Here is a 228,785-nt window from a genome sequence, read left to right on the forward strand (position 1 = left end):
GTTCCAGCGGGGCACGCTGCTGCGCGGCTTCACCTTCGTCGGCCTGGACAACCTCGTGGCGCTGGCCACTGACTCGCTGTTCTGGCTGACGCTGCGGAACACGCTGCTCTACATCGTGGTCGCGGTGCCGCTCAACATCGTCGCGCCGCTCGCGGTGGCCTTGCTGATCAGCCGGACTGTCCGCGGCATCCGGATCTACCGTTCACTGATCTACATCCCCTCGCTGCTCTCCATCGCGGCGACCGGGCTGATCTGGAAAGTACTGATCGACCCAGACATCGGTCCGCTCTATCATCTGACCAACGACGTGCTCGGTCTGGACCTGCCCTATCTCGCGAACGGCTCCTTCGCCATCGTGTTCGTCGCCGTGGTCGGTGTGTGGAGCAGTCTGGGCTTCAACTCGATCATCTTCATGGCCGGACTGAACGACATCCCCCAGGACCTGTACGAGGCCGCCAGCATCGACGGGGCGACCGGTGTCCGTGCGTTCCGCACCATCACCCTTCCACTGCTGAAGCCGGTGATGCAGATCGTCTTGGTGCTGGTCACCATCGGGGCCATCCAGGTGTTCGACATGATCTACGTGATGACCCAGGGCGGTCCGGGAACCTCCACCTACACAGTGATGTGGTACATCTACCAGAACGTCTTCGGTGGCGGGTCGATCGGCTACGCAGCTGCCATGGGCGTGCTGGTGCTGATCGCGTCGCTGGCGATCTCGGGGTTCTACCTGCGAGTCACCCGGACGGAGGGCTCGACCTATGAGTGACGCCGCTGCTGTCCCGACGCGCCGCCGCAGCAACCGCCAGGTCAACCACCTGGTGTCGACGCATCTGCTCGGCATCGTCGTGTCACTGGTCTGCGCCGCGCCGGTGCTCATCGTGTTGGTCGCGTCGCTGAAGCCGATGAGCTCGTTCAGCAGTCTCTCGCTGAGCACGGGCGGCTGGACTCTCGACAACTACACCCGGCTACTGACCGGTGGCCAGCTGCCGCGCTGGGTGCTCAACAGCGTCATCGTCGGGGTGGTCGTCACTGCCCTCACGGTCCTGATCGACCTGCTCGCAGGGTTCGCGTTCGCCAAGCTGAGGTTCCGCGGCCGTGGCGTGCTGTTCGCGCTGTTGATCAGCACCTTGATGCTGCCGTTCTCGATCACGTTGGTGCCGACCTACCTGCTGGTGGCCCGATACGGCCTGGTCGATACCTACCCCGGGCTGATCCTGCCGCTGCTCTCCGGACCCCTCGGCGTGTATCTGATGCGTCAGTTCATCAGCGGCATCCCCGACGCCCTGCTGGAGGCGGCCCGGATCGACGGCGCATCGCTGCCGCGGATCTTCTGGCAGATCGTGGCGCCGCTGTGCCTACAGCCGATGGCGGTGCTGACGGTATTCACCTTCGTCAGCACCTGGAACAGCTTCTTGTGGCCTCTGCTGATCGCCCAGAGTGACGCGATGAAGACGCTCACCGTCGGCATCGCCACCACCAACCTGCAGTTCGAGCAGAACTTGGGCAGCATCACCGCCCAGGCGATCCTCAGCCTGGTCCCGATGTTGATCTTGTTCGTGGCGTTCCAGCGCTTCTTCATGAAAGGAATCACCGCCGGTGCCTTCAAGGGATAGCGCAGAGCTCGACCGCTGGGAGTGGGTCGGGGAAGGCATCCGACTGCGCGTTGACCCGTCCACCTTGGCGGGATGGTTCGAGGAGCCCGGATCGGCCAACCGGTGGCACTTCGACTCCCCCGTCGGTCGTGCCGAGGGTCCGCGGGTCGAGCTGCGGTCGGTGGAGTGGTTGGCTCATGGGTGCCGGGCGGCCGCCGAGGTCGACGGCTCACCGATGTGGCTCGAGATCGCGCTGGCGAAGACAGCCGGCACCGTAGCGATCAGCGTCACCCCGGCGGCGGAGCACCGGCATCGCGAGCCGCTGCAGTTCCCGCCGGTGCTGCGTCCCTCCGGCCGCCGCTGCGCCGAGCTGGCGCTGCCGTTGAAGACCACCCAGGGCATCGTGCACCGGCCCGTACCGGGTGAGACCGTCGACTTCACCTTCGACACCGCCGGTGGCAACACCGAGGGTCTGTCCATGCCGTTCTGGAGCCAGAGCGGTCCGGGCGGCGGCGTGCTGGCGATCCTGGACACCCCCGACGACGTCGAGCTGCGGGTACGCTCCGACGCAACGGCTGGGGTGAGTGTCGGCGTCGGCTGGCTGCCGTCGCTGGGCCAGCTGGGCTATCGCCGCTCGATCAGCTACACCCTCACCGAAGAGGGCTACCAGGCCGCGGCCCTGGCGTATCGCAAGCACGTGGTGGCCGCCGGTCGCTTCACCTCACTGGAACAGAAGATCGCCGAACGACCGGTGGTCGCCGGGCTGGTCGGCGCACCGTACTTCAGCACCGGCTATCTGCCCTTCTCCCAACGCAAGCTGACCCAGGTGCTCGACGGGCTGCGGGCGCTGGGCTACACCAGCGGCCTGCTCGGCCCAGTGGACTTCCTGCAGTGGCAGGCCGAACCGTGGCTCAACGACTATCAGCCGTTCATCAGCGCACCCGAGTTCGCTCCGCTGATCGAGGCGAAAGGTTTCACCCCCTTCGCCTGGTTCTATCTCGAGGACATCTTGGAGTTCGACCCGAGCTATTCCCGCTCCATGCTGGCGGTGGACGCCGACGGCCAGATCCCGACCGGGTGGGAGAACCGCGACTACCGCTACGCCCGCGTCTGCGACGCCGTGCTGGCCGAGCACGCGCGGATGCTGCGGCCCCGAGCCGGGCAGTTCAGCGGGCTCCACTTCGACACCACGACCTGCAAGGAGCTGATGGAGTGCTGGTCGCCGGAGCACCCGATGACCCGCGGGCAGAACCGCGAGGCTCGACGCGCCTGGCTGTCGGAGGTGGCCGGCTGGGGGCACCTGGTGGGGTCTGAGGGTGGCTGCGACTGGGCCTTCGACGTGATGGACTTCTGCTCCAACAACCCCCGTCGCGGGTTGCAGACCAACTTCCCCGGGACCGCACAGCACGTGCCGCTCCAAGGGCTCGTCTATCACGACTCGATCGTCTCCTACGGCTGGGAGTACGACCCGTACAACAAGAGCTACTGGGGCCATGACTGGTCGCAGCAGAAGCTCCTCTACGACGTGATGTGCGCCAACCCGCCCACCGTGTCGCCGCTGCTGGGCTACTTCCCGGTCATCGCCGCCGGCGAGCAGGCCGTGTCGTCGTCCTGGGTGACCTGGGAGGACGCCGACACCCAGCGACTGCTACGTGCTGCTCTCCCCGTGGCCGAACTGCACCGCACCACGGCATTCCAGGCCATGGTCGAGCACAGCTGGCTCGACTCCGACGGCGCTGTCAGCCGTACCGTGTTCTCTGGTGGCACCGAGGTTCTCGTCAACGCCGGCGACGCCGTCTTCGACGACGGCGGCGTGCACCTCGAACCCAGCAGCTACCTGATCGGATGACGATGACGTCGAAGACCACAGCCAGCCCTGGCGACGCCAAGCCGGTCAACCGAACCGCCACGGTGTACGAGGTCGCCCCACTGGATCGCGCCCTCGACATCTTGGAACAGCTGTCCACCGTCGAGGAGATGGCGCTGGTGGACCTGGCCGATGCGGTCGGGCTCAGCAAGTCCACCGCTTTTCGTCACCTGAAGGTGCTGGAGCGCCGGGGCTACGTGCTGCAGGACCCTGACAGCAAGAAGTACGCGCTGGGCTACGGCGTCCTCAAGCTCGGCTATCACGCCCGGACGAACCTGCACCTGCCGAAGCTCGCCCACGCCGGCATGACCGCGCTGGTGGCGCAGTTCAACGAGACCATCCACCTCGGTGCCCTGATGGGGCATGAGGTGGTGCACGTGGGGGTGGTCCCGAGCACCCACGCCCTCAAGATGGCCTCGGAGGTGGGTGAGCGGACGATGGTGCACGTGTCGGCCCTGGGCAAATGTCTGATCGCCTGGGAAGGTCCCGAACTGGTCGCGGAGCTGTTGGCCGACCCCGGGCTGCCGGTCAGATCGCCGTACACGATCACCAGTCCGGAGCTGTTCGAGGAAGAGCTCGCCCAGGTGCGGCGGCGCGGCTTCGCCATCGATGACCAGGAGTCGTTGGAGGGACTGCGATGTGTGGGCGTCCCGATTCGCTCCGCCGGTGGTGCGGTGATCGGCGCGCTGAGCTTGTCGGGGCCTGTCGAGCGGGTGAATGAGTCGGTGCTGCCGACAATGATCCGTGCCATCCGGAGCACGGCCGAGGATATCTCGCGACGCTGCGGCTGGACGCCATGATCATCACCATCGAGCACCACCACGATGACCATGCCGACGGTCCCCTTCGAGTATCAGGAGCCATTCAGTGACCAGCACCTCCCAACGGATGCAGCGGCTCGCCGTGGCCGTCGACGCGTCGTCGGACGAAGGACCGCTCGAGCTGTGGCGACACAGTGTGGGGATCGGCGGCATCAACACGCTCCCGCTGCCTGACGTGGTCGTCGAGGCCACCCGGGCGCTGGAGCCGCGGCTGATCCGGATCTTCATCCAGCAGTTCTTCGACGTCTACCCCGAGACCGGTCGCTACGCCTGGGCGCGGCTGGACGCCTACATCGACTCGATCGCCCGGACCGGGGCCAAGATCGTCGCTGCCATCTGCATCAAACCGCCGGCGCTGTTCGAGACCGTCGACCAGTCGGTGTGGCGACCCCGCGACCTCGCCGAGTGGCAGGCGGTGATCGGCGCCATGGTCACCCGCTATTCGGTGGAGCGGGAGGCCGTCACTCACTGGGAGATCGGCAACGAGACCGACATCGGCGAGGACGGCGGCTCGCCGTTCCTGATCCCCGATCCGACTGACTACAGCGCGTTCTATGAGTTCACCGCCGCCGCCGTGCGAGCCGCCGCACCGCAGGTCAAGGTGGGCGGGGCTGCGGCCTGCTGGGTCACCAATGAACCGCTGCCCGGCTTCATCGCGCACTGCGCCCGTACCGGCACCGCCGTCGACTTCTTCTCCTGGCACCTCTACGCCGACGACTGGGACCGGCACGCCGAGGGAGTGAGACAGGGTCGCCGGATGCTGACCGGCTTCTCCGATCCGGTGCCGGAGCTGATGGTGACGGAATGGAACAAGGCGATCGAGACCGACTCCCATCCGGACCAGGCGCTCGACCCTCGGCGGGCGGCTCTGGTGGCCGCCGGCGTCCTGGCCATGCACGAGGCCGGCCTGGACTGGTCGTTCTACTACCACCTGTGGGACCAGTACGCCGACCCCGCCGACTTCGCCCCGTTCTTCTCCGCGGCCGGGGTGGACAACATGTATCGGCACTGGAACGAGGTCCCGCACCGCTTCGGGCTGCTGAGCGAAACCGGTGAGCTCCGGCCGCAGTACTTCGTCTACGACGAGCTTCGACGCCTCGGTACGACCCGGATCTCCGCCACCGCGCAGACCCCCGGACCGCTGCACCTGCTGGCCGGTCGTAGCGACGACTCGGTGTCGTTGCTGGCCACGAATCTCAACCGGGACGAGGAAGCGTCGGCCCCCGTGCTCGCGACGGTGACCTTCTCGGGTCTGCGGCCCGGTCGGCGGCTGCTGAGGATCGTACGGATCGACGACCAGCACCGGTGGGACCCGACCACGCTCCGGCTGGAACCGCTGGAGACCCGCCACCTGGTGGTCCGCGAAGAGTTCGAGTGCCAGCTCTACCTGCCGGCGGACACCGTCACGGTGATCAGCCTGGCCGAAACCGAGGAGGACGTTTCATGATCCACGTCGCGGTCGACGTGCACACCCATCTGGGCGAGCACGGCGTACACGTGTGTGACCCGTTGGCGGCCGACGAGCTGCGGGCCTGGGGGTCGGTGAGCTGGGACGTCCAGCCGGAGGCGCACCACGCAGCTGCCCACAGCGCCGACGCCGCCATCGTCCTCGCCTTCGACGCCGAACCGGTGGGCGTAGTGGTGGACAACGAGTACGTCGCCGCCAATGTCGCCGGCGACGACCGGCTGATCGGGTTCGCCAGCGTCAACCCGAACCGGCCGGACGCTGTCGAACGGCTGGACCATGCAGTGCGGGACCTCGGGCTGCGCGGGCTGAAGCTCGGTCCGTGCTATCAGCACTTCCATCCCCACGACGCCGCGGCGCTCGAGCTGCTCGAGGTGGCGGCCGCCCACCGGCTTCCGGTGATCTGGCATCAGGGCACCACGTTCACCTCAGCAGCCATGGTCGAGTACTCCCGGCCACTGCAGCTCGACGCTGTCGCTCGCCGGTTCCCGGACCTGCCGATGTGGATCGCCCACATGGGTCATCCGTGGGCCGAGGAAGCGCTCAGCGTCATCCGCCGGCACGAGCATTTCTACATCGACATCTCTGCCCTGGACACCCGGCCGTGGCAGCTGGCCCAGGCACTCGCCTGCGCCAGCGAATACCGGGTCTTCGACCGCATCCTGTTCGGCACCGACTATCCCTTCTCCACCGTCGAGGCCACCGTCGACGGCCTGTTCCGCGCGGCGGCGCTGTGCCGGCGGCTGGGGATGGCCGACATCACCGACGAGCAGATCGAGGGCATCTGCAGCCGCGACTCCCTGGAGCTGCTGGGCCTCAGCCGGCCGGCGCTCCCCCCTCAGCACCAGCCGGAAGGACCACCAGCATGAGCACCAGCACCCAGATCGGCGGCGTCGTCTGCGTCGTCCAGACTCCCTTCCGCGCCGATCAGGACATCGACGAACCGACGTACCGCAAACAGATCGACTGGTTGTTCGGCCACGGCACCGACGGAGTCGTCACCGGGATGGTCTCGGAGGTGCTGCGGTTGTCCTCCGACGAGCGCGATGCGCTCGCAACGCTGACCTGCGAAGCGGTCGACGGCCGAGGGCCCTGTGTGGTCAGTGTGGGCGCGGAGTCGACCCGGACCGCGGTCCGGCACGCCCGCCACGCCGCCGCCGCCGGAGCCGACGGTGTGATGGCGGCACCGCCGTCGTTGTTCGCTGCCACCGACGACGAGCTGTTCGGCTATTTCATGGCCATCGCCGAAGCCGCCGGTGTGCCGATGGTGGTCCAGGACGCGAGCGGCTACGTCGGCACCGCCCTCTCGATCGACCTGCAGGTGAGACTCCAGACAGCGCTCGGCGATCAGGTCCTGTTCAAACCGGAATCCCCGCCGATCGGACCGAAGCTGACCACGCTGCTCGAGGCGACCGGCGGCGCCGCCCGCATCCTGGAGGGGACCGGAGGGCTCTATCTGATCGACAGCTTCCGCCGCGGCGCCGTCGGCACCATGCCGGCGGGCGACGTGGTCTGGGCCCTGGTCCCGCTCTGGCGGGCGCTGCAGGCAGGCGACTTCGACCGGGCGTACGAGATCTCCGGTCCACTCGCGCTGATGATCTCGCTGCAGACCAGCCTGGACAGCTTCGTCGCGGTCGAGAAGCACGTTCTCGGCAGCCAGGGGGTGTTCCCCAGCACGGCGATGCGCGGCCCGATCGCGGAGGTGGCCGACGCCCAGACCTTCGCCGAGATCGACCGCCTGCTGCAGCGGCTGCACCGCGCCGTCGACCAGCCCTCGGGCCACGCCGATGCCTAGCGTCGCCGTGGTGACCGGTGCCGGCGGCGGCATCGGTGGCGCCTGCGCCGTTGCTCTGGCCGCAAGCCACGACGTGGTGCTCTGCGCCGACCGCAACGCCGACAACGCCGCCAAGACCGTGCGGCTGATCGAGACCGCGGGCGGGTCCGCCGTCGCCCTGACCGCGGATGCCGGCGTGGCCGACTTCGGCCCGAGCGTCGCTGCGGCCGCGCGAGACCAGGGCGAGGTCCGGACCGCGGTCCACGCGCTGGCCCACGAGCAGCATGTCCCCGCCCTGGACCTGCCGCTCGACTCCCTGCTCACCAGCCTGCAGGTGGGTCCGGTCGCGGCCTTCTCGCTCTTCCGCAGCCTGGCTGCCACCGGTGTGGCGCGCAGCGGCGCCGGCTTCACCGCGATCGGTTCGCTGCATGAGAAGTACGCCTTCCGCAACTGCCTCGGCTACAACGCCGCCCACGGCGCACTGGGCCAGGTCGTACGTTCGCTCGCGCACGAGTGGGCCGATCGCCGGATCCGGGTGAATGCCGTGGTGCCGGGCTGGATCGCCACCCCCGGCGAAGAGGTGCTCTACGGGGCCGAGCACCTCGAGCGGGTCGGTGGCCAGCTGCCCTTCGGACAGCTCGGTTCGGTCGACCATATCGCCGCCGCGGTCGCGTTCTTGGCCTCGGACGCCGCCGCCTACGTCTCCGGCACCTTCTTGACGGTGGACGGCGCACTGTCGGTATCGCTGGCCCGACTGCCAGGTGAGGAGGACTGATGAAGTACGTCTGCGTGTTCGCCCATCAGGACGACGAGATGCGCTGCCTCGGCACCCTGCTGCGGCTGCAGGAGGCCGGCCACGAGATCGCCTTCGTGGCCGTGACCGCCGGCGACAAGGGTCTGCCCTTCGCTGAGAAGGACCAGTTCGCCGCGGCGGCTGCGGTGCGGGAGCGGGAGATGCGCACGGTGGCGGACGCCTTCGGCGGCGAATATCACTGCCTCGGACGGGAGGACGGCTTCCTCGACGACGACGTCCAGCTGCGCCGCGACATGATCGCCGTGCTGCGCCGAACCGGTGCCGACGTCGTTTTCACCCACTGGCTCAACGACTACAACCCCGACCACGTCGTGACCGCGAAGGTGGTGACCGATGCCGCGCTGTTCACCAGCCTGGCCTCGTTCGAGCCCGAGGTGCCGGCACTGGCAGCGGTTCCTCGGATCCTCCATGTCGACCCCGGCACCGGCTACGGGTTCGAGGGCACCCACTTCGTCCAGCTGTCCGAGGACCACTCGGTCCGCAAGTCCGAGCTGATCCGGCTGCACCGCAGCCAGATGGAGGTGATGCGCCAGCTGAGCGGGTTCGACTACGCCGACCAGATGGCCGCCGCCGACCGGGCGGCCGGCGGACGGCTGATGGTGGGCTCGGCCGAAGTCTTCCGGCCGAGCCTGGCAGAGCGACGGATCCCCTGGCCGTCGGACCTGCCCGGCCGCCTCGACGCGGAGGACCGATGACGAACCTCGTTCTGGAGGACAGATGAAGATCAGCGACGTCACCCCGTTCCTGCTGCGCGGCACCGAGCTCTATGGCTCCAACGCGGGCGGTGGGGAGGCCACCGACCAGGGTGACTGGCTGCTGCTGGTCCGAGTCCGCACCGACGCCGGGCTGGAGGCGTGGTCCGATGTCGAGACCCTCGCCCCGGTCGCGGCCCGGGTGATCCGCGGCGGGGGGATGAGCGCGCTGGGCTTCCAGACCATCGACGAACAGCTCGTCGGCCGTGAGCTGGATGACCTCTCGGCGATCTGGGACGAGCTCTTCATCGCCACGGCCTACTACGGCCGCCGGGGTGTGGCGATGCATTGCATCTCGGCGGTGGACAACTGCCTGTGGTCACTCCAGGCGCAGGCCGCGGGCTCGAGCCTGGTGGACCTCCTCGGTGGCGCGCGGCGCGACCGGCTGCCCGGCTACGCCTCGACGCTGTTCCGGCGTACGCCCGAGGACAACGCCGTCGCGGCCCAGGGCTACGTCGACCAGGGGTTCACCGGGGTGAAGTTCGGCTGGGGCGGCTTCGGGCTCGATCACGGCCTCGATGTGGCCAACCTGGCCGCCATTCGCGAGGCCCTGGGACCGGACCGCACCTTGATGGTGGACCCGGGCTGGTACGTCGACGACGCCGGCACGCCACGGGTCCGCTCGGTCGCCGAGACCGCGACGATGCTGCAGACCCTGACCGAGGTGGACCCGTACTGGGTGGAGGATTTCGTGCACCCGGAGTGCACCGAGAACTACGTCGACTGGAAGCGCCGGTTCCCCTCGCTCCGCTTCGCCGCCGGCGAGCAGCAAGGCACCATCTGGGAGCTGCGCAGGCTGGTTCGCAGTGGCGGCATCGACGTGGTCCAGCCCGATCTGTCCCGCTGCGGCGGGCTGACGGTGGCGCACCAGCTTGTCGCCGACGCCGTCGACTGCGGCGTCGAGATCGTCACCCACTCCTGGCTGACCGATCTGCTGCACGCCTACAGCCTGAGCTTCCTGGCCACGCTGCCACGGGCCGGCTGGGTGGAGTTCAACGTCTCCCAGAGTGAGCTGACGCGTGGCGTGGTGACGCAGCGGATGACCTTGGCCGAGGACGGTACGGTCGCCGTACCGCAGCGGCTGGGGCTGGGAGTCGAGCTGGATCTCGACTTCATCCGGGAGCGGACGGTCGCCGACTGACGGCCGTCCCCGGCTCGGGCAGGTGAGGACCGCTCGAGGCAGAATCTCCGCTGTCGCGATTCAGCGGCTATCATCGCGGGTAGGAATACACCCAGCGTTCTGAGGAGCAGCGCCACAGTACCCACGTCGTGCAGCTCCTCCGCCAGGCGGCCGACCCAAATTGCGAAGGAGTCGTGCCGCGATGGCCAAGTCTCGCGCCAACAATGTGTTCTCCTCGCCCACCCAGCTGAGTGTCGACACCTCGAGCTGGGCGGTATCGCCCGTGTCGCGGGAGAAGGGCGCTCGCGCCTGGGCCCTGCGGGATCGGAATCTGCGCCGACTCGGCGCCCACGTCGACGTCCCCCGCTATCGCCGGGAGAACCTGTCCACCGGTGTGGTCCATCTGGGAGTCGGCGGCTTCCATCGGGCGCACCAGGCTGTGTACTTCGACGACCTGGCCCGGCTGGGCCTGACCTCCTGGGGCATCACCGGAGTCGGCCTGCGTAGCCGCAGGATGCTCGACCTGCTGCCGCCGCAGGACCTGCTCTACACCGTGCTCGAGCAGGGCGCCGACGGCAGCCGCGCGCGGGTGGTCGGTGCGCTGCGCCGTTACTTCTACGCCCCCGACGAACCGGCCCGCGTGCTGGCCGCACTCCGGCGCAGCAGCACCCGGCTGGTCACCCTGACACTGACCGGCGACGGCTATCCGGTCGACCCGGTGACCGGCGCGCTCGTCGGCGCCGACGTCCAGTCCGACATCGACGACCCGGAGAACCCGCGAACCGCCTTCGGGTTCTTGGTTGCCGCGCTCGACGAGCGTCGCCGGCACGGTCGACCGGGCCTGACGGTGCTGTCCTGCGACAACCGGGCAGACGCCGCCGCGGCCACCCGGCTCGGTGTCTTGGCCCTGGCCGAGCGGCGAGGTCCCAACCTGGTCCGCTGGATCGAGCGTCACGTCACCTTTCCGGACTCGATGGTCGACCGGATCACTCCGGCCACCGAGGACGCACACCGTCTGCTGGTGCAGGACCAGCTCGGGATCCGCGACCGGTGGCCGGTCGTGACCGAGCCCTTCACCCAGTGGGTGGTGCAGGATGCCTTCGCCGCCGGGCGACCCCCGCTGGACCAGGTCGGCGTGGAGTTCGTCCGCGATGTGGCCCCCCACAAGCTCGCCAAGACGCGACTGCTCAACGGCAGCCACTGCGCCCTCGGCTACCTGGGAACGCTGGCCGGCTATACCGACACCGGCGAGGCGATGTCCGATCCCCTGATCCGTCGTTATCTGACGGCCCTGATGGCACAGGAGGTGGCGCCGCTGCTGCCGGCAGTCCGGGGGCTTGACGTCGACCACTACCAGGAGACGTTGCTGACCCGCTTCGCCAACCCCGTCCTGGTCGACCCGCTGAGCAGGCTCGCCGGACGCGCCTCCACCAAGGTGGGCTCCTACCTGCTGCCGTCGCTGCGTGAGGCTGCCGACCAGGGACGCTCCTACGAGCTGCTCGCACTGGCGATCGCGGCCTGGTTGCACACGCTGCGCCAACCGGGTGGCCTGGGGCTGACCGACACCCGCAGCGACGTCTTGCAGGCGCTGGCCGCCGAGGGCGGGAACGACCCGCGGGCCGTGCTGGCGGTGACCGAGGTGTTCGGCGACCTGGCGGATCGGCCGGACGTCGTCCGCACGCTGCGCCGCCAGCTGCGCGACTTCGGCGAGCGCGGCTGGCGCGCCACCGTGCTGTCCAGGTTGGGCACCACCACGTACGATCTCCCCTCGCGCTCCGAACTCGGGCGAACCTCGCTTGCCCGAAGGAGGACCGACGATGCCGTTTCCTGACCAGCCCTGCATTTCCCGACAGCTGTGCGATGCCGCCCGCGTCGGTTCCGACCAATACACCGGTGCAGCCAGCACCCGAGACACCGAGGTGGTGCGATGAAGATCGTCTATGACTCCTTCGAGGGTCGCTACAGCGACAGCCCCCGGGCGCTCTTCGAGCAGATGCGCCACACCCACCCCGAGCACGAGCACGTGTGGCTGTGTCATCCGCTGCACGCAGCGGGGTTCCCGTCCTATGCCCGGACCGTCCCGACCGGCTCGGCCGAGGCCGTGGCGGCGCTGGAGTCCGCGGATCTGGTGATCGGCAGCACCCACATCGAGATCGACTGGGTCAAGAAGCCGGGCTCGACCTATCTGCAGACCTGGCACGGTACGCCGCTGAAGCGGATCCACCGGGACTCGTTGTGGGCGCCGGAGGGTGTGTTGGAACGACTGGACCGCGACATCGCCCGCTGGGACTACCTGGTCTCCCCGAACGCGGTCAGCACGCCCCGCCTGCGGGACGCGTTCGGCTTCACCGGGAAGATCCTCGAGGTCGGCTACCCCCGTAACGATGTGCTGTCCTCGGCCGCCGCGCCGGCGATCCGGGACCGGGTGCGTGCCTCACTCGGCATCGCCGATGGCACGACGGCGGTCCTCTACGCCCCGACCTGGCGCGACCAGGAGTTCTACCTCGAGGGCGCGCCGCCGGTGGAGCTGGCCTTGGACGCGGACCGCTTCCTTGCCCAGTTGGGGGCCGACCACACCCTGCTCACCCGGCTGCACCCGAAGATGGCCGACCGGACTCCGCACCTCGAGCGACCCGGACTGGTCGACGTGTCCCGCTATCCCGACGTGCACGAGCTCTACCTGGCCGCGGATGTCCTGGTCACCGACTACTCATCGGTCATGTTCGACTTCGCCATCACCAAGAAGCCGATGATCTTCTTCGCCTACGACCTGGACGCCTACCGGGACTCCCTGCGGGGGTTCTACTTCGACCTGGAACCGATCGCACCCGGGCCGGTGGTGCGGACCTCCGACGAGGTGATCGCCGCCCTGCAGGACCGGGAGGCGAATCGGGGCGCCTACCAGCGCCGCGCCAAGCAGTTCCGCCAGACCTTCACCTATCTGGAGGACGGCTACGCGGGTGATCGACTCCGCAAGGTCTACGACCGGGCGGCACGTAGAGCCGGCCGCGAACCGCAGACCCTGGTCCCGTCCGCAGTGGTGTCCGGCGCCTCCTGATGCGTGCGGGAACGTAGGTTCACGACCGCAGCAGCGCCGCCACCGGGGGAAGGACCTCAGCCGGCGGTCCGCTCAGCCGGCACTCCATCGCCAGCCAGCCGTCGAAGCCGATTCGGTCGAGTGCCGCAAGGGTGGCCGGCCAGTCGTAGTGCCCGGCGCCGGGTTCCAGCCGGTTGCTGTCGCCGAGCTGGACGTGGCGGATATGGGCGCCGGCCGCCTCGATCGACGCGGCGCAGTCGGCCTCCTCGATGGACATGTGGTACGTGTCGGCGATCACGGCGACGCCGGCCGAGCCGACCTCGTCGATGATCGACACGGCGTCGGCCAGGGTGTTCACCAGATAGTCCTCATACCGGTTGAGCGGTTCGAGGAACAGCTGCGAGCCGACGCTCACCGCGTGCTCGCCGAGCTCGACCAGCGCCGCCACCAGCAGCCGGCGTGACTCCTCGTCGCTGCGCGGCGGGGTGAACGGGGGCAGCCGCTTGGAGAAGACCCCGTAGGAGTTGGGGCTCACGATGCCGAGCCCACCGGCCTCCACGATGGTGGCGAGCAGCACCTTGAGGTCGTCGATCGCGGTCCGTCTCGCCTCGGGCTCGAAGCTCCCGAGGAAGGTGGGCGTGTGCATCACCGCCGAGCACATCACCACCCCGGCCGCGCGGGCCTCCCGCAGCTCCGCCGTCCGGGAGCCGAACACCCCGCCGCCCCGGCCGGACAGCTCGATGCCGTCGAAGCCGCAGTCCAGGGCGAACTGGAACTGCTCCATCAGGTTGGCACCCGGCAGCGTGGCCTCCTGCGCGGCCAGTTTGACGCTCATGCCGCCGCCTCCTGCTCTGCATCGAAGCCGAGCACGACCTGCAGGGCCTCTTCCGGATGCTCGTCCAACAGCCGGAAGGCCGCCGGCGCCTCGGACACCGCCACGGTGTGGGAAATCAGCTCGGTCAGCCGCAGTCGACCCTGCACCGCCAGGTCGATCGCCGTCCGGGTCAGCCGGTAGCGGTCCCAGCGGTGCTGCAGCACCGGCGCCACGCCGGAGATCTGCGAGCAGACCAGCTGCACCCGGTTGTGGTGGAACTCCTCCCCGAGGCGAAGCCCGGTGCCCTCACCCTGCATGAACCCCGCGGCGCAGACACGGGAGCTGTAGGCCACCGACCGAATGGCCTCATGCAGCGCCCGATAGCTGCCGGTCACCTCCAGGCAGACGTCGGCGCCACGGCCGTCGGTGAGCTCGCGGATCCGTTCGGCGACCTGGCCCTCACCGGCATCCAGCACCACGTCGGCGCCCAGCTCGGCGGCCAGCGCCCGGCGGGCCGGCAGGTTGTCGACGGCGATCACCCGGGCACCGTTGAGCCGGGCCAGCTGGGCCGCGATCTGTCCGGGCACTCCGAGGCCGAAGACGGCCACCGTCTCGCCCACGTGGATGTCGGCGTCCAGCACCACGTTGAGGCTGATGGCGCCGATCTGGGAGAAGATGCCGATCCGCGGATCCGCCGTCGGGTCCAGGATCCGCTGCGCGGCCCAGGTTCCTTGCTGCACAGTGAATGCGCGGTGACCCCAGGTGCCCCAGACCCGGTCGCCCACGGCGATCCCGGTGGTGCGCTCACCGACCTCCACGACTTCGCCGACCTCCTCATAGCCCCAGCCGTCGACCGGGTACGCCACGCTGCTGTCCCCGTCCACGAACAGCCGGGTGGACTCGTCCCATTTCTTGCTCAGGTAGGGGTTGCTGCCCCGATAGGCAGTCAGCTCGGTGCCGGCTGAGATGCCGGAGAAGAGCGTCCGGAGACGGACGTCCTCGGGGCCGAGCGGGGCCGGCTCTTCCTCGACCACCTCGGCCTGGCGGGGTGAGGTGAACCGGACGACTGACGACATGGTGGGTGCTCGCTTCCTGTGGTGGGTGAAAACTTCGGCCTGGGGCAGAGACGCGGCCCGGGTCCGCGCTCTCGGCCCTTAGCCCTTGACGGCGCCGGAGATGAAGCCGGCCGTCACCTGCTTCTGCAGGACGACGAAGAGGATGATCACCGGCAGGATGGTGATCAAGGTGCCGGCGGCGAGCGGTCCGATGTCGATCGAACGACCGCCCATGAAGGTGTACAGCCCTGCCGTCAGTGGTCGGTAGTCCCCACCTGGCAGATACAGCAACGGGACCAAGAAGTTGTTCCAGGTGCTGAGGAAGGTGAACACCGCCAAGGCGCCCATCCCAGAGCCCACCAGCGGCAGCATCACTTTCACGAAGATCTGCCACTCCGAGCAGCCGTCGATCCGGGCCGCCTGCTCCAGCTCCTCGGGCAGGTCGGAGAAGAAGGCGCGCATGAAGAAGGTGCCGAACGAGGTGCCCACGGAGGTGAGTACCAAGATCGCGCCGAGCAGGGTGTCGAGCAGACCGACCGAGCGGAGCTGGAAGTACAGCGGGATCATGTAGGTGAAGAAGGGCACCAGCAGGCCGAGCACCACCAGGTAGAACAGCACCGTACGGCCGACGAACGGCAATCGGGCGAAGGTGTACCCGGCCATGGTGGAGATCGCGATGATCAACACGGTGCTCGGCACCGACAGCAGCACACTGTTCAGCAGATAGCTGTCGAAGTTGCCCTCGCTCCACGCCCGCCGGATGCTGTCCAGCGAGAATGAGGTGAAGAAGCCGAACGGGTCGACCCGGACGTCTTCGTCGGTCTTCAGTGTGGTGGACACGACCAGCAGGACCGGAACGATGGTCAGCAGCGCCGTCGTGGCCAGCACCAGGTGGCGGGCCAGCAGCGTGGTCCGGCGTCGACCCGAGATTCCGGCGGCCGAGGGGCCGCCGCGACCCGGCGTCGTGTCCTCGGCGGGAGGCGCCACTTGTGAGGTCGTGGTCATCAGGCCCCCGTTCCTTGCAGGGACAGCCGCCGCTGCAGGCGGTTCAACGCCACCGCGAACGGTACTGACAAGATCGTGATCAGCAGGGCCAAGGTGGTGCCGTAGCCGATCCGGCTCAGCTCGAACGCCTGGGTGTAGGAATAGGTGCCGATGACGTTGGTCGCGTCGGCTGGCCCACCGCCCGTCATCACGAAGATGATGTCGAACACGCTGAACCCGCCGACCAGGGTGAGGGTCAGCACCATTAAGAAGACCGGCATGATCTGCGGCAAGATGATGTACCAGAGCCGGGCCGCCGGGTTGGCACCGTCGATGCGGCTGGCATCCACCAGCTCGACGTCGACATTGCGCAGCGCCGATACGAAGATCACCACTGCGAACCCGGTGGCCGACCAGATGGCGGTGGCCAGCACCGCATACAGCGCCCAGGTCGGGTCGCCCAGCCAGCCGCGCTCGAGCCCGTCCAGCCCGACCGCGCCCAGAACCCGGTTGAGCAGGCCCTGGACCGGGTCGTAGATCCACCCCCAGACAATGCCGATAGCGACCGGCGGCAGCACGTACGGCAGAAAGAAGCAGAGCCGATACAGCACGCTCCCCCGCTCGACGCCCCACAGCAGCAGCGCGATCAGCAGTCCGATGGCGATCGGAGAGATCGTGCCGATCACGATCCAGATGGCGTTGTTTCCCAGTGCGTGCCAGACCTCGTCGTCGGCGAACATCTCCCGGAAGTTGGCCAGCCCGACGAACGGTGGGTTGGGCGAGATGCCGTCGAAGTCGACCACCGAGTAGACCAGAGCGTTGCCCAGCGGGACCAGGAAGAAGAACACCATCACCAAGGTCACCGGGATGACCAGGAGCACACCGAGTCGGCGCTGGGCCCGCCTGGTCACCAGCGGAGCATTACCCGCGAGCGCTGCCACCTCAGCTCGCTTTCTTGAAGTTCTTCTGCAGCTGCTCGGCGACCTTCTCCGGCGTCGACTGGCCGCTCAGCAGCCCTTGCATGCCCTTCCACATCGCGTTGTTGAACGCGTCGTTGGTCAGCACGTCGATGTTGTAGCCGAAGTCCCCGGTGCCGTCGGCGATCTTCGCGGTGTCCTGGAGGATCTGGGTGAACAACGGCGTCGCCTTAATGCCGGAGGTGTCCACCGGGTACGCCGGGATGGCCTGCAGCTCCTCCACCGACCAGCGGCCATGCTCGGCGCTCATCTGATAGTTCAGGAACTGCTCGGCAGCTTCCAGCTTCTGACTGTTGGCCGAGATGAAGGTGCCACCACCGAGGCCACCACTGAAGATTCCCTTGCCGGCCGACGACGGGAACGGGATGAAGCCGACCTCGAACTTGGCGTTGCGCTCGATGTCGGTGGCCAGCCAGCTTCCCGTCGGGTTCATGGCCGCCTTGCCCGAGTAGAACAGCGCGTTGCCGTTGTCGTAGCTGATCGCGGTCGGTGACTCGGGCAGCAGCTTCTGCTCGGCCATGTCGGCCCACACCTGCAGCGCCTTCACCACGCTCGGATCCGTCCACGGCGTCTCACCGCTGAGCAGCTTGTCCATCCCGTCGCTGCCCACCTCGCTTGACAGCGCCATGCTCAGCAGGTGCCCGCCCGGCCAGCCTTCCTTGTCGTTCGCCGCGATCGGGATGACTCCGGCGTCGCGCAGCTTGGTGGCCGAGGCCATCAGATCGGCGAGGTTGGTCGGCTCGGCCAGGCCATGCTCGGCGAAGAGGTCCTTGTTGTAGAACAGGCCGACCTCCTCGACCTGGCTCGGGACTCCCACGAGCTTGCCGTCGAAGGTGACCCGCTCCTTGGCGAAGTCGTAGACCGGCCACCCGTACTTGGCGTACGCGCCGCTCAGGTCGTGCACCAGTCCTGCCTTGGCCAATGCTCCGGCGAACCCGGGACCGGTGTCGTAGGCGAACACGTCGGGACCGCTGCCTGAGCGCAGCTGGGTCTGCAGGATCGTCCGCAGATTCTCGGTCGGCAAGACGTCGAGCTTCACGGTGACGCCGTTGCTCTGCGCCTCGAACTGCTTCAGGTCGGCCTTCACCAGCTCCAGATCGGCGTTGTCCTCCGGCTGGGCGATCAGGTAGCGCAGCTCGACCGGTCCGGTGGAGACCTGGGGTGCGCTGGACTGCTCGGCGGCCGGTCCACCGCCGAAGCAGCCGGTCAGTGCCAAGACGACCGAGGAGACGGCCAGCAATGCGAGGGGTTTGCGTGCGTCCACGATGACTTCCTTGTCGGTTCGGGGGGTGCGGCGTGGGAGAAAGCAGCAAGGCGTCGGACGGCGTACCGCCGGCCTCTAGCAGCAAGTTCTAACGTTAGAAACCATGGCGTACGAATTGTCGCATTGTCAAGAGTCCGATAGACACGAGACATGTCGCAGTTGAACCCGGCCGACCGGTCCCCCGCCCGCGAGGCCCGGACGCCCGGGATCAAAGACGTCGCCGCCCTGGCCGGGGTGTCGCTGAAGACGGTCACCAACGTGGTGCACGAGCGGCCCTACGTGAAGCAGGAGACGCGCGAGCGCGTCCTCGCTGCCATTGCCGAGCTGGACTACCGGCCATCGCGCGCCGGCCGGCAGCTCCAGTCCGGCCGCAGTCACCTCATCACCCTGGTGGTCCCCCGGATCGACGAGCCTTACCTCGGTGCGCTGGCGCACGCCCTGATCACCGCCGCCGCACCGCGTGGCTATCGGTTGCTGATCGACGAGACGGGCGGCAACGTCGAGCAGGAGCACCAGGCGGCCTCCGGCTATCCCGGGCACGGCATCGACGGGGTGATCATCAGCCCGTTCGCGCTCAACCCCGAGCGGCTGGCCGCCCGCAGCCGGGACTTCCCGATGGTGTTGCTGGGCCAGCACCTCGATCACAGCACCGCCGACTACGTGGCCATCGACAACCATGCCTCCTCCCGCGACGTGATCGAGCATCTCGTCGATACTGGTCGTCGTTCGATCGGCTTCCTCGGTGCCCAGCCGGGGCGGGTTGGCGCTCTCGGTGAGGTACGGCTGGCCGGCTGCCGGGACGCGCTCGCCGGCCACGGGTTGAGCCTGCCGTCCGCAGCGGTGGCGCCCGGTATCCGTTTCACCCGGGAGGCGGGCGCCCAGGGTGCCGTCGAGGTGCTCGACCGGGTCCGAGACCTGGACGCGCTGGTCTGTGCCAGCGACCTGATGGCCATCGGTGCGATCCGGGCCCTGCTCGCTGCCGGCGTGCGGGTGCCCGATGACGTCGCCGTGGTCGGCTGGGACAACGTCGTCGACGGCGAGTACGTCACCCCGGCCCTGACCACCGTCGCACCGGATCTGGCGCACCTGGCGGAGCAGACTCTCGACGCCCTGATCCGCCGGATCGACGGTGACCGCTCACCCGGCGCGGTCTACCTGGTGCCGCACCGACTGATCGTCCGCTCGTCCACCGGCGGGCTGGAGCCCACTGCTGCCGGCTAGCCGCGGGCGTCCGCGGCGGAGAACTCGTTCGGCCGGAACCGACCCTCGTGCAACCGGATCTCGATCTGTTCCGGGATGTGACCGGTGAGCTCGGACAGGCTGAGAGCGGCACCGGGAACCATGATCATGGTCAGGCGCCGGCGTCCGACCCGGTCCACGATCGCCAGACCGACGGATCATCATGACCAGGTAGGTCACCCCGAGCGCGACACTGACCCGCAGTGCCGCGGTGGTGGAGAAGCCGTTCTCGGTCAGGATGGTCGGGGCGTAGTAGATGATCATCTCGATGCCGCTGAGCACCTGATCAACTCAGCGCAGCGGCACCCCAGCCGTGACGGCGTTGTGCAGCTCAGTGACGTCGACCCCACCGTGGGTGAGGGGATCCAAGACGTTGGTCATCAACACGAAGGCCGCATCAAGTGCCGGATAGATCCACCAGGCCGCGCCGGACCAGCCGCCGTGGCCGTAGAAGTCCGGATAGAGGAAGTCCGGTGACGCGCCGGGAAGGCACCAGGTCAGTCCGTAGTCGGGCCCCACCTGGTCGGGACCGAGCCCGATGGTGGGGAGCTGCGCCGTCTGGTTGCGCAGCATCGCCTGCAGCGTGGTGGGATGCACCAGCGGTGCCGCCGTGCCCTTGTGGGTCTGCAGCAGCGCCTGACCGAGCCCGAGCAGGTCGGCTGCGGTGGCGTAGAGCCCGGCCGCCGGGTGGTCGAGCGCCTGCATCGCCGGATAGTTCAGACCCGCCTCCCGGGTGCGCAGCACCGGGTGCGCGTCGCAGCCGTCGTCGAAAGTCAGGCCGGTCACCCCCGGCAGGTCGTCGAGCGCTGCCACCAGACTGGCCAGGCTCTGACCCGAGGCCTGCTCGACCAGCGCCTGGATGCCCACGAAGGCGAGGTTGGAGTATTTCTGCATGGTCCCGGCCGGGAAGATCCGTCCGGCGACCGCCAGCCGCTCGGCGAGGCCGGGCGCGTCCAACGGCGGGTCATCCAGGCCGGCGGTGTGGGTCATCAGGTGACGCAGGGTGATCACATCCGAGCGGTCCGCCCCGAACCCGGGCACGGCCACGGACAGCGGCGTGTTCAGTGACAGCATCCCCCGCTCCACCAGGCGCATCGCGACCAGCCCGATGATCGGCTTGGTGACCGAGAACAACGCCCAGTGGTCGTCGACGGCCGCAGTACGGCCGTCGCAGCTGCCGAACGCCTCCAGCTGCTGAATGCCCTCCGACGTCACCACGCCGAAGGCCGCCACCGGCAGCCGTCCCTCGGCCACCGTCCGCGCCACCCAGTCCCGGGCGAAGGAGTAGGAGCCGTCGGTTCTCGGGTTCGTCGCCATCGCATGCCTCGCTGCCGCTGTCGGTCTCTGGTCGAGCGAGATCGTACGCGGCCCTCAGCGGCGCCGGGGACCGGGCACCCGACCGGGGCCGACTGCGGTCAGCGGGTCTCGTTGAACCGTCGGGCCGCCCGCGAACCCAACACGGTCAAACCACGCAGCACCCGGCGTGCGCCGGGAGACATCTCGGCCTCCACCTCGTAGCCGTCGACCGTGGCAGCAGGACCGCCCGGCGTCGGCTTGGGCAGCAGCCGCGCGGTGAGACCGAGCGCGGCCGAGGTCAGCCCGGGGAACAGTCCGTTGACCCGCATGCCGATCTTGGCCAGCGGTGTGAGCACCACCATCGAGCGACCGACGAGCACGCCCTCGACGATCCTTCTCGCCGCCCGCTCCGCGTCCATCGCAACCAGAGGCAGCGACGAGGCGGTGGCGAACCAGGCGTACTCACGGGTGCGGTTGCCGGTGATCTTCGAGCGCAGATGGGCACCGGTGCGCATCAGACCCGGCACCACGGTGGTCACGGTGACACCGGTCCCGGACAGCTCCGAGCGCAGCCCGTTGGTGAACCCGACGGCGCCGAACTTGGCGGTGCTGTATGGCAGCAGGTGCGGCACGGAGACCGTGCCGCCCACCGAGGTGATGACCCCGAACCGGCCACGGCCTCGCTCCCGCATCGTCGGCACCAGCGCCAGCGCCGTGTTGATCGGCCCCCACAGCATGATGTTGATGGCCTCCTCGAAGTGGGACCTGTCCATCTCCGCGAGCGGACCCACCTGGATGATGCCGGCCACCACGATGGCCACCTCGATCGGAGCCAGGTGCTGCTCGACGTCGGCGATCAACTCGTCCACCCGCTCGTGGTCGGACACGTCGCATACCCGGGTGTCGACGAGGTAGCCCAGCGAGGCGAGATCAGCCCGGGCGACGGCCAGCTCCTCTGAGCTGCGGGCGGCGATCACCAGCCGGTGGCCGCGCTCCCCCAGCTCTCGGGCGATCAGCAGCCCGAGCCCGCGGGAGGCGCCGACAACCAGAGCCAGCGGTGCGTCTGGGTTCATGTGCGCGGTGTCCTTTGCTCGATGCTTGGGGGGTGCGGTCGGTGCTGACAGCCGGTCGGTGTCGCTCAGCCCTTGGTGCCGGTGGTGGCGATGCCCTCGACGAAGTGTCGCTGGCCGAGGAAGAAGATGAGAATCATCGGGATGGTGGTGATGGTCGACGCCGTCACCACGATCTCCCAGTGCCACTCACCACCGAAACCGTACTGGTCGACCAGTGACTTCAGGCCACGGGGGACGGTGAAGGTCGAGGAGTCGCGCAGATAGATCAACGGTCGCATCAGGTCGGTCCAGGCGGCCTGCAGCTCGAACAGCAACGTGACCACCAGGGCGGGCTTGCACAACGGGGCGGCGATCCGCCAGAAGATGCTCCAGTTGTTGGCCCCGTCGACCCGTGCCGCCTCGAACAGCTCCCGGGGCAGTCCGAGGAAGAACTGCCGGAGCAGGAAGATGTAGAAGGCGGACCCGAACAGGTTGCCGGCCCACAGCGGGGTGAGCGTACCCACCATGCCGAGGCTGTTCCAGATCAGGAACGTCGGGATCATGGTCACCGCGCCGGGCATCATCATCGTGGCCAGCAGCAGGCCGAACAAGAAGTTGCGCAGCGGGAACCGGAAGTAGGCGAAGCCCCACGCGACCATCGAGCTGGAGATCGTCACCGCACCCGCCGCGAGGACGGTCACCAGCGCGGTGTTGGCGATCCACAGCGCCATCGGCGCCTCGCTCCACACGTTGATGTAGTTGTCGAGGGTGAAGGTGTCGGGGATGAGCTTGTTGTCGAACACTTCCCCCCGTGGCTTGAACGAGGCGCTGATCAGCCAGATGAACGGATAGATGAAGACGATGGTGCACAGCGACAACAGCACCACGGTGACGATCTTGCCCACCCGGCTCCGCCGGCGGCGCGGGCGCTGTCCGACCGCAGCCCCGGCCTTGGCCGCATCCACGGCGCCTGGCTGGCGAACTCCTGTCACCGCAGTCATCGCTGGTCCCCCTCCAGATAGACGAACCGCTTCGAGACGCGGAGCTGGATCACCGTGACGATCAGGATGATCACGAACAACAGCCACGCCATCGCCGAGGCATAGCCCATGTGCAGATACTCGAACGCCTGCTGGAAGAGATAGATGGCGTAGAACAGTGCGGCGTCATTGCTGTAGGTGCTGTTGCCGGAGCCGAAGAACGCGGTGTACGCCTCGGAGAAGGACTGGAACGAGGCGATGGTGTTGACCACCGTGACGAAGAAGATCGTCCCCGAGATCATCGGCACGGTCACGCTGATCGTCTGCTGCCAGCGGTTGGCCCCGTCGACCCGCGCCGAGTCGTACAGCTCGGCCGGCACGTTGCGCAGCGCGGCCAAGAAGATGACCACCGACGAGCCGATCGCCCACAGACTCATCAAGATGAGGCCCGGCTTGACCCAGCCGGGATCGGTGGTCCAGGCCGGACCAGCGATGCCGAACCAGCTCAGCACCTCGTTGATCAGGCCACTCTGACCGTTGAACAGCAGCAGGAACAAGATGCCGACCGCCACCGGCGGGGTCATCTTGGGCAAGAAGAACGCTGTCCGGAAGAACCCCGAGGACCGTCCCGCACGGTTGAGCAGGATGGCCAGTGCCAGCGCCAAGATGACGTGCAGCGGGACCTGGATCACCGTGAAGTACGCGGTGTTGGCCAGCGCCAGTGCCACCTTGGGATCGGCGACCAGCTCACGGTAGTTGGCCAGCCCGACGAAGCTCGGGTTGTTGATCACGTCGTAGTCGGTCAGCGACAGATAGGCGCTGTAGCCAACCGGCCACAAGGTGAAGATCGCGAACCCGACGAGCCAGGGACTGATGAACAAGAGTGCGGCTCGGACCTCGACGCGGCGGGCCTTCGACCGCAGCTTCACCGTCCCTGCCAGTCAGCCCAGGCCTTGTCCAGCGCCGCCTGACCTTCCTGCTGCGCCTTGTCCAGTGCAGCCTGCGGCTCCTGTTGACCATTGAGAACCCGGTTGACAGCGTCCTGCCACGCGGTCTTGAACTCCGCATCGGCCGGGATGGCGGGCTGCGAGAAGGTGTGGTCGTTGGCCGCGTAGATCGCCGCCGTACCGGCGTCCCACTTGGCTTCGCCCGGCGTGACCATGGCCTTGATCGCGGCGTCGGCCACGGTGTTGGCCGTCAGCACACCGGTGAAGGGCTTCTTCTCCTGCGCCCGCGCATCGGCCCGCACTTTCGCCGCGGCGGTCCAGCTGTCGACAGCGGTCATCGTCTTGATGAAGCGACAGGCTGCGGCCGCGTTCGGGCTGCCCTTGGGAATGGCCCAGGCCGACCCGGTGGCATAGGCCATCGTCTCGCCGGTGCGGGTGTGGAAGGTGTCGAACGCCATCGGCGCGTCCGGGGACACGTCGTTGAGCACATTCACATACCACTGCTCCATCGGCATGGCGCCGAGGGTGTTGATGGCGAACTGGTTCCCGGAGCCGAAGAAGTCGGCCGAGTCCCGGTAGGCCTTGACCTTGCCGAACCCACCCTGGAGCTTGTAGATCTCGACCGCGAACGTGAGCGCCTCCACCACCTTGGGATCGTTCAGCTGGGCCGTGCGCCCGTCGGCCGACACCAGGTCGACGCCGTTGGCCTTGGACCACAGGGGCAGGAACTCCGGCAGCTTGGAGTCGAAGCCGATGACCTGCAGCTTGCCGTTCTTGTTCTGAGTCAGCTTGCTGGTCGCCGCGGTGATCTTGGCCCAGTCGCTGCCATTGACATCGGCGGTGGTGAGACCGGCCTGGGACAGCAGCTTCTCGTTCGCCTGGATGACCTGTACCTGGTTGAACTCGGGTATGGCGTAGACGGTGTCGTTCAACGTCACCTGGGCCAGCGCGGCCGGGACGAAGTCGGCGGTGGTCATCTGCTCACCGGCGATGCACTCGTCCAGGGCCATGATGGCGCCGCGGGAGGCGAAGGTGCCGATCTGGTCGCGGTTGGCGTAGATGAGGGCCGGCGGCTTGCCGGATGCGACAGCGGAAAGGAACTGCTGGACGTCGAGGTCACCCTCGGTCAGCTTCACCGACACCGGGGCGATCGCTTTCTTGGCCAGGTCGAGCCGCGTCGTGGCGATCTCGTCGCCGGCGCCGAAGCCCAGGACCTGGAGCGACCCGCTCAGCTGGGCCGTGGGCTCGAACTGCCCGGGGGTGGGAGCCGACTCCTGCGAGACGCCCTTGGCGCACCCGGCAACCAGCAACAGGGCGGCCGCCACTGCCGCCATCGTGAAGATCCGGCTTCGCGCTCGATCTGCCATGGCGGTCCTCTCTCCCACCGCCGGGACACCCGGACGGCTGCGCGGTGCGCGACCAGTTGGAGCCGCACTAATTCCAGATGCTCAATACCCGTTCGCTTCTCGCGCAAACCGCTGCCGTCGCCGGGCGCCGCTGTCAGCGGCAGGGGGCCGTCGACCGGCCGGGCGCCGTCTGGGAGCCCCCGGACAGCCGACCGGCCGGCCACCGCAGGGCGAAACCTGGCGATGACCGGCCGGAGAGCCGGTGAGCTGGGCGAGGACGTCAGCCGACCTCGGACAGCCCGTCGATGGCCTTGACCTCGTCGTCACTGAGCTGGACCTTGGCGCCCGCGGCGTTGGCCACGATCCGCTCCGGCTGGGTCGACTTCGGGATCACGACGAAACCGTGCTGGACGTGCCAGGCCACCACGATCTGCGCTGTGGTGGCGTCGTGCGCCGCCGCGATCGAGACCAGGGTCGGGTCCTCGAGGTTGGTCGCCTTGAACGGGCTGTAGCCCTCGAGCACCACTCCGCGGTCGGACAGCCCCGACACGATCGAGGAGTCATACAACGCCGGCCCCCACTTGATCTGGTTGACCGCCGGCGCGACCGAGGTGGCGTCGATGAGCTCGTCGATCTGGGCCAGCGAGTAGTTGCTGACACCGATCGACCGGGCGAGCCCGTCGTTCTGTGCCGCGACGAACTGCTCCCAGGCCTCGGGGGTCGCCTGCTTGTTCGGCGGCCAGTGCACCAGCCACAGGTCGACGTGGTCGAGCCCCAGCTTGGTCAGGGACTCCTCCAGCGTCTGGCGCTCGCGGCCGACGTTGTCCGGCGGCATCTTCGTGGTCACGAACACCTCGTCGCGCGGGAGACCGGCGGAGGCGAGCGCCTTGCCGATCCCGGCCTCGTTGCCGTAGCCGGTGGCCGTGTCGATGTGGCGGTAGCCGGCGTCGAGCGCGGCAAGCACCGCATCGGTGACCTCGGAGTCCTCGATCTGCCAGGTTCCGAAGCCGAGCAGGGGCATCGCACCATTGCTGAGCGTTGCTGCTGGTTGGGCATAGTTGGAAGTCGTCATGACTGACAGTCTTACCCGACTGGCGCCGCGGGAAACGCCGGGGTCAGAATCCCATCCCGATCCGGTGGTAGACCTGGTTCCAGCGGATCTCCTTGGCGAACTCCCGCCGGGTGGTCGAGCCGTCGATGATCAACAGCTCGGTGCTCACCATCGCCGCGAAGTCCTCCAGCTCCTCGGTGGTGACCGCTGAGGACAGCACCGTGTGATGCGGGCCGCCCGCCGTGAGCCAGCACTCGGCCGAGGTGGGGAGGTCCGGTCGGGGCTCCCAGACGGCGCGAGCCACCGGCAGGTTGGGCAGCGGCTCGTCGGGCTCGACCACATCGACCTCGTTGAGCACCAGCCGGAACCGCTCCCCCAGGTCGCAGATGCCGAGAACCGTGGCCGGACCGGGTGCCGCGGTGAAGACCAGACGGACCGGGTCCTCCCGGTCACCGATGCCGAGCGGGTGGATCTCCAGCGTCGGCTTGTCACCGGCGATGGTCGGGCAGACCTCCAGCATGTGCGCGCCGAGGATCTTATGACTGCCGGCACCCAGGTGGTAGGTGTAGTCCTCCATGAACGAGGTGCCACCGGATTTGCCCCGACCGATCGCCTTGACCGTGTGCAGCATCACCGAGGTCTTCCAGTCACCTTCGCCGCCGAAGCCGTAGCCGTCGGCCATCAGCCGCTGGACAGCCAGACCGGGCAGCTGGCGGAGTCCGCCCAGGTCCTCGAAGTTGGTGGTGAAGGCCCCGAAGCCGCCGTCGGTGAGGAAGGTCCGCAGACCGGCCTCGATCCGGGCCCCGTAGCGCAGCGACTCGTGCCGTTCACCGCCCACGGCCAGCTCGGGCGCGACGTCGTAGAGGTCGGCGTACTCGGTCACCAGGGAGTCGATCTCGGCGTCGGAGACCTGGTCGACCACGGCCACCAGGTCGTTCACCCCGTAGGTGTTGACCGAGACGCCGAACCGCAGCTGAGCCTCGACCTTGTCCCCCTCGGTGACGGCGACGTCGCGCATGTTGTCACCGAACCTGGCCAGCTTCAGCGACCGGATGGCCGCGTGCCCGACCGCGGCCCGCTGCCAGGCGCCGATCCGCGCCGCGACGACGGGGTCGGACACGTGACCGGCCACGGTCTTGCGCGCGACGCCCAGCCGGGTCTGGATGTAGCCGAACTCCCGGTCGCCGTGCGCGGCCTGGTTGAGGTTCATGAAGTCCATGTCGATCTCGGCCCACGGCAGCGCGGTGTTCGCCTGCGTGTGCAGGTGCAGCAGCGGCGTCTGCAGGGCGTCCAGGCCGGTGATCCACATCTTGGCCGGCGAGAAGGTGTGCATCCAGGCGATCACCCCGATGCAGTTCGGGTCGCTGTTGGCCTGAAGAATCAGCGTGTGGATGGACTCGGAGTCCGTCAGCACCGGCTTCCAGACCACCTCCACTGCCAGCTCGTCGGAGGCGTTCAGCTGGTCGACGATCTGGCGGGACTGGTCGACCACCTGGGCAACCGTCTCGGGGCCGTAGAGGCCCTGGCTTCCGGTCAGGAACCAGCAGTACGGCGTCGTTGTCATCGAGGTCCTTATCTCTGCCCGTAGGCGTTCTGGTAGCGGTCGAAGAGCCGGTCGATGTCTGTCTGCGGGATCGGCAGCGGGGTGCCCAGCTGGCGGGAGATGTGCACGGTCCGCGCCACTTCTTCGCAGAGTACGGCGGCCTTGACCGCGGCCTTGGCGCTCGGGCCGATGGTGAAGGGGCCGTGGTTGCGCATCAACACCGCCTTCGACCGGTGGCCTCTCAGCGTCTCCACGATGCCTTGGCCGATGGAGTCGTCGCCGATCAGCGCGAACGGCCCGATCGGGATCTCACCGCCGAACTCGTCGGCCATCATCGTCAGCACGCACGGGATCGACTCACCCCGCGCCGCCCAGGCGGTGGCGTACGTCGAGTGGGTGTGGACCACACCGTTGACCTCGGGCAGGTGCTTGTAGACGTACGCGTGCGCGGCGGTGTCCGAGGACGGCGATCGGTCGCCCTCGACCAGGCGCCCGTCGAGGTCGGTGACCACCATCGCCTCGGGCGTCAGCTCGTCGTAGGTCACACCGGAGGGCTTGATGACCAGCAGGTCGTGACCCGGGACCCGGGCCGACACGTTGCCCGCCGTCCAGACCACCAGCTCGTTGCGTGGCAGCTCCGCGTGCAGAGCGGCCACCTCCCGACGGACCTGGTCGACCACCTTGACGACGTCGGCAGTGATGCTCATCTGATCGATCCTCCTCGTGCCGGCGTCGGGGTCGACGTTGCCCCCTCCGGCCCCGAGGCTACGTACCCCAGCCGTCGGATTCTCACCGGGCTGCGATGTTAACGCTCACATCAGAGTTGGGTCAACGACGCCGGTCCGCACGGAGACCGGCCGGAGCTGCGCGAACCCCGCCGGCCGGGTCAGTCGGTCTTGGCGCCGGACGAGCTGGCAGCGGGCGGGGCCACCTCGGGAGTCCCCTCCGACTGCTCCGCTGCGCCCGGCGCAGCGTCGTGGCGGTCGGGGACGGAGATGTTGCGGAACTGCCGCCGCATGCTGACATAGAGCAGCACCATGACGAGCGCCAACCCGATCAGGATGATCAGCGGTGTCCACCCGGGTTTCACCGTGTTCGGATCGAGCTGCAGGAAGATCATGGGGCAAACTCTACTCGCCCGATCGAGCAGTCCCGCCGTCCGCAGCGGCCTTCACACCGGTGCCGACCGCGGTATCCGATGCCGGTCGGGCGATGCCGGCGAACAGGTCATCCTCGGGCACCGAGGTCTCCACCAGGCTCTTGACCAGCTCGAAGTCCTCGGTCGGCCAGGCCTGCTGGTGGACCTCGAGCGGGACGGCGAACCACGAGCCCTCGGGATCGACCTGCGTGGCGTGGGCCAGCAGGGCCTGGTCACGTACAGCGAAGTACTCCGCGCACGGCACCCGGGTGGTCAACCGCGCCTGGTGGGCGGGGTCCGGTTCCCAGTCCGCCAACCGCTCCGCGTACGGCGACTCCAGGCCCCGGTCTCGCATGGCCGCGTCGAGCGCCGCGATCCGGTCCCGGTGGAAGGTGAACTGGTAGTAGAGCTTCTGCACCTGCCAGGCGGGACCCGCCTCGGGGTAGGCCGTCGGGTCGGCGGCCGCCTCGAACGCCGCCACCGAGATGTTGTGGCACTGGATGTGGTCCGGGTGCGGATAGCCGCCGTTCTCGTCGTAGGTGGTCATCACGTGCGGCCGGAAGGTGCGGATCACCTCGACCAGCGGTGCCATCGCCTCAGCCAGGTCGGTGGTGGCGAAGCAGCCCTCCGGCAGCGGCGGGAGCGGGTCGCCCTCCGGCAGGCCCGAGTCGACGAAGCCGAGCCAGACCTGCTCGACCCCGAGGATGTCGCGGGCCCGGTCCATCTCCTGACGGCGGATCTCAGCGATGTTGGCCAGCACGTCGGGCCGCTCCATCGCCGGGTTGAGGATCGAGCCGCGCTCTCCGCCGGTGCAGGTGGCGACGACGACCTGAACGCCCTCCGCGACGTACTTGGCGGTCGTGGCCGCACCCTTGCTCGACTCGTCGTCGGGGTGAGCGTGGACGTGCAGCAGCCGCAGCGGCTCTCCCGCGGCGTCGACCCGCTGCGGGGGGTGGTCAGAACCTGTGTGGTGGCTCACGGCAACGGGGTGTTTCATGGCCCACATGGTGCCACGCCCACGCTGAGCCCCGACATCGGCTTCGCCCGTGCCCACGCCCGCCGACCCGAACACGATGCCGCCGAACCGCAGTGGCTCAGGTGATTCCAGCGATCAGTGTGGCCGGGGGTTCGGCTCGATCGGGCAGAATGCAGGGGTGAGTGAGAACGCCGACCGGCTGCTGGACCGCTATCCGAAGGCCAGGATCCCCCGACCGGTGATGGTCACGCTCGTCGCGCTGGGGACCGCCGTCGCCCTCGGTTGGCTGGTCTGGAGCGCCGCCGTGCACTCTCGCCCTGCGATATCTGGTCAGGTGGCGGCGTATGAGGTGCTCTCGGACCAGCAGATCGAGATCACCCTGACGGTCGAGCGCCGCGACCCGTCCCGGCCGGCGACCTGCATGGTGATCGCCCAAGCCATCGACTTCGACCGGGTGGCGGAGCAGAACGTGGAAGTGGAGGCGAGTGAGGCGACGCTGGTGAACAAGACGGTCACCTTGACGACCCTGCGCCGGGCGACCTCGGCCTCGGTGAAGGGGTGCTCGCTGGCCTGAGCGCGGCCTCCACCCCCCGCCTGGCGCGGCGCCTGCAAGCGTGCCCGGTGATCATTGGTAGGCTTGTTCGATGTCTGAAAACACGCGACAGGCCATCTGGCTGACCCAAGAGGCGTACACGAAGCTCCAGGAGGAGCTCGACTACCTCTCCGGTCCCGGACGAGCCGACATCTCCGCCAAGATCGCGGCCGCCCGCGACGAGGGCGACCTCAAGGAGAACGGTGGCTACCACGCGGCACGCGAGGAGCAGGGGAAGCAGGAAGCCCGCATCCGGCAGCTGACAGACATGCTCCGGCGGGCTGAGGTCGGCGAGGCACCCGCCAACAGTGACGAGGTGGCCCCCGGCACCCAGGTGACCATCGCCTTCGACGGCGATGAGTCCGACACCGACACGTTCCTGCTGGGTTCGCGCGAGCTGCTCGGCTTGGACGGCGCGGTGGATGAGACCAACGTCTACAGCCCGCAGTCGCCGCTCGGATCAGCGATCCTCGGCAAGAAGAAGGGGGACGCCGTCACCTACGAGGCGCCCAACGGCAAGCCGATCAACGTGACCGTGGTGAAGGTCGAGCCGTTCCAGCCCTGACCATCCCTTACGGGCCCTCCGCCTCAGCCGGCGGTCAGGTCCGCCAGCAGCCGCTGGGCCTCGGCCGGGCTGAGCGCCCCGGAAGCGACCTCCGAGAGAACCTGCTCCCGGGTCAGACCCACCGGCGTCGGCTCGGCTTCACCCAGACCCAGCTTGTCCAGCAGGTGCGCGAACCGTAACCGCGCCGTCGGGTACGAGACCCCGAGGTGCCGCTCCACCTCCCGCAGGTTGCCGCGGGAGGTCAGGAAGACGCGCAGCATCTCCAAGTCGTCGTCGTCCAGTGCGCAGAAGTCGCAGGCGGTGAAGACACCGGCCAGCTCGGTGCCGCAGGTGCCGCAGCCCAGCCGGGTCAGCGCCAGCTGGTCGCCGCAGACCGGACAGTCGCGCGGAGCGCGGTACTCATGGCGGTGCCCGCGTCCGCTCGATCTGGTCCGCTCGCTCACGCCTCGTCCGCCGAGCCGTCGTGGTCGCTGCCGACCTTCACCTGGGCGTGGCCCATCACGACCCCGACCTCCAGCTTCGCGCTCCCGTTGCCCATCACGACCTCGTCGCCGGCCCCGGTGTGGCTGCCTGACCAGGTCACCCGGCCCAGCTGGGACTCCCCCGTCACCGTGACGTTGGAGTCGTCGGCGAGCTGGATGGACAAGGAACCGGACTCGGCCCGGATCCGAGACCGGCCGGTCCGGATGGAACCTTTGACAGTGGCCTGTCCAGCCTGGATCAAGGCGTCGTCCACCTGCTCGACATCAAGCATCTTGGCGCCGCCCGCGGTGACCCGCACCTTGCCCAGGTGAGGCACCCGCTCGGTGTTGAGGCTGCCGGCGGTCACCTCCACGTCCACCACGATGTCGGGGTTCACCTTGAGCAGCAGCTCCTTGCCCAAGCCGAGGTTGCGGATGTCGTCCAGGCTCCGGGTCGCGCGCAGGATGCTGAAGCCGTCGAGCGAGGCCCCCACCTCTCCGTCGCTCGAGATCTCCAGGACCGCGCCGTTGCGGCGCAGCACGTGCGGGCCGTCGGCCGACACGGTCGCCACCGAGGGCTCCCCCACGATGCGGACCCGGCGGCCCACGGCGCGAACGGAGATGCGCTCGACGCCACCGGTGTTCTTCGGCTTACGCCGCTCGGCCGGGGGTGTCTGCTGAGGCTCGGGCAGACCCGCGTCGCCCTCGGTGGTCGCCGCGGTGGCGGCGAACGCCTCAGTCCGGTAGGTGGCGTACTGAGGTCGGTCGGTGGCCGACGACCAGGCGTCGTCGTCGGCGAGCTCGGCGTCGCTTGGCTCGGCAGCGGCCGGTTCTGCGCCGGTCGGTCCTGCGCCGTTCGGCTCTGCGCCGTTCGGCTCTGGGTCAGTGGGCTCAGCAGCGACGGCGTCATCGGCAGTGGCGCGGACCGGCGTGGGCTCCGCAGGGGCGGCCGACAGAGCGTCGATCCGGCGGGCGGCCTCGGCCGCGTCGATACGTCCAGCAGCGAGATCGGCGAGGATCTCCGGCAGATCGGTGGAGTTCGTCATGCGTGAACTGTAAAACCGAATCTTCTGGATTGGAAGATTTCCCTTTCCAGTTCGGGGTCCATTCAGGGTTCGGCGCCCCGTCGGAGAATCGTTGGCGGGACCTCTGGTTGCTTTCCGGAAAACGGTTCTACGTTGGGATGATGCAGACCGCCGTCGCGCTCGACCGGCCTCGCAGCTGCGAAGCCTCGGTCCCGGACGCCCTGCTGTCCATCGGACGGCTGTTACGGCAGCGGCTCGGACCAGACATCGAGAGCACCGCCGAACTGGAGCAGCCATGAAAGAGCACACCCCTCGCCGTGCTCTGGTCGAGCCGGAAGCCGTCGCCGCGGCTGAGCCGACAGCACCGCCGCTGACGAATGAGCCGTCGCCCGGCCCCGGCGGCGAAGAGCCCCTGCACGGCTACCTCAGCCCTCGGCAGATCCTGGGCGTCATGGGCGGCCTGATGGCCGGCATGTTCCTCGCTGCCCTGGATCAGAGCATCGTCGGCGTCGCGCTGCCGAAGATCACCTCCGAGCTGGGCGGGTTGGACAAGCTCTCCTGGGTCGTCACGGCGTACCTGCTGACCTCGACGGCCGCCACCCCTCTGTGGGGCAAGATCTCCGACATCGTCGGCCGGCGACCGATCTTCCAGGCCGCCATCGCCGTGTTCCTGGTGGGATCGGTGATCTGCGGGTTGTCGCCCGACATCGAGGTGATGATCATCGGCCGGGCGATCCAGGGCCTCGGCGGTGGCGGGCTGATGTCGCTGGCGCTGGCCGTCATCGGCGACGTCATCCCACCCCGGGAGCGCGGCAGATACCAAGGTCTCTTCGGTGCCGTCTTCGGCGTCTCGTCGGTGGCGGGCCCGCTGCTCGGTGGGCTGTTCACCGACCATCTGGGCTGGGAGTGGATCTTCTTCATCAACCTCCCCATCGGCATCGCGGCCCTGGTCATCACCTCGATCGCCCTGAAGCTGCCGAACGTGCGGCGGGACGCGTCGGTCGATTACCTCGGCGCAGCCACCATCGTCGGCTCCGTCACCAGCCTGATCCTCTATCTGTCGTGGGCGGGTCCGGACGTGGGCTGGACCTCAGCGGTGGGCGTCGGCCTGCTGGTGGCCACCGTCATCCTCGCGGCGCTGTTCATCGTGGTCGAGCACCGCGTGAAAGAGCCGATCATCCCGATGGAGCTGTTCGGCCACTGGACGTTCACCTCCAACATCATCTTCGCCGCCATCATGGGCATCGGCATGTTCGGCGGCCTGATCTATCTGCCGATCTATCTGCAGGCGGTGAAAGCCATGTCGGCCACCGAGTCCGGGCTGGCCATGTTGCCGCTGGTGGTTGGCCTCTTCTCCACCTCCATCGGCGGCGGCCAGATCATGAGCCGCACCGGCCGTTACAAGTGGATGCCGATCACCGGCGCGCTGCTGGTGGGCGGTGCCCTGTATGCGCTGTCGAACCTTGCCGTCGACACCCCGTATCGGATCATGGCGATCTACATGTTCGTCTTCGGTACGGGCCTGGGGCTGACGATGCAGGTGGTCGTCACCGCCGTGCAGAACTCGGTGTCACGGCGTCACCTGGGTGCGGCCACCGCGTCGGTGACCTTCTTCCGATCCATGGGTGGCGCCATCGGGACCGCATTGTTCGGGGCCATGCTGAACATCCGGCTGGCGCACCACCTGGCCCAGATCGTTCCGGCGAACACGCCTGGCGGGCCCGGCGGCGGCCTTGGTGCCTCGGTCAACGACGTCACCGCCATCCAGTCGCTGCCCGAACCGGCCAAGGGCTGGGTGCTGGAGGCTTTCACGCTCGCCATGGATGACGTCTTCCTGGTCGCCGTGCCGTTCATGGGCGTCGCCCTGGTCATTGCCCTGACCATGCGTGAGAAGCCGCTGGCCGGTCGGGAGATAACGGATCCGCAACCACCCAGCGCGTCGGCCGCGCCAGATCCACTGCCGGGGACACCCTTGAACTGAGGTAGGGGCACACCTTCTTGCAGCCGGGCTGAGCCGGACGCAACCAACCCCGGGCGCCCGTGCGTAGACCAACTCGTGCGTACACCACTCGTGCGTACACCACTCGTGCGTACACCACTCGTGCGTACACCAGGGGGCGGGCCGACCGGAGCCCGTCGCCGCCGAACCAGACCGAGGACTCGATGGACACGACCACCGCCTTCACCCGACGCCGCCTGGCGGCCGGGGCCGCCCTGTTCGCGGCCGGCCTCGCCGGCTGCGGGATCGTGCCTCGCAGTGAGGGCCCCGACGTACCCCGATCGACGGCCTCGGGCAGCGGACGCACCGGCCCGGGCCAGCCGTCGGCGAGCACGTCCACAGCAGCGCGACCCGATCCCGTGGTCCTCACGCCGAGCGTCGAGGACGGGGCCCGCGGCGTCACCGTGGACACCATCGTCTCGGTCAAGGCCACCGGCGGGACGCTGACCAAGGTCAGCCTCTCCCATCGCGCTCAGGACAAGAACGGCAAGACCGCAACGGTGAAGGTCGACGGGACGCTGGCCGAGGACGGGTCCTCCTGGCGGGCCTCAGGCGGCCTCGACCCCGCGGCGACGTACCAGCTGACCATGACCGGTACGGGCGCCGGCGGCCCGACCACGACCAAGACCACCTTCACCACCCACCGGCTCAGCCTGGACGAGCAAGCGTTCACCTCGCTGTTCCCGCTGAGCGGCACGACCGTCGGTGTCGGGATGCCGGTGATCCTGACCTTCGACCTGCCGGTCACGGACCGGCAGAAGGTCCAAAAGCAGCTGTCGGTCACATCCTCACCGGCCCAGGAAGGCAGCTGGCACTGGTACAGCGACCGCGAAGTCCACTTCCGTCCGAAGAAATACTGGCGCAGCGGCACCAAGGTCACCGTTCACGCCAATCTCAACGGCGTCAACGTCGGCCGCGGGATCTACGGGCAGAACTCGGCATCGACCAGCTTCACCATCGGCAACTCCGTGGTCACCAAGATCAACCTCTCGACCAAGACGGCGAAGGTCTACGTCGACGGCTCGCTGGCTCGCACCATCCCGGTCAGCGGCGGCAAGCCCGGCTTCATCTCCCGCAGTGGGTCGAAGGTCGTGATGGCCAAGCTGGAGACGACCCGGATGGCGTCGGAGACGATCGGCATCTCCGAAAACTCTCCCGAGGCGTACGACCTGTCGGTGAAATGGGCACTGCGGGTCACCAGCAGCGGCGAGTTCCTGCACGCCGCTCCCTGGAACGCGGCCAACTTCGGCCGGGTCAACGCCAGTCACGGCTGCATCGGGATGAGCACCGCGGACGCCGCCTGGCTGTTTCGTCAAGTCAGGATCGGGGACCCGGTGATCACCACCGGCAGCGCCCGCGGACTCGAGCAGGGCAACGGCTGGACCGACTGGGACCTGTCCTGGGCTGACTACAAGAAGGGCTCCGCTCTCTGATCGTCAGCCCTCAGCTCACGCGCTGGTCAGCTCACGCAGAAGGGCGGCCCTCGAGGTCACTCGGCACCGCCTCGGCGTCGGTCGGCACCGAGCCGTCCGGGTCTGGCACCACTCCCGGTTGGTCGACCGCCTCCTCCCGCGACGCCACCAGCGACTGCACGAACGTCTTGGTGAAGGCGAGCAGCGGGATCGCCATCAGGGCGCCGACGATGCCGGACACCACCACCCCGACCGCGATGCCCAGCAGCACGGCCAGCGGGTGCAGGTGCACCGCGCGGCCGAGCAGGAAGGGCTGCAACACATGGCCCTCGATCTGCATCACCGCCACGATGCAGGCGAGCATGATGAGCGCCTTGATCGGGCCGAGCGCCACCAGCGCCACGATCACGGCCAAGAACCCGGACACGAAGGCACCGACCAGCGGCACGAAGGCACCGAGGAACACCAGGGCGGCCAGCGCCGGAGCCAACGGGACGCCGAGGATGAGGGCGGCGATGAGGACACCGACCGCGTCCACCAGGGCGACCAAGATGGTGGCCCTGACGTAGGCCACCAGAGAGGCCCAGCCCCGCAGCGCGGCCTCGTCCACGGTCCGGCGAGCCGGCCGCGGCAGGAAGTTCAGCAGAAAACGGAAGATGCCCCGGCCGTCGTAGAGGAAGTAGAACAGGGCGAAGATGGCGATGGCGAAGCCGGCCAGGAAGTGCCCCACCGACGCGCCCACCTCCGCCGCGTAGCGCGCGATGGTGCTGCCGGAGTCGACGACGAAGCTCTGCAGCTGGTTGACGTACTCGTCGATCCGGGCAGCGTCGAAGCCGGTCCCCCGGATCAGCGGACTGGTCTCGACGAACGCGACGAGCCGGTCCAGGCCCTCGGTCACCTGGGTGACGAGGGTGGAGGACTGGGAGACGATCTGGGTGGTGATCAACGTGATCGTGCCGCTCACCACCAAGAAGCCACCGATCAAGGTGATGGCCACAGCCAGACCCCGCGGCATCGAGGCCCGCTTCAGCAGGTTGCACAGAGGGCTGAGCAAGGCGCAGAGCAGGACCGCCACCATGAGGGGGATCATGACCTCGGACAGGTAGCGCCCCACCCAGGCCAGGCCCCAGAGCATGGCGGCGATGACGATGACCCGCCACGCCCAGCTGGCCGCGATCTGGAGGCCTGCCGGCACCGCGTCGTCCGACTGCGGCTGGGTGTTGATCTTGGCCACCGGAACGTCACCGGAGGACTCCCCGGCCAGGTCGGTTGCGACCACGAAGGCCCCGGGCGCGATGCTACGCGGCCGGTCGATATCGGGGGCAAGCGGCGGCCGCTCACGCCACTCTGCGAGTGTCCCTCTGACCCGGTCAGTGAACTTCACGGCACAGCCTCCCTTGAGCAACCGAACAACGCCCAACGTTAGCGGAGAGCTCCTACTGCCAGCACCCACGACTCACCCGCAGAGCGAGGCCTGCCGAGACGGCCCAGGTACGCCGAAAGCGGCGCGGGGGTGCAGACTGTTCTGCGATGAACGGGGCGAGAAGGGCCAGGACCTGGCTGCGTGGTCGAACGACGCTCCCCCGAGACGTCATCGTGCTGGGGCTGATCGCGTTCTGCGTAGCAGTGGGGTTCGGGGTGCTGGTGCCGGTCCTGCCGGTGTTCGCCCGCAGCTTCGGCGTCGGTAACCTCGAGGTCGGGGCGATCGTCTCCGTCTTCGCCCTGATGCGACTGGCGACCAGTCCGTTCTGTGGTCGGCTGATCGCTCTGGCCGGCGAACGGCTGGTGCTGGCCACCGGGATCTTCGTGGTCGCCGCCTCCAGCGGGCTGGCCGGGGTGGCCCAGAGCTATCCGCAACTGCTCCTGCTGCGCGGGGTCGGTGGCATCGGCTCGGCCATGTTCACGGTGTCCGCCCTGACCTTGCTGCTCAACTCGGTTCCGCCGCAGATCCGTGGCCGCGCCTCCGGGTTCTATCAAGGGGGCTTCCTGATCGGCGGCATGGCCGGCCCCGCCGTGGGCGGATTGCTTGCGGCGATCTCCCTCACCGCACCGTTCTTCTTCTACGCGGTCACGCTCGCCGTCGCCGGCGTCGTCGGACTGGCTCTGCTGCATCGCAGCGACGGCCGGTCGGCGCCGGCCGACGCCGCCGTCGTGGTGCCGTTCCGGCAGGTGCTGCGTGACCGTCGCTATCAGGCGGCGTGCATGACCAACCTGGCGCAGGGCTGGACGTCCTTCGGTGTCCGCAGTGCGCTGGTGCCGGTGCTGGTGGTCGAGGTGTTGCACCGCCCCACTTCGTGGACCGGGGCGGCGTTCGCCTGCGCGTCGGTGGCCCAGACCGTCGCGGTCGGCCCAGCGGGCAAGTTCGTCGACACCGTCGGCCGTCGCCCCGCGATGATCGGCGGCGGCCTGCTGGCCGGTCTGGCCATCCTGGCCGTGCCGTTCGCCCCGAACATCGGCTGGCTGATCGTCTTCCTCTGCCTGTACGGCGTCGCCGCCGCCTTCTTGGGGACCGCTCCGGCGGCAGCCGTGGGCGACGCCGCCGGTGGTCGTGGCGGCACCGCGGTGGCCGTCTTCTCCATGTGTTCCGACGTGGGCGCCATCGTCGGACCGCTGGTGGCCGGATTCCTGGCCGACCAGGTCTCCTACCCGGTGGCCTTCGGCGCCGGAGCTGCCCTGCTGCTGCTCTCCGCAGCCATCGCCGCCCGGATGCCGGCGGCGCTCCCGCCGGCGGACTCCCCGGCCTCGTCCGCTGCGCCCCCACCCACCGAGCTCGGCCCGCCGGGGCCCACCGTCCCCGGCGCGGACGTGGAGAAGAGGTCCCCGTGACGAGTCGAGCACTGGCTGAGCTCGTCAGCCCAGACTGGGCCGAGGCCCTGGAGCCCGTGGCCGACACCATCGCGACCTTGGGTGAGTTCCTGCGGGCGGAGATCGCCGCGGGCCGGAGCTATCTGCCGGCTGGACCGCAGGTGCTGCGCGCCTTCACCCGTCCGTTGGCCGACGTACGGGTGCTGATCGTGGGCCAGGACCCCTACCCCACGCCCGGGCATCCGGTCGGCCTCGCGTTCTCCGTCGCCCCCCAGGTACGCCCGGTCCCGCGCAGCCTGGCCAACATCTACACCGAGCTGCAGGCCGACCTAGCCATCCCACCGGCGTGCAGTGGCGACCTCTCGGCCTGGTTCGATCAGGGCGTCCTGCTGCTCAACCGGGTCCTGACCGTCGAGCCGGGCAGGTCGGCGTCCCACCGGGGCAAGGGCTGGGAACGGGTGACCCAGCGCGCCATCGAGGCCCTGGTCGAGCGTGGTGGTCCGCTGGTGGCCATCCTGTGGGGCCGAGACGCCCAGACCCTGGTGCCGATGCTGGGTGACGTGCCCTATCTGGCCAGCGCCCATCCCTCACCGCTGTCGGCCCGCAACGGATTCTTCGGGTCCCGACCGTTCAGCCGCGCCAATGACCTGCTGATCGCGGCCGGGTCCGAGCCGATCGACTGGACGGTGCGCTGAGCCTGCGCCCCCTCAGCGCAGCGCGGCGTCCAGGTCGGCGATCAGGTCGTCGGCGTCCTCGATACCCACGCTCAGCCGGACCAGGTCCGACGGCACCTCGAGCGGCGTCCCGGCGACCGAGGCGTGGGTCATCCGGCCCGGGTGCTCGATCAGTGACTCCACGCCACCGAGTGACTCCGCCAAGGTGAACACGGTCGTCCGGGCGCACAGATCAAGCGCAGCCTGTTCACCGGCGGCGACCCGGAAGCTCACCATCCCGCCGAAGCGACGCATCTGCCGCTCGGCCACGGCGTGGCCCGGATGCGACGTCAAGCCGGGATAGATCGTCTGCGTGACGGCGGGGTGCGCATCGAGGAAGTCGGCCACCTTCTCGGCGTTGTCACAGTGCCGCTCCATCCGCACCGCCAAGGTCTTCAGCCCGCGCAGCACCAGCCAGGAGTCGAACGGCCCGGCGATGCCGCCGATGGCGTTCTGATGGAAGGTGAGCTGCTCGGCCAGCTCGGCGTCGCCGGTGATGAGCGCGCCGCCCACGACGTCGGAGTGGCCACTGCAGTATTTGGTGGTGGAGTGCACCACGACGTCGGCACCGAGGGCGAGTGGCTGCTGCAGGTAGGGCGAGGCGAAGGTGTTGTCGACCACGACCAGTGCTCCCGCCGCGTGCGCGATCTCCGCGATCGCGGCGATGTCGGCGACCGCGAGCAGCGGGTTAGTCGGCGTCTCCACCCAGATAGCGGTGGTCCGGCCGGGACGGACGGCCGCGGCGACGGCCTCCAGGTCGGTCAGCGTCACCGGAGTCGCCTCCACACCCCACTTGGCGTGCACCTTCGCGAAGAGCCGGAACGTGCCGCCGTAGGCGTCATCAGGAATGACCAGGTGGGCGCCGGGCGCCGCGATCGTGCGCAGCAGCGTGTCCTCGGCGGCGAGTCCGCTGGCGAAGGCAAGCCCACGGACTCCGCCTTCCAGGGCGGCCAGGCACTCTTCCAGGGCGGTCCGGGTCGGGTTCCCGGACCGGGAGTACTCGTAGCCGTTGCGCAGCCCGCCGACGCCGTCTTGGGCGTACGTCGAGGTGGCGTAGATCGGCAGGGTCACGGCGCCGGTGGTCGGGTCCGGGTCCTGGCCGGCGTGGATGGCACGGGTGGAGAACCCGGTGGGCTGAGTCATGGACCGAGCGTAGTCTGCGGGCGTGGGCACCCCGGCATCCGTGGCGGGGAATGCGGGCGGGCGTGGCAACGTTGAGACACCGGTGGTCCCACGGACCGCCGAACCGACGAAAGGCAGGACATTCCCCATGTTGTTCTCACGGCAGAAGGTCACGATGGTCGAGCCCGAGCGCGCCCTGCGCGGTCGGGAGGAGCCGGTGCTCTCGGGCCCGGTGTTCCACGAGATCTTCGGCATCCCGGTGCAGAGCGTGCCAGCCGGTTCCGAGGTCGCCTATCTGGCCCTCGGCTGCTTCTGGGGAGCCGAGAAGCTCTACTGGCAGGCACCCGGCGTGACCAACACCGCGGCGGGCTATGCGGGCGGCTTCACGCAGAACCCGACGTACGAGGAAGTGTGCAGCGCCAAGACCGGCCACACCGAGATCGTCAAGGTCAGCTACGACCCCACCAAGACTAGCTACGCACAGCTGCTGAAGCTGTTCTTCGAGAACCATGACCCCACCCAGGGCATGCGTCAGGGCAACGACGTGGGTACGCAGTATCGCTCGGCCATCTACACCACCACCGACGAGCAGGCCGGCGTGGCAGCCGAGGTCAAGGAGCGGTTCCAGACGGAGTTCGCCCGGTCAGGATTCGGCCGGATCACCACCGAGATCAAGCCGCTGCCGAACTTCTACTACGCCGAGGCCTATCACCAGCAGTACCTTGACAAGAACCCCAACGGCTACTGCCCGGTGCACGCCACCGGCGTGACCTGCAACTGAGCCATCCCGACCGACGGCCCCCGCCCCTGCGGCGGGGGCCGTCGTGCGTCTGCGCCCGGCCACGCCCCTGAGGCCGCGATGCCGGTGCCGTCGAAGCCGCACCAGCCGCGAAAGATCTGACCTCTTCCGCCGCTCTAATGGCATCAGGCGAATATTTCCGGCTAGACCCAGCGAATCATCAGAGGTCTATATATGCTGAGCCCACGGTCGGGGCCACCACACAACGATTAGGTTGAGACTCTTGCGGGGGACTTACGGCTGTGCTTAGGTAGCGCAAACGTTTGTCTGAAGGAGTCAATGATGTCTCTCCGGTTAGCTATGCCCCGCCCGGCCGCTGTGGCACGAGACCCCGAGGCGTCTCGGACGCTGGTTGCGAAGTGACGATCGAGACCCTCGTCGACGCCGAATCGCCGACCACCGATCCCGCCCGGCCCCAGCCCGCCTGGGTCCGGCGGGCCAAGAAGAGCTTCCGACTGCACTGGCAGCTGTATCTGCTGATGGTCGTGCCGCTGGCGTACTTCGTGGTCTTCAAGTACATCCCGATGTCCAACGCGGTGATCGCCTTCAAGAACTACAACGTCATCAAGGGCGTTTGGGGCAGCGAGTGGATCGGCTTCACCAACTTCGAGTCGTTCCTGAACAACCCGGTGTTCTGGACCCTGGTGAAGAACACCTTCATCCTCTCGGGCTACACCGTCTTGGCGAGCTTCCCCATCCCGATCATCCTTGCTCTTGCCCTGAACGAGATTCGCCAAGGCCTGTTCCGCAAGTCGGTGCAGATGGTGACCTACGCGCCGTACTTCATCTCCACCGTCGTGGTGGTGTCGATGACCATTCTGATCCTGGCGCCGCGGCTGGGGATCCTGAACCGTGGTCTGGGGTTCTTCGGCGTGGACGCCTCCGACTTCCTCGGCAACCCCGACTACTTCCGCCACATCTACGTCTGGTCTGACATCTGGCAGACCGCCGGCTATTCCGCTGTCATCTATCTCGCCGCGCTGTCCGGCATCGACACCTCGCTGTATGAGGCGGCCAAGGTCGACGGCGCCTCCAGGATCCGCAAGATCATCCACGTCGACATCCCAGGCATCATGCCGACAGCGGTGATCATCTTGATCCTGGCCGTCGGAAACATCATGGCCATCGGCTTCGAGAAGGCCTATCTGCTGCAGAACCCGCTGAACCTCGCCAGCTCGGAGATCATCGCGACCTACGTCTACAAGACGGGCCTGTTGAACGCCGACTTCAGTCTGGCCACCGCGGTCGGCCTGTTCAACTCAGTGATCAACCTGGTCCTGCTGCTGGTGGTCAACTTCATAGCAAAGCGCATCACGGGCGGGGGGTTGTGGTCATGAGCACGAAGACCATCCAAGAGCTGGCGGTGGCGGATACGCCCGACGAAGCTGACCAGCGCCGCAAGGAGCGCGCCATCAAGGTCAAGGAGACCACCGGTGACCGGATCTTCTTGTTCTGCACCTACCTGCTGCTCTGCGTCTTCCTCATCATCGTCCTCGTCCCGCTGATCTACATCGTGGCCAGCTCGTTCAGCAGTGCCGCCGCCGTCTCGTCCGGCCGGGTGCTGCTGTGGCCGGTGGACTTCTCCATCCGGGGATACCAGGTGGCCCTCGGCGATCCGACCATCATTCGCGGCTATCTGAACTCGCTGATCTACACGGTCGCCGGCACCTTCATCAGCGTGGTGCTCACCGTCGCCATCGCGTATCCGCTCTCGCGCAAGGACCTGTTCGGCCGCGGCTTCGTCATGACACTGATCCTGTTCACCATGCTCTTCACCGGCGGCCTGATCCCGACCTACCTCGTGGTGCAGTCGCTGGGCATGCTGGACACCCGATGGTCACTGATCATCCCGCAGGCCATCGGTGTCTGGCAGGTAATCATCGCCCGAACCTACTTCCGTAGCGCCATTCCGGACGAGCTGAGCGAGGCGGCCCAGCTCGACGGCTGCAGCGACCTGCGGTTCCTCTGGTCGATCGTGATCCCGCTGGCCAAGCCGCTGCTCGCGGTGGTCGCGTTGATGTACGCGATCATGCAGTGGAACTCCTACTTCGACGCTCTGATCTATCTGAAGAGTGCCGACCTGTATCCGCTGCAGCTGGTGCTGCGGAACATCCTCATCCTCAACACCACCTCCGGCGGCAACATGGAGGCGTCGGTGATGCTCGAGCGGCAGCAGATGGCCGACCTGCTCAAGTATTCGCTGATCGTCGTCTCCAGCGTGCCCGTGCTGCTGATCTATCCCTTCGTTGCCCGCTACTTCACCAAGGGCATCATGATCGGCGCCGTCAAGGGCTGATCGACCGTCAGGTCGGACGGGCGGGACGCTGTCGTTCCCGTCCGGTCCGACCATGCACCACCGCACCGCCCTCTCCACGTTCGTCACACCCTAGGAGTCCAACAATGAAGTTCCTTCGCTCCCGGAGACCACGCCTGGCAGCCGTCGCTGCGCTCAGCGTGATCTCGCTCGGTCTCGCCGCCTGCAGCAGTGGCGGCGCCGACGACCCCGGCTCGGGCACCGCCCCGGTGCCCGACATCACCGGCAACCCGGCGGTGACCCTGAACGTCTTCGCCGCGCAGTTCCCGGACTCGAACCTCGAGACCAATGCGTTCACCAAGAAGATGAGTGAGAAGTTCAACATCACCTTCAACTGGCAGACGACCACGCTGGACGGTGGCCCGGCGAAGGAGAAGCGTCAGATCTCGCTCGCTTCCGGCGACTATCCCGACGTCTACATGTTGATCCCGTGGGTCGACCAGTTCACCCAGGCCGAGCTGGTCAAGCTCGGCGGCCAGGGAGTGGTCCAGCCGCTGAACGGGCTGATCGACAAGTACGGCCCCAACATCAAGAAGGCGCTGGACGCCAACCCGGACTACAAGGCCATGTCGACCGCCCCGGACGGCAACATCTACGGCCTGCCGCAGTGGGTCGACTGCTACCACTGCTCCTACCAGGGCAAGCTCTGGATGAACTCCGACTGGCTCAAGAAGCTCGGCCTGGAGCAGCCCAAGACCACAGACGAGATGCGCGAGGTCCTCCGGGCGTTCAAGACCAAGGACCCGAACGGCAACGGCAAAGCCGACGAGATCGCCCTCAGCGCCGACGTCCGCGACCAGCTCATCCCCTACTTCATGAACTCGTTCATCTACGACCCGCAGGGCACCAGTGGCAACAACAACTCCACCCTGGTGCTCAACAACGGCAAGGTCGACACGCAGGCCAACAAGGAGGGCTGGCGGGAAGGGCTTCGCTACATCGAGTCGCTCTACGCCGAGGGCTTGATCGACAAGGGCGCGTTCACCCAGAACGCCGACGCGCTGAAGCAGCAGGGCGACAACGCAGATGCCGTGATCCTCGGCTCCTCCACTGTGCTGCACCCGGGCATCTTCGTCGCGATCGGTTCTGCGGACGGCCGCGACAAGCACTACGACCCGGTGCCGCCGCTGACCGGTCCCACCGGGCTGGCCCACACCGGCTACAACTTCCCCTCCGCTCCGGGTGCCACCTTCGTGATCACCAACAAGGCGACGCCGGAGATGGCGGTCCAGGCCATCAAGATGCTCGACTACATCTTCACCGAGCAAGGTGAGATCGAGGGCCTGTTCGGCACCGAGGGCAAGACCTGGGAGAAGCCGGGTCCGAAGGATGTCGCCCTCGACACCAACCTGAAGCCGCTCTACAAGCAGATCCCGGCCAAGCCGGATGCCGAGCCGGCCAATGCGGCCTGGAGCGCTATGGCGCAGTACAACAACACCGCCGAGTTCCGTGCCTCTGAGGCGGTCAGCACCGACCTCTACACCTCGGAGGGCTACGAGCGTCGCCTCTTCGAGGCCACGAAGCTGTACGCCGGCAAGGAGGACAAGGCGGCGATCTACCCGTACTGGTCGGTGTGGGTCGATCCCGCGCTGAGCAGCGAGGTGGCCACGTTGCAGACCAACATCGAGAACTACACCCAGCAGGCCGCGCTGCAGTTCATCACCGGCTCCAAGGACCTCGACACCGACTGGGAGGCCTACCTCAAGGGTCTCAGCGGTGTGGGGCTGGAGCGCTACCTGGAGATCCAGCAGGAGGCGTACGACAAGACCGGCAAGAAGTGAGCACCGACCTCGCCTAGCCACCTCCGCAGCACGCAGCCGGCCGGCAGTCCGCGACCTCCAGGTCGCGGGCTTGCCGGCCGGTTCGTGAGCGGGGCGGGTCAGGCCAGTCGCGGGCGTACCTGGGAACCGACGAAGTCGATCAGTCCCGCCAGGTCCGGCTCGTCCGCAGTGGGCTGGACCACGATGGTCGTTGCCCCGAGGGAGACGAGCCGGGAGAACGACCTCGCCACCTCGTCGGCATCGCCGGCCGACCCGATGCCGAGCCCGGCTGGTCTGCCCCAGATCGGCAGCTCGGCGTCGATCCGCTGCTGTGCCCCCGCTCCGGTCGCGACCAGCTGGGTGACAACGACCGGATGGCCGGGCACTGCCGCCGCGTCGACCGCGGCCCGTACGTCGCGCAGCTCGTCGTCGGTCACCCCGACGCTCAACAAGTTGCCGTCGCCCAACCGCGCGGCCTGCGCCACCGACTTGGGCCCGGTGCCCCCGAGCAACAGCGGCGGCGGCGTGGTGGGCGGCCAGTCGAGCGCCACCTCGTCCAACCGGACGTAACGCCCGGCCACCGAGACGGTCTCGCCGGCCAGCAGCCGGCGGAGCGCGGTGGCGTACTCCTCGAGCAGTGTCAGCGGCGACGCCACCCGGGCGCCGACCTGCTCCATCCACGACTGGACGCCGTGACCCACTCCGGCGAGCAGCCGGCCCGGGAAGATGCGCTCCAGGGTCGCGAACTCCATCGCGGTCAGCGCGACGTTGCGCAGCGGTGCCGGCACCAGCCCGATGCCTACCCGGAGCCGTTCGGTGGACGCGAGCGCGACCGCCGCTGTGGCGATTCCGCTCTCCTTGAAGCAGTCCTCCCACACCCACAGCTCGTCCAGCCCGGCCCGCTCGCAGGAGCGCGCCAGGTCGCGCAGGGACTCAGGCGGCAGAGTGGGAACGAAGGCGAAACCCAGGGTCGGCGTGGTCGATCCGTTCGGTGTCATACGCGCCAGGATGTCACTGACCACTGACAGCTCGCCGACCCGCCGCGCAGCTGCTCAGCTGACTTCGAGCTCACCCATGAGCGACCAGGAGGTGCCCGGCACCGTGGTGTTGATGATCTCGGGGGTCCGGGCCAGCATCGCCGGCATCGCCTTCATCGCGGCCTGGAAGTGCTCCGAGCTCACGTGGGCTTCGGCCGCGTCGTCAGCGAACGCCTCGAGCAGGATGAACTGGTTCGGGTCCTCCACACTGCGCGACCAGTCGAACCACAGGTTCCCCGCCTCGGCCCGGGTGGCCGCGGTGAAGTCGGCGACCTCAGCCAGCCAGTGGTCGCGGTGCTCCGGACGGACTGTGAACTTGACCACGATGAAGATCATCACGCCATCCTCGCGTACGGCGTGGCGAAGCGACACCCGCCCGGCTGGCCGGGGTCTGAGGTGGTTGACTTTGCGCTGCTGGATCGTGACGTAGTCACGCCCCAAACGTGCTCAATCGATCATCCCGACTCCGTGGAGGACCTGTGTCCGCACCATCCCTGCCCCGCATCGCCATCGCCGGCCTGAGCCTGGAGGCTTCGACCTTCTCTCCGGCCCGCACCCGCATTCCCGACTTCCACCCGCAACGCGGCGAGGAGATCCTCGCCGGGCGCCCGTTCTGGGCCGCCGGCGGCTCGCTGGCCGACGCCGCCGAATGGGTGCCGATCCTCCAGGGTCGGGCCATTCCCGGCGGCGCCGTGCCCCGCGAGGACTATGACGCGCTCAAGAAGGAGATCCTCGACGGCCTCCGGGCGGCTGGTCCGCTCGACGGCATGGTGTTCGACATCCACGGCGCGATGAGCGTGGTGGGGATGGATGACGCTGAGGGAGACCTCGCCGTCGCGATCCGCGAGGTGGTGGGACCGGACGTGCTGATCAGCACCGGGATGGACCTGCACGGGAACGTGTCCTGGCGGCTGGCGCATGCGATGGACCTGCTCACCTGCTATCGGATGGCGCCGCACGAGGACGCCCTCGAAACCAAGGAGCGCGCCGTGGCCAATCTGCTGGCGCGGCTGAAGCTGCCGCCGGAGCAACGGCGACCGTACAAGGCGTGGATCCCGCTGCCCGTGCTGCTGCCCGGCGAGAAGACCAGCACCCGGATCGAGCCGGCCGCCAGCCTGTACGCCCTGGTGGGCCAGGCCGAGGCCTGCGACGGCGTGCTCGACGCCGGCATCTGGATCGGCTATGCCTGGGCTGACGAGCCCCGCAACTGCTGCGTGGTGATGGTCACCGGTGACGACGAGGCTGTGGTCCGTCGCGAAGCCGAGCAGATCGCCGCCGCCGTCTGGGCGCGGCACGAGGAGTTCTCGTTCGTCGCACCGGCGGCACCACTGGCCGAGTGCCTCGATGCCGCACTGTCCAGCGATGCCCGGCCCTACTTCCTCAGCGACTCCGGCGACAACCCGACCGCCGGCGGCGCTGGTGACGTGACCTGGACCCTGACCCAGCTGCTGGCCGACCCGCGGCTGAGCGACCCTGCGCTGACCGTCATCTATGCCTCCATCCCCGACGCCGAGGCGGTCGAGCAGTGTGTTCAGGCCGGCATCGGCGCCGAGGTGCACCTCAGTGTCGGTGCCCGGGTCGACGCGGGTCCGGCCGGGCCCGCCCAGCTGAGCGGCATCGTGCGCTCCATCGTCGACGGCGACCGCGACGCGGTGACCGAGGTGGTCGTCCAGGCCGGCGCCCTGCACGTGATCCTGACCCGCTCCCGCAAGCCGTACCACCACGAGTCCGACTTCACTCGCAACGGCCTCGACCCACGCAACGACGACGTGGTGGTGGTCAAGATCGGCTATCTCGAACCGGAGCTGTTCACCATGGCGGCGGACTGGATGCTGGCCCTCACCCCCGGCGGCGTCGACCAGGACCTGGTCCGGCTCGGCCACTCCCGGATCACCCGGCCGATGTATCCCTTCGACACCGGCTTCGTCGACCCCGACCTGCACGCCCGTCTGATCCCGGCCGCGGACCAGCAGGTTCCCGACGCGACAGTGTCCTGACCCGAGCTGACCGGTTCAGCCCAGTGCCTTCGCTGCGAAGGTGTCGCACTGGTTCGGGTCCCCGGTGCGGAAGCCCTGCTGCAGCCATTTCTGCCGCATGGCCGCTGACCCGTGGGTCCAGCTCTCCGGACTGACCTGACCCTGCGCCTTCTGCTGGATGCGGTCGTCGCCCACGGCGGCGGCCGCATCCACCGCACGGCTCAGGTCGTCCTCGCTGACCTCGGCGATCGGGCTCTCGGGGTCGGTGGTGGCGTGCCGGAACCAGACACCGGCGAAGCAGTCGGCCTGCAGCTCGAGTCGCACGGCCGGCGACGAGGCGCCGGTGCCCGAGCTCGAGCCCTGCACCTTCGCCAGGGTGCCCGCCTGGTTCTGGATGTGGTGGCCGAACTCGTGCGCGAGAACGTACGCCTCGGCCGCGTCGCCGCCCTTCGCGCCCAGCTGGGTGGTGAGCTGGTCGAAGAAGCCGAGGTCGAGGTAGACCGAGGTGTCCCCCGGGCAGTAGAACGGTCCGACCGCAGCGGAGGCCGTGCCGCAGGCGGTGGAGACCTGACCGGTGAAGGTGTTGACCCGGATCACCTGGTAGTCCCGCTGGGCTGTGGACCAGTAGTCCTGGATCGAGTTGGTGTACGCCACGAACCGGCAGTCCCGGTCGGTGCGAACGTCGGACCCGCGGGTGCACTGGGCGAACGGGCTCGGTGCTGCGGAGCCGGGATCGGCGCCCTCGCCACCGAGGATGTCGTTGGGGTTGATGCCCAGCAGCAAGGCCAGCACCAGCACCACCACTCCTGCCCCACCGCCGAGAGCGATCCGTCCGCCGCCCCCGCGGCGCCCAGCACTCACCTGCGACGGGTCGAGCTGGGCTCGGTCGTTGTATTTCATGCATCCTCCGGCGCCGGCTGAGTGGTGAGGGGAGCATAACGACCGGCGTACGACCGACCCGTCGGCGCAGCGCCCTTCGGAATAGCCGCCGAGGACATCGCGTTGTGTCTGCTGATAGTTGAATGCTAAATTATTGGCCCCGAGCCTAGGAGTGGATATGCAGTTCGGAATCTTCAGCGTCGGCGACGTGACCCCCGACCCCACCACCGGGCGGACGCCGAGCGAGGCGGAGCGGATTCAGGCCATGGTCGCGATCGCGGTCAAGGCCGAGGAGGTGGGACTGGACGTGTTCGCCAGTGGCGAGCACCACAACCCCCCGTTCGTGCCGTCCTCCCCGACCACCATGCTCGGTTATCTCGCGGCGAAGACCGAGAGGATCATCCTCTCGACAGCCACCACGCTGATCACGACCAACGACCCGGTGAAGATCGCCGAGGACTACGCCATGCTGCAGCACCTGGCCGACGGTCGGGTCGACCTGATGATGGGGCGGGGCAACACCGGTCCGGTGTACCCGTGGTTCGGCAAGGACATCCGCGACGGCATCGACCTCGCCATCGAGAACTACCATCTGCTGCACCGCCTGTGGAGAGAGGACGTGGTCGACTGGGAAGGGAAGTTCCGTACCCCGCTGCAGTCATTCACGGCCACACCGCGACCGCTGGACGGCGTGCCGCCGTTCGTCTGGCACGGCTCGATCCGCAGCCCCGAGATCGCCGAGCAGGCCGCCTACTACGGTGACGGGTTCTTCGCGAACCACATCTTCTGGCCGACCGACCACTTCCAGCGCCTGATCAGCTTCTACCGGCAGCGCTACGAGCACTACGGCCACGGCAGCGCCGACGCCGCCATCGTCGGGCTGGGCGGCCAGGTGTATATCGCCAAGAGCTCCCAGGACGCCGTGCGCGAGTTCCGCCCGTACTTCGACAACGCCCCGGTCTACGGCCACGGGCCGTCACTGGAGGACTTCATGGCCCAGACCCCGCTCACCGTGGGGAGCCCGCAGCAGGTGATCGAGCGGACCCTCACCTTCCGCGAGCACTTCGGCGACTATCAGCGCCAGCTGTTCCTCGCCGACCACGCGGGCCTGCCGCTGACCACGGTGCTCAAGCAGCTCGATCTGCTCGGCGAGGAGGTCATCCCGGTGCTCCGCAAGGAGCTGGACCGGTTGCGCCCGGCCCACGTCCCCGACGGTCCGACCCACGCCCAGCTGGTGGCCGCGTCCCGGGCTGACGCGTCGCGCGATCCTGCCCCGGGCTCTGATGCCTCGCTCGGTCCGGCGACGTCCGCGGGGGCGGTGCGATGACGGCGATCACGGTCATCAGCGCCGGCCTGTCCTCGCCGTCGTCCAGCCGCCTGCTCGCCGACCGGCTCAGCGACGCCACCCGCTCCGCGCTGCGGGCCGCCGGGTCCGCCGCCGAGATCGAGGTGATCGAGCTCCGCGACCTCGCCGGTGACCTGGCGAACCACCTCGTCACCGGGTTCCCCAGCCCGCGCCTGCGCGCTGCGCTGGATGCCGTCGTCACCGCGGATGCGGTGATCGCCGTCAGCCCCATCTTCAACGCGTCCTACAGCGGGCTGTTCAAGATGTTCATCGACGTGCTGGATCGCGATGCGCTCGTCGGTACGCCGGTCCTGGTCGCCGCGACCGGGGGCAGCGCCCGTCACTCCCTCGCACTCGAGCACGCGCTGCGGCCGTTGTTCGCCTACCTACGGGCGACGACCGTCCCCACCGCGGTGTTCGCCGCCACCGAGGACTGGGCCGCACCTGCCCGGCTCGGGGCCCGGATCGAGCGTGCCGCGGGCGAGCTCGCGTCGCTGCTCTGCGCGGTGGCGACGCCGACGAGCCGGCCGGACCCCTACGCCGACGTGTTGCCGTTCGAGCGGCTGCTGCAGACGCCCGGCCGCGGCGTCTGAGAGACTCCGCCCATGCATCTGGTCATCACGAACAACCCGGCAGCGGACCGCTTCGAGGCCCGCGACGGTGTCACGCTCGCCGGTTACGTCGACTACCAGCTGGCGACCGGCCTGATGGTGCTGAGCCATACCGAGGTCGACGGCGCGTACGAGGGCCAAGGTGTCGGCAGCGCCCTGGCCGCGTACGCCGTCGACGACATCCGCCGGCGCGAGCTCGCGGTGCTGGTTCTGTGCCCGTTCATCCGGAGCTGGATCGAGCGTCACCCCGACTACGCGGACCTGCTCTACGGCTCAGCACCCAAGGACGACGGCATCGCCCCCACCCCCGCCGGGGCCTAGCGGGTCCCTTGTCAGCGGCTGCGGCTAGCCTCGCGCCATGTCCGTTGCACCCCGTCCGACGCCGTGCTGACCACGGTCGCGATCCAGAACTACCGCTCGCTGCGCGAGCTGGTGTTGCCGCTGTCCCGGTTGACCGTGGTGACCGGAGCCAACGGCAGCGGCAAGTCCAGTCTGTATCGGTCGCTGCGGCTTCTCGCCGACTGCGCCCTCGGCCGGGTGGTCCAGTCCCTGGCCCGCGAGGGAGGTCTGCCGTCCGCGCTGTGGGCCGGGCCGGCCGTGGTCGGACGAGGAGTCCGCGACGGCAGCTATCCGGTCGAGGGCACCGTCCGCTCCGGCCCGGTGAGTCTGCAGCTGGGGTTCGCCTCCGACGACTTCTCCTATCTGATCGACCTCGGCATTCCGCAGCGGGACGAGAGGTCCGCCTTCAACCTCGACCCTGAGATCAAACGTGAGCTGGTCTGGAGCGGGGAGGTGATGCGACCCGCCTCGCTCCTTCTCAAGCGGGTACGCCAGTCGGTCCTCACCCGGGCCGACCAGGATGGGGTGCCGAGCGGCGACGCCCCGGCGAAGGGCTGGGACGAGGTCACCACCTCGATGCGGACCTATGACAGCGTGCTGAGCGAGCTGGTCGACCCGGTCCGCGCGCCTGAGGTGGTGGCATTACGCGAGCAGGTCAGATCGTGGCGGTTCTACGACCACTTCCGGACCGACGCCGAGGCGCCGGCTCGTTCGCCGCAGGTGCTGACCCGGACCCCGGTGCTGGACCCGGACGGCCAACAGCTGGCGGCCGCGTTGCAGACCATTCTCGAGATCGGCGACGCCGCCCTGCTGCAGGCCACGGTGGAGGACGCGTTTCCCGGATCCCGGCTCGGCATCTCCAGCGCCGGCGGACGGTCTGAGCTGAGCTTCTTCCAGCACGGCCTGCTCCGTCCCCTGTCGGGGGCGGAGGTGTCGGACGGGACGCTGCGCTACCTGCTGCTGGTGGCCGCCCTGCTGAGCCCGCGGCCGCCGGGCCTGATGGTGCTGAATGAGCCGGAGACCAGCCTGCACCCGGACCTGCTCGGCCCGCTGGCCCGCCTCATCACCGCGGCCAGCCGATCCAGTCAGATCATGGTCGTCTCGCACGCCGACGCCCTTGTGTCGGAGCTGCGCCGCAGCGGCGAGGCGGCGGTGCTGGAGCTGGTCAAGGAGTTGGGCGCGACCCGGATCGAGGGCCTGGGCCGGTTCGAGGCGCCCAGTTGGAACTGGGGCAAGCGCTGACGGTTCGTCCGATCAGCGTTGGTCGGGCTCGTCGTCGGGTCGTGGCCGGGTCCGGATCAGCCACGCCAGCCCGAGCACCGGCAGCACCAGGGGCACGAAACCGTAGCCGATGCCGTAGGCCGACCAGACCGTCGCCCGGGGGAAGGCCTCGGCGTCGAACACGCTGAGCGTACCGACGATCAACACGCCGGCCAGCTCCACGACGATCGCCGTCCACGCCACCCGGCGGGAGGTGCTGGTGCCGCGGGCCAGCGTGATGGTCGCCACCACATAGACCAGCCCGGCGAAGGCGGACAACAGATACGCCAGCGGCGCCTGGTCGAAGCGGGTGGCCAGCTGGACCCCCGCCCGGGCGGAGGCCGAGAGCGCGAACACCCCGTACACCGCGACCAGCAGCCGGCCCGGGCCGGATCCGGTGGCGCGCGGACGCTGCGGTTGGCTGGCGCTCGACGAAGCGGCAGTCGACGGCTCAGGCACCCTCGCCCCACAGCACCTGCAGCCGCAGCGTCATCGCCAGCACCGAGAAGGCGGCGACGGCGAGCACATAGCCGGAGTAGCGGGTGCGTTCCGACAGCGCCCAGAGTCCGGCCACCGGGAGCAGCAGCACGACGCCGATCAGATAGCCGATCGTGGTCGCCATCGACTCCGGGCGATGGCCGGTGGCCAGCTGCACGCCGGCGATAACCGACTGCGCCAGGGTGACCAGCGCGACCACCCCCGCGAAGACGATCTGCGCCCGCCCCGGCGCCTTGTTCAGCGCCGCCGTGAGGATGCCCCACGCCGTGGCGACCAGCGCCAGGCCCATCACCACATAGGCCAGCACGTCGATCATCGGTCTCCCTTCGGTCCAACAGCCCCGCAACGTTACCGCGTCGATGAGCCGGCCCCGAAAGCCTGCGCCCGCCGCCCGCAGTGAGCCTGGTCTCGAACGATCTGACCGGACCGGGGAGCACCCGCAGGGTTTCCCCTACGACCCCGGTATGACCCGAGACGGGGCTGCGGGAGGACGCGCACCGGCTGGCCGCGGGCCAGGCTTGGGGTCATGTCCACCACCACGCTGCCGCGCCGGCCGCTCACCGCTGCCCTCCGCCTGCGCCACCCGCTGACGGTCGTCGGGGTAGCCTGCGTGGTGGCCTGCGTCGTCGCGTTCGTCGCCAACAGCGGCGCCGAGATCCTGCACGCGTCAGCCGACGTGGCCAATCGGGGCGCGGCCCCGACCGCCGTGGGATACGGGTGGTCGTGGTGGCCGCTCGGGCTCAAGACCTTGTATTCAGACGGCAGCCAGACCGTCGAGCTGTGGTGAGCCGGAGCTCAGATCGCCGCCGCGTCCGTCGGCACGGCTGAGGTCGCGCCCGGGCGCCCCCTGCCGCCGGTGGCGGCCCGGATCGACAGCACCGCCATCGGTACCAGCACCACAGCAGCGACGCCGGCCAGCGCGGGATAGCCACCCCAGCCGAGGACGAGGCCGGAAGCGGCGGAGGAAGCGGCGGCGGCCAGGTTCATCACCGAGTCGGTGGCTCCTTGGATCGACACCTTGTTCTCACTGGTCACCGAGTCGGCCAGCAGGGTGGAGCCGCCGATCATCCCCGCCGACCACGCCAACCCCAGCAGACCCAGCGCAAGCGAGATGACCAGCATGCTCGGCTCGTCAGCCAGCGCGGCCAGGACCAGGGAGACCGCGAAGATCCCCACGCCCACCAACACCACCCCGACCGCCGAGATCTTGTCGGTCAGCCAGCCCATCACCGGGCTCGCTCCGTACATCCCGAAGATGTGGATGCTGATCACCAGGCCGACCAGGTTCAACGAGAACCCGAGGTGGCTCATGTGCAGCGGCGTCATCACCATCACCCCGACCATGATCGTGTGCGAGCAGGTGATCGCCACGGTGCCGACCCGGACGGCCGGGTTGCGCCACCCGCTTGCCAGTGCCGCCCAGAACCCGAGCTCGGTGCCCGCCGGCGGGTCGGCGGGCACGGCTGGTCCGGCGACCGTCTCCGGTGCCGGGTCCGAGTCCGCTCCCGTCGGTCGAGGAACCTCGCCCGGGGTGGCCGACGCCGCCCGCAGCCCGAGGCCGACGATCACCGCAGCACCGGTGAACGCCACCAGCGAGAACAGGTACGGCCCGGTCAGCGGCTCGATCCCGATCCGGGCGCCGAGGTCGCTGCCGATCTCGGAGAGGTTCGGTCCTGCGATGGAGCCGATCGTCGTGGACCACAGCACGATCGACATCGCCCGCGCTCGATAGGCGGGAAGCGCCAGCTCGGTGGCGGCGAAGCGCGCCTGCAGACCCGCCGCCGTGCCGGCGCCGAACGCCGCCAGACCGACGAAGAGGACGGCCACCTGGTCCAGGGCGGCCGCGGCGAACACGAGCAGGGTGCCGACGGCGGCGAGGGCGTAGCCGGCGGCCAGACCCCACCGGCGGCCGCGTCGACCCGCGAGTCGGGCGAGCGGGATGGCCCACAGCCCCGCCCCGAGCACCGAGGAGGTCTGGGCCAGCCCGGCGAGGGCGACGGTGCCGGACAGCTGTTCGGCCAGCAGCCCACCCACCGCGACGCCGCTGGCGACGCCCACCCCGGCCAGCAGCTGGCTGATCACCAGCATGTTGAGCTGTGTGCTGCGGACACCCATCAGACCAGTCCCTGTTCGTCGGCGATACGTCATTCTGGCAGGCCGGGACGGGCGCCGGCGGCCCACGACCCCGCTTCGACGAAACCCGGGCGGGGATGATTGGCTGGGCATGCCTGGAGGAGGACCCTTGACCCGACCTGACGCCTCAGATCCCGACACCTTGGATCTGGACCACCCCGACTTCGACGCCATCACCGTCGACTCGCTCCGCACGGCCGGTGGCCTGAAGTGGAGCCTGTTCCCCGACGCCCTCGGCGCGTTCGTGGCCGAGATGGACTTCGGTACGGCCCCGGTGGTGACGCGAGCCTTGCATGCCGCCGTCGACAGCGGTGCGCTCGGCTACCTCCCCGGACCCGTGGAGAGCTCGCTCGCCGACGCCACCGCCGCCTGGCAGGCTGAGCATCACGGTTGGGCCGTCGACCCGGCGATGGTGCATCCGATCGCCGACGTACTGAAGGGCCTGGAGCTGGCCATCGAGCACTTCTCGGCCCCCGGTGCTCCGGTCATTCTTCCCTCGCCCGCGTACATGCCGTTCTGGACCGTCCCGCCGCTTCTCGGCCGGAAGATCATCGACGTACCACTGCAGCTGACCGAGCAGGGCTACCGGATGGATCTCGACGCACTCCGCGCCGCCTTCCGTGCCGGCGGGTCGCTGCTGATCCTGTGCAACCCCTACAACCCGGTCGGTCGCGTCTTCGGCGCCGACGAGCTCACCGCCATCGCCGAGGTCGTCGACGAGTTCGGTGGACGCGTCTTCGCCGACGAGATCCACGCTCCGCTGGTGTACGCCCCGGCCCGGCACATCCCGTATGCCTCGCTCTCCGACGTGACGGCCGGGCATACCGTGACGGCGGTGTCGGCCTCCAAGGCCTGGAACCTGCCCGGGCTGAAGTGCGCGCAGCTCATCGTGAGCAACCCCGCCGACGCCGCCACCTGGGAGCCGATCGGGCATTACGCCAGCCACGGCGCCAGCACCCTCGGCGTGATCGCCAACACCGTCGCGTACCGCGAGGGTGACCCGTGGCTCGCCTCGGTCCTGAGCTATCTCGACGGCAACCGGCGGGCGCTCGATGAGGCGATCCGCGCTGAGCTGCCCGGAGTGTCGTGGGTCCGACCTGACGGCACCTACATCGGCTGGCTGGACTGCCGCGGGCTGGACCTGGGAACCAGCCCGGCCTCGTTCTTCGCCGACCGGGCGCAGGTGGCCCTGACCGACGGCGTCGACTGTGGGCCGAGCGGCGCCGGCTTCGTCCGGATGATCTTCGCCACGCCACGGCCGATCCTGGAACAGGCGGTGGCGAGCATGGGCGCAGCGGTACGGTCGCAGCTCGCCACACTCCCCGGCTGAGGGGCGCGAACCCCGGGTCGGCGACAATGACCGGGTGCAGATCATCGGAGTCGACCGCAACGGCGAGAGCGTGCTTCGCACCCAGCTCCGGCACGGGGAGCCACCGGCGGAAGCGGCGCGGCGGTGCGGCTATCGGATGGTTCGTCCGGTGTCCGCCTCCCACCTCGGCGACGAGATTGCGCTCACCCTTCGCGTCGATCCCGCCGACGACGGCGGGGCCACGACCCCGCCCGCACCGCACCGCGACCCGGACCTGACCCAAGCGCCAGGAGAGGTCCCGCGCGTCGTCCAACGGGTCGCCGCCTACGCCGTGGTGCTCTCCGAGCGCGGACTGCTGGCCACCGAGTACTCCAACCGGGTCGTCGCGACCGGACGCTACGGCCTGCCCGGCGGCGGCATCGATCCCGGCGAGCAACCGGTCGAGGCCGTCCTGCGCGAGGTCCGGGAAGAGACCGCGCAGGAGGTGACGGTGGCGGATCTGGTCGCCGTGCACAGCGGGCACTGGGTCGGCCGCAGCCCGCGCGGCGACCTGGAGGACTTCCACGCCGTACGCCTGGTCTACACCGCGACCTGTGCCGATCCCAGCGAGCCCCGGGTGATCGACGTCGGCGGCACCACCGAGTCGGCGCGCTGGATCGGTCTGGACGACTGGCGCAGCGTGGCCTGGACGCGCGGCTGGGAGGACGTCATCCGTCCCCTGCTGCCCGGCCTGGGGGCGTCGCGCTAGTCGATGTCGCTGAGCAGGTCCTGACGGGTCAGCACACCGGTCGGCTTGCCGTCGTCGAGCACCAGCAGGGCGTCGACGTCGACCAGCGCCGCCACGGCCTTGCTGACCGGCTCGTTGGCGCCGACCGTGGGCAGTGGCGCCTCCATCGTGGTGCCGACCGCATCGGCCGGTCGAACAGCATGACCGAACAACGCCCCGAGCAGGCCACGCTCGCTGACCGAGCCGACCACCTCGGCCGCCATCACCGGCGGCTCGGCGCGGACCACGGGCATCTGCGAGACGCCGTACTCGCGCAGGATGTGCACCGCCTCGGCGATGGTCTCGCCGGGATGGGTGTGGACCAGGGACGGCAACGCCCCCGACTTCTCCCGGAGCACGTCACCGACCGTACGGACCGACTCGGCCGCGCGGGGGGCGAACCCGTAGCGGGTGAGCCACTCGTCGCTGAACACCTTGGTCAGATACCCCCGGCCGGAGTCCGGCAGCAGCACGACCACCACGGCGTCGGGGTCGTCGATCTCGTGGGCGAGACGGATCGCCGCCGCGGCGGCCATGCCGGACGAGCCACCCACCAGCAGCGCCTCCTCGCGAGCCAGCCGCCGGGTCATGGCGAACGAGTCGCCGTCGGAGATCTCGATCACCCGGTCGCAGACGCTCTTGTCGTAGTTCGCGGGCCAGAAATCCTCACCGACGCCTTCGACCAGATACGGGCGGCCGTCGCCGCCGGAGTAGACCGATCCGGTCGGGTCCGCGCCGATGACCTGCACCCGGCCGCCGGACACCTCCTTGAGGTAGCGACCGGTGCCGCTGATGGTGCCACCGGTGCCCATCCCGGTGACGAAGTGTGTGATCCGTCCCTCGGTCTGCTCCCAGATCTCCGGCCCGGTGGTCTCGTAGTGGCTGGCCGGGTTGTTGGGATTGCTGTACTGGTCGGGCTTCCAGGCGCCGGGGATCTCGCGGACCAGCCGGTCGGAGGTGGAGTAGTAGGAGTCGGGGTGGTCCGGATCGACCGCGGTGGGGCAGACGACCACCTGCGCGCCGTAGGCGGCCAGCACGTTGCGCTTGTCCTCGCTCACCTTGTCGGGGCAGACGAAGACACAGGAATACCCCTTCGCCTGGGCCACGATGGCCAGCCCGACGCCGGTGTTGCCACTGGTCGGCTCGACGATGGTGCCGCCGGGCTTCAGCTTGCCCTCGCGTTCGGCGGCCTCGATCATCTTCACCGCGATCCGGTCCTTCACGGAGCCGCCGGGATTGAGGTATTCCACCTTGGCCAGGATCAGCGGCTTGGCACCGTCGGTCACCTTGTTCAGCTGGAGCAGCGGGGTGTTACCGACGAGGTCGATCAGGGAGGTCACATAGCGCACACCACGACTCTAACCGACCGCAACGACACACCCTCGTTGTCGCGGACATGGCGAGGGCCGCGCTCTCCCGTCGGAGTGCGCGGCCCTCAAGTTTCTCGGTCGCTATCGAGTGGGTGGAACTACCTGCGGAGGTAGGACAGCAGCCGCAGCATCTCGATGTAGAGCCAGACCATGGTGACGGTCAGGCCGAAGGCGCCGCGCCAGGACTCCGACGCCGGGGCCCCCATCTGGACGCCCTTCTCGATGTAGTCGAAGTCGAGCACCAGGTTCAGCACGGCCAGCACGATGGCGATGGCCGAGATGCCGATGGCCAGCGGCGTGACCGGACCGGTGATGCCGCCACGGAGACCGCCGCCGCCGGTGACCAGGCTGAAGATGAAGTTCACCAGCATCAGCGCGGCGAAGGCGATGGTCGACATGATGACGATCTTCTGGAACTTCGCGGTGACCCGGATGTTGAAGAACTTGTACGCGGCCAGCGTCACGCCGGCGGCGAAGAAGGTGGCGACGACGGCCTGGGTCACGATGCCCGGGTAGACGCTCTCGAACACCTTGCTGATCATCCCGATGAAGACGCCCTCGATGGCGGCGTAGGCCAGCACCAACGGTGGGCTCACCACGCGCCGGAAGGACACCAGCATCACGACCACGAAGCCGACCAGGCCGGACAGGATCATGCCGGGGAAATAGAGCGCCGGCGGCACGAGGTTCCAGGCCACGGCGGCAGTGAGGATCAGGACGCCCATCGTGATCGCGGTCTTGGTGACCACGTCGTCGAAGCTCATCCGGGCCTCGGTCGGGGCGACCGGCGGCTGTCCGTGTCCACCGGGCTGACCGTAGGGGCTCTGCGGGTACTGGCTGTAGCCCTGCCCGTACTGCTGACCGTACTGCGGCGCTGCGGGTGTGAACGCGTCCTTCTTGGAGAGGATCGGGTTCGAACTGCGCAACATGTGAATGTTCCTCCTCTGGGCACCAGGTGGTGCAACGCTCTCAGTCTACGTAACGCCGGCGGCGGCGCTGTTTCTTCCGGCTGGGAATCGGCTAAGAAGAGGCCAACGACGGTTCGACCAGGTCGACGTAGCGGCGGGCCATGGTGGCCAGCACGTCGGCTCCGGGAGCCGCCCAGACGTCCGCGTTGAAGATCTCCACCTCGACGTCGCCGCGATAGCCCGCGGCGGCGACGGCGGCGGTGAAGCCGGCGAAGTCGATGTGGCCGTCCCCCATCATCCCCCGCGCCAGCAAGGTGTCGGCCGGCAGTGGGGTGATCCAGTCGCAGACCTGATAGCTGACGATCCGCTCCCCTGCCCGGGCGATGGACTCGGCAAGGCCCGGCTCCCACCACAGGTGGAACGTGTCGACCACGACCCCGACGTCGGCCGGGTCGAACTGCTCGGCGATGTCCAGCGCCTGGGCGAGAGTGGACACGACGCCGCGGTCGGCGGCGTAGATCGGGTTCATCGGCTCGATGCCGAGGGTCACGCCGAGCTCCGCGGCGTACGGCACCAGCCGCTCGATCGCCGCCACCGCCCGACGACGGGCGGCGACCAGGTCGCGGTCGCCGGCGGGCAGCCCGCCGGGCACCAGCACCAAGGTGGCCGCGCCGAGCGCCGCGGTCTCCTCGATGGCTGCGCGGTTGGAGCGGTACGCCGCCTCCACCTCAGCGGGGTCGGAGACGGTGAAGAAGCCGCCGCGGCACAGTGACGAGACCCGCAGCCCCGACGCCCGGACGGCGGCGACCGCCGCGTCCAGCCCCACCGCTGCCACCGGCTCGCGCCAGAGGCCGATCGAGGACAGGCCGGCGGCGACCGTACCCTCGATCGCCTCCAGCAGCGACCACTCGGCCGTGGTGCGCTGGTTGAGCGACAGCCGCCGCAGCCGGGGGTCGCCCGGCCGGGGCGTGGCTGTGGTCGCCGGTGCGCCGGTGGGGACGTCGACCTCGGTCACGGCGGCGCTCACCGGGTCAAACCGGCGGCAGCCAGGACCAGACCGAGCCGGTGGGCGGCCAGCTCGGGGTCGGGCAGCAGCTGTGCGGCGTTGGCGAGCTCGAAGATGCGGGTCAGGTGCAGTGGCGACCGGGCCGCCTGCAGTCCGCCGATCATGGTGAACCCCTGCTGCAGCCCGGACAGCCAGGAGACGAAGGCGATGCCGGTCTTGTAGTAGAAGGTCGGCGTCTCGAAGATGTGCCGCGACAGCTCCAGCGTTGGCGCGAACTCGGCGTCATAGCGGTCCAGATCGCCCTCGTCCAGAGCCGTCAACGCCGCGGACGCGGCCGGGGCGATGGCGGCGAAGGCACCGAGCAGCGCGTCGGAGTGATGGCGGCCGTCGCCGCGGATCAGCTCGGGGTAGTTGAAGTCGTCGCCGGTGTAGAGCCGGACCCCGGCGGGCAGCGCTGCCCGTAGGCCGGTCTCGTGCGCCGCCGACAGCAACGAGACCTTGACCCCGTCGATCTTGGCCGCGTGGGCGTGGACCAGCTCGAGGAAGGTCGCGGTGGCCGTGTCGAGGTCGGTCGAGCCCCAGTAGCCACGCAGGTTGGGGTCGAACATCTCGCCCAGCCAGTGCAGCACGACGGGCTCGCTGACCTGGCGAAGGATCGTGTCGTAGACCTGCAGGTAGTCCGCTGCGCCCCGCGCCACGGTGGCCAGGTGACGCGAGGCCATCACGATCACCTGTGAGCCGGCACCCTCGACGAACGCCACCTGCTCCAGGTAGGCCTCGGTCACCTGCTCGACGGTCGTCAGCAGCTGCCGGTGATCGGTGCCCGCGCCCGAGGCGATCCGGGCTCCGACGGCGTTGGCCTGGGCTGCGCTGCGGGTGATCAGCTCCTGGACGGCGGGCCAGTCGATGCCCATGTTGCGCTGTGCGGTGTCCATCGCCTCCGCCACGCCGAGGCCGTAGCGGAAGAGGTGTTCGCGAAACGCCAGGGTGGCGTCCCAGTCGACGGCGGCCGGGGCGCCCGGGACGTTCTCGCCGCGGGGGTCGGCCACCACGTGGGCCGCGGCGAAGGCGATCCGGGTGGCGTAGGGCTGGGGGTGCTCGACCCACGCCCGCGGCTCACGCAGCTCGACCTCGGTCCAGCCGCCGTCGGCGGTGGGCAGGGCCACCGCCGTCGTGGCGCCCGTCACGGGTGCACCTGGCCGCGAGCCGCGCCCCGGTCAGCGGCACTCCGGTCGGAAGCCTTGATCTCCACCCGCCGGCCCTGACGGGAGGAGACATATCCGGCGTCGACCAGCTGCAGCCCGCGGACGCCGGCGGCCAGGTCGTAGGGGTGCGGCCGGCCGGCGTCGACGTCGATCAGGAACTGCTCCCACTGGGCCCGGAACCCGTTGGCGAACTCGGCGTTGTCGGGGATCTGCTCCCACTGGCCCCGGAAGTCCTCGGTGGTCGGCAGGTCGGGGTTCCACACCGGCTTGGGGGTACGTACCCGCGGCTGGATCCGGCAGCCGAACAGACCGGCGACGGCCGAGCCGTGGGTGCCGTCGACCTGGAACTCGACCAGCTCACCGCGATCCACCCGGACGGCCCAGGAGGAGTTGATCTGGGCGATCACGCCGCCCTCGAGCTCGAAGATCCCGTACGCGGCGTCGTCGGCGGTGGCGGCGTATCGCCTTCCCTGCTCGTCCCACCGCTCGGGGATGTGGGTGACGGCCTTGGCCATCACCGTCTCGACCCGTCCGAAGAGGTTCTCCAGCACATAGTTCCAGTGACAGAACATGTCCAAGACGACGCCGCCGCCGTCCTCGGCACGGTAGTTCCAGCTGGGTCGCTGCGCCGGCTGCAGGTCACCTTCGAAGACCCAGTAGCCGAACTCGCCACGGACCGAGAGGATCCGGCCGAAGAATCCCGAGTCGATCAGCCGCTTCAGCTTGAGCAGCCCCGGCAGGTACAGCTTGTCATGCACCACCCCGTTGATGATCCCCGCGGCCGCGGCTGCGTCGACCAGCTCCTGGCCGTCCGCGACGGTCTCGGCGATCGGCTTCTCGGTGTAGATGTGCAGACCGCGGTCGATGGCCTTGAGGATGGCCTTCTTGCGCTCGGAGGTGACCTGGGCGTCGAAGTAGATCGTCGCGGTGTCGTCGGCGAGGGCCGCATCCAGATCGGTGGTGTAGTCGGCGATGCCGTGCTGGGCAGCCATCCGGGCCAGCTTGTCCTCGCTGCGCCCGACCAGGACCGGCTCGACCTGGATCCGGTTCCCGTCGGGCAGCTCGATGCCGCCGTCGTCGCGGATCGCCAGGATGGATCGGACCAGGTGTTGGCGGTATCCCATCCGACCGGTCACGCCGTTCATGATGATCCGGACCTTGCGCTCTGCCATTGCTGCGCCTTTCCTTGAGGGAGCGGCAACCGCCCCGGGGCCGTACGAAAGCGCTTTCGCAAGCGCTTTCGTTACAGTAGGTTGTCATGCGGTCGGCTGGCAAGTACGTTTCCGGCCCGGTCCGAGTCGTCAGGAGGTGAACGGTGCCGAAATCGCGCTCGGCCTTGCGCCTGGTGGACGTCGCCACCGCTGCCGGCGTCTCGCTCGCCACCGCGTCGCGTGCGCTCAGCGGTCAGACCGGAGTGAGCGAGGCGGTCGCCGAGCATGTCCGCACCGTGGCCGCCGAGCTCGGCTATGTCGCGAACCCGCACGCCCGGACCCTCGCCGGCGGGCTGACGTCGGTGGTCGGGCTGATCGTGCACGAGATCGACGACCCGTACTTCTCCGAGATCGCCAGTGGCGTGGTGCACGCCGCGGCGGCGCACGAGCTGATCGTGCAGATCTCGCACTCGGGCCGCGATCCCGAGCAGGAGCTGCGCCAGATCCGGACCCTGGTGGCCAACCGGGTCGGCGCCATCATCATCGCCGGTTCCGGCTACACCGACCCGGACGCGCAGGACGCGGCCAAGGCGGTGCTGACCAGCTTCGAGGCGAACGGCGGACGGGTGGTGGTGATCGGCCGGCATCACCTCCGCGCCGACGCGGTGATCCCCGCCAACGTCGAGGCCGGCGCCGCGCTCGCCGAGCACCTGCTGGCACTGGGTCACCGGCGGATCGCGGTCGCCGCGGGGCCGGAGGGGCTGACCACCGTCGAGGACCGGCTGGCCGGCCTGCGATCGGTACTTGACCGCAGCGACCCACCGGTGTCCGTCACCGTGATCCATACCGACTTCACCCAGGACGGCGGTTCGCACGCGGCCGGGCAGGTCTTGAAGCACCACCCGGACCGGACCGTGATCGTGGCCCTCAACGATGCCATGGCGATCGGCGTGCTGGCCGCGATGCGAGCCCACGCGGTGCCGGTGCCCGAGAAGATGTCGGTCGCCGGCTTCGACGACGTCTCAGTCGCCGCCGCGCTGGCTCCGAGCCTGACCACCGTCCGGCTGCCGATGGCCCTGATGGGCCACCTGGCGCTCGAGCTGACGCTGAAGAAGCCGGGCGCCAAGCTGCGCCGCCGCACCACCACTGCGGAGCTGATGGTGCGCGCCTCCACTGCCCCGCCCCGTCCGGTGTGATCCGCGACAGCGCGAGCAACGACGGCGCAGCGACACCGCCGACGCGCCTGAGCGTCATCACTGGCCGACGCGGCTGAGCGTCACGACTGGCCGACGCGGCTGAGCGTCACGACTGGCCGACGCGGCTGAGCGTCACGACTGTGAGGTAGGGGCCCCGACCGGGGTGCTTCGCGGTGACAGCAGTTCGAAGCCGCGCTGCCAGGCCAGCTCGACCGGGCCACGGCGGAACCGGCGCAGCCACAGGTGGGCCGCGACCAGCACCACGGCCACCACCACGAGATAGATCACCACAGTCCCCGGCACCCGCAGGTCTGCCGGCAGCTGTGCAGCCAGGCCGAAGCCCCAGCCATAGCACAGCACCGACGCGAGCAGGTTCTGCAGCACGTAGCAGGACAGCGCCATCCGGCCCACCTCGTTGAGCCGGCGCTGGGTCCACCCCACCCGCGGCAGTCGCCGAACGATCTCCACCACGGCGGCGAGCAGCCCGAGGGCGACCAGCGGCGCCGTGCCGTACCGGCTGACGATGATCCCGGCCAGTCCCCCACCGATGCCGATGACCAGGTCGGCGACGAAGGCCACCACCCCGATGACCATCAGCCGTCGGCGCAGCGGCGCGCCCTCGTCGGCCAGCACGCCGGCCCGCAGCAGTCGCGCGCCGAGCAGGAACATCGCCATCGACAGCGCGAAGATCAACACCGGTTCGAGCCGGAACAGCACCGCGTTGTCGAGCCGCAGCGAGACCAGGTCCAACCAGCTGCCGTCCGCGTACGGGTTGGGATCGAGAATCCCACTGGCCTTGGCCGGCGTGGAGCTCAGCAGAGCGACCACCACCACGCCCAGCCCAGCGAGGTGCAGGGTGGCGGCGGTGACCATCCAGCGGGTCTGCACCCGCTCACTGGTCAGCAGGAGATAGGCCACCACCAGCCCGGTGACGGCGTAGCCCATCAGCACGTCGAACTCGACCACCAGCAGGTAGTGCAGCACACCGTCGAGGAAGAGCAGCCCGGCCCGCACCGGGTAGCGACCGGGCCAAGGGCGTCCGGCCCGCATCGCTGACTGCCGTTGGATCTCCAGGCCGATGCCGAACATGATCGTGAGCAGCCCGAGGAACTTGCCCTGACTGAGCTGCTGCAGCACTGCCTCCACCCCCGACCACACCCGCGGTGTTGCCCGATCGGTGCTGTCGCCCAGATAGCCGAGCAGCCCGTCGGGGGTGGTGAAGATCCAGATGTTGGTGGCCAGGGTCCCCAGGATCGCCACCCCGCGCAGCACATCCAGCGAACGGTGACGGACGGGCTGCGGTGCAGCGGCGGGCAGAGTCTCGGCGGTGGTCATGACGATCACCATACAATACGATCGTATTGTCCGCTAGGTATTTTCGTGATGGCAGGATGGCCGACGTGCCCGCACCCTCGGAGAAGCTCACCCGGACCGTGATGGAGCTGCTGGTCGCCGAGGGCTATGAGGGCGTCAGCGTCCGCAAGGTGGCGGCGCGGGCCGGAGTCTCGATCGGCGCGGTGCAGCATCACTTTCCGACGAAGGACGCCATGCTGCAGGCCGCCATGGACCTGGCGTCGGCGGACTTCCAGCTCCGGGTCGAGCAACGCCTGTCCACCCGCGATGACGCCGAGCAGGCGCTGCGAGCGATCGCCGACGAGCTCCTCGGGCTCGGGCGCGAACGGCGCGACGCCAGCGTTCTGTGGGTACTGCGGCTGGCCCGGGCCACCGTGGACGAGCAGGTCGCCGCAGCCCACGCCGCGGAGTGGCTGCAGGTGGAACAGGTGCTGGCCGGACTGCTCGGGATCTGCCGCCCCGACCTGGCGCCGGATGCGGCGGCCGACGCCGCAGCCCGACTGCTCGCGTTGCTGGACGGCATCGCCGCCGCCGCGCTGGTGGAGCCGACTCGGATGCCCCCGGCACGGGCCCGGCGACTGCTGGCCGGTGAGCTCGAGGCGCTGCTGCCGGCCGAGCGCCCCAGCGCCTCCTCGCCGAGGCCGGCGGGAGCCGCCGAGTCGGGTCGCTCGGCCTGAGCTCTTCGGCCTGGGTCCTTCGGCCCTGAATTCTTCGGCCTGCGTCCTTCGGCCGCCGCAGCTCCGCGTTCGCACGCTGCGGCGTCGGTGCCCCCGATGGGACTCGAACCCATACTGGAGCGGGTTTAAGCCGCCTGCCTCTGCCGTTGGGCTACGGGGGCCGTCTCGTTGCGGCACGATCCTAGTGGTCGACCGGCGACCGGTCCGGTCAGCGTGGCACTCCCGGGGTCTGGGAGGACGCGCCGTCCGGTGACGTCTGGCCGCCCGGGCCCACTGCTGGTCCACCACCGAGCTTCTCGCGGGTCTCGGCCGGCAACGTGGCCAGGTCGCCGGTGGGGATCCGCGGCTCGACGACCACTGACGTGTCGGGCTGGAACCGCACCGGCTGCACCCCGGTGATCAGCCCGGTGGCGTCGTCCCGGAAATACAGGTAGACGTCGGCGCGCATCAGCGGCGGCGAGAACGGGGTGCTGAACGAGGTGATGGTCGGCTGCCGGATGCCCCCGGCGGTGCCCTGCTGCATCCCCACCGTCCAGGACCCGTCGTCGTGCATCACCACGGTCGGCCCGGACTCGGAGTGGAAGTGACCCCACAGCAGCAGTCGGGTCGGCGGGTTGGGTGCCGACATGATCACCGTCGAGGCGGCCGGCTGGTGGATCAGGATGACGTCGGTACGCCGGCCGGCGGCGACGCCCATCATCCGCTCGGCCAGCTGCTCCTGGGTCTCCGGTCGGTCGCTGACCCGGTCCACGGTGAACGGCACCTGCCGTTCCGGGTCGTCGTCGCCGACCACCGTGAGTCCGGCCGCCTCCACCGGGGCACCGTCGAGCACCACCATCCCGGCATTGCGCATCTGCGTCTCGGTCAGATCGGAGTCGTGGTTGCCGGTCGCCACCACCAGCGGCAGCTCACCGCGGATCCGCGCCTCACGGGTGACGCAGCCGCGCTCGGCGGCCGTACCGTTGACCGTGTCGTCACCGGAGCTGAGCACGATCGACGGGCGGGTGAGCTCCACGAAGCGGCCGATCAGCTCAGTCATGGCGAGGTTGCAGTGCAGGTCGGAGTAGCCCACCAGCATGCTCTCCCCCGGCGCCGGGGCCGGCGCGGCCGAGGCGAGCGCCGCCCGCATCGAGGTGTCGGTCGCCGCGATGTAGTCGGCCGCCTGCTTCTGCTGACGTTCGGTCAGCAGGGCCACACCCTTGATGCCGCGGTCCAGCAGGTCGGCCAGCAGCAGGTTGTCCACGGTGAGGTCGGCCGAGCCGGCGCCGAGCGACAGGCTCACCGGGATCCGTACCGCCAGGGCCGGCTGGGGCGGGGCCAGCACGGAGCCCACGGTGACGACCAGCACGGTGGCGTACACCGCAGCCGTCCGCCGGAACGAGGTGTGCCGGACCAGCAGCGGACTGAGCAGCTGGCGTCGCAGCAGCCAGGCGGCGAATCCGAGCAGGAGCACCGCCTCGGCCACCAGCGTCTCGGCGAGGGCGTCGGCCAGCAGACTGTCCCGGATACCGGCCACCGCCTCGTCCGGGTCGGCGAACAGCGCCGTGTACGCCGTCAGGGTCTGCTCGGACAGCAACGAGTTGGTGCTGACCGAAGACCCCACGCCGCCGACCTCGACCTCCAGACCGACCGGGGCCACCGGACTGGGCAGATACGCGTGACCCAGCGGACCGAGGTCGATCTCGACCTCCCCGGAGTACTCGGTGGTGAAGGTGGCCTGTTGCAGGCCGAGGTAGTCATCCACTTCGGCGTGGCCGACCCCCCACGCCACGGCGAGTGGGGCGGCCAGCACCGCCACACCCACGGTGATGCCGATACTGCGGAGCAGCCGGAGCAGCAGGGCCGACCAGGCGGTGCGCTGCGCCCGGGTCGCTCCCGGGCCGTAGAGCCGCACCGCCGCCGGCCGGGCGTGCCGAGGGGGGAAAGCTGGCCGACTCATGATGATCGACAGTACCTGGGCCGCACCATCTCAGGCTCCGGGCACATCCTGGTAGACCTTGCGGGCATGGATCGCATGGGCGCCGGCCACCCGGTCGAGGAACAGCAACCCGGCGCAGTGGTCGATCTCGTGCTGCAGGGCTCGGGCCTCGAAGGCGTCGGTGCTGAGGTCGATCTGTTCCCCGCTGCCGGGCAGCTCGCCCCGGACCACGATCCGTGTCGCCCGCTTCACATCGCCGGTGAGGTCGGGAACCGACATGCAGCCTTCCCGACCCCGCTCGTTACGGGAGGCCTCGACCACCACGGCGTTGACCAGCACGATCAACCCGTGCTTGGTCCGCGCCTTCGGGTGCTCGGTGACGTCGACGCAGAAGGCCTGCCCGGCGACACCCACCTGAGGGGCCGCCAGGCCGACGCAGCCGGGTGAGACCCGCATCGTGGCGACGAGGTCCGCACACAGCTGGACCACCTCGGGAGCGGCGGGGTCGAGCCGCGGACCGGGCGCAGCCAGGACCGGGTCGGGCGCACGGACGACCTTGAGCACCCGGCCCTCGGGCAGGGTGGGCAGGGGGAAGCTCACAGCTCGTCGCGCTCCACCGGCCGTAGGGTCGCTTCCACCCCGAGGAGCTGCGCGGCTTGCCCGATCCGCGCCTGGAGTTCGGCCACGTCGGCCGTGGCCGGCAGCTCGACCTCGGCGGCCAGCACGTACAGCGGCCCCGACAATCTGGTGGTGAGGTCGGTGATGTTGCCCCCGGCGTCGGCCACGACTCTGGCCAGCCGCGCCACGATGCCCAGCCGGTCGGCTCCGTGCACGGTGATCAGGTATGCCATCCCCAGCGGAGTGTGCTCGGGTTCGTCGGGCACCTCGCGGACGCTGACGGTCAACGTGCCGTCCCGCATCGGGGCCAGGGCCTGCTCCACGTCGGCGGCGGCGGCGCTGCCGACACAGATCAGCGTCATCGCGAAGTGACCCCGCAGCAGAGTCATCGAGGAGTCCTCGAGGTTCATCCCGCAGCGCGACAGCACGTCGGCCGTCTGGGCGATGATCCCGGGGCGGTCATGGCCGAGCACGGTGATGGCGAGGTTCGTCACCAGAGCATTGTGCCAGCCGAGCGCGGGACGCCCGCGCGGCATCCGTGGCTGATGCTCAGCCGCCGAGCAGACCGAGCGCGATCCCGTCGAGGATGTCAGCCTCGCTCACCTGTAGCGACGCCACCGACACCCGGCGGGCGACCCGGGCCGCCACCAGGGTGCCGGCGGTGATGACATCGGCCCGCTGGGGATGCATCGAGGCGATGGCGCGGATCTCTTGCACCGTGCTGCCGGCCAACCGGTCCAGCAGCGGAGCCAGCGCGGACACCGGGATCTCGGCGCCGTGTACCCGCGACCGGTCGTAGGTCTGGAGCCCCAGCTGCAGCGCGGCCAGCGTGGTCACCGTGCCGGCGACACCGACCCAGGTCCGGACCCCGGCCAGCTCGATCCCACTGTCGTCCAGCAGCTCGTCCACGTACGCGGCGGCCGCAGCCAGCTCGGAGGTCGTCGGCTGGCCGCCGCTGAAGAACCGCTCGGTCAGCCGGACCGAGCCGACGTCCAGGGAGCGGGCGGCCGTGACAGTGCCGTCGCGAGTTCCGGTCACCAGCTCGGTCGACCCACCGCCGATGTCCATCAGCAGGATCAGCTCATCCACCGGGCCCATTCCGCTCAGCGCCCCGAGGAATGACAGCGACGCCTCGGCATCGCCGGCGATCACGTCGGGGTCCACCCCGAGGCGGGCGCGGATGCCGGCGAAGAACTCCTGGCGGTTGCCGGCGTCGCGGGCGGCCGACGTGGCCACGAAATGGATCCGGTCCGGAGTCACGCCGGCGTCCCTGATCACCGTCGCGTAGTCGTCGACCGCGGCGAACGTACGCTCGAGCGCGTCGGGATGGAACTGGCCCGTCGCGTCCACGCCCTGGCCGAGACGCACGATCTCCAGCCGCCGGTCCAACTCGACGAGTGCGCCGTCCGCGCCGCGGTCGGCGACCAGCAGCCGGATCGAGTTGGTGCCGCAGTCGATCGCGGCGACCCGACCCCCACCCCCCTGCGGGCTGAGTCGCGTCACGCGTGATCCTCGCCGTCGACGCGATCCTCGGCCTCGGCCTCGACGTCGGCGTCCAGGCAGGGACGCTCCCAGTACTCCCCGATGGCAGCGAGCGCTTCGTCCCCGAGCGGGTTCACCCCGGGTCCGGCGGCCAGCGCGTGGGCGACCAGCACGTGCAGGCACTTGACCCGGGTGGGCATTCCGCCCGCGCTGATCCCCTCGATCTCGGCGACGTGGCCGAGCGAGTCCCGGTCCGCCAGGTACGCCTCGTGCGCCCGCTGGTACGCCGCGGCCAGCTCGGGGTCCTCAGCCAGTCGCTGCGTCATGGTGACCATCGTCCCCACCGACTCCAGGGTGGAGCAGGCGGCTGTCGCCCGGGGGCAGGTCAGGTAATAGGTGGTGGGGAACGGCGTCCCGTCCGGCAGCCGCGGCTCGGTGGCCACCACATCCGGACGCCCGCACGGGCAGCGGTGGGCCACCCCCGCCACACCCCGGGGCGGCCGCTGCAGCTGCCGGGTGATGGTGGTCTCGTCCTCGGCAGTCATCGGCTCAAACACGCCGAACAGTCTCGCAGAGGATCAGCGTGGGGTCTGTGACGCGTCGGGGCCCGGCTCGCTGTCGACCGTGATGGGGGCGTCCTCGGTGGGCTTCGGCTTGGGTGGCGCCGGCTTGTCTGCCGCCTCGACCGAACCCCAGAGCTTGGCCCACCAGGCGTCCTGCGGCGCCGCGGCCGGAGCCGCCTCGCCCTCCACCCGGGCCCCGCCGCCGACCGGGTTGCCGTTGGCGTCGACCACCTTGTATCCCGTCTCACCGGGCACCACCCAGCCGAGCCGGGCTCGCGCCTGCGCCTTGACGTAGGCAGGGTCGTCCCAGCGTGCCAGCTGGGTCTGCAGCTGTTCGATCTCTTGTTGCCGCTCCGCGATCTCCACCTTGGTGGCGGCGATCTCTTGTCGCTGGCTGAAGTAGATCCGCAGGCTGGAGGCGTAGGAGATGGTGAGGATCAGCATCACCACCGCGAGCGCGATGGCCCGGGTGGTGACGCTGGAGCTGCGCCGCCGGTCGGTGGCCGGGGTGACCTTCTCACCCGGCGGCGGACCGGACGGGCTGACCGGCGCGGCGGCGACCTTCTTCTCCGGCGGCTTGCGAGCCGCCGTGCGGGCACGCGGCTTGCCCCGCCCGGGGCCTGCACCCGGGCGGGACGTGGGCCGTGGACCCGACGGCATCAGCCCTGAGCCGCGGCGTAGCGGGGGAAGGCGGAGGCGCCGGCGTAGCGGGCAGCGTCGTCGAGGTTCTCCTCGATCCGGAGCAGCTGGTTGTATTTGGCCACCCGCTCGGAGCGGGCCGGCGCGCCGGTCTTGATCTGGCCGCAGTTGGTGGCCACGGCCAGGTCGGCGATGGTGGTGTCCTCGGTCTCGCCGGAACGGTGGCTCATCATGCAGCGGAACCCGGCCCGGTGGGCCATGTCGACCGCGTCCAGCGTCTCGGTCAGGGAGCCGATCTGGTTCACCTTGACCAGCAAGGCGTTGGCCGCCTTCTCGTCGATGCCGCGCTGCAGCCGCTGGACGTTGGTGACGAACAGGTCGTCACCGACGATCTGGATCTTGTTCCCGATGCGGCCGACCAGGTTGGTCCAGCCGGCCCAGTCATCCTCGGCCAGCGGGTCCTCGATGGAGACGATCGGGAAGTCGGCGATCCACTGCTCGTAGACCGCGGTGAGCTCCTCGGCCGACAGCTGCTTGGAGTCGAAGCCGTAGGTGTTGGTCTTCTCGTCGAAGAACTCGCTGCTGGCCACGTCGAGGGCCAGCACGATGTCGGTGCCCAGCTTCAGCCCGGTGCTCTCGACCGCGGTGGAGATGAGCTCCAGGGCGGCCACGTTGCGGGGCAGGTTGGGGGCGAAGCCGCCCTCGTCGCCGAGGCCGGTGGCCAGGCCCTGCTTCTTCAGCACACTCTTCAGCGCGTGGTAGACACCGACGCCCTGCTCCAAGGCATCACGGTAGGTCGCGGCGCCGATCGGGGCGATCATGAACTCCTGCACGTCGACGTCGGAGTCCGCATGCGATCCGCCGTTGAGGATGTTCATCATCGGCACCGGCAGGGTGTGGGCGTTGGGCCCACCGATGTAGCGGTAGAGCGGCAGGTCGGCCGAGTGTGCGGCGGCGTGCGCCACAGCGAGCGACACGCCGAGGATCGCGTTGGCGCCCAGCTTGGCCTTGTTGTCGGTCCCGTCGAGGTCGAGCATGGCCTGGTCGACGAGGCGCTGCTCACTGGCGTCGTAGCCGACGAGCTCGGGTCCGAGCTGGTCGATCACGCCGAGGACGGCCTTGCTGACGCCCTTGCCGCCGAAGCGGGAGCCACCATCACGCAGCTCCACCGCCTCGAAGGCGCCGGTAGAGGCGCCGGACGGGACCGCGGCGCGACCCTCGGAGCCGTCGTCGAGGATGACCTCAACCTCGACCGTGGGATTGCCGCGGGAGTCGAGGATTTCGCGCGCGCCGATGAATTCGATACTGGCCACTGGAGATGCTGCCCTTCTTAGCCGAAACGCCGCCCCCGTTGTGGGGCGGTGAAGTTAGTCACGATTGTCGTTTCAGCCTAACGGGACGCGATCGTGATGCGAGGCATTGGCACCCGTTCGTCCCGCCTTTTCCAGACCACACCTGCAGTGGTGTGACGCACGGCTAGCGGCGCCGTGCGCTGCGGCCGGCGGCCAGGTTGACCCCGACGATGCCGGCCCAGGCGATCAGCACCCCGGGCAGGGCTGGCTCGAGCAAGCTGGCGGACACGGCGGTGATCGGGATCCCGGCGGTCAGTGACACCATTCCCAGCACGAACCGCTGCGTCGGACTGATCTGGTCCTGCGGCGGGCGGCTGGCCAGCTCGGCCTGGTGGGCCAGCTCGGCGCTGCGGGCGGCGGCCAGCTGCTCCACCCGCTCGGCCAGTCCGGCGGCGATATGGTCCTCGAACTCGGGACCGAGCTCCCTGCGGGCGCCCAGCGCGGCTGCGGCGTCGCGACGGGTCTCGGGCGAACCGCCGGTGGTGGACATGAGCTCAGCCTAGACCCCGGAGCTCGGTGGGGCGGGGATTGCCCTTGTCGCCTCCGCCGCGACCACCTGGCGCTCCACGGTGCGCAGCGCGTCGCGAAGAGCCTGTTCGGCGTCGATGCCACTGGACTGAGCTCTCGCGGTCAGCGCCAGCAGCTGCTGGCCCACCTCGGCGGCGGTGACGGGTTCGACCGGCAGCGCTACGTCGACGCGACCCGACCGCGACCGACTGATCACCTTGGTGGCGCGGGCCAGCGCCGACATCTGCTCCGGGATCCCCTCCAGCACCGAGGTCCGTCCCTTCTCGACGGCCTTGCGCTGCTCCCAGACCGCATGCTGGTCAGCGGGCAGCTCCTCACCGGCGAACACATGCGGGTGCCGGTCAACGAGCTTGTCGGCGATGCCGCGGGCGACGTCGGCGAGGTCGAAGGCGTCGGGCCGCTCGGCGGCGATCTCGGCGTGGAACACGACCTGGAGCAACAGGTCACCCAGCTCCTCGCGCAGGTCGGTGTCGTCGCCGTCCTCGATCGCCTCGACCACCTCCAGCGACTCCTCGATCAGGTACTGCACCAGGGAGCGATGCGTCTGCTGGGCGTCCCACGGGCAGTTCTGCCGCAGGGTGGCCATCACCTCGACCAGCCGCGCCAGCTCGGGCAACGCGCGGTCAGCGCGGCTGGGGTCCGGCCGGACCACGTCAGGGAGTGTCCGGGGTGGCGGGCTGCGACAGCGAACCCGACGTCTTCTCCAGCGGACTCTGACCTGTCGTCCGGGGGTTCCACTCGCCGTACACCGGGTTGACGGTGACCGGGAGGGCTTCGAGCTCGGTGAGGAACTTCTGCGACCCGAGCTTCTCCTGCACGATGTTGAAGTCGGCCACGTCGAAGGCGACATCTCGGGCGACCGGGAAGCTCAGCAGCGCCGGGTTGGTCTTCGCCTCGCGCTCGGCGTCGGTGATGACGACCCGGTTGCGGGCGGCGATCTGCGCCGACGCCTCGCCGAAGATCATCAGCTCGAGGACGTCGCTCTTGGTGATCGGCTCCTGCGACTGCAGGGCGTCGCTCACCGCCGTGGTCGCCTCGCTGACCTGCAGGTCGGTGATCCGCGACTCCCCCACGTACGCCGCAACGCTCGGCTCGGCGCCTGCGCAGCCGGCGACGGTGAGGGAGACGAGCACCGCGGCGGCCGCAGCCATCCGTCGTGCCTGGTTTCTAAGCAGTACCGTCATCGACTACCCATCCTCGAAAGTGACTTCCAGCGATCCTACGGCCCCCACCAAGCCGCCCCGGCCCCGAGGCGGCGCACGGATCAGCCGGCGAAGACGTCGCGCAGCACCCGGGTGCACCACTCGAGCAGGGCGGTGTCGCGCACCGGCTGACCGCCGATGACCGCGGTGGTCGGGCGGGGGACCAAGATGATCTTGGCCGCGTCCTTGACCACGGTGCCGGGATAGAGCCGTTTGAGCCGCATCAGCCGCGACTCGGGCAACTCAGCCGGACCGAAGCGGATGTAGTTGCCCTGCGACACCACCTCGGTGACGCCGACCGCCCGGGCCTCGAGCCGGAACCGTGCCACCTGGAGCAGGTTGTCGACCTCGGCCGGCGGCGTGCCGTACCGGTCGGTGAGCTCGGCGATGACCGCGTCCACGTCCTCGGTGCTGCGGACCTGGGCCAGCCGCTTGTACATCTCCAGCCGCAGCCGCTCCGACTCGACGTAGTCGGTGGGCAGATGGGCCTCCACCGGCAGCTCGATCCGCATCTCCGGCTCGGGCTCGGTGTCGTCACCGCGGAACTCGGCGACGGCTTCGCCGACCAGACGGATGTAGAGGTCGAAGCCGACATCGGCGATGTGACCCGACTGCTCCCCGCCGAGCAGGTTGCCCGCGCCGCGGATCTCCAGGTCCTTCATGGCGATCGCCATGCCGGCACCGAGGTCGGTGTGCGCCGCGATGGTGGCCAGCCGGTCGTGGGCGGTCTCGGTCAACGGCTTGTCCGGCGGATAGAGGAAGTAGGCGTAGCCGCGCTCGCGACCACGACCGACCCGGCCGCGCAGCTGGTGCAGCTGCGACAGCCCGAGCAGGTCGGCCCGTTCGATCAGCAGGGTGTTCGCGGTGGAGATGTCCAGACCCGCCTCGACGATGGTGGTGCAGACCAGCACGTCGGCGCGGCGCTCCCAGAAGTCGACCATCACCTGCTCGAGCTGGTGCTCCCCCATCTGCCCGTGGGCGGTCACCACCCGGGCCTCGGGCACCAGCTCGGTGATCTTCTTGGCCACCTTGTCGATGCTCTGCACCCGGTTGTGGATGAAGAAGACCTGGCCCTCCCGCAGCAGCTCACGTCGGATCGCTGCGGTCACCTGCGCGTCGTCGTACGGGCCGGCGAAGGTCAGCACCGGATGGCGCTCCTCCGGCGGGGTGGCGATGGTGCTCATCTCCCGGATGCCCGTGATGGCCATCTCCAGGGTGCGGGGGATCGGGGTCGCGGACATGGCCAGCACATCGACCGAGGTCCGCAGCCGCTTCAGCTGTTCCTTGTGCTCGACGCCGAACCGCTGCTCCTCGTCGATGATCACCAGTCCGAGGTCTTTGAACTCCACCTCCCCCGACAGCAGCCGGTGGGTGCCGACGACCACGTCCACGGTGCCGGCCTTGACGCCCTCCTTGGTCGCCTTCGACTCGGCGTCGCTCTGGAACCGGCTGAGCGGCGCGACCGTGACCGGGAAGCCGGCGTAGCGGTCGGCGAAGGTGGCGTGGTGCTGCTGCACCAGCAGGGTGGTCGGCACCAGGATCGCCACCTGCTTGCCGTCCTGGACGGCCTTGAACGCAGCGCGGACCGCGATCTCGGTCTTGCCGTAGCCCACGTCGCCGCAGATCAGCCGGTCCATCGGCACGATCTGCTCCATGTCCCGCTTGACCTCCTCGATGCAGGCCAGCTGGTCCGGGGTCTCGACGAAGTTGAAGGCATCCTCCAGCTCGCGCTGCCAGGTGGTGTCGGGCGAGAAGGCGTGGCCACGGCTGGCCTGTCGGGCGGCATACAGCTTGATCAACTCGGCGGCGATCTCGCGGACCGCCTTGCGGGCACGGCTCTTGCGCTTGCTCCAGTCGCCGCCGCCCATCTTGTCCAGCGTCGGCGCCTCGCCACCGACGTAGCGGGTGACCAGGTCGAGCTGGTCCATCGGCACATACAGCCGGTCTCCCGGCTGGCCCCGCTTGGACGGCGCGTACTCGATCACCAGATACTCCCGGGTCGAGCCGGCCACCGAGCGCTGCACCATCTCGACGTAGCGCCCGACGCCATGCTGCTCGTGCACCACCGCGTCGCCCGCGCTGAGCTCCAGCGGGTCGATGGCGTTCTTGCGCCGGGCCGGCATCTTGCGGGCCGACTTGTCGGCCGCTCGCTGCCCGGACAGGTCGGCGGCGGTGAACACCGCCAGCTTCACCGCGTCGGCGGTGAAGCCGTGCTGCAGCGAACCGGTGGTGATCGAGACCGACGCCGAGGTGGGCACTGTCGGGAGTGCGTCGAGCACCCGGTTCGCCACGTCGCTCTCGGAGAGGACCTCCGCCATCCGGGTGGTCATGCCCTTGCCCTCGGCCAGCAGCACGACCCGCCAGCCCGCACGGACGCGCTCGGCGATGTCGCGGACGGCGGCCTCGGTCTCCCCGCGGTACGTGTCGCCGGTCCGGCCGGCCATGATCTTGGACTCCACCCCGCGCCCGCTGACGTGGGTGGAGAAGTCGACCAGCTCCCCGTCCTCGGTCCGCACCGGCGCCTGGTCCACGTCTGGACCGGCGGTGAACGGCGACAGCGACCACCAGGCCAGCCCGCGCGCCAGGGCGGCGGCCCGTACGTCGGCCAGCGGTTGGTACGCCGACGCGCCCAGATCGATCGGAGCCTTGCCACCGCCGGCGGCCGCGGCCCACGACGCCTGCAGGAACTCCTGGCTGGTGGTGACCAGGTCGATCGCCCGGCCGCGGACCAGCTCCGGGTCGCAGACCAGCACGTGGGTGCCCTCGGGCATCAGGTCGACCAACAGCTCCATCCCGTCGACCAGCGCCGGCGACAGCGCCTCCATCCCGTCGACGGCGTGGCCCTGCGCGATCTTCTCCAGCATCTCGATCAGCTCGGGGTGCTCGACGGCCAGGGCCGCAGCACGCGAGCGGACCTCGTCGGTCAGCAGCAGCTCGCGGCAGGGCGAGGCGGTGACGGCCTTCAGGGTCAGATCGCTGGATCGCTGGTCGGCCACCGAGAAATAGCGGATCTCCTCGATGGTGTCGCCGAAGAAGTCGATCCGGACCGGGTGTTCCTCGGTCGGCGGGAAGATGTCGACGATGCCGCCGCGGACCGCGAACTCGCCGCGGCGCTCCACCAGGTCGACCCGGACGTACGCGGCCCCGACGAGGGCCGTGGCCAGCTCGACCGGGTCGTAGTCCTCCCCCACGGCGATCCGCACCGGGATCAGGTCGGCCAGACCCTTCACCTGCGGTTGCAGCACGCTGCGGACCGGGGCGACCACGATCCGGGGCACCGACTCGCCGACCGCTGTGCCGGCCAGCCGCCGGAGCACCGCCAGCCGTCGACCGACGGTGTCGGAGCGCGGGCTGAGCCGCTCGTGCGGCAAGGTCTCCCAGGCCGGGTAGTACACGACCTCGTCGTCGCCGAGCAACGACTGCAGGGCGCTGGTCACGTCCTCCGCCTCGCGGTAGGTCGAGGTGACCACCAGCACCGGGGCACCGGCGCCGCCGACGGCCGGATCCGCGGCCAGCGCCCCGGCGATCAGCGGTCGCAGCGGGGGCGGAGCGGTGATGTCGAGGGCCGGGACGGCACGCGAGCGTGCATCACCGATGGCCTCGGAGATGGTGGGGTCTTGCGCGATCAGCTGGACGAGTCCCGACAGGGTCACCCGGATAACCTACAGTGGCGCCCAAGTCCGGGTTCTGGCCCGTCACCCTGGTGGCAGGCGCTGAATCGGTTCATATATCTGCTATTGCATATCGCAATGTGGGCCCATCTTGATGGCGTCGCCGGGTCGCGGCTGAAACACTGGTCTCGTCCTTCCCAACCGCTGAATCATCCGCGAAGCCGGTGTTCCAGGTGTTCCTGCCCTAGAGACTCGTGGTCGTATCGACCACAGCCGTCCGCGGCCCCTTTCGTTCCGCTCCACCCGCTCGACCTCTCCGGTCCGGTCCCGTCGCCCCACGCGGCGCGGTTCCGGGCGCCTGCCCGCCGCCGTCGCCGGGCTCGATCACTCACCCACCTCTGGGAGCTCCACCATGTCCGCCCCCTCGGTCACCTCGACCGTCTCCACCCGCCCTCCCCTGCCTGCACCCGGTACGACGCCGGGCGAGCCAGTCGCCTGGCACCGCCGGCTGACGCCACTGATCCGCCGGCACCGCGGGCTGGTCGCCGCGTCGATGTCGCTGGCTGCGGTGTACGCCGCCGTCGCCTCGCTGATCCCGCTGGTCCAGCAGATCATCCTCGACCGCGCCATCGTGGCGCGGGAGACCCCGTTGCTCCCGTGGCTGGCCGTTCTGGTGGCCATGGGCGTGTTGATCTTCGCGCTGTCCTCGCTGTGGCGCTATCTCTCGGCCCGGGCCGCACTGCGGATCCAGCACGACATCCGCAACGGGATCTACGACACCCTGCAGCGGCTGGACTTCTCCGGCCACACCCAGCTCCAGTCCGGTCAGCTGGTCTCGCGCGCCAGCTCCGACCTGCGCTGGGTGCAGGTGCTGATGGGCTTCCTGCCCGAGGTGGTCTCGACCGTCGTCGGGGTCGCGGTCTCCCTGGTCGTGATGTTCACGCTGTCGCCGGTGCTCGCCCTGATCGTGGTCACGATCATCGTCGCGGTCTTCGCGGTCACCCACCGGATGCGCCGCCGGGTGCACGCCGCGGGCTGGGACGCCCAGCAGCGCGAGGCGGACATGACCACCGAGGTCGAGGAGTCGGTGATGGGGGTCCGGGTGGTCCGCGCCTTCGGCCAGGAGGCTGCGGAGACCCAGCGGCTGCACACCGCCCTGCTGGCGATGTTCTCCGCTCGGGTCCGGGCCGTACGGCTGCGCGCACCGTTCTTCGCATCCTTGATGGCGGGCCCGCAGCTCGGCCAGGTGGTCATCCTCGCCGTGGGTGGCCTCTTCGTGCTGCGCGGCCACCTCACCATCGGCATCTTCATGGCCTTCTCCGGCTATCTGACCGGTCTGGCCGGCAAGACCCGGATCGCCGGAATGATCTTGAGCAACCTCCCGCAGTGTCAGGCCGCGGTCGAGCGGATCGGTGAGATTCTCGACCTCCGTCCGACGATGGTCGAGCCCGAGCACCCGGCGACCCCGTCCGATGGCGGCTCCATCTCCTTCCAGCACGTGACCTTCGCCTATCCCGACAGCGACCAGCACGAGGTGCTGACCGATTTCACCCTCGAGGTGGCCGCGGGCGAGTCCGTGGCCCTGGTCGGACCGTCGGGCTGCGGCAAGTCGACCGCCATGCAGCTCGTTCCCCGCTTCTTCGACACCGACTCCGGCTCGGTGCTGGTGGACGGCGTCGACGTGACCGAGCAGTCCATCCCGGCTCTGCGCCGGCGGATCGGCGTGGTGTTCGAGAACAGCTTCTTGTTCTCCGACACGATCGCCAACAACATCGCCTACGGCGTGCCGGATGCGACCCAGGACCGGATCGAGCAGGCCGCCCGGGCCGCGCTCGCCCACGACTTCATCATGGCCACCGACGACGGCTACGACACCGTCGTCGGCGAGCAGGGCATCACGCTGTCCGGTGGCCAGCGACAGCGGGTGGCGCTGGCAAGGGCGATCCTGGTCGACCCCGACATCCTGCTGCTCGATGACGCCACCAGCTCCGTCGACGTCCACGTGGAGAAAGAGATCCACGCCAACCTCGGTCCGTTCCTGGCGGCCCGGACGACGATCATGGTGGCCTACCGCGAGTCGACAGTGCGGATGGCCGACCGGGTCGTGCTGGTCGACCGTGGCCGGGTGGTCGACACCGGCACCCACGAGGAGCTCTTCGACCGCTCGCCGCTGTATCGCGACCTGTTCGGTGACTCCATCAGCGTCGAGGACGGCGCGGCAGATCTGCTGCCGGCCGCCCGCCGGGGCGAGTTCGAGCCGACCGGCTCCACCTGGCCGTCCCGCGGCGACGCCTCCGGCAGCCTGCCGACGATGGCGATGTCGCCCCGGGTGGCCGCCCGGATCGCGGAGCTGCCCACCTTCACCGACCAGCCCAAGGTCGACCTGGTCGCCGAAGGTCAGCGCACCGAGCCGTTCAAGCTGCTGCGGTTCCTGCATCCGTACCGCTACGGTCTGCTGGCCGGGCTCGCCCTGGTGGCGATGGAGGCCGTGCTGGCCCTGCTGAACCCGCTGCTGATCCGGGCCGGGGTCAACCTCGGGATGCTGGACCGGTCAGTGCCTGCGCTGCTGGCCATCTGCGGCGTCGCCGCCCTGCTCGCTCTCGGGCTGTTCTTCGTCCAGCGCGGCTCGCAGCTGTGGACCCAACGCACCACCGAGCGGCTGCTGGTGGCGCTGCGCTCCCGTGTCTACGGCCAGCTGCAGCGACTCGGCATCGACTTCTACGACCGCACCCAGACCGGGCGGATCATGACCCGGATGACGTCCGACATCGACGCCATCGCCGAGCTGCTGCAGGTCGGGCTGATCAACTTCTTGATGGCCGTGCTCACCTTCTGTGGCATGTCGGTCGTCGTGATCGGCCTCGACCCCCGACTCGCCCTGGTCGTCCTCTGCGTCATTCCTCCGGCCGCGCTGGCCACCTGGTGGTATCGCCGGCGAGCGTCGGTGGCCTACGACGAGGCCCGCGAGCGGACCTCGATGCTGAACGCCAACCTGCAGGAGTCGCTGGCCGGTATCCGGGTCACCCACGCGTACCTGCGCGAGGAGCGCAACCTGAAGACCTTCTCCGACCTCGGTGGGGACTTCATGGTCTGGTCACGGCGGAGCGCGTTCGCCACCGCCGTGTACGTCGGCGTGATCGAGCTGCTGTCGGCCTGGGCCGTGGCCGCGGTGCTGGGACTCGGCTCGGTGTTCCTCAACGCCGGCACGCTGGCGCTCGGGACCCTGCTCGCCTTCCTGCTCTATCTGGCCCAGGTGTTCGCGCCGGTGCAGCAGATGGCCACCGTGTTCGACGTCTATCAGCGGGCCCGCGCCGGGCTGGTCCGGATCCGCGAGCTGCTCGAGCTGCGGACCTCCACCCCGGTCAGCACCGACGCCGTCGACCCGGGTGAGGTTCGCGGTGACATCGAGCTCGCCTCGGTACGGCTGCGCTATGCGGGCACCAGCACCGACGCCCTGAAACAGGTCGACCTGCACATCCCTGCCGGTCAGCGGGTGGCCTTCGTCGGACGTACCGGCGCTGGCAAGTCCACCACCGTCAAGATGGTCTCCCGGTTCTACGACCCCACCGAGGGCAAGATCCTGATCGACGGCCAGGACCTCAACACCTTGGACCTGCAGGCCTACCGGCAGCGGCTCGGCTATGTCCCACAGGAGCCGTTCCTGTTCTCCCGCAGCGTCCGCGACAACATCGCGTACGCCCGCCCCGACGCCTCCGACGCCGAGGTGGAGGCAGCCGCGCGCGCCGTGGGAGCACACGAGTTCATCTCCCGGCTGCCGCTCGGCTACCGCCAGCAGATCACCGAGCGCGGCCGGTCCCTGTCGGCAGGTCAGCGCCAGCTGCTCTGCCTGGCGCGGGCGCTGATCGTCGACCCGTCGATCCTGATCCTGGACGAGGCGACCTCCAACCTCGACCTGGCCAGCGAACGGAAGGTCAACCGGGCGATGCGGGTCGCGTCGCAGGGCCGGACCACGTTGGTAGTGACCCACCGCCCGCAGTCCCTGCACTGGGTGCAGCGGGTGCTGGTGGTCTCCGACGGAGCGATCATCGGCGACCACGAGTCCCGCAGCTATCTGCGGACAGCTCTGGGCGCCGAGCGCAGCGCCGCCTGAGCCGACGAGGGGTGGGGCCATAATGGTGGTCCGGGCCTTCTCGGCCCGGACCACCATGACAGCGGGAGTGACAGCCATGAGCCTGACCATCGGGTACGCCGCGATGCTGGAGCAGTTCCACCCGAGCGAAGTCGTCGACTATGCGGTCTATGCGGAGAGCAAGGGCTTCTCCGGGGTGATGGCCGCCGACCACTTCCAGCCCTGGGTGCCACAGCAGGGCCAGTCCGCGTTCGTCTGGAACGTCCTCACCGCCCTGGGCGAGCGGACCACCGGCGACATCGGTCCCGGCGTCATCGCCCCGCACTTCCGCAACCACCCGGCCGTGGTGGCTCAGGCGTCCGCCACGCTGGCCGCGATGTATCCCGGCCGGCACTGGCTGGGCCTCGGTGCCGGCGAGGCGCTGAACGAGCACTTGGTGGCCGGCTACTGGCCCGAGGCGGCGGAGCGGTCGAACAAGATGTTCGAGGCGATCGAGATCATCAACAAGCTGTTCACCGGCAAGGACGTCAAGCACAAGGGCGACTTCTTCCAGATGGAGACGGTCCGGCTGTGGACCATGCCCGAGACGCCACCGGAGATCCTGGTCGCCACCGCGGGTCCGTACAACGCCAAGCGCACCGGCCGCTTCGCCGACGGCATCATCACCGTCGGGGCGCCGCTGGAGAAGATCTCGATGCTGTTCGACAAGTTCGCCGAGGGCGCTCGATCGGCGGGCAAGGACCCCGACACGATGGCGAAGGTGCTGCAGCTGCACATGTCCTGGGCCGCCACCGACGAAGAGGCGCAGCGCAACGCCTTGGTGGAGTGGCCGAACGGGGGGATGAAGTTCCCCAAGGCCGATATCCGCTCCCCCTGGGACTTCGCGGAGATGGCCAAGCTGGTCCGGCTGGAGGACTTCGACGGCCGGATGGTGATCTCGTCGGACCCGGACGAGCACCGGGCCTACATCCAGAAGTTCCTCGACCTCGGCTTCGACCGGGTCTATCTGCACAACGTCGGCCGCAACCAGCGGGAATGGATCGACGTCTTCGCCGCCGAGGTGCTGCCGAAGCTCAACCGGTGAAACGTCGCTGAGGAGCGAAAGCTGGCTCAGGAGTTGAAGGCGCTCTGCGTCTTCTCCAGGCCGACCTCGACCAACGACTCGACGGCGTCGGCGGCCCGGCTCACCTCGATGGCGAGCTCGGTCCGCGCGGCGGCGGGGAAGTTGCTGAGCAGGAAGTCGGCGGGCTCCTGCCGCCCAGGCGGACGACCGACGCCGACCCGGACCCGGAAATAGTCGCCGGTGCCGATGGAGCGGCGGATCGACTTCAGCCCGTTGTGCCCGTTGTCGCCGCCGCCGAACTTGACCCGCAGCTGACCGGGGTCGATGTCCAGCTCGTCATGGACGGCCACCAGGTGGTCCGGCGTGATCTTGTAGTACGCCAGCAGCTTGGCCACGGCCGCGCCCGTCTCGTTCATGAACGTCCGCGACTTCGCCAGCGAGACGCGGACCGATTCCGGGCCCAGCGGACCGAGTCGCCCCTCGGCGATCTCGGCGCGCATCCCCCGCGGTGCGGAGAACGACGCGCCGAGCCGGGAGGCCAGCTCGTCCACCACCAGATAACCGACGTTGTGCCGGTGGGCGGCATAGGTCGGGCCCGGGTTGCCGAGCCCGACCACTAGCCAGATCGTCACTGGGTGGACTTACTGGTCGTCGGCGGGCTCTTCTTCGGGCTCCTCGTCGCTCTCGGCCACGGTCGGCTCGATGCCGAGATCAGCCTCGGCCGCTGCCAGCTCGGCCTCGGCCGCCGCCTCGGACTGACCCGCCGTGACGTTGACGATCAAGACGTCGTCCTCCACGCCGAGGATCGAGCCCTCCGGCAGGATGAGGTCGCTGGCGAGGATCTGCGACCCGGCCGGCAGGCCCTCGATGGAGACGGTGATCTCGGTCGGGATGTGGGTGGCCTCGGCCTCGAGCGCCACCGAGTTGCGGTCCACCACGACGAGCGTGTCGGGGGCGGCCTGGCCCTCGATCTGGATGGCGACCTCGACGGTCACCTTCTCGCCCCGACGCACCAGCACCAGGTCGACGTGCTCGATGGTGTGCTTGATCGGGTCACGCTGGACCTGCTTGGGCAGCGCCAGCTGCGAGGTGCCGTCGACGTCGATGGCCAGCAGCGCGTTGGCGGTGCGAAGCGCCAGCAGCGTCTCGTGGCCCGGCAGGGTGATGTGGATCGGGTCGGTCCCGTGTCCGTACAGAACGGCGGGGACCTTGTGCGCGCGACGGATACGGCGGGCAGCGCCCTTGCCGAACTCGGTACGCAATTCGGCGGTCAGCTTTACCTCGGCCACGAAACTAGCTCCTCAAACTCACGTGCATGATCATCTGGTCAATGGTGCTCGGCGAGGAGGACGCGGTTCCATGCAATCCTTGTCGATCACGGTCCACCGGGACCCTCGCCGAGGCAACCTGACTACCCTAGCCCACGCGATCCAGTTCGGGGAAATCCCGGGCCTGAGCTAGCTCTGACCACCGAAGAGGCTGGTGACCGAGCCGTCCTCGAACACCTCGTGGATGGCCCGCGAGATCAGTGGTGCGATCGACAGCACGGTCAGCCGGTCGAAGCGGCGCTCCTCGGCGATCGGCAGCGTGTTGGTGACGATCACCTCCTCGAAGGCGGAGTCGGTCAGCCGTTGGATCGCCGGCCCCGACAGCACCGGGTGGGTGGCCGCGGCGATGACCTTCTTGGCCCCGCGCGCGATCAGCGCCTCGGCCGCCTGACAGATGGTGCCCGCGGTGTCGATCATGTCGTCGACCAGCAGACACACCCGGCCCTCGACCTCGCCCACCACCTCGTGCACCGCGACCTTGTTGGCCACGTTCGGGTCGCGCCGCTTGTGAATGATGGCCAGCGAGCAGTCGAGGCGGTCGGTCCACATGTCCGCCAGCCGCACCCGTCCGGCGTCCGGTGAGACCACAGTCATCTCGGAGGTGTCGTACTTGGCCTGGATGTAGTCCGACAGCACCGGCAGCGCCCACAGGTGGTCGACCGGGCCGTCGAAGAAGCCCTGGATCTGGGCGGCGTGCAGATCGACCGACATCAGCCGGTCGGCGCCCGCGGTCTTGAACAGGTCGGCGATCAGCCGGGCCGAGATCGGCTCCCGGCCGGCGTGCTTCTTGTCCTGGCGGGCGTACGGATAGAACGGTGCGACCACGGTGATCCGCTTGGCCGAGGCGCGCTTCAGCGCGTCGACCATGATCAGCTGCTCCATCACCCACTCGTTCACCGGGGCGGTGTGGCTCTGGATGACGTACGCGTCGCAGCCGCGGACCGACTCCTCGAACCGCACGTAGATCTCGGAGTTGGCGTAGTTGAGGGCACGGGTCGGGACGATGCCCACGTCCATCAGCTGCGCGACCTCCTGGGCGAGCTCGGGATAAGCCCGTCCGGAGAAGAGCATCAGGTGTTTCTCGTTGGGCTTCTTGACCCCGGTCACGCTTGCTCCTTCTCAGTGGCGGCCTCCGCCGCCCCAGTCTTTTCCGAGGCGGCCTCGGCCGCCTGGGAGGTCTTCGTGCCCGCACGCTTGCGAGCCACCCAACCGTTGATGTTGCGCTGCTGCCCGCGTGCCACCGCGAGCTGTCCAGGACCGACGTCGCCGATGATCGTCGATCCTGCTGCGACGTAGGCACCGTCGGCGATGGCGACCGGGGCCACCACCACCGAGTCGCTGCCGACGAAGCTGTGGCGGCCCACCGTGCTGGTGGACTTCGTGACGCCGTCGTAGTTCGCGAAGATGGTACCCGCCCCGATGTTGGCGCCGTCACCGATCTCCACATCACCGGCATAGCTGAGGTGCGGGACCTTGGCCCCGTCGCCGATGGTGGCGTTCTTGGTCTCCACGAAGGTGCCGATCTTGCCGTCCGCTCCCAGCCGGGTGCCCGGGCGGAGGTAGGCGTACGGCCCGACGGTGGCGCCCGCACCGATCACCGCCAGTGTGCCGTGGGCGCGCACCACAGACGCCCGCTCCCCCACCTCGACGTCGACCAGGGTGGTGTCCGGCCCGATGGTCGCGCCGGTGCCGACCGTGGTCGCACCCTCCAGCGAGGTGTGCGGCGCCAAGGTGACGTCGGGGGCCAGCTCGACCGACGCCTCGATCCAGGTGGTGGCCGGATCGAGCACGGTGACTCCCGCCCGCATCCAGCGCTCGACGATGCGTCGGTTCATCTCGGCGTGCATCCGGCTCAGCTGCACCCGGTCGTTGACGCCCTCGGTCTGCCAGAGGTCCTCGGTCCGGTGGGCGCCGACGTTCGCGCCTTCGGCACGGGCGATCTGCACGACGTCGGTCAGATACAGCTCGCCCTGCTCGTTGTCGGCGGTCAGGCCGCTCAGGCCGCGAACCAGCATGTCGGCGGCGAAGACGTAGATGCCGGAGTTGATCTCGGTGATGGCGCGGGTCGCCTCGTCCGCGTCGCGGTGCTCGACGATCCTGGCCACCGCGCCGTCCGCGTCGCGCACCACCCGGCCGTAGCCCGTCGGATCGGGCACCGCGGCGGTCAGCACCGTGACCGCGTTCTGACTGCCCCGGTGGGTGGCCACCAGCTCGGCGAGCGTGTCGCCGGTGAGCATCGGCACGTCGCCGTAGGTGACGACCACCTCGCCGCTCAGGTCAGGGCCCAGCTGCGCCAGGGCACACTGCACGGCATGGCCGGTGCCGCGCTGCTCGGCCTGCACGACGGTCTCGACGTACGGGGCGACCTCCGCCAGATGCGCGCTGACCTGCTCGCGTTGGTGGCCCACCACCACGACCAGGCGCTGCGGCCGCAGCGCGGACGCGGCCCGGACGGCGTGGCTGACCAGCGACCGTCCGCCGACCTCATGCAGGACCTTGGCCCGAGCCGACTTCATCCGGGTGCCGCCACCCGCGGCCAGCACCACGACCGCTGCGACCGCACTCTCGCCTGACGCCGGAGCGGCGCTGGTCTCTCCTGACGCCGGGGCGGCGGTGGGGGACGGGGAACCGGTCACGGGGGATGCAGACAAAGACTCTCTCCTCGCAGTGGACACACGCCTCGGCTCCCCGGGTAGGAGTCGAACCTACGTCGCTAATCCTGATTCAAAGTCAGGCGGGCCCTGCCGGCAGACCAACCGGGGATCAACGGTCCCGGCAGAACCGTGCAGGTTCTGCCGCGACGTGGCCGGTCCGGCGACCGGCCAGGCACCAGCGTACGCATCGTGCCCCGCCCACGCACCTCACCACCCACGCACGTCGGCCCTCGCAGCACCCGATGGGCGGACCGGCCGGCGCCGCCGGTTCGCCAACGTCGGTGCCGAGGTCCAGACTGGGGCCCATGGCTGCCGCACGGAACCCGGACTCGCGTGAACCGACCCGGGCCCGGCATTCCGGCCGGGTCCGGATGACCAGCGCCGAGCGCCGCGAGCAGCTCATCGCCGTCTCCCGGACCGTGTTCGCCGACCGCGGCTACGAAGGCACCTCGGTCGAGGAGATCGCGTCGCAGGCCCAGGTGAGCAAGCCGGTGGTCTACGAGCACTTCGGCGGCAAGGAAGGTCTCTACGCCGTCGTGGTCGACCGCGAGGTCCGTACGCTGCTGGACGGCATCCGCGGCTCGCTGACCTCCGGCCGCCAGCGCGAGCTGATCGAGCAGGCCGCGCTGGCTCTGCTCGACTACATCGAGAACCACACCGACGGGTTCCGGATCCTGGCCCGTGACTCGAGTGTCGGCAGCAGCGGCGGCTCCTTCGCCAGCATCCTCTCCGATGTCGCCTCCCGGGTGGAAGGGATCCTCAGCGCGGAGTTCAAGCGCCGCGGCCTTGACCCCCGAACAGCACCGATGTACGCCCAGATGCTGGTCGGCATGGTGGCCCTGACCGGTCAATGGTGGCTGGACGCCCAGCAGCCCGCGAAGCCCGAGGTGGCCGCGCACCTGGTGAACCTGGCCTGGAACGGGCTGCGGCACCTCGAGGCGAAGCCAACGCTGCGCACCGCGCTGCCGCCGCCGTACAACGACAAGTGACTTGCTGACCCCCGGCGGGGGTCGCTATCGTCGCTACGTTCTAACTAAATCGATCCAGAAAAGATCTGCGATGACCTCGACCACCGCCGCACCGCCCATCGCCGGCCCGCTCGACAGCCGCCTGGCCGCGGGCGCGGTGACCACCCTGTTCGCCGTCAACGGCATGCTGCTCGGTGGTTACGGCGGCACCATCCCCTCGCTGCGTGAGCGGCTCGACCTCAGCTCGACGCAGATCGCGGCGATGCTCTTCACCGCCGGCGTGACGGGGATCGTGTCGATGCAGGTCGGCGGCCGGCTTGCCGACGCGATCGGGGCCCGCAGGGTGGCCCTGGCCACGCTGCCGCTGATCGTGCTGGCCTGTGTGGTCATCGGCGTCGCCCCGACCTACCCGGTGGCGGTGGCCGGCGCGGCCTGCGTGGGGCTGGGGAACGGGGCGATGGACGTGGCGATGAACGCCCTCGGCGTCCAGGTCGAGCAGGCGCGGCGCCGGCCCATCATGAGCTTCTTCCACGCCTTCTTCTCCGTCGGCAACTTCGTCGGCGCCGGAGCGGTGCTGCTGATCGCCGTCGTCTTCTCCATCACCGGTGCCGGGATCGTGCTGCCGGTGATGCTCACGCTGGCCGCGCTGGCGGTGGTGGCCTGGATGGTGCTGCTGCGGATCACCCCCGAGGCGGCCGTGGTCTCCCACAATGTGGACGGCGTCCGCACCAAGATCCCGCGGGTGGCGTGGGTGCTGGGCCTGATGGCGCTGGCGTTCGGCCTGTCCGAAGGCACCGCGGTGGACTGGTCCTCGCTGCACGTCACCCTGGTGGCCGAGGTGGACTCCACCACCGGGTCCCTCGGGCTGATCGCCGTCAGCGGGTTCATGGTGCTGATCCGGCTGGTCGGCGACCGGTTGGTGTCCAGGTTCGGCCGTCGTGCCGTGGTCCGCTTCGGCGGCATCATTGCTGCTCTCGGTTATCTCACCGTCACCCTGGTCAACCCGCTGCCGCTGCTGATCGCCGGCTGGGCCCTGGTCGGCTTCGGGGTCGGCATGATCGCCCCCCAGGTGTACGCCGCGGCCGGCCATCTCGGCGGCGGCCGGGTGCTGGCGGTGGTGGTGACCTTCGGCTACGCCTCCTTCCTGATGGGACCGGCGGCTATCGGTTTCCTGGTCGACCACCTGGGGATTCACCACGCGATGGCGGTCCCGGCCGTCCTGTGCGGCGGGATCATCGCCCTGGCTCACACCATGCCGCACGCGGACGAGAACTCGCCGCACTGATCCCCCGCGCCGGCGGTCCTGCACGGGCGCGCCAGCGGGCGAGAACATCTCGACATCAAGAGTCTTGACGTTAGACTCGGGGCGTGGCCGAACCCCCGGTGCCCGCGCGGCAGCTCCCCGAGCCCGGTGCGCCATGGCTGCGCGACGAGGTGGACTCACTGGTCGAAGCGTGGCAGCGGCAGCGCCCCGACCTGGATGTGAGCCCGATGCAGGTCCTGTCCCGGGTCACCCGGCTGGCCCGCCACCTCGACCGCGAACGGCGCTCCGCGTTCAGCAGCCACGGCCTGGAGTCATGGGAGTTCGACGTGCTGGCCGCGCTGCGGCGGGCGGGTGCGCCCTATCAGCTCTCCCCCGGCGCCCTGCTCCGCGCCACCATGGTCACCTCCGGCACCATGACCAACCGGGTCGACCGGCTCACGGCCCGCGGCCTGGTCAGCCGGGAGAACCATCCCGAGGACCGCCGCGGGGTCCTGGTCACCCTGACCTCGACCGGCAAGGCGACCGTCGACGCCGCGCTGTCCGACCTCCTCGCCGCCGAGCACATCATCTTGGCCAGCCTGTCCGGCGGCGAGCAGACCCGGCTGGCCGACGCCCTGCGCCAGCTGCTGGCCCCCTACGACGAGGCGAACGAGCTCACATGACAACCACCCCCACCCCCACCCTGACGCTCGGGACGGGGCAGCTGCTCCGCGACGGGCAGCCGCACCAGATCGTGTCCGGCGCGCTGCACTACTTCCGGGTGCCGCGCGCGCTCTGGGCCGACCGGCTGCAGCGCCTGGTCGCGCTGGGCTGCAACACCGTGGAGACGTACGTGCCGTGGAACTTCCACGTCCCGCACGCCGACACGCCCCCCGACTTCAGCGGCGACCGCGATCTGGGGGCCTATCTGGACCTGGCCGCCTCGCTCGGCCTCGACGTTCTGGTCCGGCCGGGACCTTACATCTGCGCGGAGTGGGACTTCGGTGGTCTGCCGTCCTGGCTGCTGGCCGACGCCCGCGCGACCGATGCGCTCCGGACCAGCGATCCGGCTTATCTCGACCACGTCGACGCGTGGTTCGACCTCCTGGTGCCGATCATCGCCCGGCGCCAGACGACCCGGGGCGGTCGGGTGGTGGGTGTCCAGGTGGAGAACGAGTACGGCAGCTTCGGCAACGACACCGGCTATCTGGAGCACCTGCGCGACGGTCTGGTCGAGCGGGGCATCGACGTGCTGCTGTTCACCTCCGACGGTCCCGGCCGACTGTGGCTCAGCGGCGGCACGGTGGACCAGACCTGGGCGACCGTCAACTTCGGCTCCCGGCAGGAAAGCGCCTTCGCCGAGCTGAGCGCCGTCCGCCCCGGCGATCCCGGCATGTGCATGGAGTTCTGGAACGGCTGGTTCGACCACTGGGGAACCCCGCACCACGTCCGCGACGCCGCCGAGGCGGCAAACGAGCTGGCCGGCATGCTGGCCGCCGGCCGGTCAGTCAACTTCTACATGGCCCACGGCGGCACCAGCTTCGGCGTCTGGTCGGGGGCCAACGCCGGCACCGACGGCCCCCGCAGCAGCACCTACCTGCCCACCGTCACCAGCTACGATTACGACGCCCCGATCGCCGAGGACGGCACGCTGACGGCCAAGTTCTGGGCCTTCCGCGACGTCATCGCCCAGCACCGCGGCGCCGAGCTCCCGGCGCCGCCGCCGGTCTCGGCTCGGCAGCAGCCGCGAGTCGTGCCGGTGACCGCCACGCTCGCGTTGACCACCGTGCTCGACCAGGTCCCGGCCCAGGTCAGTCCGACGCCCGAGTCGTTCGAGGCCCTCGGTGTGCACCACGGGGTGGTGCGCTATCGGACCACGCTGCGCGGACCACATGCCGGCGCCGCCCTCTACGCCGACGGACTCGCCGACCTGGCCACCGTGCTGGTCGACGGCGAGGTCGCCGGGCGGCTCGGCCGGACCCAGATCGATCCCGCGTACGGCAGCGAGCTGAGCGTCGACGTCGCCGACTCCAGCGAGCTGGACCTGGTGGTCCACTCGCTCGGGCGGGTCAACTTCGGCCCGCTGCTGCGCGACAGCAAGGGCCTGCGGGCGCTGCGGCTGGAGTTCCAGCACCAGCTCAACTGGGAGCACAGCGCGCTCGACCTGACCGAGCTGCCCGAGCTGGACTTCAGCGGCCCGGCCCGTGATCTGCCGGGTGGCCGGTTCTGCCGGGCGGAGGTGACCGCGGAGCCGCTGGACGCGTTCGTGGCCACGCCGGGCTTCCATCACGGGTACGTCTTCCTCAACGGCTTCAACCTCGGCCGCTACTGGAACTCGGTGGGCCCGCAACAGACCCTGTACGCTCCCGCCCCGCTGTGGCGCGACGGCAGCAACGAGCTGGTGGTGCTGGAGCTCGGGAACAGCTGTGGCGACAGCGTCGAGATCGTGGCGACGCCGGCTCTGGGCCCGATCGAGGGCTTCCAACCCGGCTGAGGTGATCGGGGCGGAGCCGCCGGTCCCCTGCCGGCGCGAATCGGCCGAGCTCGGCCGATTCGGCTCAGCCCACCACCCGGGCACCGGGCACCGGCCCGGTGACCCGGCGGACCGAGCGGCACAGTCCATCCGAGCTCAGCGCGACGCTGATGTCGACCGCGGCCGACTCGTCGGCGGCCAGGAAGGCGCAGGTGGGGCCGGAGCCGGACACGATGGCGCCCAGGGCGCCGTACTCCAGCCCGGCGTCAAGGGTCTGCCGCAGTCGGGGCTGCAGATCGAGAGCGGCCGGCTGCAGGTCGTTGGTCAGGGACCGACCGAGCGCGACGGCATCGCCGCTGCGGAGAGCGTTCATCAGGTCATCGGGCACCTCGAGCTCCTCGGCCGGGGCCTCGGGCTGCAGCTGGTCGAAGCGCCGGTAGACGGCGGGGGTGGACAGCCCCGAATGACCGAAGCCCAACACCCAGTGATAGCTGCCACGCGCCAGCGCCGGGACCAGCTGCTCACCCCGGCCGGAGCCGAGGGCGGTGCCGCCGAGCAGCGCGAACGGCACATCGCTGCCGAGCTCGCCGGCGAGCTCGATCAGGGCATCGGTCTCGACGTCGACCTGCCACAACCGGGCGCAGGCCAACAGCGCGGCGGCGCCGTTGGATGAACCACCGGCCAGTCCACCGGCCACCGGGATCGCCTTGCGGATCGACAGCGACACCCCGACCTCGTCGTTCGGAGCGTACGTCGCGGCCAGCAGCCGCGCAGCGCGGACCGCCAGGTTGGTCTCGTCCAGGGGCACCAGGTCGGCGCCCTCGCCGCTGACGGTGACGTCGAAGTGCCCGGGCTCATCCCACTCGGCCACCAGGTCGTCGCAGAGCGAGACCGCCTGATAGACGGTCGCCAGCGGATGGAAGCCGTCCGCGCGGGGTGCACCGACCTTCAGGGCGAGATTGATCTTCGCCGGCACCCGGACACGGACACCAATCGGCTCGGGCGGAAGAGAGGAGGCCACCTGATGAGGCTATTGCCTCGGCTGCGCAGTGTTCATCCGCCCCTGACGGGCTGGACGCCGGAGTCCCCGAAGATCTGCTCGGCGATCCGGGCGAACGCGTCCACCTCCAGCACCTCGCCGCGAGCCTGCGGGTCGACTCCGGCCGCCTCCAGCGCGGCGCTGGCTGCGGCGGACGAGCCGACCAGGCCCGCTAGCGCGGCGCGCAGCATCTTGCGCCGCTGGGCGAACGCCGCGTCCACCACGGCGAACACCTGCTGCCGGCTGGCGGTGGTGACGGGCGCCGGTCTGCGGCGGATGGAGACCAGCCCCGAGTCCACATTGGGGACCGGCCAGAAGACCCGTGGCCCGACCGTGCCGGTGCGCGCGGTCTCGGCATACCAGGCCATCTTCACCGACGGCACGCCGTACGTCTTCGAGCCCGGCCGCGCCACCAGCCGGTCGGCGACCTCGGCCTGCACCATCACCAGACCGCGCTGCCAGCTGTCGAAGGTGGCGAGCAGGTGCAGCAGCACCGGGACCGACACGTTGTAGGGCAGGTTCGCCACCACCACGGTGGGCGGCAGCGGCAACGAGGTGATCCGCAACGCGTCCGCGGTGAGCACCGTCAACGCCGAAGCGCGGGCCGGCATCCGGTCGGTCACCGTGTCCATCAGCGCGTCCGCCAGCAGCTCGTCGATCTCAACCGCCAGCACGTGCTGGGCGGCCTCGAGCAGGCCGAGGGTCAGCGATCCGAGGCCGGGGCCGACCTCGAGCACCACGTCGTCCGGCGCGATCGCGGCCGAGGCCACGATCCGCCGGACGGTGTTGGCGTCGGTGACGAAGTTCTGGCCTCGCTGCTTGGTGGGGCGCAGACCCAGACGGCCTGCCAGGGCCCGCACCGCAGTGGGGTCCAGCAGGCCGTCGGAGGATGGCGCGTCTGTGGTCAGCGAAGACCCAGCTTCGAGCTGCAGGCCGGCCAGGCGCCCCAGCCCTGATTGGCCTGGACCTTCTTGGCCACGGCGATCTGCGTCTCGCGGCTGGCCTGGTGCGGCATCCCAGTTCCGCCGTGGGCACGCCAGGTGCTCAGGGTGAACTGGAGGCCGCCGTAGAAGCCGTTCCCGGTGTTGATCGACCAGTTGCCGCCGGCCTCGCACTTGGCCAGCTGGTCCCAGACACTGCCGGAGGCGACGCTGGGGCTCTTCGACGAGTTCGACGAGTTGTTGGACGACTTGTTCGAGGAGCTGTTCGACGAGGAGCTGTCCGAGCTCGAGTTGTTCGACGACTTCTTGACCGCCTTGGGCTTGACCACGACCGGCTTCTTCGTGCCGACCAGGATGACCTCGGCCCGCGGCTGGGTAGTGATCTTGGCGGAGGTCTTCTCGGTCGACTTCACCTTGCCGTTGTGGCTGACCTCGCGGTAGGTGATCGTCCGGACGCCGTTCTTGCCCACGGTGTCGACCTTGGTCCGGCCCTGGAGCAGGTTCTTGCTCTCCCGGCGGACGGTCTCGTAGGCGACCTTCTGCTTCTTGGTGATCGTCTTGACGTCGACCTTGGTGTAGGTGAACGACGTCTGGTCGGTGAGCGGGGCGGACGGCTTGACACTGAGCTTGTCGTCCCCGTCGACCTTGATCTTCGCGGCGGCGAGCGCCTGCGCCACGGTCAGCCCGGTGGTCTTGATGGTCCGCTTCTTGCCGGCGTTGTCGATGGTGACCGACTTCTCCGTCGCCACGTCGACGCTCAGGCCCTGCCGACCGATGGTCGAGCTGCGGCTGGTCGAGATGTCCGCACCGGCGGTGTCGATGCCGAGGTCGCTCAGCGCGGCGCCGACGTTGGTCGAGGTGGTCCAGAAGGACTGCGGCTTGCCGTCCACCTTGACGTTGACCTGGCGGCCGTACTGGACGGCGATCAGGGTCCCGTCGGTCACCTTGGCGTCCAACGCGGGGGCGACCACGTCGCGCTCGCCCACGGTGATGCCCTTGTCGGCCAGCACCTCACCGACAGTGCCGGACATGGTTGAGATCTCGGTACTGGCTCCGTCCACCGACAAGGTGACGTCCTTGTCCAAGGTGACGTAGCCGAACGTTCCGCCGGCGACGGCGAGGGTGGCCACTCCAGCGACCACAACAGGGATGATCTTCCGCACAGTTCTCCAAGACGGCCCCGAGGGGCCTGGCAGTTGCTTCGGGGGCACCCAGGGCACCTCTTCGGTCACGGAAGCATAACGTCGCGGTCGGGCCCCACCAAATTATCGCGGCAGGTCGGGACACCTGTGATAGATGGGGTTGTTGGGACTCGCCGGTACCTCAGTCCGCGGAGCCCGACCAGGCGCCGCGGTGCACCAGACTCTCGGGCCGTCGGCGTGGGCGCCGCGCCGGCGAGCCGGACCTCTGGGGCGGCTCGGCCGGATGGCCCAGGCTGATCACCCCGACGCAGTGCTGTTCAGCAGGTACGCCGAACGCCGCTCTGAGCGCAGGAACCGTCCCCGGGGGCACCCCGAAGAAGCACGCGCCCAGCCCGACGTCGGTCGCGGTCAGCAGGGCGTTCTCCGCCGCCATGCCGGCGTCGACGTACCAGTACGGGGCCGACCAACGACGGGCATCCCGGTCGGTCCAGCCCTTGTCGGGCTCCGCATAACGATCCAGGTACGCGCGCTCGCTCGTCCAGACCACCACCAGCACTGGCGCCGTCCGCATGCCGTCCAGCCAGCGGCCGGCCGGGGCTCCGGCCGCAGTGACCTGCCAGTAGCGCAGCACTGACTCGCCGGTCAGCACGAGGAGCGAGACGCCCTGGGTGAACCCGGCGGATGGCGCCCGCAGTGCGGCGTCCACCACCCGGTCGAGCAGCTCCTCGGTCACTGGCCGGTCGGCGTAGCGGCGCACCATCCGCCGTCGGCGGAGTGCTTCGCTCAGCTCCATCGGGTCATCCCCACGGACCCCCGAACGCGGCATCGGCATTGTCGGACAACGCCCGGCACAGCCGCGGAAGGTCGACATCGAGCACGGCGGCCATCGCCCGCACCGTGTGCGGCACCAGGTATGACGCGTTCGGCCGGCCCCGGTACGGCGTCGGGGTCAGATACGGCGCATCAGTCTCGGTCAGCACCCGGTCGAGCGGCGTCGCGGCGAGCGCCTCCCGCAGGGCAGCGGCGTTCTTGAACGTCACGGTGCCGGCGAAGGACAAGTACGCCCCGCGGTCCAGGCACCGGCGCGCGAAGTCGGCGTCGCCGGAGAAGCAGTGCATCACCAGCCGCTCCGGTGGCCCTTCGGCGTCGAGGACGTCCAGCACGGCATCGTGCGCGTCGCGGTCGTGGATCACGAGGGTCTTGTCGTAGGCCTTGGCCCAGCCGATGTGCGCGGCGAACGACTCGCGCTGGATCCGGCGACCGTCGGCGTCGGGCGTACGGAAGTGGTCCAGGCCGGTCTCGCCCACGGCACGGACCTCCGGCTCGCCCACCAGCTCCTCGATCGCGGCCAATGCGGCGGGCAGCCCTGCGCCCAGCCTGGCCGCGTCGTTGGGGTGGATCGCCACCGCCGCCACCACTTCGGGCCATCGCCGTGCGGCGGCCACCGCCCACTGCGAGCCGGCTACGTCGCAGCCGACCTGGACGATCCGGTCGACCCCGACCGAACGGGCCAGCGCGATCGCGTCGTCCGGGGAGAGCCGATGGGTGCCGTCGTCCACGTCGAGATGGCAGTGGCTGTCGACGACCGGCACCGGCAGCGGCTCGGGGGTCGCCGGCCGGTCGAGGTTGCGCGTCTGCCCCTGCTCGGTCGTCGCCGCCCGCCGCTCCCGAAGGTCTGGGGGTCGTGGTTCGCTGTTCGCTCCGCTCACGCGGTCATCCTGTTCGCTCCCCTGGTGCGGCCACGCTGTTCGCTCCGCTCGTGCGCCATCCTCATCCCTTCGCTCGGGCTCACCCTAATCCGGCGACCCGGGAGCGGCGCGGGCGGCGAGGGCCGCCTCGTAGAGCACGTTCTTGCTGATCTGCTGCTCGTCGGCGACCTGTGCCACCGCCGGCTTCAGTCGAGCTCCGGCCGCCACCAGCTGCTGCACCTGCGCCACCGCGCTCGACACGTCGCCGGCGGTTCGCACCAGGCCGGCGACGACGAGCGTGACCTCGCCGCGAACGCCCTCGGCCGCCCAGTCGGCCAGCTCGGACAGCGGACCGCGGCGAATCTCCTCGTAGGTCTTGGTCAGCTCCCGGCACACGGCCGCCCGACGGTCGGCCCCCAGCACCTCGGCCATGGCGGTGAGCGTCTCGGCGGTCCGGTGCGGCGCCTCGAAGAACACCATGGTGCGCTCCTCGGTGGCCAGGTCGGTCAGCCGACGCCGCCGTTCGCCCGCTTTCCGGGGCAGGAAGCCCTCGAAGCAGAACCGGTCCACCGCCAGCCCGGAGACCGCCAGCGCAGTCAGCACCGCCGATGGCCCCGGGACCGCGGTCACCCGGATGCCCGCCTCAACGGCGGCCACCACCAGCCGATAGCCGGGGTCGGAGACCGAGGGCATGCCCGCGTCGGTCACCACGGCGACCGTCTGCCCGGCGGCGAGCAGCTCCAGCAGCTCAGGGGTACGCCCCGCCTCGTTGCCCTCGAAGTAGGAGAGCACCCGGGCGTTGGTCTGCAGCCCCAGCCGGTCCAGCAGCCGGCGCAGTCGCCGGGTGTCCTCGGCTGCGATCACGTCGGCCGACCGCAGCAGCGCGAGCAACCGCGGTGAGGCGTCGTCGCTGTCCCCGATCGGGGTGCCGGCCAGCACCACGGTCCCTGCGCCAGGCTCTGGTGTCATCCGCTCAGCCTGACAGATGCGACACACCTGCCCACCTACTATGGGCGGGTGACTCGCGAGGTACTCGAGGTCGACGCACCTCCCCGCCACTTCTCGTCCGTCCCACCCCGGGACACCGAGGAGACCCGCGCGCACCCGATGCCGGCGCCGGCGGCACCCAGCCTGACCACCGTGCAACGGCTCCGCGTCCCGATGCCGAGCGACCGGCTCGGGTCCTGGCTGGTCACCGTGACCATTACGGCGATCGCCTTCGTGATCCGGCTGGTCAACCTGGGCTATCCCAACAAGCTGGTGTTCGACGAGACCTACTACGCCAAGGACGCGTACTCGCTGCTCCGCTTCGGCTATGAGCGCAACTGGCCCAAGTCCGCCGACGAGTCGATCGCGGCCGGAACCCCTGACGTGATGGAGTCCGGCGCCTCGTTCATCGTCCACCCGCAGGTCGGCAAGTGGCTGATCGCCGCGGGCGAGCATCTGTTCGGAATGAACGCCTTCGGCTGGCGCTTCGCTTCGCTGGTCTTCGGCAGCCTGCTGGTGCTGGTCACCATCCGACTGGTGCGGCGGGTGTCGCGGTCGACCCTCATCGGTGGCCTGGCCGGGATCCTGCTGACCTTCGACGGGCTGGCCTTCGTCATGTCGCGGACCGCGCTGCTCGACATCTTCCTCGCCTTCTTCGTGGTCAGCGCGGTCGCCTGTCTGGCCGCCGACCGGGACTGGTTCCGCTCCCGACTCGCCGACCACCTCGAGCGTCGAGGGCTGTCCGACCTGGGCGGACGGTTCGGCCCGGCCCTGGTCGTACGCCCCTGGCGTCTGGCGGCAGGGCTGTGCTTCGGGCTGGCCGTCGGCACCAAGTGGAACGCCCTCTATCTGCTGGCCGCCTTCGCACTGTTGTCGCTGGCCTGGGACGTCGGCGCCCGCCGACTGGCCGGCGCCGGCTGGCGGTCGGGCTGGGCGGTGCTCCGCGACGGAGTCCCGGCGTTCGTGTCGCTGGTCGTCGTGACCGTCCTGGTCTATGTCGCCAGCTGGGCGAGCTGGCTGTCCACCTCCGGCGGGTGGGACCGGAGCTGGGGCGCCCAGCACCCGGAGGCGACCTCGGTGAAGCTGCTCGGTCCGGACCTGGCCTCACTGCTCAAGTACAACCGGGACATCTGGGACTTCCACAACGGCGACTTCATCGCCAACGCCACCCACTCCTACGACGCAAAACCCGCCGGCTGGCTGATCCTGGCCAGGCCGATCGGCATCGACGCGGTCAACGACATCAAGCCCGGCACCGACGGCTGCCCCGGACCCGACAACTGCCTGCGGGTGATCAGCGGCATCGGCACCCCGGCGCTGTGGTGGGTCGCCGTCATCGCCTTGGTGGCAGCCCTGATCTGGTGGGTCGGCGGTCGGGACTGGCGCTTCGGCATCCCCGTGGTTGGCGTCCTCGCGGCCTGGCTGCCGTGGTTCGCCTACACCGATCGGCCGCTCTTCTTCTTCTACGCGATCGCCGTCGTACCGTTCTCGGTGATGGCCGTGGCGTTGGCGATCGGCAGGCTGCTCGGGCCTGCCCGAGGGCGCCGACGGATGGTCACCGCGGTCGGTGCCGGCGCCTTCGTCGCGCTGGTCGGCGCCAACTTCGCGTACCTCTACCCCATCCTCACCGACCAGCTGTTGCCCTACCCGCAATGGCTGTCGCGGATGTGGTTCAAGACCTGGATCTGAGCCCCTCGACGGCCCCTCGCGGTGCCCGCGGATGTTGCGAGCGGGTGACAACCCACGCGCCGAGTATGTGGATTGTGCGAATTGAGAGTTAGAGTCACGCAGTACCGCCGTTGTACACACCAACGGTTGGTGCCTCGACTCGAGGAAGGAACCACGCTCGTATGGGTAAGTACATGCTGCGCCGGCTGCTGAACTACGTGATCCTGCTGTTCGTCGCCGTGACGCTCACCTACTTCCTCGCGGCCACCCAGCTCAACCCACGCGGGCTGTTCGAGGTTCGCAACCCGCCGCTGGACCCGGTGTCGATCGAGAACACGCTGCTGGCGTACAACCTCAGCGACCGGGTGCCGCTGATGGAGCGGTGGTGGACCTGGTTCACCGGCGTGCTGCAGGGGAACTGGGGCTACACCGTCGACGGTGGGAGCGTCAACGAGGAGATCTCCCGGCGGATGTGGGTGAGCCTCCGGCTCGTCACCGCCGGATCGCTGCTCGGCATGGGCCTCGGCGTCACCCTCGGCGCCTGGACCGCCACCCGGCAGTACAAGGTGTCCGACCGGGTCTCGACGTTCCTGTCGCTGCTGGTGCTGGCCACCCCCATGCTGGTGATCGCGACCATCCTCACCGTGCTGGCCACCAAGTTCAACCAGAGCACCGGGGTGCGGCTGTTCGAGTTCGTCGGCGAGACCGGCGAAACCGGCGACTACCCGCTGGCCGGGCTGGTCGACCGGGCACAGCACCTGCTGCTGCCGACGATCGCGCTGACCCTGGTGAACGTGGCGAGCTTCAGCCGCATCCAGCGGAACCTGATGCTGGACAGCCTGGGCGCGGACTACGTCCGCACCGCCCGGGCCAAGGGACTGCGTCGTCAGCGTGCCGTGATGAAGCACGCGCTGCGGACGGCGCTGATCCCCACCGGCACCTACTTCGCGTTCAGCGTCGCCACCCTCTTCGTCGGCGCCACCATCACCGAGCAGATCTTCACCTTCCACGGGCTCGGCATCTACGGAATCCAGGCCATCCAGCAGCAGAACATCAACGGCACCGTCGCGGTGACCGCGTTCGCCGGTGTCTGTACCCTCACCGGTGCGGTGCTCGCCGACCTGATGGTGGCCATCCTCGACCCGCGCGTGCGGCTCAGCTGAAGGGGCGGCCATGTCCGACCAGATCGTCAACAAGGTAGCGATCGAGCCCGGCAGCGAACAGATCGAGGAGATCGAGCACGCCACCGGCCGCGGTCCCAAGCCCACCGAGCGGCGCCTCTCTCGTCGCCAGCTGGTGCTGCGCCGGTTCCTGCGCAACAAGCTCGCCATCGCCGGCGTCATCGTCTATCTCTTCCTCGTCCTGCTGGCCGTCGTCGGTCCGTTCGTGTCGCCGTGGAGCTTCACCGATGTCGACCGCCGGGCCTACCTCAAGCCGCCGAGCGAGCAGCACTGGTTCGGCACCACCCAGAGCGGGCGCGACGTGCTGGCGCTGACCATGACGGGCCTGCGCAAGTCGCTGCTGATCGGCCTGCTGGTGGCGCTGATCTCGACCACCATCGCGGCGCTCGTCGGCTCGTTCGCCGCCTATTTCGGTGGCTGGTTCGAGCGGGTCTCGCTGTGGCTGGTGGACCTGCTGCTGGTGATCCCGTCCACCTTCCTGATCGCGATCGTGGTCACCGGTGGCCCGAAGGGCGGCAACTCGTGGCTGCTGCTGGTGGTGCTGCTGGCCGCGTTCAGCTGGGTGCTGTCGGCCCGGGTGGTACGCAGCCTCACCATGTCGGTGAAGGAGCGGGAGTACGTCCTCGCCGCCCGGTTCATGGGGCTGTCCGCACCCAAGATCATCGTCCGACACATCCTGCCGAACATCTCGTCGCTGCTCATCATCGACGCCACCCTCGGCATCGGCGGCGCGGTCCTGGCCGAGACGACCTTGGCCTTCTTCGGCTTCGGCGTGCAGGCACCCGACACGTCGCTGGGCACCCTGATCGCTGAAGGTCAGCGGATGGCCATCACGTTCCCCTGGATCTTCCTCGCGCCGGCGACTGTGCTGGTCATCATGGTGCTGAGTGTCAACGCGATCGGCGACGGCCTGCGTGACGCCCTGGATCCGAACTCCCAGTCTGGAGGCAAGGCCGCATGAGTGTTGACCTGACACCGTCCCGCAAGGTCCGGCGCACAACGGCGGGCACCGTCTTGTCGGTGCGAGACCTGCACGTCAGCTTCCCGAGCGAGGCAGGACCGGTGCGCGCGGTCCGCGGGCTGAGCTTCGACCTCGCCGCCGGCGAGACGATGGCCATCGTCGGGGAGTCCGGCTCGGGCAAGTCGGTCACGTCGCTGGCCGTGATGGGGCTCCACCCGGACAGCGCCAGAATCACCGGCTCGATCAAGCTGCACGGTGAGGAGCTGCTCGGCCGCAGCGATGCCGAGATGTCGAAGCTGCGTGGCAACGAGCTGGCCATGGTCTTCCAGGACCCGCTGTCGGCGCTGACTCCGGTGTACACGATCGGCGACCAGATCGTCGAGGCGATCCAGATCCACCACGACGTCAGCACCAGTGCGGCGATGAAGCGGGCCGTCGAGCTGCTCGATCTGGTCGGGATCCCCAGCCCACAGCTGCGGGTGCGCTCGTTCCCGCACGAGTTCTCCGGCGGAATGCGGCAGCGGGCCATGATCGCGCTGTCGATCGCGAACGACCCCGATGTGATCATCGCCGACGAGCCGACCACCGCGCTCGACGTGACCATCCAGGCCCAGGTGCTGGAGGTGCTGAAGAAGGCGCAGCGAGAGACCGGCGCCGCGGTGATCATGATCACCCACGACCTCGGGGTCGTCGCGGGGATGGCCGATCGCGTGACAGTGATGTACGCCGGCCGCCCGGTCGAGCAGGGCACGGTGGACGAGATCTTCTACACGCCGCGGATGCCCTACACCATCGGCCTGCTGGGTGCGGTCCCGCGGCTGGACGCCGACGTCAAGGAGCCGCTGGCCACGCTCGAGGGCAACCCGCCGTCCGTGGTCAACCTGCCCCCCGGCTGCCCGTTCGCGGCGCGCTGCCCGATGAAGCAGGACACCTGCGTGGCGATCGAGCCGGAGCTCGCTCCCACCGACCAGGTCGGGCACACCGCGGCCTGTCACTACTCCGACGACATCGCCCGCGACAACCTGATCTATCGCGATATCTTCCCGCTCCCGGTGATCCCGACGTCGCCGCTGGAGCGGCTCCCTCGCGATGAGCGCAAGACTGTGCTGTCGCTGGAGGACATGAAGCGGCACTACCCGCTGATGAAGGGCGCGATCTATCGACGCCGGGTGGGCACCGTCTACGCGGTCGACGGGATCGATCTCGAGATCAAGGAGGGTGAGACCCTGGGCCTGGTCGGCGAGTCCGGCTGCGGCAAGAGCACCACCATCCTCGAGGTGCTCAACCTGAAGGCGCCCACCGGCGGCAACGTGGTGGTGTTCGGCAAGGATGTCCGCGACATCACCAGCCGCGCCGAGCGCAAGGCGCTGCGGCGCGATATCCAAGTCGTCTTCCAGGACCCGATGGCCTCCCTCGACCCGCGGATGCCGGTGTTCGACATCATCGCCGAGCCGCTCGGTGTGCACAACGTGCCCAAGCACAAGATCGAGGAGCGGGTCAGCGAGCTGCTGCAGCTGGTCGGTCTGGAGCCGTCCCACGCGAGCCGCTTCCCGCAACAGTTCTCCGGTGGCCAGCGGCAGCGGATCGGCATCGCCCGAGCTCTCGCGCTGGAGCCGAAGCTGATCGTGCTGGATGAGCCGGTGTCAGCGCTGGACGTCTCGATCCAGGCCGGTGTGATCAACCTGCTGGACGAGCTGAAGGGCAAGCTCGGTCTGTCGTACCTGTTCGTCGCCCACGACCTGGCCGTGGTGCAGCACATCGCGGACCGGGTCGCGGTGATGTACCTGGGCAAGATCGTGGAGATCGGCGAGGTGAGCGAGGTCTTCCGTCGACCGACCCACCCGTACACCCAGGCCCTGCTGTCGGCCATCCCGATCCCGGACCCGGGCAAGGAACGCAGCCGGGAGCGGATCCTGCTGCGGGGCGAGATGCCGAGCCCGGCCAACCCGCCGTCCGGGTGCAAGTTCCGGACCCGTTGTCAGCGCTTCGTCACCTTGAGCGAGGCCCAGCAGCAGCCGTGCCTGGAGACGATGCCGGAGCTCTTCCAGATCAGCTCCGACCACCGCTCGGCCTGCCACTACAACGAGGAGCGGCACGTCGTCTGAGGCTGGAGACAGAGCACCCGCCCGCGTACGAGGGGCGAGCCGGTCGACGAAAAATTGTGGACCGGACCACCACCGCTGTCATGAATCTTGCTGATTTGTTAGCAGGATGTGACCTAATGAGTTCCGCGGTTCGTTCATCGGGCCGTAAGGTTTTGACCAATGTCGGTGACCCACAGGTCACCCGAAACATTCATCTGGAGGGAAAGTGAAGGCTCGCAAGTATCTGGCCGTCCCGATCCTCGCCGTTGCACTGGCCATGAGCGCGTGCAACACCGGCGAAGGATCTGACAGCGGCGGCGGTACCGATACCCCGACGCAGGCAGCCATCAGTGCCCAGGACATCAACCCACAAGACCGTGGTTCCCTGAAGCAGGGAGGTGTTCTCCGCCAGTCGGTGAGCGACTTCGGCAACAACTGGAACCCGTTGAACGTCAACGGCAACAACGCCGACCTGACCTCCGTGCGCAACCCCATGTCGGTCACCATGTTCGACTACAGCGCCGAGGGCGTGCCGACTCCCAACACCAACTTCTTGGAGAGCATCACCGACAACGGCGCCACGCCGCTGGTCGTCACGATGAAGCTCAACCCGAAGGCCGTCTGGGGCGATGGTTCGCCGGTTGACGTCGACGACTGGACCGCCAGCTGGAAGGCCTGCAACGGCGCCGACAAGAAGTTCGAGTGCGCCAGCACCCAGGGCTGGGACTCGATCACCGACATCAAGGCCGGCGCTGACAAGTTCGAGGTTGTGGTGACCTTCAAGGGCGCCTACCCGGACTACACCCAGGTGCTGTCCAGCACGCTCAAGGCGGAGAGCGTCGCCGATCCTGACACCTTCAACAAGGGCTGGACCGACCTGAAGAACGACTGGTTCACCGGTCCGTTCAAGCTGGCCGACAATGGCTACGACAAGACCCAGAAGACCGTCACCTTGGTGCCGAACGACAAGTGGTGGGGCGAGAAGCCGCTGCTGGACCAGATGGTGTACCGCGCCATCGATGTCAGCGCCACCGCTCAGGCGTACGTCAACGGTGAGCTCGACACGTTCGACATCGGTCCGGACCCCGACGCGTACGCGAAGGCCCAGACCGTCACCGACGGCTCGATCCGTAAGGCCGCCGGCCCGAACTTCCGTCACTTCACCTTCAACACGAAGGCCGGTGTCCTGCAGGACAAGGCAGTTCGCCAGGCCATCGTGATGGGCCTGGACCGTGCCGCCATCGGCGAGTCCGACCTGGCCGGCCTGGAATGGCCCGCCCAGCCGCTCAACAACAACGTCTTCGTGAGCACCCAGAAGGGCTACGAGGACATGGCGACGCTGACCGGCATCACCTATGACGTCGAGAAGGCGAAGACCACGCTCGACGAGGCCGGCTGGGTCGTCGGTGCCGACGGCACCCGCGAGAAGGACGGCAAGAAGCTGACCGTCAAGTTCGCCCAGCTGTCCGGCGTTCCGGTCTCGGAGAACGAGGCCCTGCAGGCTCAGAAGCAGCTCAGCGAGATCGGCGTCAAGCTCGACATCGTCTCGGTGCCGATCGCCAAGTTCCAGGATGGGACGCTGCTGACCAACCACGAGTTCGAGATCGTCGCCTTCTCCTGGATCGGCACGCCGTACCCGTACGCGGGTATCAAGCAGATCTATGGCACCGATGCCGAGTCGAACTTCTCGCAGGCTTCCCTGCCCGAGGTTGACAAGCTGGTCGAGCAGATCGACGTGGAGAACGACCCGACCAAGCGTGCTGAGCTGGCCAACCAGGCCAACAAGCTGATCTGGGAAGAGGTCATGACGCTCCCGCTGTACCAGCGTCCCGAGCTGATCGCCGCCAAGGCCTCGCTGGCCAACTTCGGCGCCGTCGGCCTGAGCTCGCTGCGCTACGAGAACGTCGGCTACATGAACTCCTGACCGTCGCCGCCGTCCATCGGACGGCCCGGCAGCAGAAGCGAACGTAACCACGAGGGACCGGTGATCATCACCGGTCCCTCGTGCGTTCGAGGGCGGTATTCCGTAATGTTGGACTCACCCCCGACGAGAGCAGACCATTGGCCGACCACGACGACGAGGCGTTCACCGCCCTGGAGCGCCGGATCGAACGGCTCGAGCAGCAGCTCGACGCAACAACCTCCGCCCCGGCAGCCCGGCCGCCAGATCCCAGCCCGGTGATAGGCGATTCCGCCGACGTCTTCTGGGCTCTGCAGGGCCTGCGGGAGCGGGTCCCCTCCCCCGCGGTGCTCTACACCGGCGTAGTGGAGCTGCCCGGTTCCGGACCGGTGGCCTGGCAGATGGCGCACGACGCGGCCGAGCTGCTCGACCGGGACTGGACCGAGGCGGCGACCAGCCTTGGGGCGCTCGGACATCCGGCGCGACTGAGGATCCTGCAGCTGATCGCCCGCGGCGAGGCGAAGACGGCCGCGGAGCTGGCCGGAGCCGAGGACCTGGGCAGCACCGGACAGATCTACCACCACCTCAAGCAGCTGGTGGCCGGCGGATGGCTGCGCAGCACGACCCGGGGCCGGCACGAGATCCCGGGCGAGCGGATCGTCCCGCTGCTGGTCATCCTCGGCGCCAGCAGCTGAGCGTCACCGCGGATAGGCGACGTAGGCGAACCGGTCCGAGTCCGGCGCCCAGCTGTTCACGTTGACAGTGCCCTGGCCACCCTGCAGGTGGACCAGGTCGCGGGAGCTGCCGGCGTCCACGTCGAGCAGCCTAAGGATGATGTCCCGGTCCGCCGGGTGACCCTGCGTCCCGGGCGGGAAGCTGACGTAGAGCACGAGCCGCCCATCCGGGGACACGTGCGGGAACCAGTTGACCCGTTCGTCGAAGGTCACCTGCAGCTGGTCGGTGCCGTCGGTCCGCATCCGGAACAGCTGTGCATGACCGGCCGGCCCACCACCCTGCTCGGAGTTGAACCAGATCCATTCGCCGTCCGGGCTGTACTCCGGGCCGTCGGCAGGGAAGACGGTGTCGGTCAGCGGAGTGTCGGGTCCGCCGGCGGCGGGGATCGTGAACAGGTTGCGGTACGCGCCCGGAACGCCCTGGTGCGGCTCGACCCCCACATAGGCGAGCATCGTGGCGTCCGGCGAGATGCCGTGCAGGTAATGGCGAAAGTCGGGCCCGTGGTCGTTGGTGATCCGGCGCGGTGCGCCGCGCTCTCCCTCGATGTCGACGGCGTAGAGATGTCCGTCGTTGGACGAGACGAACACGGTCCGACCGTCGGGGCTGATCACGTGATCGTTGTTGAGGTCGGCCAGGTCGCCGGTGGGCACCGGCTCCAGCTCGCCACCGGTGGGCGGGATCCGATACAACCGCCCGCCCGCGTTGATCACCAGCCAGCGGCCGTCGGGCGTCCAGTTGGGCGCCTCGATCCAGTACTCGGTGCTCTCCCAGACCAGCTCGGACGAGCCGGTCGAGACGGTGTGGATCCAGAGCTGCGCGGCGCGAGCGGCATCGGTCATGGCCGACACGATAGCCCGCAGCCTCGACCTGTCAGCGTCAGCGGGCGCGACCCAACACCTGGGCGACGTACCAACGGCCCTTGGCGTCCTGGTAGGCGCCCACGCCGATCAGGCGGTAGCGCGAGTTGAGCAGGTTCTTGCGGTGTCCCGAGGACTTCATCCACGCCGTGGTGACCGACCTGCCACCGGGATAGCCGTAGGCGACATTCTCCCCGACCGCACTCAGCTTGCACTTCGACAGGATCGGCGACAGGTCCTGGTGATAGATCCGCTTCTGAGTGGCCATCGCCTTGGCCTGCCGCTCGGCATAGCCGTCCAAGCAGCTGGAGGCCTTGACCTTGGCCAGGTCGCGCTTGGTGCGCTCGGTGTTCGTGGCGCGGATGACATCCTTCTCGTACGTGCCGCTGCTGACCGCCGCGGCTGGTGCCGCGAGCGGTCCGACGAGGAATCCGAGGGTGAGCAGCGTCAGCCCGACCAGAAATCGGGCAGCGAGGGAGGACCGGGAGGGGGACACATGCGCTCCTGGACGTCAACGAAAAGCTTGGTTCCCCCGAGTGGCCCAACCGACAGCAACCCCAGCGTGCAGGACTGCACAGTGATCCCCCGCCGTCATCTGTGGGCCGATGCGCAGGTGGCAGGACCGATGCCGGTGTGACTGGAAAATGCTACCCCGCGCTCAGCCCGGCCGTACAGGCTTTCGGCAGCGCAACCTCAGCGGAGGCCGACGGTGACGGTGTCGGTGGCCGTGTGCTTGGAGTAGTCACCAGAGATGGCCGCCTGGATCAGCAGCTCATAGCTGAGATCGATCGTCACCTCGGTCGCGCCGCTGCCCAACGGAGGGACCGTCAGCACGTGCTCATAGGTGTACGGGTCCGTCACGATGAAACCGGGGACGATGGTCGCGGTGTCTTCGATCGGGTTGCGGACCTCGATCGACTCGTAGTCGTCGGTCACCGACACGACCGCAGTCATCCGGGTCAGATAGACGCTCTTCTGCGGGTCCGAGCTCACCACCGACGTCATCGCGATCTTCACCGGGATCGGCCGGGTCGACGTCCACTCGGCGACGGGCCGCACGGCCGCGTACTCCACCTTGACCGTGATCGGGCCCGACTCGAACCTGCGTTTGCGGTTCTCCTGTGACAGTCCGTTCACCGCCTTCGGCTTCGGCGTCGGAGTCGGCTCCGCATACAGCGCGCCGCCGGACCGGGTGCTGGGTGGACTGGCCGGATCTGACGACGGAGTGCAGCCGACGACCAGCAGCACCACCACCAGTCCGCAGATCGTCCTGCGCGCGCCAACCGCCATCTTGCCTGCCCCCCGACATCCGGCTCTGGAACGAATGTAGCCCCTTTCGCCGATGCTGGGGGCGCCTGTTCGGAACCGCCCGGCTAAGCACCAGCACCCGCCCGACCTGAGGCAGGCGAGTGCCGGTGCCTACGTCAGCGCCCGGCCAGCGCACCCATCGGGTCCCAGGCGGGCAGCACCGTGGGCTCGTTGTCCAACGCGTCGCGCAGCTCCTGCGGCAACAGTGACTTCGGGGCGGCGATCTCGAACACGTGCTCACCGAACCAGGAATCGTTCATCGTGTAGAACCCACTGTCACCGGTCTTGTCGCCCCACGAGTTCTCCACCCGCCACTTGGTGGCAACGCCGTCGACGACGTCCACACCGGTGAACAGCATCGCGTGGGTCATCAGGGTCTCGTGGTATTCGAGCCGGTCCGCCTTGGTCAGCGAGAACGTGGTGTCGTAGATCGGCTCGAGGTCGAACAGGTCGGCATCCCAGATCCCCAGGTTGCGGTCCATCTGCTGACCGACGTCACAGCCGAACCAGACGGGGGTCCCGCTGGTGATCTGCTCGGCGGTGATCGACTTGATCGTCTCGATCTCGACGTTGAGGTAGACCACCGGGGGCGCGTCCACGACGTTGCCCAGCATGTCGACGGTGTACGTCGTGCCGAACGGCGACGACGGGCGCGGGTCGTGCACCAGGCAGACGTAGTCCTCCAGGTCGATATCGACGTAGCGGTCGCGGAACTCGGCCGGGGTCAGCTCGCCGTCGCGGTGGAAGTTCTTGTCCTGGTCGGTCCACTGCCAGGTGAAGCGCTCCGGCGGCGTACCGAGGTGGAGACACAGCGCACGCCAGACCGTGCTCAGCGCACGAGCAGCGATCTCGTCCCGCGCGGCCTCGTCGGGGGCGCGACGCAGGTCACGGGCCGCAGTGTGCAAGATCAGCCGCAGCGAGGAGTTCATCTCCGAGGTGGCCGAGGAACCGACCGTCTCCGGCATCGCCGACTTGGGCACCAGACCATGCTTCTGGACGATCGCGACGAACATGTTCCACTGACCACCGTCGCCCATGCACTCCTTGAGCAGGGTCGCGACAGTACGGTCGTCGGTCTCCCGGTCGAGCGTGTCCAGCACCGCCTGGATGAAGTAGTTGGCGCGTTCCATCTTGTCGAAGAACATGATGTGGTTCTGGCTGAACTCGAAGTCCTTGACGTTCAAGCTCTTCGCCGTGCCGACCCGCAGCAGGTTCAGCCCGGCGAACAACCAGCACCGGCCGCTCTTCTGCTGGTTGGTGGCCTTCCAGTCGTCCAGCACATTCGACATCGACGTGTCGGTGCGGAAGACGATGTCGCGGTCCAGCGCCACAGTCCTGAGCTCGGCCCCGGTCAGGGCGTTCTGCAAGACCTTGGCGGTGGGATCGGTGGCGAACTCCTTGCGCAGCCGATCGATATCGGATGCGGTCAAGGGTGTTGCGGGCATGCGATTGCTCCTCAGGATGGGGGGTACCCGCGGCAGCCTACGCCGTGCCGCGCCCGCATGGTGGAAGTGGATGTTCCATTCTTGTTAATCGTTTTGCTAGAGTCCGATCCTGAGTTGACAGGGGCCTCGGCACTCCGCGAACCTCCATTGACTTTCCCTCCCCTTGCCGGCCGTTCCGGGCCCTAATCACTGAGGTAGACATGCGTAACCTGCGAAATTTGATCATCGGCTTTTTAGCCATCTTCGGCCTCGTCCTCACCGGATGCGGCTCCTCGGGAGATGGCGCCAGCACCAGCGACAAGTCGCTCACCATAGCGTTGGCCGCTGAGGAGCTGCCCTACATCAACCCCCTCAACGAGAACGGCTCGCCGGGCATCCAGGTCGCCATGGCTCTCTACTCGCCACTGGTGCGGACCAACCCCGACACCGGCAAGCTCGAGAACGTGGTCGCCGAGTCGGTGACGCCCGACGAGACCAGCCAGAATTGGACCATCAAGCTGAAGTCGGGGCTCACCTTCGACAACGGCCAGGCGCTGACCGCCAAGGACTACGTGGACAGCTGGAACATGGCCGCACAGGCCAGCCGCGCCTGGGCCAACAACGGCTCGTTCGCCCGCATCAAGGGCTACGACGAGATGAACCCGGCGCTGGAAGAGGGCCAGGAATACCCCAAGGACCTGCCGACCGAGCTGTCCGGTCTCAAGGTGGTCGACGACCTCACCTTCACCATCGGCCTGAAGTACCCGTTCTCGCCTTTTGCCATGACCCTGCAGTACCTCGGCACCGCCCCGCTGGCCGAGGAGGTCCGCAAGGATCCTGAGGCCTACACCCGGTCCCCGATCGGCATGGGTGCCTACAAGCTCGACGGCGAGAAGTGGGAGGTCGGCACCGACCTCAAGCTGGTCAAGAGCGACACCTACAAGGGTCCCTTCGCGCCGGAGGCCGAAGCGATCACCTTCCGCTTCATCGCCAACGCCGAGACCGCCTACAACGACTTCCTGGCCGGCAATCTCGACTACGTCTCCGTCCCCGCGTCCAAGAAGAAGACGTTCAAGGACGACGCCCCTGACCAGTGGGTCGTCTCCGAGACGGCGGGCAACATCTCCTACGCGGTCTTCCCGGATTGGGAGGACCAGTTCAAGGACGTCCGGATCCGGAAGGCCATCTCGATGGCCATCAACCGCGATGACTACGCCAACCTGGTCGGTCTGGCCAAGCCCACCCAGGGCTACGTGGCCCTCAGCATCGACGGCGCCCGTGAGGGCTCGTGTGGCCAGGCCTGCACCTTCGACCCCGCTGCCGCCAAGCAGCTGCTGGCCGAGGCCGGCGGCTTCAAGGGCAAGCTGAAGATGTACTACAGCACCACCTCGGCCAACGGTCAGGTCAACGCCGAAGCGATCGGCAACATGCTGCGGCAGAACCTCGGCATCGAGATCGAGTACGTCGGCAAGGTCTCGTCCGAGATCACCGCCCTCGCCGAAGACCACAAGCTCGACGGCATGCGCTTCTCCGGCTGGGGTCACGACTACCCGTCGATCGAGAACTACCTGACGCCGGTGCTCGCCTGTGGTGTTGACGCCAACTTCGCCGGCTGGTGCAACAAGAAGTTCGACGCCCTGCTGGAGAAGGCCAACTCCGAGCCCGACACCGACGCCGCGATCAAGCTCTACCAGCAGGCCGAGGACCTGGCCCTGGCTGAGCTGCCGCTGGTGCCGCTGTACAGCGCGCAGGACGCCTTCCTGCACTCGGCGAAGATCAAGCCGCAGAGCTCGAAGTTCACCGGCGTCTCGGCGCTGTACTCGACCTTCACCGGCTGATGACCGGGTTTCTCCTTCGGCGGATCGCCTCGGCGATCCCGATCGGGGTCATCGTGACCTTCGCGGTGTTCTCCCTGGTGTTCTTGATGCCGGGAGACCCCTTGGTCGAGCTGTCGGGGGCGAAACCTCTGCCGGCAGCGGTACTGGCGGCCAAGCGCGCCCAGTTCCACCTGGACGAGCCGTTCGTCGTCCAGTACCTGCTGATGATGAAGGACATCTTCACCGGCCACCTGGGGACCACCTTCCAGGGCCAAGACATCGCCGCCCAGCTCGCTCTGCGAGTCCCGGTGACGCTGCAGCTGGCCCTGCTGGCGAACGCCTTCCAGTGGGTCTTCGGCCTCATCTTCGGCATCTACGCCGGCTTCAAGCGGCAGGGCCCGGTCGACCGGGCCCTGCTGCTGGTCACCTTGGTCTTGCTGGCCATCCCGCCGCTGGTCTCCACCTTCGCCGCGCAGTTCTTCTTCGGCGTGGAGCTCAAGTGGTTCCCGGTGTCCGGCGTGCTGACCGGCTTCCCGCACTCGTACGTGCTGCCGGCCGCGGTGATCGGTCTGCTCGGCTTCGCCGGGCTGGCTCGGTTGCTGCGGACGTCGGTGGTCGAGACCGTCAACGCCGACTTCGTCAAGACCGCCCGGGCCAAGGGCGTCTCGGAGACGCGCGTCCTGTGGCGCCACATCCTGCCCAATGCTCTGCTGCCCATGGTGACCTTCATCGGCCTGGACCTGGCCGGGATGTTCGGCGGCGCGATCATCACCGAGAGCATCTTCAACCTGCCCGGTCTCGGTCAGTTCATGTTCCAGTCGATCCGCTTCAAGGAAGGGGGGGTGGTGGTGATTCTCTCGACGCTCGCCTTCGTGTCCTTCATCGTGATCAACCTCATCGTCGACGTCCTCTACGGCATTCTCGATCCCCGGGTGCGCACATGAGCGGCATCATCGTGGCCGCGCCGGAGCTGAGCGCTGAGCCGGCTGACGCCCCCGCCCCGAGTGCCCGCGCCCTCGGCGCCGTGCTGCTGCGCAAGCCCGGATTCGTGGTCTGCACGCTGCTGCTGCTGCTCTTCTTCTTGATGGCGGTCGTGCCGCAGCTGTTCACCTCCGTCGACCCACGGGTCTGCGACCTCGCCAAGAGTGCGGCGAAGGCGCAGGCCGGGCACCCCTTCGGTTTCGACATCCAAGGCTGTGACTATCTGAGCAACGTGATCCACGGCGCCCGTCCATCGGTGCTGGTGAGCGTGGTGGGCAGTCTGGGCAGCTTCGTGCTCGCCTCAACGCTCGGTCTGCTGGCCGGCTACTTCCCCGGTTTTGTCGATGCACTGATCTCGCGCACCGCGGACGTGCTGTTCGCGCTGCCCGGCATGGTCGCCCTGATCGTCATCCTGAACGCCGTTCCGGACCGCAACATCTGGTGGATCGCCGCCGTGCTGCTGCTGATCGGATGGCCGGGCGGGATGCGCCTGATGCGCTCCACCGTCTTCTCGGTCCGGAACAAGGAGTACGTCCAGGCGTCGCGCGCCATCGGCGTCGCGCCGCTACGGATCCTGATCCGGCACGTCTTCCCGAACTCGATGGGCCCGCTGCTCGCGATGACCACGATGGGAGTCGGTGGCATGGTCGGGATGGAGGCGGCGCTGACCTTCCTCGGCGTCGGCCTTCCCCCCGGAACCATCTCCTGGGGAAGCCAGTTCGGCGTCGCGGCCTCCTACCGCGACAGCCCCCACCTGTTCATCTGGCCGTCGCTGTTCATCTCGGTGATGACCATCTCGTTCATGATCGTCGGCGACTCGATCCGAGACGCCCTGGACCCGAAGTTGAGCTCATGAGTGCGACAGCACCAATCCTTGAGGTCAACGACCTCAGCGTCTGCTTCGACACCCCCCGGGGCGAGTTGCAGGCTGTCCGCAAGGTGTCCTGGGCCGTGTCGCCGGGGCAGACCCTGGCCATCTTGGGAGAGTCGGGTTCCGGCAAGAGCGTGTCCACCCAGGCGATCACCGGGATCTTGGACATGCCGCCCGGACGGATCACGTCGGGACAGGCCCTCTATCAGGGGACCGATCTGCTGGCACTGTCGATGCGCGAACGGCGCAAGATCGTCGGGGACCGGATCACCATGGTCTTCCAGGACTCCCTGTCCGCGCTCAATCCGGTTCAGTCCGTCGGGAACCAGATCGCGGAGAGCTATCGGGTGCACCGTCGGATGAAGAAGCGCGAGGCCAAGGAACGGGCCGTCGAGATGCTGCAGAAGGTGGGGATCCCTGCCCCCCAGCAGCGGGTCAACGACTATCCGCACCAGTTCTCCGGTGGCATGCGTCAACGGGTCATGCTGGCCATGGCCCTCGCGCTGGACCCCGACGTCCTGATCGCCGACGAACCGACCACTGCTCTAGACGTCACCGTGCAGGCGCAGATCCTGGAGCTGCTGGCCGATCTGCAGGCGGAGCGGACGATGGCGGTCGTCCTGATCACCCACGACCTGCGGGTCGTCGAGGACGTCGCCGACCACGTGGTGGTCATGTATGCCGGCCGGGTCGTCGAGCAGGGCACCAAGGACCAGGTGCTTTCCGACCCCGCCCACCCCTATACGGCCGGGCTGCTGCGCTCGACGCCCTCGGCGGAGCTGAAGGGCAAGGACCTGGCCACCATCCCCGGGGTGCCGCCTTCGTTGACCTCGATCCCCAGTGGCTGCCCGTTCCGTACCCGATGCCCACACGCTCGGCCCGAGTGTGCCGAGGACGTGCCGGTGCTGCTCGAGCTGGCCACCGCGGACGGCCTGCGGCCGTCCGGCCAGGCCGCAGCCTGCTGGCGGGTCGAGGACATCACGCACCACCAACTCGCCCCGGAGGCGTCCCGTGTCCACTGAACCGATCTACGAGCTCAAGGGCCTGACCAAGCACTACCCCGTTCGCAGCTCCCGCGGCTTCGGGCGCTCCGCCCCGGTCCGCGCCGTCGACGGTGTCGATCTCACCCTGGCCCGCGGCGAGTCGTTGGGGATCGTCGGCGAGTCGGGCTGTGGCAAGTCGTCGTTGCTGCGGTTGATGGCTGCGCTGGAGAAGCCGACCTCAGGTCAGGTGCTGTTCGAGCAGACCGACGTCAACCGGCTCTCGACCAGGGCGCAGCGCCGGTGGCGTCAGCGGGTCCAGGTCGTCTTCCAGGACCCGTACTCGAGCCTGGACCCGCGGATGCGGGTCCGCGAGATCCTGGCCGAACCGCTGGAGGTGCACCCCGAGGCGATGGGCCAGCGCAGCCAGGACGAGGTGATCGCCGAGCTGCTGGACCAGGTGGGACTGCGGGCCTCGGACGCCAACAAGTTCCCGCACCAGTTCTCCGGCGGCCAACGGCAGCGGATCGGCATCGCTCGGGCGATCTCGGTGCGCCCCGACGTGCTGCTCTGCGACGAGCCGGTCTCGGCCCTGGACCTGTCCATCCAGGCCCAGGTGATCAACCTGCTGATGGAGCTCAAACGCGAGCTCGGGCTCAGCATCGTCTTCGTCGCCCACGACCTCTCGGTGGTGCAGCACGTCGCCGACCGGGTCGCGGTGATGTATCTGGGGCGGCTCGCCGAGGTCGGCACCGACACCCAGGTGTACACGCGCCCCGCCCACCCGTACACCCAGGCCCTGCTGTCGGCCGAGCCCGGACGCTCCCGGTCGGGGCGTGAGCGCATCATCTTGGCCGGTGACCCCCCGTCCCCGGTGGCGCCGCCCAGCGGCTGCCGGTTCCACACCCGCTGCCTGTACGCCCAGGAGGTCTGCTCGACCGACGAGCCGCAGCTGCGCCAGGTGGGCAGCGAGCAGCGAGCGGCCTGTCACTTCGCCGAGCTGGTCATCGACGCCGCGGCGGTCCCCCGGGTCTGAGGTCGGAGTGAGCCCCGATCAGGAGCTCGGCGCGGTGGTGGCCCGCAGGTGCAGGTCCCAGTGGAAGTCGTGCCTGGTCGGGGTATGGCTCGGGTTGGTGGCCGCGGCCACGATCAGCTCAGCGAGCGGGGTGAAGAGGTCCTCGGGTCCGACCGAGCTCAACGCCGGCCGCATGCTCCCTCCCTGGGAGGTGTTTCCCACCCCGACGACGGCCACATCGTCGGGAACCGACATGCCGAGGCTGAGCGCCACCTGGACCACAGCCATCGCAGCGAAGTCGGAGGTGGCGAAGACCGCGGTCGGATGGTCGGGCCGATCCAGCAGCCGCAGCGCCCCGTCGTGAGCGCCGGCCACGTCCCGGACGTACCACTGCAGGTCAGCGTGCCGGTGTGGTTTCCCGGCCCGTGCCAGGGCCTCGACATAGGCCGTCTCGCGGTGCCAGCCCGGATCGTTGGGATCACTCCCGGTCAGGCAGCCGACCCGGTCGTAGTTGTCGACCAGGTATTGCAGCGCCAGCTCACAACCAGGCCGCTGCAGGGAGCGAATGACGTCGAACCCCTCCGGCTCGAGGTCGTCGGAGAACACGACGAGGTGAAGCCCGCGTTCGACCAGCCGTCGAAGCCGCGGCAGATCGGCCTGCTCGGCGTGGTCGATGAAGGCGGCGTCGTAGGGATGTCCATCCAGCACGTCCACCCATTTTCCGTCGGCCAGGACGAGCGGCTGCAGATCGCGCGCTGCGTCGGCGAGGGCGAGGTTGGTCGCCCTGCTGACCGACTGGGACCATGGGTCCGAAAGCTGCGTCAACGACAGCAGGACCAGCCCGGACCGCCCGGTACGGATGGCACGGGCAGCGAGGTTGGGCCGGTACCCCAGCTCGTCGGCGATCCGGTGGACCCGCTCGATGGTCGCGGTGGAGGCGGGCAACGGGACTCCGGCACGACCGGAGAGGATGAACGACACCGTGGCGACGGACACACCGGCCCGCTCGGCCACCATCTTCATCGTCGGACGACCGGGCGCGCGGTCCGAGTGCGACGGGGTTCGCGCGTCCACCCGCGGAGTCTATCGAGACCCCCACTCCCGCGTGGTCGGTTTGGCCGATGAAGATCAAGAAGTCCTGGCCTGGGCCAGCGGGGGCGGATCACGTCAGACGATGATCGACTCCGGCGCTGCCGAGTGTTCTCCTGCCGCTGAACCATGGAGCTCAGGGGAGCCGACGAGCGTTGACTGCGAGAACAAGGGTTCCGGCGGTGGCTGCGATCAGCGCGGCCAGGACCAGAGTGGTCTGTCCCAGGCCCAGGGCGACTCCACCGAGGGTGGCGCCGGTGGCGACGCCGAGGTTGAGGACGGTGACCACGATGCTGCCGGCCAGCGGCCGGAACGACGCGGTGGCCAGGCGCAGCACCCGTGCTTGCAGGATCGGGGGAAATACTCCGATCGCGAAGCCCCACACGATCACGCCGGTGATGAAGACGACTGGGTGAGCTTCACCGAGTCGCAGCAGTGTCAGACCGATGGCGACGAGTGCTGCTGCGGTGACGATCGCTGCGCGGGGAAAGCGGTCGGAGGCGAACCCGGAGATCACGACGCCCAGACCGCCGGTGATGCCGAGGACCAGCAGCACGATGGGGATAGTCCCCCGGCCGAGGCCGCCGAGGCCGGTGACCAGGGTGGTGACGTAGGTGAACGCGGCGAAGTGCCCGACCAGGACGAGACCGCTGGCGCCGGCGACCACCACGACATCACGGGCGCTGCGATCCCAGGCCCCCGGCGGCTCGTCCTGCGCCCCTGTGGTCTCGGTCTTCCGGGGCAGGACGAGCCGCAGCGCCAGCGCGGTCAGGCCAAGGATCACCGAGAGGCCCGCGAACACACTCCGCCAGCCGGTGTGCTCGGCGAGAAAGGCCGCAGTGGGCAGTCCGGCCAGACCAGCGAGGGTGGGCCCGGCCAGCACGATCGACAGCGCCCGGCCCAGCCGTGCCGGCTCGACGATCGAGGCGACATAGGACACGACCACCGCCCAGAACAGCCCATGCGCGGACGCGGCGAGGATGCGGCCGATCAGCGCCAGCGGGTAGTCCGGGGCGAGGGCGGTGAGCAGGTTCGCCGGGGCCGTCGCGGCCAGGCTGACGCTCAGCAGCACCGTGCGCGGCACCCGTAGCGTCAGCCGCACCAGCGGTATGCCGACCACCGCGATGGTGACCGCCCACGCGCTGACGAGCACCCCGATCGCGCTCTCGGACACGTTCAGGTCCCGGCTGATCGAGGGCAGCAGTCCGGCGGGGAGCATCTCGGCGGTCACGGTGCAGAACGTCGCGGTCGTGAGGACCGCGAGCGCGGGCCACACCCGTCGGGTCGGGGTGGTCATTGACGCGGCACGGTCGAGATTCTCCGTCACATCGCCACGGTAAACATTGACATCACTGTGAAGGTCAAGTCATCGTGGGGCCGAGAGCACTTCGGAGAGTCGAGGGACGGATGCGGATCGGAGAGGTCACCCGGCGGACCGGTGTCGCAGCCCGGATGCTGCGCTACTACGAGGAGCAGGAACTGCTCCACCCCGGACGCCACGCCAACGGCTACCGCGACTACACCGACACCGATGTGCAGCAGGTCCTCACCATCCGGGACCTCAGCAGCTCGGGCGTGCCGACCCGTTTCATCAAGATCGTCCTCGATCGTCAATCGGGAAAGGTCGGATGGACCGACGCCTGCGACGACATCCTCGCCGGCCTGCTCCGCGACCAGATCGCCGACCTCGACTCCAAGATCAGCTGCCTAGCCTCCAGCCGGGAAGCGCTCCAGCAGTTCCTCCACGCCACCCGCCCCGCCGCGTAGGCCGCTGCTCGCGGCCGGCCGCGCGGCTACGCCAGACCCACGCTCTTCACGGTGAGACGACCGATCCGAGTCCAGACACGAAAATGCCCCGCCATCAGACGGGGCAAGTTTGAGTTTCTCAATCTGCGTGGAGCTAAGGAGATTCGAACTCCTGACCTTCTCGATGCGAAGGTTAGGTAGGCGGTCCTCCCCATCGTGCACCCGGTGCCCTGCCTGAAGGTGTTGTATCTGGGTGCATGGTGTTTGAGGTGCGGGGCGCACATGGGCCGCACGATTGGGAGCGGTGAGCGACCGGCCCATGAGGCACAGTAGGGACCATGGACCTGTCCGAACTACTGACTCTGGTGCTCGTGCTGCTCGGTGCCCTGTCTCTACTAGGGGTGGCGGTCATTGGATTCGTCATGTGGCGCTATCGAGTTCCGCCGCGCGGCCTGATTGCGATGTTCGGCGCCCTGGTCTACTTGGCGAGCCCGGTCGACGTGTTGCCTGAGGTGATGCTTGGACCAATCGGCCTACTTGACGATGCGGGCGCAGTCACTGCGGCTGCCGTCTTCGTCTACAAGCTGGTAGCCGTCAAGCGGCGCCTTGAGGCGGCGGGCGTGAAAGGCCGGCGGAGGCCAGATCCACTTGGGTGACAGCGCTGGCGTGATCATCACTGCTGGTGGTACGAAGGTCATCGCGAACGGCTAACCAATAAACGATGAGTTATCGATGGTGCGCATGTGCCGCCGAAACTCTAGCTGACCAGCGCTGACGTCTCGTGGTGATTCGTCGCTGTACAGGTTGGCTCACTAACTGCTGCGGACAATCTGCGGACACTTTCGTTGTGGGCTGTGGCCCACGGCGTGTCTGCCTATTGACCTCTCCCGTGTCAGTGCCGCCCGCGCCGCTGGCCGCCGGCCCAGACAGGCCCAGTCAAGTCCGTGCGGGTCCTCCCGCTAATCCCGACGTCGACGGCGTTTGGCTGTCAATCTGCCCAGTCCCCGTCGGCCAGGACGAGCGGCTGCAGATCGCGTGCTGCGTCGGCGAGGGCGAGGTTGGTCGCACTGCTGATCGACTGGACCATGGGTCCGAAAGCTGCGTCAACGAGAGCAGCACCAGCCCGGACCGCCCGGTACGGATGGCACGGGCAGCGAGGTTGGGCCGGTACCCAGCTCGTCGGCGATCCGTGACTTGTCGATCATGCTCCGCGCTCGCTCCCCGCAGGAACTGTCCCGAGGTGGTGATCGACCCGTCAGTCCACGATCACCGGTGCGTGGTGGGAAGTCCACCGTGGGAACCGTAGCTCTTGGCCGTGGACACATCTCAGGAGGGGTTGAGCCGGTCGAAGAGGGCAATGGCTTCGGCAGGGTCCGGGCCAACCAGACGTTCCAGACCGGCCGTTGTCATCTTGGCCCACCTGGCGGCCCGCGACCACATCAGTTCCTCGTAGGCCCGGACGGTGTGGTCCAGATCTTCGGGCTCAGCAGCGACGGACTCGGCAAGCTCGGCTCCCTCCAGCAAGGCAAGATTCGCGCCCACTCCTAACGGAGGCATCAGGTGAGCGGCGTCGCCCAGGAGGGTGACCCCGGGGGTGTGGGTCCAGCTGTGGCCAACAGGAAGGACGTAGAGGGGCCGGTGCGCGAAACGGGCGCCGAGCCGGAGGAGATCGAGGACCGAGGGGGCCCAGCCGTCGAACAGAGCCAGCAGGCTGGACCGCACCGCCTCGGCGTCAGCCAGGTCTAGGCTCATGTGCCAGTCCAACGGAGCGCGGAACTGGGCGTACACCTTGACGTGGCCGCCGCTGTTGCGTTGGGCAACGAGAGCTCTGTTCACTCCGTACACCGCCACAGAGCCGTCGCCGAGGACCCGGGCGTGGTCAGGGTGCCGAGTGTCGACGTCGTCCAGGGAGGTCTCGATCAAGGTGACGCCGGTGTAGTGCGGCTCCACTAGCGAGAGTGCCGGGCGTACTCGTGACCAGGCACCGTCGGCGCCGACGACGAGGTCGAACGTCTCAGCTCGTCCTTCCATGAAGTGCACCGCAGTCCCCTCTGGGGTTCCCGCCACTACCTTGGTCACTTTCCGTCCCCACTGGACATCTAGTGGGCCGAGTAGCAGATCCCGCAGTTGCCCCCGATCGATCTCTGGGTTCGCCCGGTCGCCAGGCTGGGGTTGCCAGTCGCGCAGAACTGTCCCGTCCGTATCGAGAATGCGCATGGCCTGCCCCTCAGGACGGGACAGCGCTCGGAACTGGGTGAGCAGACCAGCCTTGTCGAGCGCAAGCTGGCCCAGTCCTTCGTGCAGGTCCAACGTGCCGCCCGGAGGGCGGGTGTCGGGGCCGGGGTCTCGTTCGAAGACGGTGACCGCGTGGCCGTGACGAAAAAGAACGTGGGCAAAGGCGAGGCCGGCCGGACCCGCCCCCACCACAGCGATACGATGTCTCATGCCAATACACTGTATGTTTGCGATACGATGCATGTCAACGGAAGGGCGACTATGACTGTTTGGGACCGGCCGGAGCCGCCAGCGCTCCCAGTGCCGATTGACAGGGAGCAGATCGTTCTCGCTGCCATCGCGCTGGCGGACGAGGGCGGTCTGGCGGAGGTGTCAGTGCGCAAGGTCGCCGCTCGCCTGAACGCCGGCCCGATGCGGCTGTACCGCTACATCTCAACCAAGGAGGAGCTGTTCGACCTCATGGTCGATGAGGTCCAGGCCGAGGTGCTCTCTGAGGAGCGCCATGGTGACTGGCGGGGGGCGCTGCGTGGCTACGCGCACCGCACCAGGCAGACAGCACTGCGGCACGAATGGCTGGCCGACCTGCTCGGTGGCCGCCCGGCGCTCGGCCCGAATAGCCTCGCCGTCGCCGAACCCATGTTGGCCAGCCTCGACGGCCTTGCCGACATCGACACCGTGATGCGCGCCGTGGAGACGATCAACGCCTACCTCATCGGCGCGATCAGGCGAGAGATCGCGAACGTACGGGCCGAACGCGACACGGGCCTGTCTCGTCACGACTGGCAGCGCGCCCGCGGCGCCCACCTGTCGACGGTGCTGGCCACGGGTCGCTTCCCGACGGTGGCCAAGATAGTGCACGATGGCACGGAGGTGGATGCCGAAACGTCCTTCGCGACAGGACTGGAGTGGGTCCTAGACGCCGTGGCCGCCAAACTCAATCGGTGGAGCTAAGGAGATTCGAACTCCTGACCTTCTCGATGCGAACGAGACGCGCTACCAACTGCGCCATAGCCCCTCAGTGAGCCGTTCCCGGCCCGCTGCGAACAGAAACAATACCACCTGCGAGCGGGCTGGCAGCCCGCGGGTTTCCGCTCCGCCTAGGCGGTGGCCGCCCGGGGCAGCTCCTCGTTGCCCTCGGCGACCGGCTCCGACACCACCGGGGCGTCGGCGGTGACCGGCACGCTGTGCCGGGCCGCGGCAGCGAACTCCGGCGAGGACAGGTCGATGGTGCGGACCGTCCGGGGTGCCAGCGGCTTGGACACGTACGTCGGCATGGTGATGGGGACCGGGTCCCAGAGCCGGCCCGGCTTGACCGCCGGCTCGCTGCGGCCCAGGGTCGACTCCGCCTTGTCGGCCACGCCTTTCGCCAGCTCGCTGCGACTCAGGAAGACCGTGCACTCGTCGCTGCCCCGACAGATGGTGGCGTAGCGCCGGTCCAAGGAGGCGCGCAGGGCCCGGACGCTGACCCGGGCGATCGCGACGAAGGCGACCAGCAGGGCACCAGGGATGGCGACCGACCACCACGGCAACAGACCGAAGCCGCAGACCGACGCCACTGCGGTGAGACAGAACATCAGCGCGACCAGTGTCCGTCGGCGTCGACGGGCGGCCATCCGCTCCAGCCGACGCAGGTCCTCGATGGCGGCCCGTCGCGTCATCGGCGTGGACACCTCGACGTGACCGATCTCCTCAAGGTCTTGATCAAGAAGCGGCGCCGTGCCGTAGCGGACGATGCGCATGGAGTCGGCGAAACGATTGTTCGGGTCGACATCCTCGGAGTCCTCACTGCGGCTCTTCACCGTCAGCGGGACGAGATAGACCAGCCACGCGATTGCTATCGCTGCGAAGATCAGCCCGGTCGTTCCCACACCCTGAAGGTATGTGGCGCAGCGCGTGCAGGCCGCCATCTGCGACGGTGTGTCGCCGAAAACCTCGTGAGCACAGGAAAATCTGGGCCCTCCCCGGTGGCTAGTCGGCCGGTGGGCCACCGATGGCGGGCGGCCGCGAGAGATCCCAACGGTTCAGCAGACCGCCCGGGACCTCTTCTGCGTTGAGGGCGAAGACCAGATGATCACGCCACTCGCCGTTGATGTGCAGATAGCGGGGCCGCAGTCCTTCGGGCCGGAACCCCAGCTTGTGCACCACCTGCAGGCTTCGCTCGTTCTCGGGCCGGATGGCGATCTCGATTCGGTGCAGCCCGATGACGTCGAAACAGTAGTCGGTGGCCAGCGCCACCGCCGTCGGGATGATGCCGCGGCCGGCGACCCGCTGGTCGACCCAGTAGCCGATCTGGCCCCACGACGCCGAACCGCCCACGATGCCACTCACCGTCAGCTGACCGACGAGTTGTCGAACACCGCGGCGCCCCGGCTGCACCGGGTCAAGGAAGACCAGCCACGGCAGCATCCGACCCTCGCGCGCCTGCCGGGTGAGAGCCCGGACCAGGCCCGCGTACGAGGTGGGGCCGGGGCTGGAGCCGGCCGGCAGCGTCGCCTCCCAGGGCCGTAACCAGGTCTGGTTGGCCCGCCGGACGCGCTCCCAGTCCGCCTGGTCCCGGCGCCGCATCGGCGCCAGGACGATGTCATGGTGGCGCAGGGTCACCGGCCAACGGTGCGGCGGCCTCAGCACCGGAGATATCGAACCGCCACGTCGCGGTTCATCGGGCTCGGGGTCCACGTCAGTGGTCCCCGCCTCGGATCTGGCTCACGGCGTGGCCTAGAACGGGGGCGAGCACGGCCATGCCGTCGCGCACCCCGCCGGTGGAGCCGGGCAGGTTCACCACCAGGGTCCGACCTGCCACGCCGGCCAGCCCGCGACTCAGCAGCGCCGTCGGCACGCCATGGTCGGCTCCGTAGCGGGCGATCGCCGTGGACAGTTGGGGGATCTCCCGATCGAGCACCGCCCGGGTCTGCTCCGGGGTGTGGTCGTCCGGGGTCAGCCCGGTGCCGCCGGTGGTGATCACCACGGCGTGGCCGTCGTCGATCGCCCGCCGCAGCGCCTGTCCGACCGCGTCGCCGTCCGGCACCACCTCCGGCTCACCCACGAGAAACCCGGCCTCGCGCAACGCGTCGGCAGCGATGGGTCCGGAACGGTCGGAATAGACCTCGGCCGCGGCCCGGGTCGAGACGGTGATCACCACTGCCGTGAGGGTCATGGTGTGCCGGCTCTCGGGGAGGAACCGGGGCGGCCCGGCTCGCCACGCTGCCAGTCGCCGCGACGACCGCCCGACTTGGCCAGCACCCGGATGTCGCTGATCACGGCGGCCCGGTCGAGGGCCTTCACCATGTCCACCACGGCCAGGGCGGCGACGCTGACCGCTGTCAGCGCCTCCATCTCCACCCCGGTCTGCCCGGCGGTTCGGACGGTGGCGGTGAGCTCGACACCGGCATCGACGACGGTGGCGACCAGGTCGACTCCGGTCAGCGGCAGCGGGTGGCACAGGGGGATGAGCTCAGCCGTCCGCTTGGCGCCCATGATCCCGGCGATCCGAGCCACGGCCAGTGCGTCGCCCTTGGGGACGGCGCCGTCGCGCAGGGCGGTGACACACTCGGCGCTGAGCCTGACCAGTCCTGCCGCCGTGGCGGTCCGGGTCGTGACGGCCTTCTCCGACACGTCCACCATCCGGGCCTCGCCGGTGGCATTCAGGTGAGGGAAGACCGCGTCCGTCATGGCCTACTGCTCTTCGCCCAGCAGCCACACGTCGACCGCATCACCGGCGGCGACGAACTCGGTGTCGGTGTCGATCACGATCAAAGCGTTGGCGCGGGCCAGGCTGCCGACCAGGTGCGACCCGTGTCCGCCGGCGAGCTCGACCTCGCGCGAGCCGTCGTTGCCGAACGTCACGATCCCCCGGGCCAGCTGCTTGCGCCCGGCGATCGAGGTGATGGCATGCGCCGCGCGGCACTTGACCGCGGTCCGGCTGTAGGGGGTGGCGCCCATCAGCTTGCGGATCGCCGGCCGGACGAACGCCTCGAACGAGACGAAGGCGCTCACCGGGTTGCCCGGCAGCATGATCATCGGGGTCCGGTCCTCGCCGATCAGCCCGAAGCCCTGCGGCTTTCCGGGCTGCATCGCGACCGAGGCGAAGTCGGTCTGGCCGAGCTCGGGCATCACGGCCTTGACGATGTCGAAGTCGCCCTGGCTGACACCGCCGGTGGTGAGGATCAGGTCAGCGCGCACCAGCTGGTCGGAGATGAGCTGCTTGACCTCGTCCGGGTCGTCGCCGACCGGACCGACGCGGAAGACCTGTGCGCCCGCCGCGCGGGCCGCCGCGGCGAGCAGATAGGAGTTGGAGTCGTAGATCTGCTCGTCGCTGTTCAGCGACAGTCCCGGCTCGACCAGCTCCGAGCCGGTCGACACCACCACGACCCGGGGTCGCGGGCGGACCAGCACCTTGTCCAGGCCGACCGCGGCCAGCAGCCCGATGCTCCGCGGTCCGAGGCGGTCCCCGGCCGAGAAGAGCAGGCTGCCCGCCTCGATGTCCTCCCCGCGGCGGCGGATGTGCTGTCCGGCGGGCGCCTCGGCGAAGACCTTGACGTCCGCGGTTCCCCGGTCGGTCGCCTCGTACGGCACCACCGCGTCGGCCCCTTCGGGCAGCGGGGCGCCGGTCATGATCTTCATCGCCGTGCCGGGTGAGAGCCGGTGGGTGGCCGACTGACCGGCCGCCACCTCACCGACCACGGGCAGCTGGATCGGCGCGTGCTCGGCTGCGCCGAGGACGTCTTGGGCATGCACCGCGTAGCCGTCCATCGCGGAGTTGTCGAAGCCCGGCAGGTTCACCGCGGAGACGATGTCCTCACACAGGCTGAGGTCGAGCGTGTCCAGGATCTGCTGCCCGAACGGCGGCAGCTCCTCGATGCAGCTGAGGAGATAGTCGCGGTGGTCCTCCAGCGACCGGAGGCCCGATGGGCCGGCCGCCGGAGGATCCGGCAACGGCTCCGTCGGGGCGGGCACGATCTCGCGCTCTGCTGTTTTCTTGCGGCCGAACAAGGGCATGCTCACCACCCTAGAGGACCGTCCCGCGGCATCGACGGACCCGCTCAGTCCTGCGGCCAGTCGGTCAGCCAGACCGTCGTCTCACCGGGCAGCTCATCGCCGTGCATCGGCTGGCTGGAGAGCCGCACCACCCCGGCCGGCCGCGGTACGACGGCGGTGCCGAAGTTGGTGACGCAGTGCCAGCCACCGGGCCTGACGAAGTGCACGACGTCGGCTGACGGGTTCCTGATCCAGTTCAGCTCCTCGGCCCCTTGCAGCGAACGGCGCAGCCGCAGCGCTTCCCGGTAGAGCTCGAGGGTCGAGCCCGGCGCCTTGTCCTGCGCGGCGACGGACGCGCCCGCGAACTCCGCCGGTTGCGGCAGCCAGCCTTCCCCGGTGCCGAAGCCGAAAGAGGGGCCCTGCTCCGACCAAGGCAGCGGCACCCGGCACCCGTCCCGGCCTTTGCGCTGCCGTCCGGTCCGCTCCCAGATCGGGTCCTGCAACGTCTCCTCGGGCAGGTCGGCCACCTCGAACAGCCCCAGCTCCTCACCCTGGTAGAGGTATGCCGACCCCGGCAGCGCCAGCATCAACAAGCTGGCGGCCCGCGCCCGACGCAGGCCCGCCTCTCGGTCGACCACCGGCGTCGTACCGCCGCTCATCAGCCAGTCGTTCAGATCGGTACCGCGCGGCAGGCCGAAGCGGCTCGTGTGCCGGGCGATGTCGTGGTTGGACAGCACCCACGTCGACGAAGCACCCGACACCTCGGCCTCGCTCAGACAGGTGGTGATGACCGACCGGAACTCTTCGGCCTCGAAGTGGATCTGGACCAGGTCGAAGTTGAACGCCTGGCCGAGCTCGGTCGGACGGGCGTACAAGGCGCGACGCTCGGTCGGCGCCCACGCCTCGGCCACCGCGGTCCGCGGCGGGTCGTAGGAGTCGAACACCTTGCGCCACTCGGCGAAGATCTCGTGCACCTCGTCTCGGTCGTAGAGCGGGTCGCTGCCGTCCAGCGGCAGCTCGCCGTGCAGCGGGGTGGAGCTCCGTAGCGGTTCGCTCAGGTCCTTGGCCAGGGCGTGCGCCACGTCCACGCGGAATCCGTCCACCCCACGGTCGGACCAGAACCGCAGCGTGGTGAGGAAGTCCTCGCGGATCTCCGGGTTGTCCCAGTTGAGGTCGGGCTGCTCGCGGGCGAACAGGTGCAGATACCACTGACCGTCGGGCAGCCGGGTCCAGGCGCTACCGCCGAAATGCGACTCCCAGTCCGAGGGCTGCTCCGAGCCGTCCGGTCCCGAGCCGTCGCGGAAGATGTAGCGGTCCCGCGCGGCGGAGCCCTTCTCGGCCGCGAGTGCCTCGACGAACCACTCGTGCAGGTCAGAGGTGTGGTTCGGCACGATGTCGACGATGACCCGGATGCCGGCGGCGTGGGCGGCAGCCACCATCTCGTCGAAGTCGTCCAACGTGCCGAGCTGGGGATGCACGTTGCGATAGTCGGCCACGTCGTAGCCGCCGTCGGCCAGCGCCGAGGGATAGAACGGGCTGAGCCACATGGCGTCGACGCCGAGCCCGGCGAGATAGTCGATCCGAGACGTCACCCCGGGCAGATCACCCAGGCCATCGCCGTTGCTGTCGGCGAAGCTGCGGGGATAGACCTGATAGACCGTGGCTTGGCGCCACCAGGTGGCGTCGAGGGTGGGATCTGCGGCAAGCACCAGTGATTCGGTCACGATGTCCTTCAAAAACGGAGTCAGAACGCTCCCGAATGACAGCGCTTGCATTAGCGTAGGATCCATCATCGCGCGCAGTCAATGCAGGGACTGCCCCGTGCGGCGAAACGTCGATGATCGCGTTTGCAGAGGAGGGTCATGACTGCCGACAACGGCCGGGCCGAGCCGCCCGCACCCGGAGCGACCATGGCCGATGTGGCGCGACGGGCCGGCGTTTCGGCGGCGACAGTGTCTCGCGCCCTGCGCGGCTCCGCCCTGGTGTCGGCCACCACCCGGGAGCGGGTGCTGGCGGCAGCGTCCGAGCTGTCCTTCAGCGTCTCGCGGTCGGCTTCCAGCCTCGCCACTGGCCGGCTGGACCGGATCGCGGTGCTAGTCGGCGACGAGCTGCGCTCGTGGTTCAACGGCTCGGTCCTCGACGGTCTCTACGCCAGCCTGCACGCGCAGGGCCAGGATCTGCTGCTGTATCGCATCCGGGACCTCGGCGAGCGGCAGACCTTCTTCGCCGAGCTGCCGGCACGCCGCAACGCCGATGCGTTGGTGGTGGCCTCGTTCTCCCTCACCCCCGACGAGCACGAGCGGCTGGCCGCCCTCCAGATGCCGGTGGTGTATGTCAACCAGGAGCGACTCGGCGCCGCGAGCGTCTCCATCGACGACGCGGCCGCCGCGGCGGCGGGAACCCGCTATCTGCTCAACCTCGGGCACCGTCGGGTGAGCTTTCTGCACCATCTCCCCCGCCCGGACTTCAGCTGGAGCGCCACCCGCCGGATCGAGGGTTTCCTGACCGCGGCACGCGCCAGTGGCCTGGACCCCGGCGGACTCCGCCCGCTCGAGCTCGCTGAGGGGGCGGACGGCGCCGCCGCGGTGGCGGCACTGCTGACAGCGCCGACCCTGCCCACCGCCGTGTTCGCCGAGTCGGACCAGCTGGCCCTCACCCTGCTGCCGGCGCTTGCCGCAGCGGGACTGCAGGTCCCCCGAGACATCTCGGTGCTCGGCTTCGACGATCACGAGATGGCCGCCGTCTTCGGCCTCAGCACGATCGCCCAGCCGGTCAGCTCCCTCGGCGAGCAGGCCGGCGCCTTGGCCGTCGCGCTGGCGCGCGGGAACGTAGGCGAACGGCTGCAGGTCGAGGTCGCCACCCGGCTGGTGCCGCGGTCCACCACCGCACCGCCCACGCGCTGACCGAGTCCCGCGACGAACGCTGGTCGGGCGACCAGGTCGTACGCTGGCCAGATGCCCGACCGCTCCCCCACGCCCGATGCCGACGCAGATGCCTTCCGGCAGGCGAAGAACCTGCTCCGCCACGCGATCTGGCTGCGGCGGGAATCCCGCTCCGACGCTCAGCGGGCCGCCGATGACCACGCCCGGTTCGAACACCTGCGCCACGCGCTGACCCCGCTGCTCGCCGGGCAGTCCCGTCCGACGGTGGCGGCGTATCTGTCCACGGCCACGGAGCCGGGCACCTTCGAGCTGATCGGCTGGCTCGCCTCGCACGACGTACGGGTGCTGCTGCCCGTGCTGCCCGACGGTGTACGCCCGCCGCAGCCGAACTGGGCGCCCTACGGCGGTCCCGACCAGCTGCGGACCGGCTCCTTCGGCATCCTCGAGCCCACCACCACTCCGCTCGGCCCCGCTGCCCTCGGGACGGCTTCGGTGGTGGTGTGCGCCGGGCTGGCCGGCACTGCTGACGGGTTCCGGCTGGGCCGCGGTGGCGGCTGGTACGACCGAGCCCTGCAGCACCTGGCGACCGACACCGCCTCCTGGTTGCTGCTCAACGACGACGAGCTGCTGGACACCCTCCCGGTGGAACCGTGGGACCACCGGGTGAGCGCCATCGTCCGCCCTGCGGGGCTGACTCCGTGCCAGCCCCGCATCGACGACTGACCCGTCTCAGACCCGAGTCAGCGCCACCAGCACCTGCTGCTTCTCGCCGACATCCGCCGCGGTGGCGCCCGCCGGTGCTGTCTCCGCCACGGTGAGCGACGCGGCCAGGGTCTCGGCGCTGATCAGCTGCTGGTGCGCCGTCAGCGCGGCGCGCACCTCCGCGTCCCCGGCCAGCACCAGCTCGATCCGGTCGCCCACCTCGAGCCCGGCGTCGCGCCGGGCCTGCTGGACGGCGCGCACCACGTCGCGGGCCAGTCCTTCCGCGGCCAGCTCGGCGGTGACCTCGGTGTCCAAGATCACGAAGCCGGAACCGGGCAGCATCATCACCGCCCGGTGGTCGTCGGCGGCGGCGTCGGCCACCACCGTCTGCAGCGTGTACTCCCCTTCCGCCAAAGCGATCCCACCCGCGACCACGGTGCCGTCGTCGGCCACCGACCAGTCGCCGCTCTTGCTCGCCCGGATGGCGGTCTGGACCTCGCGCCCGAGCCGCGGACCCGCGGCGCGAGCATTGACCGACAACGACTGCCGAACGCCGAACGCACCCTCGCCCGCATCGGCGAGGTCGGTCAGGCGTACCTCACGGACGTTGAGCTCGTCGGTGATCAAGGAGACGAACGGGGTCAGCGCGGCCGCATCGTCGGCGACCACGGTCAGCGAGCTCAGCGGCAGCCGGACCCGCAGGTTCTCCGCCTTGCGCAGCGCCGACCCGACCGAGCAGACCTCGCGGACCCGATCCATGGCGGCGACCAGTGCGTCGTCGGCCGGCAGCTGGTCCGCGTCGGGCCAGTCGGTCAGATGCACCGAGCGCTCGCCGGTCAGACCACGCCAGATCTCTTCGGTGGTCAGCGGCAGCAGCGGTGCCACGGTCCGACAGGTCGTCTCCAGCACCGTGAACAAGGTGTCGAAGGCGGCCCGCGAGGCGGCCGACTCGCCGTCCCAGAAGCGGTCACGCGACCGGCGGATGTACCAGTTGGACAGCACGTCGAGGAAGCTCCGGGTCGCGTCGCAGGCGGCAGCGATCTCGAGCCCCTCCAGCTGCTCGGCCACCGTCTCGGTGAACCGGCGTAGCTTGGCCAGGATGTAGCGGTCCAGGACGTCCTCGGACGCGGTGCTGGGGACGGCGTCATAGCCCGCGCCCCCGTCGGCCACGTTGGCGTACAGGGAGAAGAAATACCACGCGTTCCACAGCGGGATGAGCACCTGCCGGACGCTCTCGCGGATCCCCTGCTCGGTGACGATCAGGTTGCCGCCACGCAGGATCGGCGACGACATCAAGAACCAGCGCATCGCGTCGGCACCGTCGCGGTCGAAGACCTCACGGACGTCGGGATAGTTCCGCAGTGACTTGCTCATCTTCTGCCCGTCGCTGCCCAGCACGATGCCGTGGCTGATGCAGTTGAGGAACGCCGGCCGGTCGAACAACGCCGTGGCCAGCACGTGCATCAGATAGAACCAGCCGCGGGTCTGCCCGATGTATTCCACGATGAAGTCGCCCGGGTAGTGGTGCTCGAACCACTCGGTGTTCTCGAACGGATAGTGCACCTGGGCGTACGGCATCGAGCCGGAGTCGAACCAGACGTCGAACACGTCCTCGATCCGGCGCATGGTCGACGCACCGGTCGGGTCGTCGGGGTTGGGCCGGGTCAGCTCGTCGATGTAGGGCCGGTGCAGGTCGGGCACCGAGACGCCGAAGTCGGCCTCCAGCTCGGCGATGGAGCCGTAGACGTCGACCCGCGGGTAGCGCGGGTCGTCGGACTTCCAGACCGGGATCGGGCTGCCCCAGAAGCGGTTGCGGCTGATCGACCAGTCGCGCGCGTTGGACAGCCACTTGCCGAACTGGCCGTCCTTGACGTGATCGGGCACCCAGTTGATCTCGCCGTTGAGCTCGACCATCCGGTCCTTGAACTTGGTCACCTCGACGAACCAGCTCGAGACCGCCTTGTAGATCAGCGGGTTGCGACAGCGCCAGCAGTGTGGATAGGAGTGCTGGTATGTCTCCTGGCGCAGCAGCACGGTGCCTGCGGTGGTCGAGCCCGCCTCCTCACCCCGGGTCCGGGCCTTGAGGTCGTCGATGATCAACGCGTTGGCGTCGAACACCTGGATCCCTGCATAGTCGGCCACCTCGGTGGTGAACCGGCCGCCGGCGTCGACCGGCACCACCGCAGCGATGCCGGCGGCGTCGGTGACTGCCTTGTCCTCCTCGCCGAAGGCGGGGGCGATGTGCACGATGCCTGTGCCGTCCTCGGTGGTGACGTAGTCCGCGGCCAGCACCCGGTGGGCGTTCTCGCTTCCGACGAAGTAGGAGAACGGCGGCGTGTAGCGCCGGCCGAGCAGCTCAGCTCCCTTGCAGCGCTCGACGATGTGGTCGGCGGCGTCCTCACCCAGCTCGCGGGCGTACGCACCGACGCGAGCCTCGGCCAGCAGATAGCGCTCGCCGTCGTGCTCGACCACGACATAGTCGATGTCCGGGTTGACCGCCATCGCCAGGTTGCTCGGCAGGGTCCACGGCGTGGTGGTCCAGATCAGGCCCAGCTCGCCGGTCTCCAGCCGGAAGCCGACGGTGACGGCCGGGTCTTGTCGATCTTGGTAGACGTCGTCGTCCATCCGCAGCTCGTGGCTGGACAGCGGCGTCTCGTCGTTCCAGCAGTACGGCAGCACCCGCATGCCCTCGTAGACCAGACCCTTGTCATACAAGGACTTGAAGGCCCACAGCACGCTCTCCATGTATTGCGGGTTCAGCGTCTTGTAGTCATGGTCGAAGTCGACCCAACGGGCCTGTCGGGTGACGTAGTCCTGCCACTCGCCGGTGTAGCGCAGCACCGAGTCCCGGCATGCCTGGTTGAACTTCTCGATCCCCAGCTCGAGGATGTCGTCCTTGGTCTTCAGCCCCAGCTGGGACATCGCCTCCAGCTCGGCGGGCAGCCCGTGGCAGTCCCAGCCGAAGCGGCGCTCGACATGCTTGCCCCGCATGGTCTGGAACCGCGGCACGATGTCTTTGACGTAGCCGGTCAGCAGGTGGCCGTAGTGCGGCAGGCCGTTCGCGAACGGGGGGCCGTCGTAGAACACGAACTCGTTGGCGCCGTTCTCGCCGGCGGGGTTGCGCTCGACCGAGGCGGTGAAGGTGTCGTCGGCCTTCCAGTACGCCAGCACCCGCTCCTCGATCTCGGCGAACTTCGGGCTCGACGGGACGCGGAACGCCTCACTGCCAGGGACCTGGGCGGCGCTCGCCTTGGGGTACGTCATGATCGGGGTCTCTCTTCCTCGTGGCCTGTGCTCGCACGAGGACGGTGTTCCCACCGCGGTACCACCCCGCTTGCCGTGCCGACCGGTCGAACCGGCGTGCACGACCACTCTGGTCGAAGGCGATCACGGGCCCACCCGTCCGGTTCTACTGCAGCCGTACGGCTGGTTCTTCCGGAGGCTCGCCGGTGATAGCCGGGTCGACGCCTGTGGCCCCATCGTAACGCTGCGTGGTCCGGACCGCATCCGTGTAATCGTCAGGACAGGTCGAGCACGACCTCGCCGGCGCCGCCCGCCTGCGCAGTCGCTGCGGTGCCGACCACCCGCACCGTCCACGGCAGCTCAGTGCCCTCGGCGACCACGCGCAGCACGTCGCCTTGGCGCTCGACCGTGAAGACCGCCGCGATGTTCTCGGGGCCGACGGTGACCACCCGGCGGTCGCCGTCGGCGAAGGCGTACACCTCGAGCGTGACCGCGTCGCGGTGGTCGTAATCCGGGCGGTCGGTCCGGGCGCCCCGCGGCAGCACCGACCCGGGACGGACGAACAACGGCAGTGAGTCGAAGCCGTACTGCCGGCGGTGCCACGCGGGACCGGAAAGCTGCTCTCCGGTCAGCAGGTGCGTCCATAGGCCCGCGGGCAGATAGAACTCCGCCCAGCCGTCGGGGTCGAACACCGGCGCCACCAGCAGCTGGTCACCGAGCAGATACTGGGTGTCCAGCACCCGGGCACTGCGATCCTCGGGGAACTCCAGCAGCATCGGTCGCATCACCGGCAGCCCTTCGGCGTGGGCCTGCCGACCGAGCTGTGACAGGTAGGGCATCAAGGACAGCTTGAGCCGGGTGAAATCGCGCGCGAGCGCCACGGCCTCCTCGTCGAAGGCCCACGGCACCCGGTAGGAGCTGGAGCCGTGCAGCCTCGAGTGCGAGGACAACAACCCGAAGGCCAGCCAGCGCTTGAACACCCCGGCGTCGGGGGTGCCCTCGAAACCGCCGATGTCGTGGCTCCAGTAGCCGAAGCCGGACAGCGCCAGCGACAGGCCGCCGCGCAGCGACTCGGCCATCGAGGCGTACGTCGATTCGCAGTCGCCGCCCCAGTGCACCGGGAACTGCTGGCCGCCCGCGGTCGCGGCCCGGGCGAACACCACAGCCTCGCCCTCACCGCGCTCGGTCCGGAGCAGGTCGAACACGCACGCGTTGTAGAGCTGGGCGTAGTAGTTGTGCATCCGTTCCGGATCGGAGCCGTCGTGCCAGCGGATGCCCTCGGTCGGGATCCGCTCGCCGAAGTCGGTCTTGAACGCGTCGACTCCCATCTCCAGCAGCTGCTTCAGCTTGTCGGCGTACCAGGTGGACGCGGCCGGGTTGGTGAAGTCCACCAGCGCCATCCCCGCCTGCCACAGGTCCCACTGCCAGACGTCGCCGGTGTCGGTGGTGACCAGATAGCCGAGCTCCTTGCCCTCGGTGAACAGCTGCGAGCGCTGCGCGATATAGGGGTTGATCCAGACGCAGATCTTCAGCCCGCGAGCCTTCAGCCGGGCCAGCATTCCTGCCGGGTCGGGGAAGGTGGCCGGGTCCCAGACGAAGTCGCACCAGTGGAACCGGCGCATCCAGAAGCAGTCGAAGTGGAAGACGCTCAGCGGCAGGTCCCGCGCCGCCATGCCGTCGATGAACGAGGTGACCGTGGCCTCGTCGTAGTCGGTGGTGAACGACGTCGAGAGCCACAACCCGTAGGACCAGTCGGGCACTGCGGCCGGACGACCGGTGAGCGCGGTGTAGCTGCGCAGGATGTCGGCCGGGGTGGGGCCGTAGATGACGTAGTACTGCAGCGACTGGCCCGCGACGGAGAACTGGGTCCGCGACACCACCTCGCTGCCGACCTCGAAGCTGACCCGTTCGGGGTGGGCCACGAACACCCCGTAGCCGTCGTCGGTGAGATAGAACGGCACGTTCTTGTATGCCTGCTCGCTCGCCGTCCCGCCGTCGGCGTTGTAGATGTCGACCGACTGGCCGTTCTTGACCAGTGGCCCGAACCGCTCCCCCATCCCGTACACATGGGCGCCGACGCCCAGCGCCAGCTGCTCCCGCACGAACGACTGACCGTCGGCGTCGGTGATCACGCCCATCCCGCGCGCGGTGGACCGGGTCAGCACCCGGTCGTCGGCGACGAAGTCGGCCTGCCAGCCCTGCTCCGGGCTGACCTGGACGGTCAGGGCGCCGGAGCGCAGGCTGCCGCTGCGGCCCGCAGTGCTGATCCCGGGCCGAGGGTCGGCGGTGGTGATCTCGGGGCGTACGTCGGCGCGGTTGAGCTGGAAGTCCGGCCTGCGGTGGCGGACTCCGGTGAAGTGCTCGACCCGCACCCCGATGACATTGGCGGCCGGGGCGTCGAAGGTGACGGTCAGCATCGGCCGGTTGAGGGTGTCGCCGCGGCGGGTGATCGGCGCCGTCGGGCAGTACGCCACCAGTGAGTCGCCGACCTGGACCACCTCGTCGATGTCGCCAGGCTTGAGCAGGGTGAGCCCGGGCCGGAGCAGCCAGTAGCCGTCGTTGAACTTCATCTCACTCCTCGATCAGGACCGCTGCGTCCCCGGCGAGGAGGTCGAGGTGGTCGTGGTGGCGGGTCCCGGTCAACAGGTCGCGCTGTGACGTCGTCAGGGTGATCCGGTGGTCGGAGCTGGTGTGGTTGAGCAGGAACAGGTGCGCTCCGCGGCGGACCACCTCGACGCCGTCGGGCAGCTCGGCGCCGGGCGTACGCACCTCCGCGGCGTCGAGCACACCCGCCAACAGCCGGCCCAGCTGAGCGTCGGCGGGCACCGTGGCGACGTAGTAGCACCGGCCACGGCCGTGGCTCGAGCGGAGCACGGCCGGGCCCCCGTCCACGGGTCCGCCGGCGAAGCGGGCCAGCACCTCGGCGGAGTCGGCCCGAAGCCGCTCGGCCCAGCGGCTGGCCATCGCGTTGCCCAGCTCCGAGGAGACGAGCTGGACCGGCTCGGCCAGCGGCAGCCACTCTTCGCCGCTGCCGCCGACCACCTCGGTCAGCCCGACCGGGAAGCGGCCGGTACGCACCCGGGCGTCGCGATCGACCACCGCGCTGAACGGCCCGAGTACCAAGGTGCCGCCGGCGGCGACGTAGTCGGCGAGAGCGGCCACGGCGGCATCGGGCAGCAGGAACACCGAGGGAGCCAGCACCACCCGATAGCCGGACAGGTCGGCGTCGGAGCCGCAGACGTCCACCCCGACGCCGCGGCGCCACAGCGGCCGATACCAGGCCCGCAGCTGCTCCAGCGGCTGCAACCGGTTGGTCGGCAGCGCGCGCTGGTCGGCCGCCCACCAGCTGTCCCAGTCGAAGATCATCGCCACGTCGGCCGCCGGCACCGCGCCGACCACACCGGACAGCCGCTGCAGCTCGGCGCCGTGGGCCCGGGCAGCCTGGTGGATCCGCGAGTCCGGGCCCGCGTGCGGCAGCAGGGCGGCGTGGAACCGCTCCGAGCCCGAGCGCGAGGCGCGCCACTGGAAGAAGCACGAGCCGTCGGCCCCGTGGGCCACCGCCTGCAGGGAGTCGAGCCGCATCCGGGCCGGCGACTTGGGCACATTGTGCTCGCGCCAGTTCACCGCACCCCAGGCCTGCTCCATCATCATCCAGCCCCGACCGGCGGCCAGCGTTCGCATCAGGTCGTGGGTCAGCGCACTGTCGGCCGGCGCGTCGGGATCGGTCGGATCCGGGTACGCGTCGTCGGCCACCACGTCCAGGTGCGGCGCCCAGCGACGGTAGTCGGCACCGGCGAAGAACCCCATGAAGTTGGTGGTGATCGGGAGCTGCGGGGTGCGCTGCCGGAGCAGTCGCTGCTGCTCGAGATAGAGCTCGAGCAAGGCGTCCGAGGCGAAGCGTCGATAGTCGAGCAGCGAGGTGGGGTTGATCAGGTACGGCGCGGTCCGGGGCGGGATGACCTCGGCGAAGTCGGCGTACTGCTGACTCCAGAAAGCGGTGCCCCAGGCCTGGTTCAGGGTGGCCACGTCGCCGTAGCGCTTCGTCAGCCAGTCCCGGAAGGCGACGGCGCAGCTGTCGCAGTAGCAGACCTGGCCGTACTCGTTGCCGACGTGCCACATCGCCAGCCCGGGGTGGTCGGCGTATCGGTCGGCCAGATCCGACACCAGAGCCAGGGACCGGTCGCGGTAGATCCGCGACGTCGGGCAGAAATGGTTGCGCGAGCCGTGGTGCATCCGTACCCCGGCGGCGTCGACCGCTAGGGCTTCTGGCCAGCGGGTCCCCAGCCACGGCGGTGGCGACGCCGTCGGGGTGGCCAGATCCACGGCCACGCCGTGGTCGTGCAGCAGGTCCATCACGGTGTCCAGCCAGGCCCAGTCGCGGGCGTCGGGCGTGGGCTCGAGTGAGGACCAACTGAAGACACCGACGGTGGCGAGGTTCACCCCGGCGGCCCGCATCAGGCGGGCGTCATCGGCCCAGGTCTCGGTCGGCCACTGCTCGGGGTTGTAGTCAGCCCCGAACAGGATGCCGTAGCGCTTCGTCAGCGCGGCGAGGGTCGGTCGCTGCTGGGCTATCGTCGTCATCTGAGGTCACCTTTCTGCAGAACCGGAGCACCATGGCCACCATCTCCGACGTCGCTGAGGCGGCGGGTGTGTCGACCTCCACCGTGTCGTACGTGCTCAGCGGAAAGCGCCCGATCTCCACCGCCACCCGAACCCGGGTCGAGCGGGCCATCCGCGACCTCGACTTCCGCCCCCATGCCGGCGCCCGCGCCCTGGCTTCTGCCCGGACCAAGGTGCTGGGCCTGGTCGCACCGTTGCGCCCGGACGTCAACGTCAGCGTGATCATGGACTTCGTGGCCGGCGTGGCCACCCGGGCGCGGCACTACGAGCTGGACGTCTTGCTGCTCACCCAGGACGACGCGCAGGGGATCGAACGAGTCAGCTCGGGGTCCATGGTCGACGCCGTGATCATGATGGACGTGGAGGTGGACGACCCGCGGATCCCTGCCCTGGCAGCGATGCGGCAGCCCGCCGTGCTGATCGGGCTGCCGGAGTCGCCGCGCGGGATGAGCTGTGTTGACCTCGACTTCGAAGCCGCCGGACGCCTGGCCGTGCAGCACCTCGTCGACCTGGGCCACGCCCGGCTGGGGTTGGTCGGGCCGACGCCGACCGTGCTCGGCCGGCACACCTCCTACGCCGACCGGATGCTGCGGGGCTATCGGCACCAGACACAGCTGGCCGGGGTGGACACGGTCATCGAGCTCAGCCAGGGCAGCCATGTCGGCGGCGGCGAGGCCGTCGACCGGCTGCTCGACCGGGAGCCCGACCTGAGCGCTGTGGTGGTGCACAACGAGGCCGCCCTGCCCGGCGTACTCAGCCGGCTGCGCGACCGTGGGCTGGTGGTCCCCGGCGACGTCTCCGTGCTGGCCCTCTGCCCGGCGCTGCTGGCTCAGGGCCAAGCCGTGCCGCTGACGGCGATCGATATCCCCGGGACGCGCATCGGCTCGCTGGCGGTGGACCTGGCCATCGCCCGCAGCGTCGCCGACCAACCGGCCGAGACCCGGCTGCTGCCACCACTGGTCACCGAGCGCGCCAGCACGGCACCGCCCGGCTGACCGGGTTCCGGCGAGGGGCGCGGGGGCGGTCTGGGTGGGCAGCCTCGACTCCTTCGTCCGGGTCGTCGAAGCGCTTCGACGATGCCGGTCAACGTAGCGACCGCAGCCCACTTTGGCAACGGTCGACGCCGCCGCCGACCTAGCCGCCGGGGACCAGCTGCAGCCGCTCCACCGTCGCGGCCTCGATCGCGGTCCGGGTGGAGCGGAACGGCCACATCCGGTTGGCGGCCCACAGGGCGGTCTGGTCGTCGTAATGAGGACTGAAAGCGTGCCCGGACGCACCGCTCTGGTTCACCCACCGAGAGGCGTCCAGGTCGGAGAAATCGACCAGCATCCGCATCGTCGGCCCACTGACCACCGTGTAGCCGTCGCGGTCGTCGTAGGCCAGCGCGTTCACCACGGCCGGCCCACCGTCCACGGCGTAGTTCCCGCGGTTGAAGAGCCGCTCCACCGGCGCGACCCCGCTCACTCCGAGGGTGGTGTTGCGCAGCTGCACCCGGTGCAGCCTGCCCCAGGACCAGTCCTCGGTGTCGCGCGCCATCAGCGAGGTGCTCTCCTTGCGGGCATTGGTCATCGCGAGCAGCAAGATGTCGTCGCGCGTCTCCACCTTGTCGGCGGTGGTGGTGTCGTCCCACCACTGGTTCTTGGGCTGCTTCATCAGCCTGGCCAGCACCGCGAACCAGCGGTCCCCACCACCCGGCCAGAGCTCCTCGGGCAGCTCGTCGCGGAAGGTCGACTTCAAGATGTTGTGCACCACGACGTTGAAGTACGCCGCCGCCGCGGACCCGGATGCGGCGCCGTAATCCCAGCCCACCAGCGTCTGCTGGCCCTCCGCCACCCAGGGATCGGTGACCTTGACCTTGAGCAGGCCGGGCACCACGTCGGCGGCGAACCGGATGGTGTCGTCGTAGAAGATCTTCTCGGCCGCGTCCAGTGTCAGCTTGGGCGACTCCTGCAGGGTGTCGGCGATCTCCTGGCTACGCCACCCGTAGGAGTAGCCGGTGCCCAGCCGGTACGGGTACTGCGTACCGATGATCGGCTGGTTGGCCGCCACCAGATAGCCGCTCGGCGGGTTGTACGCCCACGGCAGCTCCTCGAACGGGATCGTCCCCTGCCAGTCGTAGCGGGCATCCCAGCCGGGAGCCGGCGTACGCCCGTCGCCCTTGCCGCGGATCGGGATGGCGCCCGGGAGCTGATAGCCGATGTTGCCGTTGACGTCGCCGTAGATCAGATTCTGCGACGGCGAGCTCAACAGCTTGGCCGCCGCCCGGAACTCCTCGAAGCCGGTCGCAGCGTTCAGTGCGAACACCGCGTCCATCGTCCGGCTCGGAGTGAGCGCGACCCAGCTCAGCGCCACGGCGTACGCACCGTCGCGCGGCTGAGCCAGTCCGACCCGGCTGAGCTGCTCGTCCACGTCCGACAGCAGCGGACCGTGCTTGGAGCTGCGGATGGTGATCGTCCGCGGCTGGCTCTCCCCCGACACCGAGATCTGCTCGGTCCGGATCTCCAGCGGCACATACCGCTCGCCCTCGCGGACGGCGCCGTCGGACACCTGCTCCAGGTACAGGTCCTCCACGTCGGGATAGCTGGTGGTGAAACCCCACGCGATGGTGGTGTTCTTGCCGATGATCACTCCGGGCATCCCGGAGAAGCTGTAACCGGAGACGTCGAAGGGGCAGGCCGCCGACACCGTGGTGCAGTGCAGGCCGACCTGGGCGAAGATCGACGGGATCGAGGTGGCCAGGTGCGGGTCGTTGGACAGGATCGGCTTTCCGCTGACCGTACGCTCCCCCGACACCACCCACGAGTTGGATCCGGTCTCCCCGCCCAGACCGGCACCGACCAGCGGCGGGATGGCTGCGTCCGCCCGGGCCGCGGCGGTGAGCGCCCGAGTCACCTCAGCGGTGACCGGCGTGTTGCTCGCGGCCGGAACGGGGCGGGCCGAACCCGAGCTGGCGGCGGGATCGAACACGTCGCCGACCACGTTGCCCGCACCCACGATCGGGGCGAAGGCCTCGAGGTCGAAGTCGGGATAGAGCTCGGACACCCGGGCGTCGCCGAGCCGCGGGGTGAGCAGTGCTCGCTCGGTCTCCTCGGTGCGGTTGCTGCTCAGGTCCCAGGCCATCGCCTTGAGCCAGGCCACCGAGTCGGCCGCGGTCCAGTCCTCGGGGGTGTAGTCGAGCCCTTGCAGCCCCAGCACGCTGTATTCCAGCGACAGCTCGCCGGCGGAGCGGGTGGCCAGATAGGCGTTGACGCCAGAGGCGTACGCATCCAGATAGCGCCGGGTCCTGGAGGACAGCAGCGCCACCTCCTGCTCGGCCACCCGACGCCACCCCATGGTGCGGATGTAGGCGTCGGTCTCCACCTGGGAGGCGCCGAACAGCTCCGACAGCCGGCCGGCGGTGATGTGCCGCCGGACGTCCATCTCATAGAACCGGTCCTGGGCGTGTACGAAGCCCTGGGCCGCGAACAGGTCCTCGGCGTCGGCGGCGTAGATCTGGGGGACGCCATGGGCGTCGCGCAGCACCTCGACCTCCGCGTCGAGCCCCGGCAGGCTCAGCTGCCCGCTGGTCTGGGGGAAGGACTGTCGCGCCGTGCCGACCGCCAGGCTGGACAGTGCGGCGAGCGCGAGGACGAGGACCAGGGCGGTGAAGACCAACCAGCGAGGAAGGAGGCGCACGGGGTCAGCCTAGGCCCGCAGCCGCCAAGGCGCATTCTGCCGATCCGTTAGCAGTCGCTATGCTTGAGTGCTAGTTGACCCCGCTGCGGGTGTCTGTTCCTCGGAGCAATAGAAGGACCGGAAATGCCTACCTACCAGTACCGCTGTACCGAATGCGGCAACGAGCTCGAGGTCGTGCAGAAGTTCAGCGATCCGTCGCTCACGATCTGCCCCAACTGCGAGGGCTCGCTGCGCAAGGTTTTCAACGCCGTCGGTGTGGTGTTCAAGGGCTCCGGTTTCTATCGCACCGACAGCCGGGCCGCCAACGGCGGCGAGAAGAGCAGCACCATCGCCGCCGAGCCGAAGAAGAGCGACAGCGCCGCCGCCTCGACCACGACGTCCGGCTCGTCGGACTCCGGCTCGAAGACCGCCAGCACCCCCACCCCCGCCAAGGGCGACTCGTCCACAGGGTCCAAAGCCGCCGCCGGCTGAGCTGTGGATGGCGCGGCCGAGAGGTCGCGTCCTCGCCCAGCGTCGAGGCATGACCCCGTCTCGAGCCCCCACCCGACCCCGACCGAAGCAGTCCTCGTCCCGCCGGCACCCGCGGTTGCGCTGGCTCGACCTGCGCCGAGCGGTGTCCTGGCACCGGCGCAAGCTCGCCGTGGTCGCGGCCGTGGCCGCCGTGCTCACCGGCATCAGCGCGGCCTCACCACCGCCACCACCGAGTGTCGCGGTGCTGCGGATGGTCCGACCGGTGCCGGCCGGTGCACTGCTGAGTGCCGCTGACGTACGCCTCGACCGCGTGCCACGCGATGCCGTCCCCGATGACGCGCTGTCCGACCCGGGACAGGTCGTCGGCCGGGTGCTGCTCGCCCCGGCCACCCGCGGCCGGGTGCTCGGCGCCACCGACCTGCTGACCGGTCGGCAGCTGCGGACCGGTCGGGTGCTGACCCCGGTCCGCCTGGCCGACCCCGACGTGGCCGCGCTGCTCCGCGTCGGCGACCGGGTCGACCTGCTCAGCACCGGCCCGGCCGGTGAGCCGGTGGTGGCCGCGGCTGACGTGCGGGTGGTGACCCTCCTCCCGGGAGCGCCAGGACGCGGGGCGCTGGCAGCCGACGACGGTGGCGGCGGGCTGGTCCTGGTGGAGGCCGATGCGGTCGTCGGACGACGACTCGCCCAGCTCGCGACGGCCGGAGGTCTGGGTGTCGTGCTCCGCTAGCTACCCGTACCCTGCCAGGGACCACGGCGCGACGGCGTCGCACCACACCCATACCTGGAGGGACCATGAAGGGCTTCAAAGAGTTCCTGATGCGCGGCAATCTGATCGAGCTCGCAACAGCGGTGATCATCGGCACCGCGTTCGCCGCGGTGGTCAAGGCGTTCACCAACCTCCTGCTCGACATCATCGGCAGAGTCGGTGGGCAACCCGATTTCTCCACCGTGTCCTTGGCCGGCATCAGCCTCGGCCCGTTCTTGTCCGCGCTGTTCGCGTTCGTGCTCACCGCGGCGGTGATCTACTTCGGGGTGGTGATGCCCTACAACCGCTTCGCCGCACTGCGCAAGAAGGACGAACCCGCCGTGGCCGCTTCCACCGAGGACCTGCTCGGTGAGATCCGCGACCTGCTGCGCGACCGTTCCGTCTCCTGATCTCGTCGCTGCGGGCTAGCCGCCGTGGTGTGGCGGCACCTCGGTCATCAGCCGCCGGTCCTGCGGTGACGGCTCACGGTCGCTGATCACCGGTCGCTGCGCCTTGTCGGCGCTCGCCACCAGCTCGACGGCAGCGCGGACCAGCGCCGCCAGCTGTGCGGGTCCCAGGGTCGCGCGCAACTCGTCGGGGAGCGGGTGCGGCCACACCTGGTGGGCGGCGCGGGCATCGGTAGCGTGGCGAGCCACCAGGTCCGCCCCACCGAGCTGGTCCACCACCGCGTCGGCGCCCATCCGGGCGGGGACGACGAGGTCCTCGGGCACCTGGCCGACCAGGGCGTACGCCACCGCGTGGGCCCAGGTGGTGGTCATGGCCGCCAGCGTACGCGAGTCGCCGCTTGAAACGTTTTTGTCCGGCGGCCGCTCGACTAGAGTGTGAGCGCCCACCTACCCCGTGGTCAGCGTCGAATCGAGGTCACGTGAGAGTCTCCCTGTTCATCACCTGTCTGGCGGACACGCTGTTCCCCGACGTCGGGCGGGCGACGGTGACGCTGCTGGAGCGGCTGGGCTGCGAGGTCGACTTCCCGGCGGCCCAGACCTGCTGCGGGCAGATGCACATGAACACCGGCTATCCCGAGCTCGCCGGCGACCTGGTCCGCGGCTTCGCCGACACGTTCGCCGGAGCGGCGGCGGTGGTGATGCCGTCCGGCTCCTGCGCGGCGATGCTGCGCCACCACGGCGACCACGTGGCGGCCGGAGTCTCGCTGCCGCCGGTGTATGAGCTGTCGGAGTTCCTGGTCGACGTCCTCGGGGTGACCGACGTGGGCGCCACGTTCGAGCACACGGTGACCTACCACCCCACCTGCCACTCGCTCCGGCTGCTGGGCGTCGGCGACCGGCCGACCCGGCTGCTCGAGGCGGTCCGCGGTCTCGAGCTGGTGACGCTGCCCGGAGCCGAGCAGTGCTGCGGGTTCGGCGGTACGTTCGCGGTCAAGAACGCCGAGACCTCCGCCGCCATGGGCCATGACAAGATCGAGTCCGTCGTCGCCACCGGCGCCGACATCCTGTGCGCCTCCGACGCCTCCTGCCTGATGCACCTGGGCGGCATCGCGACCAAAGAGAGAGCACCCGTGCGCACCATGCACCTGGCCGAGATCCTGGCGAGCACCGCATGACCGAGGTGAGCCCGCGGCCCAGCGCCGCCCTGGCCAACACACCGTCCGGCACCCGCTCGCTGGGGCTGCGGCCCCAACCCGGCGCCGCCTTCCTCGGCATGCCGCCGTTCCCGGAGGCGGCCAAGATCGCTCTCGGCGACGAGCAGCTGCGCCGCAACCTCGGCCACGCCACCAAGACCATCCGCACCAAGCGACTGACCGCGGTCGGTGAGCTGCCGGACTGGCAGGACCTGCGGATGGCCGCCGCCGGCATCAAGGACCACACGCTGGCCAACCTGGACCGTTATCTCGAGCAGTTCGAGGCGGCGGCGACCGCGGCCGGTGCGGTGGTCCACTGGGCCGTCGACGCGGCGGAGGCCTGCCGGATCAGTATCGAGATCGCCTCGCGGCACGACGCCCGCGACGTGATCAAGGTGAAGTCGATGGCGACCCAGGAGATCGGCCTCAACGAGGCCCTGGAGGAAGCCGGCATCTCCGCCTGGGAGACCGACCTGGCCGAGCTCATCGTGCAGCTCGGTGGCGACACCCCGAGCCACTTCCTGGTGCCCGCGATCCACCGCAACCGGGATGAGATCCGCGACATCTTCACGGCCAAGATGGCCGGGGTGGGTCGACCGGCCCCTGAGGGCCTGACCAACGAGCCGCGCAAGCTGGCCGAGGCCGCTCGGCTGCACCTGCGGGAGAAGTTCCTCGGCACCAAGGTGGCCTTCTCCGGCGCCAACTTCGCCGTGGCCGAGACCGGCACCCTGGTCGTGGTCGAGTCCGAGGGCAACGGCCGGATGTGTCTGACCCTGCCCGAGGTGCTGGTGTCCGTGGTCGGGATCGAGAAGCTGCTGCCCACCTTCGCCGACCTCGAGGTGTTCATGCAGGTGCTCCCCCGGTCCTCGACCGCGGAGCGGATGAACCCGTACACCACCATGTGGACCGGGGTGACCCCCGGCGACGGCCCGCAGGAGGTGCACATCATCCTCATCGACAACGGGCGTACCCGCGCGCTGGCCGACGAGGTGGGTCGACAGGCACTGCGCTGCATCCGCTGCTCCGCCTGCCTCAACGTCTGCCCGGTCTACGAGCGGGTCGGCGGTCACGCGTACGGGTCGGTCTATCCGGGTCCGATCGGAGCCATCCTCAACCCACTGCTGCACGGGGTGAGCGACCCGCACGACGCCGCGCTGCCGTTCGCCTCCAGCCTCTGCGGCGCCTGCTATGAAGCGTGCCCGGTGGCCATCGACATCCCCACCGTGTTGATCGAGCAGCGGGCGGCCGCGGTGCAGCAGAAGGCGACACACACCATTCCTACCGCGGAGTCGCTGGCCATGAAGGCCGCCGCCTGGACGTTCGCCGACCCGAAGCGGCTGGCCCGGGCGCAGAAGGTGGCCGGGCTCGGCCGCGGGGTGGCCCGGCATGTGAAGTGGCTGCCGGGCATGCTCGGCGGCTGGACCGCGAGCCGCGCGATCCCCGACCTGCCCAAGGAATCGTTCCGCCTCTGGTGGGCCAAGCACCACGAGCCGGTCGACCACGACCATGACCAGACGGGAACACAGCCATGAGCAGCCGGGACGAGGTGCTGTCGTCGGTACGCCGGGCGATCACGGGCGCGGCCGACGTGACGGTGCCGCGGACCTACCGGACCGATCTCGGCAGTGACCCCGACGAGCTGGTGGCCATGCTGGCCGAGCGGATCGACGACTACCGCGCCGACGTACGCCTGGTGCCGACCGCCGAGCTGGGCCGGGTGATCGGCAGCGTGCTGGCGCAGCGCGGCGCGACCAGCGTCGTCGTCCCCGCCGACCTGGACCCCACCTGGCTCACCACGGTGACCTGTCCGGTGCTGTGGGACGACCCACCGGTGGAGGCACGCCGACTGGACTCGGTCAGCGCCGTCGTCACCTCCAGTGCGGTCAGCATCGCGCTGACCGGCACGGTCGTCCTCGACGGCGGTCCGGCCCAGGGGCGCCGGGTGATCACCCTGATCCCCGACCTGCACATCTGCGTGGTTCCGGTCGGGTCTGTCGTCGGCTCCCTGCCGGAGGCAGTTCGCCGGCTGGACCCGTCCCGGCCGCTGACCTGGATCAGCGGGCCGAGCGCCACCAGTGACATCGAGCTGGACCGGGTCGAGGGCGTCCACGGCCCACGCGACCTGGTGGTGCTGATCGCCAGCTGACACTGCCCGCCGACGGACCCGGCGGTGGCAGCGGTGACCGAGATCACCGGTTAGATCGGAATAGGGTGGAAAGTATTACCGCTTCAACTGTCATGACTTCAATCACTGACGAACAGAACGCCCTGGCGGAGCTGGAAGCAGACCTGGGTGCCCTGGTCCTGTCCCCCGACGCCCAGCGGTTGCTGTTCACCGAAGGCCGTACCGCCAACGCCTTCGCCGACGAGCCGGTGACCGAGACACAGATGCGGGCGGTCTACGAGCTGATCAAGTGGGCCCCGACCGCGATGAACAGCCAGCCGCTGCGGGTCGTCCTGGTCCGCCAGGGCGACGCGCGCGACCGGCTGGTGCCGCTGATGAGCGAGGGCAACCAGGCCAAGACCGCCGCCGCCCCGCTGGTCGCCGTCCTCGCCGCCGACGCCGACTTCCACGACGAGCTGCCGAAGATCTTCCCGGTCTTCCCGGGCGCCCGCGAGGCGTTCACGCACGAGCCGTCCCGGCTCGAGACAGCCAGGACGAGCGCTCTGCTGCAGGCCGGCTACTTCATCGTCGGCGTCCGCGCCGCCGGCCTCGCGGCCGGGCCGATGGGCGGCTTCGACGCCGACGCGGTCAGCCAGGAGTTCTTCCCCGACGGCCGCCACCACGCCCTGCTGGTGGTCAACATCGGCCACCCCACCGAGAACTCGTTCCGGCCTCGGCTACCCCGGCTCGACTTCGACGAGGTCGTCACCTTCGTCTGAGAAGACCGCGCCGCGCCGCTAGTCGGCGCCGAGCACCGTTCCCGCCGGCACCGTGCCGGGTGAGCCGTCGGCCGTCAGCCGGCCCTCGCCCCGCACGGTGACCGGGGACTCGAAAGTCCAGTCGCCGGCCACGGTGAGCCGGGACGCCTCCTTCAACGACGGCGCACCGGCGGCGAACCGGCGCTCGAAGTCGTTGATCCGCTTGTAATAGGCGCTGTCCAGATCCACCAGCGGCACCGGGTCGGCCACCTTGGACAGCCGGCCGTCCTCGCCGACCTCGTAGACGTCCGACCGCAGCAGCAGCAGGTCGTTGGTGGTCTTCACCGGCAGGAACCGCTCACGCCCCACCCCGATGGCGGTGGCCCCCTCGAAGACCTCGATCGCCGACCCCATGGCGGTTTCGATCTGCACCACCTCGGGCGAGGTGGAGTCGGCCGGGTCGACGGTCTTCACGTTCTTGATCAGCGGCAGCCCGAGCACCGACTTCCGCTCCGCCAGGGTCGCCGCGAGCACCTCCAGGTCGAACCACAGGTTGTTGGTGTGGAAGTACGGGTGCCGGTGCTCGTCGGTGAAGTAGTCCATCTCCTCGGCCGGCGTCTGCGCCGTGTCGCGCAGGATCAGCTGGGAGTCGGCCTTGCGGATGGCCAGGTGTCCGCCCTTGCGGTCCGCGGCGGTACGGCGGCAGATCTCGGCCGCGTACGGGGCACCGCTGCCGGCGAACCACCCGGCGATGGTGGCGTCGGGGGCGGCTCCGAGGTTGTCGGAGTTGGACACCGAGGCATAGCGATAGCCCGCGGCCAGCAGCCGCTCCAGCAGACCCGACGAGCCCAGGGCGGTGTAGAGGTCCCCGTGGCCGGGCGGGCACCACTCCAGCGACGGGTCGGCCGGCCACTCCACCGGGGTCAGGTCGTCGACCCGAAGCTTGGGCTCGGAGTTCTGCATGAACTCCAGCCCCAGCCCTTCCACCTCGAGGTCGTCGTAGTGCTCCAGCGCGGCGAGGGTGTCGGCCGAGGTACGGAAGCTGTTCATGAAGATCAACGGCAGCGCCACGTCGTACGTCTGCCGCGCGCTGCGGACCTGGCCGACGATGAGGTCGAGGAACGACTTGCCGTTGCGGACCGGCAGCAGCGACTTGGCCTTGTCCATTCCCATCGAGGTGCCGAGCCCGCCGTTGAGCTTGATGATCACCGTCTTCGCGAAGGCGGCGCGGGCGTCCTCGTCGGAGATGGTGACGTCGGACAGCAGCGGCGGGTTGTCCAGCGGCGTGATCGTGTCCTCGGGAATCACGCCCGTGGCGCCGTTCTCCAGCTCGCGGTAGTAGTGCGTGAAGACGTCGATGGCCTGCTGGTGCACTCCTGCGGCCGCCATCTTCTCCTGGGCAAGTCTCAGTCCGTTCGCGCTCATGCCCTCGATCGTATGGCCCGCCGCGACGAATCCACTCGGTGCCTCGTCGGTCACTTCTTGCCGCGGGGCGCCAGCGAGGCCAAGAACGCAGCCGTGGCCTTGACGATCTGCTGCTGAGCGACGTCGCGGGGAACCGTGGGGATGCCGTCCCCGCGCTGCTCGCCATAGTCGCCGAAGTCGGCGTGCACCACCCCCTCCAGCACCACGTACTGGGTGTCGGGCGGCAGGTCGGTCTTGGCCGCCTCGATCTTCGCCGGGGTGGAGAGTCCGTCGGCGGTGCCGGACAGCGACACCACCTTCAGGTCGGTGCGCTCGATCCTGGTCGCCGGATAGGAGGCGAACAGCACCAGCCCTTTCACCGACGGGTGGTCAGCAGCGAAGGTGGCGGCAGCCACCCCACCGAGTGAGTGGCCGCCGACCGCCCAGGTGGTGATCTCCGGGTGCACGTCAAGGACACGCTGGGGGTGGTCGGTGTCCAGCAGGGAGAAGCCGAGCGGCTCCTTCAGCACCACCACCAGATAGCCGGCCTCCGCCAGCGGCCGGAGCACGGGAGCGTACGCCCGCGGGTCGACCCGCGCGCCGGGGGCGAAGACGAACGCCGTGGTCGGCCGGATCGCGTTGCCGGCCTTGTCGACCCGAGTCGGCGCCAGCTCGAACCAGGTCAGCCGGTCGCCGTAGCGGACGGTGTCCGACGAGCGGGTCGCGGCGACCGCCGCCGCACTGGCCGGTAGCGGCCGGGCGTACGCCAGCGCGCCCACCAGAACTGTGCAGACGACCAGGGCTGGGACGGCAAGCAGGATCCGGCGGTTGGCCCGACGCCGCAGCTGTGCCGGGGTGCGCGTGCGCCGAGCGCGGGCGTCCTCCCGGTCCAGCCGGTCGCCCAGCACCAGGGAGCCGGCGGCCCAAACGACGGCCACGATGCCGATCAGCCCGGAGGCAAGCAGCAGGGCCAGGTCCAGCGGATGGCCCGCCAGCACCGCCCGCCACCCGGTCCAGCCGACCCAGACCGGGACCCCGATCATGACGGCGCCGAGGAGGAGCCAGATCAGGGCCAGGACGATCCGGCTCGGGGCTCCAGGTTGCGACATGGCGAGGAGTCTAGGTTGCGATGTCGGCCACCGTGGCGGCGTAGGCGCGGACGAGGTCGTCGACGGCGACGAACGCGCTGTAGCCGTGTCCGCCCGCTCCCATCGCCACTCGGCGACCGACCAGGCGCTCATCCACGACCAGCGGCCAGTCGGTGTGCGAGCCGATCGGGGTGATGGTGCCGCGTTCGTAGCCCGTCGCCTCCAGCGCCACCTCGGGCGTAGGCATGGCCAGCTTGTTGGCCCCGACCACAGCCCGCAGCTTGGGCCAGGCGATCTGGGCGTCACCTCCGACCACTGCGAACAAGAACCCGTGCCCGGACCGCTTCACCACCAGGGTCTTGGCGATGTCGCCCGGCTCGATCCCGAGCAGCGAGGCGGCCTCGGCCAGGCTGGTGGCGGCCGGCCGCGGACGTACGGTCACCGGAAGCTGTCGCTCGGCCGCGGCGGCGAGCATCCGTCGTACGCCCTCGGGCAGCTCCGCGGACGCGATGTCCTCGCTCAACCGATCTCCAGTCCCGCCAAGATCCGGCCGAACTGTCCACTGCCCGCCGGGATGCCGCCCCGTCCCGGCACCCAGGCCCGGGTGCTGCCGTCGGTCTGGACCAGGAACACCGAGCCGGCGCCCTGGTAGGGACTGGCGATCGCGAAGATCGACTCCCGGGTGCCCTCGGCGGCGGCGACGGCGAGACCGAAACGGTTGCCGTCGGCGACCGTGCCGGGGGTCCCGGCGCTGTTCTCCGAATAGGAGCGGACCCCGACCACCTCGGCATCGGTGTCACCGAGGGCGAAGATCTGGACCAGTCCGGCGTCGGCGGCCGAGCCCAGATCCTCGTACGGTGCGGAGACGATCATGCTGACCTCGCCCCGGGTCGGGCGCAGGGCGACCGCGTGCCCGAACCGGTCACCGGCCTCGGCGCCGCCGTCCACGCCGGGGCTGTTCTGCGACAGTCCCAGCCGGCCGCGGATGCCGGTGAGCTCACTCTCGAGCAGCACCACCAGACCGGCGTCTCGGGCGGAGCCGACGTCCTCCCCCGGTGTCCCGACCGCGAGGTCCAGCCGCGCGCTGTCGGAGTTGAGCCGCCGCGTCTCGCCGACGGCGATGCTGTAGCCGAACTGGTCGCCGGCCTCGGCCGTGCCCGGCACGGTCGGCGAGTTCTGGGTCACCAGCTCACGGTAGCCGGTGACCTCGTCCCACAGCGTCACGGACCCGGCGCCGTCCACCAGGGTCTGTGAGCCGGCATCGGAGACCGCGTCGCCAGGCGCCCCAGCCACGAACACCCAGTCGGTGCCCTCGAACGAACCGTCCTCGTCGACGTTGCGCGGGTGCAGCTGCGCGATCAGCAGCGAGGCGCCGAACCGGTCGCCCGACTCGGGCGTGCCCGGCAGCGCCGTGCCCTGGATCCGCTCGGTGCCGACCCCCACGCCATCCTCGCCGCCCTCGAAGACGTGCACCGCGCCGGCGTCGACCGCAGCGCCGATGTCCTCCCCGGGCGAGCCGACGGCGAGGGTGGACGCGTCGGCCCCGCCCGCGTCGCCGATGGCCACCGTGGTGCCGAACTTGTCGCCGGTCTCGACGATCCCGCCGACGTTGGCCTGGCTGAACCGGGAGACGGTCCGGGCGGTGCCGGGACCACCTTCGGCGTCGGGGGTGTAGGAGATGAGGTGGACGATCCCGGCGTCGGGGTGGTCACCCCAGTCCTCGTCCGGCGAGCCCACCATGATGTCGGCACAACCGTCGCCGGTGGCGTCGTCGACGGCGATCGACCAGCCGAAGTGGTCGCCCGCCTCGGCGCTGGATCCAGCCACCGAGGCCTGGGTCAGGACGCGCCGCTGACCCTCCCCGATCCGCCCGTCGGCGTCCCCGAAGAGGACGTACACCGCGCCGGCCTGGGCCCGCCCGTTGACGGTGGCGTACGGATCGCCGACGACGGCGTCATCGAACCCGTCGCCGTTGAGGTCGAGATCGTTGCGATTGAAGGAGCAGCCGTTGTTCGTCGGGGCCGCGGAGGCGCTGACGGTGATGGCGACCAATCCCCCGCCCAACGACATGGCCAGGGCCAGCGTCAGCACGCCGGGCCGGTTGCGAGTGAAACGGGGAATGGTCATGTCTGCTCCTTTGCAGTCCAAGCCGGAATCCTGTCGACGTTACGCCCGCCGGTCTGCGTCCGCAGCCCATACGAAAGGCGCGATCAGCCCACTCGACGCGTCACGGAACCGGCGCCACCGACCGGGCCAGGCTGACCGCCTCGGCGAGGTGCTCGCGCTCGAGTTGGCTTTGGTAGCGGTCCTGGCGGCGAATGGCCTCCGCCTCCACCAAGTAGGGCACGTACGAGGCGCCGGCCGTCTCGGCGAAGCCGACGAGGCACTGCCGGAGCTGCTCGGCGAGGTTCGCCGGAGAGTCGACGAGGCCGGTCTCCGCCCCCGGGGTCACGGCGACCTGCGCCAGGATGAGGGCGCTCATCGCCACATCCAGCGCAGGCGGCCCCGACCGCGCGTTGGTCCAGTCGATCACCACCGGCCCGGCTGCGGCGACCATCACGTTGAGCGGATGGAGGTCCAGATGCAGGCAGGACCCACCATCCGCACGATCCGGCCAGGGCAGACGGTGGAGATCATGCAGCAGCTCAGCCATCACCGCACCAGCGTCCGCCGGAGACATCTGACCGGCCAGGATCGCCTCGGCGAGGGTGCTGCCCGTGATGTGCTCCATGACTAGGTCCGGCCCCGACACCGACCTGACCTCGGGCACGGGATAGCCCAGCTCGGCGAGGTTGCGCATCAGCAGGAACTCCCGCTCCGCCGACCGGCCGTCTCGATAGCGGCGTACGACGAGTCCGGGCGCGTAACGGAAGATGTCCGCGTCCCGCCCGCCGACCAGGAGCTCCATCCGCGACCTCCGTCCACCGCGCTGCGACTGGTGCAGGCCAACCTAGCCATCTCCGGCGCCAGTCGGCGCCGAAACCGATCGACTCCGGGGAGGTTGACTCCGCTGCGCAGCGTCGGCACCGTAGGCGATACGAGACGGCGCCACCCTTGGTCGTCGGGTACGCTCCCGTCCTGGCCCCCATAGCTCAGGGGATAGAGCAAAGGTTTCCTAAACCTTGTGTCGCAGGTTCGAATCCTGCTGGGGGCGCCGCACACAGAGGACACAGAGGCTTTCGCGACGGCGTTGCGCCCAGGCGATCAGATACCGCCTCGAGGGCCTCCTCGAACAGTGCGGCGTGCACGTTCCACGTCATGGCCGCGCGTCGGGAGTCAATCCTGCTAGGCCAGCGCCGCACGAACCACGGGTGGAGTGCCAGCGACTCACGGTCGGTCGAGGAGGACGGCCTCCTGGTCGTCGAGGGCGGCTAGGGTCTCGCCGAGCTTCTCGCGCTCGGCTTCGGAGAGGGTGAGCGCTCGTGCCCTGGCGAGGGCGTCGCGAGCGGCGATGGTGTCTTCGGCACGGAGTGCGAGCTCGGCGCGATAGGCCAGGGCTTCCAGCAGGTCGGTGACCGGCGCCGACCCACGGTCTCTGGTCAGTGCGCCGTCCAGGATCCGGGCGGCCTGCCGGGTGTCGCCCTTGGAGTCGCCCAGCACGACGGCGTTCCGCATCGCCTTCGCAAGTTGGCTGGCCGGTTCGTCGGCGCTGTCGTCCGCCGCGGCGGTGTGGTGGAAGATCCGGATCCAGTTGCCGCCGGGGTCGATGACCGAGAAGCCGGCGGCGTCACCGGCGTTCTTCCGCTTGCGTGGCCTGGTCATCCGCGGGATGCCGGAGACCAGGAGCTTGCCGTGGGCCTTGCGCATGCCGGCGGCGAACGCCTCGAACAGCGCCGCGGTGTCGGGCACGAGGACCACGCAACTGCCGTAGGAGTCCTCGGGTCTGAAGTCCGGCATGCCGAAGAACTGCAGCTGGAGGTCTTCTCGCTGCAGGCCCACGCACGGATACGGGCGGAGCTGGTAGTAGGTCCGGTCGAAGCCCAGCATGGTGTAGAACTCGACGATCTCATCGATCGACCGGCAAGGGAGCAGCGGCACGGTGATCTCGTTGGCCATGGATCCTCCGTTTCGATAGGGCGGTTGCGGTCAGCGCTCTTCGGTCGGTGCGGGGGACTCGCCGGCCATGGTGAATACGCCGTCTTCCAGGCGGCGGATCAGCCGATGGGTCCAGGTGGCGCCGTAGTCGGCGGTGGTCAACCACAGCGTCAGGACCTCGCCGACCGGGCCCCAGGTGTCCAGGTCAGTGCTCGTGGGCAGGTGTGTGGTGATGCTCTCGCGCCACTCGTCCATCGCACGCGCTCGCTCGCGGAGCATCTGCAGAGCCTCATCGCGGGGCAGATCCTCGATCAGGCCGACGGCGGCGCCCAGCACGTCCAAGCTCGGTTGGCGGTCGGAAAGGGCCTGGCGCAGCAGGGCGAAATACTCCTCGTCGCCCTTCCCGGTCAGCTGGTATTCGATTCGCGGCGGGCCTCCGGCGTCCGAGGGGACCGTCTGGTGCGTGACCAGCAATCCCTGTCCGGCCATGCTCTTGAGCGCATGGTAGATCGAGCCAGACGTGGCGGTGGACCACTCGTGCGCGCCCCACGCCTCCAGGTCCGCGCGGACCTGATAACCGTGCGCGCGTCCTCGGCGGCGCAATGCGCCGAGCACCAGCAGCCGTACGGACTTCACCGAGTTCCCCCTCGGGATTTCCTGGCTGAGGTCAGCCAGCATTGCGGAACGTACTGCAGATTCCCATACTAGTCAAATTTGGCTAGTGCTCCAGTCGGTCTTCATGAACCGTGCGGCGGTCTGGGACGTGGGCGCGACCACCGCTTGATCATCGTCAGTTGGGTGCAGATCTGAAGACACGGCGGTGGCCGCGTGCGACAGGACTAGAACCCGGCCGGTGGCTGCAGTGCGCATCCATACCGCGGTGCTGGTGCACATAGAAGAAGACCTTTCGACTGTCGCTGAGGGGTCTGAGCGAGACGCCTTAACGCTGAGCCCGGCGGCGCGACACGAGTGCGTGGAGTCGGCATAGCCGGTGCCGTCCGGGACCGGCTCTCGTCTAGCTCTACGTTGAGTCCCGATATTCGCTCGGCACAGAGCCCTGTCGCCCTCGGCACTTGAGCGGCGCGCCGAGTTGTCCGCGTGCCTCTACTCGGCTACCGCGAGCAGCAGGATCGGCGCGAGCATGCCTCCACGGGCAGCAGCGAGATTGTTGCTGATGCGTTCCGCGAATACGGGACCGAACACTGCTGCCTGATCCAGACCGCCGGAAGGCGACCCAGCAGCAGCGATGGCAGCCATCCGGTTCTCCTCCCGCACCACGTTGAACCCGGCTGAGCTCAAATCACGAACATATTCGTCAACGCTGGCCACGAAGGACGATCGCTCATCAATCGCCCACGGTAGCGGGTATGTCAGGTTCCCCGGTCCCGTCCGCATCTGCTCATACAGACCGAAGATCCCGCCTGCATTCGACACCCGATGCACCTCGGCGAACAGGTCGGCCTTGTTGGGAACATTCATCCCGACGTGAATCAGGCTCGCACGGTCGAAGGAGGCGTCCGGCAACCGAGTGTCTGCCGCCGATGCCACCAGGAACTCGGCCGAAGAGGCCAGCCCCACGACGCTCGTCAGCCGCTCGGCCGCCAGGACAAAGTCGGGCGAGAGATCGACGCCGAGCACCGAGCATCCGAACTCGGCGGCGGCCACGCGCGCGGGTCCGCCGATGCCGCTGCCGACATCAAGCAGCCGCATCCCCGGACCCAAGCCCATCTGCTGAAACAAGTATCGGGTGGCTGCCGGACCGCCAGCGTGCAGCTGATCGACTGCGGCGAGATCCCCTACAGTGACCGATGCCGAGTCCGGGCGAGGAGCTGCCACCGCAGTGAGGACGCCCGTCGCAAGGTCGTCACCGCTGTAGTGCTGGCGGACCAGCTCTGCGATGTCCAAGACTGCCCACCCCCTGACGGGAGTGTAAACCTCCCGGAGCCGTCGCCGACGCACTCATGCCAGAGTTCGACAAAACAAATTCGGGTCGCCCTGGGATTGCACAACATCGAAGTTTGGGCGACACGACGACAGCACGGCGCACGGTCGGCCGACCATCCCTATACCGGCCTGTTGCGTGAGGCCTCAGTCAAGGAGTAGAGAGGGAACATGAGTGACAAGACACCAGATGAGTCCGACCAGGACGCCGAGCCCACCATGACCGCCCCGGCTGAGGAGCGGCCGGACGGCACCATCGGCCAGTCCGACCAGGCCGAGACCGACGAGATCCACTCCCAGGACGCCGACGACCAGACCGGTTCCGAGGACCCGACCCCCTGATCCCTTGCGGTACGCCTGATCAGCCGGCAACCAGGATGACACCGGGCACGGCAGGCTTTCGCTAACTCTGGCGGTCATCATCACGCAGCGGTACCGTGTGCCCATCGGGCAGATCCTCGCTGCTCCGGCCGAGCACCTCGGGCCTCTGCCGTACGGACGTACACACCGACGTGCGCGTCCGCGGGCTCACCGGGGAGGCCGACATGGCGACGACATCCACGTCAGTACGGGCATCGAGCGCGGCACTGAGTCTGCGGGAGCTGGTGGAGCAGCCGGTGACGGAGCTGCTCGGCGTCGGCCAGGCAGCGGCCACCGCACTGGCCTCGATCAACATCGAGACCATCTTCGACCTCGGCTCGTCGTCGGTGTTCGCCCGGGCGTCCTCCGCCATCGCCGCAGCCGGATCGGACTTGTCCCTTCTCGCCGCCGACGTGCTTGGACCGGCCGGGGCCGGCGTACCTGCGTCTGAAGTGCCCGATCTGCCCCTGGACCGCCTCGACGGGTTGTCGGCGAGCGTCGCCACGGCGCTGGCATCGGCGCTGGAAGCTCCCACGATTCGGGACTTCGCCCTGTGGCCGCCGCGGCAGACTGCGCACGACCTCGTCAGTCTGGCCCTCGGCACCGACCTGGGCGACGTCGGTGAGGAGAACGTCGAGGAGCTCCGGCCCAAGTTCGGCGACTTCCCGACCGAGCGGGTCTACTACGACACCCTGGTCATGCTCGGCGTCGACCCCCCCGCCAACCAGACTCCGCTCGCCGCGCCGATCTCACTCGCGTCGCTCGTCACCGGCGGCCTGGGGTTCGGCACGCCGGCGGTCGGCGCCTTGGCCACGTACGCCCAGTCCTGGTTCGCCCAGGCGGTGACGCTCGGACACATGCTGCACTCCCTCGCCCTCGCCCCGGGCGAGGCGACCCGGATCGCCGTGATCGACTGGTCGCGGCGCACGTCGACCACCGCCACTGAGAGCATCGATGAGCGCGAAAGCCTGGACAACTCCACCAGCCATGCGCGCGCGATCAGTGAGGTGCAGAACGCGGTGGCGGACGAGATGCAGTCCGGCGGGTCGATCGCGACCGGGTGGGCGAAGTCGACGAGCAGCGCGAGCGGGTTCGCGGCGAGCGTCGGTGGCGGGATCGCCGGCGCCATCGGTAGCGCCGTCGGCGCGTTCGGCTTCGGCGCCGGCGGCTCCTCGTCCAGCCAGAAGTCCGAGACCGAGTCGCGGGCCACCAGCGCCTCCTGGTCGATCGGCTCGCGGTCGGTCATGGCCGAGATGGAGCAGCGGGTCAACGACCGCACCGAGCAGCACGCCACCTCGGTACGCAACCGCCGCGCCACCGCGGTGCGGGAGATCTCCCAGACCGAGCACGAGCAAGTGAGTACGCGCGTTGTCGCGAACTACAACCACATGCACGCGCTCACTGTGCAGTACTACGAGGTGGTGCAGATCTATCGCGTGTCTGTGCAGCTCAACAGCTTCGTCCGAGCGCTCTTCGTGCCGTTCGACCTGCTGGACTTCAGCGGCCCCAACGCCACCGACGTCGTCGCCCGTTTCCGTGGCCAGCTGCTCGCCGCGGCGTTGACACCCCGCGCCGCCGACCTGCTCCGCGATAATCAAGGCCGGGTGGAGGTACGCAGCAGCGTACGGGTCCCACTGCCGCTCACCGTCGGCGCCGCGGTCGAGGCCGATCTCGCCTCAGCGACGATGCGGATGGCCCGGGCCGGATCCGGTGTCGGCACGGGCGGCGAGGTCTCGGGCACCATCGGAACCGCCGAAGAGAGCGGTGCAGGTGAAGCGGAGAAGAAGGTACGCGTCCTGCCGCGGTTCACCGTGACCCGCCCCGGTCCGATCGTCGAGGTGCTGCCCGGGGACGCAAACCTGGTGTCCATCGCCTTCGAAGACGTGGGGATCGACCGGGTTCGGGTGGACCAGTCGGGCGTGGCCGCAGAAGCGAGCACGTTCGTCGTGCCGCCGACCACAGACCAGGTCGACTTCCCCCGGCCGATCCCGCTCCGGACTCTGCAGGGGATTCACGTCGCCCGGGACGCGGGCACTGTCGCTGAGGGGTCGATGGTGCTGCACTACGACACCGGTGGCCAGCGCTCGATCGCCGTCGTCCCGGTCTCGCTGGTTCCCGGTACCGCCATGCAGAAGGCCGCCTTCCTGCAGGGCGACGCCACGGACCGGCGCCAAGAGCTGCTCAGCCACCTGCAGGCGAACCGCGGCTACTACACCCGCGCCGTGCTCGAGCGCCTCGACTCCGCCTCGCTGGTGTTGCTGCTGTCGGGATTCACCTGGCTCGGCAAACCACTCGCCGACCAGGTCGAACCCAACCCGATTGCGGTGACCGGAAACTTCCTCGTGCTGCGCGCGCCCGCCGAGACCTCCGACGCGAGCGGTATGGCGGGCTTCGCCACCTGGGGCGATGTGGTGAAGGACCGCAAGATCGACTTCCAGCGACAGGAGTCGCGCCTGATCCCCATCCCGACGGGCGGCGTGTTCGCCGAGGCAGTGCTCGGTCGGTCGAACTCGGCCGAGAAGCTGGACATCACACGGTTCTGGAACTGGCAGGACTCCCCCATTCCGTTCGGACCCACCGAGATCGCTCCCGTCGCCACCGGGACCCGTGCGACACCAGAAGACCTTCGGCCTGGACAGCTCGGCGCCCCCGTCGTCACCGTGCAGGGACCCACCCAGCTACCGGATCCGTCGGGGCTCAATGCGAGCCTGGGCGCACTCGCCAGCGCGAACCTGTTCCGCGACATGAGCGGACTCACCGGCACCCAAGCCACGGCCCAAGCTGCCTCGGCAGGCACGCTGGATGCAGCGACCGAGGCAGGACGCATTGCCAGCGCCAACTTCCAGGCCGCGACCACCCAGGCCACCGAGATGGGCAAGGCCGCCGCGGACATGTTCAAGATCACCAAGAGCAATGGGGGCAGCAACGGCGGCGGCACAGGCAGTAGTGCCGGGATCTCTGGGGACGGCGCCAAGATCAACCAGGGACGCGATCTGGATCGTCGAGGCGTCACCTCGTCCGGAGGCGGCCTCACGGGCTCTGGCGCAGCCCAACCTGGATCCGGTACGAGCGAAGGATCGACCGACTTCATGCCCGGGCCGTCGATGCGGCCGCGCGAGCTGGACTATTCCGACCAGTCGGCCGCGGTGTCCCCCGGGCTGATGAGTGAGACGATGGCGGCGCTCGGTGTGCCGGTGACGCTCGCATCGTGGCCGGGTCTGTCCGACCCGCTCGGAACCGGGGCCGCCATCGTCAAGTCGTTCGGCGAGCAGCTTCTGCTGGCCATGATGCGCGCCGATGCCGTTGCCGCGGGCATTCCCTTGCAGGGTGTGGATCTGCTGCCGATGCGGTTGCACGACAACCACGCCGACTTCGTCGCGGTCGACTACCTCGCGTGGACGAACAGTGCCACCCGGGTCTACGTGAACATCCCTGGCTTGATCAACATCTTCGACACTGCGCCGTCGGGCACTGGTCTGGCCAAGGTCCGGGCGTACGCGCTGTTCGTGCTGCGCCACGAGGACAACCACGTGACGCAGTTCGCGAACAACAACGGATCGGCCCCGGCGGACTTCCAGACCATGATGACCTTTGAGCAGCAGGCATACGGCGGCGACGTGACCTGGCTGCAGTCCGCAGCCGGGCAGGCTGCGCTGACCTCCGTGGGCGCCTCCGCGCAGGTGGTGAACGAGTTGATCACGATTGCCACGAATACAGCGCAGACGTTCACGTCCTTGAACAACGACGCGACACTCAACTCCGAGAGCAAGCGGCGCAAAGCACTCAAGACCGCGGACGCCATTCCGGAGACGATTCGCGGCAAGCGGGACTACAAGGTTGCCGACATGTACAAGACGAAGGCACCGTAGTCAGACGGGCACCGCTGCCGCCAGGAGCCGCGCCAGCTCGGCCGGCTTCGACACCATCGGCCAGTGTCCCGAGTCGAGGTCCACCAGCTCCAGCTTCTTCACTCGAGCGAGTTCCGGCAGCTCGCCGGCGTCCAACCACTCCTGTGCCTCCGCCGGCGTGAACTCCGGACAGACCACCACCACCGGGACGTCCAGCCGCCGCTCGTCGGTCAGCCGTACGATCCCCGTGGCCACGCTCTCGGGCACCGCGACGGTCCGCGCCTGGAATCGGTGCCGGGCATCATCGTCCAGGTCAGCCGCGTCCGCTCCTTCGAACGGATCCCAACCAGGGAAAGGCATCGCGGAGTTCACGTACGGAAAGAAGTCGGCGTAGGTCTCGCCGTCGGCGGTTGGGAAGCCGCCGATCATCACCACCGTGGCCACCTTCTCCGGACGTGCATCGGCGGCGACCCAGGCCAGACTGCTGGCCGCGGAATGCCCCACCACTATGGGCTGTCCGGAAGCGGCGTCCACCGCCGCGACGACGGCGGCGACCTGGTCGTCCAGGGTGGCTGCGGTGTCCCCGTCCCCTTGGCCGGGCAGGGTGATCGGTACGGGGCGGTGGCCGAGCCGCTCCAGTTCGGGGACGACATCGTCCCAGGCGGTGGCGTCGAGCCACAGGCCGGCGATCAGCAGAATGTCCATGATCAACTTCCTTCTTCTAGGGCGGTCAGGTCTCGTTCGGCGTAGGCGCGGTGTTCCCACTCCTCATTGAGGATGATGCGCAGACATTCCTTCACCGGGAAGTCCTCGACCTGTGGCCAGCCGGGCTCCATTCGGGTCACGGTGCCCGCCAGTTGTTCGTCCGTCAGTGATTCCATGATCGAGCGCACCATCTCCTGCCGCTTCCGACGGAGGGCCAGCGTCTCTTCCAGCGACGGCCGGGCGTCCCGGTCCCAGGGAATGCCCTCCCAGCCAGGCGCTTCGTCCCAGGGCAGATCGAGCGGATCCCACGGCGCCACCTCCCCGAGCACCATTCGCGCTCCCCATGCCGCGCTGGCGAAACTGAGGTGACGCATGGTCTGGATGAACGACCACTCGTCGTCGACGCTGCGATGCAGGTCGGCCTCATCGAACGTCCGCGCCCGAGCCACGGTGCCCTCCCACAGCCGCTCGAGCGTCGACCAGGCGAGGCGGAACCCGTCGGCGTCGTCGGGGCGCATCAGCGCACGCTCGGGCGTCCGTCGGTTCAGCTCGGCATCGACCAGAGGGCCGACGTCGACGCCGTTGACGATGACGTTGTGCAGCTCGCCGGTGATCGTGACGTCGAAAAGCTCGACGGCGCGCATTCGCACCTGGTGGAAGTACGCCCCCCGTACCTCGACGCCGGTGAAGTCGACGAGGTTCAGTGTGGCGTCATTGAAGAACACCTGGTGGAAGGTCGCCCCGCGAAGGCTCGTCCGCTCAAACCTGGCCTCGCTGAGATCTTGCTCGTGGAATGCCGTCATGTCGGTCACGCTAGAACCAATTCCGGACGATCCGCTTCCGGTTCGTGGCGCTTCGGTTTACCGTGTTCTCGTGTCCTCCGACCTGAGCCCCACGGCCCGCGCCCTGCGTACGCTCGAGTTCCTGCAGAACCGGCCGGGAGCGACGGCGGATGAGCTGGCCGATCGGCTCGGCGTGACGGAGCGGGCCGCCCGCCGCTACGTCGGCATCCTGCGCGAAGCCGGGATCCCGGTGGAGTCCACCCGCGGGCCGTACGGGGGCTATCGGCTCGGACGGGGCACCCGGCTGCCGCCGGTCAGCTTCACCGAGTCCGAGGCCCTGGGACTGGTGATGGCGGTGCTCGACAACCAGCCCGCCGCGGCCGACGTCGACGACCTAGTGGGCTCGGCGCTGAGCAAGGTGATCCGCGCACTGCCCGAGACCGTCGGTCGCCAAGCCGCCTTCCTGCGTGATCACGCCTCGACCGCGCCAGACCGATACTCCGCCCGCCCGGACCCCGCGACCACCAGCGCCCTGGTCACCGCAGTGGCTGCGCGGCGGCGCGTGCTGGTGACGTATCGGAGCGAGAGCGGCCGGGAGTGGGAGTCCGAGGTCGACCCGTGGGCTGTCGTCGTCCGCTACGGGCGCTGGTATCTGCTGTGCCACTCCCACCGCGCGGCCGCCATCCGGACCTACCGGGTGGACCGGATTCGGTCCGTGCACCAGACCGATTCCGAGTTCGATCTCCCCGACGACCTGGATCCGGTCGCGCAGCTGGAGGAGAACCTGGGCGCCGGCTGGGAGTTCCCGACCCGGGTGGTCTTCGACGCGTCCGTGACCGAGGTCGCCCCCTGGATCCGGCCGCCGATGGGTCGGCTCGAGGTGCGGGGTACGGGCTGCGTCCTGCTCGGCAGCACCAGCAACCCGGCGATGTACGCCCAGGAGTGGCTGCCGACTGTGCCGTTCCCCTTCCGGGTGGAGGAAGGGCCCGAGCTGCTGGCCGAGGTACGCGCGGTGGCCGCCCGGTTCGCTGCCGCTTTGCCCGACTGATCGAGTCATCCACACCCGGCCGCACGAGCGAGCAGAATGTCAGTGGGCACCGTTAAATTGAATGTATGTTCGATTCAGTGGGGCTGGAGCAGCAGCCCAGCGGTGCGGTGGCCGAGCTGATCGCGGCGACCTACCGCGGCCTGCTTGAGCATGAGGCGGCGTTGCTGCAGCTCGCCGCCTGCTGGGCCGACCTCTACAGCCGCCCCGAGGACGCCTTCGATGGCGACGCCGACTACGGCGAGCGGAGTCGGCAGCTGGGCGGAGACAACACCCCGTGGGTACGCGAGTTCGCCGCCGCCGAGCTCGGTGCCCTGCAGCAGACCACCACCGCGTCCGCGGCCGCCCAGATGGCCGACGCCTTGGACCTGCGGCATCGACTCCCCCGCCTGTGGGCACGGGTCCGGGCCGGTGAGGTTCGCGGCTGGAAGGCCCGCAAGGTGGCCCAGGCAACCCGACACCTCGATGCCGAGGCCGCCGCGTCGGTCGACGACCGGGTGGCCGGGCTCATCGCCAGTCTGCCCTGGACCCGGTTTGAGAACGTGCTCGGCGCCGCCTTGCTGGCCGCCGATCCGCACGGAGCCGAACAGCGGGCGCGGCTGTGGGAGGCAGAGCGGTTCGTCCGCGCCGGCCGGACCAGCGAGGGCGGGCTCAAGCTGCTGGTCGCCCGGGCCAACGCGGGAGAGGTGGTGTGGTTCCTGGCCATGGTCGACCGGATCGCGGAGATCCTCGCGGCCGAGGGCAGCACAGACCCGGTGGACGTACGACGGTCAGCCGCCATCGGCATCCTCGCCCAGCCCGCGTATGCCCTGCAGCTCCTGTGCGCCCACCAGCACGGCGCCAGCAGCGCGACCGAGCCAGAGTCGCCCGACGGTGAGATCGACGACCATCGCTCGGTCCGGATCGAGACGCCAGTCGTGGACCCGGACCGGGTACGGCCTCGGGCCACGCTGTATGTCCATCTGCACGCCGACGCGTTACAGCAACCAGCCGGTCAGGTCGCCCGGATCGAGGGCGAAGGGCCGGTGACCGTGGATCAGATCCGGCGGTTCCTCGGCTCCAGCCACTGCGCCATCCGGGTGCAGCCGGTGCTGGATCCGGACCCCGCGCCGGTCGACAGCTATGAGATCCCCACCCGGATCCGAGAGGCCGTGCGGTTACGCAGCCCGGCGAGCATCTTCCCGTACGCCGCGACCACGAGCCGGTCGATGGACCTCGACCACACCCGGGCGTACGTCCCACCCGACCGGGGCGGTCCGCCGGGTCAGACCGGCATCGCCAACCTGGGTCCGCTGTCCCGGTCCCAGCACCAGTTGAAGACCTTCGGGCGATGGTCGGTCAGACAGCCGACGACCGGCACCTATCTGTGGCGGTCACCGCACGGCTTCGTCTATCTGGTCACCGGCTCCGGCACCTCCGCGCTGGGCAGGTCCGAGTTCGGTCGCGCGATCTGGCAGGTGGCGAGCGAGATGTCGATCATGAATCAGCGGCGAGCCGATTCGGCAGCGTGAGCGCCAGATGCTGCCGTCTGGTTGAATGCCCTACGCCGCGACACCCGCAGGCAAAGAAAGGTCGCGACGTGTACCTCCCAGCAACGGTCCTCGGCTCGAGTCTTGCACCCGGGTGAGCGCCGGAGATTCGAAGCGACTCGACATTCAAGGGCTGCGCGCCCTCGCCGTGGTCCTGGTCGTCCTCTATCACGCGGGTGTGCCCGGCGTCGATGGAGGTTATGTCGGGGTTGATGTCTTCTTCGTCATCTCCGGTTTCTTGATCTCCAAGCACCTGATCGCCGGGCTCGATCAGGAGGGAAGGCTCGACTTCGCCCGCTTCTACGCCCGACGCGCGCGGCGGCTGTTGCCCGCTGCCTTCGCCGTGGTGGTGCTGACGATCGTCGCCGCCGTCATCTGGGTGCCGCCGTTACAGCTTCCTCGCACCTTCTTCGTCGACGCCATCGCCGCCAGCGTGTACATCCCCAACGTCGTGTTCGCCCGTCGCGGGACCGACTACCTCGCGGAGCCGACTCCGTCCCTGTTCCAGCACTACTGGTCCTTGGGGGTCGAGGAACAGTTCTATCTGGCCTGGCCGGCCGTGCTGCTCGGCCTGGTGTGCCTCGCCCGGTCGCGGCGATCACTGGCTCTGCTCGTTGGTGGTTTGGTGGGAGTCTCGTTCGCAGCGGCAGTACTGCTGTCCTCGGCTCGACAGTCCTGGGCGTTCTTCTTGCTGCCCACCCGTGCCTGGGAGTTCGGGGTGGGTGCCCTCGTCGCGCTGGCCGTGATGTACGGGCGGAGGCCAGCGGCCGCGATCACAGTCGCGGCCGGATGGCTGGGCCTCGGGTTGGTAGTGGTGTCTGCCCTGTTGTTCACAGACGCAACCCTCTTCCCGGGCTACGCCGCGGCGGTGCCGGTGGTCGGCACGGCACTGGTCATCGTCTCCGGCGCCTGGTGGGCTCGGGGTGGACCGGGGATGGTGCTCAGCCGTCGACCAGTGACCTTCATCGGCGATATCTCGTACTCGGTCTATCTCGTCCACTGGCCACTGATGGTGATTCCACAGGCGGCTGCGGGTTACCTAGATCCCCTCCAGCTGTCGCTCCGCGTTGCCCTCGCCATCGCGTGCGTTCCGCTGGGTTGGCTGCTCTACGTCAGCGTCGAGCGCAGAGCGCTGACAACCGACTGGCTGGTCGGCGCTCGCCCTCGACGGACTCTGGCCGTCGCTGCGGTTGTCACCGCCGTCGTAGCATCTGGCTCAGCCGGGACCTATGTGGTGACCTCGACGCGACCGCTCGACGCCGGACGCACTGCCGCTGCGGCCGCCGTCTCCACCCAGCCTGCGGTTACCACCTATGTCCCATCCAACCTGCGACCAGGGCTGCGGGATGTCTCTGCCGACGTACCCGTCCTCTATGCGAATGGCTGCCACCTCACCTTCACCGAGGCGACGCCGAAGACGTGTGTCTTTGGTGCGCCGAACGGTCCAACGGTCGCACTGTTCGGAGACTCGCACGCTGCCCAGTGGTTCCCCGCGCTGGAGACGATGGTCAAGCGTCACGGACTCCGGTTGATCACGCACACCAAGAGCTCTTGTCCCTCGATCCTTGTGGAGACCAAGCGTGACAACTCGGTCTACGCTGCCTGCCTGCAGTGGCGTGACCGGGTCATCCGCCAACTGATCGCGGAGCCTCCTGCTTTGATCGTGCTGTCCAACTACGGAGCACCGGAGGGCGATGCGGAGGCCGGTTGGGAGCAGGGTCTGACCACCACGATCGAGCGCCTCAACAAGGTGTCGACCGTGATGGTGATCGCGGACACTCCCGACGTGGGTCAGACACCGGCGATCTGCCTGTCGGCCCACCTCACTTCGACCGCCCGATGCACGGTGGACCGGACGACCGCGTTGCGCGCCCCGACGCGAGAAGCAGAACGGCGAGCAGCCACGGCGACCCGCACTCAGATAGTCGATTTCACTGACTACCTGTGCACGGCCTCGGTCTGCCCGCCGGTCATCGGTGACATCCTGGTCTACCGCGACGCCCACCACGTCACAGCCACCTACAGCAGGGAGCTTGCCGATGTCCTGTGGAGCCAGGTCCGCGGCTCGGTCTAGCCACAGGGGACGTATGGAACGACGAAAAACCGCCTCCCGAGAGATCGGGAAGCGGTTCGTCGGAGGAAGATCAGTGCTCGGAGTGCTCAGCCTGCAGCTTGGCGACCTCGGCGTGAACGGTCTCCATATCGAGGCCCTTGACGGCGTCCACGACCTCCTTGAGGGCCGGACCCGGGAGCGCGCCGGCCTGGTTGAACACCAGGACGCCTTCACGGAACGCCATCAGGGTCGGGATGCCCTCGATGCCGAGTGAGCCGGCGAGGCCCTGGTTGGCGTCGGTGTCCAGCTTGGCGAACACCACGCCGTCGTACTCCTCGGAGGTCTTCTCATAGACGGGGCCGAAGCGCTTGCACGGACCACACCACTCAGCCCAGAAGTCGACCAGCACGATGTCGTTGCCGCTGATGGTGTCTTCGAAGTTCTCGGCGCTGATATCGATCGTTGCCATGCCTTGCTCCTTAGTCGTTGCCGGGGAAAGCCGTACGCAGACCATAACCAACCCGGCCGGACCGATATTCCGGCTACTTGATGGCGACGACCCGCCGCATCGGAATGGCAACCTCGACCGGACCCCGCCGTTTGAGCCGGTCCTCGAGGTGCTCGATCGCCGCCTCCACCCGCGAATGACGGGTCTGCGGCAGATAGAGCGAGGACATCATCAGCTCGGCGTCAGCCCGGTCGTGGATGGTGAACCGATAGCGCTCCCGCTGGTCCTCGACCCGCCGCAGGCCATGCTCCTCCAGCGTCTTGGTGAACCCGGCCAGCTCGACCGGTCCCGGGAACTGCGGCTTCGTCCGCAGCCGGGTGGCGATCCGGGTCAGCACCCGCAGGTCACTCGGGCCCAGTGGCCGCACCGCCGGCGCGATCGCGGCCAGCACACCTCCGGGCTGAAGCACCCGGGCGATCTCGGCCAGCACCTGGGTCAGCGGACGCACGACCACCAGTCCCATGGAGCTGGTCACCGCCCCGACCGAGTTGTCCGCGAACGGCAACGCCAGCGCCGAGCCCTGCACCCAGGGACCGGGCCCTCGCTCGCGCGCCAACGCCAGCTCCGACGCCGAAAGATCCAACCCGATCACCGTCCGGCCGGGCTTGACCAGCTCACGCGACATCGGTCCGGACCCGCAGGCCACGTCCAGCACAGTGGTGACGTCCTCCGACACCGCCCGAGCCAGCCAGCGGTACGGCGAGTGGTCGCCGGCCAACGCCCGCGACAGCACCGCCTCCGCCACCCCCGCCCGCTCGGCGTGGAACTCGGCCAGAAAGGTCGGCCAGTCCAGCTCGTCGTCACTCATGACACCGCCTCCTCACGCTGTTGCTGCTCCAGCTCGCGCAGCTCAGCCGTATCCAGCTCGCTGGCGAGCGCGGCGACCACATCGGTCCCGATGTCTCGCACCAGCCGACCCGGCCCGATCGGGCGACCCGCCACCGCGGAGACGAGTGCCGACATCCCCGGCAGTGCCTCGTCCGGCGGCGCCAGGTTCGGGTGGTCGTCCACCAGCAACGGGTTGCAACCGTCCGGCCACGGGGCGCTGACCCGTTCCCAGGTCTTGATCCAGGCCGCCGAGATCTCCTGGACCGACGGTACGCCGAAGAAGTGCCCGACGGGAGCATGGTGGCGGAGGGCCACGATCGGTGAGTCCCGGTAGAGCAGGGCCAGCCGGACCCGCGCGTCCAAGTCGCGCCGTTGCTCCATCGGCGCCGCGACGGCGAACGCGCAAGGGCTCGGGCAGGTGTCGCCGACATCGGGCCGCTCGCCCGGCCCGATGGTGGCATGGTTCATCGCGCACACCGCCAGCGCGTCCCCCTGTCGGGAGTGGAACCGGTCCAGATAGGCGGTGTAGCCCGCCACGTCACCAGAGCAGGCGTTGACCGCCCGCTTGGCCGTACTGCGCAGCGCCGACGAGTGCGGGCACACCGGGTCCTCGCTGCCCCACCTGCTCCCCCGGGTCTGCAGCTCCAGCTGCAGCGGGTCGCCGCCGTGCCCGAGGGTGCTCTGCCAGGCCAGCTGGGCCAGATACTCCCCGATCAGGTGCGCGGTGACCACGATCTGCAGCGGCTCCCGGCGCGCGGCCCGCAGCTCCAGCACCTCCAGCATCAGCTCATACAGCCCGGTCAGCGAGCCGAGCGCGCCCCGGACCGGGTCGCGCGGCTCCAGCGGGAAGGACGCAGCCGACAGCCGGGCCCCCCAGCTGGACGAGAAGCCGGCCCCGATGGTGGAGAAGTCCTCCGCGTCCAGGTCCAGCACCCGCCGTGCCGCGACCGCCAGGTTGCGAGCACGGGCCAGGTTGTCCGAGGTGTCCCCGGCGGCCAGCTGACGCTCCAGCAACGCCGCCACCGCGTCATACCAGTGACCTTCGAGCAGCACGCGGACCGCAGTCGAATCGGCCCCGCCGTGATCGGCGGGAGCCGTGCCGTTGCCCATCCGAAGTCAGGACCGGGCGACGAACAGGTGGGTCGCGGCCTCACTGTCGATCTCGCATCCGGGCGAGTTCTCGACAGTCAGCCGGACACCGAGGCCCCCCGCCTCAGCCACCACGACGACCCCGGGCTGGACGCCGGCCTGGCGCAGCGTGCCCATCATGTCGACGTCCTTCTGAATCTCCTCGCTCATCCGCTGGACCACGACCCGGACCGGCGCGGGGCTCTGCCGCACCACGTGCAGCAGCTGCTCGTTGCCATCACGGAAGACGGCAGGAGCGGCCAGCGAGCCCAGCTCCTCCAGCCCCGGGATCGGGTTGCCGTAGGGCGACTCCGTCGGACCGTCCAGCAGCACGACCAGCTTGCGCTCGACGTCCTCGGAGATGACGTGCTCCCAGCGGCAGGCCTCCTCGTGCACCTTCTCCCAGTCCAGGCCGATGACGTCGATCAGCAGCCGCTCAGCCAGCCGGTGCTTGCGCATCACTCGGGTCGCCCGCGCGCGCCCTTCCGGCGTCAGCTCCAGGTGGCGGTCGCCGAGCACATGAACCAGGTTGTCGCGTTCCATCCGGGCGACCGTCTGGGAGACCGTGGGTCCGCTCTGCTGCAGGCGCTCGGCGATACGGGCGCGCAGCGGGACGATGCCCTCCTCCTCGAGCTCGAAGATCGTGCGGAGGTACATCTCGGTCGTGTCAATCAGGTCGCTCACGAGACCATTCTCCCCTACAACCGCGCCAGGCGCGGACGCTCAGCCACCGCAGGGCTTGCTGACCAGGCAGGATGGGCAGGTGCGCTCCAACCAGGCGGTCTCGGTGTGGTGGGTCCGACGCGACCTCCGGATCGCCGACAACCCCGCCCTACGAGCGGCGACCGCAGCCGGGGAAGTGGTGGTGGCCCTGTTCGTCCTCGACCCGGTGCTGCTCCGCAACGCCGGTACGGTGCGCCGCCGGCAGCTGATGGCCGGGCTCGCCGCCCTCGACGCCGTGCTGCGCGCCGGCGGCGGACCGGGCCTGAGCGTGGTCGCCGGACGGCCCGCGACCGCGGTGGCTCGGGTGGCACGCGAGGTCGGTGCCAGGTCGGTGCACATCAGCGCCGACTTCGCCCCATACGGCCGCCGCCGCGACGCCAGCGTGGCGGCAGCACTGGCCGAGGCCGGCGTCGACCTGGTGACCACCGGATCCCCGTACGCCGTGGCGCCGGGCACCCTGGTCACCCAAGCCGGCACACCCTTTCAGGTCTTCAGTCCGTTCCACCGCAGCTGGCTGGACCACGGCGTGCACGGACCGGCCGAAACGCTGGACCCGGCCACCGTCCGCTGGCTACGCACCAACGAGCAGGCGACGCTGGACCCGGTCGAGCCCGACGAAGTGGAGCGGGCCGGCGAGGCCGCGGTCACCGCGGCCTGGCACCGATGGCTGGAGCGCGACAACGCGGGCGTCACCGACTACGCCGATCTGCACGACTTCCCCGGCCGTGACGCCACTTCGCACCTGTCGATCCCGCTGCGCTGGGGACAGCTGCACCCGCGGACCCTGCTGGCCGACCTGGCGTCGCGGCGCTCCGCAGCAGCCAGCGCGCTGGCCCGACAGCTCGCCTGGCGCGACTTCTTCGCCGATGTGCTGCTGCACCGTCCGGACGCGGTGACCGCCCCGATCCGGCCCGAGTTCCACGCGATGCCCAGCGACGACCCGGTGCCGGGCACCGTCGCCGCCGACCGGTTCGAGGCGTGGCGGCAGGGACGTACCGGCTATCCGCTGGTGGACGCGGGGATGCGACAGATGCTGACCGAGGGCTGGATGCACAACCGGATCCGGCTGATCACCGCGTCGTTCCTGGTCAAGGACCTGCACCTGGGCTGGTGGCACGGAGCCGCCTGGTTCATGGAGCGGCTGCGCGACGGTGACATCGCCCAGAACCAGCTGAACTGGCAGTGGGTGGCCGGCTGCGGCACCGACGCGGCGCCGTACTTCCGGATCTTCAACCCCATCAGCCAAGGCGCCAAGTTCGACCCCGACGGCAGCTACGTCCGCCGCTATGTCCCGGAGCTGGCCGACGTCGACCTGGCCTTCCTGCACGCGCCGTGGACGAACCCGGCTGGGCTTCCGGCCGGCTATCCCGCGCCGATCGTCGACCACGCCGCCGAGCGCAAGGAGTCGCTGCGCCGCTACGAGCTGCTGCGGAGCTAGTCCGGGCTCAGCCCCGGTGCAGCAGGGTGAGCAGCCGCGCCACTTCGGCGGCCACCGCGTCCCGGGCCGGACCGAGATATTTGCGGGTGTCCACCAGCTGCGGCTGTGCCGCGAGGGTCTCCCGGACCGAGTTCGTGAACACCTGGTTCAGATGCGTCGCGATGTTGATCTTGGTCATGCCGGCCTGGACCGCGCGGACGATCTCGTCGTCGGGCACCCCGGACGACCCGTGCAGCACCAGCGGCACCTCGACCGCCTCACGCAGCGCGCGGACCAGCTCCAGGTCCAGCTTGGCGCTGCGCTCGGTCATCGCGTGCGAAGACCCGACGGCCACCGCCAAGGCGTCGACCCCGGTAGCGGCGACGAACGCCGCCGCCTCGGCCGGCTTGGTCCGCGCACCGGGGGCGTGCACGCCGTCCTTGCCACCGACCTCGCCCAGCTCGGCCTCCACATCCACCCCGGCGGCGTGGCAGCGGCGGACGACGTCTGCGGTGGCGGCGACGTTATCGGCGTAGCCGAGCGCCGAGGCGTCGAACATCACCGAGCCGAAGCCCAGCTCGACCGCCTCAGCCACCAGGTCCGCCTCGGTGGCGTGGTCAAGATGCACCACGACCGGGACGGTCGAGGATCGCGCGATACTCAGCGTGGCCAGCGCGATCGGGGCCAGCGCCCGGTGATAGCAGACCGCGTTCTGCGAGATCTGCAGCACCACCGGCAGGCCGGCGGTCTCGGCACCGGCGACCAGCGCCTCGGCGTGCTCGATGCTGAACACGTTGAACGCGCCCAGCCCGCGACTTGCGGCCGCAGCGGGCGCGAGCAGCTCGGTCAGCCGTGCTGTGGTCATCCGGTCACCTCCTGGCCGGCCTGCAGCACCCGCTGCAGCACACCGGCGTCGTCGACAATGCAGAGATCGGCGCGGGCGCCCACCTCGATGCGCCCCAGCGGTGCCCCGTCTGCGGCCGCCAGACCGTGCCAGCCGGCCGGAGTGGTGGCGGCCATCTGGGCCACGTCGGGGATCGGGATGCCGGCGCCGGCCACCCGGGCGAACGCAGCCGCCATGGTCAGCGTCGACCCAGCGATGGAGCCGGGAGCACCGGAGGCGTCCACCAGCCGCGCCATCCCGTCGGTGACGACCACGTCGAGCGTGCCCAGCCGGTACGCCCCATCGGACATCCCGGCGGCCACCATCGCGTCGGTGATCAATGCGGTACGCCCCGGCCCAGCCGCCGCCATCGCCATCGTGAACACATCGCGGTGCAGGTGGAACCCGTCGCAGATCAGCTCGACCATGGCCCGGTCGTCGGCCAGCAGCCGCGGCACCGGGCCCGGCTCGCGGTGGTGGATCGACCGCATGGCGTTGAAGAGGTGGGTCACCACGGTGGCCCCTGCGTCCAGCGCCCGAGCGGTGATCTGCTCGTCGCCGTCGGTGTGCCCGATGGCGGGCACCACACCGGCCGCAACCAACCGCTCGATCGCGTCCAGCGCACCGGGCAGCTCGGGAGCGATGGTGATCATGGTGATGGTGCCGTCGCCGGCCTCGAGCAGCCGCTCCACCGAGGCGGGGTCCGGCGCCCGCAGCAGGCTCGGTTGGTGGGCGCCGCACTTGGCGGCCGACAGGAACGGCCCCTCGAGGTGGATCCCGGCCAGCTCACCACGACGGACCAACGGAGCCAAGGTCTGGATCTGGGCCACGATCGTGTCCAGCTCGTCGGTCACCAGACCGGCGAAGCTGGTGGTGGTGCCGTGGCGCCGGTGATAGCTCCGCGCCCGCAGCGCCTCCTCGGGATCGGTGGTGGCGTAGTCGGCGCCGCCGCCGCCATGCACGTGGGTGTCGACGAATCCGGGCACGACCCAGCCCTCGATCACCTCGCCGCCCGCAGCGATCCCGGGGGTGAGAGCGGTGATCGTCGCGCCGGTGACGGTAAGGGTGACGTCCTCTCGCACGCCGTCCGGGGTGACGACCCGCCGGCAGCCCAGCTGGAGCGCGCTCATCGAACCGCGTCCCAACCCAGCAGGCCGGCCCCGATCAGGCCGGCGTCGGCGCCGAGGCGGGCGATCTCAAGCTTCGGCCGGCGCTGAAACACCAGCCGGGCGTCGATCCGGGCGGCCAGGTCGTCGAGGAACAGGTCAGCAGCGCCGGACAGCCCGCCGCCGATGACCACCACCTCCGGCCCGAGCAGGGTGACGTAGACGACCAGGGCCTCGGTCAGGGCCTCGGTGGCCAGATCGAACGCAGCGAGCGCGGCCGGGTCGCCGGCACGGGCCCGGTCGGCGACCGCACTGGCCTCCACCACCTCGGTGTCGAGCTCAGCCAGCCGACGGTAGGTCCGCGCTACCCCCGCCGCGGAGGCGACGAGCTCCAGACAGCCGGTCTGGCCGCAGGCACACGCCTGGTCCCCGGCTGCGGCGACCGCGATGTGTCCGATCTCGCCGGCGTAGCCGTTGGCGTCGGCCAGCTGGCCGTCGACGATCATGGCGCCGGCGATCCCGGTGCCCAGCGGCAGGAACAGCAGGTTGTCGACTCCGACGCCACCACCGAGACGCCACTCAGCCAGGCCGCCGGAACGTACGTCATGGGCCACCGCGCCGGTCAGGCCGGTGAGCTCGGTCAGCCGGGCCCGCAGCGGGACGTCGTACCAGCCGAGGTTGGTCGCCGCCCGCACTGTGCCGGTGGGCACGTCGATGATGCCGGGGACGACGATGCCGAAGCCGGCGCAGGAGGCGTCCGGGCGCCGGCCGGCCACGTCGAGGATCTGCGCCGCCAGCCAGTCGACCAGACCGGCGCTGCCGCCGCTGAGGTCGGTGACCCGGCGTTCCACCGCGGTCAGGGTGCCGTCGGCTCCGGCGTAGCCGATCTTGGTCAGCGTGCCGCCGACGTCGACCGCGACGACGAATCGCTCGTCTGCCACGTCAGGCCGACAAGACGACCGAGCGCGTCAGGTGACGCGGCTGGTCGGGGTTGGCGCCGAGCTTGACCGCGCGGGCGACCGCCGCGCGCTGAGCCAGGATGAGGTCGACCATCGGGTCACGGTCACTGGTCAGGAAGTGAGCGCCGGTAGCGGTCACGTCCGCGGCGAGCCCGGGCGGCGGCGGGCCGAACATCCACACCGCACGGCCGGCGGTGGCGATCGAGATCGGCCCATGCCGATAGTCCATCGCCGGGTACGCCTCGGCCCAGCTCGAGGAGGTCTCGCGGAACTTCAGCGCCGCCTCATGGGCGATCCCGATCGTCCAGCCGCGACCGAGGAAGGTGATCTGGTCGACCTCGGCCAGCTCGGGCGCCAGCGGCTCGGCCACGGCCTCCTCCGCCTGCGCGATGATCGTGTCCAGCGACTCACCGAACTGGGCCCGGAACAGCGCCAGGGTGCTGGTGGCGAAACGGGTCTGCACCACCGACTTCTCGTCGGCGAAGGACAGGTCGACCACCGTGTCAGCGAGCTCGACCACGGGGGTGTCCAGGTCGCCGACCACGACAGTGGTGGGGATCTGGCCACGGAAGCGGGACAGCACGTCGACCACCTCGGTGGTCGTGCCGGAGCGGGTCAGCGCGACCAGCCGGTCGTACGGGCGGTCAGGCACCTCGGAGGCGGTGTAGGCGTCGGACTCTCCGTAGCCCTTCGCCTCGCGCCAGCTGGCCAGGACCTCGGCCACGAACCAGGAGGTGCCGCAGCCGACGAACGCGACACGTTCGCCGTCGGTCGGGACGAGCGTGTCCAACGAAGCTGCGAGCCGCTCCGCCTGTCGCCAGCACTGCGGTTGCGACTGAATCTCATCGTCGACGTAGAAGGTCACGTGCCATCTCCTGATCGTGAAGCGGGTGCGTTTTTTCTTCCCAAACAAACAGAAGTGAACATATCATGTTCGTGACCATTCGATGGGAGAAGGCATGACGCGAGCTCAACGACTAGCAGCCCTGCTGGAGCGGCTGGTAGCCGACGGCACGATCGACGTCGAGGAGTCCGCCGACTTCTTCGGCGTCTCCGCAGCCACGATCCGGCGTGACCTGGACTACCTGGCCGAGCAGCAGCTCCTTTCCCGTACCCACGGTGGAGCCGTCCCGAACAGCACCAGCTATGACCTGCCGCTGCGCTACAAGTCCACCTCGCGGGGCGAGGCGAAGCACCGGATCGCCCGCGAGGCCGTCTCAATGCTCTGGCCCGGCTGCACCGTGTCCCTGAACGGCGGCACGACCACCATCGAGGTGGCCCGCGCCATCCCGACGGCCGAGGCCCTGCACCTCGGCGTGACCGTGGTGACCAACGCCATCAACATCGCCACCGAGCTGACGGTGCGGCCGTTCATCAAGATCGTGGTCTGCGGCGGTGTCGCCCGGCCGCAGAGCTATGAGCTGGTCGGCGCGCTGGCCACCGAGACACTCAGCCAGCTCACCCCCGACATCTGCTTCCTCGGAGCCATCGGACTCGACCCGGATGCCGGCATCACCACCAACGACGAGGATGAGTCGGCGATCAACCGGGTGATGGTGACCCAGGCGAAGCGGACGGTGGTGGTGATCGACTCCTCCAAGCTCGGCACCGTGGGCTTCTCCCGGATCTGCCACGTCAACGAGGTGTCGGCCGTGCTGACCGACACCGACGCGTCGCCGGAGATGATCCGCCGGCTGGAGAGTCTCGGGGTCGAGGTCCTCCTCGCCTGAGTTAACTCGAGGTCCTCCTCGCTTGAGATCGCCACAGAAATATGGCGTTGACCCTCCGGAAAGACGTGCCTAGGCTTGACCCACACGGAGAGGAGGTGGTCCCAAGAATGAAGAACTCTTGGACATGTGAGGTGCCGGCTAGCTAGCCGCCCACCCTGGGTTTTCCTCGGTCGCGTGCGGCCGGCTAAATCCCAAGCCGAACACCCGAACCCGCGAGCGCCGGACGTTGTCCGCCCGGCCGATGTCCCTCGACACCAGGTCGAGCCGCATCGAGAAGCTCGCGGGTTTGTTCGTTCCCTCCCCCGATATCGCCCAGCCATCCCTGTACGTGAGACTCAGACGATGAGCCGATCGGTCGTCATCCCCGCCGCCCGCCTGGCGCCCTGGCTGACGGGCTTCACCGGCCGCCATGGCGACCCGGTCGTGGACGCCGCACCGACGCAGGTCCGGCTGAGCGCCCCCGACGGCGCCGAGGCCATCATCGAAGTGCCCTTCGGTCCGCTGGCCGTCCCCGCCGATCTGGCTGCCCTGCTGGCCCACGTCGGCGCCCCGCGTCGGGTCGGGGCCGTGCTGGTCCGCAAGGGCGGCCACGCCGTCGGCATCTTCAGCGGGTCGCAGCTGGTCGCCTCCAAGGTCGGCTCGGGCTACGTCCAGGGCCGGACCAAGGCCGGCGGCTGGTCCCAGCAGCGCTACGCCCGCCGGCGCGACAACCAGTCGAAAAAGGCGTACGCCGACACCGCCGACGAGGTGGCCCGACTGCTGCTGCCCGAGGTGGACACCCTCCAGGCGGTGGTGGCCGGCGGCGACAAGCCGGCCGTGGCCGCCGTCTTCGCCGACCCGCGGCTGGAACCGTTGCGTGGGCTGCTGGATAGCCGGGTGCTGCCGGTGGCCGACCCGCGGCTGCGGGTGCTTCAAGCCTTTCCTGAGCAGTTCCTCACCGTCACGATCGAGCTCAACGAGCTTGCCTGACCAGCGGCGCCCGCGGCGCGACCAGCCTCACGGAGCGAGGCGCCCCAGCGACCAGCCGTCGGCGGAGCGCCGATAGACCAGCCGGTCGTGCAGCCGGCTCGGCTGGCCCTGCCAGAACTCGACCAGGTCGGGCGTCACCCGATAGCCGCCCCAGTGCTCGGGGCACGGCACGGTGGTGCCGGCGAACCGCTCCTCGGCGGCCAGATACGACGCGGCCAGCTGCTCCGGTGAAGCCAGCTCCGAGGACTGCGCCGAGGCCCAGGCACCGAGCTGGGAACCGCGCGGCCGGGTGGCGAAGTAGGCCTCGGAGACCGACCGCGGCACCGGCGCGGCAGTCCCCTCGACCCGCACCTGCCGCTGCAGCGGATACCAGCCGAAGTGCAGCGCGACCGCCGGGTTGGCGGCGAGTGCCCGGCCCTTGGCCGAGGTGTAGTTGGTGTAGAAGACGAAGCTCCCGGCGTCGACCTCCTTCAGCAGCACGGTCCGGGCAGCCGGCCGACCGTTCTCGCTCGTGGCGACCACCATCGCGGTCGGCTCCGGCAGGACACCGCGCTGTTTGGCCGCGAACGCATCAGCCAGCCAGGCGTCGAACAGGGCGAACGGCTCGGCCGGCGCGTCGGACTCGACCAGGTGCGCCCGGTCATAGTCGATACGCTCAGCGGCAAGATCGGGGTGCTCGGCGGACATGAACCCAGTCTTCCAGCCCGGCCGCCCGTGACAGAATCGCGCCGTGACCGACCTCCAGATCCCCACCGACCTGTTGCCGCGCGACGGACGCTTCGGCTGCGGCCCGGCCAAGATCCGACCCGAGACCGTGCAGGCGCTGGCCGGTCCCGGCGCCCGCCTGCTCGGCACCTCCCACCGGCAGCCGCCGGTGCGCGACCTCGTCGGCCGGGTCCGCGACGGTCTGTCCCAGCTGTTCGCCCTGCCCGACGGCTATGCGGTGGTCCTCGGCAACGGCGGGTCCACCACCTTCTGGGACGTGGCCACCTTCTCCCTCATCTCCCGGCGCAGCGCCCACGCCAGCTTCGGCGAGTTCTCCGCCAAGTTCGCCGCCGCCGCCGGCGCCGCACCGCATCTCGAGGACCCGGTGGTGACCACCGCGCCGGTCGGGTCGGTGGCCGTACCGACGGCCCAGCCCGGCGTCGACGTGTATGCCTGGGCCCACAACGAGACCTCGACCGGCGCCCTGGCGCCGGTGCAGCGGGTCGCCGGGGCCGACGACGGCGCCCTGGTGGTCATCGACGGTACGTCGGCCGCCGGCGGGGTGATGGTCGACGTGTCGGCCACCGATGTGTACTACTTCGCCCCGCAGAAGAGCTTCGGCTCCGACGGCGGGCTGTGGTTCGCGCTGCTGTCGCCGGCTGCGCTGGAGCGAGTGGCCGCCGTCGCCGCCACCGACCGGTGGATCCCGGAAAGCCTCAGCCTGGCTGTGGCGGTCGAGCAGTCGGCCCGCAACCAGACCCTGAACACACCGGCCATCGCCACCTTGTTCATGCTCGCCGACCAGCTGGACTGGCTGAACGGCAACGGTGGCCTGTCCTTCGCCGCCGCCCGCACCGCCGCCTCGGCAGCAGTCATCTATCCCTGGGCCGAGCAGTCGCCGGTGGCCACGCCGTTCGTCGCCGACCCCGCCCTCCGGTCACCGGTGGTGGCCACCGTGGACTTCAGCGGAGTCGAGGCGGCGAAGATCGCCGCCGTGCTGCGGGCCAACGGGGTGGTCGACACCGAGCCGTATCGCAAGCTGGGTCGCAACCAGCTGCGGGTGGGCATGTTCCCCAACGTGGACCCGGCGGACGTGGCGGCGCTGTGCGCCTGCATCGACTGGGTGGTGGAACGGCTCGACTAGCGGCGCGTGCTCAGGGCTTGCGGACCACCGCGGTGACAACGCCGGCCACCACGGCGACCAGCCCAGCGAGGCCGAGGGCCAAGAACGTACCGGTGCGGCTGCGGCCGGCGGAGTCGTCCAGCGCCGGCGGCTCGTCGGCCGGCTCGGGAGGGCCCGACGGCGTCGACGGTCCGGCCGAGGGCTTGCCGGTCGCCGGCGGCGAGCTGCCGGGCGTCGGAGCCTTGCCCAGCTCGGCCGGGATGGCCACCCGATAGACCTTCGACCGGCGGCCCTCGCTGCCGACCAGCAGCGTCTGTCCGTTCTGCGAGGTGGTGATCGACTCACCCTGCCGCTGGAGCGGCAACGCCGCACGGGCCACCACGTCGTAGCTGGCGGCGTCCAGCACCTCGACCGAGACGTACGTCCGCAGCGCGATCCGGTCCCCGCCGGCCAGGAACACGCCGTCGGTGACATACGCCGGGGCGTCGCCGACCCGCTCGAGCTGGTTGACCTGGCGTCGCGACGGGATCTGCGGCGCTGCGTAGATGCCGCCCTGGGGCCCCTTGGTGACCAGATACATCCGTCCCGCCGGACTGACCAGCAGTGTCTCAGCGTCGTGCGGGCCGTCGGGGTAGGCGAAGTCGTAGGCACGGTAGGACCGCAGCTGCTGGCCCGGCTGGGGGTTGTCGAAGGAATAGACGGTGACCATCTCCCGTGCGCCGGCGTTGTCGCCGATGTCGCCGACGTAGAGGCGTTGGCCGACCATGGCCATCGCCTCGACGTCGACCGGTTTCGCCGAGTAGGTCAGGGTGCCGAGCACCCGCCCCTTCAGGTCCAGGGCATAGACCGCGCCGCCATCGCCGGAGTCGTTGACGGTCCAGAACCGCGACCCCGCGGTGTCGGTGGCAAGACCCGATGACTCGGTCACCCGGCTGTCGGTGATGGTGAAGACGACCTCGTCCTCGGCGGTGGCCGCGACGGGGGTCAGGGCGACCATCCCGCCGCCGAGCAGCATCGAGGTGACCAGCGTGGCGGCAGCGGTGAGGGGGCCACGACGGCGCTGCCTCATGCTGTCGGTCTCCCCTCGAAGTGCACGTGTCTGGCTCGGGAGCGTACGCGATCAAACCGTTACCACGGAAACGCGACAAGATGCTTTACCCTTCAACCATGGAGATCTTCGGATTGCCGCTGCACCCACTCGTGGTGCACGCGGTCGTGGTCCTCGTCCCGCTCGCCGCCCTCGGTGGCATCGGCATCGCTCTGCTGCGCTGGGCCCGGCTCCGTTACGGCTGGCTGGTGGTCGCCGGCGCCTTCGCCGGTGCGATCAGCACCGTCGTCGCCCAGCAGGCCGGCAAGTCGCTCGCCGCCACCTTCCCCCGCAAGTCGGAGGCGATGGAGCGCCACATCAGCATCGGCGGCGACCTGCTGGTGTGGGCCGTCCTGCTCTGCGTCGGAACCCTGGTGGTGATGCTGGCGCAACGGCTGATCGACCGGGACCACGCCCGCGGCCGGTTGGCGTTGTGGGTCGGCACCGCCGTGACCGTGGTGAGCGGCATCCTCGCGGTCGTCCAGACGGTGCGGATCGGGCACGCCGGGTCGGCCGCCGTCTGGGGCGGCTAGGTCAGCCAGTTCCAGCCGGCGGCGAGAAGCACGATCAGCACCAGGACCCCCAACACCGACGACACGATGACACGGCGCACCCGGGGGTTCATGACCCCAGCGTAGGAGGCCTCGGTGGGCTACGGTGTGGGGCATGGGTGAGCTCCGTCTGTATGCCATCGGCATGGACGAGGTCCGGGGCACCTTCGGGGCCTCCGGCGGCCATGCCGACCACCTGCGCCAAGTGGCCTCCCAGGCCCTCGCGCCGGAGGCCGCGCCGGCGCAGCAGCCAGGCGGGCTGCTGACCAAGCTGGGGCCGCTGTTCCGCCGGGTGCCTGCGGCACCGGTGATCTCCCCGACCCAGCCGGTTCCCCAAGACGTCGAGACGCTGTTGGCCGGAGCGTACGTCCCGCCGGAGCGTGCCGGCGCCGCCTGGCGGGTGCTGGAGATCCTGGTGCAGGGCCTGGCCTGGGGCTCCACCTCGATGACCCTGACCGCCCAGTCGCTGGATGATCTCGACTTCGCCCTGGCTCGCGGCGGTGTCACCTCTGCCGTCGGCCTGCGGCACCTGCTGAACTCAACCACCGGCGTCAACCTGCTGCCGGTGCAGGGGCTCACCGTCGGCTGGCACCCGCATCAGAAGGCCCTGGCCATGGCCGAGGCGTACCGCGCGGCGATGCCGCAGGTGAAGACGGCCGAACAACAGGAGCTGGTGGCCGCGCTGGTCACCTGGCTCGACGGCTTCGTGCCGTGGGCGCAGGTCGCCGACTCGCTCGGCCGCCCGGTCCCCGACCTGGTCGGTTTCTGGGCCCACTGAGACGAGCCGTCGGGACCGGCATCCCCGGACTGGGGGGGACCGGCACTGCCGGGAAGGGGCTATCCTGCTTCCGCCGGCCGGGCTGACGCCCGGCGGCGATCCACGGGGGATCCGCAGTCGTCACCGTCTCGCAGGAGCTCCCGTGATCCGTCGTCTCGCCCTTTCGCTGTTCTCGGCCCTGCTCGCCGTCCTGCTCGTGGTCGGCGCGCCGGTCGAGGCGTCGGCCGCTGCCGGCCCGAGCAAGTTCGTGGTGGTCCCAAAGACCGGGGTACGCCACGACAGCCTGCGGCTGCAGTGGAAGTGGACCAAGGGCATCAGCCGCTACGAGCTGCAGGTCGCGACCGACAAGAAGTTCACGAAGGGCCTCAAGACCACCAAGGTCAGCGGCAAGAAGAACCGGCCGTCCGGCGGCAAGGTCGCGGCGACGGTGCCGAAGCTGAAGAACGCGACCCGCTACTACGCGCGAGTCCGCTCCGTCAGCACCAAGGGCAAGAAGTCGTCCTGGTCACGTACGGTCCGTAGCGCGACCAAGGTCCATCTGCCGAGCAAGATCACCTCGGTCTCGGCCAAGCCGGGGCCTGGGGTGGGCCAGGTGACGATCAGCTGGAAGTCGGATGGGAAGTACACCACCGGATATCAGCTGGAGACGGCGCTCACCTCGTTCAGCACGACCGACCCGAAGCTGCCCCGGCACGGTCGCCAGGCCAAGACGTTCTCGGTCGGCCGGACCAAGCGATCGGTGACCCTGTCTGCGGCTCAGGTCGCCGCCGCCGGCGCGCCGGTCGGGTCGGCCAACCATCTCTACTTCCGGCTGCACGCCACCAACAAGGGCACCGCCGGCAGTGCCACCCGTCGATTCCCCAACCTGCGGGTGGTGTCGGTCAAGCCGGTCGCCCCGGCCCGGACCGGGACGGCGCTGCGGGTCGCCAGCTTCAACGTCCGCTCCGCCAACACCGGCAACCCCAGCTGGCTGTCGCGCTCCGCCAAGGTCGCGCGCACCATCGTCGACAGCCGCGCCCAGGTGGTGGCGCTGCAGGAGGTCTCCCCCGGCCGCGCCGACGGCAAGGACCTCTCCACCACGGGCTCGATCCGCCAGACCGACCACCTGGTCTCCGCGCTGGCCAAGGCGGGCGGTTCGCACTATCGGCTGGTGCGGACCACGCCCTACATCGCGCCCGGCGTCGCCCACGGCTCCCAGGGCGCCCGCATCCTCTACGACACCACCAACCTGACGCTGGTCAGCAGCTGCCCGGAGAAGACCGGCAGCCGCAGCTACTCGGGCTCCTGCAGTATCGAGCTGCCGATCCTGAGCGGTGACTCCGCCGGCAGCCGCCGGACCGCCGCGTACGCCGTGTTCGCCACCAAGGCCACCGGCGAGCGGTTCGTGATGACCTCGGCCCATCTCGACTCCCGGCACAGCGACAATGCCAAGACCGAGAAGGCCTACGACACCCTGCGGGCCAACCAGGTGAAGACCATCGTCGACGCCGTCGCCCGGGTGAACCCGAGCCGGCTGCCGGTCGTGTTCGGCGGCGACCTCAACGTCTGGCAGAACAACAAGGGCGGCTACGGCGCCCACGACCGGCTGATCTCCGCCGGGTTCTACGACACCGCCGCGGCGCAGACCACGGTCAACCTCCAGTACGCCACCACCAACGGCCTCGCCACCACGGTGAAGCCGAGCGCCTCGGGCATGGGCTCCCGGCTCGACGTCATCGCGGTCAAGGGCATCCGCGGGGCGAGCAGGTTCGCCAACGTGGTCAAGGTCAAGGAGTCCAACCGCGGGTCGGACCACAACCTGGTCTACGCCGACGTACGGCTGCCCCGCTGACCCGCCCGTCCTGAGCCCGGGGCTCAGGACGGGTCGATCACCACGACGAGGTCGCCGCCCTCCACCTGCTGGACCGACCCGATGGCGAGCCGCTGGACGGTGCCGCCGACCGGGGCGGTGATCGCGGCTTCCATCTTCATCGCCTCGATGGACGCGACGGTGCCGCCGGCCTCGACCGTGTCCCCCTCGGCCACGCTCACGCTGACCACGCCGGCGAACGGCGCCCCGACGTGGCCGGGCTTGCCGGGATCGGCGCGCTCGGCCGCCTTCACGTCCACCTTGATGGAGGTGTCGCGGACCCGGATCGGACGCAGCTGGCCGTTGATGGTGCACATCACCGTCCGCATGCCACGCTCGTCCGCCTCGCCGATCGCCTCCAGCCCCATGATCAGGCTGACACCGCGACCGATCCTCACCACGTGCTCGTCACCGGGCCGCAGACCGTAGAGATAGTCGATGGTGTTGAGCCGGCCGACGTCGCCATAGGCGCTGCGGGCGGCCTCGAAGTCCTTCGTCGGCCCCGGGAAGAGCAGCCGGTTGAGGGTCTCCTGTCGGGGACGGCCCTTGTGGTCGAGGGCGGCGGAGTCTTCCTCGGACAACGTCTCCTCGCGGATCGGGACCTTGCGGCCCTTGAGCGCCTTGGAGCGGAACGGCTCGGGCCAACCGCCGGGCGGCTCGCCCAGCTCGCCGGCGAGGAACCCGATGACGGAGTCGGGGATGTCATAGCTGGAGGGATTCTCGGCGAAGTCGGCCGGGTCGGCGCCGACGGCGACCAGGTGCAGGGCGAGGTCGCCGACCACCTTGGACGACGGGGTGACCTTCGTCGGCCGGCCGAGGATCGCGTTCGCGGCGGTGTACATCGCCTCGATCTGCTCGAACTTCTCCCCCAGGCCCAGCGCGATCGCCTGCTGCCGCAGGTTGGAGAGCTGTCCGCCGGGGATCTCGTGGTCGTAGACCCGGCCGGTCGGGCTGGGCAGCCCGGACTCGAACGGGGCGTACACCTTGCGCATCGCCTCCCAGTACGGCTCCAGGTCCATCACGGACCGCAGGTCCAAGTTGGTGGCCCGGTCCGTGTTCTCCAGCGCCGCCACCAGGGCCGAGGCCGGCGGCTGGCTGGTGGTGGAGGCCATCGGCGCACTGGCCACGTCGACCGCGTCGACGCCGGCGTTGATCGCCGACATCAGGGTGGCCAGCTGGCCACCGGCGGTGTCGTGGGTGTGCAGGTGCACCGGCAGGTCGAAGTTGCTGCGCAGCGCGGTCACCAGGGTCGCGGCGGCCGGCGGTCGGAGCAGCCCGGCCATGTCCTTGATGGCCAGGATGTGTGCGCCGGCGTCGACCATCTTCTCGGCCAGCCGCAGGTAGTAGTCGAGGGTGTAGAGGTCCTCGCCGGGGTTGGTCAGGTCGCCGCTGTAACACAGCGCCACCTCGGCCACCGTGGTGTTGGTCTCGCGGACCGCCTCGATCGCCGGGCGCATCTGCTCCACGTCGTTGAGGGCGTCGAAGATGCGGAAGATATCGATGCCGACCTCGGCCGCCTCGGCCACGAACGACGTCGTCACCTTGGTCGGATACGGGGTGTAGCCCACCGTGTTGCGACCACGGAGCAGCATCTGCAGAGCCAGACCGGGCATGTTGTAGCGCAGCGCGGCCAGCCGCTCCCACGGGTCCTCGTTGAGGAAGCGCAGGGCCACGTCGTAGGTCGCCCCACCCCAGCACTCGACCGAGAACAGCTCCGGTGTCATCCGGCCCACGTACGGGGCGATCCGGAGCAGGTCCTTGGTCCGGACCCGGGTGGCGAGCAGCGACTGGTGGGCGTCGCGGAAGGTGGTGTCGGTGACCTCGACCGACGTCCGGTTGCGCAGGTCGGCGGCGAAGCCGGCCGGCCCGAGCTCGAGCAACCGCTGCCGGGAGCCGCCGGGCGAGCGCTGGCTCAGGTCGATCCCGGCCGGGCGCTTGTCGCCGGGGTCGAGGAAGGTCGGGGCCTCGCCGTTGGGCTTGTTGACGGTGACCTCGGCCAGCCAGCGCAGCAACCGGGTGCCGCGGTCGGCGGGCGCGTGGGTGGTGAGCAGGCCCGGGCGCTGCTCGATGAAGGCGGTGGAGATGTCACCGACGATGAAATCGGGGTCCTCCAGCACCGACTGCAGGAACGGGATGTTCGTGCTGACGCCGCGGATCCGGAACTCCGCCAGCGCACGCCGGGCGCGCGCCACCGCGGCCGGGAACGTACGCCCGCGGCAGGTGAGCTTGACCAGCATCGAGTCGAAGTGCGCGCTGATCTCCACCCCGGTGTCGGCGGTGCCGCCGTCGAGGCGGACGCCGGCGCCGCCGGCCGAGCGGTACGCGGTGATGGTTCCGGTGTCGGGGCGGAAGCCGTTGGTGGGGTCCTCGGTGGTGATCCGGCACTGCAGCGCCGCACCGTTGATCCGGATGTCGTCCTGGCTCAGGCCGAGGTCGGCCAGCGTCTCGCCGCTGGCGATCCGCATCTGCGCCTGCACCAGGTCGACGTCGGTGATCTCCTCGGTGACCGTGTGCTCCACCTGGATCCGGGGGTTCATCTCGATGAAGACGTGCTGGCCCGCGCGGGGGCCCTCGGTCTCGACCAGGAACTCCACCGTGCCGGCGCAGGAGTAGTTCAGCGACTGGGCGAACTTCACCGCGTCGGAGCAGAGCGCCTCGCGCAGCTCGGCGGTGATATTGGGCGCCGGGGCGATCTCGATGACCTTCTGGTGCCGGCGCTGGATGGAGCAGTCCCGCTCGAAGAGGTGGATCACGTTGCCGGCGCCGTCGGCCAGGATCTGCACCTCGATGTGGCGCGGCCGGCCGACGGCCTGCTCGATGAAGACGGTCGGGTCGCCGAAGGCGCCCTCGGCCTCCCGCATCGCCTGGGACAGCGCCTCACGCAGCGCGGAGGGCTCGCCGACCCGGCGCATGCCGCGGCCACCGCCCCCGGCGACCGCCTTGACGAAGACCGGGAAGCCGATCTCCTCGGCGCCCGCCACCAGCGTGTCGATGTCCGCGGACGGCTGGGTCGACTTCAGCGTGGGGATGCCGGCCGCCTTGGCCGCACCGAGGGCGCGGACCTTGTTGCCGGCCAGCTCGAGCACGTCCGCCGGCGGGCCGATGAAGGTGATGCCGGCCTCGGCACAGGCGCGCGCCAGGTCGGGGTTCTCGCTGAGGAAGCCGTAGCCGGGGTAGACCGCATCGGCACCGCACTCCCGGGCCGCGCGGATGATCTCCGCCACATCGAGGTACGCCCTGACCGGGTGCCCCCGCTCCCCGATCAGGTACGCCTCGTCGGCCTTGATCCGGTGGACCGCGTTGCGATCCTCATACGGGTAGACAGCGACCGTCTGCGCGCCCAGCTCATAGGCTGCGCGGAACGCACGGACGGCGATCTCACCTCTATTTGCGACCAGCACCTTCGCGAACATGGGGTGAGGCTATCGGCACATCGTTCCGGCTCCGAAACGGCCGACCAGTCCGTGGATGCGCGGCACCGCGCGGGTGCCGCCGGCTCAGGCCGCGCGGCGATGGACCTCGAAGTGCGGCTTGGGGTGGATCGCCGGCAGGATCTGCAGGTGCTGGCGCCGGGCGAGGAAGGCCGCCGACAACGCCACGCCGAGCACGGTCAGACCGCCGCCGCCGATCAGCGTCCAGCGCGGACCGAGCACCTCGCCGACCCAGCCCAAGATGGGCGAGCCGATCGGGGTGCCGCCCATCAGCACCATGCCGTAGAGCGCCATCACCCGACCGCGCAGCTGCGGGTCGACGCCGAGCTGGATCACGGCGTTGGACGCGGTCAGGGTCAGCAGGGCCGCCAGCCCGAGGATGGGCAGGATCGCGGCGAACCAGGTGTAGGTGGGCATCAGCCCGGCGGCGATCTCGATCACCCCGAACAGCAGCGCCATCTGGACGATGAAGCGGACGCGCGGGGCCCGCTTGCGGCGAGCCGCCAGCAGCGCACCGGCCAGCGAGCCGACCGCCATGAAGGTACCGAGGATGCCGTACTCCTGGGCGCCCTTGTGGAACTCCTGCTGGGCCATCAGCGCCGAGGTCATCTGGAAGTTCATCCCGAAGGTGCCGACGCAGAAAGCCACGCACATCACTAGCAAGATGTCACTGCGGCTGCGGACGTACGCGAAGCCCTCGCGGATCTGGTGCTTGGCCCGGGCCGCCGGTTCGGTGATCTGCAGCCGGCCGGCGTCGATCAGGATCAGCACCGCGAAAAAGGCTGCGTAGGTGGCGGCGTTGGACAAGATGGCCCAGCCGGTGCCGAACCGGGCGATGACCAGACCGGCCAGCGCCGGTCCGACCATCCGGGCGGCGTGGAAGGTGGCCGAGTTGAGCGCGATGGCGTTCGGCAGCAGCCGGGAGCCGACGACCTCGGAGACGAAGGTCTGCCGGGCCGGGTTGTCGAAGGCGGTGGCCAGGCCGAACAGGAACGCGATCAGATAGACGTGCCAGGTGAGGGCAGCCCCGGTGATGGCCAGTACGCCCAAGCCGGCGGCACACAGCGCCATCCAGATCTGGGTCACCTTGAGGATCAGCCGCTTGTCGAACCGGTCGGCGATCAGGCCGCCGTAGGCCGACAGCAACAACATCGGCAGGAACTGCAGCGCGGTGGTGATGCCGACCGCGAGCCCTGACCCGCCGGAGAGCTCCAGCACCAGCCAGTCCTGCGCCACCCGCTGCATCCAGGTGCCGATATTGGAGACGAAGGATCCGGAGACGTAGATGCGGTAGTTGGGGCTGCTCAGGGCGGCGAACATGCCGGTCTTGCCGCTGTCCTGGGGCTCGTTCGTATTCTCGTGCTCGGTTGTCGCTTTGAGTTTGTTCTGCTGATGCGTCGTTGCCTCGACACTCACGCGTGATTCACCTTTTCCAAGATGCTGATTGCCTTACGCAGCACCTCACGTTCCTCGGGTTCCAGTTCGGCGATCCGCAGCGCCAGCCACTCGTCGCGCCGACGCCGGTTGGCCAGCAGCACCTGCTGACCGGAGGCGGTCAGGGCGACGACGGACTGGCGCCGGTCCTTCTGCTCCGCAGTGCGGACCACGTATCCGCGTTCCTCGAGACCGTTCACGATCCGGGTCATCGACGGTGGCTGGACCTTCTCCAGTGCAGCCAGCTCGCCCATCAGCAAGTCGCCGTGGTTGAGCAGCACCGACATCGCCGAGAGCTGGTTGGTGGTCAGCTCCAGCGAGTCATCACGCACCTGCCGCAGCCGGCGGGCCAACCGCAGGACCGCCGGGCGCAAGGCGCTGGCCAGGCCGGCATGGGTTCTGAGGTCGCGGTTATTCACTGCACCCAGGATAATCGTTAGCAATGCTAATTACAACTGCTAACTACCCCCGCTATGCGATTAACCCACCAGGCGACCCAGCAGGCCCTGGGTGAAGTAGATGACGAAGAGCGCGGCGACCACGTACATCAGCGGGTGCACCTCGCGAGCCTTGCCGCGGACCAGCTTGAGCACCACGTACATCAAGAACCCGGCCCCGATGCCGGCGGTGATGGAGAAGGTGAAGGGCATCAGCACCATCGTCAGGAAGGCGGGCAGCCCTTCTTCGATGTCGTCCCAGTTGACCTTGGTGACCTGGCTCATCATCAAGAACCCCACGAACACCAGCGCCGGGGTGGCGGCCTCGGACGGGACGATGTTGATGAGCGGGGCGAAGAACATCGCCAGCAGGAAGCCGATGCCGGTGACCACCGACGCGAAGCCGGTACGCGCACCCTCGCCCACGCCGGCCGCCGACTCGATGTAGGCCGTATTGGACGAGACCGAGCCGACTCCGCCGGCCGCCGCGGCCAGCGAGTCCACCATCAGGATCGAGGTGACGTGCGGCGGGTTGCCGCGCTCGTCCAGCAGCTCACCCTCGGCGCCGACCGCCACGACGGTGCCCATGGTGTCGAAGAAGTCAGCCAGCAGCAGCGCGAAGATGAGCAGCACCAGCGGCAGAGCCGCACCCAGGCTGCCGGCCGCGCCGAACGCGCCGAACACGCTCACGTCGCCGATCAGGCTCAGATCCGGCAGCGAGAACACCCGGTTCAGCTCCGGCACGTTGAGCACCCACCCCGTCGGGTTGGTGTCGCCGACCTTCGGACCGAGGTGCGCGAACGCCTCGATCACCACGGCCACGACCGTGGTGGCCAGGATGGAGATGAGCATCGCGCCCTTGACCCGCTTGGCATAGAGCACAGCCACACCGAACAGACCCAGCACGAAGACGAGCATCGGCCAGCCGAGCAGTGAGCCGCCGATGCCGAGCTCGACCGGCGGGGAGCCGGCCGGTTTGCGGACGATCCCGCCGTCGACCAGCCCGACGAAGGCGATGAACAACCCGATGCCGACCGAGATACCGGTCCGCAGCGACCGGGGTACCGCCTTGAACACAGCGGTCCGGAAGCCGGTCAGCACCAGCAGCGCGATGACGATGCCCTCGATCACCACCAGACCCATGGCCTGCGGCCAGGTCATCTTCGGGGCGATGGTGAAGGCCAGCAGCGCGTTCAGACCCAGCCCGGTGGCGATCCCGATCGGGAAGCGGCCGACGACGCCCATCAGGATGGTCATCACCCCGGCGACCAGCGCGGTGGCGGCCGCCACCATCGTGATCGATCGGTCGACGTTGGCCCCGATCACCGCGCCGGCACCGTCCAGGTACGGCAGACCGCCGAGCAGGTTGCCCTGGCCGTCGGCGGCGGTCCCGATGATCAGCGGGTTCAGCGCGAGGATGTACGCCATGGTGAAGAAAGTCACCACGCCGCCACGAACCTCACGGCCCCAGGTGGACCCGCGGGCCGTGACCTGGAACCAGTCATCCAGCCGACCGACCCGGGAACGGTCGTCGGCACGGGCATCTGCAGCGCGGGGGGATCGGGTCACCATGGCGGCATCGTAGAGTGAACGCGTGACCACGTCGCCCCCCGTCTCGCCGAACCCGCCGGAGCACCACTTTCTGGTCCAGGCGCCGGTGGCACCGCTGGACGTGGACGGCCTGGGCGTGGTCACCGTCGGCACCTCGCTGTTCGGCATCGCCGCGGTGCTGGCGGGCCTCTTCCACGCTGATCTGGAGGAACACGGCAACGGCTGGTGGCTCGGTGTCTGCGTGGCGGGTTTCGTCCTGGGGCTGTTCGGCCTGCTCTACTGCTGGAACCGGCGGCGCCGTCGTCGGGCCGGGCTGTGGAATCGCGACTGAGCCGGCCGCAGGTCTAGAGATCGGCGTCGTCGAGCCCAGCCAGGGTCTGCTCCAGCAGCCCGGCCAACTGCTGAACCTGCGAGCCTGACAGGCCGCCGAGCACCTCGGACTCGACCAGGTTCGACTCGCGGATCGCGGTGGCGAACAGCTGCCAGCCGGGGTCGGCCAACCGCACCAGCACCCGGGTCCGGTTGTTCACGTCGGCCTCCCGGGTGATCCAGCCGCGCTCAGCCATCCGGTCCAGCCGATGGGTCATCGAGGACGGCGCCACGCTGACCGCGCTGGCCAGCTGGCCGGGGGTGCACGGCTCGCCCTCGCTGCGGGCCAGCTCGCTCAGCACCGCCCACTCCCCCGCGGTGATGTTCAGCTCGGCCAGCTGCTCGTCGTACCACTGGTTGAGCCGGCGGGACAGCCGGTGGACGGCGGTGATCACCCGCTGCACGTCCTCGTCGGCGCCCACGGCGACGTACGACTCCACCAGCAGCCGGACCTCGTCTGCGGCGCTGCGCTTGCGGGCCCGCTGCACCCGTCTGCTCGTCGTCTTGTCCCCGGCCATAGAGCCATCCTCCCCTGACCGCGGGTGGCGCCGAACCTCCGGTCAGAGTTCACCCGCTGCTCACCTCGGCGGCGCGCCGGGTTCACCGCGGCTCTGGAGTCTCCAGATGTCAGCTACCCCGACCTGCGGCTCGCCCGCCAAGGAGACACAGACCAGATGAAGATGTTGCCCATGCTGGCACAGACCCACGGCAACCGCAGTGCGGTCACCTGCCACCTCAAGTGCGACAGCGCCTGTTCGCGCGCTGTGCCCAACGAGAGCACCGAACCGTCCTTCCGCGACGTGGCCAGCGCCCGGCTGAGCCGGCGTTCGCTGCTCGCGGCAGGTGGCGCGCTCGCCGTCACCGCAGCCGTTCCCTCGCTGCTGCCCGAGGAGGCTGTCGCCGTCGGCAGCGGCGCCGACCGCGGCCACGGTTCTGGCCCGAACGCCTTCTCGTTCACCCCAATCTCCTCGGTCCCCGCCACCAAGGACGCCCTCACCGTGCCGCGGGGGTTCTCGTGGACGCCGATCCTGCGCTGGGGCGACCCGCTGTTCTTCAACTCGCCGGCCTTCGACCCCGAGCAGCCCGATCCGGAGGCGCAGGAGCTCCAGTTCGGCTACAACAACGACTACCTCGACATCCTCGTCACCGACCGCCGAGGCCGCCGGGCCCTCCTGTGCTGCAACCACGAGTACACCAACCGCGACATCATGTTCCCGCCCACCGCGTCCGCCGCCGAGGAGGCCGCGGTGCTGCGTACCTTGATGGCCGCCCACGGCTTCAGCGTCGTCGAGCTGGAGCGTCCGGGCCGCGGCCGGCCCTGGAAGTACATCCGTGGCGCCCGGCTCAACCGGCGCATCACCGCGTACACCCCGTTCCGGCTGACCGGACCGGCCGCCGGCAGCGAGCTGCTTCGTACGGCGGCCGACCCGAGCGGTCGCCGGGTGCTGGGCACGATCGGCAACTGTGCCGGCGGCACCACCCCGTGGGGCACGATCCTCTCGGGCGAGGAGAACTTCAACGGCTACTTCAAGGCCGACCCCGCCGCCGTGGGCAGCAAGCGGTACGGCTTGACCAACACTCCGAGCGTCTACGGCTGGGAGCAGATCGAGGACCGCTTCGACGCCACCCAGCCCGGCTACGCCAACGAGCCGCACCGGTTCGGCTACATCGTCGAGATCGACCCCAGCGACCCGACCTCGGTGCCGCGCAAGCACACCGCGATGGGGCGGTTCAAGCACGAGGGCGCCAACATCCGCGTCGACGCCGACGGCACCGTCGCGGCCTACATGGGTGATGACGAGAAGTTCGACTACCTGTACAAGTTCGTGGCCAAGAAGAAGTTCCGCCCGGGCAACTCGGCTGCGGCCCGCCGCTCCAACCTCGACCTGCTCACCGAGGGCGACCTCTACGTCGCCCGGTTCTCCGGCGAGCAGCACGGCGACAACGCCAACCTGGGTGGCGGCGAGTGGATCGCCCTGACCAAGAACGGCAGGTCAGTGGTCCCCGGCATGACCACCGAAGAAGTGCTGGTCTTCACCCGGCTGGCCGCTGACAAGGTCAAGGCGACCCCGATGGACCGGTGCGAGGATGTCGAGCCGAGCCCGGTGACCGGCAAGGTCTACATCGCCTGCACGAACAACGACGCGCGTGGCACCACCGGCAAGCCCGGCACGGACGCCGCCAACCCCCGCTCGGTCAACAAGAACGGTCACGTCATCGAGCTGACCGAGCGCGGCAATGCCGCAGATGCCACCCGGTTCAGCTGGGACCTGTTCCTGGTCTGCGGTGACGAGAAGCAGGCCGGGACCTATTTCGGCGGCTGGACCGGACCGGTGGCGCCGATCTCCTGCCCCGACAACGTGGCCTTCGACTCGGTCGGCAACCTGTGGATCTCCACCGACGGCCAGCCGAGCTCCATCAAGAAGGCAGACGGGCTCTTCCGGGTTCCGCTGAAGGGCAAGGAGCGCGGGCACCTGGTCCAGTTCCTGGCGGTGCCGGTCCAGGCCGAGACCTGCGGGCCGATCATCCACGACAAGGACGAGTCGGTCTTCGTCTCCGTCCAGCACCCGGGCGAGGACGGCAGCTGGGAGGAGCAGGTGTCGTTCTTCCCCGACTACGTCAGCGAAGGCGCCAAGGCGCGGCGTGGCGCCTGGCGAGGTCCGCGGCCGAGCGTGGTCCAGGTGACGCGCAAGCGCTGAGCCGGCAGGAGCGATCGGCGGCCTCGGAGCACCTCATCCTGGGCCGCCGGCCGCCTCGGCCCAGGGGATCGTCGGGCGATTAGTCGAAACGGGGGTGGTAGGTCTACCCTCAGCCCTGACTAACGAGCACATCACGGATCGGGCCCTTCCAGCCCGAATATCTGTCGCGGGGGCGGCATCGCGCCCTTGGAGGACTGCATGACCAGCCCCGCCCCGCTTAACGGCTCCGCCCCGAACGACTCTTCCGCTGCACGGCTGGCCGGGCGTACCCCCGCCCTGATCCTGCTTGCGGCACTCCTGGCGGCCATGCTCGTCGCTGTCGCCATCACGGTGCCGTCCCGAGCGTACGGGGCCGAGGCGCGGGTGGGCCTGGCGACCGCGGGCGACTACTCCGTGCTGGCCGGGACCACCGTCACCAATACCGGGAACAGCGACTTGTCGAACAACGTCGGCGTCAGCCCCGGAAGCGCCATCACCGGCTTCCCGCCCGGCGTCACGCGGGGGACCAGCCACGCCGGCGACGCGGAAGCTCTGCAGGCGCAGTCTGACCTGGTCATCGCCTACGACGACGCAGCCGGGCGGGCACCGACCGAAACCGTCTCGGGCGACCTGGTCGGGCGAACGCTGGTCGGTGGCGTCTACAAGTCCACCAGCACCCTCGCTCTCAACGGCACGGTGACGTTGGACGGCGAGGGCGACAACAACGCCGTCTTCATCTTCCAGGTCGCCTCGGATCTGAACATCGGCACCACCTCCACGGTGGCGTTCACGCGTGGCGCCCAGGCCTGCAACGTCTATTGGCAGGTGGGCGCCTCGGCTGTGATCGACACCGGCGGCGCCTTCGCCGGCACCGTCATGGCCCTGACCTCGATCTCGGTCAACACCGGCACCACCATCGACGGCCGGGCCCTCGCCCGCAACGGACAGGTCAGCCTGCAGAACAACGTGTTCACCAGGTCCGCTTGCAACCTGGCTGCGACGCCGTCGGCCAGCCCATCAGCCTCAGCGCCGTCCTCTCCGGGACCGTCGACTGCACCCTCCTCGCCCGCACCGTCAAGCCCCGCACCGTCAAGCCCCGCACCATCAAGCTCAGCGCCCTCCACTCCGGGTGTCCCGACCGCCGGCCCTACCTCCACCGCCGGTCCGACCGACGGGCCTGGTGCACCGGCGCCGACTGCGACGGATGCCTCGGCCAGCAGTACCCGAGCGCCGTCCGCCTCGGCCAGCAGCAGCCGTTCCGGCACCGCCACAGCGAGTTCCTCGAGCACGCTGGGTGCGGTCTTGGGTGACAACGGTTCCGGTGACAACGGTGGTTCGGGGGACAACGGTGGTTCGGGCGACAACGGTGCGGGCGGCGGAGAGCTGGCCGACACCGGCGCCGGTGGTCTCACGTCAGTCCTCGGCGTGGCCGCGCTGCTGCTGCTGGCGGGTGGCGGCGGACTGCTGATCCACACCCGCCGGACGCGCAGTCCTCGCCGGAGCTGAGCAAGGACTCTAGACGACAGATGGCCGGCCCCTCGAGAGAGGGACCGGCCATCTGTCGTTGCAGTGACGAGAGCTCAGTCGAAGAGTGAGCCGGCCTCGTCCCAGTCGAAGGTGTCCCAGGCCGGAGCGGGCAGCTCGGCGGCCCGGGGGTCGGAGACGACGTTGGAGTGCGCGCCACAGCCGTGGTCCAGGCTGACCACCGAGCCGTCCGAGGCCGAGTACGCGTTCGTGCAGGCGCCGAACAGGCCGCCCAGGTCACCGCGGAGGCGTACGAAGAAGCCGCAGTTCACACAGGTGTCGGGGGCCATCTTGGTCATCTGGTTGTCCGGACCGCCATCGCCGGCGAGCCATCGCTCGGCCGCCTCATCCCGCCCGAGCTGGGTCAGGACCCGCTCTCGACCGAGTCCCAGCTCGGCCACCACGGCGCGGATCTGGCTCGCCTCGGCGGGATCGGGGTCGGCCGCATCCTCGCCACCGGTGTAACCGGGTTCCAGCCGCGGGTCGTCGTCCGGGCTCGGCATCAAGAGTCCGGGCGTGACGTCGCCCGGCTCGATCCGGTCAGCCCACGGGATCCAGGCCGGCGGCTGCAGAGCCTCGTCGCTGGGGAGCAGGACGACCTCGTTGATCGTCGGCACCTTCGCCCGCGCGGCTCGCACCAGGGTGACCGACCAGCGCCAGCCCTGGTAGCCGATGTGGGGGCAGGCGAACAGATGGGTGACGACGCGGTCGTCCTCGGCGACGATCCCGAGGTGCTCCCCCACGCCCATCGCACCGGCGGTCTCGACCGCGGCGGCGCGCGCGAGGTCGACCGCGGCGGCCGCGACGGCGTCGGCCTTCAGGGACTTTCGAACTGCGGGGGTGACCATGATTCTCATTCTGGCAGTCGGGGCGGGACGGGGCGAACCCGTCGAACGACGGAGGCCGACCTCAGAGCTCGAGCTCGTCGGCCACGGCGCGGAGCACGGTCGCGACCTTGGCGCCCACCTTGGCGTCGGGGTGCCGACCGCGACGGTAGCCGTTGCCGATGCCGTCGAGCATCTTGATCAGGTCCTCGACGATGATCGCCATCTGGTCGGCCGACTTGCGCTGGGCCTTGGACAGCGACGGCGGCGCTTCGACCAGCCGTACCGACCAGGCCTGCTCGCCCTTGCGTCCCTCGATGACGTCGAAGTCGACCCGCTGGCCGGCCTTCAGCGCAGCCACGCCGGCCGGCAGCGCGTTCGCGCGGACGTAGACGTCGCCGCCGTCGTCCTTCGTCAGGAAGCCGAAGCCCTTCTCTGCGTCGTAGAACCGCACTTTGCCAACAGGCACTGAAACCTCACTTGATCTATGCCTGTGACCCAGGCGCGCCCAGCGTAGCCCGTCGGCACCGGCTGCCCAACCAGGTTGGCCCACACTCGATGTCGCTCAGGGCCGCATCGGGGCCAGCGGCAGGTTGGTGATCGCCTTGCTCAGCGCCTCGACCGGCTCCCGAGACGACCGGGGGTTGGCGATCAGCACCATCTCCACATCCGGCAACGGTGGCAGCTCGAAGCGGCCCGAGAGGTTGCGGAGGTCACCGGGGACCCGGCTCTGGGCCAGCACGCAGATCCCGATCCCGGCCCGGGTCGCGGCCAGCACGCCGTTGATCTCGCGGGTGTTGCAGGTGATGCGCCAGGTGCGGTGCAGGCTCTCCAAGGCGGTGATCGCCGTCGAGCGGCCCCAGCTGGGCGCGTGGTAGGTGATCAGCGGCACCGGCGAGCCCGGGTCGAGCTGGGTCCGCTCCAGCCCGACCCACACCAGCCGGTCCCGACGCACCAGCCGACCCCGGCCGAGGTCGGCCTCCTGGTTGATGAAGATCAGGTCCAGGTGGTTGGCCATCAGCCGCCGGTTGAGTACGCCGCTCTGGGTCACCGTCAGCTCCAGGTTGATCCGCGGGTAGAGCTGGCGGAACTCCCGCAAGATGGTGGGCAGCTCACTCAGTGCCAGCTCATCAGCCGCACCGAACCGGAGCCGGCCACTCATCGCCGAGCCGGTGAAGTACGACACCGCCTCGTCGTTGGCCGCGAGGATGGCGCGGGCGAAGCCGGCCATCGCCTCCCCGTTGTCGGTCAGCGACACCGAGCGGGTGTCGCGGCGAATCAGCTGGCGGCCGGCGGCCTCCTCGAGCCGGCGTACGTGCTGCGACACCGTCGGCTGGCTCAGGCCGAGCTGCTCGGCCGCCCGGGTGAAGCTGAATCCATTGGCCACGGCCAGAAACGTACGCAGCAGGACCGGGTCAAAACTCTTCTCGTCCGCCACAGTGCGGTGCTCCTCGGGAGTCATTGGTTTTCGCAATGCAATATATAGGGCTTATATGTTCGACGAATAGGGGGCAGGTCCGTAGGGTGGACGTGTCGCCCGGTGCTGCGCGACCACCGCCTTCGTCGGTCTCCGACGTCTCGTCCTCAACACCTAGAACCAGGTGAGTTCATTCGTGTCCGCGGCTCAAGCCGAACGGTTCGTCACGTCCGATCCCGTGTCTGAATCTGCCCCACCCGTCCGCTCCCCCGAACCACCCGGCCCTCCCGCCGGCAAGCCGGTCCGCACCCGCTCGTGGCCCCAGACTCTTGCTGCCCTCGAGGTCCGGAACTACCGGCTCTACCTCGGGTCGCAGGTCATCGCCACCACCGGGCTCTGGATGCAGCGCATCGCCCAGGACTGGCTGATCCTCGAGCTCACCGGCAGTGTCACCGCCGTCGGCATCGCCGTCGCGCTGCAGTTCCTGCCCGTGCTGATGTTCGGCCTGGTCGGCGGCGTCATCGCCGACCGCTACCCCAAGCGCACCATCTTGATGATCACCCAGTCGGTCGCCACCTTGATGGCACTCACCCTGGGCATCTTGGCGCTGACCGGTGCGGTGCAGGCCTGGCACGTCTACGGTGTGGCGCTGCTGCTCGGCTTCGTCACCGTGGTCGACAACCCGACGCGACAGGTCTTCGTGGCCGAGCTCGTCGGCGACCAGCACATCCGTAACGCCGTCAGCCTGAACTCCTCGGTCTTCCAGCTCGGGGGCCTGGTGGGTCCGGCGCTGTCCGGCGTGCTGATCCACGCCGTCGGCCAGGGCTACTCGTTCCTGATCAACGCCGCGTCGTGTCTGCTGGTGGTGGCGATGGTGTTCATCATCCGCCCGACCATCGCGGCCCCAACCATCCGGCGCGCCCCGGCCAGGGGCCAGCTGCGAGAAGGTCTGACCTATATCCGCAACACCTCCGAGGTGGCGTGGACCATCGCGCTGGTCGCCACCATGGGCATCTTCGGCCTCAACATGCCGGTCATCCTGGCCGCCTTCGCCGACCAGGAGTTCTCCACCGGCATCGGCGGCTACAGCCTGTTCAACTCACTCACCGCAGTCGGCGCCCTGGCCGGCGCCCTGTTGTCGGCGCGGCGCCGCGAGACCCTCCGGCTCCGGGTGCTGGTGGCCACGCTGTCGATGCTCGGCATCACCCTGGTCGTCGCGTCGATGGCACCGACCCTGTGGCTGTTCGGCGTCATCTTGGTGCTGGCGGGTCTGCTGACCCTGCTATTCCTCACCGGCGCCAACTCGCTCGTGCAGATGACCACGGCGCCGGCCGTCCGCGGCCGGGTGATGAGCGTCTACATCCTGGTCCTGCTCGGTGGACAGGCTGTCGGCAGCCCGGCGGTCGGCTGGCTGATCGACCATGTCGGTGCCCGGCCGAGCTTGCTCGCCTGCGGTGCCATGGTGGCCATCGTCTCGACCGCCGCCGGCCTGGCGATGGCGCGGCGTTCGCACCTCAGCCTGGCCTGGGAGTCCGGCTCAGGCCGTCGCCTCCCCGTCCAGATCGTCCGTCACTGACGCCGGCGGCTGCGGTGCCGGCGGCTCGGTCGCTGTCAGCCGCAGCCGCCGGGTCGCCACCAGCACGACGATCACCACACTCATCACGATCCACCCGGTCCACCCCAGCAGCCCGGTGCTCACCGAGCTGACGGGGTGGTCCCGGTCGGAGAACAACAGGCCCAGTCCCGCGGCGGCGTTCACCGAGCCGTGGGCCAGCGCCGCCACCCAGACCGTGCCGGCGGCGGCCCGCAACCACTCCAGGATCGCGCTGAGCAAGGTGGTGAACACCACCATCAACGCGAGCGCGGCCACCGGCGAGACGTCCGGATAGTTGTAGCCGAGCAGCAGCAGCGGGGCGTGCCACAGTCCCCAGGCCACCCCGGTCACGACGATCACCTGCCACCGCGGTCGCTCGGCCATCGTGTCGCGCAGCAGACCGCGCCAGCCCAGCTCCTCCCCCAGCGCCGGGAACGTGTTCAGCAGCGGGGCGAACAAGATCTGCACCAACGAGATCGAGACCAGCACCGAGATCGGCACCGGCAACGGCCCACTCGCCCCGAGCGCTGCGATATAGCCGGAGAAGTCGGTGAGATCGGCGGTGAAGACGCCCAGGGCGGCCGCCAGCAGCACCGCGGCAACCGTCAGCGCCAGCATGCCGAACCAGGCCACCAGCGCCGGTCCGATCCACCGCCGGACGCCGGTCGGCCGCAACCCGACCACGTCGACGAAGCGACGGCGATCGCGGGACAGCCGGTGCGTCGCCCACGCGGCGGCCGTGGGCACCAGCATGATCGCGATCAGCAGCACCGGGGCGTAGGCGGCGGACAGCCCGCGCGGGTCGCGCCACAACGGGAGAGCCACCGCCCACGCGCCGGCGTAGGACAGCAGCAGGAACAGCCCTGCCCGGATACGCGGGGACAGCGGGGTGGTGGCGGTCATCGACAGTTCCTTCCGGCCGGGTCAGGTCGAAACCGCGATGGTACGGCTAGCGCGAAGGTGGCCGGCGTGTCGCACTAGGATGATGGCCATGGCAACCTGGGAGGACGGCCCCGAGTACGCTCCGCTGGAGCGGCCGACGGAGTTCGCCGTACCGCCCGTGGCACCGCTGGAGGTCGCCCCGGCACCGCCCCAGCCCGCGGCCGGCGCTCCGCGTGAGCGCCCGGTGTTCTCCGAGCCGCCGGCGCCGGTGGCCCCGCTCGCCACCCTGGTCCCCGCCGACAGCGACGACCGCGACCCGAAGATCCCCTTCGACGTGGTCAGCAGCACGGTCACCTCGACCCCGTCGGCCTGGGGTGCGGCCCACTGGAGCCCTCCGACCGGTCCCCCGGTCGCGATCGCGGCCCCCTTCACGTCCGCCGCCCCCTTCACGTCCGCCGCGCCCGTCGCGACCGCCACCCCCGGCACGAGCGCCGGCCCGATGCCGACCGCCTCACCGCTCCCCGGCCCGGGCGGTGGCCAGTGGGGTCCGCCCACAGCAGCACCGTGGCCGGCCCCGACCACCCCCTTCCCCCCGTCCGGTGGTGCGCCTCCCGGCCCGTTCCCGGCTCCGGGCACGCCGGGCTGGTTCGGCCCCGGCCCCGGTCAGGTCGCACCCGCGTCACCGCAGCAGGTGGACGCCAAGCGGGTCGCCGAGACAGTCACCCCCGGGGTGCTGATCTCGCTCGGCGTCGGTGCCCTGATCTATCCGATCGCCCCCATCATGCTGGTCCTCGCCTTCGTCCTGGCCGGTCGCATCCCGGTCGCCCGCCAGGCCGTACGCCGTTGCTTCGTGACTGGGCTGTCCGTCCTGGGCGTGATTGCGGCGCTGATGCTGTTCGGCGATCTGGCCACGGTCGGCGAGTGGTGGCGGCTGGTCGGCGTCTGGGCACTGGTCGTCTGCTGGGGCCTGCTGGTCGCCGTGCCGATCGTCGTTCTGCGCGCGCTGCGTGCCGGCGCCACAGCCCCGCCGTACCGCCAGCCCTGGGGCTGAGTGAGTACGCCCGCCTCCCGGCCGCGGACCCTGACCGAGGCGCTGCGCCGGCTTCCCGATCACGACCTGGTCACGCTGCTCGAGCTGCGCCCGGATCTGGCCTATCCGCTGCCCCGCGACCTCGCCGACCTCGCCACCCGCGCCGGCACCAGCACCTCCACCGCTCGGGCGGTCGACGCCCTGGACGCCTGGCAGCGGCAGGTGTGCGAGGCGATCGCCGCGCTCCCGGACCCCTGCGGGATCGCCGATGTCGCGGCGCTGGTGAGCCAGCTGGAGGCCGCGGTCGCTCGGGCCGCCGCCGACCTGCGGCGCCGGTGCCTGCTGTGGGGCGACGATGACCAGCTGCACCTGGTCCGCGCCGCCCGTGACTACTTCGAGCCCTACCCCGGCGGCCTGGCGCCGCCGTCAGCCCGGCCGTTGTCCGAGGCCGAGATCGAGCAGGCGCTCGCGGACTGCGACGACTCGGTCCGCCCGGTGTTGGACCGGTTGATGTGGTCCCCGAGCGGAGCGGTCCGCAACGCCGACCGCGCGGTCAGCGTGGCCGCGGCCAGGTCGCCGGTGGAGCAGCTGCTGGCCCGCTCCCTGTTGCGGCCGCTCGACGCCGACACGGTGCTGCTGCCGCGGGAGGTCGCTTGGCACCTGCGGGGCGGACGCTTCAGTCCTGAGCCGGTGCCGCCGGAGCCGCCGGTGGTGACCGGGCGTACCCGCCGGGCCGAGCTGGTGGACAAGGCAGCCGCCGGGGCCGCGTTCGGCCTGCTGCACGACCTGGACCTGGCGGTCCAGGCCCTGGAGACCACACCCCATCGGCTGCTGCGGCACGGCGGCCTGGCCACCCGCGATCTCACCGTCTTGGCCCGGAGCCTGGGCACCGACGTGCCGCACGCCGGCTTCGTGATGGAGTGCGCCGCCGCCGCCCGGCTGGTCGCCCCGGGGACGGCGCTGACGCTGCTGCCGACCCCGGAGTATGACCGTTGGGCCAACCGCGACGGTGCCAGCCGCTGGCAGACCATCGTCCAGGCCTGGGCACAGGCACCCCGCCACTTCGCCCGCGCCACCGAGCCCGGCCACCACGTGCTGGGACCGGAGGCCGAGTCGGCGATCGCCCCGGCCCTGCGGCGCCTGGTGGTCGAGCTGGCCGTCAGTGCCGGGATCGGTACGGTGCCCGACACCGAGGCCCTGGTGGCGGCCGTGGCCTGGCACCGTCCGCGCTGGGTCCGCTCCGCCGGGGGCGGGTTGGCCGACCTGGTCGGTGAGGTGCTGCGGGAGGCGGCCTGGCTCGGCCTGACCTCGCTCGACGCCGTGTCGTCGTACGCCCCGGTGATGCTGGCGGCGCACCAACCGATGCCCGAGGACCTGGTGCAGCTCTTCCCCGAGCCGGTCGACCGGATCATCGTCCAGTCCGACCTGACAGCGGTCGCCCCGGGTCCGCTGCGGCACGCGATCAGCAGCGAGCTGCGGCTGCTGGCCGACCAGGAGTCCCGGGGCGGCGGCGGGGTCTATCGGTTCAGTGCCGCCTCACTGCGCCGCGGCTTCGACGCCGGCTGGTCGTCGGCGGAGATGCACGGCTGGCTGGAGCAGCACTCGAGCACCGGCGTGCCACAGCCGCTGGCGTATCTGATCGACGATGTGGCCCGCCAGCACGGCAGCATCCGGGTCGGCTCCGCCATGTCGTACGTCCGGACCGAGGACGAGAGCCAGGCCGCGGCGCTGCTGGCCCACCCGGACGCGGTCCCGCTGGGGCTGCGGACCGTGGCGCCGGGGGTGATGGTCGCCGCCGCCGACCCGTACGAGGTGGTGGCCCTGCTCCGGTCGCTCGGTCACACCCCGGCGGTCGAGGACGAGTCCGGCCGGACCCTGTCGACGCCGGCGCAGCAACGGGCGACCGCGCCGCGCCGCGACGCCCCGGGGCCGCGGGTGAGCGCCGCCGAGGCCGCGGCGGCGGTTCGCGCCGGTGACCGCGGACCCCGCCTGGCCGCGGGCGGCACTGCGGACCCGGCGGCCGGCACCGCCGCCACCGTACGGCTGCTGCAGGAGGCGACCCTGGCGGCGCAGACCGTGGCGGTCTCCTACGTCGGCGCCGACGGCCGCGCCACCGAGCGGGATCTCAGCCCGTTGGACCTGACCGCGGGCACCGTCCGCGCGGTCGACAGGTCCAGCGCCCAGGTGGTGACCATCCCCCTGGCGCGCATCTCCGCGGTTCGCGCGGTGGACGACCGGAGCTAGGCCGGCCCAACTAGACTGGGTCAATGCGCGCGGTGACCCTTCGAAGGCTTCTGGTCTTCGCCGTCTGCGCCGCCGCGATCGGCTGCCTCTACTGGGTGCCCACCCTGGCCAGCTCCCCCGGACAGCTGGGTTCAGCGCCGCAGTCGCAGCCGACCGCACCGGTCCGCGCCACAGTGACCGCGACCGCGACCACCACGGTGACCAGCATCACCCAGGTGCCGGACCAGACCGAGGCCACCACCCGGCCCGGGGCGCAGCGCACCGTCCGGCCCCGACCGACGGCGACGGCGCACAACCCGTCCGACCCACGGGACCGGACCGCACCCTCGCCGGTCTCTGACCTGCGCGTGACCGGCAGCACCCCCGACGAGGTCAGCGTGGCGTGGTCCAAGGCCACCGACGACACCGCCGTGGTCGGCTACACCGTCTGGGTCAACGGCTTCGAGGTGCTCACCACCGACCAGCAGTCGGCCACCGTCGACTGGTTCAACGACGAGCTGCAGACCTACACCATCCAGGTCCGGGCCGTGGACGCCGCCAACAACCTCAGTGACCCGCCGACCATGGTGCTGGCCACCCGACCCGATCCGGTCGAGACGCCCGCCACCACCGCGCCACCTTCGCCCGAACCGCCGACCACGCCGAAGCCCGAGCCCACCCCGATCCCGTCGAACGACTCCACCCCGACAGAGCCGGACGACTCCGCCCCGCCAACGTCCGACGACGCCACCCCGGGTGCTCCCGCGGACGCCGCCGCACCGTCGAGTGCCGACCCGACCGACCCCGCCCTCTCCCCAGAATCGAAGAAGACCGACTGATGCCAGCCTCACCCACCGGACCCGGCCCGCTCGTGGTGCAGTCCGACCGCACCCTGCTGCTCGAGGTCGACCACCCCGCCGCCGCCGACTGCCGGATCGCCATCGCCCCGTTCGCCGAGCTCGAGCGCGCACCCGAGCACATCCACACCTACCGGCTGACCCCGCTCGGGCTGTGGAACGCCCGGGCCGCCGGCCACGACGCCGAGCAGGTCGTCGACATCCTGCTCACCTACAGCCGCTATCCCGTTCCGTCGTCGCTGCTGGTCGACGTGGCCGACACCATGGACCGCTATGGCCGGCTGCGGATCGAGAAGCACCCAACCCACGGTCTGGTGCTGGTCAGCACCGACCGGCCGGTGCTGACCGAGGTGCTCCGCAGCGCCAAGGTGAAAGGGCTGGTCGGCAACCGGGTCGACGACGACACGGTGGTCGTCCACCCGTCCGAGCGGGGTCACCTCAAGCAGGTGCTGCTCAAGCTGGGCTGGCCGGCCGAGGACCTGGCCGGCTACGTCGACGGGGAGGCGCACGCCATCGACCTGGACCAGTCCGGCTGGGAGCTGCGGCCCTACCAGCAGCTGGCCGCCGAGTCGTTCTGGCACGGTGGGTCGGGCGTCGTGGTGCTGCCCTGCGGCGCCGGCAAGACCATCGTCGGTGCCGCCTCGATGGCCCAGGCGCAGGCCACGACATTGATCTTGGTCACCAACACCGTCTCGGCCCGGCAGTGGCGCGACGAGCTGATCAAGCGCACCAGCCTGACTGCGGACGAGATCGGCGAGTATTCCGGGGCAAAGAAGGAGATCCGTCCGGTCACCATCGCCACCTACCAGGTGATCACCACCAAGCGCGGCGGTGTGCACCCGCACCTCGAGCTGTTCGACGCCCGCGACTGGGGTCTGATCATCTACGACGAGGTGCACCTGCTGCCCGCACCCGTGTTCCGGATGACCGCTGACCTCCAGGCCCGGCGCCGGCTCGGCCTCACCGCCACGCTGGTCCGAGAGGACGGCCGCGAGGGCGACGTGTTCTCCCTGATCGGCCCGAAGCGCTACGACGCACCGTGGAAGGACATCGAGAGCCAGGGTTACATCGCCCCGGCCGACTGCGTCGAGGTCCGGGTCACCCTGAGCGACTCCGAGCGGATGACGTACGCGGTGGCCGAGGCGGACGTGAAGTATCGGCTGGCGGCCTCGGCCCAGTCCAAGACCGACGTGGTGGTTGACCTGGTGGCCAAGCACAAGGGTCAGCCGACGCTGGTCATCGGCCAGTACGTCGACCAGCTCGACGACCTGTCCGAACGCCTCGGTGCGCCGCTGATCAAGGGCGACACCACCGTGCGTCAGCGGGAGAAGCTCTACGAGCAGTTCCGCTCCGGCGAGATCGACCTGCTGGTGGTGTCCAAGGTGGCCAACTTCTCGGTCGACCTGCCCACCGCCCAGGTCGCCATCCAGGTGTCCGGCGCGTTCGGCTCCCGGCAGGAGGAGGCCCAACGGCTGGGTCGGCTGCTGCGTCCCAAGGATGACGGAATGACCGCCAGGTTCTACGCCGTCGTGGCCCGAGACACCGTCGACTCCGAGTTCGCCCAGCACCGCCAGCGGTTCCTGGCCGAGCAGGGCTATGCCTATCGGATCATGGACGCCGAGGACGCCATCAGCGCCGACTGACTTCTCGCGCGGAGTGGCTGACAGGCCGAGCCCCCCGGGCGTACCCTCAAGCCACCACCGTTCACGCCGCCGACGTACCGCGGCCGGGATCGAGGAGGTTCGATGGCTGCTAGCACCCGACGACGCCGCGGACGCCGCGCTGCGGCGAAGCTTGAGCAGCGGGGGTTGGGTGGGCCTCCCGACGAGCCAGGCGGCGGTGCCGAGGTACGGGAACCGCGTCGACCGTCTCCCGCCGCGCCGAGCCAGTCCGCCGCGCTGGACCCGCCGCGGTTCCAGCTGCTGAACCTACGGGCCGCCACCCACCGCTGAGTCGAGCCGACCCTGCTCAGTCGGTCGACACGTCGGGTCGGGTGGACTCCTCCTGCCGCCCGAGCTCGACCGGCCACTGCTCCGGCGAGTCCGCCAGGTCCCACAACTGCACCAGCTCGGCCGGCCAGACCCACTCGTCGGTGTCGACCAGCTCCGCGCGCGACCACCACCGGTGCGTCAGCAAGGTCAGCTTCTCGTCCTCGGTGTGGGCGCTGATGTCGATCTCGAAGTCGTCCACCCGCGCCAGATAGAACGCCTCCGTCTGCTCCAGCACCTCGTCGGAATAGCCGTGCACCGCCAGCCGGTGGGCCACCGGCCCCCGCAGGTCGTCGGCGCTCAGCACATAGCCGGTCTCCTCAGCCACCTCCCGCAGCGCTGCCACCACCTCGGTCTCGCCGGGGTCGATGCCGCCGCCGGGGGTGACCCACCACCGTTGCTCGGGGATGCCGGGATCGGTGTCTTGGAACAGCAGCACCCGCTCGTCCGGACTGACCATGATCACCCGAACGGCGGTCCGTACCTTCCGCGGGCGTCTGGCCGGATCCTCCACCCAGGCGAAGGCTCGCCGTGGCTGCACGTCGTCGGTTCCCATGGCCTCATCCTCGCAGCACCGCGAAATTCACTGGACCGCCTCCTCACCTGCCGGTAACGTGACCCTTCGCCCCCACCCCAGCCGAGCCGCATCGGAGTCTTTCGCATGCCCGAATCCGACACCCTCGCCTCCGAATCCGACACTCTCGCCTCCGAACGCCGCCATCTCGACGAGTCCCGCGCCGCCCTCGCCCGGATGCGGGAGCATGCCGCCGGCCTGACCGCCCAGGGCGGCGACCATGTCTCCACCGAACATCTCAAGCAGGCGCTCCACCGCCGCCGCAAGGCCCTCGAGGACGACCCGCGGGTGCCGCTGTTCTTCGGCCGCCTCGACTATGACGTCAGCCTCGGCGCCGAGAGCGACGAGCGGCTCTACATCGGCCGCCGGCACGTGGTCGGCGAGGCCGGCGGCGAGCCGATGGTGATCGACTGGCGGGCGCCGATGTCGCTGCCGTTCTATCAGGCCCGGCCGGGTGAGCCGATGCAGGCCCGGCTCCGCCGCCGGTTCGGATTCCAGTCCGGTGCCCTCACCGCCTACGAGGATGAGGACCTGGCGAACGCGGCGGCCGCCGGCGAGTCGGAGATCCTCGAGTCCGAGATCGAACGCCCCCGGACCGGACCGATGCGCGACATCGTGGCCACCATCCAGCCCGAGCAGGACACCATCGTCCGGGCCGGGCTGTCCCAGTCTCTGTGTGTGCAGGGTGCGCCCGGGACCGGCAAGACCGCGGTCGGGCTGCACCGGGCGGCCTATCTGCTGTACGCCTTCCGCGACCAGCTGTCCCGCTCCGGCGTTCTGGTGGTCGGCCCCAACGACAGCTTCTTGTCCTACATCGCCGACGTGCTGCCGGCCCTGGGCGAGATCGACGCCAGCCAGGCCACAGTGTCGTCGCTGGTCACCGACGCCACCGGCCAGCCGATCCGCGGTCTTGACTCCGCGCCGGCCGCCGTGGTCAAGGGCGACGCCCGGATGGCTGAGGTCCTGCACCGAGCGGTCTGGGGCCACCTCGGCACGGCCAGCGAATCGCTGGTGGTGCCGCGGGGTGCGCACCAGTGGCGGGTCGGTGCCTATCTGGCCGACGAGATCGTCTCCGAGCTGCGGACCCGCGGGGTGCGCTATGAGGCGGGCCGGGCGATGCTGCCGCAGCGGCTGGCGCACCAGGTGCTGCTGCGGATGGAGGCCGCCGGCGACTCACCGGATGATCGGGTGCAGAACACGGTGGCCCGCAGCCGGCCGGTCAAGGCGTACGCGGACCGGCTGTGGCCGGCGCTGGACCCGGCCAAGCTGGTGCTGCGGCTGCTGAGTGACGAGGCGTTCCTGGCCGAGCACGCCGACGGCATCCTGACGGCCGAGGAGCAGCAGCTGGTCCGGCTGGCCAAGCCGGCGAAGACGGTGGCCAGCGCCCGCTGGTCGCTGGCCGACGTGGTGCTCATCGACGAGGCAGCCGACCTGCTGCGACGGACCCCCAGCCTCGGTCACGTGATCATCGACGAGGCGCAGGATCTGTCCCCGATGCAGCTGCGCGCCGTCGGCCGACGGGCGAGCACCGGTTCGGTGACCGTGCTCGGCGACCTGGCTCAGGCAACGACGCCGTGGGCGACCCGCTCCTGGCCGGAGTCGCTTGCGCACCTCGGGCAACCGGACACCGTGATCGAGGAGCTGGTGGCGGGCTTCCGGGTGCCCGGCGCGGTGATCGACTTCGCGGCCCGGCTGCTGCCCACCATCGCGCCGGGTCTGACGCCGCCGCACTCGGTCCGCCGCAGCCGCGGCGAGCTGGATCTGCGCCGGGTCGCCGACCCGAGCGCTGACCTGGTCGCGGCGATCCGGACCGCCCTGGACCAGGAGGGCACCGTCGGGGTCATCGTGGCCGATCGGGCCGTGACCGCCACCCGGAAGGCGCTGGAGGCCGCCGGAATCGCCTACGACCTGCTCGGCGAGGACGCGCAGACCTTCGAGACCCGCGTCGATGTGGTGCCCGCGTCGCTGGCCAAAGGGCTCGAGTTCGACCACGTGGTGCTGCTCGAGCCGGCCGACATCGTCGCCGGCGAGCCGGACCGGGTGACCGGGCTGCGCCGCCTCTACGTCTGCCTGACCCGCGCCGTCACCAGCCTGGTCGTGGTCCACAGCCAGGACCTGCCCGAGGACCTGGCCGCCTGAGGACGCACCGGGCCTAGCCGGCCAGCCGCAGTCGCCCGTCGCCGAGGGTGACCTGCGCCCCGAGCGGCAGCGCCAGGTTCCGGCTGCCGTGGCCCACCGCGGCTCCGCGCAGCACCGGCACCCCCAACCCGGACAGCCGTTCGGCCAGCACCTGCTCGACCAGGGCGGCGTCGTCGCTCTCGGTGAAGTCGCCCAGCACGACGCCGACCGCGGTGGCGAACCAGCCGGCGCGCAGCAGTGAGGTCAGCATCCGGTCGACCCGATAACCGTCCTCGGCCACGTCCTCCAACAGCACCACCGACGGCGCCGTCGGCAGCGGCTCGCTGCCCAGGTCGCCGGCCAGCAGACTCAGGTTGCCGCCGATCAGCCGGCCGGTGACCTCGGCCGGCACGGATGACCCGGTGGGGTCGAGGGAATCGGTGGCGAGCATGGTGCCGTGGCAGAGCACCGCGCCGGGGTGCGGCGTCCGCAGCACCAGCTGCTGCAGCGAGGCGGCAGTGGACGGGTCGGTGAGCTGGGCGAGCGAGCCGACCGTCGGCGTGTGCCAGGTCACCAGGTCGAGCTCGCGGCCGATCCGGGTGTGCAGCGCGGTGATGTCGGAGAAGCCGAGCAGCGCCTTGGGTCCGGCGGCACGCAGGGCGTCGTAGTCGAGAAGGTCCACCATCCGCTGTGCCCCGTACCCACCGCGCGCCGCCCAGACCGCGTCGGTCGCCGGGTCCGTCCAGGCCGCGGTCAGGTCCGCGGCCCGGGTGGCGTCGTCGCCCGACAGATAGCGCAGTGTCTCGTGCTGGCCGAACGTGTGGGGACCGAAGCGGACCACGAGTCCCCAGCTCTCGAGCACGGCGGCACCGGCGCGGACCCGCTCGGCCAGGCAGGGGCCGCTCGGCGCCACCACACTCACCACCGAGCCGGGGACCAGGGGCGATGGCCAGCGCCGCCCCTCAGACAACGTCAGCCGGGGGCTCGGCGATCGTCAGCAGGATCGGCTGGCCGGCGCGTGGGGTGGCGACCGCCGTCACGCACCCACCTCGTCGGCATAGCACCAGCGCCAGGTCTCGCCCGGCTCGGCCGAGGTGATCACCGGGTGTCCGGTGTCATTGGCATGCGCAGTGGCGTGCCGGGCCGGCGAGGAGTCGCAGCACCCGACGTGGTCACAGCTGAGGCAGCGGCGCAGGTGCACCCAGGTCCCACCGACGGGGACGCAGTCGCTGCAGACGGCGGTGAAGTCGACTGGGACCTCGGTCAAGGCGATGGAGTCGAGATGCGAGCACGTAGGCACGGCAGGGTCCTTTCCTCGGATACATCTTGCACCCGCAGCGACCCGCAAAGTCAGCGTGTCCGCCCGGGCCTCGACACCTTGCGCTGCCGCAGACCGGAGCGGCGCAACACCGCGACGATCTCCCGGGTGCTGACCAGCTCGGCGCCGGCCGCCAGCGCGCTCGCGTGCCGCTCGGCCACGACGTCGTAGTGGTCGCGCTCGAACGCCTGCCGCGGCAGCCCGATCCGTGCCGCGAAGGCATGCAGCTCGTCGTAGGACACGTCGCTGACCAGGTGCGACCACAGCCGGCCGTGGCCTGGCCAGGTCGGCGGGTCGATATAGATCACGCCGGGGAGCGGCGGACGGCGTTGTCGACCAACGTGCGCCAGGTGCCGACGAGGTCCGCGTCGACGTATGCCTTGAAGGAGCCCTGCGGTCGGGCGGAGGAGCCGATGTGGAAGGCACGGATACCGGCCCGGGCCAGCCACGGCACGTGCTCGGCCATCAGGCCGCCACCGGCCATGATGGTGGCGCGGGCGAACGGGTCCTGCTGGGCGCGCCGGATCAGGTCGTCCATCCCTTCGCTGACACCGCGGGCCGACCCCGCGGTGAGCACCTGGTCGAGGCCCGGCAGCCGGGAGAGCGTACGCCAGGCCTTGTCGGTCGCGAAGCAGGAGTCGAGGGCCCGGTGGAAGGTCCAGCCGAAGTCGGGGTCGGCACCGACGATCTCGGTGACCACCTCGGCGTCGATCTCGGTGTGGGCGTTCAGGAAACCCAGCACCACGCCGTCGGCGCCGACCTGCCGGTAGGCGCTGAGCAGCCCGCGGAGCCGGACCACCTCCCCACCGTCGGTGCCGAAGCCCTCCCGCAGCCGCAGCATCACCCGGATCGGCAGGCTGGTCGCGCGGCGGACCTGGCCCACCAGGTTCGGCTCCGGCGACAGGCCGTCGAAGTCCATCGTGCCGACCAGCTCGATCCGGTCGGCCCCACCCGCCTCGGCCCGTTCCGCGTCGGCCGGGTGCAGCGCGATGACCTCCAGCAGCCCGCTCATGGCCGGTCGAGACTGTCGAAGGTGGCGATCGAGGCCGGTCGCTCCGCTCGGAGCCGGACGGCCACCCGCTCGGCGTCGGCGAAGGTCCGGATGATGTTGCGGTGCGCCAGCTTGGCCAGGTCGTCGTCGGACCAGCCGCGCTCGGCCAACGCCGCCAGCAGCGCCGGGTACGCCGACACGTCGGATAACCCGTCCGGCAGTGCGGTCACCCCGTCGAAGTCGCCGCCCAGGCCGATGTGGTCGATGCCGGCCACCTCCCGGACGTGCTCGCAGTGCGCCACCACGTCGGCCAGCGTCGCCCGCGGCGGACGACTCGGATAGCTGGCGGTGAACGTCTCCATCGCCGCCAGGTCGCGGGTGTCGACCCCGGCCTGCTCGGCGGCGGCGTTGAGCTCCAGCCCCCACGCCCGGACCGTCGGGCTGACGAACGTGGGCACGAAGGTGACCATGCAGGTGCCGCCGTTGCCCGCGAGCTGGGCCAAGATGTCGTCGGGAACGTTCCGAGGGTGGTCGCAGACGGCACGGGCCGAGGAGTGGGAGAAGATCACCGGTGCCTCGGTCACGTCCAGCGCGTCCTGCATGGTGGTGGCGGCGACGTGGGACAGGTCGACCAGCATGCCCAGCCGGTTCATCTCGGTCACCACCTCGCGGCCGAAGGCGGTCAGGCCGCCGTGGGCAGGGGTGTCGGTGGCCGAGTCGGCCCAGTCAGTGTTCTCGTTGTGGGTCAGCGTCAGATAGCGCACCCCGAGCCGATAGAGGGAGCGGAGCGTACCGAGGGAGTTGTCGATGCAGTGCCCACCCTCGGCCCCCATCAGAGAGGCGATCGGGCCACCGGTCTGGACCGTGGTCGCCAGCCCTTCGGCGGTGGTGACCAGCACCAGCTCCACCCGATAGCGCTCGATCATCTCCGAGACCGCGTCGATCTGCTCCAGCGTGGCTGTCACCGCCTGCTGCCCGGTCAGGCTGCACGGGACGTAGACCGACCAGAACTGGGCACCCACACCGCCGGCCCGCATCCGCGGCAGATCGGTGTGCAGCTGGGGCTGAGGTGCCGCTATGTCGACCGCGGTGAAGTCGTAGCCCACCTTGCGCATCGCCCAAGGCAGATCGTTGTGTCCGTCGACGACCGGGATCGGTGTGCTCACGACACCATCCTCGCGTACTTGTGCCCCCAAACGCACGAAGGCGGCCCCGAACGGGACCGCCTTCGTGGCGAGCGTTTCTCGGCCGGAGCCGAGAGCCGGACTCAGAAGTCCATGCCACCCATGCCCGGGTCGCCGCCGGCGGGAGCGGCCGGAGCCTTCTCCGGCTTGTCGGCGATGACGGCCTCGGTGGTCAGGAACAAGGCGGCGATCGAGGCTGCGTTCTGCAGCGCCGAGCGGGTCACCTTGGTCGGGTCCGGGACACCGGCAGCCAGCAGGTCGACGTACTCACCCGTGGCGGCGTTCAGACCGTGACCGGCCGGCAGGCTCTTGACCTTCTCGACCACGACGCCACCCTCGAGGCCGGCGTTGACGGCGATCTGGCGCAGCGGGGCCTCGACGGCCACGCGGACGATCGCGGCACCGGTCGCCTCGTCGCCTTCCAGCGACAGGGTCTCGAACACCACGGCGGCAGCCTGGACCAGCGCGACGCCGCCACCGGCGACGACACCCTCTTCGACGGCGGCCTTCGCGTTGCGAACGGCGTCCTCGATGCGGTGCTTGCGCTCCTTGAGCTCGACCTCGGTGGCCGCGCCGACCTTGATCACGGCAACGCCACCGGCCAGCTTGGCCAGTCGCTCCTGCAGCTTCTCGCGGTCATAGTCGGAGTCGGAGTTCTCGATCTCGTTGCGGATCTGGGTCACCCGGCCGGCGATCTGGTCGGAGTCACCTGCACCCTCGATGATCGTGGTCTCGTCCTTGGTGACCAGCACCTGACGGGCCCGGCCGAGGAGCTCCAGGCCGACACCGTCGAGCTTGAGGCCGACCTCTTCGCTGATGACCTGACCACCGGTGAGGATGGCGATGTCGGTCAGCATGGCCTTGCGGCGGTCGCCGAAGCCCGGAGCCTTGACGGCGACGGACTTGAAGGTGCCGCGGATCTTGTTCACGATCAGTGCGGCCAGAGCCTCACCGTCGACGTCCTCGGCGATCACGACGAGCGGCTTGCCCGACTGCATGACCTTCTCGAGGATCGGAAGAACATCCTTGAGGGTGGAGATCTTGGAGTTGACGATCAGCACGTACGGGTCGTCGAGGACGGTCTCCATCCGCTCCGTGTCAGTCACGAAGTAGGGCGAGATGTAGCCCTTGTCGAACCGCATGCCCTCGGTGAGCTCGAGCTCGAGGCCGAAGGTGTTGGACTCGTCGACGGTGATGACGCCTTCCTTGCCGACCTTGTCCATCGCCTCGGCGATGATCTCGCCGACCGTCGGGTCCCCGGCGGAGATCGAGGCGGTGGCCGCGATCTGCTCCTTGGTCTCCACGTCGGTCGCGGTCTTGGCCAGCTGCTCGACGATGGCGGCGACGGCCTTCTCGATGCCCTTCTTCAGGCTCATCGGGTTGGCGCCGGCGGTCACGTTGCGCAGTCCCTCACGGACCAGCGCCTGGGCCAGCACGGTGGCGGTGGTGGTGCCGTCGCCGGCGACGTCGTCAGTCTTCTTGGCGACCTCCTTGACGAGCTCGGCACCGATCTTCTCGTACGGGTCCTCGAGCTCGATCTCCTTGGCGATGGAGACGCCGTCGTTGGTGATGGTGGGGGCGCCCCACTTCTTCTCCAGGACGACGTTGCGGCCCTTCGGGCCGAGGGTGACCTTGACGGCGTCGGCGAGCTGGTTCATGCCCCGCTCGAGGCCGCGCCGGGCCTCAGTGTTGAAAGAGATAAGTTTTGACATTAATCCGCGAGTCCTCCCGCGTGCAGGCGGTCGTAGCCGCCGACTAGTTGGCATGGATGATCGTTCTGTCTCGCAAACGATGCCCGCGACGGACGATCCACGAAGGACCTCACCGCTTGAGAGGTGGCACTCTCACGAGGAGAGTGCTAACTCAGTTTTAGCACTCTCCCCTGGAGAGTGCAAACACCTGGGGCAGCATCCGGACCGTCAGCGAGGCGGCCGCTCCCGCTGCGGATAGATCGTCTCGCCGCGGGCCAGCATCGCCACCAGCTGCTCGATCCGCCGCGCCCGGGTCTCGGGCCGCTTGGCCTGACCGATCCGATGGATCACGGTGAACCGGTTCTGGCTGCTGGCCGCGGCGAACCTCGCCGCGGCGGCGGGGTCCGCCGCCAGGGCCGCGGCCAAGTCCGCGGGCACCTCCACGGTGGCCGGACCGGCGTACGCCGCGGCCCAGCGACCGTCGGCCCGGGCCCGTTCCACCTCGGCCAGTCCGCGCGGCTGCATCCGTCCCTCGGCGATCAGCCGTTCGGCCCGGGCGGTGTTGATCTGCGACCACACGCTCTGCGCACGCCGCGGGGTGAACCGGATGAAGTAGGTCGACTCGTCGTGCCGACGGCCCTGACCGTCGATCCAGCCGAAGCACAGGCCCTCCAGCACCGCGGCCTCGTACCGCAGCGTGGTCGGCTCGGTGGTGCCCTTGCGGGCCAGCATCAGCCAGACCCCCACCGGGTCGTCGGCGTGCTCGGTCAGCCAGGTGCGCAGCGCAGCCGCATCCGGCACGGTCAGCTCGGCGAGCTCTGGGGTGGTTCGGGCCATGACGGCAGTCAACCACCGGGTACTGACAGTTATCCGCCCTACGAGATACTGCGTCGAGGCGGGAATGCGACCGCCGGAACAGAGGTTGGCACGGTCATGGCCACAGAGCAGACGCAGCAGCCGATCCGCCGGGCTGACGTCGGGCTCAGGTCCGAGCGGGGTCCGGTGCTGCTGGCCGTGATGCTGAGCACCGGCCTGGTCGCCATCGACGCCACCATCATCGCCACCGCTGTGCCCTCGATCGTCGACGACCTCGGCGGCTTCAGCCAGTTCCCGTGGCTGTTCTCCATCTATCTGCTGGCTCAGGCGGTCTCGGTCCCGATCTACGGCAAGTTCTCCGACGTCGTCGGACGCAAGCCGATCATGCTGCTCGGCATCGGGCTGTTCGTGCTCGGATCGGTCCTGTGCGGCTTCGCCTGGAGCATGCCGACCCTGATCGTGGCCAGAGCCATCCAGGGTCTCGGTGCCGGCGCCGTGCAGCCGACCAGCATGACCATCGTCGGCGATCTGTACTCGCTGGCCGAGCGGGCCAAGGTGCAGGGCTACGTCGCGAGCGTGTGGGGCATCTCCGCGGTGGTCGGACCGACGCTGGGCGGGATCTTCTCCGACTATCTCAGCTGGCGCTGGATCTTCTTCGTCAATGTCCCGCTGGCCGGGGTGGCCGCCTGGATGATCGTGCGTCACCTGTCGGAGTCGGTGACCCACACCAAGCATCGGATCGACTACGCCGGCGCCGTGCTGCTCACGATCGGGTCCTCGCTGGTCATCCTCGGCCTGCTCGAGGGCGGCGTGCTGTGGCGGTGGCTGTCGCTGCCCAGCGTCGCCATCCTGGCCGGCGGCGTGCTGCTGCTGGTGGCGTTCGCGTTCGTCGAGCGCCGGGCCAGCGAGCCGATCCTGCCCGGCTGGATCCTGCGCCGGCGGGTCCTCAACGGCGCCAACCTGACCAGCCTGGCGGTTGGCGTGATGGTCATGGGCCTGACCTCGTACGTCCCGCTGTTCGTCCAGGGCGTGCTCGGAACCTCGGCCCTGGTCGCGGGCTTCGCGCTGGCCGCGCTGACCCTCGGCTGGCCGATCGCGGCGTCGCAGGCCGGCCGGCTCTATCTGCGGATCGGGTTCCGCGACACCGCGTTGCTCGGCTCCGTCCTGGTGGTGGCCGGGGCAGTGCTGCTGGTGCTGCTGTCGGCACAGAGCTCGGTCTGGGAGGTCGGCCTCACCTGCTTCGTGCTCGGCCTCGGGATGGGGCTGATCGCCAGCCCGACGCTGGTGGTGGCCCAGTCGGTGGTCGACTGGCAGAGCCGCGGCGTGGTCACCGGCACCAACATGTTCGCCCGCTCGATGGGCAGCGCGCTCGGCATCGCCGTCTTCGGCGCCATCGCCAACGCCACCCTGGCCGGCGGCTCGACCGGCACTGCCGGGGGCCATGCCACGACCACCAGCGACGTCTCTGCCGCAGTGTTGGATCCGGCGATGCACGACGTGTTCGTCGCCGCCGCCGTGGTCTCAGCGCTGCTGGTCGCGGCCATCCTGCTCATCCCCCGCCGGATCGAGACCGTCTGACCCGCGGGCACCGTCTCGGCGAACTACAGTGACGCCATGGGGGTGCCCCTGCAGCGGCGCAGACGTCTCCGGCGCTTCGCGGCGCTGGCCGTCGCCGGCTGCCTGCTGCTGGCCGGCTGCACCTGGTCCGAGCAGGAACCGGGCTTGTTCGCCTCCCGCCGCCCCGAACCGCCGACCGGCCGGTCCCCCGCTGCCGCGCCCCGGCCCGCGGCCAGCAACCCCGACCTGCCAGTGGTCGGCAGCGCCGTGTGGACGTCGGCCGACGGCGTCGGCGTCCAGGTCCGGATCGCCGTACACGCCGTCCGCCGGATCTCGGGAGCGACGGTGCTGGACTGGTCGGTCACGCCCCTCAGCGCGCCCGGCCTGCAGACAGGTGAGGAGGTCCCCGCCTCGGTGAACCTCAGCCTGTCGCGGTTCGGCGAGGGCAACGCCAACGTGTTCCTGGTCGACGCCTTCGCCCGCCGGCTCTATCGGCCGCTGACCCATCGGGACCCCGACGCCCTCCAGCACTGCCTGTGCACCCCGATCTGGGTGGCTCAGCGCGGCCTGAGGATCGGCGAGACGCGGCTGCTTCAGATCGCCTACCCGGCCCTGCCGGCCTCGGTACGGATGGTGGACGTGGCCGTGGCGACCGTACCGATGTTCTGGCATGTGCCCGTGACCCCCGAGCAGCTGGTACCGCTGGCCACCAGACCGGTGGACCTCGCGGGCCCGGTGATCGCGGACCGACCCCGGGCCCGCACCGCCGCGTTCGACTATCGCGGCCAGCGACTCCGGGTCGAGATCGACTCAGTGACCTCAGCCAGCACGTTCGCGTCGGTGCGCTGGACCATCCGCTCGCTGACCAACGGTGACGGCGTCTCGACCGCCGACCGCACCCCGCTGGCCGAAAAACCGGCCCCGACCGTGCGGCCCTACAGCGCCGCCGCGGCGAGCGGCCCGCGCTTGCTGCCGCACGGCGGCGACCCGACCACAGCGCTGCGGGCCCGACTGGCCACGGCGCGGTTGCGAGGCCTCGGCGAGCTCGAGTGTCTGTGCAGCGACCTGCGGTTGGAGGTGGGGGCGCTCCGTCAGGCCGGCAAGCAGGTCACGGTGGTGACCACCTTCCCGCCGCTGCCCCAGGGCACCAGCCGGGTCGACGTGGTGCTGCCGGGGCTGGCGGCGCTCCGCGACCTCGCGGTCACCCCGGCCGGCGACGGCGCCGCGCAGTCGGCCCCACCGGTGGCGCACCGCGGCCGGACCTGGGTCTATTCGCCTAGCGATCCGCCGACCGGCTGGCCGGTCGAGGGGTGGCCGACGCCGCTGCCGGCTCGCAGCCAGCTCGGCGACTACCTGGCCACCGTCGACCGCCTGGTCCGCTGATCAGCCGGTTCGCTGACCGTTGCGCGCCACCCTCAGTCGGTGCTCGGCTCCTCGTCCTCGCGCGGCGACAGCTCGGCGACCAGTGGCACCATGTCGGCGACCGAGTCGACCACCCGGGTCGGCCGGTAGGGGAAGGAGCTGACCTGCTCTGCGGTGGTGGAGCCGGTCAGCACCAGCACGGTCCGCAGCCCTGCCTCGATACCGGCGATCACGTCGGTCTCCATCCGGTCCCCCACCATCACCGTCGACTCCGAATGGGCATCGATCCGGTTCAGGGCCGACCGCATCATCAGCGGATTGGGCTTGCCGACGTAGTAGGGCTGCACACCGGTGGCCCGGGTGATCAACGCTGCCACCGAGCCGGTGGCCGGCAACGGCCCTTCCGGTGACGGCCCGGTGGCATCCGGGTTGGTCGCGATGAAGCGGGCACCCTTCTCCAGCAGCCGGATGGCGGTGGTGATCGCCTCGAACGAATAGGTCCGGGTCTCGCCCAGCACCACATAGTCGGGATCGCGCTCGGTCAGCACGAACCCCACCTCATGCAGCGCCGACGTGAGGCCCGCCTCGCCGATCACGTACGCGGATCCGCCGGCGCTCTGGTCGGCCAGGAACTGTGCGGTGGCCAGCGCCGAGGTCCAGATCGACTCCTCCGGCAGGTCGATGCCGTTGTCCCGCAGCCGGGCCCGCAGGTCACGGGCGGTGAAGATCGAGTTGTTGGTCAGCACCAGGAAGCGGCGCCCGCACGCCTGCAGGGCGGCGATGAAGTCGGCAGCACCCGGGATGGCGCGCTGCTCATGCACCAGCACACCGTCCATGTCGGTGAGCCAGCAGGCGACTGGGGGACGTTCCATCATGGACCGACCCTAATCCTGCCCTGCCGACAGTGGCAGATGATTCGTTGCGATACTGGCGCGGTGGCCACTGACACCGACGAACCGACCGTCTTCATCCTCTACGGCGGCACCGGCGACCTCGCCCGCCGCATGGTGCTGCCCGCCGTCTACGACCTGTTCTCCCGCGGCCTGCTGCCGGCGAGGTGGAAGCTGGTCGGCAACGGACGCGGCGACGTGGCCCACGAGGACTTCCGCGCCCACGTGCTGGAGTCACTGACCGAGTTCGCCACCGAACCGGAGCCCGCAGCGTGGCAGGAGTTCGCGGCCAACCTGCTGTTCGCCGGCGGCGGCTTCCGCGAGGACGACCCGGGCAGCCTGTTGGACGTGATCAGCCAGGCCGGCGACGACCTCGGCGGGGATCCGGCCCTGATCCACTATCTGGCCACCCCGCCGCAGACCTTCGAGGCGACCACCCGGGCACTGCAGGCCCACGATCTGGCGAACAACGCCAAGGTGGTCTACGAGAAGCCGTACGGGGAGTCGCTGGACGGGTTCCACGCCCTGGACGAGCTGGTGCACAGCATCTTCGACGAGGAGCAGGTGTATCGGATCGACCACTTCCTGGGCAAGGAAGCCACCCAGAACCTGCATCTGGCCCGGTTCACCAACCGGCTGTTCGCCGATGCGTGGAACCGGGAGCATCTGCAGCAGGTGCAGGTCGACGTGCCGGAGACCCTCGACATCGCCGACCGCGCCGACTTCTACGACGCGACCGGCGCCGCCTTGGACATGCTGGTCACCCACCTCTTCCAGGTGGCCGCCGAGGTCGCCATGGAGCCGCCGACCGACCTGTCCGCCGAGTCGCTGCAGCTCGCCCGTGAGGCGGTCATCTCCGCTTTCCGCCCGCTGGATCCCGACGAGGTGGTGCTCGGGCAGTTCCGCAGCTATCGCGACACCGAGGGCGTCGCCGATGACTCCAGCACCGACACCTATGTCGCCGCTCGGCTCTGGATCGACACCGACCGCTGGCGCGACGTCCCGTTCGTGCTCCGCACCGGCAAGCGGCTGGCCGCCAGCGCCCAGCGGGTCAGCCTGATCTTCAAGCCGGCCGAGGGCCCGGTGCACTCCACCGGCACCACCCCCGACGTACTCGCCTTCGACCTCAGCGGCAGCGGTGCCATCGAGATCCAGCTGACGGTGAAGAAGCCGGGGCCCTTGGCGGAGCCGGCCGAGAGCTGCACGACCCTGCAGCTGGCCAACGTGTCCGAGGGCTCGATCGCCCCGTACGCCTCGCTGCTGCACGACGTGCTGGCCGGCGACCGGTCGCTGTTCACCAGCTCGGCCGGACTGGAGGCCGCCTTCACCGCGTTCGCACCGCTGCAGGGAGACCGGCGCCCCGACGTGGTGCTCTATGACGACGACAGCTGGGGCCCGGCCCAGGCCGAGGCGCTGACCGGGCATGTGGGGTGGCAGCTGCGCTGAGGGTGGCCCGGCCGCGTTCGGGGATCCCTTATACGGTGTGAAGACGCGCCGTCAGCCCGCTGGCGGCCCACCCGAGGGAAGGACGACCCCATGAAGGCAGTCACCTGGCAGGGCAAGCGCAAGGTCTCGGTCGACACCGTTGCAGATCCCAAGATCGAGCAGCCGACCGACGCGATCATCAAGGTCACCAGCACCAACATCTGCGGCTCCGACCTGCACCTGTACGAGACGCTGGGCGCGTTCATGAACCCCGGCGACATCATCGGCCACGAGCCGATGGGCATCGTCGAGGAGGTCGGCGGCCAGACCGGTGACCTGAAGGTCGGCGACCGGGTGGTGATCCCGTTCCAGATGTCGTGCGGCAGCTGCTTCATGTGCGACCAGACGCTCTACACCCAGTGCGAGACGACCCAGGTACGCGACGCCGGCAGCGGCGCGGCCCTGTTCGGCTATTCCTCGCTCTACGGCTCCGTGCCCGGTGGCCAGGCCGAATATCTGCGGGTCCCGCAGGCCCAGTTCACTCACATCCAGGTACCCGAGGGTCCGTCCGACGACCGCTTCGTCTATCTCTCCGACGTCCTCCCGACGGCCTGGCAGGCGGTGGCCTACGCCGCGGTGCCCGACGGCGGAACCCTCGTCGTGCTCGGCCTCGGCCCGATCGGTGACATGGCCTGCCGGATCGCCCAGACCCTGCCGATCGCTCGGGTGATCGGCGTCGACCTGGTGCCCGAGCGGCTCGCCCGGGCGCGGGCCCGCGGGGTCGAGGTGGTCGACCTCAACGAGGCCGGCGACGACCTCGGCGATGTGATCCGGGAGATGACCGGCGGTCGCGGCCCGGACGCTGTCGTCGACGCTGTCGGCATGGAGGCTCACGGCTCACCGGTGGCGTCGCTGGTGCAGCGGTTCGCCGGCCTGCTGCCGGACGCCGTCGCGCAGCCGTTGATGGAGAAGGCGGGCGTGGATCGGCTGGCCGCGCTCCATGCCGCGATCGACATCGTCCGCCGCGGCGGCACCGTCTCCCTCAGCGGGGTGTACGGCGGGATGGCCGACCCGATGCCGATGATGATGATGTTCGACAAGCAGATCCAGCTGCGGATGGGTCAGGCCAACGTGAAGAAGTGGGTGCCGGACATCCTGCCGCTGCTGAACGACGAGGATGTGCTCGGCGTGGACACCTTCGCCACCCACCACCTCCCGCTGGACCAGGCGCCGCACGCGTACGAGATCTTCCAGAAGAAGCTGGACGGCGCCGTCAAGATCGTGCTCAAGCCCTGAGTCAGTCGATGAAGAGGCAGAACGGGTGGCCGTCCGGGTCGAGATAGACCCGGACGTCCTCCTGCGGCTGGAAGGCCGCGAGCTTCGCTCCGGCCGCCTGGGCGAAGGCCCCCGACTCGTCCAGGTCGTCGACCTCGATGTCGAGGTGGGCCATCATCCGCTGGTCGTTCGGACCGGCCGGCCAGATCGGGCGGACATAGTTCTCCTCCAGCTGGAACGAGAGCCCGGTGTCGCCGTGGGCGGGCCGGAGCACGATCCAGTCCGGTTCGTCCTCGGCCCGCCGCCAGCCCAGCAGCTGTTGATAGAACGTGGCCAAGGCCGGCGGATCGGGTGTGTCCAGCACCACCCCAGAGAGCGTCATCTTAGGCGCATTACTCATGTGTCCTCCTTGGCACGGTCCGGGTCCCCAGGCTAGACGAGACCTGCCGCTAGGGTGAGGCGAAGTCAATGGTCAGACCATCGACGTGCTCCGCACCGGAGCCACACGATCAAGGAGTACGCACATGGGTCTCGGAGTCGGAATCTTCCTGCTGGTCGTCGGTGGCATCCTCGCCTTCGGCGTACGCGACCAGTGGAGCGCGGTCGATCTCACCGCCATCGGTTATGTCTGTCTCGCCGTCGGGTTCTTGGCGATCATCTTGTCGCTGGTGATCCAGCAGCAGCGGCGCAAGACCAGCCACACCTCGGTGGTCGAGCGTCGCGACGACCGCATCCCGCCGCCGGCCGTCTGAGGCCGGCCCTCCGGTTCCAGCCGGAGGAGTCAGGGCAGCTGGTGGATGGCGAGCGGCAGCACGCGCGTGGCGCCCACCTCGGCCAGCAGGGCCGACGCGACGGTGATCGTCCACCGGGTCCGGATCACGTCGTCGACCAGCAGCACCGGGCCGTCGAAGGACACCCCGGGGATGACTGACGTCCGCGCCAGCAGGTCCTTGGCCCGCACCGAGGAGGCCGACTCGGCGGCCGGTGGCGGCCCGGTGACCTGCAACGCCTCCACCAGCGGCAGCCGGCCCACCTCGGCCAGGTGCGCGGCGATGGAGCCGACCAGCTGCGGATAGCGGCGCGACGGCATCGGCACCACCGCGACCGGGCGGTCCCAGGTCCGCGACCAGCGTCGCAGCGTGTCGACGCAGGCCTGCAGGATCTCGTCCGGGGCGGGTCCGTCCTGGTGCCACAGCGTGGCCAGGGTGTCCTGCCAGGCCGGGTCGTCGGCGAACGCGATCGCCCGCCCGGGCGCCACCCCGGCGATCCGGCCCTTGCGCGGCGCCAACCCGGACACCCACATCTTGCGCGGCTCGACCACCACGTCCTGGCCACGGAAATACGTCCGCGCTCGGTCGACGGTGTCGGGATGCGGCTTCGCGCCCGGGGCGGGCAGCTGCCCGTCGCAGACCGAGCAGCGGCCGCACGGCTTCGGGTCGGGGTCGTCGAGGGCCCGCTGCAGGAACTCCATCAGGCAGCCCTCGCCGTGGGCGTAGCGGCGCATCAGGTCGGCCTCGGCGGCGCGGACCCGGCGCAGCTCGGCCCACTTGCGCTGGTCGAAATACCAGGGGGTGCCGGTGGCCGCCCAGCCGCCCTGCTGGCGGACCACGGCATCGTCGACCGCGAGGATCTTCAGCATGGTCTCCAGCCGGCCGCGGCGGATGCCGGTGGCCGACTCCAGCGCCGGCACTGACGCCGGGCCGTCGCGGAGCGCGTCCAGCACCTGCTCCACCTGGCGCTCGTCGGGGATCCCGGCGGTGGCGAAGTAGTCCCAGATCCGCTCGTCGGACTCGGCCGGGACCAGCACGGCGGTGGCGTCGGCCAGCGCCCGGCCGGCGCGACCGACCTGCTGGTAGTAGGCCACTGGGGAGGCCGGCGAGCCGAGGTGGATGCAGAACGCCAGGTCCGGCTTGTCATAGCCCATGCCCAGGGCGGAGGTGGCGATCAGCGCCTTGACCTCGTTGCGCCGCAGCCGGTCCTCCAGGCCCTCACGGTCCTCGGACTGACCGGAGTATGCGGCCACGTCCAGCCCCTGGGACTGCAGGAAGCCGGCCACCCGCTGGGTCTCGGCCACGGTGAGCACGTAGACGATGCCGGAGCCGGGCAGCTCCCGCAGCGCGTCGGCCACCCAGGCGTAGCGCTCCAGCGGGGTGAGCGGCGGGATGACCGCGAGCCGCAGCGAGGCGCGGGCCAGCGAGCCGCGCAGGGTGACGGTGCCCTCCCCCAGCTGGTGGGCGACGTCGACGGTGACCCGCTCGTTGGCGGTGGCGGTGGTGGCCAGCACCGGGGTGCGCGGCGCCAGCGCGAGGAGCGTCCGGGTCAGTCGCTGATAGTCCGGGCGGAAGTCGAAGCCCCAGTCCGAGACGCAGTGCGCCTCGTCGATGACCAGCAGCCCGCAGGCGCCGAGCAGGTCCGGGAGCCGGGCGGCGAAGGAGGGGTTGGCCAGCCGCTCCGGGGAGATCAGCAGCACGTCCAGCCGGTCGGCGGCGATGTCGGCGAACACGCCCGACCAGTCGTCGACGTTGGTGGAGTTGATCGTGGCGGCCCGCAGCCCGGCGCGCTCGGCGGCGGCGATCTGGTCCCGCATCAGCGCCAGCAGCGGCGACACGACCAGGGTCGGACCGCCGCCTGCCCGGCGCAGCGCAGCTGTGGCGCCCCAGTAGACGGCCGACTTGCCCCAGCCGGTGGCCTGGACCACCAGGACCCGCTGGCGGTGCTCGACCAGCTGCTCGACCGCGGTGATCTGGTCCGGCCGCGGCCGGGCGTCGGGTCCGGCGACCGCGACGATGGTGTCGGCGAGGGCAGCCGCCGCGCCGGTCACCGGCTCAGCCGCCGGCGACAGCGGGGATGATCGAGATCTTGGCCGCGTCCGGGACCTCGGCGTCCAGCCCGCCGACGAAGCGAACGTCCTCGTCGCCGATGTAGATGTTGACGAAGCGGCGAAGCGCGCCGGTGTCGTCCAGCACCCGGGCGCGGATGCCGGGGTGGCTGGCCTCCAGCGACTCGAGCACCTGGGCCAGGGTCGCGCCCTCGGCGCTCACCTCGTTGGCACCGCCGGTGTAGCTGCGCAAGATGGTGGGGATGCGTACGGTGGCGCTCATCCGCGGTACTCCTTCCAGAACTCCGCGAACGCCTCATAGCGTGGCGCGATGGTGGTCTTCGGGCCGACCTTGCCGGCCACGGCGTCGAGGGTCTTGAGCCCGTCACCGGAGTTGATCACGACAGTCTCGGCGTCGGGGTCGAGCGCTCCGTCGGCGATCAGCTTGGCCGTGACGCCGACGGTGACGCCGCCGGCGGTCTCGGCGAAGATGCCCTCGGTGCGGGCCAGCCGCCGAATGTTCTCGACCACCGTCTCGTCGTCGACGTCGGTGATGAGGCCGCCGGTGCGCCGGACCACGTCCAGCACGTACGGCCCGTCGGCCGGGTTGCCGATGGCCAGCGACTTGGCGATGGTGTCCGGCTTGACCGGCTTCACCACGTCATGGCCGGCGCGGTAGGCCTGGGCGATCGGCGAGCAGCCGGTGGCCTGGGCGCCGAAGATCTTGACAGGCTTCTCCTCGACCAGGCCGAGGGCGATCAGCTCGGCGATGCCCTTGTCGATCTTGGTCAGCTGCGAGCCGGAGGCGACCGGGATGACGATCTGGTCCGGCAGCCGCCAGCCGAGCTGCTCGGCGATCTCGTATGCCAGGGTCTTGGACCCCTCGGCGTAGTAGGGCCGGACGTTGACGTTGACGAACGCCCAGCCGTCCTCCTCGCCGGCGATCTCGCTGGCCAGCTTGTTGACGTCGTCGTAGGTGCCCTGCACCGCGACCAGGGTGGTGTCGTAGACCGCCGAGGCGATGATCTTCTGCTGCTCGAGGTTCTCCGGCACCAGGACCACCGAGGTGATGCCGGCGCGGGCCGCGGCGGCGGCAACGGCGTTGGCAAGGTTGCCGGTGCTCGGGCAGGCCAGCACCTGGAAGCCGAGCTCGCGGGCGGCCGACAGGGCGACTGCCACGACGCGGTCCTTGAACGAGTGGGTCGGGTTGCCGGAGTCGTCCTTGACCCACAGCTGACGCAGCCCAAGGTCGGCGGCCAGGTTGCCGGCGTCGACCAGGCGGGTGAAGCCGGGATCGGTGGAGCGGAAGGTGGCGATGTCGGCCGGCACCGGCAGCAGCGGAGCGTACCGCCAGATGCTCTTCGGGCCGGCTTCGATCTGGGCCCGGGTGATCTTCCCGAAGGCGTAGCCGACCTCGAGCGGGCCGAAACACTCCATACAGGCGTAGAACGGGCCGAGCCCGGTCTTCTCGCCGCAGGCGCGACAGACGAGGTGGGTGGCGTTGCCGAAGGCGCCCGGACGGGCACCGGCAACGGCAGGGAACTGGGTGTCGAGCACCGCGGTCATGCGATCAGTCCTTCTCATCATCTGTCCTGGTCGACGATCGACCAGGCGGAGTTGGCACCATGCGCTGGGCGCGATCGCTCGCACTGCAGCCGGTTGCCGGGGAGTCATAGGGCCGGTCCCTCATCCCCTCTGGATGAACGTCTGCAACCCTAGGCGGGTCCGGGCCTCCGGCGCACTTCGGCGTCCAGATGATGGGAACTGCGTCCGCAGGCTGAGACGACAGGCGGGCGCGACGGTGCCACCATGGGGTGATGCGGAGATCTCACGGGACCAGGCTCACCGGACTGGAGCGCCTCCGGATGGTCGGTAACGCCGTCAACCTGTCCACCCCGTTCGGTCTGCTGGTGGCCCGGGTCGGTCGGGCCGACGTACGCCCTGGCCCGCGCGGACTGCTGCTGGCCGACGGCTATCGGCTGGCATTCCCGGTCGCGAGCGCGTTCACCATCGGCAACGTGGCGCTGACCAGCGGATCCTGGCCGGAGCTGGCCAAGCGGTGGCCGCAGCTGCTGGAGCACGAGGAGCGTCACAGCTGGCAATATCTCTACTGCCTGGGACTGCCCTATTACCTGGCGTACGGCGGCTGCCTGGCGTGGTCGGTGCTGCGAACCGGCGACCGGGCGTCGGCGAACTTCTTCGAGCGGCAGGCCGGGCTGGCGGCCGGCGGCTATCGGGAGCGACCGGTGCGACCGCTGTGGAGTCAGCTGTCGATCGTGAGGTCGATGCCGAGACGCTTGGCCGAGCGGTTGCGCTGACGGGTGGCGCGCAGCCGGCGGAGCCGCTTGACCAGCAGCGGGTCCTGAGCCAGGGCCTCGGGCTTGTCGATCAGCGCGTTGAGCACCTGGTAGTAACGGGTGGCCGACATCTGGAACTGGTCGCGGATGGCCTGCTCCTTGGCGCCGGCGAACTTCCACCACTGCCGCTCGAAGGCGAGAATCTCGGCGTCACGCTCGTTGAGCGCACCGACCTGCGGGGCGGCATCGTGCGAAGGGTTCGGGGCGACAGCCATGGCGCCCATAGTAGGACCTAATGACAGTGGTGTCATTCACCGCCCGCGACGCCATGCGGTTGGATGGTGCCGTGACTTCTGACAATACCGCCCAGATCGGCTGGGGCATCCTCAGCACCGGCCACATCGCCTCCGTCTTCGCCAAGGACCTGGCCCTGCTGCCCGACGAGGCCCGGCTGGTGGCCGTCGGCTCGCGGACGGCTGACAAGGCCGCCGCGTTCGCCGCCGAGCACGGCTTCGAGCGTAGCTATGGCACGTACGCCGAGGTGGCGGCCGACCCCGACGTGCAGGCGGTCTACATCGCCTCCACCCACAACGACCACTACGGCTCGGCCAAGATGTGCCTGGAAGCCGGCAAGGCCGTCCTGGTGGAGAAGTCGATCACCGTCACCGCCGCCGAGGCCGCCGAGCTGGTCTCGCTGGCCCGGGAGCGCAACGTCTTCTTGATGGAGGCGCTGTGGAGCCGGACCAACCCGCTGATCCGCCAGGCCGCCGAGATCGTCGGCTCCGGTGAGCTCGGCGCCGTCCGGCACGTGTCGGCGTCGTTCGGGTTCGCCTATGACGGCGAGCCGACCAGCCGGCTGCTCGACCCCGCCCAGGCCGGCGGAGCACTGCTCGACCTGGGCGTCTATCCGGTGCACCTGGTCAACCTGTTCCTCGGTGAGCCGGCAGCGGTGCTCGGCTATGGGTCGCTGGCCGCGACCGGGGTGGACGCGCACTGTGCCGCTGTGCTGACCTATCCCGCCGCGGGCGATCGGCCGGCGGCGACCGCGACCGTGCTCTGCAGCCTCGAGGTCAACCTGCCCACCCGGGTGGAGGTGTTCTGCAGCAACGGCCGGATCGAGATCGACGGGTTCATCCGTCCGTCGGAGATCCGCGTCTTCCGCGGCAACGACGGCGACGCCGAGCCGGAGGTGCTGGTCACCTCGTGGCCGGGCGCCGGCTACACCTTCGAGGCCCAGGAGGTGATGCGCTGCGTGCACAGCGGGGAGATCGAGTCGCCGCTGGTGCCGTGGGAGTCGAGCGTGGCCGTGATGCGGACGCTGAACGCCTGGCAGTCCGCCGTCGAGGCCGCCGCCGGAGCGGCGTGATGGACCGCCTGCACGGCAAGGTCCAGCCGTACGCCTGGGGTTCCACCACGGCCATCCCCGAGCTGTTGGGCGAGCAGCCGACCGGTGAGCCGCAGGCCGAGCTGTGGCTCGGGGCGCACACGTCGGCGCCGTCGCTCCTGGGCGACCGTCCGCTGGACGAGGTGATCGCCGCCGACCCGGACGCCACCGTGGGTGACGCCGCGGTGGTCGAATACGGCGCCCGGCTGCCGTATCTGCTCAAGGTGCTGTCCGCCGCCAAGCCGCTGTCGCTGCAGGCTCACCCGTCGCGGACCCAGGCCGAGGACGGGTACGAGCGGGAGAACGCCGCCGGCGTCGCGCTGGACGCACCGGAGCGGACGTACAAGGACGACTGGCCCAAGCCCGAGGCGCTGTGCGCCCTGGGTGACGTGGAGGCCCTGTGCGGGTTCCGCGACCCGCAGCAGACGTACGACCTGTTCGAGCGGTTGGCCGTGCCGGCTGCGGTGGACCTGGTCGCGCCGCTGAAGACGGGCGGGCCCGAGGCGATCGCCACCGTGTTCGAGCGGATGCTGCGGCTGGAGGATGAGGAGATCCTCGACGAGGTTGTGGCCATCGCCGGCATGGTGGGCGCCGACGACGTACCGGGCTCCCCCGACCTGGCGCTGTTTGCCCGGACGGCGACCGAGCTGGCCGAGCACTACCCCGGCGATCCCGGGGTGCTGGCTGCGCTGCTGATGAACCGGGTGGCCTACGGCCGGTTCTCGGCCATCTTCCTGCCGGCCGGCAACCTGCACGCCTATCTGCACGGCACCGGCATCGAGATCATGGCCAACTCCGACAACGTGCTGCGCGGCGGGCTGACCCCGAAGCACATCGACATCGACGAGCTGCTGAAGCTCCTCGACTTCACCCCCGGTGATCCGGTCATCATCGACGGCGTGGAGTCGGCGCCCGGCGTGTTCGCCTACCCCACCCCCGCCCCCGAATTCGCCCTCTGGCGCCTCGAACCCGCCGGCAGCCAGGTCGCCCTGCCCGCTGACGGCACCGGCCGGGTGTTGATCTGCGTGGAAGGCACGGTCACCTTGCAGTCGGCCGAGGCTCGCCTGGAGCTGGAGCAGGGTCAGTCGGCGTTCGTGCTGGCCGCGGACGCGGCCACGCAGCTGTCAGGCACGGGTACGGCGTTCATGGCGGCGCCCGGTCTGGACGGGTCGGACCAGCTGGCTTCGGCTGCTGGCGGACTCTGATCTGTTCTCAACTCGGCAGCCGGGTCAGTCGTTGGTAGTCTGGCCCGGCATTCGCTGGCGTGGCGCAATTGGTAGCGCACCTGTCTTGTAAACAGGCGGTTGTCGGTTCGAGTCCGACCGTCAGCTCCACTATCTCTCCTAGTCAGGGCGCTCTCGGTCCCGAGTGGAGGAACTTTTTACGGCCGGGTGACAGAAGTAGGGCTCGACTGCTTGGTGGTCGAGACTGAGGTGCGGCGGATTTGGCTCGACGACATGCGGCACACCTGTGCGTCGTTGCTGCTGGCGCAGGGGGTGCGGGCGCGGTGATGAAGGTCCTGGGGCACTCGCAGCCTGCCGAGCGATGCGGATTCGTTGGTGACTCGATCATGGACATCGAAGTAGCAGGCAAGACCGGCGTGCGTTCTATTGGCTACGCCGATCACCAACGCCGCGGCGAAGAACGTGCAGCTGCTGAACTAACGCACTCGTGACTCATATGGGCGACCTTGCATGACATAACTAGATGAGTCTGCGCTGCTCCTCGGTAGCAGTCTCATACTCATCGACGAGTTCGGTCGCGTGATCGATAAGGATCTGGAGAAAATTGGGTCCGACCGCAAAACCGCGAGTTCTCCGCAGTATCCGGTGACGCCGGTGCACCGGGTTCTTGCAGCGATCAAAAACGTACTCATCCATAATCGACCATTCGCCGTGAACGTTGGCGGACGCGGGCGCGAATATCAGACGATAGGCGTCCTCCAGTCCGACTGCCAGCGCCATCTTTCGGGTGTCAGCCCTTGCGAAGTTGCCGCCTAGATCGATCCCTTGAAACTCCTCCATCACGTCCTGGTTGACCAACGCATCCAGGTACTCGACGTACGTGATGAGCTCTGGTGGCGGGTTCTCGGTCCGGTCGATGACGTCTTCGTAGTGAAGTTTCAGGAGCTTAAGCTTGCCCATGCCGTACACCTTGAACTTCGAAAAGATATCGGGATCGTCGCTCCTCACGATATAGCGGAAAATGATGCGAGCCTCAATAAGGGTGCGTAGGAGCGGCGCACCGTGCTCCATCGTCCAAAGGGGCGGGTAGCCTGCAAACACGCCAAGGTAGCGCAGGACTCGCCCCACGAGTCCGGTGAGGACTTCGTAGCGGTCGGGATCGTACAAGTCGGGGTCGGCGGTATCCGCGAGCGTCTGTAATCTCGTACGGAGCTCGTCAACGACCTCCCGGGCCGCGTTCAGCGTCTGGCGCCAACAGTCGGCTGGTTCGGTCGAGACCTCGGCGCCCCCATCGATTCTCTCCGCGGCATCCGAAGTAGCGGTTTCGGCGTCGCCGGCTCCGACATCTGGGCCGGTTGAATCGGTGCTTGATTTCTCGTCCGACCATCGGCAAGCGTAGATCTTCCAGTTGGAGCGCCAGAACACCTTCGCCCACTCTCGCCGGCGTTCCATGAAGGACTCATCGAAACCGGCGAGAGCTCCGTACATGGCTCGGTATCCGGCCTCTGCGGCGCGGTTCTGCTCCTCGTCTTCATGATTGGGCCAGCCGGTGTAGTGGTCCCACTCTTCCTTGGAGGGTAGATGGGTTCGGCCAGCAGCCAGGTAGCGTCGGCAGACAAGAGCCTTCGCCCAAGTGGCTACGTCTCCTTGGCGTGGCCCCGCCTCGACGAGGAGGTTGTTCAGGACCCGCTCGGCAACGACCGGGTCAACGCTGATGCCGCGATCGCGCCACGGCTGAAGAAGCCAACTAGCTGGTGCGGCAGGATACATTCCGAGGACGTGGGCGAGTTCTTCAGGAATGAGCTCGTCGTACAGACCTTCTCGGAGGAGCGCACTCAACAAGGCGGGACGTTGTTCTTCGTCGATGTTGTCGAAGTCGC

209 protein-coding genes, 5 tRNA genes and 1 riboswitch (2 of these 215 only partly in view) are annotated in these 228,785 nt (G+C 69.5%); of the genes, 96 read left to right on the forward strand and 118 right to left on the reverse strand.

Annotated features, from left to right (window positions below):
* From AC1XX3_RS08085 to AC1XX3_RS08140, 12 genes are all read left to right on the forward strand, one after another.
* On the forward strand, positions 1–769 hold the 3' portion of the coding sequence (locus tag AC1XX3_RS08085) for a carbohydrate ABC transporter permease (RefSeq protein WP_483320576.1). 161 nt of this gene lie to the left of the window's left edge; 769 of the gene's 930 nt are visible here — the last part of the coding sequence; its start codon lies beyond the left edge, outside the window; the stop codon is at positions 767–769.
* The gene (locus AC1XX3_RS08090) at positions 762–1,616 is read left to right on the forward strand and encodes a carbohydrate ABC transporter permease (RefSeq protein ID WP_483320577.1); all 855 of its coding nucleotides are present in this window, start codon (positions 762–764) and stop codon (positions 1,614–1,616) included. Before AC1XX3_RS08085 ends, AC1XX3_RS08090 begins: the two co-directional genes overlap by 8 nt.
* Positions 1,600–3,444: a glycoside hydrolase family protein gene (locus AC1XX3_RS08095; RefSeq protein WP_483320578.1), complete on the forward strand. Its 1,845-nt coding sequence runs from the start codon at positions 1,600–1,602 to the stop codon at positions 3,442–3,444. The genes AC1XX3_RS08090 and AC1XX3_RS08095 overlap by 17 nt, the downstream gene beginning before the upstream one ends.
* Before the next feature lie 2 nt (positions 3,445–3,446).
* The gene (locus AC1XX3_RS08100; protein WP_483320579.1) at positions 3,447–4,262 is read left to right on the forward strand and encodes an IclR family transcriptional regulator; all 816 of its coding nucleotides are present in this window, start codon (positions 3,447–3,449) and stop codon (positions 4,260–4,262) included.
* A 67-nt stretch (positions 4,263–4,329) separates the two neighbouring features.
* On the forward strand, positions 4,330–5,730 hold the full coding sequence (locus tag AC1XX3_RS08105) for a GH39 family glycosyl hydrolase (RefSeq protein ID WP_483320580.1): 1,401 nt from the start codon (positions 4,330–4,332) through the stop codon (positions 5,728–5,730).
* On the forward strand, positions 5,727–6,617 hold the full coding sequence (locus tag AC1XX3_RS08110) for an amidohydrolase family protein (RefSeq protein WP_483320581.1): 891 nt from the start codon (positions 5,727–5,729) through the stop codon (positions 6,615–6,617). Before AC1XX3_RS08105 ends, AC1XX3_RS08110 begins: the two co-directional genes overlap by 4 nt.
* Positions 6,614–7,543 carry a dihydrodipicolinate synthase family protein gene (locus AC1XX3_RS08115; protein WP_483320582.1) on the forward strand — a complete coding sequence of 310 codons (930 nt, stop codon included), beginning with the start codon at positions 6,614–6,616 and terminating at the stop codon, positions 7,541–7,543. The genes AC1XX3_RS08110 and AC1XX3_RS08115 overlap by 4 nt, the downstream gene beginning before the upstream one ends.
* 10 nt (positions 7,544–7,553) lie before the next feature.
* Positions 7,554–8,297 carry an SDR family NAD(P)-dependent oxidoreductase gene (locus tag AC1XX3_RS08120; protein WP_483320583.1) on the forward strand — a complete coding sequence of 248 codons (744 nt, stop codon included), beginning with the start codon at positions 7,554–7,556 and terminating at the stop codon, positions 8,295–8,297.
* Complete coding sequence (locus tag AC1XX3_RS08125; RefSeq protein ID WP_483320584.1) at positions 8,297–9,031, forward strand: PIG-L deacetylase family protein; 735 nt, start codon at positions 8,297–8,299, stop codon at positions 9,029–9,031. Before AC1XX3_RS08120 ends, AC1XX3_RS08125 begins: the two co-directional genes overlap by 1 nt.
* Positions 9,032–9,053: 22 nt before the next feature.
* Entirely contained in the window at positions 9,054–10,229 is a 1,176-nt protein-coding gene (locus tag AC1XX3_RS08130; protein ID WP_483320585.1) for a mandelate racemase/muconate lactonizing enzyme family protein, read from the forward strand.
* Positions 10,230–10,410: 181 nt separating this feature from the next.
* Positions 10,411–12,039 carry a mannitol dehydrogenase family protein gene (locus AC1XX3_RS08135; protein WP_483320586.1) on the forward strand — a complete coding sequence of 543 codons (1,629 nt, stop codon included), beginning with the start codon at positions 10,411–10,413 and terminating at the stop codon, positions 12,037–12,039.
* Between the two features lie 96 nt (positions 12,040–12,135).
* Entirely contained in the window at positions 12,136–13,266 is a 1,131-nt protein-coding gene (locus AC1XX3_RS08140) for a CDP-glycerol glycerophosphotransferase family protein (protein ID WP_483320587.1), read from the forward strand.
* Between the two features lie 19 nt (positions 13,267–13,285).
* Here the strand turns inward: AC1XX3_RS08140 and AC1XX3_RS08145 are convergent, their stop codons facing one another.
* The 5 genes from AC1XX3_RS08145 to AC1XX3_RS08165 form a co-directional block, all read right to left on the reverse strand.
* Positions 13,286–14,080, reverse strand: coding sequence for a sugar phosphate isomerase/epimerase family protein (locus AC1XX3_RS08145; protein ID WP_483320588.1), 795 nt, complete (start codon positions 14,078–14,080; stop codon positions 13,286–13,288).
* Positions 14,077–15,135: a zinc-dependent alcohol dehydrogenase gene (locus AC1XX3_RS08150; protein ID WP_483320589.1), complete on the reverse strand. Its 1,059-nt coding sequence runs from the start codon at positions 15,133–15,135 to the stop codon at positions 14,077–14,079. The genes AC1XX3_RS08145 and AC1XX3_RS08150 overlap by 4 nt, the downstream gene beginning before the upstream one ends.
* A 78-nt stretch (positions 15,136–15,213) precedes the next feature.
* Positions 15,214–16,119, reverse strand: a complete 906-nt coding sequence (locus AC1XX3_RS08155) for a carbohydrate ABC transporter permease (protein WP_483320590.1) — start codon at positions 16,117–16,119, stop codon at positions 15,214–15,216.
* A complete protein-coding gene (locus AC1XX3_RS08160; RefSeq protein ID WP_483320591.1) occupies positions 16,119–17,009 on the reverse strand; it encodes a carbohydrate ABC transporter permease in 891 nt (296 codons plus the stop codon). The genes AC1XX3_RS08155 and AC1XX3_RS08160 overlap by 1 nt, the downstream gene beginning before the upstream one ends.
* 31 nt (positions 17,010–17,040) lie before the next feature.
* Positions 17,041–18,339, reverse strand: a complete 1,299-nt coding sequence (locus AC1XX3_RS08165; protein WP_483320592.1) for an ABC transporter substrate-binding protein — start codon at positions 18,337–18,339, stop codon at positions 17,041–17,043.
* A 150-nt stretch (positions 18,340–18,489) separates the two neighbouring features.
* Here AC1XX3_RS08165 and AC1XX3_RS08170 point away from each other — a divergent pair, with 150 nt between their 5' ends.
* On the forward strand, positions 18,490–19,560 hold the full coding sequence (locus AC1XX3_RS08170) for a LacI family DNA-binding transcriptional regulator (protein ID WP_483320593.1): 1,071 nt from the start codon (positions 18,490–18,492) through the stop codon (positions 19,558–19,560).
* On the opposite strand, the gene AC1XX3_RS08175 is transcribed toward AC1XX3_RS08170, so the two are convergent.
* The 11 genes from AC1XX3_RS08175 to mca form a co-directional block, all read right to left on the reverse strand.
* Entirely contained in the window at positions 19,557–19,718 is a 162-nt protein-coding gene (locus AC1XX3_RS08175) for a hypothetical protein (protein ID WP_483320594.1), read from the reverse strand. The two genes, AC1XX3_RS08170 and AC1XX3_RS08175, sit on opposite strands and share 4 nt — an antisense overlap.
* Before the next feature lie 151 nt (positions 19,719–19,869).
* Entirely contained in the window at positions 19,870–20,895 is a 1,026-nt protein-coding gene (locus AC1XX3_RS08180) for a serine hydrolase domain-containing protein (protein WP_483320595.1), read from the reverse strand.
* Between the two features lie 98 nt (positions 20,896–20,993).
* Positions 20,994–21,947 (reverse strand): SDR family NAD(P)-dependent oxidoreductase, encoded by a 954-nt coding sequence (locus tag AC1XX3_RS08185; protein ID WP_483320596.1) that lies wholly within the window; start codon positions 21,945–21,947, stop codon positions 20,994–20,996.
* A 65-nt stretch (positions 21,948–22,012) separates the two neighbouring features.
* Positions 22,013–22,927 (reverse strand): carbohydrate ABC transporter permease, encoded by a 915-nt coding sequence (locus AC1XX3_RS08190; RefSeq protein ID WP_483320597.1) that lies wholly within the window; start codon positions 22,925–22,927, stop codon positions 22,013–22,015.
* Positions 22,924–23,835 (reverse strand): carbohydrate ABC transporter permease, encoded by a 912-nt coding sequence (locus AC1XX3_RS08195; RefSeq protein ID WP_483320598.1) that lies wholly within the window; start codon positions 23,833–23,835, stop codon positions 22,924–22,926. The genes AC1XX3_RS08190 and AC1XX3_RS08195 overlap by 4 nt, the downstream gene beginning before the upstream one ends.
* Positions 23,832–25,220 carry a type 2 periplasmic-binding domain-containing protein gene (locus tag AC1XX3_RS08200; protein ID WP_483320599.1) on the reverse strand — a complete coding sequence of 463 codons (1,389 nt, stop codon included), beginning with the start codon at positions 25,218–25,220 and terminating at the stop codon, positions 23,832–23,834. The genes AC1XX3_RS08195 and AC1XX3_RS08200 overlap by 4 nt, the downstream gene beginning before the upstream one ends.
* A 259-nt stretch (positions 25,221–25,479) precedes the next feature.
* Positions 25,480–26,271 (reverse strand): aldo/keto reductase, encoded by a 792-nt coding sequence (locus AC1XX3_RS08205; RefSeq protein ID WP_483320600.1) that lies wholly within the window; start codon positions 26,269–26,271, stop codon positions 25,480–25,482.
* A gap of 43 nt (positions 26,272–26,314) precedes the next feature.
* A complete protein-coding gene (gene araA, locus AC1XX3_RS08210; protein WP_483320601.1) occupies positions 26,315–27,814 on the reverse strand; it encodes an L-arabinose isomerase in 1,500 nt (499 codons plus the stop codon).
* A gap of 8 nt (positions 27,815–27,822) precedes the next feature.
* Entirely contained in the window at positions 27,823–28,500 is a 678-nt protein-coding gene (locus AC1XX3_RS08215) for an L-ribulose-5-phosphate 4-epimerase (RefSeq protein ID WP_483320602.1), read from the reverse strand.
* 179 nt (positions 28,501–28,679) lie between these two features.
* Positions 28,680–28,913: a hypothetical protein gene (locus AC1XX3_RS08220; protein ID WP_483320603.1), complete on the reverse strand. Its 234-nt coding sequence runs from the start codon at positions 28,911–28,913 to the stop codon at positions 28,680–28,682.
* A gap of 10 nt (positions 28,914–28,923) precedes the next feature.
* Positions 28,924–29,928 (reverse strand): mycothiol conjugate amidase Mca, encoded by a 1,005-nt coding sequence (gene mca / locus AC1XX3_RS08225; RefSeq protein ID WP_483320604.1) that lies wholly within the window; start codon positions 29,926–29,928, stop codon positions 28,924–28,926.
* A 157-nt stretch (positions 29,929–30,085) separates the two neighbouring features.
* Between mca and AC1XX3_RS08230 the strand changes: the two genes are divergently transcribed.
* Entirely contained in the window at positions 30,086–30,481 is a 396-nt protein-coding gene (locus tag AC1XX3_RS08230; protein WP_483320605.1) for a DUF4307 domain-containing protein, read from the forward strand.
* A gap of 70 nt (positions 30,482–30,551) precedes the next feature.
* Positions 30,552–31,064, forward strand: a complete 513-nt coding sequence (gene greA, locus AC1XX3_RS08235; protein WP_483320606.1) for a transcription elongation factor GreA — start codon at positions 30,552–30,554, stop codon at positions 31,062–31,064.
* 23 nt (positions 31,065–31,087) lie between these two features.
* On the opposite strand, the gene AC1XX3_RS08240 is transcribed toward greA, so the two are convergent.
* Together AC1XX3_RS08240 and AC1XX3_RS08245 are read right to left on the reverse strand one after the other, a co-directional pair.
* A complete protein-coding gene (locus tag AC1XX3_RS08240; RefSeq protein ID WP_483320607.1) occupies positions 31,088–31,507 on the reverse strand; it encodes a DUF2089 family protein in 420 nt (139 codons plus the stop codon).
* Positions 31,504–32,571, reverse strand: a complete 1,068-nt coding sequence (locus AC1XX3_RS08245) for a hypothetical protein (protein WP_483320608.1) — start codon at positions 32,569–32,571, stop codon at positions 31,504–31,506. The genes AC1XX3_RS08240 and AC1XX3_RS08245 overlap by 4 nt, the downstream gene beginning before the upstream one ends.
* Positions 32,572–32,711: 140 nt before the next feature.
* Between AC1XX3_RS08245 and AC1XX3_RS08250 the strand changes: the two genes are divergently transcribed.
* The 3 genes from AC1XX3_RS08250 (at position 32,712) to AC1XX3_RS08260 (ending at position 35,982) form a co-directional block, all read left to right on the forward strand.
* Positions 32,712–32,849 (forward strand): hypothetical protein, encoded by a 138-nt coding sequence (locus AC1XX3_RS08250; RefSeq protein WP_483320609.1) that lies wholly within the window; start codon positions 32,712–32,714, stop codon positions 32,847–32,849.
* On the forward strand, positions 32,846–34,531 hold the full coding sequence (locus tag AC1XX3_RS08255) for an MDR family MFS transporter (protein WP_483320610.1): 1,686 nt from the start codon (positions 32,846–32,848) through the stop codon (positions 34,529–34,531). Before AC1XX3_RS08250 ends, AC1XX3_RS08255 begins: the two co-directional genes overlap by 4 nt.
* Positions 34,532–34,713: 182 nt before the next feature.
* Positions 34,714–35,982, forward strand: a complete 1,269-nt coding sequence (locus AC1XX3_RS08260; RefSeq protein ID WP_483320611.1) for a L,D-transpeptidase — start codon at positions 34,714–34,716, stop codon at positions 35,980–35,982.
* Positions 35,983–36,013: 31 nt separating this feature from the next.
* Here the strand turns inward: AC1XX3_RS08260 and AC1XX3_RS08265 are convergent, their stop codons facing one another.
* A complete protein-coding gene (locus AC1XX3_RS08265; RefSeq protein WP_483320612.1) occupies positions 36,014–37,240 on the reverse strand; it encodes an AI-2E family transporter in 1,227 nt (408 codons plus the stop codon).
* 251 nt (positions 37,241–37,491) lie between these two features.
* Here AC1XX3_RS08265 and AC1XX3_RS08270 point away from each other — a divergent pair, with 251 nt between their 5' ends.
* Together AC1XX3_RS08270 and AC1XX3_RS08275 are read left to right on the forward strand one after the other, a co-directional pair.
* Positions 37,492–38,787 carry an MFS transporter gene (locus AC1XX3_RS08270; RefSeq protein ID WP_483320613.1) on the forward strand — a complete coding sequence of 432 codons (1,296 nt, stop codon included), beginning with the start codon at positions 37,492–37,494 and terminating at the stop codon, positions 38,785–38,787.
* Entirely contained in the window at positions 38,784–39,461 is a 678-nt protein-coding gene (locus AC1XX3_RS08275) for a uracil-DNA glycosylase (RefSeq protein ID WP_483320614.1), read from the forward strand. The genes AC1XX3_RS08270 and AC1XX3_RS08275 overlap by 4 nt, the downstream gene beginning before the upstream one ends.
* Positions 39,462–39,473: 12 nt before the next feature.
* Here the strand turns inward: AC1XX3_RS08275 and AC1XX3_RS08280 are convergent, their stop codons facing one another.
* On the reverse strand, positions 39,474–40,622 hold the full coding sequence (locus AC1XX3_RS08280; protein ID WP_483320615.1) for a cystathionine gamma-synthase: 1,149 nt from the start codon (positions 40,620–40,622) through the stop codon (positions 39,474–39,476).
* A 127-nt stretch (positions 40,623–40,749) separates the two neighbouring features.
* On the opposite strand from AC1XX3_RS08280, the gene msrA reads away from it, so the two are divergent.
* The 4 genes from msrA (at position 40,750) to AC1XX3_RS08300 (ending at position 45,495) form a co-directional block, all read left to right on the forward strand.
* On the forward strand, positions 40,750–41,382 hold the full coding sequence (msrA, locus tag AC1XX3_RS08285; protein WP_483320616.1) for a peptide-methionine (S)-S-oxide reductase MsrA: 633 nt from the start codon (positions 40,750–40,752) through the stop codon (positions 41,380–41,382).
* Positions 41,383–41,759: 377 nt separating this feature from the next.
* A complete protein-coding gene (locus AC1XX3_RS08290; RefSeq protein WP_483320617.1) occupies positions 41,760–42,737 on the forward strand; it encodes an ABC transporter permease in 978 nt (325 codons plus the stop codon).
* Positions 42,734–43,696, forward strand: coding sequence for a carbohydrate ABC transporter permease (locus AC1XX3_RS08295; protein ID WP_483320618.1), 963 nt, complete (start codon positions 42,734–42,736; stop codon positions 43,694–43,696). Before AC1XX3_RS08290 ends, AC1XX3_RS08295 begins: the two co-directional genes overlap by 4 nt.
* 104 nt (positions 43,697–43,800) lie before the next feature.
* Positions 43,801–45,495, forward strand: a complete 1,695-nt coding sequence (locus AC1XX3_RS08300; protein WP_483320619.1) for a type 2 periplasmic-binding domain-containing protein — start codon at positions 43,801–43,803, stop codon at positions 45,493–45,495.
* Positions 45,496–45,593: 98 nt separating this feature from the next.
* On the opposite strand, the gene AC1XX3_RS08305 is transcribed toward AC1XX3_RS08300, so the two are convergent.
* The gene (locus AC1XX3_RS08305; RefSeq protein WP_483320620.1) at positions 45,594–46,472 is read right to left on the reverse strand and encodes an LLM class flavin-dependent oxidoreductase; all 879 of its coding nucleotides are present in this window, start codon (positions 46,470–46,472) and stop codon (positions 45,594–45,596) included.
* 54 nt (positions 46,473–46,526) lie between these two features.
* Positions 46,527–46,847 carry a putative quinol monooxygenase gene (locus tag AC1XX3_RS08310; protein WP_483320621.1) on the reverse strand — a complete coding sequence of 107 codons (321 nt, stop codon included), beginning with the start codon at positions 46,845–46,847 and terminating at the stop codon, positions 46,527–46,529.
* 143 nt (positions 46,848–46,990) lie between these two features.
* On the opposite strand from AC1XX3_RS08310, the gene AC1XX3_RS08315 reads away from it, so the two are divergent.
* Complete coding sequence (locus AC1XX3_RS08315) at positions 46,991–48,508, forward strand: M81 family metallopeptidase (RefSeq protein ID WP_483320622.1); 1,518 nt, start codon at positions 46,991–46,993, stop codon at positions 48,506–48,508.
* A 15-nt stretch (positions 48,509–48,523) separates the two neighbouring features.
* On the opposite strand, the gene ypfJ is transcribed toward AC1XX3_RS08315, so the two are convergent.
* Positions 48,524–49,387, reverse strand: coding sequence for a KPN_02809 family neutral zinc metallopeptidase (gene ypfJ / locus AC1XX3_RS08320; protein ID WP_483320623.1), 864 nt, complete (start codon positions 49,385–49,387; stop codon positions 48,524–48,526).
* 157 nt (positions 49,388–49,544) lie between these two features.
* On the opposite strand from ypfJ, the gene AC1XX3_RS08325 reads away from it, so the two are divergent.
* The 4 genes from AC1XX3_RS08325 (at position 49,545) to AC1XX3_RS08340 (ending at position 52,903) form a co-directional block, all read left to right on the forward strand.
* The gene (locus AC1XX3_RS08325) at positions 49,545–50,693 is read left to right on the forward strand and encodes an LLM class flavin-dependent oxidoreductase (protein WP_483320624.1); all 1,149 of its coding nucleotides are present in this window, start codon (positions 49,545–49,547) and stop codon (positions 50,691–50,693) included.
* A complete protein-coding gene (locus AC1XX3_RS08330) occupies positions 50,690–51,304 on the forward strand; it encodes an FMN reductase (protein ID WP_483320625.1) in 615 nt (204 codons plus the stop codon). The genes AC1XX3_RS08325 and AC1XX3_RS08330 overlap by 4 nt, the downstream gene beginning before the upstream one ends.
* Positions 51,305–51,316: 12 nt before the next feature.
* Positions 51,317–51,643 carry a GNAT family N-acetyltransferase gene (locus AC1XX3_RS08335; protein ID WP_483320626.1) on the forward strand — a complete coding sequence of 109 codons (327 nt, stop codon included), beginning with the start codon at positions 51,317–51,319 and terminating at the stop codon, positions 51,641–51,643.
* Positions 51,644–51,706: 63 nt separating this feature from the next.
* Positions 51,707–52,903 (forward strand): AAA family ATPase, encoded by a 1,197-nt coding sequence (locus tag AC1XX3_RS08340; RefSeq protein WP_483320627.1) that lies wholly within the window; start codon positions 51,707–51,709, stop codon positions 52,901–52,903.
* A 12-nt stretch (positions 52,904–52,915) separates the two neighbouring features.
* Here AC1XX3_RS08340 and AC1XX3_RS08345 read toward each other — a convergent pair whose 3' ends face one another.
* Both AC1XX3_RS08345 and AC1XX3_RS08350 read right to left on the reverse strand, forming a co-directional pair.
* A complete protein-coding gene (locus AC1XX3_RS08345) occupies positions 52,916–53,380 on the reverse strand; it encodes a hypothetical protein (RefSeq protein ID WP_483320628.1) in 465 nt (154 codons plus the stop codon).
* Positions 53,373–53,735 carry a hypothetical protein gene (locus tag AC1XX3_RS08350; protein ID WP_483320629.1) on the reverse strand — a complete coding sequence of 121 codons (363 nt, stop codon included), beginning with the start codon at positions 53,733–53,735 and terminating at the stop codon, positions 53,373–53,375. Before AC1XX3_RS08350 ends, AC1XX3_RS08345 begins: the two co-directional genes overlap by 8 nt.
* A 210-nt stretch (positions 53,736–53,945) precedes the next feature.
* Between AC1XX3_RS08350 and AC1XX3_RS08355 the strand changes: the two genes are divergently transcribed.
* Positions 53,946–54,206 (forward strand): hypothetical protein, encoded by a 261-nt coding sequence (locus AC1XX3_RS08355; protein WP_483320630.1) that lies wholly within the window; start codon positions 53,946–53,948, stop codon positions 54,204–54,206.
* An 8-nt stretch (positions 54,207–54,214) separates the two neighbouring features.
* On the opposite strand, the gene AC1XX3_RS08360 is transcribed toward AC1XX3_RS08355, so the two are convergent.
* The gene (locus tag AC1XX3_RS08360) at positions 54,215–55,534 is read right to left on the reverse strand and encodes an MFS transporter (RefSeq protein WP_483320631.1); all 1,320 of its coding nucleotides are present in this window, start codon (positions 55,532–55,534) and stop codon (positions 54,215–54,217) included.
* Between the two features lie 127 nt (positions 55,535–55,661).
* Here AC1XX3_RS08360 and AC1XX3_RS08365 point away from each other — a divergent pair, with 127 nt between their 5' ends.
* Together AC1XX3_RS08365 and AC1XX3_RS08370 are read left to right on the forward strand one after the other, a co-directional pair.
* Positions 55,662–56,882 (forward strand): MalY/PatB family protein, encoded by a 1,221-nt coding sequence (locus AC1XX3_RS08365; RefSeq protein WP_483320632.1) that lies wholly within the window; start codon positions 55,662–55,664, stop codon positions 56,880–56,882.
* 34 nt (positions 56,883–56,916) lie between these two features.
* Positions 56,917–57,609, forward strand: coding sequence for an NUDIX hydrolase (locus AC1XX3_RS08370; protein WP_483320633.1), 693 nt, complete (start codon positions 56,917–56,919; stop codon positions 57,607–57,609).
* Here AC1XX3_RS08370 and AC1XX3_RS08375 read toward each other — a convergent pair.
* From AC1XX3_RS08375 to AC1XX3_RS08395, 5 genes are all read right to left on the reverse strand, one after another.
* Entirely contained in the window at positions 57,606–58,976 is a 1,371-nt protein-coding gene (locus tag AC1XX3_RS08375; RefSeq protein WP_483320634.1) for a cystathionine beta-synthase, read from the reverse strand. The genes AC1XX3_RS08370 and AC1XX3_RS08375 overlap by 4 nt on opposite strands.
* 119 nt (positions 58,977–59,095) lie before the next feature.
* Complete coding sequence (locus tag AC1XX3_RS08380) at positions 59,096–59,926, reverse strand: Bax inhibitor-1/YccA family protein (RefSeq protein WP_483320635.1); 831 nt, start codon at positions 59,924–59,926, stop codon at positions 59,096–59,098.
* A 91-nt stretch (positions 59,927–60,017) separates the two neighbouring features.
* Positions 60,018–60,932, reverse strand: coding sequence for a sugar phosphate isomerase/epimerase family protein (locus tag AC1XX3_RS08385; RefSeq protein ID WP_483320636.1), 915 nt, complete (start codon positions 60,930–60,932; stop codon positions 60,018–60,020).
* The gene (locus AC1XX3_RS08390; protein WP_483320637.1) at positions 60,929–62,098 is read right to left on the reverse strand and encodes a dihydrodipicolinate synthase family protein; all 1,170 of its coding nucleotides are present in this window, start codon (positions 62,096–62,098) and stop codon (positions 60,929–60,931) included. The genes AC1XX3_RS08385 and AC1XX3_RS08390 overlap by 4 nt, the downstream gene beginning before the upstream one ends.
* On the reverse strand, positions 62,095–63,288 hold the full coding sequence (locus AC1XX3_RS08395; protein ID WP_483320638.1) for a Gfo/Idh/MocA family protein: 1,194 nt from the start codon (positions 63,286–63,288) through the stop codon (positions 62,095–62,097). Before AC1XX3_RS08395 ends, AC1XX3_RS08390 begins: the two co-directional genes overlap by 4 nt.
* 143 nt (positions 63,289–63,431) lie before the next feature.
* On the opposite strand from AC1XX3_RS08395, the gene AC1XX3_RS08400 reads away from it, so the two are divergent.
* Complete coding sequence (locus AC1XX3_RS08400) at positions 63,432–64,463, forward strand: LacI family DNA-binding transcriptional regulator (protein WP_483320639.1); 1,032 nt, start codon at positions 63,432–63,434, stop codon at positions 64,461–64,463.
* A 132-nt stretch (positions 64,464–64,595) separates the two neighbouring features.
* Here AC1XX3_RS08400 and AC1XX3_RS08405 read toward each other — a convergent pair whose 3' ends face one another.
* Positions 64,596–65,798: a DUF418 domain-containing protein gene (locus AC1XX3_RS08405; RefSeq protein WP_483320640.1), complete on the reverse strand. Its 1,203-nt coding sequence runs from the start codon at positions 65,796–65,798 to the stop codon at positions 64,596–64,598.
* Positions 65,799–65,863: 65 nt separating this feature from the next.
* Here AC1XX3_RS08405 and AC1XX3_RS08410 point away from each other — a divergent pair, with 65 nt between their 5' ends.
* Positions 65,864–66,493, forward strand: coding sequence for a TetR/AcrR family transcriptional regulator (locus AC1XX3_RS08410; protein WP_483320641.1), 630 nt, complete (start codon positions 65,864–65,866; stop codon positions 66,491–66,493).
* Positions 66,494–66,581: 88 nt separating this feature from the next.
* Here AC1XX3_RS08410 and AC1XX3_RS08415 read toward each other — a convergent pair.
* The 12 genes from AC1XX3_RS08415 to mfd form a co-directional block, all read right to left on the reverse strand.
* A tRNA-Leu gene (locus AC1XX3_RS08415) sits at positions 66,582–66,654 on the reverse strand.
* A 47-nt stretch (positions 66,655–66,701) separates the two neighbouring features.
* The gene (locus tag AC1XX3_RS08420; RefSeq protein ID WP_483320642.1) at positions 66,702–68,432 is read right to left on the reverse strand and encodes a metallophosphoesterase family protein; all 1,731 of its coding nucleotides are present in this window, start codon (positions 68,430–68,432) and stop codon (positions 66,702–66,704) included.
* A 30-nt stretch (positions 68,433–68,462) separates the two neighbouring features.
* Positions 68,463–69,011: a peptide deformylase gene (locus tag AC1XX3_RS08425; protein ID WP_483320643.1), complete on the reverse strand. Its 549-nt coding sequence runs from the start codon at positions 69,009–69,011 to the stop codon at positions 68,463–68,465.
* The gene (locus AC1XX3_RS08430; protein WP_483320644.1) at positions 69,008–69,523 is read right to left on the reverse strand and encodes a glycine cleavage system transcriptional repressor; all 516 of its coding nucleotides are present in this window, start codon (positions 69,521–69,523) and stop codon (positions 69,008–69,010) included. Before AC1XX3_RS08430 ends, AC1XX3_RS08425 begins: the two co-directional genes overlap by 4 nt.
* A 55-nt stretch (positions 69,524–69,578) precedes the next feature.
* Positions 69,579–70,532 carry a Ppx/GppA phosphatase family protein gene (locus tag AC1XX3_RS08435; RefSeq protein ID WP_483320645.1) on the reverse strand — a complete coding sequence of 318 codons (954 nt, stop codon included), beginning with the start codon at positions 70,530–70,532 and terminating at the stop codon, positions 69,579–69,581.
* Positions 70,529–71,068 (reverse strand): DUF501 domain-containing protein, encoded by a 540-nt coding sequence (locus AC1XX3_RS08440; protein ID WP_483320646.1) that lies wholly within the window; start codon positions 71,066–71,068, stop codon positions 70,529–70,531. Before AC1XX3_RS08440 ends, AC1XX3_RS08435 begins: the two co-directional genes overlap by 4 nt.
* Positions 71,069–71,089: 21 nt before the next feature.
* Complete coding sequence (locus AC1XX3_RS08445; RefSeq protein WP_483320647.1) at positions 71,090–71,734, reverse strand: FtsB family cell division protein; 645 nt, start codon at positions 71,732–71,734, stop codon at positions 71,090–71,092.
* Complete coding sequence (eno, locus tag AC1XX3_RS08450) at positions 71,734–73,026, reverse strand: phosphopyruvate hydratase (protein ID WP_483320648.1); 1,293 nt, start codon at positions 73,024–73,026, stop codon at positions 71,734–71,736. Before eno ends, AC1XX3_RS08445 begins: the two co-directional genes overlap by 1 nt.
* Before the next feature lie 163 nt (positions 73,027–73,189).
* Positions 73,190–73,555, reverse strand: a complete 366-nt coding sequence (locus tag AC1XX3_RS08455) for a hypothetical protein (RefSeq protein WP_483320649.1) — start codon at positions 73,553–73,555, stop codon at positions 73,190–73,192.
* Between the two features lie 9 nt (positions 73,556–73,564).
* Positions 73,565–74,179: a nucleoside triphosphate pyrophosphohydrolase gene (locus tag AC1XX3_RS08460; protein WP_483321166.1), complete on the reverse strand. Its 615-nt coding sequence runs from the start codon at positions 74,177–74,179 to the stop codon at positions 73,565–73,567.
* A gap of 67 nt (positions 74,180–74,246) precedes the next feature.
* Positions 74,247–74,777 carry a hypothetical protein gene (locus tag AC1XX3_RS08465; protein ID WP_483320650.1) on the reverse strand — a complete coding sequence of 177 codons (531 nt, stop codon included), beginning with the start codon at positions 74,775–74,777 and terminating at the stop codon, positions 74,247–74,249.
* An 80-nt stretch (positions 74,778–74,857) separates the two neighbouring features.
* Positions 74,858–78,448, reverse strand: a complete 3,591-nt coding sequence (gene mfd / locus AC1XX3_RS08470) for a transcription-repair coupling factor (protein ID WP_483320651.1) — start codon at positions 78,446–78,448, stop codon at positions 74,858–74,860.
* A 370-nt stretch (positions 78,449–78,818) separates the two neighbouring features.
* On the opposite strand from mfd, the gene AC1XX3_RS08475 reads away from it, so the two are divergent.
* Both AC1XX3_RS08475 and AC1XX3_RS08480 read left to right on the forward strand, forming a co-directional pair.
* Entirely contained in the window at positions 78,819–82,517 is a 3,699-nt protein-coding gene (locus tag AC1XX3_RS08475; protein ID WP_483320652.1) for an ABC transporter ATP-binding protein, read from the forward strand.
* A 76-nt stretch (positions 82,518–82,593) separates the two neighbouring features.
* A complete protein-coding gene (locus AC1XX3_RS08480) occupies positions 82,594–83,580 on the forward strand; it encodes a TIGR03557 family F420-dependent LLM class oxidoreductase (protein ID WP_483320653.1) in 987 nt (328 codons plus the stop codon).
* A 26-nt stretch (positions 83,581–83,606) separates the two neighbouring features.
* Here the strand turns inward: AC1XX3_RS08480 and pth are convergent, their stop codons facing one another.
* From pth to AC1XX3_RS08505, 5 genes are all read right to left on the reverse strand, one after another.
* Positions 83,607–84,191: an aminoacyl-tRNA hydrolase gene (pth, locus tag AC1XX3_RS08485; RefSeq protein WP_483320654.1), complete on the reverse strand. Its 585-nt coding sequence runs from the start codon at positions 84,189–84,191 to the stop codon at positions 83,607–83,609.
* Positions 84,192–84,200: 9 nt separating this feature from the next.
* Entirely contained in the window at positions 84,201–84,848 is a 648-nt protein-coding gene (locus AC1XX3_RS08490) for a 50S ribosomal protein L25/general stress protein Ctc (RefSeq protein WP_483320655.1), read from the reverse strand.
* A 168-nt stretch (positions 84,849–85,016) separates the two neighbouring features.
* Positions 85,017–85,958 (reverse strand): ribose-phosphate diphosphokinase, encoded by a 942-nt coding sequence (locus AC1XX3_RS08495; protein ID WP_483321167.1) that lies wholly within the window; start codon positions 85,956–85,958, stop codon positions 85,017–85,019.
* Positions 85,959–85,990: 32 nt separating this feature from the next.
* Positions 85,991–87,523 carry a bifunctional UDP-N-acetylglucosamine diphosphorylase/glucosamine-1-phosphate N-acetyltransferase GlmU gene (glmU, locus tag AC1XX3_RS08500; RefSeq protein ID WP_483321168.1) on the reverse strand — a complete coding sequence of 511 codons (1,533 nt, stop codon included), beginning with the start codon at positions 87,521–87,523 and terminating at the stop codon, positions 85,991–85,993.
* 48 nt (positions 87,524–87,571) lie between these two features.
* A tRNA-Gln gene (locus tag AC1XX3_RS08505) sits at positions 87,572–87,650 on the reverse strand.
* Between the two features lie 262 nt (positions 87,651–87,912).
* On the opposite strand from AC1XX3_RS08505, the gene AC1XX3_RS08510 reads away from it, so the two are divergent.
* The 4 genes from AC1XX3_RS08510 to AC1XX3_RS08525 all read left to right on the forward strand — a co-directional run bounded on the left by AC1XX3_RS08510 (position 87,913) and on the right by AC1XX3_RS08525 (position 92,246).
* Positions 87,913–88,530 (forward strand): TetR/AcrR family transcriptional regulator, encoded by a 618-nt coding sequence (locus AC1XX3_RS08510; RefSeq protein ID WP_483321169.1) that lies wholly within the window; start codon positions 87,913–87,915, stop codon positions 88,528–88,530.
* A 70-nt stretch (positions 88,531–88,600) separates the two neighbouring features.
* Positions 88,601–89,794 (forward strand): MFS transporter, encoded by a 1,194-nt coding sequence (locus tag AC1XX3_RS08515; protein ID WP_483320656.1) that lies wholly within the window; start codon positions 88,601–88,603, stop codon positions 89,792–89,794.
* An 83-nt stretch (positions 89,795–89,877) separates the two neighbouring features.
* Complete coding sequence (locus AC1XX3_RS08520; RefSeq protein ID WP_483320657.1) at positions 89,878–90,435, forward strand: MarR family winged helix-turn-helix transcriptional regulator; 558 nt, start codon at positions 89,878–89,880, stop codon at positions 90,433–90,435.
* Entirely contained in the window at positions 90,432–92,246 is a 1,815-nt protein-coding gene (locus tag AC1XX3_RS08525) for a glycoside hydrolase family 35 protein (RefSeq protein WP_483320658.1), read from the forward strand. The genes AC1XX3_RS08520 and AC1XX3_RS08525 overlap by 4 nt, the downstream gene beginning before the upstream one ends.
* A gap of 64 nt (positions 92,247–92,310) precedes the next feature.
* Here the strand turns inward: AC1XX3_RS08525 and AC1XX3_RS08530 are convergent, their stop codons facing one another.
* From AC1XX3_RS08530 to rsmI, 6 genes are all read right to left on the reverse strand, one after another.
* Complete coding sequence (locus AC1XX3_RS08530) at positions 92,311–93,246, reverse strand: 4-(cytidine 5'-diphospho)-2-C-methyl-D-erythritol kinase (RefSeq protein WP_483320659.1); 936 nt, start codon at positions 93,244–93,246, stop codon at positions 92,311–92,313.
* A 32-nt stretch (positions 93,247–93,278) separates the two neighbouring features.
* Positions 93,279–94,124 (reverse strand): 16S rRNA (adenine(1518)-N(6)/adenine(1519)-N(6))-dimethyltransferase RsmA, encoded by an 846-nt coding sequence (gene rsmA / locus AC1XX3_RS08535; RefSeq protein ID WP_483320660.1) that lies wholly within the window; start codon positions 94,122–94,124, stop codon positions 93,279–93,281.
* A 44-nt stretch (positions 94,125–94,168) separates the two neighbouring features.
* Positions 94,169–95,368: a ubiquitin-like domain-containing protein gene (locus AC1XX3_RS08540; protein ID WP_483320661.1), complete on the reverse strand. Its 1,200-nt coding sequence runs from the start codon at positions 95,366–95,368 to the stop codon at positions 94,169–94,171.
* A 160-nt stretch (positions 95,369–95,528) separates the two neighbouring features.
* Complete coding sequence (locus tag AC1XX3_RS08545) at positions 95,529–96,140, reverse strand: nitroreductase family protein (RefSeq protein WP_483320662.1); 612 nt, start codon at positions 96,138–96,140, stop codon at positions 95,529–95,531.
* Positions 96,141–96,144: 4 nt separating this feature from the next.
* Entirely contained in the window at positions 96,145–97,056 is a 912-nt protein-coding gene (locus AC1XX3_RS08550; protein WP_483320663.1) for a TatD family hydrolase, read from the reverse strand.
* Positions 97,057–97,140: 84 nt separating this feature from the next.
* Positions 97,141–98,004, reverse strand: coding sequence for a 16S rRNA (cytidine(1402)-2'-O)-methyltransferase (rsmI, locus tag AC1XX3_RS08555; protein ID WP_483320664.1), 864 nt, complete (start codon positions 98,002–98,004; stop codon positions 97,141–97,143).
* A 138-nt stretch (positions 98,005–98,142) separates the two neighbouring features.
* On the opposite strand from rsmI, the gene AC1XX3_RS08560 reads away from it, so the two are divergent.
* From AC1XX3_RS08560 to AC1XX3_RS08585, 6 genes are all read left to right on the forward strand, one after another.
* Positions 98,143–99,711 (forward strand): dolichyl-phosphate-mannose--protein mannosyltransferase, encoded by a 1,569-nt coding sequence (locus tag AC1XX3_RS08560; RefSeq protein WP_483321170.1) that lies wholly within the window; start codon positions 98,143–98,145, stop codon positions 99,709–99,711.
* A 161-nt stretch (positions 99,712–99,872) separates the two neighbouring features.
* Positions 99,873–100,853 carry an ABC transporter permease gene (locus AC1XX3_RS08565; RefSeq protein WP_483320665.1) on the forward strand — a complete coding sequence of 327 codons (981 nt, stop codon included), beginning with the start codon at positions 99,873–99,875 and terminating at the stop codon, positions 100,851–100,853.
* A 10-nt stretch (positions 100,854–100,863) separates the two neighbouring features.
* On the forward strand, positions 100,864–101,832 hold the full coding sequence (locus tag AC1XX3_RS08570; protein ID WP_483320666.1) for an ABC transporter permease: 969 nt from the start codon (positions 100,864–100,866) through the stop codon (positions 101,830–101,832).
* Positions 101,829–103,937, forward strand: a complete 2,109-nt coding sequence (locus tag AC1XX3_RS08575; protein ID WP_483320667.1) for an ABC transporter ATP-binding protein — start codon at positions 101,829–101,831, stop codon at positions 103,935–103,937. The genes AC1XX3_RS08570 and AC1XX3_RS08575 overlap by 4 nt, the downstream gene beginning before the upstream one ends.
* 205 nt (positions 103,938–104,142) lie before the next feature.
* A complete protein-coding gene (locus AC1XX3_RS08580) occupies positions 104,143–105,840 on the forward strand; it encodes an ABC transporter family substrate-binding protein (protein ID WP_483320668.1) in 1,698 nt (565 codons plus the stop codon).
* Between the two features lie 137 nt (positions 105,841–105,977).
* Entirely contained in the window at positions 105,978–106,511 is a 534-nt protein-coding gene (locus AC1XX3_RS08585) for an ArsR/SmtB family transcription factor (protein WP_483320669.1), read from the forward strand.
* Positions 106,512–106,514: 3 nt separating this feature from the next.
* On the opposite strand, the gene AC1XX3_RS08590 is transcribed toward AC1XX3_RS08585, so the two are convergent.
* The 4 genes from AC1XX3_RS08590 to AC1XX3_RS08605 all read right to left on the reverse strand — a co-directional run bounded on the left by AC1XX3_RS08590 (position 106,515) and on the right by AC1XX3_RS08605 (position 110,161).
* A complete protein-coding gene (locus tag AC1XX3_RS08590; RefSeq protein WP_483320670.1) occupies positions 106,515–107,390 on the reverse strand; it encodes a TolB family protein in 876 nt (291 codons plus the stop codon).
* Positions 107,391–107,427: 37 nt separating this feature from the next.
* On the reverse strand, positions 107,428–107,904 hold the full coding sequence (locus AC1XX3_RS08595; RefSeq protein WP_483320671.1) for a CAP domain-containing protein: 477 nt from the start codon (positions 107,902–107,904) through the stop codon (positions 107,428–107,430).
* 197 nt (positions 107,905–108,101) lie between these two features.
* Complete coding sequence (locus tag AC1XX3_RS08600; RefSeq protein ID WP_483320672.1) at positions 108,102–108,698, reverse strand: hypothetical protein; 597 nt, start codon at positions 108,696–108,698, stop codon at positions 108,102–108,104.
* A 134-nt stretch (positions 108,699–108,832) separates the two neighbouring features.
* On the reverse strand, positions 108,833–110,161 hold the full coding sequence (locus AC1XX3_RS08605; protein WP_483320673.1) for a C1 family peptidase: 1,329 nt from the start codon (positions 110,159–110,161) through the stop codon (positions 108,833–108,835).
* 200 nt (positions 110,162–110,361) lie between these two features.
* On the opposite strand from AC1XX3_RS08605, the gene AC1XX3_RS08610 reads away from it, so the two are divergent.
* Genes AC1XX3_RS08610 through AC1XX3_RS08630 form a run of 5 tightly spaced genes read left to right on the forward strand, consistent with a single transcriptional unit; the run spans position 110,362 to position 115,825 of the window.
* Entirely contained in the window at positions 110,362–111,978 is a 1,617-nt protein-coding gene (locus AC1XX3_RS08610; protein ID WP_483320674.1) for a peptide ABC transporter substrate-binding protein, read from the forward strand.
* Complete coding sequence (locus AC1XX3_RS08615) at positions 111,978–112,901, forward strand: ABC transporter permease (RefSeq protein WP_483320675.1); 924 nt, start codon at positions 111,978–111,980, stop codon at positions 112,899–112,901. The genes AC1XX3_RS08610 and AC1XX3_RS08615 overlap by 1 nt, the downstream gene beginning before the upstream one ends.
* A complete protein-coding gene (locus AC1XX3_RS08620; protein ID WP_483320676.1) occupies positions 112,898–113,794 on the forward strand; it encodes an ABC transporter permease in 897 nt (298 codons plus the stop codon). The genes AC1XX3_RS08615 and AC1XX3_RS08620 overlap by 4 nt, the downstream gene beginning before the upstream one ends.
* The gene (locus AC1XX3_RS08625) at positions 113,791–114,831 is read left to right on the forward strand and encodes an ABC transporter ATP-binding protein (RefSeq protein WP_483320677.1); all 1,041 of its coding nucleotides are present in this window, start codon (positions 113,791–113,793) and stop codon (positions 114,829–114,831) included. The genes AC1XX3_RS08620 and AC1XX3_RS08625 overlap by 4 nt, the downstream gene beginning before the upstream one ends.
* The gene (locus AC1XX3_RS08630) at positions 114,821–115,825 is read left to right on the forward strand and encodes an ABC transporter ATP-binding protein (RefSeq protein ID WP_483320678.1); all 1,005 of its coding nucleotides are present in this window, start codon (positions 114,821–114,823) and stop codon (positions 115,823–115,825) included. Before AC1XX3_RS08625 ends, AC1XX3_RS08630 begins: the two co-directional genes overlap by 11 nt.
* A gap of 18 nt (positions 115,826–115,843) precedes the next feature.
* On the opposite strand, the gene AC1XX3_RS08635 is transcribed toward AC1XX3_RS08630, so the two are convergent.
* Positions 115,844–116,878, reverse strand: coding sequence for a LacI family DNA-binding transcriptional regulator (locus AC1XX3_RS08635; RefSeq protein ID WP_483320679.1), 1,035 nt, complete (start codon positions 116,876–116,878; stop codon positions 115,844–115,846).
* Positions 116,879–117,029: 151 nt separating this feature from the next.
* Positions 117,030–118,220 carry an MFS transporter gene (locus tag AC1XX3_RS08640; RefSeq protein ID WP_483320680.1) on the reverse strand — a complete coding sequence of 397 codons (1,191 nt, stop codon included), beginning with the start codon at positions 118,218–118,220 and terminating at the stop codon, positions 117,030–117,032.
* Positions 118,221–118,300: 80 nt separating this feature from the next.
* Here AC1XX3_RS08640 and AC1XX3_RS08645 point away from each other — a divergent pair, with 80 nt between their 5' ends.
* Together AC1XX3_RS08645 and AC1XX3_RS08650 are read left to right on the forward strand one after the other, a co-directional pair.
* Complete coding sequence (locus AC1XX3_RS08645) at positions 118,301–118,660, forward strand: MerR family transcriptional regulator (protein ID WP_483320681.1); 360 nt, start codon at positions 118,301–118,303, stop codon at positions 118,658–118,660.
* Positions 118,661–118,977: 317 nt separating this feature from the next.
* Positions 118,978–119,295, forward strand: a complete 318-nt coding sequence (locus tag AC1XX3_RS08650; protein WP_483320682.1) for a YkvA family protein — start codon at positions 118,978–118,980, stop codon at positions 119,293–119,295.
* A gap of 670 nt (positions 119,296–119,965) precedes the next feature.
* Here AC1XX3_RS08650 and AC1XX3_RS08655 read toward each other — a convergent pair.
* Positions 119,966–121,117 carry an FAD-dependent oxidoreductase gene (locus AC1XX3_RS08655; protein ID WP_483320683.1) on the reverse strand — a complete coding sequence of 384 codons (1,152 nt, stop codon included), beginning with the start codon at positions 121,115–121,117 and terminating at the stop codon, positions 119,966–119,968.
* A gap of 18 nt (positions 121,118–121,135) precedes the next feature.
* On the opposite strand from AC1XX3_RS08655, the gene AC1XX3_RS08660 reads away from it, so the two are divergent.
* Positions 121,136–121,825: a TetR/AcrR family transcriptional regulator gene (locus AC1XX3_RS08660; RefSeq protein ID WP_483320684.1), complete on the forward strand. Its 690-nt coding sequence runs from the start codon at positions 121,136–121,138 to the stop codon at positions 121,823–121,825.
* Here the strand turns inward: AC1XX3_RS08660 and AC1XX3_RS08665 are convergent.
* From AC1XX3_RS08665 to AC1XX3_RS08695, 7 genes are all read right to left on the reverse strand, one after another.
* Positions 121,817–121,889 (reverse strand) — tRNA-Ala (locus AC1XX3_RS08665). The genes AC1XX3_RS08660 and AC1XX3_RS08665 overlap by 9 nt on opposite strands.
* 82 nt (positions 121,890–121,971) lie before the next feature.
* A complete protein-coding gene (gene sepX, locus AC1XX3_RS08670) occupies positions 121,972–122,742 on the reverse strand; it encodes a divisome protein SepX/GlpR (RefSeq protein WP_483320685.1) in 771 nt (256 codons plus the stop codon).
* Between the two features lie 100 nt (positions 122,743–122,842).
* A complete protein-coding gene (locus AC1XX3_RS08675) occupies positions 122,843–123,439 on the reverse strand; it encodes a GNAT family N-acetyltransferase (protein ID WP_483321171.1) in 597 nt (198 codons plus the stop codon).
* A 112-nt stretch (positions 123,440–123,551) separates the two neighbouring features.
* Positions 123,552–124,028, reverse strand: a complete 477-nt coding sequence (locus tag AC1XX3_RS08680) for a MogA/MoaB family molybdenum cofactor biosynthesis protein (RefSeq protein ID WP_483320686.1) — start codon at positions 124,026–124,028, stop codon at positions 123,552–123,554.
* On the reverse strand, positions 124,025–124,543 hold the full coding sequence (moaC, locus tag AC1XX3_RS08685; RefSeq protein ID WP_483320687.1) for a cyclic pyranopterin monophosphate synthase MoaC: 519 nt from the start codon (positions 124,541–124,543) through the stop codon (positions 124,025–124,027). Before moaC ends, AC1XX3_RS08680 begins: the two co-directional genes overlap by 4 nt.
* A gap of 3 nt (positions 124,544–124,546) precedes the next feature.
* Entirely contained in the window at positions 124,547–125,869 is a 1,323-nt protein-coding gene (glp, locus tag AC1XX3_RS08690; RefSeq protein ID WP_483320688.1) for a molybdotransferase-like divisome protein Glp, read from the reverse strand.
* A gap of 44 nt (positions 125,870–125,913) precedes the next feature.
* Positions 125,914–127,572, reverse strand: coding sequence for a glycoside hydrolase family 13 protein (locus AC1XX3_RS08695; protein ID WP_483320689.1), 1,659 nt, complete (start codon positions 127,570–127,572; stop codon positions 125,914–125,916).
* Between the two features lie 138 nt (positions 127,573–127,710).
* Here AC1XX3_RS08695 and AC1XX3_RS08700 point away from each other — a divergent pair, with 138 nt between their 5' ends.
* Positions 127,711–128,751 (forward strand): LacI family DNA-binding transcriptional regulator, encoded by a 1,041-nt coding sequence (locus AC1XX3_RS08700; RefSeq protein ID WP_483320690.1) that lies wholly within the window; start codon positions 127,711–127,713, stop codon positions 128,749–128,751.
* Between the two features lie 51 nt (positions 128,752–128,802).
* Positions 128,803–129,453, forward strand: a complete 651-nt coding sequence (locus tag AC1XX3_RS08705) for a 5-formyltetrahydrofolate cyclo-ligase (protein ID WP_483320691.1) — start codon at positions 128,803–128,805, stop codon at positions 129,451–129,453.
* A 6-nt stretch (positions 129,454–129,459) separates the two neighbouring features.
* Here the strand turns inward: AC1XX3_RS08705 and ileS are convergent, their stop codons facing one another.
* The 3 genes from ileS to AC1XX3_RS08720 all read right to left on the reverse strand — a co-directional run bounded on the left by ileS (position 129,460) and on the right by AC1XX3_RS08720 (position 137,256).
* Positions 129,460–132,696 carry an isoleucine--tRNA ligase gene (ileS, locus tag AC1XX3_RS08710; RefSeq protein ID WP_483320692.1) on the reverse strand — a complete coding sequence of 1,079 codons (3,237 nt, stop codon included), beginning with the start codon at positions 132,694–132,696 and terminating at the stop codon, positions 129,460–129,462.
* Positions 132,697–132,950: 254 nt separating this feature from the next.
* Positions 132,951–135,245, reverse strand: coding sequence for an alpha-xylosidase (yicI, locus tag AC1XX3_RS08715; RefSeq protein ID WP_483320693.1), 2,295 nt, complete (start codon positions 135,243–135,245; stop codon positions 132,951–132,953).
* A gap of 1 nt (position 135,246) precedes the next feature.
* A complete protein-coding gene (locus AC1XX3_RS08720; protein ID WP_483320694.1) occupies positions 135,247–137,256 on the reverse strand; it encodes a beta-galactosidase in 2,010 nt (669 codons plus the stop codon).
* A gap of 32 nt (positions 137,257–137,288) precedes the next feature.
* On the opposite strand from AC1XX3_RS08720, the gene AC1XX3_RS08725 reads away from it, so the two are divergent.
* The gene (locus tag AC1XX3_RS08725; protein WP_483320695.1) at positions 137,289–138,290 is read left to right on the forward strand and encodes a LacI family DNA-binding transcriptional regulator; all 1,002 of its coding nucleotides are present in this window, start codon (positions 137,289–137,291) and stop codon (positions 138,288–138,290) included.
* Positions 138,291–138,429: 139 nt separating this feature from the next.
* On the opposite strand, the gene AC1XX3_RS08730 is transcribed toward AC1XX3_RS08725, so the two are convergent.
* The gene (locus AC1XX3_RS08730; RefSeq protein ID WP_483320696.1) at positions 138,430–140,970 is read right to left on the reverse strand and encodes a penicillin acylase family protein; all 2,541 of its coding nucleotides are present in this window, start codon (positions 140,968–140,970) and stop codon (positions 138,430–138,432) included.
* Between the two features lie 123 nt (positions 140,971–141,093).
* On the opposite strand from AC1XX3_RS08730, the gene AC1XX3_RS08735 reads away from it, so the two are divergent.
* From AC1XX3_RS08735 to AC1XX3_RS08745, 3 genes are all read left to right on the forward strand, one after another.
* Positions 141,094–141,441 carry an FmdB family zinc ribbon protein gene (locus tag AC1XX3_RS08735; RefSeq protein ID WP_483320697.1) on the forward strand — a complete coding sequence of 116 codons (348 nt, stop codon included), beginning with the start codon at positions 141,094–141,096 and terminating at the stop codon, positions 141,439–141,441.
* A gap of 49 nt (positions 141,442–141,490) precedes the next feature.
* Positions 141,491–142,168, forward strand: coding sequence for an SAF domain-containing protein (locus AC1XX3_RS08740; protein ID WP_483320698.1), 678 nt, complete (start codon positions 141,491–141,493; stop codon positions 142,166–142,168).
* 65 nt (positions 142,169–142,233) lie between these two features.
* Positions 142,234–142,596 (forward strand): MscL family protein, encoded by a 363-nt coding sequence (locus tag AC1XX3_RS08745; RefSeq protein WP_483320699.1) that lies wholly within the window; start codon positions 142,234–142,236, stop codon positions 142,594–142,596.
* 15 nt (positions 142,597–142,611) lie between these two features.
* Here AC1XX3_RS08745 and AC1XX3_RS08750 read toward each other — a convergent pair whose 3' ends face one another.
* Entirely contained in the window at positions 142,612–142,965 is a 354-nt protein-coding gene (locus tag AC1XX3_RS08750; RefSeq protein WP_483320700.1) for a hypothetical protein, read from the reverse strand.
* Between the two features lie 107 nt (positions 142,966–143,072).
* Between AC1XX3_RS08750 and AC1XX3_RS08755 the strand changes: the two genes are divergently transcribed.
* The 4 genes from AC1XX3_RS08755 to AC1XX3_RS08770 all read left to right on the forward strand — a co-directional run bounded on the left by AC1XX3_RS08755 (position 143,073) and on the right by AC1XX3_RS08770 (position 146,669).
* Positions 143,073–143,768 carry a (Fe-S)-binding protein gene (locus AC1XX3_RS08755; RefSeq protein ID WP_483320701.1) on the forward strand — a complete coding sequence of 232 codons (696 nt, stop codon included), beginning with the start codon at positions 143,073–143,075 and terminating at the stop codon, positions 143,766–143,768.
* A complete protein-coding gene (locus AC1XX3_RS08760; RefSeq protein WP_483320702.1) occupies positions 143,765–145,318 on the forward strand; it encodes a lactate utilization protein B in 1,554 nt (517 codons plus the stop codon). Before AC1XX3_RS08755 ends, AC1XX3_RS08760 begins: the two co-directional genes overlap by 4 nt.
* Positions 145,315–145,932, forward strand: coding sequence for a LutC/YkgG family protein (locus AC1XX3_RS08765; protein ID WP_483320703.1), 618 nt, complete (start codon positions 145,315–145,317; stop codon positions 145,930–145,932). Before AC1XX3_RS08760 ends, AC1XX3_RS08765 begins: the two co-directional genes overlap by 4 nt.
* A 92-nt stretch (positions 145,933–146,024) precedes the next feature.
* The gene (locus AC1XX3_RS08770) at positions 146,025–146,669 is read left to right on the forward strand and encodes a malonic semialdehyde reductase (RefSeq protein WP_483320704.1); all 645 of its coding nucleotides are present in this window, start codon (positions 146,025–146,027) and stop codon (positions 146,667–146,669) included.
* A gap of 18 nt (positions 146,670–146,687) precedes the next feature.
* Here AC1XX3_RS08770 and AC1XX3_RS08775 read toward each other — a convergent pair whose 3' ends face one another.
* The 5 genes from AC1XX3_RS08775 to AC1XX3_RS08795 all read right to left on the reverse strand — a co-directional run bounded on the left by AC1XX3_RS08775 (position 146,688) and on the right by AC1XX3_RS08795 (position 152,048).
* Entirely contained in the window at positions 146,688–148,073 is a 1,386-nt protein-coding gene (locus AC1XX3_RS08775; RefSeq protein WP_483320705.1) for a UTP--glucose-1-phosphate uridylyltransferase, read from the reverse strand.
* A 50-nt stretch (positions 148,074–148,123) separates the two neighbouring features.
* The gene (locus AC1XX3_RS08780; RefSeq protein WP_483320706.1) at positions 148,124–149,161 is read right to left on the reverse strand and encodes an alpha/beta hydrolase; all 1,038 of its coding nucleotides are present in this window, start codon (positions 149,159–149,161) and stop codon (positions 148,124–148,126) included.
* Positions 149,162–149,171: 10 nt separating this feature from the next.
* Positions 149,172–149,663, reverse strand: a complete 492-nt coding sequence (locus AC1XX3_RS08785; protein WP_483320707.1) for an aminoacyl-tRNA deacylase — start codon at positions 149,661–149,663, stop codon at positions 149,172–149,174.
* Positions 149,660–151,267, reverse strand: a complete 1,608-nt coding sequence (locus AC1XX3_RS08790) for an FG-GAP repeat domain-containing protein (protein WP_483320708.1) — start codon at positions 151,265–151,267, stop codon at positions 149,660–149,662. Before AC1XX3_RS08790 ends, AC1XX3_RS08785 begins: the two co-directional genes overlap by 4 nt.
* Before the next feature lie 100 nt (positions 151,268–151,367).
* Positions 151,368–152,048, reverse strand: coding sequence for a phosphotransferase (locus tag AC1XX3_RS08795; RefSeq protein ID WP_483320709.1), 681 nt, complete (start codon positions 152,046–152,048; stop codon positions 151,368–151,370).
* 173 nt (positions 152,049–152,221) lie between these two features.
* Here AC1XX3_RS08795 and AC1XX3_RS08800 point away from each other — a divergent pair.
* Positions 152,222–152,294 (forward strand) — tRNA-Arg (locus AC1XX3_RS08800).
* A gap of 173 nt (positions 152,295–152,467) precedes the next feature.
* Here the strand turns inward: AC1XX3_RS08800 and AC1XX3_RS08805 are convergent.
* The 3 genes from AC1XX3_RS08805 to AC1XX3_RS08815 all read right to left on the reverse strand — a co-directional run bounded on the left by AC1XX3_RS08805 (position 152,468) and on the right by AC1XX3_RS08815 (position 155,080).
* Positions 152,468–153,196, reverse strand: coding sequence for a VOC family protein (locus AC1XX3_RS08805; RefSeq protein ID WP_483320710.1), 729 nt, complete (start codon positions 153,194–153,196; stop codon positions 152,468–152,470).
* Between the two features lie 30 nt (positions 153,197–153,226).
* On the reverse strand, positions 153,227–153,811 hold the full coding sequence (locus AC1XX3_RS08810; RefSeq protein ID WP_483320711.1) for a PadR family transcriptional regulator: 585 nt from the start codon (positions 153,809–153,811) through the stop codon (positions 153,227–153,229).
* A gap of 468 nt (positions 153,812–154,279) precedes the next feature.
* On the reverse strand, positions 154,280–155,080 hold the full coding sequence (locus tag AC1XX3_RS08815; RefSeq protein ID WP_483320712.1) for an SAM-dependent methyltransferase: 801 nt from the start codon (positions 155,078–155,080) through the stop codon (positions 154,280–154,282).
* A gap of 207 nt (positions 155,081–155,287) precedes the next feature.
* Here AC1XX3_RS08815 and AC1XX3_RS08820 point away from each other — a divergent pair, with 207 nt between their 5' ends.
* Complete coding sequence (locus AC1XX3_RS08820) at positions 155,288–155,458, forward strand: hypothetical protein (RefSeq protein WP_483320713.1); 171 nt, start codon at positions 155,288–155,290, stop codon at positions 155,456–155,458.
* A gap of 203 nt (positions 155,459–155,661) precedes the next feature.
* On the forward strand, positions 155,662–159,345 hold the full coding sequence (locus tag AC1XX3_RS08825; protein ID WP_483320714.1) for a hypothetical protein: 3,684 nt from the start codon (positions 155,662–155,664) through the stop codon (positions 159,343–159,345).
* Here AC1XX3_RS08825 and AC1XX3_RS08830 read toward each other — a convergent pair whose 3' ends face one another.
* Entirely contained in the window at positions 159,346–160,029 is a 684-nt protein-coding gene (locus AC1XX3_RS08830) for an alpha/beta fold hydrolase (protein ID WP_483320715.1), read from the reverse strand.
* 2 nt (positions 160,030–160,031) lie between these two features.
* The gene (locus AC1XX3_RS08835; RefSeq protein ID WP_483321172.1) at positions 160,032–160,832 is read right to left on the reverse strand and encodes a DinB family protein; all 801 of its coding nucleotides are present in this window, start codon (positions 160,830–160,832) and stop codon (positions 160,032–160,034) included.
* Positions 160,833–160,902: 70 nt separating this feature from the next.
* Between AC1XX3_RS08835 and AC1XX3_RS08840 the strand changes: the two genes are divergently transcribed.
* The 3 genes from AC1XX3_RS08840 (at position 160,903) to AC1XX3_RS08850 (ending at position 165,459) form a co-directional block, all read left to right on the forward strand.
* On the forward strand, positions 160,903–161,859 hold the full coding sequence (locus AC1XX3_RS08840) for a helix-turn-helix transcriptional regulator (RefSeq protein WP_483320716.1): 957 nt from the start codon (positions 160,903–160,905) through the stop codon (positions 161,857–161,859).
* A 65-nt stretch (positions 161,860–161,924) separates the two neighbouring features.
* The gene (locus AC1XX3_RS08845) at positions 161,925–163,367 is read left to right on the forward strand and encodes a DUF222 domain-containing protein (RefSeq protein WP_483320717.1); all 1,443 of its coding nucleotides are present in this window, start codon (positions 161,925–161,927) and stop codon (positions 163,365–163,367) included.
* Positions 163,368–163,479: 112 nt separating this feature from the next.
* On the forward strand, positions 163,480–165,459 hold the full coding sequence (locus tag AC1XX3_RS08850) for an acyltransferase family protein (protein ID WP_483320718.1): 1,980 nt from the start codon (positions 163,480–163,482) through the stop codon (positions 165,457–165,459).
* A 70-nt stretch (positions 165,460–165,529) separates the two neighbouring features.
* Here AC1XX3_RS08850 and trxA read toward each other — a convergent pair whose 3' ends face one another.
* The 4 genes from trxA to AC1XX3_RS08870 all read right to left on the reverse strand — a co-directional run bounded on the left by trxA (position 165,530) and on the right by AC1XX3_RS08870 (position 168,586).
* A complete protein-coding gene (trxA, locus tag AC1XX3_RS08855) occupies positions 165,530–165,907 on the reverse strand; it encodes a thioredoxin (RefSeq protein WP_483320719.1) in 378 nt (125 codons plus the stop codon).
* A 73-nt stretch (positions 165,908–165,980) separates the two neighbouring features.
* On the reverse strand, positions 165,981–166,754 hold the full coding sequence (locus tag AC1XX3_RS08860; RefSeq protein WP_483320720.1) for a methyltransferase domain-containing protein: 774 nt from the start codon (positions 166,752–166,754) through the stop codon (positions 165,981–165,983).
* Positions 166,751–167,884, reverse strand: a complete 1,134-nt coding sequence (locus AC1XX3_RS08865; RefSeq protein WP_483320721.1) for a hypothetical protein — start codon at positions 167,882–167,884, stop codon at positions 166,751–166,753. Before AC1XX3_RS08865 ends, AC1XX3_RS08860 begins: the two co-directional genes overlap by 4 nt.
* 6 nt (positions 167,885–167,890) lie before the next feature.
* Complete coding sequence (locus tag AC1XX3_RS08870; protein WP_483320722.1) at positions 167,891–168,586, reverse strand: iron-dependent transcriptional repressor DtxR; 696 nt, start codon at positions 168,584–168,586, stop codon at positions 167,891–167,893.
* Positions 168,587–168,665: 79 nt separating this feature from the next.
* On the opposite strand from AC1XX3_RS08870, the gene AC1XX3_RS08875 reads away from it, so the two are divergent.
* Positions 168,666–170,063: a cryptochrome/photolyase family protein gene (locus tag AC1XX3_RS08875; RefSeq protein ID WP_483320723.1), complete on the forward strand. Its 1,398-nt coding sequence runs from the start codon at positions 168,666–168,668 to the stop codon at positions 170,061–170,063.
* Between the two features lie 7 nt (positions 170,064–170,070).
* Here AC1XX3_RS08875 and AC1XX3_RS08880 read toward each other — a convergent pair whose 3' ends face one another.
* From AC1XX3_RS08880 to AC1XX3_RS08895, 4 genes are read right to left on the reverse strand one after another with little or no spacing between them, the layout of a single operon-like run.
* Positions 170,071–170,907, reverse strand: a complete 837-nt coding sequence (locus AC1XX3_RS08880) for a class II fructose-bisphosphate aldolase (RefSeq protein WP_483320724.1) — start codon at positions 170,905–170,907, stop codon at positions 170,071–170,073.
* Positions 170,904–172,055: an N-acetylglucosamine-6-phosphate deacetylase gene (locus AC1XX3_RS08885; protein ID WP_483320725.1), complete on the reverse strand. Its 1,152-nt coding sequence runs from the start codon at positions 172,053–172,055 to the stop codon at positions 170,904–170,906. The genes AC1XX3_RS08880 and AC1XX3_RS08885 overlap by 4 nt, the downstream gene beginning before the upstream one ends.
* The gene (locus AC1XX3_RS08890; protein ID WP_483320726.1) at positions 172,052–172,972 is read right to left on the reverse strand and encodes an ROK family protein; all 921 of its coding nucleotides are present in this window, start codon (positions 172,970–172,972) and stop codon (positions 172,052–172,054) included. The genes AC1XX3_RS08885 and AC1XX3_RS08890 overlap by 4 nt, the downstream gene beginning before the upstream one ends.
* Before the next feature lies 1 nt (position 172,973).
* A complete protein-coding gene (locus AC1XX3_RS08895) occupies positions 172,974–173,855 on the reverse strand; it encodes an SIS domain-containing protein (protein ID WP_483320727.1) in 882 nt (293 codons plus the stop codon).
* A 94-nt stretch (positions 173,856–173,949) separates the two neighbouring features.
* Here AC1XX3_RS08895 and AC1XX3_RS08900 point away from each other — a divergent pair, with 94 nt between their 5' ends.
* Both AC1XX3_RS08900 and AC1XX3_RS08905 read left to right on the forward strand, forming a co-directional pair.
* A complete protein-coding gene (locus AC1XX3_RS08900; protein WP_483320728.1) occupies positions 173,950–174,720 on the forward strand; it encodes a DeoR/GlpR family DNA-binding transcription regulator in 771 nt (256 codons plus the stop codon).
* 342 nt (positions 174,721–175,062) lie between these two features.
* Positions 175,063–175,689 (forward strand): acVLRF1 family peptidyl-tRNA hydrolase, encoded by a 627-nt coding sequence (locus AC1XX3_RS08905; protein ID WP_483320729.1) that lies wholly within the window; start codon positions 175,063–175,065, stop codon positions 175,687–175,689.
* A gap of 27 nt (positions 175,690–175,716) precedes the next feature.
* On the opposite strand, the gene pdxH is transcribed toward AC1XX3_RS08905, so the two are convergent.
* The gene (gene pdxH, locus AC1XX3_RS08910; protein ID WP_483320730.1) at positions 175,717–176,376 is read right to left on the reverse strand and encodes a pyridoxamine 5'-phosphate oxidase; all 660 of its coding nucleotides are present in this window, start codon (positions 176,374–176,376) and stop codon (positions 175,717–175,719) included.
* A gap of 43 nt (positions 176,377–176,419) precedes the next feature.
* On the opposite strand from pdxH, the gene serC reads away from it, so the two are divergent.
* On the forward strand, positions 176,420–177,538 hold the full coding sequence (gene serC, locus AC1XX3_RS08915) for a phosphoserine transaminase (RefSeq protein WP_483320731.1): 1,119 nt from the start codon (positions 176,420–176,422) through the stop codon (positions 177,536–177,538).
* Positions 177,539–177,548: 10 nt separating this feature from the next.
* Here serC and AC1XX3_RS08920 read toward each other — a convergent pair whose 3' ends face one another.
* A complete protein-coding gene (locus tag AC1XX3_RS08920; protein WP_483320732.1) occupies positions 177,549–178,586 on the reverse strand; it encodes a hypothetical protein in 1,038 nt (345 codons plus the stop codon).
* Positions 178,587–178,684: 98 nt separating this feature from the next.
* Between AC1XX3_RS08920 and AC1XX3_RS08925 the strand changes: the two genes are divergently transcribed.
* The 3 genes from AC1XX3_RS08925 (at position 178,685) to AC1XX3_RS08935 (ending at position 181,764) form a co-directional block, all read left to right on the forward strand.
* Complete coding sequence (locus AC1XX3_RS08925) at positions 178,685–179,137, forward strand: DUF2231 domain-containing protein (protein ID WP_483320733.1); 453 nt, start codon at positions 178,685–178,687, stop codon at positions 179,135–179,137.
* Positions 179,138–179,270: 133 nt separating this feature from the next.
* Positions 179,271–179,933: a DUF7691 family protein gene (locus tag AC1XX3_RS08930; RefSeq protein ID WP_483320734.1), complete on the forward strand. Its 663-nt coding sequence runs from the start codon at positions 179,271–179,273 to the stop codon at positions 179,931–179,933.
* A 142-nt stretch (positions 179,934–180,075) separates the two neighbouring features.
* Positions 180,076–181,764 (forward strand): endonuclease/exonuclease/phosphatase family protein, encoded by a 1,689-nt coding sequence (locus AC1XX3_RS08935; RefSeq protein WP_483320735.1) that lies wholly within the window; start codon positions 180,076–180,078, stop codon positions 181,762–181,764.
* A gap of 23 nt (positions 181,765–181,787) precedes the next feature.
* Here AC1XX3_RS08935 and AC1XX3_RS08940 read toward each other — a convergent pair whose 3' ends face one another.
* The 4 genes from AC1XX3_RS08940 to AC1XX3_RS08955 all read right to left on the reverse strand — a co-directional run bounded on the left by AC1XX3_RS08940 (position 181,788) and on the right by AC1XX3_RS08955 (position 188,656).
* The gene (locus tag AC1XX3_RS08940; protein ID WP_483320736.1) at positions 181,788–185,195 is read right to left on the reverse strand and encodes a pyruvate carboxylase; all 3,408 of its coding nucleotides are present in this window, start codon (positions 185,193–185,195) and stop codon (positions 181,788–181,790) included.
* Positions 185,196–185,279: 84 nt separating this feature from the next.
* A complete protein-coding gene (locus tag AC1XX3_RS08945) occupies positions 185,280–186,629 on the reverse strand; it encodes an MFS transporter (protein ID WP_483320737.1) in 1,350 nt (449 codons plus the stop codon).
* Positions 186,626–187,066, reverse strand: coding sequence for a MarR family winged helix-turn-helix transcriptional regulator (locus tag AC1XX3_RS08950; RefSeq protein WP_483320738.1), 441 nt, complete (start codon positions 187,064–187,066; stop codon positions 186,626–186,628). The genes AC1XX3_RS08945 and AC1XX3_RS08950 overlap by 4 nt, the downstream gene beginning before the upstream one ends.
* A gap of 60 nt (positions 187,067–187,126) precedes the next feature.
* Positions 187,127–188,656 carry an NCS2 family permease gene (locus tag AC1XX3_RS08955; protein WP_483320739.1) on the reverse strand — a complete coding sequence of 510 codons (1,530 nt, stop codon included), beginning with the start codon at positions 188,654–188,656 and terminating at the stop codon, positions 187,127–187,129.
* A 22-nt stretch (positions 188,657–188,678) separates the two neighbouring features.
* Here AC1XX3_RS08955 and AC1XX3_RS08960 point away from each other — a divergent pair, with 22 nt between their 5' ends.
* Positions 188,679–188,966, forward strand: coding sequence for a DUF2530 domain-containing protein (locus AC1XX3_RS08960; protein WP_483320740.1), 288 nt, complete (start codon positions 188,679–188,681; stop codon positions 188,964–188,966).
* 13 nt (positions 188,967–188,979) lie between these two features.
* Here the strand turns inward: AC1XX3_RS08960 and AC1XX3_RS08965 are convergent, their stop codons facing one another.
* Complete coding sequence (locus AC1XX3_RS08965; RefSeq protein ID WP_483320741.1) at positions 188,980–189,522, reverse strand: MarR family winged helix-turn-helix transcriptional regulator; 543 nt, start codon at positions 189,520–189,522, stop codon at positions 188,980–188,982.
* 156 nt (positions 189,523–189,678) lie between these two features.
* Between AC1XX3_RS08965 and AC1XX3_RS08970 the strand changes: the two genes are divergently transcribed.
* Positions 189,679–191,703: a PhoX family protein gene (locus tag AC1XX3_RS08970; protein ID WP_483320742.1), complete on the forward strand. Its 2,025-nt coding sequence runs from the start codon at positions 189,679–189,681 to the stop codon at positions 191,701–191,703.
* A gap of 198 nt (positions 191,704–191,901) precedes the next feature.
* The gene (locus AC1XX3_RS08975) at positions 191,902–193,188 is read left to right on the forward strand and encodes an ice-binding family protein (RefSeq protein ID WP_483320743.1); all 1,287 of its coding nucleotides are present in this window, start codon (positions 191,902–191,904) and stop codon (positions 193,186–193,188) included.
* A gap of 74 nt (positions 193,189–193,262) precedes the next feature.
* On the opposite strand, the gene AC1XX3_RS08980 is transcribed toward AC1XX3_RS08975, so the two are convergent.
* The 3 genes from AC1XX3_RS08980 to AC1XX3_RS08990 all read right to left on the reverse strand — a co-directional run bounded on the left by AC1XX3_RS08980 (position 193,263) and on the right by AC1XX3_RS08990 (position 195,468).
* The gene (locus AC1XX3_RS08980; RefSeq protein WP_483320744.1) at positions 193,263–194,054 is read right to left on the reverse strand and encodes a DUF3027 domain-containing protein; all 792 of its coding nucleotides are present in this window, start codon (positions 194,052–194,054) and stop codon (positions 193,263–193,265) included.
* A gap of 61 nt (positions 194,055–194,115) precedes the next feature.
* Complete coding sequence (locus tag AC1XX3_RS08985) at positions 194,116–194,499, reverse strand: cold-shock protein (RefSeq protein ID WP_483320745.1); 384 nt, start codon at positions 194,497–194,499, stop codon at positions 194,116–194,118.
* Between the two features lie 96 nt (positions 194,500–194,595).
* Entirely contained in the window at positions 194,596–195,468 is an 873-nt protein-coding gene (locus AC1XX3_RS08990) for a LysR substrate-binding domain-containing protein (protein WP_483320746.1), read from the reverse strand.
* A 217-nt stretch (positions 195,469–195,685) separates the two neighbouring features.
* On the opposite strand from AC1XX3_RS08990, the gene AC1XX3_RS08995 reads away from it, so the two are divergent.
* A complete protein-coding gene (locus AC1XX3_RS08995; protein WP_483320747.1) occupies positions 195,686–197,023 on the forward strand; it encodes an MFS transporter in 1,338 nt (445 codons plus the stop codon).
* Here the strand turns inward: AC1XX3_RS08995 and AC1XX3_RS09000 are convergent.
* Positions 196,985–197,944: a CPBP family intramembrane glutamic endopeptidase gene (locus AC1XX3_RS09000; protein ID WP_483320748.1), complete on the reverse strand. Its 960-nt coding sequence runs from the start codon at positions 197,942–197,944 to the stop codon at positions 196,985–196,987. The genes AC1XX3_RS08995 and AC1XX3_RS09000 overlap by 39 nt on opposite strands.
* Before the next feature lie 88 nt (positions 197,945–198,032).
* Here AC1XX3_RS09000 and AC1XX3_RS09005 point away from each other — a divergent pair, with 88 nt between their 5' ends.
* The 5 genes from AC1XX3_RS09005 to AC1XX3_RS09025 all read left to right on the forward strand — a co-directional run bounded on the left by AC1XX3_RS09005 (position 198,033) and on the right by AC1XX3_RS09025 (position 203,985).
* Entirely contained in the window at positions 198,033–198,974 is a 942-nt protein-coding gene (locus AC1XX3_RS09005; protein WP_483320749.1) for a hypothetical protein, read from the forward strand.
* The gene (locus tag AC1XX3_RS09010; RefSeq protein ID WP_483320750.1) at positions 198,975–201,197 is read left to right on the forward strand and encodes a helicase-associated domain-containing protein; all 2,223 of its coding nucleotides are present in this window, start codon (positions 198,975–198,977) and stop codon (positions 201,195–201,197) included.
* 23 nt (positions 201,198–201,220) lie between these two features.
* Complete coding sequence (locus AC1XX3_RS09015; RefSeq protein WP_483320751.1) at positions 201,221–202,015, forward strand: hypothetical protein; 795 nt, start codon at positions 201,221–201,223, stop codon at positions 202,013–202,015.
* Positions 202,015–203,676 carry a DNA repair helicase XPB gene (locus AC1XX3_RS09020; RefSeq protein WP_483320752.1) on the forward strand — a complete coding sequence of 554 codons (1,662 nt, stop codon included), beginning with the start codon at positions 202,015–202,017 and terminating at the stop codon, positions 203,674–203,676. Before AC1XX3_RS09015 ends, AC1XX3_RS09020 begins: the two co-directional genes overlap by 1 nt.
* Positions 203,677–203,778: 102 nt before the next feature.
* On the forward strand, positions 203,779–203,985 hold the full coding sequence (locus AC1XX3_RS09025) for a hypothetical protein (protein WP_483320753.1): 207 nt from the start codon (positions 203,779–203,781) through the stop codon (positions 203,983–203,985).
* Between the two features lie 16 nt (positions 203,986–204,001).
* Here the strand turns inward: AC1XX3_RS09025 and AC1XX3_RS09030 are convergent, their stop codons facing one another.
* The gene (locus tag AC1XX3_RS09030) at positions 204,002–204,577 is read right to left on the reverse strand and encodes an NUDIX hydrolase (RefSeq protein WP_483320754.1); all 576 of its coding nucleotides are present in this window, start codon (positions 204,575–204,577) and stop codon (positions 204,002–204,004) included.
* Positions 204,578–204,682: 105 nt separating this feature from the next.
* Between AC1XX3_RS09030 and AC1XX3_RS09035 the strand changes: the two genes are divergently transcribed.
* Positions 204,683–206,734, forward strand: a complete 2,052-nt coding sequence (locus AC1XX3_RS09035; protein ID WP_483320755.1) for a HelD family protein — start codon at positions 204,683–204,685, stop codon at positions 206,732–206,734.
* 13 nt (positions 206,735–206,747) lie between these two features.
* Here the strand turns inward: AC1XX3_RS09035 and AC1XX3_RS09040 are convergent, their stop codons facing one another.
* The 7 genes from AC1XX3_RS09040 to AC1XX3_RS09070 all read right to left on the reverse strand — a co-directional run bounded on the left by AC1XX3_RS09040 (position 206,748) and on the right by AC1XX3_RS09070 (position 212,734).
* A complete protein-coding gene (locus AC1XX3_RS09040; RefSeq protein WP_483320756.1) occupies positions 206,748–207,629 on the reverse strand; it encodes a S66 peptidase family protein in 882 nt (293 codons plus the stop codon).
* Between the two features lie 120 nt (positions 207,630–207,749).
* Positions 207,750–208,013 (reverse strand): UBP-type zinc finger domain-containing protein, encoded by a 264-nt coding sequence (locus tag AC1XX3_RS09045; RefSeq protein WP_483320757.1) that lies wholly within the window; start codon positions 208,011–208,013, stop codon positions 207,750–207,752.
* Between the two features lie 50 nt (positions 208,014–208,063).
* Complete coding sequence (locus tag AC1XX3_RS09050; RefSeq protein ID WP_483320758.1) at positions 208,064–208,339, reverse strand: DUF4031 domain-containing protein; 276 nt, start codon at positions 208,337–208,339, stop codon at positions 208,064–208,066.
* Complete coding sequence (locus tag AC1XX3_RS09055) at positions 208,336–209,043, reverse strand: copper homeostasis protein CutC (RefSeq protein WP_483320759.1); 708 nt, start codon at positions 209,041–209,043, stop codon at positions 208,336–208,338. The genes AC1XX3_RS09050 and AC1XX3_RS09055 overlap by 4 nt, the downstream gene beginning before the upstream one ends.
* Positions 209,040–210,188, reverse strand: a complete 1,149-nt coding sequence (locus AC1XX3_RS09060) for a dipeptidase (RefSeq protein WP_483320760.1) — start codon at positions 210,186–210,188, stop codon at positions 209,040–209,042. The genes AC1XX3_RS09055 and AC1XX3_RS09060 overlap by 4 nt, the downstream gene beginning before the upstream one ends.
* 101 nt (positions 210,189–210,289) lie before the next feature.
* Positions 210,290–211,918 carry a chaperonin GroEL gene (gene groL / locus AC1XX3_RS09065; RefSeq protein WP_483320761.1) on the reverse strand — a complete coding sequence of 543 codons (1,629 nt, stop codon included), beginning with the start codon at positions 211,916–211,918 and terminating at the stop codon, positions 210,290–210,292.
* 207 nt (positions 211,919–212,125) lie between these two features.
* Positions 212,126–212,734 (reverse strand): YdeI/OmpD-associated family protein, encoded by a 609-nt coding sequence (locus tag AC1XX3_RS09070; protein WP_483320762.1) that lies wholly within the window; start codon positions 212,732–212,734, stop codon positions 212,126–212,128.
* A 96-nt stretch (positions 212,735–212,830) separates the two neighbouring features.
* Between AC1XX3_RS09070 and AC1XX3_RS09075 the strand changes: the two genes are divergently transcribed.
* Positions 212,831–214,291: an MDR family MFS transporter gene (locus AC1XX3_RS09075; protein ID WP_483320763.1), complete on the forward strand. Its 1,461-nt coding sequence runs from the start codon at positions 212,831–212,833 to the stop codon at positions 214,289–214,291.
* 36 nt (positions 214,292–214,327) lie between these two features.
* Entirely contained in the window at positions 214,328–215,653 is a 1,326-nt protein-coding gene (locus tag AC1XX3_RS09080; protein ID WP_483320764.1) for a hypothetical protein, read from the forward strand.
* 32 nt (positions 215,654–215,685) lie between these two features.
* Here AC1XX3_RS09080 and AC1XX3_RS09085 read toward each other — a convergent pair whose 3' ends face one another.
* Complete coding sequence (locus tag AC1XX3_RS09085) at positions 215,686–216,507, reverse strand: HAD-IIA family hydrolase (protein ID WP_483320765.1); 822 nt, start codon at positions 216,505–216,507, stop codon at positions 215,686–215,688.
* A gap of 60 nt (positions 216,508–216,567) precedes the next feature.
* Here AC1XX3_RS09085 and AC1XX3_RS09090 point away from each other — a divergent pair, with 60 nt between their 5' ends.
* Positions 216,568–217,968 (forward strand): glucose-6-phosphate dehydrogenase, encoded by a 1,401-nt coding sequence (locus AC1XX3_RS09090; protein ID WP_483320766.1) that lies wholly within the window; start codon positions 216,568–216,570, stop codon positions 217,966–217,968.
* Positions 217,969–218,058: 90 nt separating this feature from the next.
* On the forward strand, positions 218,059–219,243 hold the full coding sequence (locus AC1XX3_RS09095) for a zinc-dependent alcohol dehydrogenase (protein ID WP_483320767.1): 1,185 nt from the start codon (positions 218,059–218,061) through the stop codon (positions 219,241–219,243).
* A gap of 1 nt (position 219,244) precedes the next feature.
* Here AC1XX3_RS09095 and AC1XX3_RS09100 read toward each other — a convergent pair whose 3' ends face one another.
* On the reverse strand, positions 219,245–219,622 hold the full coding sequence (locus AC1XX3_RS09100; protein WP_483320768.1) for a VOC family protein: 378 nt from the start codon (positions 219,620–219,622) through the stop codon (positions 219,245–219,247).
* Positions 219,623–219,746: 124 nt separating this feature from the next.
* Between AC1XX3_RS09100 and AC1XX3_RS09105 the strand changes: the two genes are divergently transcribed.
* Entirely contained in the window at positions 219,747–219,974 is a 228-nt protein-coding gene (locus AC1XX3_RS09105) for a DUF6458 family protein (RefSeq protein WP_483320769.1), read from the forward strand.
* A gap of 29 nt (positions 219,975–220,003) precedes the next feature.
* Here AC1XX3_RS09105 and AC1XX3_RS09110 read toward each other — a convergent pair whose 3' ends face one another.
* Genes AC1XX3_RS09110 through thrC form a run of 3 tightly spaced genes read right to left on the reverse strand, consistent with a single transcriptional unit; the run spans position 220,004 to position 223,606 of the window.
* A complete protein-coding gene (locus AC1XX3_RS09110) occupies positions 220,004–222,043 on the reverse strand; it encodes a RecQ family ATP-dependent DNA helicase (protein WP_483320770.1) in 2,040 nt (679 codons plus the stop codon).
* A 4-nt stretch (positions 222,044–222,047) separates the two neighbouring features.
* Entirely contained in the window at positions 222,048–222,323 is a 276-nt protein-coding gene (locus AC1XX3_RS09115; protein WP_483320771.1) for a MoaD/ThiS family protein, read from the reverse strand.
* Positions 222,320–223,606 (reverse strand): threonine synthase, encoded by a 1,287-nt coding sequence (gene thrC / locus AC1XX3_RS09120; RefSeq protein ID WP_483320772.1) that lies wholly within the window; start codon positions 223,604–223,606, stop codon positions 222,320–222,322. The genes AC1XX3_RS09115 and thrC overlap by 4 nt, the downstream gene beginning before the upstream one ends.
* Before the next feature lie 14 nt (positions 223,607–223,620).
* Positions 223,621–223,746, reverse strand: a riboswitch (SAM riboswitch).
* Positions 223,747–223,857: 111 nt separating this feature from the next.
* On the opposite strand from thrC, the gene AC1XX3_RS09125 reads away from it, so the two are divergent.
* Positions 223,858–224,358: a hypothetical protein gene (locus AC1XX3_RS09125; protein WP_483320773.1), complete on the forward strand. Its 501-nt coding sequence runs from the start codon at positions 223,858–223,860 to the stop codon at positions 224,356–224,358.
* On the opposite strand, the gene AC1XX3_RS09130 is transcribed toward AC1XX3_RS09125, so the two are convergent.
* On the reverse strand, positions 224,304–224,612 hold the full coding sequence (locus AC1XX3_RS09130; protein WP_483320774.1) for a DUF3263 domain-containing protein: 309 nt from the start codon (positions 224,610–224,612) through the stop codon (positions 224,304–224,306). The two genes, AC1XX3_RS09125 and AC1XX3_RS09130, sit on opposite strands and share 55 nt — an antisense overlap.
* A gap of 71 nt (positions 224,613–224,683) precedes the next feature.
* Here AC1XX3_RS09130 and AC1XX3_RS09135 point away from each other — a divergent pair, with 71 nt between their 5' ends.
* The 3 genes from AC1XX3_RS09135 to AC1XX3_RS09145 all read left to right on the forward strand — a co-directional run bounded on the left by AC1XX3_RS09135 (position 224,684) and on the right by AC1XX3_RS09145 (position 227,055).
* On the forward strand, positions 224,684–225,703 hold the full coding sequence (locus tag AC1XX3_RS09135) for a Gfo/Idh/MocA family protein (RefSeq protein ID WP_483320775.1): 1,020 nt from the start codon (positions 224,684–224,686) through the stop codon (positions 225,701–225,703).
* Positions 225,703–226,926: a mannose-6-phosphate isomerase, class I gene (gene manA / locus AC1XX3_RS09140; RefSeq protein WP_483320776.1), complete on the forward strand. Its 1,224-nt coding sequence runs from the start codon at positions 225,703–225,705 to the stop codon at positions 226,924–226,926. Before AC1XX3_RS09135 ends, manA begins: the two co-directional genes overlap by 1 nt.
* Positions 226,927–226,979: 53 nt before the next feature.
* Positions 226,980–227,055, forward strand: a tRNA-Thr gene (locus AC1XX3_RS09145).
* A 369-nt stretch (positions 227,056–227,424) separates the two neighbouring features.
* Here the strand turns inward: AC1XX3_RS09145 and AC1XX3_RS09150 are convergent.
* Positions 227,425–228,785: the 3' portion of a DUF5677 domain-containing protein gene (locus AC1XX3_RS09150; protein ID WP_483320777.1), read on the reverse strand. 442 nt of this gene lie beyond the right edge of the window; 1,361 of the gene's 1,803 nt are visible here — the last part of the coding sequence; the start codon falls outside the window, past its right edge — the gene reads right to left on this strand; the stop codon is at positions 227,425–227,427.

It is taken from the genome of Microlunatus sp. M237, from assembly GCF_056896895.1.

Coding starts and splice junctions, on each gene's coding strand:
- AC1XX3_RS08735 (WP_483320697.1), top strand. CDS start 141,094: ATGCCTACCTACCAGTACCGCTGTACCGAATGCGGCAACGAGCTCGAG.
- AC1XX3_RS08260 (WP_483320611.1), top strand. CDS start 34,714: ATGGACACGACCACCGCCTTCACCCGACGCCGCCTGGCGGCCGGGGCC.
- AC1XX3_RS08820 (WP_483320713.1), top strand. CDS start 155,288: ATGAGTGACAAGACACCAGATGAGTCCGACCAGGACGCCGAGCCCACC.
- trxA (WP_483320719.1), bottom strand. CDS start 165,907: ATGGCAACGATCGATATCAGCGCCGAGAACTTCGAAGACACCATCAGC.
- AC1XX3_RS08830 (WP_483320715.1), bottom strand. CDS start 160,029: ATGGACATTCTGCTGATCGCCGGCCTGTGGCTCGACGCCACCGCCTGG.
- AC1XX3_RS08975 (WP_483320743.1), top strand. CDS start 191,902: ATGACCAGCCCCGCCCCGCTTAACGGCTCCGCCCCGAACGACTCTTCC.
- AC1XX3_RS08480 (WP_483320653.1), top strand. CDS start 82,594: ATGAGCCTGACCATCGGGTACGCCGCGATGCTGGAGCAGTTCCACCCG.
- greA (WP_483320606.1), top strand. CDS start 30,552: ATGTCTGAAAACACGCGACAGGCCATCTGGCTGACCCAAGAGGCGTAC.
- AC1XX3_RS08255 (WP_483320610.1), top strand. CDS start 32,846: ATGAAAGAGCACACCCCTCGCCGTGCTCTGGTCGAGCCGGAAGCCGTC.
- glp (WP_483320688.1), bottom strand. CDS start 125,869: ATGCCCTTGTTCGGCCGCAAGAAAACAGCAGAGCGCGAGATCGTGCCC.
- AC1XX3_RS09005 (WP_483320749.1), top strand. CDS start 198,033: ATGGCAACCTGGGAGGACGGCCCCGAGTACGCTCCGCTGGAGCGGCCG.
- AC1XX3_RS09070 (WP_483320762.1), bottom strand. CDS start 212,734: ATGGCCCGAACCACCCCAGAGCTCGCCGAGCTGACCGTGCCGGATGCG.
- AC1XX3_RS08125 (WP_483320584.1), top strand. CDS start 8,297: ATGAAGTACGTCTGCGTGTTCGCCCATCAGGACGACGAGATGCGCTGC.
- AC1XX3_RS08190 (WP_483320597.1), bottom strand. CDS start 22,927: ATGACTGCGGTGACAGGAGTTCGCCAGCCAGGCGCCGTGGATGCGGCC.
- AC1XX3_RS09080 (WP_483320764.1), top strand. CDS start 214,328: ATGGGGGTGCCCCTGCAGCGGCGCAGACGTCTCCGGCGCTTCGCGGCG.
- AC1XX3_RS08445 (WP_483320647.1), bottom strand. CDS start 71,734: ATGCCGTCGGGTCCACGGCCCACGTCCCGCCCGGGTGCAGGCCCCGGG.
- AC1XX3_RS08515 (WP_483320656.1), top strand. CDS start 88,601: ATGACCTCGACCACCGCCGCACCGCCCATCGCCGGCCCGCTCGACAGC.
- AC1XX3_RS08495 (WP_483321167.1), bottom strand. CDS start 85,958: ATGCTCTTCTCCGGACGGGCTTATCCCGAGCTCGCCCAGGAGGTCGCG.
- AC1XX3_RS08765 (WP_483320703.1), top strand. CDS start 145,315: ATGAGCAGCCGGGACGAGGTGCTGTCGTCGGTACGCCGGGCGATCACG.
- AC1XX3_RS09130 (WP_483320774.1), bottom strand. CDS start 224,612: ATGGCTGTCGCCCCGAACCCTTCGCACGATGCCGCCCCGCAGGTCGGT.
- AC1XX3_RS08605 (WP_483320673.1), bottom strand. CDS start 110,161: ATGCCCGCAACACCCTTGACCGCATCCGATATCGATCGGCTGCGCAAG.
- AC1XX3_RS08795 (WP_483320709.1), bottom strand. CDS start 152,048: ATGGAGCTCCTGGTCGGCGGGCGGGACGCGGACATCTTCCGTTACGCG.
- AC1XX3_RS09095 (WP_483320767.1), top strand. CDS start 218,059: ATGAAGGCAGTCACCTGGCAGGGCAAGCGCAAGGTCTCGGTCGACACC.
- AC1XX3_RS08835 (WP_483321172.1), bottom strand. CDS start 160,832: ATGACGGCATTCCACGAGCAAGATCTCAGCGAGGCCAGGTTTGAGCGG.
- AC1XX3_RS08720 (WP_483320694.1), bottom strand. CDS start 137,256: ATGACGACGATAGCCCAGCAGCGACCGACCCTCGCCGCGCTGACGAAG.
- AC1XX3_RS08740 (WP_483320698.1), top strand. CDS start 141,491: ATGACCCCGTCTCGAGCCCCCACCCGACCCCGACCGAAGCAGTCCTCG.
- AC1XX3_RS09075 (WP_483320763.1), top strand. CDS start 212,831: ATGGCCACAGAGCAGACGCAGCAGCCGATCCGCCGGGCTGACGTCGGG.
- AC1XX3_RS08300 (WP_483320619.1), top strand. CDS start 43,801: ATGAAGTTCCTTCGCTCCCGGAGACCACGCCTGGCAGCCGTCGCTGCG.
- AC1XX3_RS08575 (WP_483320667.1), top strand. CDS start 101,829: ATGAGTGTTGACCTGACACCGTCCCGCAAGGTCCGGCGCACAACGGCG.
- ileS (WP_483320692.1), bottom strand. CDS start 132,696: ATGACGTACCCCAAGGCGAGCGCCGCCCAGGTCCCTGGCAGTGAGGCG.
- rsmI (WP_483320664.1), bottom strand. CDS start 98,004: ATGACACCAGAGCCTGGCGCAGGGACCGTGGTGCTGGCCGGCACCCCG.
- AC1XX3_RS08560 (WP_483321170.1), top strand. CDS start 98,143: ATGCCGGCGCCGGCGGCACCCAGCCTGACCACCGTGCAACGGCTCCGC.
- AC1XX3_RS08215 (WP_483320602.1), bottom strand. CDS start 28,500: ATGAGCATCACTGCCGACGTCGTCAAGGTGGTCGACCAGGTCCGTCGG.
- AC1XX3_RS08925 (WP_483320733.1), top strand. CDS start 178,685: ATGGAGATCTTCGGATTGCCGCTGCACCCACTCGTGGTGCACGCGGTC.
- AC1XX3_RS08395 (WP_483320638.1), bottom strand. CDS start 63,288: ATGGCAGAGCGCAAGGTCCGGATCATCATGAACGGCGTGACCGGTCGG.
- AC1XX3_RS09055 (WP_483320759.1), bottom strand. CDS start 209,043: ATGAGCGGGCTGCTGGAGGTCATCGCGCTGCACCCGGCCGACGCGGAA.
- AC1XX3_RS08655 (WP_483320683.1), bottom strand. CDS start 121,117: ATGCATCGTATCGCAAACATACAGTGTATTGGCATGAGACATCGTATC.
- AC1XX3_RS08465 (WP_483320650.1), bottom strand. CDS start 74,777: ATGACGGTACTGCTTAGAAACCAGGCACGACGGATGGCTGCGGCCGCC.
- AC1XX3_RS09000 (WP_483320748.1), bottom strand. CDS start 197,944: ATGACCGCCACCACCCCGCTGTCCCCGCGTATCCGGGCAGGGCTGTTC.
- AC1XX3_RS09035 (WP_483320755.1), top strand. CDS start 204,683: ATGCCCGAATCCGACACCCTCGCCTCCGAATCCGACACTCTCGCCTCC.
- AC1XX3_RS08200 (WP_483320599.1), bottom strand. CDS start 25,220: ATGGCAGATCGAGCGCGAAGCCGGATCTTCACGATGGCGGCAGTGGCG.
- AC1XX3_RS08750 (WP_483320700.1), bottom strand. CDS start 142,965: ATGACCACCACCTGGGCCCACGCGGTGGCGTACGCCCTGGTCGGCCAG.
- AC1XX3_RS08955 (WP_483320739.1), bottom strand. CDS start 188,656: ATGGTGACCCGATCCCCCCGCGCTGCAGATGCCCGTGCCGACGACCGT.
- AC1XX3_RS08845 (WP_483320717.1), top strand. CDS start 161,925: ATGTTCGATTCAGTGGGGCTGGAGCAGCAGCCCAGCGGTGCGGTGGCC.
- mca (WP_483320604.1), bottom strand. CDS start 29,928: ATGAAACACCCCGTTGCCGTGAGCCACCACACAGGTTCTGACCACCCC.
- AC1XX3_RS08880 (WP_483320724.1), bottom strand. CDS start 170,907: ATGACCACAGCACGGCTGACCGAGCTGCTCGCGCCCGCTGCGGCCGCA.
- AC1XX3_RS08760 (WP_483320702.1), top strand. CDS start 143,765: ATGACCGAGGTGAGCCCGCGGCCCAGCGCCGCCCTGGCCAACACACCG.
- ypfJ (WP_483320623.1), bottom strand. CDS start 49,387: ATGAAATACAACGACCGAGCCCAGCTCGACCCGTCGCAGGTGAGTGCT.
- AC1XX3_RS08930 (WP_483320734.1), top strand. CDS start 179,271: ATGGGTGAGCTCCGTCTGTATGCCATCGGCATGGACGAGGTCCGGGGC.
- AC1XX3_RS08185 (WP_483320596.1), bottom strand. CDS start 21,947: ATGAACCCAGACGCACCGCTGGCTCTGGTTGTCGGCGCCTCCCGCGGG.
- AC1XX3_RS08355 (WP_483320630.1), top strand. CDS start 53,946: ATGTCCACCACCACGCTGCCGCGCCGGCCGCTCACCGCTGCCCTCCGC.
- AC1XX3_RS08245 (WP_483320608.1), bottom strand. CDS start 32,571: ATGACGAACTCCACCGATCTGCCGGAGATCCTCGCCGATCTCGCTGCT.
- AC1XX3_RS08145 (WP_483320588.1), bottom strand. CDS start 14,080: ATGAGCGTCAAACTGGCCGCGCAGGAGGCCACGCTGCCGGGTGCCAAC.
- AC1XX3_RS08625 (WP_483320677.1), top strand. CDS start 113,791: ATGAGTGCGACAGCACCAATCCTTGAGGTCAACGACCTCAGCGTCTGC.
- AC1XX3_RS08920 (WP_483320732.1), bottom strand. CDS start 178,586: ATGAGGCAGCGCCGTCGTGGCCCCCTCACCGCTGCCGCCACGCTGGTC.
- manA (WP_483320776.1), top strand. CDS start 225,703: ATGGACCGCCTGCACGGCAAGGTCCAGCCGTACGCCTGGGGTTCCACC.
- AC1XX3_RS08620 (WP_483320676.1), top strand. CDS start 112,898: ATGAGCGGCATCATCGTGGCCGCGCCGGAGCTGAGCGCTGAGCCGGCT.
- AC1XX3_RS08825 (WP_483320714.1), top strand. CDS start 155,662: ATGGCGACGACATCCACGTCAGTACGGGCATCGAGCGCGGCACTGAGT.
- yicI (WP_483320693.1), bottom strand. CDS start 135,245: ATGAAGTTCAACGACGGCTACTGGCTGCTCCGGCCCGGGCTCACCCTG.
- AC1XX3_RS08525 (WP_483320658.1), top strand. CDS start 90,432: ATGACAACCACCCCCACCCCCACCCTGACGCTCGGGACGGGGCAGCTG.
- AC1XX3_RS08475 (WP_483320652.1), top strand. CDS start 78,819: ATGTCCGCCCCCTCGGTCACCTCGACCGTCTCCACCCGCCCTCCCCTG.
- AC1XX3_RS08565 (WP_483320665.1), top strand. CDS start 99,873: ATGGGTAAGTACATGCTGCGCCGGCTGCTGAACTACGTGATCCTGCTG.
- AC1XX3_RS08335 (WP_483320626.1), top strand. CDS start 51,317: ATGCATCTGGTCATCACGAACAACCCGGCAGCGGACCGCTTCGAGGCC.
- AC1XX3_RS08460 (WP_483321166.1), bottom strand. CDS start 74,179: ATGGCCACCCTGCGGCAGAACTGCCCGTGGGACGCCCAGCAGACGCAT.
- AC1XX3_RS08170 (WP_483320593.1), top strand. CDS start 18,490: ATGTCGCAGTTGAACCCGGCCGACCGGTCCCCCGCCCGCGAGGCCCGG.
- AC1XX3_RS08455 (WP_483320649.1), bottom strand. CDS start 73,555: ATGTCCACCACCGGCGGTTCGCCCGAGACCCGTCGCGACGCCGCAGCC.
- AC1XX3_RS09020 (WP_483320752.1), top strand. CDS start 202,015: ATGCCAGCCTCACCCACCGGACCCGGCCCGCTCGTGGTGCAGTCCGAC.
- araA (WP_483320601.1), bottom strand. CDS start 27,814: ATGACAACGACGCCGTACTGCTGGTTCCTGACCGGAAGCCAGGGCCTC.
- msrA (WP_483320616.1), top strand. CDS start 40,750: ATGTTGTTCTCACGGCAGAAGGTCACGATGGTCGAGCCCGAGCGCGCC.
- AC1XX3_RS08155 (WP_483320590.1), bottom strand. CDS start 16,119: ATGACCACGACCTCACAAGTGGCGCCTCCCGCCGAGGACACGACGCCG.
- AC1XX3_RS08360 (WP_483320631.1), bottom strand. CDS start 55,534: ATGGGTGTCCGCAGCACACAGCTCAACATGCTGGTGATCAGCCAGCTG.
- AC1XX3_RS09125 (WP_483320773.1), top strand. CDS start 223,858: ATGCGGAGATCTCACGGGACCAGGCTCACCGGACTGGAGCGCCTCCGG.
- AC1XX3_RS08805 (WP_483320710.1), bottom strand. CDS start 153,196: ATGGCCAACGAGATCACCGTGCCGCTGCTCCCTTGCCGGTCGATCGAT.
- AC1XX3_RS08305 (WP_483320620.1), bottom strand. CDS start 46,472: ATGACACCGAACGGATCGACCACGCCGACCCTGGGTTTCGCCTTCGTT.
- AC1XX3_RS08900 (WP_483320728.1), top strand. CDS start 173,950: ATGACGCGAGCTCAACGACTAGCAGCCCTGCTGGAGCGGCTGGTAGCC.
- AC1XX3_RS08250 (WP_483320609.1), top strand. CDS start 32,712: ATGCAGACCGCCGTCGCGCTCGACCGGCCTCGCAGCTGCGAAGCCTCG.
- AC1XX3_RS08545 (WP_483320662.1), bottom strand. CDS start 96,140: ATGGAGCTGAGCGAAGCACTCCGCCGACGGCGGATGGTGCGCCGCTAC.
- AC1XX3_RS08570 (WP_483320666.1), top strand. CDS start 100,864: ATGTCCGACCAGATCGTCAACAAGGTAGCGATCGAGCCCGGCAGCGAA.
- AC1XX3_RS08110 (WP_483320581.1), top strand. CDS start 5,727: ATGATCCACGTCGCGGTCGACGTGCACACCCATCTGGGCGAGCACGGC.
- AC1XX3_RS08310 (WP_483320621.1), bottom strand. CDS start 46,847: ATGATCTTCATCGTGGTCAAGTTCACAGTCCGTCCGGAGCACCGCGAC.
- AC1XX3_RS08775 (WP_483320705.1), bottom strand. CDS start 148,073: ATGAGCGCGAACGGACTGAGACTTGCCCAGGAGAAGATGGCGGCCGCA.
- AC1XX3_RS09115 (WP_483320771.1), bottom strand. CDS start 222,323: ATGAGCGCCACCGTACGCATCCCCACCATCTTGCGCAGCTACACCGGC.
- AC1XX3_RS08965 (WP_483320741.1), bottom strand. CDS start 189,522: ATGGCCGGGGACAAGACGACGAGCAGACGGGTGCAGCGGGCCCGCAAG.
- AC1XX3_RS08420 (WP_483320642.1), bottom strand. CDS start 68,432: ATGAGTCGGCCAGCTTTCCCCCCTCGGCACGCCCGGCCGGCGGCGGTG.
- AC1XX3_RS08615 (WP_483320675.1), top strand. CDS start 111,978: ATGACCGGGTTTCTCCTTCGGCGGATCGCCTCGGCGATCCCGATCGGG.
- AC1XX3_RS08510 (WP_483321169.1), top strand. CDS start 87,913: ATGACCAGCGCCGAGCGCCGCGAGCAGCTCATCGCCGTCTCCCGGACC.
- AC1XX3_RS08860 (WP_483320720.1), bottom strand. CDS start 166,754: ATGAGTGACGACGAGCTGGACTGGCCGACCTTTCTGGCCGAGTTCCAC.
- AC1XX3_RS08380 (WP_483320635.1), bottom strand. CDS start 59,926: ATGTTGCGCAGTTCGAACCCGATCCTCTCCAAGAAGGACGCGTTCACA.
- AC1XX3_RS08405 (WP_483320640.1), bottom strand. CDS start 65,798: ATGACCACCGCCGAGACTCTGCCCGCCGCTGCACCGCAGCCCGTCCGT.
- AC1XX3_RS08700 (WP_483320690.1), top strand. CDS start 127,711: ATGACTGCCGACAACGGCCGGGCCGAGCCGCCCGCACCCGGAGCGACC.
- moaC (WP_483320687.1), bottom strand. CDS start 124,543: ATGACGGACGCGGTCTTCCCTCACCTGAATGCCACCGGCGAGGCCCGG.
- AC1XX3_RS08705 (WP_483320691.1), top strand. CDS start 128,803: ATGCCCGACCGCTCCCCCACGCCCGATGCCGACGCAGATGCCTTCCGG.
- AC1XX3_RS08140 (WP_483320587.1), top strand. CDS start 12,136: ATGAAGATCGTCTATGACTCCTTCGAGGGTCGCTACAGCGACAGCCCC.
- AC1XX3_RS09105 (WP_483320769.1), top strand. CDS start 219,747: ATGGGTCTCGGAGTCGGAATCTTCCTGCTGGTCGTCGGTGGCATCCTC.
- AC1XX3_RS08150 (WP_483320589.1), bottom strand. CDS start 15,135: ATGTCGTCAGTCGTCCGGTTCACCTCACCCCGCCAGGCCGAGGTGGTC.
- thrC (WP_483320772.1), bottom strand. CDS start 223,606: ATGACCGCGGTGCTCGACACCCAGTTCCCTGCCGTTGCCGGTGCCCGT.
- AC1XX3_RS08680 (WP_483320686.1), bottom strand. CDS start 124,028: ATGACCCTCACGGCAGTGGTGATCACCGTCTCGACCCGGGCCGCGGCC.
- AC1XX3_RS08980 (WP_483320744.1), bottom strand. CDS start 194,054: ATGGTCACCCCCGCAGTTCGAAAGTCCCTGAAGGCCGACGCCGTCGCG.
- AC1XX3_RS08885 (WP_483320725.1), bottom strand. CDS start 172,055: ATGAGCGCGCTCCAGCTGGGCTGCCGGCGGGTCGTCACCCCGGACGGC.
- AC1XX3_RS08970 (WP_483320742.1), top strand. CDS start 189,679: ATGAAGATGTTGCCCATGCTGGCACAGACCCACGGCAACCGCAGTGCG.
- AC1XX3_RS08745 (WP_483320699.1), top strand. CDS start 142,234: ATGAAGGGCTTCAAAGAGTTCCTGATGCGCGGCAATCTGATCGAGCTC.
- AC1XX3_RS08205 (WP_483320600.1), bottom strand. CDS start 26,271: ATGACGACTTCCAACTATGCCCAACCAGCAGCAACGCTCAGCAATGGT.
- AC1XX3_RS09085 (WP_483320765.1), bottom strand. CDS start 216,507: ATGATGGAACGTCCCCCAGTCGCCTGCTGGCTCACCGACATGGACGGT.
- AC1XX3_RS08905 (WP_483320729.1), top strand. CDS start 175,063: ATGAGCCGATCGGTCGTCATCCCCGCCGCCCGCCTGGCGCCCTGGCTG.
- AC1XX3_RS08590 (WP_483320670.1), bottom strand. CDS start 107,390: ATGACCGATGCCGCTCGCGCCGCGCAGCTCTGGATCCACACCGTCTCG.
- AC1XX3_RS08650 (WP_483320682.1), top strand. CDS start 118,978: ATGGACCTGTCCGAACTACTGACTCTGGTGCTCGTGCTGCTCGGTGCC.
- AC1XX3_RS09025 (WP_483320753.1), top strand. CDS start 203,779: ATGGCTGCTAGCACCCGACGACGCCGCGGACGCCGCGCTGCGGCGAAG.
- AC1XX3_RS08270 (WP_483320613.1), top strand. CDS start 37,492: ATGAACGGGGCGAGAAGGGCCAGGACCTGGCTGCGTGGTCGAACGACG.
- pdxH (WP_483320730.1), bottom strand. CDS start 176,376: ATGTCCGCCGAGCACCCCGATCTTGCCGCTGAGCGTATCGACTATGAC.
- AC1XX3_RS08940 (WP_483320736.1), bottom strand. CDS start 185,195: ATGTTCGCGAAGGTGCTGGTCGCAAATAGAGGTGAGATCGCCGTCCGT.
- AC1XX3_RS09030 (WP_483320754.1), bottom strand. CDS start 204,577: ATGGGAACCGACGACGTGCAGCCACGGCGAGCCTTCGCCTGGGTGGAG.
- AC1XX3_RS08090 (WP_483320577.1), top strand. CDS start 762: ATGAGTGACGCCGCTGCTGTCCCGACGCGCCGCCGCAGCAACCGCCAG.
- AC1XX3_RS08130 (WP_483320585.1), top strand. CDS start 9,054: ATGAAGATCAGCGACGTCACCCCGTTCCTGCTGCGCGGCACCGAGCTC.
- AC1XX3_RS09100 (WP_483320768.1), bottom strand. CDS start 219,622: ATGAGTAATGCGCCTAAGATGACGCTCTCTGGGGTGGTGCTGGACACA.
- AC1XX3_RS08280 (WP_483320615.1), bottom strand. CDS start 40,622: ATGACTCAGCCCACCGGGTTCTCCACCCGTGCCATCCACGCCGGCCAG.
- AC1XX3_RS08780 (WP_483320706.1), bottom strand. CDS start 149,161: ATGTCGCAACCTGGAGCCCCGAGCCGGATCGTCCTGGCCCTGATCTGG.
- AC1XX3_RS08645 (WP_483320681.1), top strand. CDS start 118,301: ATGCGGATCGGAGAGGTCACCCGGCGGACCGGTGTCGCAGCCCGGATG.
- AC1XX3_RS08770 (WP_483320704.1), top strand. CDS start 146,025: ATGACTTCAATCACTGACGAACAGAACGCCCTGGCGGAGCTGGAAGCA.
- AC1XX3_RS08600 (WP_483320672.1), bottom strand. CDS start 108,698: ATGGCGGTTGGCGCGCGCAGGACGATCTGCGGACTGGTGGTGGTGCTG.
- AC1XX3_RS08675 (WP_483321171.1), bottom strand. CDS start 123,439: ATGCGGCGCCGGGACCAGGCGGACTGGGAGCGCGTCCGGCGGGCCAAC.
- AC1XX3_RS09015 (WP_483320751.1), top strand. CDS start 201,221: ATGCGCGCGGTGACCCTTCGAAGGCTTCTGGTCTTCGCCGTCTGCGCC.
- groL (WP_483320761.1), bottom strand. CDS start 211,918: ATGTCAAAACTTATCTCTTTCAACACTGAGGCCCGGCGCGGCCTCGAG.
- AC1XX3_RS08330 (WP_483320625.1), top strand. CDS start 50,690: ATGACGGCGATCACGGTCATCAGCGCCGGCCTGTCCTCGCCGTCGTCC.
- AC1XX3_RS08115 (WP_483320582.1), top strand. CDS start 6,614: ATGAGCACCAGCACCCAGATCGGCGGCGTCGTCTGCGTCGTCCAGACT.
- AC1XX3_RS08865 (WP_483320721.1), bottom strand. CDS start 167,884: ATGGGCAACGGCACGGCTCCCGCCGATCACGGCGGGGCCGATTCGACT.
- AC1XX3_RS08660 (WP_483320684.1), top strand. CDS start 121,136: ATGACTGTTTGGGACCGGCCGGAGCCGCCAGCGCTCCCAGTGCCGATT.
- AC1XX3_RS08100 (WP_483320579.1), top strand. CDS start 3,447: ATGACGTCGAAGACCACAGCCAGCCCTGGCGACGCCAAGCCGGTCAAC.
- AC1XX3_RS08220 (WP_483320603.1), bottom strand. CDS start 28,913: ATGATCTTCCTGCAGCTCGATCCGAACACGGTGAAACCCGGGTGGACA.
- AC1XX3_RS08180 (WP_483320595.1), bottom strand. CDS start 20,895: ATGGCGACGAACCCGAGAACCGACGGCTCCTACTCCTTCGCCCGGGAC.
- AC1XX3_RS08350 (WP_483320629.1), bottom strand. CDS start 53,735: ATGATCGACGTGCTGGCCTATGTGGTGATGGGCCTGGCGCTGGTCGCC.
- AC1XX3_RS08325 (WP_483320624.1), top strand. CDS start 49,545: ATGCAGTTCGGAATCTTCAGCGTCGGCGACGTGACCCCCGACCCCACC.
- AC1XX3_RS08610 (WP_483320674.1), top strand. CDS start 110,362: ATGCGTAACCTGCGAAATTTGATCATCGGCTTTTTAGCCATCTTCGGC.
- AC1XX3_RS08295 (WP_483320618.1), top strand. CDS start 42,734: ATGAGCACGAAGACCATCCAAGAGCTGGCGGTGGCGGATACGCCCGAC.
- AC1XX3_RS08725 (WP_483320695.1), top strand. CDS start 137,289: ATGGCCACCATCTCCGACGTCGCTGAGGCGGCGGGTGTGTCGACCTCC.
- AC1XX3_RS08135 (WP_483320586.1), top strand. CDS start 10,411: ATGGCCAAGTCTCGCGCCAACAATGTGTTCTCCTCGCCCACCCAGCTG.
- AC1XX3_RS08790 (WP_483320708.1), bottom strand. CDS start 151,267: ATGACCATTCCCCGTTTCACTCGCAACCGGCCCGGCGTGCTGACGCTG.